Genomic DNA, 227,929 nt, shown 5'->3' with positions numbered 1-227,929 from the left:
GATGAGGGTGACGTCGTCCTTGACGAGCTCGCGCGCGACCAGGAGGGTCGCTTCCTCGATGATCTCGTCGATCTGCAGCAGATCCTGCTGGGTAGGGGCCTTCTTCAGGAAAGTCCGGATGCGGGTCACGATCTCGCTGGCGCGGCGGCCCTGAGCAACGACGTGACCGATCGTCGTCGCAACTTCCTTGAGATCGGGCACGTCGCGGCGCAGCCACCGCAAGCCGGCCTCGCCGCTGGTGACGATCGCTGCCAGAGGCTGATTCACCTCGTGGGCAATGGACGCGCTGAGCTCGCCGAGGGTGGCGACGCGCGCGGCATGCGCCAGCTCCGCCTGCGCCGCGAGCAGCGCATCCTGTGCCTGCTTGCGTTCGGTGATGTCGATGACGAAGGCGAGCACGTTGCGATCTCCGTCGGGCTCAGCCGGAAAGGTGATCGTAAACAGGACGGGAACCTTGCGTCCGTCGAGGCTCACGAGATCGGTCTCGCCTTCGTGGAACCGCTCTCCTTCCGCGAATGCGACCAGCGCGCCGAGGAAACTGCGGTCGTTCTCCCCCAGAAGCCTGTCCACGTTCGCGATGAAGGCCGCAGAGCCGCTTGCTCCCGCCATCTTCTGGAGGGCCGGATTGACGTCGGAGATTCTGGTGAGCTGGCGGGCATGCCGCACGAATTCAGGATTTCGTGCAAGGTAGTCCCGCAACGTGGCGCCTCCGGTCTCCAGCGAATTCAGCGCGGTCCGCACTGCGCTCCAATCCTCCTCGACGACGCCGACCCGGCTTGCGTCGAACATCCGGCGGTATCGCTGCTCGCTCTGCACCAGCGCGTTATGTGCCGCGACGCGGTCCGTGACGTCGGTGTGGGTTTCAAGGACTCCAACGGGTTTGCCGAGATGGTCGTGCTGGAGCGCCCATCTTGCATCGACGGTGAGTGCGCCGCCGGCCTTCGTCCGCTGCTCCAGCCTGCCTTCCCATCGGCCGATGTCGAGCAGGCCGGCCTCGATGGCCTCTCGCCGGTCGGGATATTTGGTTCTCAGCAGCGCGTCGGCGAGTTGCCCGACCGCCTCGTCGGCCGACCAGCCGTAGGCCTGTTCCGCGGCCCTGTTCCAGAAACTGATCACGCCGCCGCGATCCCTGACGAAGATCATGTCATGCGAGAGATTGAGCAGGCGCGCCTGCGCCGCGAGGCGCTTCGTCGCCGCCTGATTCTGGAGCGCCAGCAAGGTCGTGATTCCGATGGCTGCGAGGCTCACCAGCGCACGAAGGGCAGGCGAGGCGATCGCCTCCAGATCGTGCGACAGTAGATAGGCGGTTATGGTCAGGACGCTGCAGCCGACAGCGGCGGCGATGATGTCGTTAAGCCGGTGCGTCCTCGCCGCGAGCAGGATCGCAACCACGTAGAGAACCGCGACCGCGCCCTCGAGCGGCGTCAGCACATCGACCAGGAAAACCGCGAAAGCGAGGACGGCAGACCAGAAGCGCAAGCCGGCGCGGCTCATCGATGAACCCGTGGCCCGATCAAGACTGGTCATCGTCGCTGGTGGTCGCTCTGCTCATTTTCGGTCACGTTGATGCCGCGATTTGATCGGGCCGACAACATGCGGCAACATGATTTTCGTGCTCTCTTGAAAGACGTTGCCGCGGTTTGATCCCGCGCGCGTGCCGATGAGGCACATTCCCCGGCAAAAACGGGGTTTTGCGTGAGTTTCCGACCATTGGCGAGCGCGTCAACTTACCGCAGGGCGAGATCAGTTCCGCCATCGCGGCGAACGGGACGCCCGTGCGGCCGGCGACGCCGCGGTCATACCTAGGTATGACGCGATCAACCCGAGAACCTATCCGGTGCACCCGCGCGTAGAATGGAGCGCGGGGACCGCCGAACTACTCTGCTCCCACATTCGGACGAGCCATTGGGTCTCGCCGGATCGAAAATGGGACAAGGAGTTCGACGATGTCGCTACAGATGTCACACCCGCTAGGCGCGAAGGATCATGTCGTCGGCTCGATCGGCGTCTCCGCCATCGATGGTTGCCAGTCCGGGCTTGCGGAACGTCCGGATCGCGCCGGCGAAAAGGCGATGACGCTGTCCCTCGTTCACCTCGATGTTGCCCTGGCCATCGAGACGCCCCCGCCGGGCGTGCGGAGATGCGCCGGCGACGGGCCCAGCTTCAGGGTATCGGCGAAACGCCTCGCGCGTGCCTCGGTCGAGACCGATCGGGAGGCCGGTGCAGGCGAGTTCCCGGACCCGGTGATGCGAAGCCTCTCCGATGCGCTCGCGGCAACCGAAGCGGCCCATCATCCTCACTCCGCCATCCTTGCGGACGCCTTGCGTCTTGCCATCCTGACCCGCAGAGCCAGCCGGCCGACGGCCGTCGCGCGCAACGAGACCGATCAGGCCGACGAGCGGTGCCGGTCTGTGCGGTCGTTACAGAAATGGCGCCTCAAGCGCGTGCTGCAATATGTCGACGAGAATTTGGCTGGCAAGATCACCTTGCAGCATCTGGCGGCGGTCGCCGGCCTCAGCCGCATGCACTTTGCCGCGCAGTTCCGCGCGGCCGTCGGCATGCGGCCACACGACTTTCTGCTGAAGCGGCGGATCGAACGCGCCCAGGAACTGCTGAGGCGCGCCGACGTCTCGCTGGTCGACGTTGCCTTGACCGTCGGATTCCAGACCCAGGCGCATTTCACGACGGTATTCAAGCGTTTCGCCGGCGATACGCCTTATCAATGGAGGAGCGCCTACCTTGCGCAATTCCTGCCGCTGCCTCGCGCCGAAGTTGGGCCGTCATGAGCAGTGTTGGCATTGAGGCCCTGATGCTGCCGCTGGCCGGCATTCACCTGGCGATGACGCAGCATGAAGTCACGGGCGTGCTGGAGATCGCCCGTGCTCTCGGCAACTCCTATCGCCTGGCATCGTCAGATCCGGGATCCGGCGCTCTCTATGGCCGGTTCATTTTCGATTTCTGCCGAACCATCGTCACGGTTATCGCGCGATAGCCTCGAGCCCTTTACAAGCGGGGCAGGTCAAGCGTTAACACTGCGATGGCAAACCGCAGAGCGAGAGTCATGAGAGCCTACAAAGTCGTCGACGCCTTCTCCTCCAAACCCTTCCTGGGAAACCCCGTCGCAGTCGTCCTTGATGCTGAGGGGCTGGCGACGGCCGAAATGCAGGCAATTGCCCGCTGGACGAACCTGTCGGAAACGACATTTCTCTTGCCGCCCACGAGTTCCGAGGCGGACTACCGCCTGCGCATTTTTACCCCCCGCAGCGAACTGCCGTTTGCCGGGCATCCGACGCTCGGCAGCGCCCATGCGGTGTTGGAGGCGGGCCGCGTGATGCCCCGGGGCGGTCGTCTCGTCCAGGAATGCGGTGTCGGGCTGGTGCGGATTGCCGTGGAGGGCGACGGCGCGGAGCGGCGTCTGACGCTTGCGTTGCCGCCGGCGAAGGTCACGGCTCTTTCAGCCGCAGACGTCGACGAATTGGAGGCAGTCATCGGGCATCGGATCGTTCGCGAGGTGGCTCCAGCGATCGTGGATGTCGGGGCCGTCTGGGTCGTCGCGCAACTTGCCGACGCGGACAGTGTGCTCGCGCTGACCCCGGACTTCCGGCGCTCGGCTGCCTTCGAGAAGCGGCTCGGTGTGACCGGGCTCTCGCTTTTTGGCCGTCACGCTGATGGCGAGGCGGCTATCGAGGTGCGTTCTTTTGCACCATCATGCGGCGTCGAGGAGGACCCGGTATGCGGCAGTGGAAACGGTGCCATCGCCGTGTTCCATCGCGACCGCGGTCTCCTCAAGGCCGGGACGAGCTACACGGCGGCGCAGGGGCGCTGCGTCGGGCGCGATGGCCGCATCGCCTTGGCGATCGAGGCAGACGGCGAGATCAGCGTTGGCGGCGCTTGCGTTACGTGCGTGGATGGCAGGATTGCCGATTAAGCCACAGGTCGATGGTCGATCATGCCGCGCTTCGGCTGCGGTATGCATATTGAGTCAGACCCGCTAACGCACCGCGACCGCGACGGCAGACAAGGCTGCCGGAAGGGACCAGGCCCAGTCTCCCAGCACTGAAACAGCCGCCGCGGCGGCGACACAGCCGAAGATGAAGCCGAGCAAACGATGGAGCGAGCGACCCAGCGGCGTTGAATCATGCGGCAGCAGAGGGGTGCGTGGAGCGAGCAGGTCCATCGCCGACAAGACGGCATTGGCCAGATTGCCGGTCATCACCGCGGTCGAGATCGCGCCCGGCAGAGCGAGGCGAAGGAGCGCGTACTGGCAGGCCATGGCCGACACGGCGATCATCGCGGCCGCGCCGGCCCGGGATCCAGCCGCATCGGCAGACGGCCTTGTGATGACGCTGAAGATCAACAACGCGGCCAGCACGAGGAACTGAACCCGAAGCAACAGTCGCGCCAGGCTCGAACCGTGCCGGCCGGAAGCTTGGGCGATCAGCCAGACGGTCGCCAAGGTCAACATGAAAACGGGAATCGCCAACAGCTGTGCCCAATGAAACGAGCCGCCATCGACGGCAACGACGGCGGCCAGCACGATGTTGCCGGTCACGTGAGCCGTGAAGATATGACCCAGCGTGAAGAAGCCGGTGAAGTCGACCATTCCGGCGATGACGCTGAGCAACGGTGGCAGTCGCGCCTCCAGGCGCGACAGCTCCGTTGCGTCATCCGCTGAATCCGCGGACCTTTGCAGCATGAGGAGGTCTCTGGCGAGCAGGGACATCTTTGGCTACTCCGATGCTGGCCGTTCGCATGGGCCGCTCACTGACCGCCGGCTACTGTGCCGTCCATCCGCCATCGACCGCGATCGCGGTGCCCGTGATCTGGTCCGCCGCGGGCGAGCACAGGAAGGCCACGGTGCCTCCAAGCTGCTCCGGAGAGACGAACTCGGACGACGGTTGTTTCTCGCCCAGGAGTGTCGTGGCGGCGTCCTTTTGGCTGATGTTCTTCTGTGCGGCGATGTCGCTGATCTGCTTTTCGACCAAGGGCGTCCGCACCCAGCCGGGACAGACTGCGTTGCAGGTCACGCCGCTGCCGGCGGTCTCCAGGCCAACCACCTTGGTCAGGCCGATCAACCCGTGCTTGGCGGCGACGTAGGCGGCCTTGTGTGTCGATGCGACGAGGCCGTGGGTGGAGGCGATGTTGACGATCCGGCCCCAGCGCTGCTTCTTCATCTGGGGCACTGCTGCCGCGATGCCGTGAAACGCGGCCGACAGGTTGATGTCCAGGATCGCATGCCACTTGGCCGACGGAAATTCTTCCACCGGCGCGGTGAACTGGATGCCGGCATTGTTCACGAGGATATCGAGGCGTCCGAACGTCTCGATTGTCGCGGCGATCAATCGGCGCACGGCATCGCCCTTCGACATATCGGCGCCGTCGTAGACCACGCGCACGCCGTGCTCGCGCTCGATCCCGCTGCGGATGGCTTCGATCTCGCCGGGGTCGCCGAAGCCGTTCAACACGAGGTTGACGCGGAGCCTGGCCAACTCTCTGGCGATTCCGAGCCCGATACCGCTGGTCGATCCGGTGACGACAGCGACCTTTATCCTTCAACATGGCAGTTCCTTTCGACGTCAGGTGGGGTGGGGGACTAGTGGGTGCCGCCGGCCTCGATCTGGCCGGGCTTCTTCAGCATCATGGAGGCGGCGAGTGCGACGATCAGCGCGACACCGAGCAGGTAGAACATGTCGCCGAAAGCCAGGATGAAGGCCTGCTTCTGCACGATCTTGCCAATCGCGACATAGGCGCGGTGGGTGGCGTCGATGCGATCGGTCACGCCGTGGTTCATGAAATACTGCGTCAGCTTCTCGAGCCTGGCTTGCGTGGCCTGCTCCAGCAGCGAGACCGACTGCGTCAGCACGTTGGAGTGATATTGCTCGCGCTTGGTGAGCAGCGTCTGCAGCAGCGCGATGCCGACGGCGCCGCCGAGGTTGCGCATCATGTTGAACAGGCCCGAGGCCGAACCCGCGTTCTCCGCCTCGATGCCCGATGTCGCGACAGCCGACAGCGGAGCGAACACCAGTGCCTGACCGAAGGCGCGGACGACGTTCGGCCAGAAGAGCTGGTCGGTGGCGTAGTCGTTGGTCATCGAGATGTTCATGAAGTTGGAGGCTGCGAACAGCGCAAAGCCGACACCGATGATGAGCCGCGCGTCGAAGCGCCGTAACAGCTGCGGCACCAGCGGGATCAGCAACAGCTGCGGCAGCCCGGTCCACGCTAGCACCATGCCGATCTGCTCGGCGTTGTAGCCCCGGATGCGCGATAGATAGACGGGCAGGATGAAGACCGAGCCGTAGAGCGCGATGCCGAGCAGGAAATTGGCGAGGATACCGAAGCCGAAATTGCGACGCGCCAGGAGGCGGAGGTTCAGCAGCGGCTTCCGTTCCGCCAGCTCGATCCACAGGAAGGCCGACAGCGCGATCGCCGCGACAATCGACAGCTTGACGATGAACGGCGAGCCGAACCAGTCGTCCTTGTTGCCTTCCTCGAGCACGGTCTGCAGCGCGGCGAGGCCGATCGCCATGGTGGCGATCCCGGCCCAATCGCCCTCGCGCAGCAGCGACAGCTTCATCGGCTGCGACTCGAGCGAGACGAACAGCAAGCCGATCATGACCGCGCCCGGCACCAGGTTGACATAGAAGATGTACCGCCAGCCCCAGTTCTCGGTGAGATAGCCGCCGATGGTCGGCCCGATCGCGGGCGCAAAGGTCGCGGAGATCGCAAACAGCGCCAGCCCGATCGGCTGCTTCGCCTTTGGCAGCAGCGTGATGATGAGCGTGAACGCCATCGGGATCAGCACGCCACCGGTAAAGCCCTGCACGGCGCGCAACACGATCATCTGCGACAGGTCTTGCGCCAGCGCGCAGGCCGCCGAGAACACCAGGAACAACGTCGCATTGGTCAGGAGATAGATGCGGATCGAGAACGCCTGCGCGAGCCAGCCGGACAGCGGGATCACCACGATCTCGGCGATCAGGTAGGAGGTCGAGATCCAGCCGCCGTCATCGATACCGGCCCCGATCGCGCCCTGGATGTCAGCGAGCGAAGCGTTGACGATCTGGATGTTGAGCACCGCCATGAAGGCGCCGAGCGTGGCGCCGGCGATGGCGATCCAGGTCTTGGCGGAGACCGCCGGGGCCGGTGTGGTGACGGGCCGCTCGCCTTCGCCGGCGGGCACGGCATCGATGGCCGGTTGCAGTGTGGTCATGGTTGTCTGCTCGTCGCTTGCGAGAGAAGCATGGCCTGAACGGACTGTCCGCGAGGAGACAACCGCCAGGGACGCGTGTTCATTCAACTGCGAGGCTCGGGGCGGCGCGATGCGAGGCGCTTCTTGTTTTCGCGTTCGGCGATCGCCGCCGATTTGGTATTGATGGTCGGCTCGGTCGACATGCCGGGACGGAGCAGGCCGGTCAGGCTGCGGTCGTCGAGGACGATTTTCACCGGCATGCGCTGTACGATCTTGGTGAAGTTGCCGGTCGCGTTGTCGGGCGGCAGCAGCGCAAACTCCAGGCCGCTTGCAGGGGACAGGCTGTCGACATGGCCGTGCAGTCTGGTGCCGCGGAAGCTGTCGATGGTCAGCTCGACGGGCTGGCCGCCGCGCACATGGGTGAGCTGGGTTTCCTTGAAATTGGCGACGATGTACACGGCATCGAGCGGGACGACGGCCATCAGCTGCGTACCGGCCTGGACGAACTGCCCGACCCGGAGCGAGCGCGCACCGACGGTGCCGTCGACCGGCGCGATGATGCCGGTGTAGGAGAGGTTCAATGCCGCCTGCTGCTCGACCGCGCGGGCGCGGTCGCGCTGCGCGACTGCCCTGGCGCGTTCGGTGGAGAGCACGTCGACCTTGCGCTCGGCCGCGAGCAGGCCCGACTTGGCGTGCTGCAATTGCGCGGCGGCGGCGCGCAGTGCCGCATCGGTCTGCTGCGCGCGCTGCACCGTGCCGGAGCCCGTCTTCATCAGCCCGTCGTATCGGACCTGCTCTTCCTGCGCGAACTTCAGATTGGCCGTGGCGGCAGCGACATCGGCCGTGCCTTGCTCGATGATCGGCTGCTGCAGGGCAAGCTGTGCATCGAGATTGCGGACAGTGGCGTCGGATGCGGCGACGTCGGCGCCGGCCTGGTCGAGCGCGGCGCGGAAATCGCGATCGTCGATCTTTGCCAGCAACTGGCCGGCCTTCACCGTTTCGTTGTCGCCGACCAGGACCTGCGCAATATAGCCCGACACTTTCGGTGAGATGATCGTGGAATCCGCCTTCACATAGGCGTCGTCCGTGGTCTCCAGATAGCGGCCGATGGTGAGATAGTGGTGGCCAAACTCGGCTGCGGCGACGACGCCCAGGGCCAGTGCCAAGGCGAGGGCGGCCCGCTTGATCGCCTGCCCGGATGGCCGAAGGTTGGCTTTGGCGCCCTGCTCGGGAGCATAGGAAATGGAAGACATGGTATTCTCCGAAACGAGGTGGGCGGTGAGATTCAGTCGCGGCGATGGACGTCGTGGGTGACGATGCCGAGCTCGGGAGCCGGCGGGTCCAGGCGGCGCGGATCGGCCAGCGTGCGGCGGATATCGTCCAGTCCGCTCTGCCAGTGAGCGCGCATCGCGCTCAGCCCGAACTCGTAATCCCTCGAATGGCCCTCGTGGATCTTGGTCTGATAGATCAGGTGCACGATGTTGTAGCAACGGTGGCGCGCCATCTCGGCGATAGCGCGGATCTCGGGATCGTGCCTGGCGGCGTCCGGCAATTTCGCGATCGTGCGCTGCAAGGCCTGACGCATCTTCTGCATCCGCAGTACCTGGTCGGTCACGGCGCGTGTGCGGCTCGAATACTGGATGTCCTTCTGCCGGCTCGACACTTCCATCATGTCGTGGGGAACGTGGCCCTTGGCCGACCAGAGATCGATCTGGAACGTCAGCGTGTCACACGGCTCGCCGGACAGCACGCGAGATAAAGGCGTGTTCGAAACCACGCCGCCATCCCAATAGTGCTCGCCTTCGATCTCGACGGCGGGGAAGCCCGGCGGCAACGCACCCGATGCCATGAAATGCTTCGGTCCCAGCCGGCGCTCGGCGGTGTCGAAATAGGTCAGGTTGCCGGTGCGGACGTTGACCGCGCCGACGCTGACGCGCACGTCGCCCGAGTTCAGCCGGTCGAAGTCGACGAGCCGTTCCAGCGTCCGGTGCAGGGGGGCCGTATCGTAAAAGCTGGTCGCGGAGTCGCCCGAGAACGGTGACCAGAGCGGGGAGGGGAAGCGTGGCTTGAAGAAGCCCGGCTGGCCCTGGATCAAGGCCCGCGCCGCCGCCATCGCGTTGCGTACCGAGTTGATGTCGAACGCAAAGGGCAGGGCGTTGGCGAGCCCTTCGCCGGCGGGCCACTCTATCGAAAAGGCGCAGATGGTTTCCCAGAACTCGCGCAACCGTCCAACACGCTCGCCTTCGGGCGAGCCCGCGATGATCGCGGCGTTGAGCGCGCCGATCGAGATGCCGGCCAGCCAGTTCGGCCGGATGCCGGCCTCGTGCAGGCCTTCATAGACTCCGGCCTGATAGGCGCCGAGTGCGCCGCCGCCTTGCAGCACCAGGGCGACGACATCGTAGGGCAGCGAATTGCTCCGCTGCGGCACAGGATTGGTTTGCTCGCGCATCACGTTCAGCATTTTGAGGACTCCCGATGGTACGGATGATGTCGATCAGCCGGCATTCGCGTCGACCAGGGTTTCGGAGGATCCGCGCCGCCGCACGATTTCGCCCGGGGCCAGATAGTCGTGGACCACGGTGCCGAGCCCGAGCGTCAGGTCGGCAACGATATGCTTCGCCGAGAGCACCTGGAGGACCGGCAGCTCGGCGACGGGAGCGAGGGCGTGCGAGTACAGGTCGAGCGCAGCCGGCCCAGTCCAGGCGCCCTTCACGGTGATGTCCTCGAGATGGAAGCGCACCAGCTCGCAGATGCGCGGCGTGCCGTCGACATGCGGAATGATCTTGAGCAGGAAATTCGGTGCGGCGAGCTTTTTTGCTTCGGCCGCGGCGTCGAGGGCCCGGTGCTTGTAGCCCATCGTGCCGGTCGCGATGCGGACCGAGCCGTAGTTCAAGGTGCCGACCAGCGTGTCGGTCTCGACCTCAAGCTTCGGCTGCGCCAGCTTCTTGGGAAAGCCCCAGAGCTCGCGCCCGCCCGCAATTGGCGGATGATCGTTGAGGAACATCTGGTGGACGAAGCTGCCGGCCTTGCCCTGAAAGGACACCGGAACGACCTGCCCACTTTCGGTGTAGTCGCCAAATCCGGTCGAGTCCGGCATTCGGATGAACTCATAGTTCACTACGGGTTCGGTGATTTCGAGTGGTGCCGGCACGATCCGGCGCAGTGCCTCGGGATCTGTCCGGTACTGGATGATGAAGTATTCGCGATTGATGAAGCGATAGGGGCCGGGCGGGAAAGCCGGGCTGGTCAGCGGCATGGCGAACGCGCTCGCGCGCACGGTCTCGTGTTTCATCATGGTTGGCTCCGGTTGGTATGGGGTGATCGGGCCGGGCCCGCGCACGGTCGGCGCGGCCCGGTTTCGCGCGAGGCAGCTAGACTTCGCCGACGTGCTCCGGATCGGCCGAGGCCAGCGCGGCCGCACGTTCCGGTCGGGGCGGATAGATCCAGACCGTATTGATCTGCTGCTTGGTCCGCTTCGCCTCGTCGCCGACGAGCTCGAGCTTCCGATCCCAGCCTCGCGTGAAGATGGCGCCGGCTTCTCCCAGATCGAGGCATGTGGCGTAGGCCTTCTGGTGATAAGGCCTGGTCGCGACACCTAAAAGTTCGGCAGCGGCATTGTTGCCGGCAAACGCGCCCATTCGCGTGGCATGCTGGCACGACATCAAGGCGTGGTTGCCGACGTCATCACACGCTGCTTTGGCCGCATCGCCGGTGGCAAAGACGCCGGCTACACCAGGCACGCGCAAGTCGCGGTCGACAAGGAGGCGGCCCAGATTGTCGCGCTCGGCCGGGATCTGCGCGGTCAGAGGAGCGGCGCGCATGCCGGCAGCCCAGATCACGGTCTCCGCTTCGATGTGTTCGCCGCTGGAAAGCGTGACGCCAGACTTGTCGAGCGACGCGACGCCGGTGCCGAGGCGGGTCTCCACGCCAAGCTTGCGCAGCGCATCCTCAATGACGGGGCGGGAATCTGCGCCCATATCGTGAGCGATCGTGCTGTTGCGATCGACGATGACGACGCGTGCCTTGGCGTTCTTGCCGAGGACCGCGCGCAGCCGCGCCGGCATCTCCGTCGCCGTCTCGATACCGGTGAATCCGCCGCCGGCCACGACGACCGTATCGCGTCCGTTCCTTGCAGGCCGATCGGCCAGATCATGGAGATGCCGCTCCAGCGCAATCGCATCGTCGAGCTTGTCGACGCTGAAAGCGTGTTCGACGATGCCGGGGATGTTCGGTCGGAAAAGCCGGCTGCCGGTGGCAACGACCAGCCGATCGTAGGAGAGAGGCTGCTTCGTGCCTTTGGCCGTGACGAGCTCGATCACACGAGACTTGGTATCAATGGTCCCGGCGCTGCCTCGCACGTAGACGACGTCGATGGCCTTCAACACGTCTTGCAGAGGTGCCGTCAGGGTTTCCGGCTTGCTTTCGTAGAGGCGGGGCCGGACCACGAGCGTCGGCTCCGGTGCAACCAGCGCGATCTCGAGTTGTTCGGGCGAAGCGCCCTGAATGTCCCGCAGGCGCGCGGCGGAAAGTGCGGCGTACATGCCGGCAAAGCCGGCGCCGATAATGACGAGTCGCATTTGATGATCTCCTGTGGTTGAGCTTTTCGGGCATGGGCGCGTCATCGCCGCCGCCACTCTCGTGGCGGATCGTCGAGACCGATGACGCGAAGACGTGAAGTGAGATCGCGAATTCTCAGGGAGAGGGGCAGCCTGGCATCGAAGCCATCGGCGGCGGCCGGCGGTGACGAAAGAAAATTGGCTCAATGGCGTTCGGACGCCAGTCGGCGTACGGAAGCTGGCCGCCATCCCTGTCGAAGATGGACATCACCGAACTTGCGTTGTGTATGGACTGCGCCGGTATTTCCACTTCCTCGCCGGTTGCCGAGGTGAAGCGAACGGCCAATGAAAGTCCGTACATGATGGCACTTGCGGCCATCCTTCGTCGCGGCACGAGTTTGACCGGACTAACGAAGTTCTTCCAGGTCATTGTTCGTCTCCGTCTATTGGATCGAGGGCACCCTGATCATTTAGCGGAGCGGACCTGCAGTTGCGCCAGAGCGATTGCTCTGCCTGCAGAGTGATTGCTGCTTAGCGCATGCGACGTCGCCAATCGCTCGGCGTTTCTCCCGTCAATCGCCTGAATGCGGCGGCAAAGGCGGTTTGAGAGGCATAGCCAAGCTCAGCCGCCACCGTGGCGATTGGGATTTCGGTGTCGCGCAGCGTGTTCATGGCCTGCTCGAGCCGGTGCTGGCGCAGCCAGCTATGCGGCGAAAGACCGGTGCTTTCCTTGAAAGCACGACAGAAGTGGAAGCGCGACAGGCCGGCGTCCGAAGCGAGCGCCGCAAGAGAGACGTCGGAATCGCTGTCCGAACGCAAGCGTTCGATCGCGCGTCGCAGAGCTTGGGGAGCCAGCCCGCCTATGATCGGCTCGATGGCGGTCGGCTCGCCGATGTGCGCGGCCAGGATGCGCGTGGCGATGATATCGGTCAGTCGCTGCCTGAAGAGTGCATCCAGAACCGCGTTGCCCTCCAACACATCCGCCCCGCTCATCAGCAGTCCGGATGTGACAGGGTCGAGATGCCCGGTTCGCTCCAGAAGATCACGGGGAATGGGCGCGTCGGCTTCGCGGGCGACGCGTTCGAGCGTTGCGTGCGGAAGATACAGCTGGACGACATCGACAGGACCGGGAATATCCCATCTGGCGCTCGAACCAGCCGGAATGATCGTCACGACTCCGGAGCGGGCCGTTCCGATTGCAACCGATTTTCCGGCGCGTCGCTCCAGGCGCTGAACGCCTGTGGGGTACGTCATGATGACGTGGTCGGTCATGGGCTCGACGACGTCGTGCAGAGCGCCGTGCTTCCAATGCGCGATGCCGCCATTGGAGGGGTCCGAAGCCATCTGGAGCGGCGCGGTCTTCAGGATGCGCGCCATCTCCACATCGGCAGGCCGCCGCTCGACGTTCGGCGAGTCGCTGTGGCGCGCACCGGGTGCGGCAAGCAGAGCCCCCAAAGGATCGTGCAGGATTGGCTTGTCCATGGAGTTAGTCTCGCGTTCGGAAGGCACTTCGGGACCGGCGGAGCGATTGCTACTAACGCACGCGTCGTCGCCAATCGCTCGGCGTTTCGCCGTTCAATCGCTTGAACGCCGCGGCGAAGGCCGTTTGCGAGGCATAACCAAGCTCTGCCGCAACCAGGGCGATCGATACGTCGGTATCGCGGAGCAGGTTCATGGCTTGCTCGAGCCGGTATTGGCGCAGCCAGGCGTGAGGCGAGAGCCCGGTGCTTTCCTTGAATGCGCGGCAGAAGTGGAAACGCGACAGGCCGGCATCGGAGGCGAGGGCATCGAGGGAGACGTCGGTATCGCTGTCCGAGCGCAAGCGTTCGATGGCACGGGCCAGCACCTTGGGCGAAAGCCCACCGATGGTCGGCTGGAATGTGGCTTGCGAGCCGGTATGGGCAGCCAGGAGACGCATCGACAAGAGGTCGATCAACTGATGCCTGAACAGCGTGTCCAGGGCCCCATTGCCCTCCAGCGTGTTGACCGCGCTCAGGATCAATCGGGACGTGATGGGATCAGGATGCGCCGTTCGCTCCAGGAGATCGCTCGATGTGCCGCTCGCGGCTTCGTCGGCGACGCGTTTCAGCGTTGCGTGAGGAAGATAGAGCTGAACGACGTCGACAGGCTTCGGAATATCCCATCGGGAGCTCGATCCTTCGGGAATGATGATCACGACCCCGCGGCGAAACGTTCCAATCGCAACGGACCGTCCTGACCGCCGCTCCATGTGCTGCATCGCGCCGTTGTAGGCCATGATGACGTGGTGGCTCATGGGCTCGACGACGTCGTGCAAGGGTTCGTGTTTCCAGTGGGCGATCCCGGCACCGGAGGAGTCCAATGCCACGCGAAATGGTTCGGTGTGGAGCACACGCGCCATCTCGGCATCAGCGGCACGCCGCCCGGTCGACGACGACTGGCCTTGGCTTGGCTCGGATGCGGCCGGAGGATTTTCACGCGCAGAATTGTGCGAGATCGGTTTGCTCATTGGACGTGCTCGTCTCAGGGGCCTTGCACTCGCGGCTGAGCGCGATTTGCGCGCCCGGCGTGAAGCCATCGCTTCTTTTGCACCCGTACGGGTGCCGCAGCGCGCGGCGAGCGCTCGGTGTGGTTTTCTAGGCACGTGGGACTACGGGGTCTTTCCTGAAACCGCGGTGCTTGTCCTGATTCTGCTCAAAGCGCTCGGACGCGAGATCTTGTGATCGGCGATCCCTGGACGACTGCGGAGAATCAAGCTCATGATTTACGCATTAGATATTGAAATCGCTTCTGAAAATGGCTTTGCCACAATCGGCCGCGGCGCCCCGTCGCAATCGCAAATCACGCCGCAACGCGACTGGACCGCCGTACTCCGAAGCGGATAATGCTACCGACCTCCAGGGCGACGGCAGTCAGATGGGTTGCCTGGTCAGAATTCCACGGATGGGTCGATCGAATGGCACTGGCTGGCACCTTCGGACAGAGGGTCAAGCGGCAGTTGAGCCTGGCGGATGCACCGCCTTCGCTGATCACGCGGTCGCGGCGAGGCGTCGACGTTGCGGTCACCGAAACCCTGAACAGTGAGCCGGTAGAGGGTCTTTCCGGCTCGCTTGCCGACGACGCCTATCTCGTCAGCCTGAAGCTGCAGGATTATCCTGACTGCGAGCTCTGGGAGCACGGCAAGTGCTTTACGAAGACGGATGTCAGAGCCGGTACGACCTATCTGTACGATCTCCGGCACGATCCGCGCTTCGTCATCGACAAGCCGTTCCATTCCGTCCATTTCTATCTTCCCCGTCTGATGCTCGACGGAATCGCGCGAGAAGCCCGCACGCCGCCCATTGGCGACCTCGCGTGCCGGTATGGTTTCGGCCATGACGACGAGATCATGCGCCATGTCGGCGCCCTGATGTTGGAAGGACTGCGTCGTCCGGCAGAGGCCAACCAGCTCTTCATCGACCACATGATGCTCGCGTTCACGGCCCACATTGCCCAGACCTATGGCGGATGGCAGCGCGTCGCGGATGCGGCCCGGGGCGGTCTTTCCCCATGGCAGGTGAGGCGAGCCTGCGAAAGGCTCGACTCGGATCTCGGCGGGACGCTTTCACTGCAACAGATCGCGGCCGAGTTTGGTCTCTCGGTTAGCCATTTTTCCCGCGCGTTTCGAATCTCGACCGGCCTCCCGCCTCATCAGTGGCTGCTCCGCCAGCGTGTGAAGGCGGCAAAGCAGTTGATGACCCTGCGCGACGTGCCGCTGTCCGAGATTGCGATCTCGGTCGGGTTCGCCAATCAAAGCCATTTGACGAAGGTGTTCTCGGCGCAGGTGGGCGTCAGCCCGGCGGCATGGCGCCGCGAAGCGCTTGGCATCAGGGACAGCGAGACGTGATCGTCCGATCAGCGGCGCTGCGCCAGTGAATTGGCGTAGGCGGCGCGTCGCGCCACGAAGATCTCATCCGGCGGATAACCGATGCCCTCCGCAAGATTTGCCGGATCGAAGCCGGAAGTATCGCACGTCTCGTCCGCTTCGATCGCGGTGATCACGATCGTTCCGAGCCGTACGGCTTCCCGGCTGTCCTCATCCGGCCACCGGATCGTGACGTCCTGCGTCGGGTCATCGGGACGACCGAGCAGCGCCATCAGGCTGAACCGGATATCGCGCGTCGCGATCCTTCCTTTGAGATCGTCGTGCAGGACGTCGGCGGACGTCGTCTTGGCCTTACCCCTGATCGCGGCAAGCTCGCTACCGACCGGGACGACCTTGAATTTGATGAACTGCGTCTCGCCCCTCGAATTCGTTGCGGGGAAGGCGTGGACGGCCCAGTAGGTCGTGCTGGCAAAGCTCGGGGGAGGCGGATGCGCGGCGATGTAGTTCGCCTGACGCAGCGTTTCGGGATTGGCGGTGGAGAAGGCCTTGATCCTCTCCAGGTCCGGCCTGCCGTCGCGACCGGGCATGCGCGAGGTGAGGAATGCCAGCATTTGATCGAGCGTCCTCGCATAATGAACCGGAGCGCTCTGTGTGAGGATGTCGGAGCGGTGCTCGTCGTTGCCGAGCCTGAAGCTGAAGCCGCGCAGCGTGAGATCCCTGGTCTCGGATTCGCGAGGACCGCCGTCCACCGAGAAGCGCGCCAGCACGCGCGATGGTCTTGTGAAGCTGCGCGACTTCGTGACCTCGTCGGCCCGATCCGAAGGGATGTAGGTCCCCCGGACGCAGCGGCCCTTGGCAAAGCTCGCGCGTGCGTTGGGTGGATTGCCCAGAACGGCTTTCTGAGCCTCGACAATGGAGGCGGGGGTGGCGGTGCCGCTCGGGAACAGGGACATGGCTTGGTCTTGGATTTGCTACCCCAACCCTTAGCGGTGGGGCTGCTTTCCCGCTCCAGAGCGATTGCTGTGGTTGCAGCGCGATTGCTGTCATCTTGCGCGGTCCAGGGCACTCAACGCGGCGTCGGTGGATCGTTTACGATAAAATACCTCAGTAAAATGAGCGGCTTGAGTTGAAGTCTTCCCACGGCCCATCATGGATCGGGGCGGGCGCTCAAAGGCGGCGTGTGCACGGGCAGCAAAGTCCATTGAAAGCACGGCCGGCCGTTCTTCGGAGTGATCTGCTGAGGCGTGGGCAACCTCAGAGGGGCCGTGCCAGCCGTCCTGCACCAACGAGACGTGCCTGGGACTGCAATCCGAGCCTGAGCCCGCGCCGGCGATTGACAGCTAATTATTACATGTCTAAAAATATGCAAATTCATATAATTCGTGAGATGCCTGAATGGACACGCATCCGCTCAAGCTCAAGGTCAGATCGTATGCCGCGGAGACGCCGTTCATACGGAGCCTTGTGTTTGGCGTGGAGGACGGTGTCGCGCCGCGATGGCAGGCGGGCGCCCATATCCGCGTGGCGCTCCCGAATGGAGGCGACCGGCCGTACTCGCTGATGGCTTTGCCGGGCCTTCCCGAAGGTATGCTGGCGCTTGGGGTGCTGCGCGAGGAGGCTTCGACCGGTGGCTCGCAGTTCATGCACGCGCTGAAGATCGGCGATGTCGTGAAGGCAACGGCGCCGGTCAACAATTTTCATCTGCATGAGGGAGCGGCGCCCGCGCTGCTGTTCGCCGGCGGCATCGGTGTCACGCCGATCCTGTCGATGGCGGCGAATCTCGCGGCCCGAGGAAGCCCGTATCGCTTGCACTATGCGGGCCGCACGCAAGGCCTGCTCGCGTTCCTGCCGCACCTGCAGGAGATATGCGCCAAGGGCCTGTCCATCCACTACGACAGCGACGAGTCCCGCCTGGACATTGCAGCGGCGCTCGGCGCTGCCGCCGCAAACGCCCACATTTACGCCTGCGGTCCGGCCGGCATGATTGAAGCGGTGAAGGCGGCTGCGCTCGGCAGGGACATTCCGGCAGACCGCATCCACTACGAGCTCTTCAAGGCCGAGCAATCGTCCTCGGCCGACTTGCCGTTCGAGGTCGAGCTCAAATCGACCGGGCAGGTCGTCAGCGTCGCGGCCGGTCAGACCATCATCCAGGCGCTGGAGGCCGCTGGTCTCGACGTGCTCTACGACTGCCAGCGCGGCGATTGCGGCATCTGCCAGTGCGGCGTGATCGAAGGGGTACCCGACCATCGCGACATCATCCTCAGCGACGACGAGAGGGCGTCCAACAAGGTCATGCAGATCTGCGTGTCACGCGCGAAGTCGGAACGTTTGGTGCTGGATCTCTAGGGGAGGCGAGGGACGTCATGGCGAAATACGGACAGAACGCCGACGCGATCGCGGCGCTGGTGCGCGAGGCCGAGGTGCACCGCGACGTCTATGTCGACCCCGAGATCTTCGAGCTCGAGATGGAGCACCTGTTCCCGAACAGCTGGATCTATGTCGGGCACGCGAGCCAGTTGGGAAAGCCCGGCGATTTCATTACCGCCAATATCGGCCGTCAGCCGGTGCTGGCGAGCCGCCACACCGACGGCTCCATCCACGTCTTTTACAACCGCTGTCCGCACAAGGGCGTGAAGATCGCCTCCGAGCCCTGCGGCAACACCGGAAAGTTCTTCCGCTGCCCCTATCACGCCTGGTCGTTCAAGACCGACGGCTCGCTGCTCGCGATCCCTCTGAAAAAGGGCTACGAGGGCACCGGCTTTGGCGACACGCAAGCGAATGAGGGATTGTCGAAGGTCAGGAACGTCGTGATCTATCGCGATTTCATCTTCGCCCGCCTGAGCGATGACGGCGTGTCCTTCGAGGATTATTTCGGCGAGAGCCTTTCGACCATCGACAACATGGTCGACCGCTCGCCGGAGGGGAAGCTCGCAGTCCAGGCGACGCCGATCCGCTACATGCACACCTGCAATTGGAAGATGCTGGTCGAGAACCAGACCGACACCTGCCATCCGATGGTGGCGCATGAGAGCTCGGCCGGCACCGCGGTCAAGGTCTGGAAGCGCGAGCAGGGCGATTCCACGGAGACACCGATGGCGGTGCAGCTCTATGGTCCCTTCATGAGCCCGTACGAGTTCTACGAGCAGAGCGGCATCAGGATCTGGCCGAACGGCCATGGCCATACCGGCGTCGCCAACTCCATCCATTCCAACTATTCGGACATCGAAGGCTATCTCGGCCAGATGGTCGCGGCCTATGGCGAGGAGCGGGCGCACGAGATCCTCGGCGAGGTCAGGCACAACACCGTGTATTTCCCGAACATCATGGTCAAGGGCGCCGTGCAGATCCTGCGCAATTTCATCCCGATCGCGGTCGACAGGACGCTGGTCGAGAGCTGGGTCTATCGCCTGGTCGGCGCGCCGGACAAGCTCTACGAGCGGGCGCTGATGTACAACCGCTTCATCAATGCGCCGACCTCGATCGTCGGACACGATGATCTCGAAATGTACGAGCGGGCGCAGGAAGGACTGAAGTCCAACGGCAATCAATGGGTCAATCTGCGGCGCCTTTACGAGAACCATGAAGAGCAGGACGTCACGGCCGTGATCAACGGCACGTCCGAGCGACAGATGCGAAACCAGTTCCACGCCTGGTCGAAATTCATGACCATGGACATGGACAAGCGTGTCGAGGCCGCGGAATGATCGACGAGAAGGCCATCACGGACTTGATCTATCTGGAAGCCGAGCTGCTCGACACGATGCAATGGCAGGCCTGGCTCGATCTGTTTCACCCCGAAGGGCGCTACTGGATGCCGCTCGAATGGCAGCAGCAGGATCCGGTGCTCCAGCCCTCGTTGATGTACGAGGATCTGCTGCTCTTGAAGGTGCGGGTCGAGCGGCTCGCCGGCGAGCGGACCTTCAGCCAGAAGCCGAAGAGCCGTTGCCATCATCTTCTCCAGGCACCGCGGATCGTGGCGTGCGACCCGGCTGCGGGCGTCTACAAGGCGCGGACGTCCTATATCTATACCGAGACCCGCGGTGATCTGCTGGAGCGCTATTCGGGATGGGCGTCGCACGAATTCGTAGAGGTCGGCGATGCCCTGAAGATCAAGCTCAAGCGGGTCGATCTCGTCAATTTCGACGCGCCGTTCGGCAACATCCAGCTTTTCATGTGAGTACGCCTTGACCGCTGCGACCACAGTCTACGCCCGCTTTCGCGAGACCGCCCTTCGCCGGGAGGAGGCAGGCTTCCTCAACGTGCTGCCGGAGACCGCCGATATCTATGGCATCGCGGCAGGCGAGATTTCCTACCGCGCCATGCTCGACCGGGTCGAGCGCTGGCGCTCGGCTTTTGCAAGCCGGGGCTATGGCGAAGGCCAGAGGGTCGGGCTGCTGCTCCAGAACAGGCCGGCGTTCGTCGAGCTGTGGTTCGCGCTGAACGGGCTCGGCGTGTCCGTCGTACCGATCAATCCCGATTTGCGGATCAGCGAGCTCGAATACATCATTGCGCATTCCGAGATGAATGCGGCGTTCGTCCTCGCCGAGCGGCGCGACGAGGTCGAGACCGCGGCGCGCCAGGCCGGCCGGCCGATCCCGGTCGTGACCGATCAGGACGACGTTCCCGTACCTTTCGGAGATGCGCGGCCTTCGACCGCCGGAAGCGACGCGAGCGAATGCGCGCTGCTTTATACGTCTGGAACCACGGGACAGCCCAAGGGCTGCGTGCTCACCAACACATATTTCCTGCATTCCGGAAACTGGTATCGCGATGTCGGCGGGCTGATCGATCTCAAGCCGGACTGTGAGCGCATGATCACGCCGCTGCCGCTGTTTCACATGAACGCGATGGCGGTGTCGCTGATGGCGATGTTATCCGTCGGCGGCAGCCTCACCATGCTCGATCGCTTCCATCCGCGTACCTGGTGGGCGTCCGTCCGCGACAGCCGCGCGACCTGTCTGCACTATCTCGGCGTGATGCCCTCGATGCTGATGAGTGCACCGCCATCGGAGCAGGACCGCGCGCACAGCGTACGCTTCGGCTTCGGCGCCGGCGTCGACAAGCTTCTGCATGCGCCGTTCGAGGAGCGCTTCGGCTTTCCGCTGCTGGAGGCCTGGGCGATGACCGAGACGGGAAGCGGCGGCGTCATCGCCGCCAATGTCGAGCCGCGCAAGATCGGCACGAGCTGTTTCGGACGCCCGGCCCCCGAGGTCGACGTTCGTATCGTCGGCGACAGCGGCAACGACGCGCCGGTCGGGACGCCGGGCGAGCTCCTGGTGCGGCGGGCAGGTGCGGACCCGCGTTACGGTTTCTTCCGCGAGTACCTGAAGAACGAGGCCGCCACCGCCGAGGCGTGGGACGGCGGGTGGCTGCACACCGGCGATATCGTGTCGCGCGATGCGGACGGCGACCTCCATTTCGTCGACCGCAAGAAGAACGTGATCCGCCGTTCCGGCGAGAACATTGCCGCAGTCGAGGTCGAGTCCGTCCTCAATCGCCATCCCGCGATCCGGCAGGCTGCGGTTGCCGCGACGCCCGATCAGGTGCGCGGCGACGAGGTTGCGGCGGTCATCATCGCCGAGGAGGCCGGTGCGGACCGCGCGCTCGCCGAGGAGATCGTGCGCTGGAGTCTGGAGCAGATGGCCTATTACAAGGCGCCGGGCTGGATCTGTTTCGTCGACAGCCTGCCGTTGACCGCGACCGAGAAGATTCAGCGCGGCGGCCTGAAGGATTTCGTCGCCAGGCTGATGCGCGACGGTGCGTTCTTCGACCTTCGCGACCTCAAGCGGCGACAGGTTTGATCATGAGCGAGATCCGCACCACACTCATCACCGGCGGCAATTCGGGGATCGGCGAGGCGCTGGCGAAAAAGCTCGTCGAGAGCGGGCAGCGCGTGGTCTCGGTCGGGCTGGAGAAGCCGGACTGGACGCATGATCTGCTCGCGGCCTATCGCGCTGATCTCTCCGATATCGAGGAGACGCGCGCGATCGCGCAGGAGATCTGCCGCGATCACGCCGTTGATCGCCTCGTGCACAATGCCGGCGTGATCCTGCCGAACCTGCTGCCCGATGCTAAGCCGGAAGACATTTTGATGCTGGCGCAACTGCATCTGGGCGCGCCGATGCTGCTGACCCAGGCGGCGCTGGAGGGGATGCGTGCGCGCCGCTTCGGCCGCATCGTGTTCGTCAGCTCGCGGGCCGCGATGGGCGCAGCGACGCGGTCGGCCTATTCGGCGACCAAGGCCGGCGTGCACGGCATGGCGCGCACCTGGGCGCTGGAGCTCGCCGCGAGCGGCATCACCGTGAATGTTGTCGCGCCAGGGCCGATCCTGACCGACAATTTCTGGGGCATCATTCCCAAGGGCTCCGAGCAGCAGGAGCGGATGGCGCGCAACGTGCCGGTCGGGCGGCTCGGCTCGCGCGAGGATGTCGCGCACGCCATCAGTTTCTTCCTCGACGAGCGCTCGGACTTCGTCACCGGCCAGGTGCTCTATGTCTGCGGCGGCACCAGCCTCGTCGGCCTTGGCCCGTAGAGCATGATCCGGACCCGGAGGGCCGCGTTAGCGCAAAGTGTGAAGCGGTTTTCCGAAAAGATCATGCTCCAATAAACAAGATCAGATCTGGTTCTGGCGGATGTTCTCGACCATCTTGGCCAGCACGCGCGCGCAGACCTCGATGTCGTCGGGCTCGATGCCTTCGATCAGCTTGTCGTAGTTGCTCGCCATGATCGGCCAGATCTTGCGCAGCAGCGCCTCGCCGTCCGGGGTCAGACCCACGACGCGGCGGCGCTGGTCTTCCTCTGCGATCTCGCGCTTGACGAGGCCCGATGACACCATGGACTCGACCATGCGGCTCGCCGTCGACTGCTCGGTTACCGCGAGAACGGCGACCTCGTTGACGGTGAGGGTCTTGTAGATGAACAGGACCGATAGCGTCCGGAACACGACATTGTTGATGCCGTGGTCGCTCAGGTCGCGGTTCTGATCGAGATTCCAGCGATTGGCGAGCCGGTTGAACAGATACGGGATGTAGGTTTGCAGCTGGTCCCGCGTCCTCGGCGGACCCGACTTCCATCTGCTCTTGGATTCTCTGGCCATTATCTCTTGCGACTTTGCTTCTTGCTCTCGGTATGAAGTTTTGAAGAAAGGGATTTCAGTACGGACAGCGCACCGTCCAGCTCCCGGGCCGAAACATTCTCGAGCCGTTTGCCGAGATGCTTCTTGTGGACGTCGGCTGCCTTCCTGAACAACGCCTCGCCCTTCGGCGTCAGGCGCACGATGAAGGAGCGCCGGTCCTCGCTCGACATTTCCCTGCTGATGAGGTTGTCGGCGAGAAGACGCTGCACCAGCCCCGAGACGTTGCCGCCGGTGACTTTTAGATTTTGCGACAGCTGCCCGAGCGCGAGGCCATCGCTGTAGCGATCGAGCTGGGCCAGCACGTCGAATTTTGCGAGCGACACGCCGAACTCGGCGTTCAGCATCGAATTCAGCGACGCGAACAGCTCGCCATGCAGCGACAGCAATTGAAGCCAGAGCCGGGTTTCGATCTGCCCAGGGACGGGAACAATGTTCTCTTTGAGTGCTGCCGGCATTGCATGACCATCGAGTACAAGAGGGATTATCGCGGGTCTTTCGCTCCGATTAACAATTTGAGAATCGTAGTCAAGTCGCCTGATCCTGACGTCTTGGGGGGCGAACGGCAATCCACTCCCGCGTTCCCCTCCGATGGAATCATGCAAAAGTCTTGATGGTCTGGATCACGCCGTCGAGCTCCTTGCCGGCGCTGTCCTTCAGCGCGGCCTCGCGCAGGCGGCGTGCCCAATCGGCGGCATCCTCGCGTCGTTCGACCAGCTTGATCGCCGCCAGCGTCCTGTCGAATTTCGACAGCCCGCGGCTGTGGGTATCGGAATAGCCTTTCACGAGGCGTCGGCATTGCAGGATCTCGACACCGAGCTGGTAGTTGGCGGCGACCGCATCGGTTGCCGCCTTGAGCCATCCGTCCCGATGCGCGGTCTCGACGGCGTGACGCAGCGAGCGGCGTCGCAGGCCGCGTAGTCCGGCCACGACGTAGAGCGTCAGGAACCAGGGCAGCGAGTAAGTCCGCACCCGGCGTCCCCGGTTGACGCGGCGATCGAGCCAGCCGAGCAGGCGCGGCCGCGCGCCGAGCCAGCGGCTGAAGCCCGCGGGCAGCACGCCCATGACCTCCTCCATGCGCGGATGCATGAACTCGGTGGTCTGGAGCACCTGTCCCTCGGACATCTCGAGCTCGCTCTCGATGCGCGCGCGGCGACCAGCGCGCGTCTTCAGGTCGGCCACGCGGATGACGTCGTCATAGCTCATGGCGTTGGCGAGGTACTTTGCCGCGGTCTCCGTGAAGGCATAGGCGTGCGCACCACCGCCGGCGCTTCGGTCGGCCGCGTGCAACGTCTTGAGAATGTCGAGATACTCGGCGCCATAGGCGACGTCCTGGAAGTCGACGACCTTCCTCAAGCCAACGCGCGCCATGGTGAGCGCAGGCTCGGGCAGCTCCTGCTTCAGTCTTGCGATCAGCCCGGCAAGATCTGGATCGGGCGTTGCGGGAGAGGGGACGTGATCGGCCTGCTTTGATGGCGCTGGTGCCGCGACCTCGGGTGCGCCGGTCTTGACCCGGTCAAAGGCGGCCTCAAACGTCTCGACGCTGGCCTTCGCACCTCTGCCGCCGGCACGGATGACGTCGAGATAGCTGTCGCGGCTGAACGGCAGCACAGCGGCCGCCGCGAGCGCACCGAACATCGCGGCCGAGATGACGCTGCCATGCGCGATCGCCAGCGCGTTCAGATCGAAGATGATCTCGGTCTTGGCGGCAACCCCGATGGCGCCAGTGACGGCGGCGCCGTCGGCGATGCCGTTGCCCGGTGCAATCTTCTCGCCGATCGCAAACGACCGGTGGTTGGATGCGATCAACGTGGTGCGATCCGGCGTCACGAGGCCGCGCAGGATCGATCGGCCGGCCTCCATGAACTCCGCCGCCATCACCACGTCGACGTCGCCGGGCGTCGGCATCAACGACAGGATCGGCTTGCGGCCGTCGAGCGGCGGCATCGCCTCGATATAGTAGATCGTGGCGCCGGTGCGCTGCGCTACGCCGGGCACCGAGGTCGATTGCGCGACCCAGCCATGGTTCTCGGCCAACTGAACGATCCAGTCGGTCAGCACGCCGCCACCCTGGCCACCCATCGCGACGATCGCAATCGAGATCGGCCGCTCGGTTGCCTCGCCGGCGGCGGGGAGGGCCAGCCGGACCGTCTCGTCTCTCATGCCAATGCCTCGAGCGCCGGACGCCGGCGATCACGCCGCCGTTGCAACCAGCCGATCACGGCCATCGCGACCTTGGATTTGAACCTGTCCCAGCCGGTCGGATTGTGAATGACGTCCGCGCGATAGAACGAGGGGCAGAGCACGGCGGCCTCGGAGACCTCGCCGCAATTGCCGCAACCGACGCAGGAATTGTCGATCGCCGCAACCGGATCGTCGCGCAAGGGATCGTCAAGCTGCTTCACCGAAAGCGACGGGCAGCCCGAGAGCCGGATGCAGGCATGGTCGCCGGTGCAGACGTCCTCGTCGACACCGAAGCGCTCCTTGACGGTGCGCAACCCGTCCTTGATGGCCTGGTTGATCTGCGGCTTCACGCGGCGCTGCTTGTTCAGCATGCACTCGGAGGACGCGACGATGACCTTGGGGCCTTCCTCCTTGGTCGTCAGCGCTTCCTTCAGCGTGTCGCGCATCTTGCCGACGTCATAGGTGCGGTCGAGCTGGCGCACCCACTGGCCGCCGATGCCCTTCACGGCCTTGACGATCGAATTGTTGGTGTCTCGCCGCTTGTTGGTCGCGCGCGACGACAGGATGTCCTGACCGCCGGTCGCCGACGTGTAGAAATTGTCGACGATGACGAACACGCCGTCGTGCTTGTTGAACACGGCATTGCCGATGCCGCTGGTCAGTCCGTTGTGCCAGAAGCCGCCGTCGCCCATCACCGCGATCGAGCGTTTGTCGGCCTTGACGTTGAAGGCCGAGGTCGAGGCCGGGCCGAGGCCGAAGCCCATGGTGGTCGCGCCGATATTGAAGGGCGGCAGGATCGAGAACAGATGGCAGCCGATGTCGGCCGAGACATGATGCTGGCCGAGCTCTTCCTCGACGAGCTTCATGGCGGCGAAGATCGGCCGCTCCGGGCAGCCGGTGCAGAGCCCGGGCGGGCGTGCCGGCACAACCTGCTTCAGCTTCTCGACCGCGGGGTGATTGAGCACGGGAACGGCGTCCGGCGCCGGCGGCCGGTTGCCGAGCAGCCGCGGCTCGGTCTTCTCCAGGAAGTCCCTGACGCCGCCGAGCAGAACCTGCGCGGTGTAGTCGCCGCCCATCGGCAACACGTCCTTGCCATGGATGCGCGCCTGGATGTCCCTGCGGCGCAGCACGGTGTTGATCGCCTGCTCCAGATATTCCGGCTGGCCTTCCTCGACGATCAGGACGGCGTCCTTGTCGACGCAGAACTCCGCGACCTCGGTGTCGATCACGGGGTAGGTGACGTTCATGACGTAGAGCGGAACCTGTGTGTTGCCGTAGGCATCCGACAGCCCGAGATATTGCAGCGCGCGGATCACGTTGTTGTACATGCCGCCCTGCATGATGATGCCGACCTTGCCCTGCTTCGGCCCCATCCATTCGTTCAGCTTGTGGTCCCGGATGAAGCCGATCGCCGCGGGCATCCGCGTCTTGATCTTCTCCTGCTCATGCTCATAGGCCGCAGGCGGCAGCACGATGCGGTTGACGTCGCGCCTGGGGTTGTTGAGCGCGTCCTTGATGGTGTGCGCCGGCTTGACGTTGTCCTTGCAGGCGAAGCTGCCGTGCATGTGACAGGCGCGGACGCGGACCTCGAGCATCACGGGCGTGTTCGAGAATTCGGAGAGCTCAAAACCCTTCTCGATCAGATTGACGATGCATTCATGATCGGGGCGGGGATCGAGCAGCCACATCTGCGATTTCATCGCGAAGGCGTGCGTCCGCTCCTGCATGATGGAGGAGCCTTCGCCATAGTCCTCGCCGACGATGATCATGGTGCCGCCGGTGACGCCGCCCGAGGCGAGGTTGGCGAGCGCGTCGGAGGCGACGTTGGTGCCGACCGTCGACTTCCACGCCACCGCGCCGCGCAGGGGATACATCACCGAGGCCGACAGCATCGCCGCCGCGGCCGCTTCGTTGGCGGAGCTCTGGAACACGACGCCGAGATCGTCGAGCACGTCCTTGGCGTCGGCGAGCACGTCCATCAGGTGCGAGATCGGCGAGCCCTGGTAGCCGCCGACATAGGCGACGCCGGATTGCAGCAGCGCCTTGGTGATGGCGAGGATGCCTTCGCCGCGGAACGTATCGCCATCGCCGAGCCGGAGATCCTCGACTTCGCGAGCAAAAGACCGTTCAGCCATTGCACCCTCCAGAAATATGCGATAGCATACGTTTACATGTGAAGTAAGTCAACGCCGCCTCATGCTATCACGCTTGCGGACCTCTGCTCCGGCAAGGCGGTCATGAGCCAGCGACAGGGTAGGGCCAATGCTGAAGCTGCCTCGCTTTAGAGCCGCCGCCGTCCAGGCTTCACCTGTCTATCTCAACCCGGGCGCGACAGCCGACAAGGCGGCTTCACTGGTCCGTGAAGCCGCAGCGAATGGCGCGAAGCTCGTCGCGTTCCCCGAAGTGTTCGTTCCCGGCTATCCCTACTGGAACTGGATCACCGATCCCGTCACGGGCAGCGCATGGTTCGAGAAGCTCGCCAAGGCATCGGTGCTGGTGCCGGGTCCGGAGGTCGATGTCGTCAGGAAGGCCGCGCGCGATACCGGCTGCCACGTCGTGCTCGGCGTGAACGAGCGCAGCCCGGTGTCGCTGGGCGCGATCTACAATACCCTGGTTTTCATCGGGCCGGACGGCGCGGTGCTTGGCAAGCACCGCAAGCTGGTGCCGACCTGGGCGGAGAAGCTGACCTGGACCGGCGGTGACGGATCGAGCCTGCGCGTCTATGATACCGAGATCGGGCGTCTCGGCGGACTCGCCTGCGGCGAGAACACCAACACGCTCGCGCGCTTTGCGCTGTTGGGTCAGGGTGAGCTCGTGCATGTCGCCAGCTACATCTCGCTTCCGGTCGCGCCCCCCGACTACGACATGGCGGAGGCGATCAAGTTGCGCGCGATCGCCCATTCCTTTGAGGGCAAGATTTTTACGATCGTCTCCTGCTCGACCGTGTCGGAGGAGATCATCACGGCGATGGAAACGGTCGTCCCCGACGCGCGTGCGCGCCTGCAGCGCAAGTCGAGCGCGTTCTCCGGCATCATCGGACCCGATGGCCGCGTGGTCGGCGATCCCCTGATCGACGACGAGGGCATCGTGTACGCCGACATCGATCTCGACCGCTGCATCCAACCGAAGCAGATGCATGACATCGTCGGGCACTACAACCGGTTCGATATTTTCGATTTGCGGGTCAACCGCCGTCCTCTGGCGCCGCTGGGCCTCGCAGACGGTGAGGGCGATGACGCGGGGCAGGGCTTCACGCCGATCCCGCTGAGATCGGAATAATGGTTGGGCGCGTCGATAGAGCGGCGCGACGAGACAGGACTTGGAGGACAGGATGCGCGAGAACGTGATCGGCCGGGCCAATGTCGAGGACACCCCCGAGCTCAAGGCCTATTACAAGGACCTCGAAAAGTACGAAGCCGGCGCGCTGTGGACGGTCGCCAACAAGATCGAGCCGTGGGCGCCGCAATCGGCCTCCGTTCCCGTGCTCTGGCGCTACAACGATCTGCGCGAGCACGTGCTGCGCTCGGTCGAGCTGGTCTCGCCGGAGAAGGCGGGGCGGCGGGTGATCTATCTCAACAATCCCGGCCGCCGCGATGTGTCGGCGGCGGTCGGCTGGCTCTATTCGGGATTGCAGGTGATGCATCCCGGCGAGGTCGCAACCGCGCACGCGCACTCGGCTTCAGCCCTGCGCTTTATCATGGAAGGTTCGGGCGCCTACACCATCGTCGATGGGCACAAGATGACGCTGGGGGCGCGGGATTTCGTGCTCACGCCGAACGGAACCTGGCACGAGCATGGCGTCGAAGCCAACGGCTCGGTGTGCATCTGGCAGGACGGTTTGGACATCCCGCTCGTCAACGCGCTGGAGGCGAATTTTTTTGCGGTCCATCCCAAGGTGCAACAGGAAGAATCCGGCTATCCCGTGGACGACATGACCAAGACCTGGGGCAATCCCGGGCTTCGGCCGGCGGATTCGAAATGGTCGAAGGGCTATTCCCCGATGTTCAAATACGAGTGGGAGCCGACCTACGAGTCCTTGCGCAAATATGCCGCTGCGACCGACGGTTCGCCCTATGACGGCATTCTCATGAACTACGTCAATCCGATCTCCGGCGGACACGTGATGCAGACGATCGGCGCGAGCATGCAGCTGCTGCGGCCGGGCGAGAAGACGAAGTCGCATCGGCACACCGGCAGCTTCATTTACCAGGTCGCCAAGGGGCGCGGTTATTCGATCATCGCCGGCCAGCGTTTCGAGTGGCAGGAACGCGACATCTTCTGCGTTCCCTCCTGGGCCTGGCACGAGCACGGCAATGCTTCGGGAAGCGAGGACGCCTGCCTGTTCTGCTTCAACGATCTGCCCGTCATCGAGAGTCTCGGCTTCTACCGGGAAGAGGCCTATGGCGACAACGCCGGCCATCAGCCAGTTGCCGCCTGACGTCCCCGCACAGAATTCAACCGAAAGAGCCGGATAAAGCTGCATGCGCCTTGTTACCTACACCTTGGGCTCCAGTGGTGCCCGCCTCGGGGTCCTCGTTGACGGATTGGTCGTGGACGTCGAGCACCTCGGTGCGTCGCATGGCTTTGCATGGCCGAGCGACATGCTGTCGTTCATCGACAACAGCGTGACGCTGCTGCCGGCGCTGAAGGAGCGTCTGGACGATGCGGATGGACGCTTGCCGGCCGGCTCCGCCGTTCCGCTCGAGGACGTGAAGCTGCAGGCCCCGATCCCGCGGCCCCGCAAGAACATTTTTGGCATCGGGCTGAACTACCGTGCGCATGTGGCGGAGTCCGCCAAGAGCCTGGATACCGACAAGGACCTGCCGAAGCAGCCGGTCGTGTTCTCCAAGCCGCCGACGTCGGTGATCGGCCCCGGCGGCGCGATCCAGCACAATGCGAAGATGACGCAGCAGCTCGACTGGGAGGTCGAGCTCGCCGTCATCATCGGCAAGACCGCAACCCGCATCGCGACCGACAAGGCGATGGACCACGTCTTCGGCTATTCGGTGATGATCGACATTTCCGCGCGCGACAATCGCCGCGCCGGCCAGTGGATCTTCTCCAAGGGCATGGACACCTACGCGCCGTTCGGCCCCTGCATCGTGACCGCGGACGAAATTCCCGACCCGCATGACCTGCGGCTGTGGCTGACCAAGAACGGGGTCATGAAGCAGGACTCCAATACCAAATACATGATCTTCGACATCCCGGTTTTGATTTCCGACATTTCGTCGGGCATGACACTCGAACCGGGCGACATCATCGCGACGGGAACGCCGGAAGGCGTCGGCGCCGGCAGGACTCCCCAGGAATGGCTGTGGCCGGGTGACGTGGTGGAAGCGGGGGTCGACGGGGTCGGTGTCATCAGGCATCCGGTCGTCGCGATCTGATGACGACGTTCTCGTTCGATCGCGAGCTCAGATTCGGAGACTGCGATCCTTCTGGGATCGCGTACTTCCCGTCTTACCTGAACATCCTCAATGGGGTCGTCGAAGACTTCTGGGCGAGAATTGGATTTCCATGGCCGGAGCTGATCACGGTCCGGAAGATCGGGACACCCACGGTGCATCTGTCCTGCGACTTTTCCCGGCCGTCGATGTTCGGCGATCGCCTGACGTTCAACTTGCATATCAGCCGGGTCGGCGGATCGTCGCTCCATCTGGAGCATGTCGTCTCCGGCGCGAACGGCATGCGCTGGCGCGCGCGCCAGATCCTGGCCGCGACGTCGCTGGTGGATCACCATGCGATCCCGTGGCCGGATGACATTCGCGCCGCGCTGATGGCGCATGTGAGCGTGGGCGAGGGCACCGAGGCAACGCCCGCATGATCTCGCTCTTCATGACATTCTCCGATCCGGCAGGCGAACGACGAATTCATCCCGACGAGGTTGACGCCGTGGCGGAGCTGGTCGGATCGATCCCTGACATGACCGAGGGCTTGCTGTTCACGCCGCTCGAACAGTCGGTCGATCATCCCTACAAGGCCGATGGCTCCGGCCCGGTGTTTGCGCTTCAACTCCGGTTTCCCGACCTGTTCGCCTGCGAGGCGGCGATGGATCGCGGCGGTATCCTTGCCGGTCTCGCGACGGGGGGCGGACTAGCGAGCCTCACCGGCTTGGACGTCACGCACCAGGTCATGCTGACACGCGCGTTTGCCGTCGACGTCGCCGAACATCCGGCCGGCACGACCACTCCGTGCAGCTACCTCGTGCACTATCCCGGACCGGCGGAGGACATGAACGCCTGGAACCTGCACTATCTCGAGCATCATCCATCGATCATGCGAACCTTCCCTGATGTTCGCCAGATCGAGATCTACACCCGGATCGATTGGATCGATCGGCTGCCGTCGCAGCGCGTCGAGCACATGCAGCGCAACAAGCTGGTGTTCGACAGCCCGCAAGCCCTCGCGCACGCGCTCGGCTCCGACGTGATCAAGCGCATGCGCGCGGACTTCGTCCAATTCCCGCCATTCGCAGGCCGCAACAAGCATTTTCCGATGCTGACGCGGGTGGTGCGGCCGAAGCGCTAGAGCCGAGAGCGTGAAAACGATGGCGTGAGCCGTGAATTGAGATGGATCGCCAGATGTCCGCTTTGGCCGTCAGATCGCGCCGGACTCGCTATGCCGGTAGCCTTTGTAAACACCCCAAGATTGCGACGAAATTACCCAGCAATCTTAGCGCCTGCTCGTGTGAATTCTGCTATCATCGCAACGTGGGGCGACTCTGATGCGGGGATTGTCATGCCTCCAGGGAGGGACCGACCATGACTACGATAGCGAAACCATTTGCTCTCGTCGCCCTGGTTGCGACCATGAGTGTCGGAGCACTTGCGCTCAGCATCGCCTCTGCCTCAGCGCAATCGCCTGCAGCATACAAGAACTACTGCATCACCAGGATCAAGTGTAACAACGGCTTTCTATGGAAGTGCAACCGTTGTGACGGCCGCTATTCATGGCGGCAGGGGTGCCGTCCCACCTTTAAGGCGTGCTGACACTGACGTAGTTCGTAGGATGGGTAGAGCGAAGCTAAACCCATCAAACCTGATCCTCGCAACGGCATCGAGCTAAAGAATGACACGGGCGCTGCATCGGCGTGCCGGGGGCGATGGGTTTCGCAAGAGCTCTACCCATCCTACATCTTGGCGCAAGCGACGCCGGTTTCGGCACGGCCTCTATTCGACACGATGGGGCGCGATTCCGAGTCTTGCCATCGCCTCCCGCTCAGCGCCACGCGAGCCCTTAGGATTGCAGCCGTCACCAACAGAGGCATAGCGACCGTGGTCACCGAGCGGGTTTGCCGGCATCGACGGTTGACGTCCGCTTTGGGGCAGATGCTGACAACAGCCGCGGCCCGCCTTGTCGGCGATGAGCCCATTTGCAGATTTTCGGCGTCGTGGGCGATGGCGATCCCTGCAAACTATGGGGACGGCAAATCGAGGCCGTTGGGTAGCCTGATCCAAAGAACGGTTTGCTCGTCTGGGGAATGACGAGACAGATGGCCCTTTCCGTGTGTGTCCTCCACCAACACGAACTCGCCCGCAGAGACGTGCCGCACCTCGCCGTCGCTCGTCTCGTATTCGACCGCGCCAGTCAGTCTCACAGTCAATACCCGCGCGGGAACGGTGTGCCAATCGACCTGTCGCATACCGGCAGGAATTTGAGTAACCTCCATGCTTGACGCGGGATAGCGCTGGGACACCTGAAACGGCTTGGCACCGGGAGCAACGGTCAGCTTTGCCGTCATGGGGATTTCCACCTCACCGAAGTGAGATTCACCGTCCGGGGTTGCGTATATCCGAAGACACTTCATCGGCTGTCACCTTTTGGCTCGCCAGCAAGAACAAGACCACCCTACCATGACCGCGGCGAGGGTGATCACGGCTCTGATGGGATGGTCCGCTACGGGCGACGGCCTGCTTCGGGCCAAAAGCCGCCATCCCCGCCAAATGCGGTTTGTCCTTATCGGGCCCCCGGGCGGCGTCCGGGACCGTATCGCGTCGTATCAGCGCCGACATCCTGATGCTAGATTTCACAACGGTGGGGAGCACCTGCTTCCTGCTTCAGACCGAACAGGAGGACGATATGCCTGATAGCGTCTACAAGGTCATTGAACTGATCGGTACCAGCAGTGACTCATGGGAGAAGGCGGCCGCCAATGCGGTCGGGCAAGCTGCAAAAACTCTCCGGGATCTTCGCATTGCAGAGGTCGTCAAGCTCGATATGCAACTGGATGAGAAGGGAAACGTCGAGTCCTATCGCGCCAAGCTCAACGTCTCGTTCAAGTTCGAGGGGTCCTGAGCCTCGGCACCTCGCCCCCGCTTGCGGGGCGAGGTTGGCTCGCTGGAGAAAGGCGCGCGGCCATTCGGGAAGCAGCGCCCTGGTCCGACCGGGAGCCGGTATGCTTTGATGCGTGGGACGGGAACTGCAACGCGTGGTGGCCTCATGTACATCGTCATTCGCAAGTACACCAGGGTTCGTTCGGTCGCGGACGCTGCCCGCCGCGCCAAGAGCGGCGTCGGTCAGATCCTGAAGCAATCGCACGGATTCAGATCTTACTACGTGCTGGATGGGGGCGACGGCGTTGGTGTCGCCGTGATGATATTCGAGGACCGCGAAAGCGCCAATGCAGCGAACGCCAGGATAATGGAGTTTATTCAAGCAAGTCTGCACGACCTCGATCTTGGGGATCCCGAAATCACTGCCGGCGAAGTGTTGGTAAATATAGAACCTGATGCGTCCTCGGCATGAAGTACTCGTAAACGCCGCCAGTTGTGTGGGGTGCCGGCCCCTGCCGCTGCCGTCGATCTGGTCGCCGTCGCGCAGGAGCGATCGCGCCCTGGACATCCGGATGTCGTCGGTCAGGAATATTCGACTGCTCATGCTTTTCGAGGAGTAACAACATGAGGCAACACGATTTCGAAGCATTTTTCATCACGGCGACCGTCTGGACGCCGCTCGTAGCTATGGGCACCGCGATGCCGCCCCGAGATCCTGATGAAGACGAGGAGGACGAAGAGGGCGACGAAGAGGAGGATGAAGCCGACGAACCGGCAGTCGTACGCGAGCCGGATGAAGACTAGGCCGTGAACCCATAAAGTAGGGAGGACCGGCGCTGCATGATGCCGTGTATTCGACGAACCTTGTGCATATCGTGTCGGAGCGATAGCAGCAGGTGTGGAAATCTCGCTCCTGCGAATTAAGGCACTTAAGCCAACGTAAGGACGCTCAAGTATGCTCACTGTCTATGGCGAAGGTCGTGGGTTCCGTGTCGTTTGGCTGCTCGAGGAATTGGGGGTGGCTTATCGGCTGCGCCCGGTCGATCTGTTCGCTGTCGAGAATGATCCCGATTTTCTTGCGATCAACCCCGCCGGCTTTATCCCGGCGCTGCAGGACGGCGAGATGATCATGGTCGAGTCGATCGCGATCCTCGAATACCTGCTCGCCCGCCACGGCCCGAGCCCGCTCGCCGTCGCCCCGGATGATCCGGCCTTCGCCGCCTATCTGCAATTCCTCCATTTGGGAGAGGCCGGGCTCGCTGGACCAATGAACGCCGTCATCGTCGGTCGCGCATTCGCCCCCGCAGCAGAGCGAAACGCCCGGGTCACAATCTGGGCACTGGAGACCTTTCATAGCCGGCTGGGATTGGTCATCCAGCGTCTCGCAAATCGTCCATTTCTCGCCGGAGACCGCTTCACTGCTGCTGACATTTCAGTGAGCTACGCTCTCCTGCTTGGTCTGCGAACCAGCAACTATACCCCGGGTTCAGTCGAGCGTGCCTATCTCGCCCGCACGACGGCACGCCCCGCCTACGCCCGGGCGATGGAAATCTGCCAAGCCACCAAGGCTTGGGCGGAGCGATCACCGGCGTTGTAGAGCCAAGTCGTGAATCCATAGAAGGGATTCCCACGAGCGGCTTGGACTAGCCAGTGTCGGCCAGTCCGCGCTATAATCTCTTATGGGCTGGGATGCGAAAGACGTAGCGCTGCTCAAAAGGCTCTGGTCCGCAGGACAGAGCGCGGCACAGATTGCGCGCCGTCTCGGGTGTAGCCGTAACGCGGTCTGCGGGATGTTAACCCGTTCGGGCTTGAAGCGTGGCCACAAGCCGCCAACAGCAAGACCCAAGATAAGGCCGCCCCCGAAGCCAAGGCCGGCGTCGTCGGCCGCCCTGGTACGTCGAGTAGAAAAGAAGGTGTCGCGGAGCACCGCAGAGAAACAGCAGCCCAAGGAATTCAGCAAGCAGCAGCTGTACGCCATTCTAGCTGAGGCGGTCAGGAACACTGGCTAAGCGCTAACCACGACGGGCGTTACGCTCCGCGTCCGTGCCCTGGTCCAGCTCGAACGGCTCGGCTGTCGTGACCATTCCCCAAGCCTAGGTCTGCTTCGGGTCAATCGCGTCGGTTTGGTTCTCCCGAGACGACTTCCGGTCAGCCCCAGTGAGCGAACATCTTTAGTACCCCTCGCCAGGTCTCAAACGGGCCAAAAGCAGACATCGCCTCGACAGCCGCTTGTCTATCAGACAGTCCCAACACGGGAAGATATGTTAGAATTGCCCATCATCAGAATTGGGTCGATCTTTTGCGAGCACGACACGAGTGAGGATGTTGCAGGCTATGGCTGTGTCAGAAGACAGATTACCGACTGGCGGTTTTGCTCACTTGGTCCCTGAAATGGATGTGTTCGACCTCAAACAGAGCACGACCTTTTGGTGCGACCTCCTTGGTTTCCGTATCGCCTATCAGCGGCCTGAAAGTCGATTTGTGTACCTGGAGTTTCAGGGTGCGCAGGTCATGCTCAGACAGCACAGCGGCCATTGGCAAACTGGTGCTTTAGAACGACCACTGGGGCGCGGTATCAACTTCCAAATCTTTGTCGGCTCCGTCGCGCCACTTCTCGATGCTTTGGAAAAGGCACAATGGCCGCTCTTCGGGGAATGTCACGATGCTTGGTATCGGATCGCCGGTGAGGAGCGAGGCAACAGGCAGTTTTTGGTGCAGGACCCCGACGGCTACCTTCTGCGTTTCGCGCAAGACTTGGGAAAAAGATAGCTTTTCGACCCACCAATCCCACTTGGAGATTGTCCGCTAAGGGTCAAAAGCAGCAGTGGGCGCCAAGCTGTATCGGCGTCCGGTTTGCCCCTGACAGCCGACATGACACGCGCTCAATTGACCTTCGGCTGAGGGCCATAAGCGAGCGCGGCAAAACATGCCAGCGCATGCTCCGGCAAATGCTATTGGTCCATGCCTGGGCGGGGTTAACGCTGCGCCGGCGAGCCAGAAAGTCCTTGACGCAACAGAACACCACGGATTTGGATCGGTCGGAAGACCTTGATTGGACGATGGACGGAGCCGACCCGTGGGATTTTTGCTGAGAATTATGCTCGTAACCGCTCTCGTGAACCTTGCTCCAGCCGTCGCCCAGGCGCCGAAGAAAGCCGTCGCTTCTCCTGCCTTGCAGAAGGAATTCGATGGCTTCATCGAGAAGTTTCGCGCGGCGCTGAGGACAAACGATTCCGCCGCCGTCGCCGGTATGACACGATTGCCGTTCATGAACGACAGCGCAATTCGCGACGCCGCGCAATTTCGCGCCAAGACCTATCCGACCTCGTTCACGCCGAAAAATCGCGCGTGTGTCCAGCGCGGCAAGGCCGTCTACGATCGCGATCAAGAGAACAATGACAATTACTTCGTCTTCTGCGGCGAGCTCATCTTCGTCTTTACCAAGACGCCGGCGGGGTTCCTTTTTACGGACGTCGGCGCGAATGACTGATCAGGCAACAATGCTATCCACTGCCGTCGGACGTATGATCGGTCGCGTCGCTCAGCGACATATTGGATGCAGCAACCTAGGCGATGGGCCGACTCATCAACGGAAAGACTCGCCGCGAGCAGAACGAGTCGGCTCAGCCCCCCATTAACGGACATGCATACGGACAGCGGCGACTTCGCCTTCGGGTCACACCCGGAAGAACTCGGGCTGAGCATATCAAGTCTGCTTCACCCCCAAGGAGCGGACATCTAGCGGACATGCCGGGTCGACCGCTTGGGGCCACAAGCGGACCATCTGACCCAAATTACGAACATAAGAAGAGCCCAGCTGTGGTGGGCTGGGCTCTCGTTCAGCAATTGATGGCCGCCTCAACAACCATCTTTACGGCGACATCGGGTTCAGGATCATTTGATTTCCCAGGACGTGTTGTGCGGGATGTCCATCGCAAAATAATCGCCAGAGCCAGCCAGCGCAGGCATAGCTATGCACGCAAATGGTTCGCTTCCGGTGATGCCCTTATACTTACCGGTGCCGCCGGTGATGATATGCGTTCCACAATCCATCTTCGGCTGGGCCTTGTCGAGGTCTCGAGTATCGAAGGTCGAGAAAATCTTGTCGCCGTCGCTGTCGGCGAGCACGCAAGCGCCGTCAATGTATTTCTTGTCTCCGGACGCGACGTTCAGCGCCACGCAGCGTGCTGACATCTTGTCCAGCATCTTCTCTCCCTTCATGTTTTGAGTGGTGCCGACCGCCTCCAGCGTAGTGGCCTTGCCGAGTTCGGCGGTGTCAATGCTCATCAAGGGCCGAAAAATAAAGTGCGTCACATAAGGAGTAGTCCCCTTCTTTTCAATCGGCTCTCCCGCGACAGCCGCGGGGGCAAAGGACACGAGCGCAGCAGCAAAAGCCGTTGCTTTGGTGAGTCTCATCGCTGCGGTGACTGTGGGGACTATGCGCACGTTGATGGAGTTCATGAGTGCCTCCTTAGATCAAGCGGCGGTTCAGGTCTCCGCCGTGAACTGCCGCGAGTTGAAATCGACCGGCGTATGCTTTCTCCTGTCAAATCGAGTTTGCACGCCGGCGCCGAGCGTCAACGTGATCATGCTTTCTTGATGCTTCGCCTTGGACTGACGAAGTATGTGGGGATGGTGGCTCCAATCATCGGTTTTGACCTCAATACAAGGCTCGACCGAACGACCTGGAATATTGGCATAATAGCATGGAACGCGGCGAACGTCAGCGTCATGCCCGGAATACGCAGCGCGCACCGTCAGCTGTCCTGACCGAATGCGCTGTGAAAAATGCAATTCTCCTGTTGTTCGGATGAAGCACGGGGCACATGGGTGCAGTGACCCTGTGCCGCTCTTCATGCTTTGCGTCGTTCCGCTTGCAACTCAGGAGGTGAGCATTGAGTCACGTCGATTTCCACAGCCACCAATATCCGTAATGTCCGCTTCGGGTCATGAGGGGACGTTCGCTCTGAGCGCGGGAATGTCAACTAACGGCCAGGAACGGACATCCCACTTCAAAACCTGCTACTGCAGCGTCCGCTTGAAGAAGGCGACGATGTCGTGGTCGAAGCGCTCATGAAACGCAGCGCGGTCGAAGCCCGGCTTGCTTGTGCAGATTGCCGGCATGCGGGTTGCCAGGTCCGCAGAGCACGGCTTCAGAAAGTCGTAGTGCCCGGCGTCAGCCACGACGTGCGTCTCGGGTGGCGTCGGCAACGCGAGCCGAACGGCTTCCGCATAATAGGGGTGTGGTAGCACTTGATCATCCTCGGCCCGCCAGAGCTGCACCGGCTGGAGCACCGCCGCCAGACCGTTGGTCCCGAAGGTAAAACCGAGAGCGGGCGCGGCGGAGACCACCGCCTTGAGTCGCGGATCGTGGGTCCAGACGATATCGGTATCCGGCAGCAACGGGTGCTCTTCCATGATCTGACAGTCTTCGAAGGCGGGATGCGCCTTGCAGTGGCTCGGAAGGGTCCGAAGGTCCGGCTCGCCGCCGGCGGCCGCTAGCACCGTCAAGCCGCCAGCCGAGAAGCCGAACGCGCCAACGCGATTGGCATCGAGGCGCCCGTGGTCGCCCCATGCGCCCAGCATGTAGTCCGTGAGCAGCTTCAATTGCCGTGGCCGTTCCCAGATTGCGGTCGGACGGCTTTGGTCGCGCCAGCTATCGCCATTATGCGTAAGAGCGGCGACGACGAATCCTGCATTGGCCAGGGCCGTGGCGGTGTCGAGGTGCCCGGCATAGGAGCCTCCGTGACCGTGCGATATGACCACCAGCGGAAGACCGGTGCCCTCAAGCGGCGCGTCGCGGGCGACCATCTGTTGATCGGTCTCGACCGCCTCCAGCTTCGGGGGCATCGTGGTCGGATACCAGACGCCCACCTCGATAGGTGGGCCTTGCGGATCGTCGATGCTGAAATGCCGGAACCCGACCGCGGCGTCGGCCTGGCCGGCGGTGACTGCGATGAGTACGGCGAAAAAATATGCAATCGTGTAGCGCATGGGAACCTCTCGGCGAGTGGGACGCCAAGGATCCAGCAAACGGCACAGGCCTGCGCCAGCAATTGTTCGCCAACGGGCAAATGGGTTCGCCGGCGGGCAAACCGCCACTATAATGGCCTTATGAGCGAAGCGCGCCGGAGTGACTTTCTGCGGGATTGGGCCGTTGACCTCGCGATCGCGAGCGTCTGCGCCATCTTTTTCGGCCTGATCGGACCGTTTGGTAGCTATCTGAACGGACCGACCTGGCAGCGCGTGGTGTTTCAACTCGCCTGCTTCTTACCCGGAATCCTCCTTTTCGGATCGCTCATCCGGGTGGTGCTGCGGCTCCGCCTGAACCCGGCGATGACCTGGATGTCGATCTTCCTCGGCGTCGTCATCCTGAACGCGCCATTCCAGATCTGGGTCGTGTCGATCGCCGTATCGATATGGCCCTTCCTGAAAATCTTACGACCACTCGATTGGTACTTGCAGGGGCTGATCACCGCCTTGCCGATTGTGCTCGGTTTCACCCTTCTTATGCAGGCCCGGTTACATCGCCGGCAACAGGCCAAGGAAGCCGGCGAAGCGCCGCCAACCGCTTTCGGGCTACTCGGTGCGCCACCTTCCGCGGTGCTTTGCCTGCAGATGGAGGACCACTACGTACGCGTCCATACCGCCGGCAACTCTCGCCTTGTACTGGCAACGCTTAACCAGGCAATGATGGCGCTCGAAAATGCCGATGGCCTGCAGGTACATCGCTCCTGGTGGGTCGCGAGGAAGGCGGTCGTGCGGGCCGTTACCGAGGGTCGCAATCTGCGACTGCAGCTCGTCAATGGAATCACGGCCCCGGTCGCCCGGTCAGCCGTCGCCATCGTGCGGGAGGCGGGCTGGTTGACGAACGAGAGCTCGACGGGGGGCCGCAGCACTGAAACAGAAATATTGCCCCTATGACGGAGGCCATGTCCGTTGTGGGTCAAAAGCTGGCGGTCGGCAGCAGCGTGGCAACGTCGGTTGGGGGCCAATAACGGAAGTGAGCGGCTACACTGCCTGATCGCAGATGCGTGATAGGGCGGGGGCGAGAGTTGCGGTCAGCCACGAGTCCGACCACATTAACGCCGTCGAGCCCGCAGCATGTCCAAAGGTGACGCCGGCGTGGATTTATTTGGCCGAAATCAGGAATTGACATCTCGGCCGACGCCGTCAGGCGAACGCAGCTCCAATAAATACGGCGTCGCCGGGCTGCTGGCCTCATCCGCCACGCGAGGTTGGTCAAATCTCACGGCAGAGCTTCGCAGCCACCGCGGTACGGTTGCCTGGAATAACCCCCAGCCTGATGCCGAGATCTGCGTTGATGTGCGCGGTAGTCGGTCCGTTGTCACGCGTCGGCTGGACGGGGCCATCGACTCGACCATCTCCGAACGTGGAACCATCTGGTTTCGTCCGGCCGGCGTGCAGCAAGGCCTGATCGACATGTCCGAGCCGGTGCCCGCGATTTTGCATCTTTACCTACCGACCGGTTTGTTCTTGTCGCATGATCTGGGTGAAGGGTTCGACGCGACGGCGATCGATTCACTCCGCCACAAGGGCGGCTTCCGCGATCCACTGCTTGCCGAGATGGCCTTTGCCATCATGCTCGAACTGGAACACGAGACGTCCGCGGGCAGGCTGCTCGCCGAAACCCTGGCATTGAGTCTGGTGGCAAGATTGATCCAGAATCATGCTGCGCCGCGGTCCGGCCTGGTCATGCCGGCCGCAGGGGAAGGGCTCGACCGACGCAGATTGGCGCGGGTGCTCGACTATATCGAAGCCAATTTGGAGGGCGATCTGACGGTAGCGCGGCTGGCCTCGGTTGCCTGCCTGAGCGAGTTTTATTTCGCGCGCGCGTTCAAGGCCGCCATCGGCAAATCGCCGCATCGGCATGTCAGTGCAAGGCGCCTCGAACGCGCCAAGGATCTGCTCTGCGATGCGGACCGGGCCTTGGTCGATATCGCCCTCGGGCTCAGGTTTTCGTGCCAGGCCAATTTCACCCGCGCATTCCGGCGAGCCACGGGCCAGACACCGGCGCAATATCGGCGAAACCGGCTGGCTTGACTTTGTTACCGATGTAACGATCTGCATCCACCGACGGCAGGAAATGACAATAGCTGAGCAGGCGATGCAAAGCGGCATTGCCTCGATCAGGGTAACTGTTCGCCCATCCATGCACTTTGCGTGAAGGAGAAGCGAATATGACGTCCGAACGGAAGGTTGCCATCATCACCGGAGCATCGCGCGGCATTGGCGCAGGATTGCTCGAGGCCTACCGGGATATCGGCTATCACGTCGTTGCCAGTTCTCGTTCGATCGGCAGGAGCGACGATCCGTCGATGCCCGCGGTCGATGGCGATATCGCCAGCGCAAAGACGGCCGATCGCATCGTGGAACTGGCCATCGAGCGCTTCGGACGGATCGATACGCTCGTCAACAATGCCGGCCTGTTCATTGCGAAGCCCTTTACCGAGTATTCTGAGGCCGACTTCGCCAAGATGGTCGGGGTCAATCTCGCGGGCTTTTTCAATCTGACGCAGCGGGTGGCGGCGAGGATGCTGCTCGCGGGCTCGGGTCACATCGTCAATATCACGGCCACGATCGCCGAGCAGCCGATGGCGTCCCTGGCGGCGGCGCTCGCGGCGCTAACCAAAGGCGGTCTCAACGCGATCACCCGCTCGCTCGCGATCGAGTACGCAAGCCGGAATATCCGCGTGAATGCCATATCGCCTGGTGCGATCGCGACCCCTATGCATGCGCCGGAGGCGCATGGCTTCCTAGCAAGCTTGCAGCCGATGGGCCGCATGGGCGAGATACAGGAGGTCGTCGACGCCGTGATGTATCTTGAGCGAGCGGCTTTCGTCACCGGCGAGATCATGCATGTCGATGGCGGCGCGTCCGCCGGCCACTGGTAGGAGGCGTGCGATGTGGTCTAACCGACGTCTTGTTGAATTGTTCAAGATCGAGCATCCGATTGTGCTGGCACCGATGGCCGGATTGGGCACGGTAGACCTTGCAGCCGCGGTCTCGAATGCCGGCGGCATGGGCTCGATCGGCTGCGCTGTCTTGACGCCTGAACTCATTGCAAAGACCGTTGCCGAGCTACGGCGACTGACGAAGAAACCAATCAATCTCAACTTCTTCTGCCACGATGCGGCAAAGGCGGACGCCGCTCGCGAGCGTGCCTGGCATGAGAAGCTTTCGTCGTATTATCGCGAACTGGGCATCGCCCCCGCAACGGCTGCACCGCGCCTCGATCTCGCTCCGTTCGGCGATGCCGCGTCCGCCGTAGTCGAACAGGTCCGGCCGGAGGTGGTAAGCTTTCATTTCGGTTTGCCCGAGCCCGGATTGGTCGATCGGGTCAAGGCAGCCGGCTGCAAGGTGATCTCATCGGCGACGACAGTCGACGAAGCATGCTGGCTCGAAAAGCATGGTGCCGATGCGATCATCGCTCAGGGGTACGAAGCCGGAGGACATCGAGGCTCATTCCTCGATTCTAACAGCGAGCGCGCGATCGCCTCACAGGCCGGCACGTTCGCCCTTGTGCCACAAGTCGCTGACGCCGTCAGCGTGCCCGTGATCGCAGCCGGCGGGATCGGGGATGGGCGAGGGATCGCAGCGGCGTTCGCACTCGGGGCCGCCGGCGTGCAGGTTGGAACCGCCTTTCTGCTTTGTGCCGAGTCGGCAACGCCCCCGCTCCATCGCGAGGCCCTGCGAAACGCGCGGTTGAACCGGACTGTCGTGACCAACGTGTTCTCCGGGCGACCCGCGAGGGTTCTGGTCAATCGCCTTGCCGCCGAGATCGGTCCCTGGTCGGACGCGGCGCCGGACTTTCCGCTGCCCATGGGCGAACTGTCGCCGCTGCGTGCTGCGGCTGAGCAGAATGGAAGCTCCGATTTCACGCCACTCTGGTCAGGTCAGGCGGCGGCGCTTGCCCGCGAGATACCCGCCAAAATGTTGATGGACGTCCTCGTGCGGGAAGCCACCAAGTCTGGAGGCAGCTGATGTCCGGCCTGGGATACCAACCAAAGTCCGAATTGGGTCGAAGTCCGGCGTGGTTCGCTGCGGATCGGCGCGCCGGGTTTACCCTGCGAAGCTGACCTGTCGTTGAGGAGCGCTGTCGGCAGGGATGGGCCATCGGCAGACATTGCGGCTGACTTTCGCGCCACCGTTCAAACGCCCGGCCGGTCTGCTTTGGGGGCGCGCTAGACGCGCGTGCGCGGTAGCGAGGTCGAGCCGAACCGATTGTCGCCAGGCCGTCCGGGAAATGCACTCAGGATTGCCGCCAATAAAAGATAAGGAAGCCAATACGGAATGCTGAGCACGTCGACGAGGAGAGGAATTGCGAGGATTGTGAGCGCCCACCAACCCGAGATGTTGAAGTCATGTAGTCGCTTCACAAAGATTGCAGCGAGCGGCCAGAGCGAGATAAAGAGGACAGCCGGGACGATGGGCCAGTCGAGCGGAGGGTTGACGCTATAGTATTGGGGTCCTGAATCAGTGAGCTTCCTCGCGATGCGCACGACGAGCATGTCGACTAGCACAAGTCCCAAAAGTCCCAATCGAAATTCCTGCGGACCGATGCGGCCTTTCATGGATAAAAAATACCAAATGAAAGCTGAATGCATGCGCCTCCGAGATCATCCTGTCCGATAGCTGTAGTGCAACGCTTAAGCAGCATAGGCTATTCAGCCCAACACTATCCGAATAGATAACCTAAAATTGTGCGCACGGGCGGACAATCGCCGACGGTCACAATAGGATCAGGCCAGCAGCGTCGCATAGGACGCGAGAGGGCGATGCCCCCCGGTCGGCGCTGGGCTGATCTGTGCTAGGCTTCTTCAACACATGGTTGGTTTTGGCGGAGGCGATTGTGAGGCGACGTGAGTTCATCGCGCTCCTCGGCGGCGCGGCGGCAATCCGACCACTCGGCGCGCATGCGGAGCGTCCGCGAGAGCGCATCCTCTATTTCACATACTCCGCCGGCTACCGGCATGATGTCATACCGCTTTCTAAGGTTATCCTGACCCAGCTCGGAAGCCATTCGGGTGTTTTTGAAGTCACTGCAACGGAAGACACGTCTGAATTTTCTACCGAAAACCTCGAGCGCTACGCAGCGGTGATGTTCTATACGTCAGGAGAACTTCCGATGAGCGACGCGCAAAAGAGAGCTCTTCTCAACTTTGTGCGCTCGGGCCGCGGGTTCCTCGGCGTTCATTCGGCGACGGACACATTCTACACTTGGCCGGACTATCTCGATCTGGTCGGCGGCTACTTTAATGGTCATCCTTGGCATCAGGCCGTGAAGATCGAGGTGGTTGATCCCGGCGATCCCCTGGTGGCTTTTCTCGGGAATTCGGTGCAAGTCGAGGACGAGATCTACCAAATCGGCGACTTCGACTATCGTGGTTCACGCGTGCTCCTGCGCCTCGACCCAAGCTCGGTGGACCTTGGCAAGACCGGCGTACATCAACGATTCTATGGCTGGCCTCTCACCTGGACCCGATTCTATGGCGAGGGACGAGTATTTTACTCGGCGCTAGGCCACGAGCCGTCAGTTTGGCGGGACGCCCGCTACCAGCGAATTCTCACGAACGCTATCCTGTGGTCTATGCGGAGGTCGCCCTGGTAGACGCCGCGGCACTTCGCATTTGCGCCACCGCCGGATTCGTTGGCTGGTGTCCATGCCTGAGGTTCGGACCGTCTTGGTCTGCGACTTCCGCTCCGGGTCAAAATGCGAAGAACTCAGAGTGAGCCTTGATGATCCTGATATCGCAGCCCTGCATGGCCGCCGTCAGCCCAACGCCTCCATCCAGCCGGCGACGGCCCGTCCGATCTCGTCCGGCGAATCTTCCTGAACAAAATGGAGTCCCGAGATCGTCACCTCGGTCTGTGCCGGGAGGCTGCGGGCCAAATCGAGAACCGGGCCATGGGCGAGGATCCCACCGGGCTCCGCCCTCAGGAACAACTTGGGTATATGGCTCGTCTTAAGCCAGTCAGCGTAGGCGGTCACGATCGCAGTCACGTCGGCGGGCTCGCCCTCGATGGGGATTTGCCTTGGCCACGTCAGCGTCGGACGCCGGCCCTCGCCGGGCTCGGCGAAGGGCCGTCGGTACTCCGCCATATCTTCGTCGGACATTTTGCGAAGGATGGCTCCCGGCAGGATCTTCTCGATGAAGAAATTGTCTCGCAAGACCATTTCCTCGCCTTGCTCGGAACGCAGCCCTTGCAAGGCGTGACGCATTTCGAACTTGTCCCAGTGGTCCCAGTATTGTGGCCCCATGATCGCCTCCATGTACGCGATACCCTTCACGGCCTCGCGGTGGCGGTTGGCCCAGTCGAAGCCGAGCGCCGAACCCCAGTCATGGATGACGAGGGTGACCCGTTCGCGCACGTCCAGGGACTCGAGCAGGGCGTCGAGATAGCGGCGGTGCTCGACGAAGCGATACGAGTTGGGACCGCTGTCAGGCAGCTTGTCGGAATCGCCCATGCCGATCAGGTCGGGGGCGATGCAGCGACCCAGCGGCTTCAGGTGCGGCAACACATTGCGCCAGAGATACGACGAAGTGGGATTGCCGTGCAGCAGTACGATGGGGTCGCCCTTTCCCACCTCGACATACGCCATCTCGCGGCCGAGGACCCGCCGCCGCTGCTTCTTGTAGGGAAATGCCGCAGAGATCATGTTCGCTCTCCCGTTTACATTTGGGCGCAGCGACACCGCGAAGCCTGCGCAACAGCGCGCCGCTGGGTTAGAGAGTGATCTTACTCGGGCCCTGCATCAATCGCTTGCCCGCCATTGATGCTGTTTTGCTAATCTTGCTCAGAAGATCACCCAAGCAGATACTGGGTATCAAGCCATTGATATGCCGCGCGTTAAGCGGATAGTTCGACGGCCCTTGCCCACTGCCCAGATCAACGTTTAAGCTGATTTCCTGGAGCGGTTCCCTGATCTGATGCTGAGATTTTCTTAGGATTACTCAACCGACGGGGCAGGCCGTGATGGCCGAGCAAGGCCTACGAGCCGTCTATGAGTCGAACGGGTGGGAGATCGATCTTACCCAGCGTGAGCTGCGGTCCCGAGGTGTTTCCGTTCCGATCGGGAACCGCGCATTCGAGATTCTGGAGATTTTGGTTCAGTCGGGCGGCGAGCTTGTCACCAAGCGCGATCTTATAGATCGGGTGTGGCCGGTTGCGACGGTCGAAGAAAACACGCTCCAGATTCATATATCCGCCATTCGCAAGGCGCTCGGCGCAGATCGCGAGTTGTTGAAGACGGTGTCCGGCCGCGGCTATCACCTGCGCGGCATCTGGACCATGCGGCCAGCAACCGGACCGGGACATCCACTCTACCTAAAGGAAAGTGCGTCGGCGCAGCCATTAGCGTCGACCAACCTGCCGCAGCCGGTTTCAGCGTTGATCGGCCGCACCGCCGAGGTCGAGGAAATCTCGAAGCTTGTCCGTGCCGGCCGGCTCGTCACCCTGACCGGGGCGGGGGGCATCGGCAAGACACGGCTCGCGCTCGCGGTCGCCCGTGAACTGCTGCCGCATTTTCCAGAGGGGGTGTGGCTGGCCGAGTTCTCGCCGCTCGCGGATCCCAGTCTGGTTCCCATAGCGCTCGCTGCCGCGATCGGACTCAAGTTCGGCGGCGGTGAAATTTCGACGCAGCGCGTGGCGCTGGCACTGGCAGCGCGGCGCTTGTTGGTGGTGTTGGACACCTGCGAGCATGTGATCGACGCCGCGGCGAGGATGGCTGAGGGCGTGCTGCGAGCCGGATCCTCGGCTCAGATCATCGCAACCAGCCGCGAGCCGCTCCGGGCCGAGGGGGAGCAGGTCTACTGGGTGCAGCCGCTCTCGATTCCGACGGAGGGCGCGGACGATCTCCTGGAATACGGCGCCGTCAGACTATTCATCGAACGTGCACGAGCAACCGAGGCAGGGGCGGTTCTGGATGGCTATCAGGCAAAGACGATCGCGGCGATCTGCCGGCGTCTTGATGGCATACCGCTCGCGATTGAAATGGCGGCGGCACGTGTCACGGCACTCGGTGTCGAAGAACTCGCCGCTCACCTTGACGATCGCTTTCAGCTGCTGACCGGAGGGCGGACGGCGCTGCCGCGGCACCAAACTCTGCGGGCGACCTTCGATTGGAGCTACGAGCTACTGACTGAGCCTGAGTTGGTGCTCCTCCGCCGGCTCGCGGTCTTCGCCGGCGCCATCGACCTGGAGGCGATCTGCGCGGTGGTAACGGGCGCCGGGATCGCTTTGCCGGACGTGGTCGATGGAATTTCCAGCCTGGTTTCGAAGTCGCTGGTTGTGGCGGAAATCGATGCCACCACGGCGCGCTACCGCTTATTGGATACGACCCATACGTATGCCTTCGAAAAGCTCGGCGAGAGCGGGGAACGGGAACGGCTCGCATGTCGCCATGCCGAATATTACCGGGACTTGTTCGAGCGGGCTGAAGCGGAGCTGGAGATGCGCCCCACGGTCGACTGGATGGGCGACTATGGACGGCACATCGACAACCTGCGCGCGGCGCTGGGTTGGGCCTTTTCACCCAGCGGTGACGTGCAGATTGGCGCGGGGCTGACCGCGGCCGCAGTGCCCCTATGCGTCCATTCGTCGTTGCTGGAGGAATGCCGCGGCCGCGTGGAGCGGGCGATCGGCGCCCTTGGGGCTGCCGTCAATGGCGACGCGCGCCTCGAGATGAAGCTGTATACCGCGCTCGGCACGACCCTGATATTTGTCACCGACGCGAAAATTCCCGCGCTCGGCGAAGCCTGGACGAAGGCGCTGGAGCTTGCAGAGAGGCTTGACGATGTCGAGCACCAATTGCGGTCGCTGCTAGGCCTGTGGTTCTTTCACCGGGTCGCCGGCCGCCTTCGCGCCTCCTTGACCGCCGCGCAACGATTCAGCGCTCTTGCGGCAAGCCGGTCAAATTCCAACGATCGGCTGATCGGAGAGCGATTGATCGGCATCTCGCAGCAATGCCTCGGCGATCAAGCGAGCGCGAGGTATCACCTCGAACGCATGCTCGCGCACTATGTTCCTCCAGTCCAAAAGTCGCGGATCAGCCGTTTCCGGAGCAACCAGCGGGTGACCGCCGGCGCCTTTCTGGGCCGGACCCTATGGCTGCAGGGATTTCCGGATCGCGCAATGCACGTCACCGAAACATACCTGCATGAGGCATCTGCCAGCAGACACGTCAACTCGGTGTGCTACATCGTCGCCAACGCAGCATGCCCGATCGCGCTGTGGAGCGGCGATATGGATGTCGCAGACCATTACGTGACAAGGCTGATCGACCTTTCGACCAGGCATTCGCTGATGCGCTATGTTGCCTTTGCCCGCAGCCATCAAGGACTGCTAGCGATCAAGCGCGGAGATACCGCCGGCGGATTGCCGCTGCTGCGGTCAGGCATCGACGAACTCGGCGACGAAGTCAACGCATCGCATCGCTATTTCCTGTTCGTTGGTGAGATGGCGGAAGGCTTGGGGCGCGTCGGGCAAGTGGGCGAAGGACTTTCGGTGGTACACGATGCGATCGCGCGCGCAGAGGAGAGCGAAGAACGCTTGAGTATCGCCGAGCTGCTGCGCATCAAGGGCGAACTGCTGCTGTTGCAAGGTGCGCCCGGCGCTGCGGCAACGGCCGAGGATCAGTTTTTCCGGGCGATGAAGTGGGCGAGCCTGCAGGGCGCTCTGTCCTGGGAACTACGCGCCGCCACAAGCTTGGGACAGTTGTTTCGCGATCAGGACCGACCGGCCGAAGCGAAGGCGCTGCTACAACCGATTTACGACCGGTTTACCGAAGGTCTCAACACCGCCGACCTTAAGCGAGCAAAAGGTCTCTTGCGTGATCTCGGTTAAGTCAATCTCCGTTCTTAGCGAGGCTCTGATGTTTGGGGGAATTTTTGCTTGCTCAATTGAGGAGGCAAGTACCTCAGCTTCCCGGGCGCTGTACTGGTCTCGCTGGTAGGGAATCCCGCGAGGTGCAGGCGTCCCCCAGCTTCCGCGCGAAGCGGCAGCGTCTGCTCAGGGCCAGGAACGGACGTATCGGTGGCCGAACTGAGCGCGGGAAGGCCGTTGCGCGTTCATACAGCTTGCTGAAACACCCCCGTTGAATTGGGCGCGAAACGGAGGAAGAACCTCTGCATTGCCTGATCCGCCTTGGTTCGGGCTGCGACCAATGCATCAGGACCAAGCGCCGATCCTTCAACGGAGAAGAACGTCAAATCATGCAGCCCGATGGTGCCGAGGATAGCTTTTAGATACGGCGTGAGAAAATCGGGCTGATGCGCGCGATCGCCGGAAAATCTTCCGCCCGAGGACACTGCGACAAAAACCGGGCGGTCGCGCAACGCCCCCAGTTTTCCTTGGGCAGTCACGTCGAACGTTCGACGGACTCGAACGACGTGATCTATCCACGCTTTGAGAGCGGCAGGCACGGTGAAGTTGTGCATTGGAGTTGCGATGACGACGAAGTCCGCGCTCTCCAGTTCCTGGATCAGTTCTTCGGACCGGGACATGGAACCCTCGACAAACATTTCCAGGTACGATCGCTCGGTCGCGCCAAGAGCAGTTGCGTAGCTTTCATCGATATCGGGGACGCCGCTGATCGGTCGGATTATGACGGTTGCCGTCGGCTCGCTATCCAGCAAGTAGCCGACGATTTTCTGAGATAGCCTGTAACTCTCCGAGGCTTGCCCGCGGGGGCTGCAAGTCAAATGCAGTATTTTCGTCATCTGCTTTCCAATCTCTGCTGTCCGAACTCTGATCATCAGCAAAGAGCAATTTCGGCCTGCATCCAAGGACCATGAATGAGCTTTGCGACTGGTCCATGATTTGCCGGCGCAGGCTTGACCGCTGCAGCGTGCGAGGAGTGGAGACCAATCCGAACCGTTATGGCATAGTGGGTTTTTCGTTCATCGAAAGATCGGATCGGGCCATGCCTGCCGCGAATCCCCGAAAGCTCCCGCCGCTTGATCCGAAGGCGGCAGCACCGTTCTACCGGCAGATTTACGATCGGTTTCGCGACGCTATCGCCACTGGAATGTTGAAGCCTGGTGACCGCATTCCGTCGGCACGGGCGTTGACCAAGGAATTGGGGCTGGCCAGAGGTACCATCGACACGGCTTATTCCTTGCTGGCCGCTGAAGGGTATGTCGAGGCGCGCGGGCAGGCAGGAACCATTGTAAGCCCAGACCTTACGCCGCGAATATCCATTGCGAACCCGACGCCGCGAGCGGATCCCCGGATGGATGCAGTCAGTTTTCGTCCGGATTCCATCCTGCCATTCCAGATGGGTTTGCCCGCCCTGGATGCGTTTCCCCGGAAGATCTGGGCACGCCTTGGCGCGCGCAGTGCGCGGGCCATGCAGCCTTCCGATATGATCCATCCCCCTGTGTCCGGCTTGCCTTCGCTGCGTGCTGAAATCGCGAGATATCTCCAGGTTTCGCGTGGGATAAACTGCTCCCCATCTCAGGTGTTCGTGACCTCGGGATACCGCCAAACCGTGGAGCTAATCGGTCATGCCCTGCTGAAGGCGGGTGATCGCGTCTGGCTCGAAGACCCGGGATATCCGCCCACGCGAGAAATTTTCGAATATATGCATATCGAAGGCATCTCGGTGCCGGTCGATGCGGAAGGCATGGTCGTTTCTGATGCCATCAAGCTCGCGTCCCGGGCGCGCGCAGCGGTGGTCACGCCTGCGCATCAGAGCCCGCTCTGCATGTCCCTGTCGTTACCTCGGCGTCTGGCGCTGTTGGACTGGGCCGCGCGAAACAAGGCATGGATCATCGAAGACGACTACGATGGCGAATACCGCTATGTCAGCCGCCCCCTCCCTGCATTGAAAAGCCTCGATCGTGACGGGCGGGTGCTCTATGCGGGTACCTTCAGCAAGGTACTTTTTCCAGGCATGCGGCTGGCCTATCTCGTCGTGCCGGAAGCGCAGGTCGAGCGGTTTGAGGAGGTCACCGAAAGCCTTTCAACTGGCTCTCCGGGGCTTACGCAAACTATCGTCACTTCATTCATCGCCGAAGGACATTTTGCGCGCCATATCCAGCGGATGCGGAGGCTCTATGCCGAGCGCCGCGCGGCAACCGCGGCGGGGCTGGAAAGCGTGCTGGGAAAAAATGTGCGAATAGATTTACAGCCGGGGGGCATGCACCTGATCTTGCGTCTGCGAGGCAACCGTTCAGATCGCCGGCTCGCTGCGAGCATGCGGGAACAAGGCCTGTACGCGGAGGCACTTACGGATTGGACGAGGCGCAATGATGGGGCTTCCGCCCTTCTTTTAAACTTCACGAATATCGCCTCGCGGCGCACGGCCGAAAATTTCGGACGGCGCATTTTGGGATTGATGTGACTGAAGCTCGAGCGTGATCTGCCGGATTATGGAAATCATGGTCCAGCTACAAACGCGTATCATGGACCTTCTTGAATAGGCCAAGATGCGAAACGATGGAATCCTTCAACCAGATGAGGATTCAATCATGAACAAGCGCATCGATTACGCCAAGGCTTCACCGGAAGGCTTCAAGGCCTTTGGAGGGGTCTACGTCTATCTTCAAAAAAGCGGCCTTTCAAAGCAACTTGTCGATCTCGTCTATCTGCGGGTTTCGCAGATCAACGGCTGTGCCTACTGCATCGATATGCACTCCCGCGACCTGCTCAAGTCTGGTGTCGCCGCGGACAAGCTCGTGCTGGTGCCTGTGTGGCGAGACGCGGGGGAAGTCTTTAGTGAGCGCGAACGCTCTGCGCTGGCCTGGACCGAAACCGTGACGAGGGTGGCCGAAACCGGCGTTCCCGATGCCGACTACGAGGCCGCCGCCGGCGAATTCAGCGACAAGGAACTCGCTGACCTCACCTATGCCATCGGCCTGATGAGCGCGTTCAATCGATTGGGAATTTCGTTCCGCTCGATTCCCGCTGCCGCCAGTAAGGCTTGAGGCGCTCATCAGCAAACGCGGCGCGCATGGAAATTGGTCCATGCGCGTCCAGCCCCTTACAAGCAGCCCGGCCGTAACGCCCGGTGACCAGCGAATGGATTGACCCACATGGCATGGATGATATTGGCCTCCGCCGGCCTTCTCGAGATCGGATTCGCCTTCGGTATGAAGTGGTCCGCAGGCTTCACGCTGCTGATACCCGCGCTGTTTACGGCTGCCACCGGTTTGTCGAGTGTCTTTCTTCTCTCGCTGGCGCTCCGCACACTTCCCGTAGGAACGGGGTACGCGGTCTGGACCGGTATCGGTGCCGCGGGTACCGCCGTTCTGGGTATCGCAGTGCTGGGCGACTCTGCGTCGCCTGCGCGGATACTTTGCATTGCTTTGATTGTGGCCGGCGTGATTGGACTAAAGCTTGTCTCTGCAAACTGAGGATGCCACTGACGCTCGGGTGCCCGTTTCGGCCTGACCGTTTGATGCTAAGGCGGATCCGGCGACCACCAACGCAGGGCGGCCCAGGTCAGAACGTTCATGGCGTTCTCCTTCTGCAGCCGGAGATGGCGCAATCTTGCCGGCGGTCCGCCAGCGGCCTGCCCACCGGGCGCCGGACGAGTGCGCCGCGATTCACTCCGACTTGGGCGGTTATTCCGGCACGACCAGAGCCTTGTTCGTGCGCAGCGCGCTCATCACCTTCGGATCGAGTTTGAGATGGGCTTGCACCAGTCCCGGCGGTGTTGCCGCCATCCAGGTATCGAGAGAGAAATCGATAAAGCGGTCACTCTTGAACGTCTCGAGAAATCGAAAGTTGGTCGAGCCGGTATTCTCGAGATAGTGGCCCATCGCCACCGGGACGTAACCAACGTCGCCGGCCTGCAGATCAAATGTGCGCGCCTGCCCCTGGCCGGCAAACACACCCATGCGCGCCTGTCCCTCGATGACGTAAAGCCACTCGTCTCCGTTAGGGTGCCAGTGCACCTCGCGCAATCCGCCAGGTTCGAGTTCAACCAGGGCCGCTGCGGTCGTGGTGCTGATTGGAAACAAACGGGAATCGGTGATCCGCACCGTTCCGCCCTTCGTCTTGATGGGCACCTGCTCCATCATCCGCCACGTGTAGCTCGTCTCCGACGCCTTTGCGCCCGATATGGCTTCCGATCCGAGCGGCCCCGGCAACGGAGCCAGGAAAATATAGCGCTCGCTTTCATCGGGGGTGTGGCCGAACAGCGAGGCAGGCACTCCGAAATTCTTGCCCAGCACATCGGCCGGTATGTGCTTGAACCAGTCGTTGAGCAGGAAGGTGTTGTCTTCGTCGAAATCGCCATCGTCGAACACGAGAAGGAATTCGCAGCCGTCGGGGCCGAGGCCCTGGATCGAGTGCGGGGTTCCGCCCGGGAAGAACCAGAGATCTCCGACGCCGACGTCATCGACGAAATAGCGCCCCTCGGAATCGACCGCCGTCACGCGAGCCTTGCCATAGAGCATGTAGGCCCATTCTGACGCCTTATGCCAATGCAGCTCACGCACACCGCCCGCGTTCAGGCGCATATTCACGCCGGCCATGGACTTGGCAATGCCCAGCTCACGCTGCGTGACCTGGCGGGTCCAGCCGCCCGGCTCAAGCCGCATATGGGCGTCCGAGAACGAGAAGCGCAGGTTCGGCAAGGTACCATGATCGGTCGACGGCGGAACCAGCAGATCCGGGTTCTGCCGATCCCGCATGAGATTGCGCGGACCGGGATCGGTGCCGCCGTGACCCGGTCGCTGTGGCTGAGGAATCGCGCCGTCCGCGGTTTGCGCGTGCGCCAGCCCAACGCTCGTTAGAAGACCTCCGGTAGCGGTCGCTGCCAACATATGGCGACGAGAAATGGAATCCATGCTCGGCTCTCCCATGATTCCAGGCTACAATGCTTCTGCGCACGACACCTGCGCCTGACGTCTCCGAGCGTCGTCCGTTGGAAGCGATTCACACTATCAAAGCAGTACACTTCGATATTTCTCGTTAGCACGAGTTCCAGTGGCTTCCGGCAGGGCGAGCGCTAACATTGGCACTGTCGGCCTCGATGCTTCGATAACCGTATCGGTTTTCGAACCAGGCCGTGAACCCATACCCCCGCTGCGATCGACGAAAGACCCGGGATCACGATGCGGTGCTCTATGCTCGTGCGGGTGCCATCCACGATGCCTTTAGCGGACAGTTTGCTGACTTCACTAAGGACGGCGAGGACAACAAAACGCTGTTCGCAAAGACCGGAAAATTGCCGATGCCGGTCTTGGCTATCGGTGGCGATCACTCCGTCGGCACATTGATGAACTCCGACTTGGCCGATGTCGCGAGCGCCGCCAAGAATGCTGTCATAACCAATGCGGGCTTTTTGCCTAATTGTCTCCGGAACTGCTTGAGGTCAGCTTTGGGTTAAAAGAAGTCCTCGGCTGAACCGATCGGGCAGGTCAGCTATGGGCCAGAAGCGGACGACGAGACCGAGCGTCTTGGCATCCCCAAGGCCAACGATAAGCTCGAACTTCTCCGGTGGCTGCGTCCATCTGGGCTTGCCTTACGAACCCACTGACTACACGCTACCCAAATGAGCAGATTCCACGCCCGAGGTAAGGTCATGATCGGCGCCACGGCACTCCGTGCGCTTGTGCTGACTGCAGCTTTTTTCGCGGCGTTGTCGCCGGCCACCTGCCTTGGCGAAAACAGCAACCGCTTGCCGGCCAAGGCTACAAAGGAGCTACCACCCGAGTTGCTCTCGCTGCTCCGACAAAAGAAGATGCCAAAATACTCGCCTATCCTTGTGCGCGTCTTCAAGCAAGAGGCGGAGCTCGAAGTCTGGAAACAGGACACCACCGGCCTCTTCAAAATCCTCAAGGTGTACCCGATCTGTCGGTGGTCGGGGGATCTCGGGCCGAAACTGAAGGAGGGTGACCGTCAGGCTCCAGAGGGGTTCTATACGATTACTCCCGAGCTGATGAATCCCAACTCCGATTACCATCTCGCGATCAACGTCGGCTTTCCCAACAGCTTCGACAAGGCAAACAATCGCGACGGCAGCTTACTCATGATCCATGGCGACTGCTCATCGAGCGGTTGCTATGCCATGACCGACGAACAGATAAGCGAGATCTATTCGCTAGCGCGGGACTCCCTCGGCGGCCGACCGTCCTTTCAGGTCCAGGCTTATCCATTCCGCCTGACGCCGGCAAACCTGGCGCAGCATCGAAATAGCCCGAACCTCTCCTTCTGGAAAATGCTCAAAGTCGGCAACGATCACTTCGAGACGACGCATCTCGAACCTAAGGTGGACGTGTGCAATCGACGCTATGTGTTCGATGCGCAAGCTCCACCAAATTCGCCGTATCCTCTCGTGTTCAGTCCCACCGATAAATGCCCCGCGTTTGTCGTGGATTCCAAAATTGCGCGGCGGGCGCTTGAGAAGCAACGTACCGACGAACTCGAATTCGCGCGATTGCTCAATGACAACGTGCCGGCAGCCCCGATCTATAGCGGACTGGACGGCGGAATGAACGAGGCTTTTCTAGCAAAGTATCTGGTCAGAGTGACGCTTGCGAAAGTGATGCCGTATGCATCTTATCTGCCGCAACTGCCGCCAATCCCCTGGGTCACCAACGATGGGTCGTTGACGAGTAGATGGTTTGGCACCTCGTTCTCGAAGCCGATTGCATGTGATCTGGCTCGTTCCAGCTTCCTGTCGACCGTCGTGGAAGGAGACGACGGGTGCTAGAGCGCCCGGTCTACTTCAGGCTTGCATCCAGAGTCAGCTGCCGGGTCACTGCCAGACCTCGCCAATGCTTTCTCAAGGTCTGAATACGCCCGGAAGCGGAGTGCGATGAAGCGCTGCGCGAGTCGGCTCGGGCTAGGTGTGGACCCATGCGTCTCAGCTAAGAGCGAGTTATTCGATCAACTCGTCGGCGCGGGTGAGCAATTTCGGTGGGACGCCTTCGCGTAAATTAAGATTACGAAGTGCACTCGCGCGTTAACTGCTTTCCATCCCGCTGCCACTGCGAGGTTAAGGCGGCCACTCGGCGAATGCTCGGGTGCAGGTCTGCTATAGGTCATTCGCGTCATTTTTGGCCTGTTTGCCGGATGTCTGCTTCTCCCCTGACAGCAGCGGAATGGCACACATCCACCAACCGCTGCTTGGGGCCAATAGGCGACATCGCCGATCAGCCTTTTGCATTCAATGACCTCGTCGTTTCCATCAACACCTGACGGGCAGGTGAGCTTAACCACCCAGAATCGGTCAAGTGCATTGCCCCTTCGGTGCAAACTGTCTTCTGGCGAGAGATGGGCGTCAACGGTAACATTGCGCACACTGTTGGAGCGGGGAGAGACGAATGATCTCTGCTTGTTGGCTTGCCGTTTGGATCGCGTGCTTCGGCTTAGGAATGGCCGTGGTCTTCCGGACGGGGCTTGGTATTGAACGTTGGTCTCCCGCTCTCGGCTTGGCCTATCTCGTAATCATTGGCCCTTCAGTTCCAATCGTAGCTTGGTTGGCCGCGGATCAGATCGTAACTGTAGAGCAGGCCAGTTGCGCGGAGTTGGACCCAGCAGCGGATCGGCTGAACGGCATGTCGCCATCCGAATTCCGCGTGCGCTGTATCGCAACCCAAGACAATTCGGGTTGGCTTGCTCGTCGCAGAACATGAAAGCTCTGGAGACAAATCATGCCGGAAGCGCTTGAAGTCGAGATATCTGCCTTCTTCAACAAATACATGCAGACATTCACCACCTGGGATGGTGATCAAATCGCCAAACTCTACTGCGCTCCCTGCATCACCATGCGGGGTGACGGGTCGATACATAGTTTTCAGTCACGTGACGAGATTGCGCGGTTTTTCCAAGGAGTGGCCGACACCTACCGACGCGAAGGGGCCGAAAGTGGAACTCTGCACGATGTAGTGGCTGTTCCTATAGGCGAACGCAGTGCTCTCGGAACTGTAACGTGGAAAAACCTCCGACCGGATGGAAGCGTCACAAGGCAATGGCGGCAGTCGTACAACCTTGTTCGCTCCCCCGACGGCTGGCGCATCCTTGCTACGACATTTCACCTAAGCGGGGTACCGAGCTAGTGATTTCCGCTTTGGGTCAAAAGCTGCGGTCAGCCCAACCATCGTGTGACTTCCGCTTTCCCGTAGACAGCCGACATCGCGACGCCTCTTGCGCTGGTCAGCTGGCGTGATTCTGCTCAACCAAAAGCGGTCATGTGTCGATCTCGGTTCTGAAGATGAATGGAGCTCGATGAGATGTTTCGCATTTTATGGCACAGGTAACCCTTGCGCGCCGGTTTCGCCGAGCGCACTCTTGCAGAGCGCTTTCACAAGAACTACGGAGGGTGCGATCATGCCACGGGTCAAGCAAGCTTCGAAGCAGAAGCGCACAGCCAAAGCCGCCACCGTGAAGGTGCTAGGTGCGGCCGGACTGGGTCTTTCGCTGGCGAGTAGCGCATCCGCATCCACGATGCCCGCTACCGGTATCCCGCAATCCAACACCTCGCCAAATCAGCGCTTCTTTCTTGGCGAAGAGGAAATGGCCGACGTCAGTCTGGCCACGTTCCATCTTTTCGATAGAGAAAACTTTGGCGGCGGCGTGCAGCTAGCGCGGGGGTGCGGTGGTTGCGGGTGCGGCCATGGTGGCGGGGGGTGCGGCGGCGGCCGAGGTTGCGGCGGCGGGTTTGTTGGCGGCCGAGGTTGCGGTGGCGGCGGGTTTGTTGGCGGCCGAGGTTGCGGTGGTGGTGGGTTTGTTGGCATCCGAGGTTGCGGTGGTGGCGGGCTTGTTGGCATTCGAGGTTGCGGTGGTAGCGGGTTCGTTGGCATCCGAGGTTGCGGTGGCTTCCGTGGTTGCCGTGGCTTCCGTGGTTGCGGTTGCGGCGGCTGCGGGTTCAGCATCGGATTCTATGACGACATCGGGTTCGATGACTGGGGGTATGGTGGCTGGGGGTTCGGTGGTTGCGCGGGTTGCTGCGGATCCTGGGGAGCGTGCCGCTTGTGCTAAGTCCCACCAAGGACTCTGCTAAGCTGCGATCAGCCTCTCGCTGGTTACGAGTTTAAGGTCGACTTCGGGTCAAAATGCGAAGAACTCAGAGCGAGCAAATCCAGTCCGCACCGCCTCGCTAAGCGGACCTCCTTGAGCGGTGTCGTCACTTCGCTGATGGGCCAACATCGGACTTCCCAAGAATACATGACGCAAAGTGATTGCCAGCCGAAGCCGGGGCATCTCCGTTCCTTGGGCCAGAGATGCTACCTGCTGCTGACAGTATGCTGTCAGTAGCACAGCGATACAGTCCTCCCGAACTTATAGGGGGAGATAAAGCTGTGAAGTTTGCTTCAACACGCCTGATCTCCGCTGATATCAAGGCTCTCCTCAACCTCTACGAGGTTTGGGCCAGCGTTGGCGCGACCCTTCATCTCTGATCTCTGGCGGCAGCGTTATCGCGATCGCCGGGAGCTCGCACGCTGGACCGAGCCCGACCTGCACGATATCGGCGTCTCCCGGAGCGACATCGCGCACGAACTCGAAAAGCCGTTTTGGCGGGCCTAGCGACTGCAGCCGCGCCGGTACCGGGTTAAGGGGATTCGAGGTTTAGCCGCCCCCATAAGGTGCTGCCTGCACGTTCCCGAACCTGTTGAAGTTGTTCTCCGGATTATACCCGGAGTCGCGCAGGTTCTTGATGTACATGTCGCGGTCGTTGGAATTACCTGGGCCCACAGCATATGGGCTCAGCCGCCTCGACCCCTCGCTCGGCGACGGCGCAGGCGACGCGCGGCCATGATGGGTCCTCTGTGCGGCCAAAGCGCCAGAAGTAGAAATTGCGAGAATAGCAACGATGACAAGAATGCTTTTGGCCATAGATCAGCTCTTCGATAATCCACGGGACTGGCATGACCGGCACTCATCGGCCATGGTCGAGGGATGATTGCCATACCGTACCAGGGGCTCGCCCTGGCACCCGTACCTCCGCCCTTCCGCCCAAGCAGGCGGCGCAAGCGCGGCAATCGCCAGTAGTCTGTTCTTTTCGTGGCTGGCGGTTTCTGATCACTATACGATGGGGACGACCGCTCTGTCTGGCAACACGAGGTCCTTCAAACTAGCGCGAGGACCGGTCGAGCCTAAGCCCAATGCCTGCGCGGCGAACGGGTGGTCCGGTCTGGGTCAAAAGGCGACCTTCGGGCGCGGCTGATTTAGGTCCGTTCAACCCTCAACAGTGGACATCGGAACACTGCCGCCGCAGGTCCGAAAAGTGCCATAAGCTGCCATTGAAGACGAAGGCACATTTTTTCTCGATCCTGACCGGCATTCTTCCCGATGTCCTAAAGTCTATCTTGGTTGAAAAGACACGAGAGGCAGCGAAATGCTACCGGCACCAATCACTTATTGCTTCTACCGTTGTCGCGGACTCTGCCTTCAGACTTGGATCGTCGCGACTTTCGCAATCATGATGGCCTCCGCTCCACTGCAAGCCTCAACAGCACCAAAAACGTCAGCGTGCGGATACCTCGCTGGTCTAATTGATAAGGCACCGCCATCAGGGCCGTTGTTCCTGCCCAGCTATCCGACCGTCGAATCGGGGCCTCTGCATGGCGCCGCCTACCTCTATGACAATGCGGTAGCCGCCATCGCGTTGGTCGGTTGCGGTGAGCAAGACAAAGCGTATCGGATTGGCTCGGCGCTTCTCTGGGCCATCGACAACGACCGCACCTGGCATGATGGACGGCTCCGGAACGCTTACGCCGCGGGCGTGGTGGGGAATGGCCCCGTCAAACTTCCGGGGTGGTGGGACAATACTCAGAACAAATGGTTAGAGGATCGATATCAGGTGGGCAGCGATGTTGGTAACATGGCATGGGCCATGTTGGCGTTGCTGTCGCTTGATGATGTGAACGCCGGCTCTCGGTCCCGCGATGGTGCAGCACGGCTTGGCGCCTGGGTCGCGCAATGGGCCGATACGCGCGGTACTGGCGGTTTCACGGGTGGTACGTTTGGGCACGAACCGACGCCGGAAGTGCGGACGTGGAAATCGACTGAACATAATACTGACCTCGCCGCCGCGTTTGGCCTTCTTGCGATCCGTACAGGGGATTCGCGCTGGCGCGATAAGGCAACGGTCGCTGAGTACTTCGTAAATACGATGTGGGATCCGGCATGCGCCTGTTTCGCCGCAGGTACCGCTGAAGACGGTGTCACGCACAATCCGATTTTGGCTCTCGATGCTCAGGTCTGGCCTTTAATAGCGCTCCACGGAGCGGTCGAGAAATTTGCATCGGCAATTACGACCGCCGAACAGCGAATGAGTGTCGATGAGGGCTTTTCTTACGGTGAAGACCGAGACGGTGTGTGGACCGAAGGAACGGGCCAAATGGCTCTCTTGATGAAATTGCTCGGCAGGACTGGGAGGGCAGACTCGTTGATCGCTGTAGTCGAATCCCAGAGGTCGCCGGATGGTGGGTTCTATGCCACAACTGCCCGCGAGTTGCCGACCGGGTTCGTGTTGGACACCGATCCGACCAAACCGCGGCTCTATTTCCGATTGTCACATCTTGGCGCAGCTTCGTGGGCTGCCCTCGCGGAACGTGGGTTCAATCCCTTTACGGTGACAAAAGGACTCCCGTAGTTGAGTCGCGGTGCTTCTCGTCCGTTTCGGTCTGTTTTGATTTCGATATGTCCGTTCCGGGTCACAAGCCGACATCTGAGCAAAGACTACAAAGCGTCCGCTTTGGGCCAATAACGGAAGTCGCGATTGGACAACAGGTCCGCGGCCATGGGCGGCTATAAGTATCGTACGTGAAGTGGTTCACAAATGGACGGTTCAGACCGCGATAGGCTAAGCAGGCTCTTCGTGCGCCAGTGGGATCAGCAGATTCGAGATCGAATATCGACGTCCACCGCTCCGTCGCACGTATCGTATTTCGCAATGCTGGCTCTATGAACTGTCAGATTTGGTTCGATGGCATTCTGTGCGGCCGAGAGCCCAAGAATGACCAATTCTTCACGCAATTCAGAAAGTTGATTGGAGAATAAGCCACACGAAAAATCAGATGGAGGATCTGATGGTAAAGAGAGCGATTGCGCTCGGCGGAGGCGGTCCGGCAGCAGGATTGCACATCGGGGTTCTGGAAGCCCTTGCCAACGCAGATATAGAGTTTGAGGTGTGGGCTTTGTCCTGCATCGGCGCCTGGGTTGGGATCGTCTACAATCAGTTTGATGGAGTTGAAAACAAAGCCAGGGCGGAAAAGACCTATCAATTCTTCAAGAATGGCGTGTTTCGAGACGACGAAGGCTATAAGCGCTTCCCCATAAACACCGTGTTTGGTCCGGATTGGGCAGGAAGCATGAGCAGGGCTCTGACCAGCTTCGTCATGGATCCCAAGAACTATCTGCATTTATGGGACCCATCGACCATGGTGAATGCCTTCAGGGATTCTATGTCGCTCTGGTTCCCTCAACAGAAGTTCACGATCCCGGACGACGGAGACATCAACAGATGGATCCTTAATCAGGTCCTGGCACCCAATCCCTTCGTTCGCTATCTCACGTCAATGATGTACTTGTCCCATGTCACTGGCCTCTCCAAGATCAACTATCCGAATAGCCAGTTCATGAAGAGCATAAAGTTCGAAGCGCTCAAAGAGCCTGGAAAGCCCGTCATATTTCACAACGCCTGGAATCTTGATGACCATAAGCTCGCGTTGTTTTCCAACAGACCAATGATCCAGCAAGCCGACAAGAAAGAGTACAAAGGGCCAATTAGCGCGTCCAGCCTATGTGCGTGCTCAGCTCTTCCCTTCATCGAAGAAACAGTTGAGATCGACGGAGTTACGTACTGCGAAGGAGCGCTGATCGACACGGTCAACTTCGAGAGCTTGCTCGAGGAGCACCGTGATCTGGACGAAATATGGGTGAGCAGGATCGTCGATTCGAAGCAGGTCCGCAAACCGAAAGACCTTCATGATGCCCTGGCGAATCTTTGCCAATTATTCGCAGCGACCGTTGGCGAAGATGACGTCAGGATCTTCAAATATCACGTGCAGTACGACGAACCCAAATGGGAAGGCATAATCGTCGAGATCCAGGTGCCGGGGCACATCAATTTCAAATGGAATCACAGCAACCTCTATAACGGGCGAGTGTTGGGAAGAGCTGCTGCGGAACAAGCAATCAAGAGGTATCACGCACATGCAGACCTCGACCCGCATGATGGGCCACACTTCATAAATGAGCATCCAGAGAAGAACGACAAGGAGGGATGGCAAAAGGTGAAAGATACGTATCGTAAATGCCAAGAGCGAGCGGATGCCTAGTGCCAAAGGCAAGTAGCTCTGCGACCGCTGAACCAGACTCCAATATCTGTGATCCGGGCAAAATTACTGCAGTCGATCGAGCAGTGCCTTCGCTTGCTTTAGATCCTGCGTTTCAAAACCCTCGGCGAACCCGGCGTAGATGGGCGCGAGCAGATTGAGCGCGTCCTTGCGTCTGCCCTGGTCGATCCATAAAGCGCCAAGGTCTACTGCAACTCGAAGTTCAAGGGCCTTGGCGTGTTGGCTTCTTGCAGTTGTCAATGCGCGCTCGAACAGTGATTGCGCCTCGGTGCCGGCTCCCGGTACGTCATCGAAGAGCAGCACGCGCGCCTTCAGTCGATACAGTTCGGCCTCAAATATCCGCTCGCTATTGCGGCTGGTTGTTGCAAGGCCCTGTTCGATCAGCTCGAGCGTGGCTTCGCGCTGACGGCTCGACAATAGGGCCGGGCTCAGGAGCACGTATAGGGCCGTGATGCCGAGCTGATAGCCCGCGTTGCGATATTCGTTCATCGCACCCTGGATTTCCGCGAGCGCGGCGGACGAAGGATCAAGAAAGTTGGCACTTATCCCCCGAACGGCGCGCGCCAATCCTCTCCATTGCCGGAATCCGTGCTCCTCCGACAAGGCAAGACAGCGTTCCGCATAGCCGTGCGCAGTCAGGAACTCGCCCCGAAGAGCGTGGAGAATGGACGCATAGTAACATCCATAGGCCTGCGAATGCGGATGACCAATGGCGTCGGCACGCCGAATGGCGGTATCCAGTCGTGCGAGCGCGGTATCGGGGCGGCCCAGCAGCCAGAGCACCCATGACATCAGGGCAAGGTCGGCCACGCCCGCATCCTGGCCGGCGGCACGCGCCGCCAATCTGTCCTGCTCGTTGCTTGCCTCGAACGCTTCGAAGGCCCGTACGATCACTTCGTGGGCTCCTTCGAGATGTCCCATGAAAAGTCGAATCATGCCTTGTCCACGCATCGCGTTGAGCAACGTTGGTCGATCGCCGCGCGCCTCCGCGAGTTCGAGCAGCGCCGAGATCATTTCCTCGGCGACCGGCAACTCACCACGAATGACGCTCGCGGTGGTCAACCAGAACATGATCTGTAGTTGCTCGGGGGGGTCTTCGAGGCGCTGGCACAGCTCGCGCGCGCGAGCGAAGATCGCCACCGCATGTGGCGATGCCGGTCCCTGGGTAGCGATCAGGCATGGTCCCAGCGCGAACTGGAAATCAAGCTCTCGTCTGTCCTTCCGGGCACCGTCGGCCAAATGGGCCAACACCTCGATGCCCTTCCGCAGGTGTGCGATAGCTTCGAGGTTGGCGGAGCGCATGGCCGCCTTCCTTCCCGCCTGAAGCCAATATTCTCCTGCCTTTTCGAACAGTCCCGCCTCCGTGAGGTGGAGCGCGAGAGTCTCGGGTTGAGCCTCCACGATTTCCGGGAACTGTTGCTCGAACACGTCCGCGATGGTGGCGTGCAGCGTCGCGCGTCGGCTCTTCAGAAGTCCGGATTCGGCAGCGTCGCGTACCAGCGCATGCTTGAAAGTATAGACCGCCCGGGGTATCTCGCCCCGGCAGAATATCAGCTCCGCCCTGACAAGCTGGGCAAGCGCCTCCTCCAGCGTCTGCCTTGGCAACTCGGCAACGGCGCTCAGCAGTTCGTAGGAGAACTCGCGCCCCACGACGGCGCCGATCTGAGCCACGTATTTCACCGGAGCCAATCGGTCGAGCCTGGCCATCAGCGATGCGCTCAACGTCGTCGGAATCGCCATCGATGGTAGCGGACGGCTGAGCGTGTAATGGTCGTCCCGCTCCTGCAACAGCCCGGTTTCGAGCACGGCCTTCGTCAGTTCCTCGACGAACAAGGGTACGCCATCGGTACGGGCGAGGATTTGGTGCATGACCTCCTCGGGGAGCGTCTTGCCGGCGGTGACGCGCTCGACCAATGCCGCCCCGTTGCGCCGGCTGAGCCGCGTGAGCGAGATCGTCGTCACATGGGCATGACCAGGCCAGGGCGGGGCGAACTCCGGTCTCGCCGTGATCAGCAGCAGTACGCGAAGCCGCGGCAGCTTTTCCAGTGTAACCGCGAGCAGTTCCAGCGACGTCGGATCCGCCCAATGGGCATCCTCGAATATCACGAACACCGGCTGACGCGCCGCCAATGCTTCGAGCTGGGCCAGGAACGCCGCCAGCGTCATGTCCTTGCGGGTCTGCGGAGTCATTTCGGGAAGGCGATAGCGGTCGCAGAGCGGAAGCGACAGAAGATTGGCCAGGGCCGGCACCACGCGGTCTGCATCGGCGCCAAACCGCAAGAGCAGAGCTTCAAGCTTGGCAAACTTCTCCGTCGGCGTCTCGCCTCGCTCGAACCGGGCGGCACGTTCGAGGTTGACGATGAATGGATACAGCGCACTGTTGGCGTGGTGCGCCGAGCAGAAGTGCCGTACCGTAATGTGTGGTTCGGCCTGGAGCCGCTCTTGAAGCGCCAGCGCGATATGCGACTTACCGATACCCGGCTCTCCAGTTAGAACCACGACGCAGCCTTCGCCTGACGCGGCATGCCGCCAGCGCCGCAACAGCAGCTCGATCTCCTCGTCACGCCCGATTAGCGATGTCAACCGCGTCTTGTGCTGCGCCTCGAAGCGGCTTTCCGCTCCACTGATCCCGAGCACCTGCCAGGCAGGTATTGGTTCCGCCCATCCTTTGAGCGCGACAGGGCCGAGATCGCGGTACTCGAAATGTCCATCGGTGAGCTGGTGTGTGCTCTCGGAAATCAGCACCATGCCGGGCTCGGCGAACTGCTGCAGGCGAGCGGCCAGGTTCGGTGTCTCACCAATGACCGCGTGCTCCTTGGCGGCGCCTTCGCCGGTCAGATCACCCACGACGACCATTCCGGTGGCGATGCCAACGCGGACCTGTAGCCTCGTACCGATATCTGTCTGGAGGTTGGCCACGGCATCGACCAGTGTCAGCCCCGCGCGTGTCGCCTGCTCGGCATCGTCCTCGTGGGCCTGGGGATAGCCGAAATAGGCAAGCACGCCATCCCCCATGTACCGCGCGATGACGCCCTCATTCCGGGCGATGACACCCGCGATGCAGTCGTGATAGGCACCGATTACCGAGCGCAAGTCCTCTGGATCCAGTCGGGCCGCAAGTGCCGACGAGTCCACCAGATCGCAAAACATGACCGTCAGTTGGCGCCGCTCGGCGCTGTCCCGCGGCGCCGGTTTGGCGGCCGTTCGGACTGATACGAGGACTTCACTCTTGAGTTCTGCAATTGCGCGCAGAATTTTGCGCCGGTGCCCAAGCAGGACGCCAAGGTCCTTGAGGTCCTGCTCCGTGAGATCGCTAACGACCGAGAAATCGATGGCGTTCTCGGCGAAACGCTGGGCGTACTCCCCCAAACCGATCGATGCGAGCCACTCTGCAGTACCTGTCATGGGATACCTATGGCCTATGCGATAAGAATAGCACATTGGAATAGCCAGCGAAGGCGCATCTATCGCCGGAAGCGCAGATCGCCGGACCTCTCGCCCAATTGAAAGGGCTCCGGCGAAAACTGGATGCTGCCAAGCGATGTCGCAGTTGGGTCAAAAGCCGACATCAAGCAGACGGCCACGATAGGTCTGCCATGAGCCAATAGCGGTCTTCGGCGAGGCCGGACGTAATATGCACTTTGTGCCAAAATGCGGATTCAAGATGGAGCGCAACTGATGTTCGATTTATCGCGCCGACTAGAGCATCATTGATTAGCCTTTGCTGTCGCCCAAGATGTGGGCGCGCAGGCGACGCCATTTCATCGGGTGATGGTGTGCTCCACCGTTCCCAATTGTCGCGGGCGGGCTTTAGCTTGCTGATCCCCTTGTAACTGGGATGTCCGAGTTGGCGATGAAAGCCATCGGCTATCCATGGGCAGCGATGATGGCATTGTGCCACTGTTTTGCCCGACGGATCAAGTTGATTTCGTAAAATCCGCAGTTGCTGGGTATCAAAACCATTGATATCGCTGTCGCCAGCTACTGTGCATGGGGTTGTTTTTCGATATTTTGTTGTGTGGCTCGCCGGGCCTGATCCCGGCTCGCTCTAGTGTCCACCTAGATAGGCCGTGATCAGCCGGGGGTCGTGGATGAGATCCTTGGCCGGACCTGACTGCACGACCTCGCCGGTCTCGAGCACATAGCCGTAGTCGGCTGTCTCAAGCGCGGCGCGGGCGTTCTGCTCGACCAGCAGGATCGACACGCCGAGATCGCGCAGGGACGCGATGGTGCGAAAGATCTCGCGCACGATCAGCGGCGCGAGGCCGAGGCTCGGCTCGTCCAGCATGAGCAGTTTCGGCTTGGCCATCAGCGCGCGGCCGAGCGCGAGCATCTGGCGCTCGCCGCCGGAGAGCGTGCCTGCCGCCTGGCGCTGCCGTTCCTTCAGCCGGGGGAAGCGATCATAGACCTCGTCCAGTGTCTTCTGGACGCCCGAGCGGTCGCGCAGGCTGTAGGAGCCGAGCAGGAGGTTGTCCGCGACCGTCATGTCGGAGAACAGCTCGCGCTTCTCCGGCACCAGGCACAGCCGGCGCTCGACGCGATCTTCGACCGACATCCTGCCGATGTCGTGACCCTGGAAGACCATGCGGCCACGCGAGGCCAGCAGGCCGATGGCCGCCATCAGCAGCGTGGTCTTGCCGGCACCGTTCGGGCCGATGACGGTGACGATCTGACCTTCCTCGACCGACAGCGACACGTTGCGGACCGCTTCGACATTGTCGTAGCAGACCGTCACATCCGTCATGGACAGCATCTCGCTCACGCGACGCCTCCGAGATAGGCTTCCTGGACCCGTTCGTCGCTGCGGATCGCGGCTGGCGCGCCTTCGCAGAGTTTTGAGCCGAAATCGAGCACCACGATGCGGTCGACCAGCGACATCACGAACTCCATGTCATGCTCGACGATCAGGATGGTCAGATGGTCTGCCCGCAGCGACCTGAGCAGCTCCGCGAGCCGCAGCTTCTCCTGGCGGCGAAGGCCGGCGGCGGGCTCGTCCAGCACCAGCAGCGCAGGGTCGGCGGCGAGCGCACGCGCGATCTCCAGAATGCGCTGGTTGCCGAGCGGCAGATTGCCCGCGAGCTCGAACGGCTTGTCGCCGAGCCCGACACGTTCGAGCTGCATCAGCGCCTCGTGCCGGGTACTGGCTTCCTCACGCCCGTTGAGGCGGAAGGCGCCGGCTAACAGGCCGGTGCTTGTGCGCGCATAGGTGCCGAGCATCACGTTTTCCAAAAGGCTCATGCGCGGCCTCAGCTTCACATGCTGGAAGGTCCTGGCGACGCCGGCCTTGGCGATGCGGGACTGCGCGTCATGCGTGATCGGGCGTCCCGCAAAGACGATCTCACCCTTGTTGACCCGGAGCGCCCCGGTCAGGCAGTTGAACATCGTGCTCTTGCCGGCGCCGTTGGGGCCGATGACGGCAAGGATTTCGCCGGCGCGGACTTCGAAGCTGACATTGTTGACGGCGACCAGGCCGCCGAACCGGCGCTCGGCGCCATCCACTTTCAGAAGCAGCTCCCCGGGCGTCGGTTGCGCGCGACGGGGCAGGGGCGGCGCCGGTTGAGGTCGCTCGCGCCTGGCCTTGGGCAGATAGCGCGCGACGAAGGGAACGATGCCCTGCCGGGCCCATTGCAGGAACAGGATGAACAGTGCGGAGAAGGCGACGATCTCGAGCTGGCCGGAGGCACCCTTGGCGATCAGCGGCAGATAATCCTGCACGCTGTTCTTGAGCAGCGTGACGACCGCGGCCCCCACGACGCCGCCGAGCAGGCTGCCGGCGCCGCCGACCATCGACATCATCAGATATTCGATGCCCATGCCGGCATCGAACGGACCCGGGCTGATGAAGCGGCTCATATGCGCATAGAGCCAGCCGGAGAGCGAGGCGAGGAAGGCCGCGATCACGAAGGTCACGAGCTTGATGCGGAAAGCGTTGATGCCGAGGCTCTCGACCAGCGTATTGCCGCCGCGGAGCACGCGCATGGCGCGGCCGAGCCGGGAGTCCAGCAGGTTGTAGCCGAGGAAAAGCACCGCGGCGACGATGCCCCAGATCAGGAAATAGATCTGGGCGCTCGTGACCAGCGCAATCGAACCGAAGCTGATCGGCGGGATCGACGAGATGCCGTTGAAGCGGCCGAGCCCCTCGACATTGCCGAACAGGAAGCCGATCGCAAGGCCCCAGGCGACGGTCGAGAGCGACAGGAAATGGCCCTGAAGTCGCAGGGTGACGACGCCGAGAACGGTTGCGACGCCGCAGGTCAGCACCACGCCGAACACGAGGCCGAGCCACGGGGAGTACCCGTTCAACGCGGAGACCCACGCGGTTGCATAGGCGGCGACGCCCACGAACGCCGCCTGACCGAACGACACGATGCCGCCGACGCCGGTCAGGAGTGCAAGACCGATGGCGACCAGCGAATAGATGCCGATATAGTTCATCAGCGTGATGCTGAACGGACTGAGCACGAAGGGAGCCACCGCGAGACACAGCACGGCGAGGACGGCGGCAAGCTGAATGTGGAGGCGCGTCATTCCTCGATCTCCTCCTCGGAATGCAGCGAGGCGAGGGATCGCCAGATCAGGATCGGGATCAGCAGCGAAAAGACGATGACGTCCTTGAGCGCGCTGCTCTCGAAGGAGGCAAAGCTTTCGAGGATGCCGACGCCGACGGCGCCGATCGCCGCACCGGGATAGCTGGTCATGCCGCCGACGATGGCGCCGACAAAGGCCTTGAGGCCGATCAGGAAGCCGGAATCGTAGAACACGGTGTTCACCGGAGCGATCAGGATGCCCGAGACGCCGGCCATCAGCGACCCCAGCAGATAGGCGATCGTGCCGGCGCGGGCGGGGCGTATTCCCATCAGCCGGGAGCCGGTCCGGTTCACGGCCGTGGCGCGCAGCGATTTTCCGACCAGCGTGAAGTCGAAGAAGAGGTAGAGGAGGCCGCTGAAAACGAGTGCCGCGATCACGATCAGCATGGTCTGGCCCGAGATCAGCACGCCCGCGAACTCGGTCGAGAGCGAGGTCAGCGGCTCGGTCCGAACCCCTTCGGGCCCGAAGAACAACAGGCCAAGGCCGACCAGCGCGAAATGCAGCGCCACGGACACCGTCAGCAACAGCAGCACGGTGCCGTCAGCGATGGGACGGAAGACGATCCGATCCAGAAGCGGGGAGATCGGCGTGATCAGCATCAGCGCCAGCACGAGCCTGACGGCAAGCGGCGGGTCCAGGCGCATGACAAGCCAGGCTGCACCGACCACGGCGAGCGGAAGCAGGAGATAGAAGGACAGCGCGCGGGGCAGCAGCCGGAGTTCGCCGGAGCGCACCAGCGAGATGATCTCGATCAGGGTCGCAAGACAGGCCAGGATCACGACCAGCGCTCCCGTGCCGGGAAAGCGCTTCGCGTCGAGGGCAGCCAACGTCAGCGCGGTGAAGGCCGCGATGTCGCCGAAGGGAATGAAGATGACCCGCGTCACCGTGAAGATCAGGACGGTCCCGATCGCCACCAGGGCGTAGACGGCCCCGGTGGCGATCCCGTCGATCGCGAGAATGGCTGCAATGTCGCTCGTCATTGAGACGTCGTTGCTCCCTGTGATGCCGGGGCCATTGATCCGGTTATGGCGCGTACTTCCAGGCGCCGCCGGTCAGGCGCACCACGACGAGCGAGCGCTCGTCGACACCGGTGACCGCACCGGGCTTGAAATTGTAGACGGCATGCACGCCCGGCAGCTCCTTGGTGCTGAGGATCGCGTCCCGCAGCGCGGTGCGGAATTCCGCCGTTCCGGGCTTGGCGGTCTTGAGCGCGCGCTCGGCAGCGTTGGCGAAAATCAGCCAGGCGTCGAAGGAATAGGCGGAGAAGCCGTCGGTGGTCGGGATGTTATGGGTCTTCTGGTAGACGCTGCGGAAATCCAGCGCGATCTTCTTGGCAAAGTGCTCGTCGGGAAGCTGCTCGGCGACGATCACGGGACCCGCGGAGACCTGAATGCCGTCGGCCGCCTTGCCGCCGACGTTGACGAAGTCCGGATTGACGAGTGCCACCGTGCCGTAGGTGTTGCCCTTGAAGCCCCGCTCGGCGAGCGTGAGGAGCGGCAGCGCGCCTTGCGTGCCCGAGCCGCCGTCCAGCACGGCGTCAGGACGTGCGGCCATCACCTTGAGGATCTGCGCGGTGACCGAGGTGTCGGTGCGGGCGTAGCGCTCGTTGGTCTGTATCTTGATGTCGCCGGCGGCTTCGGCGGCCTTGGCGCCGTTGTAGACGAGGTCGCCCCAGGCGTCAGAGAAGCCGACATAGCCGATGTTCTTCATGCCGTCGCGCTTCATGCGGTCGGCGACGATCTTGACGAGGAGAGAGGCCGGCTGCGGCACCGACACCACCCACTGCTCCGGCGTATCCGGCAGCTTGCCGATCGGCGAGACCGCGATCATCGGCACTTTCAGCTCGCTCGCCACCGCCGCCATGGCGATAGTCGAGGGCGCCGTGGCCGTGCCGATCAGGAGGTCCACCTTCTCTTCTTCCACCAGCTTGCGCGCATTGCGGGTCGCGGCCGACGGGTCGGAGCCGTCGTCGAGCTGGATCAGGCGAATGGTCTCGCCGTTGATGGTCTTCCTGTATTCATAGGCGGCATTGATGCCGCGCCCATAGGGGATTCCGATCGACGAGCCGTTGCCGCTCAGCGAGGTGACGAAGCCGATGGTGATGTCGGCCTGCGCAGCCGGCGCTGCGAAGAGTCCGGCGACAAGTGCGAGTAGGCTCAGAGTCTTGCGCATACGCGTTCTCCTCCGTTGGTGCTGGATAGGAATGCCTCGAAGCTGCCGTGCGGGGACCCCGAACGACGAATGAACCGATTGAAAGCATTGCTGCAGCGCCGAAATCCGGGCGCGACCGAAGAGGGTTTGCTCGGCCGGATCTTAGCGGCCATGGCGCTGGTTGCCGCTCGAATGACAGGCCCATCGGCAGATGCGGGCGGGAATTTCCTGAAGCAACGAAAGGCCGTTTGTCCGGCCGCGATGCGCGGCCGGCGATGCTGTTGCTGCCGGCTGTTCGAGCACGGCGACTGTCCACACGATCGAGTCTCTCAAAATCGGTGCCCTGCAACATCCACCGGTCCCTGGCCGGCGAGGAATTACTTAAAGCCTAAAGTATTGTTGGTGGAGCCGTCAACACGTGTCACGGCTCTGTCAGAAAAAATGTTGTTGCATACAATTTCGCCAGAGTGCGGCGCCTCAGTGCCGATCGAGCGTACAAAATGGCCGGGCTTCCCTTGCGGTGGCGGTCGCCGTCGGCGGCGACGCCGAGCGCATTTGACGCGTGAATTAGTTTATGATTGAAATATATTTATCGGCCGTCGACGACCGATCCTCCGATCACCGCCTGAGGAGAAGGACGATGCGCATCTTCTGGCAGAGCTTCGTTGATGCGAGCGTGAACGCGCCCTACATGGCGCGGCTGTCGGAATACCTCAACAACATTGCTGCATCGGGCACGACAGTTCACGTCGAGGGCATTTCGCCGCCCGACCGGGAGTTCGGACGGCTCGCGGAATTGCGCTGCGCCGTCCAGGCGATCGACAACGGCATCGCGGCGGAGGAGGGCGGGTTCGACGCCTTCGTGATGGGACATTTCCAGGATCCCGGACTCTACGAGTTGCGCTCGACGCTCGACATTCCCGTGATCGGGACCGGCGAGGCGACGTTGCTCGCGGCCTCTCAGCTCGGCCGGAGACTCGGCCTTGTGACGCTCGATCCCGTCTTCGAAGTCTGGCACTACGAGCAGGCCGAGCGTTATGGCCTCGGCGATCGCGTGGTCCACGTGACCGGTCTTGGCTGCAAGCCGGCGGATTTCGCCGATGCCTTTGACGGAGATCAGGCCGCGCAAGCCCGCATGATCAAGGACTTTGTCGCCTGCGCACGCCCGCTGATCGAGCACGGCGCCGACGTCGTGATCCCCGCCGGTGTACTGCCGGGCCTTCTGATCGGAAGGGAGCATGGCCTGAAAGTCGGGCACGCGCCGGTGGTCAATTGCGCGGCGGTGGCGCTGAAAAGTGCCGAGATGTGGGTGCAGCTCCGGCAGCTCAATGGCACCGAGCCCAGCCGCGGGCCGAGCTTCAAGCGGGCCAGCGCCCAGGCGCGCGACGATTTCCGCGCACTGCTTGCTCGCAACAGCCGCTAGGACTGGAGAGTGAATGATGATGACTCCCGAAAAGATCCTGTACGAGACCGAGGTGACGGCGATCGGCGGCCGGGACGGCAAGGCCGCCAGCGCCGACGGCCTGTTGTCGGTATCGCTGTCCGTGCCGAAATCGCTGGGCGGTCCCGGGGGCGAAGGCACCAACCCCGAACAGCTCTTTGCGGCCGGCTACGCCGCGTGCTTTCTCGGTGCGGTCAAGCTCGTCGCGCGCACCCGGAAGGTCGTCCCATCCGCTGAGCCGTCAGTGACCGCGAAGGTTGCGATGGGTCCGGTTCCAATCGGATATGCGCTCGCCGTCGAACTGAAGGTCAATCTGCCCGGTGTCGAGAGGTCGGTGGCCGAGGAGGTCGTCGCGGGCGCGCACGAGCGCTGTCCCTATTCGAATGCAACCCGCGGCAATATTGCCGTGAAGCTGACGGTCATCTGAGACAATGAACGAGGCGGGCGGTTGGTGACCAATACTTTGCGCACACCGTACGACGGCGTCGTGATTGCGGCGCCCGTCACGATTCCCTATGTGCGCTACTCCATCGAGAGTGCACAGTGGTGGATCGGGCGGGCACTGAGCACGCTCGTTGCGCAGGCGGGCATCAAGGCTTCCGACATCGACGGTCTGTGCGTCTCCAGCTTCACCATGGGCACCGACAGCGGGATCGGGCTGACGCAGCATTTCGGGCTCTGCGTGCGATGGCTGGATACGATTCCGCTCGGTGGCGCCAGCGCCATCGCAGGCTTGCGAAAAGCGGCGCGCGCGGTTCAGGCGCGCGACGCCGACATCGTGGCGTGCATCGCCGGCGATACCAACCACGTCGATTCCTTCCGGCTGACGCTGGAGAACTTCTCGCGCTTCAACCAGGATGCCGTCTATCCCTATGGCGCCGGTGGCGCCAATGCGAGCTTCGCGCTGATCGCCCGCAACTACATGCGGGCCTTTGGCGTCACGCGTGAGGATGTCGGCAGGATCGCCGTCGCCCAGCGCGCCAATGCCCTGCGCAACCCGCATGCGCTGATGAAGACGCCAATGACGATGGAGCAGTATCTGGCGGCCCGGCCGATCTCGGATCCCATCCATCTCTTCGATTGCGTGATGCCATGCGCCGGCGCCGAGGCCTTCCTGGTGATGCGAGACGAGACCGCGGCTTCGCTCGGGCTGACAGCAGCACGGCTGCTTTCGACGATCGAGCGGCACAATGCCTTTGCCGACGATCCGATGCAGGTTCGCGGCGGCTGGGCAATGGACGTCGGCGAGCTCTATGCGATGGCCGGCGTGAAGCCTGACGATCTCGATATCGTGCAGACCTATGACGATTACCCCGTCATCACGATGATGCAGTTCGAGGATCTCGGCTTCTGCAACAAGGGGGAGGGGGCCGAGTTCGTGCGCCAGCGCGATCTCACCATCGACGGCGACTTTCCGCACAACACGTCGGGCGGACAGCTCTCGGCCGGACAGGCCGGCGCCGCCGGCGCCTATCTCGGTCTCGTCGAGGGACTTCGACAGGTTCTGGGGACTGCAGGCCCCACGCAGGTCGGGAACGCGAGCGTCGCCTTGGCCTCGGGGTTCGGTATGATCAACTATGACCGTGGTCTCGCCTCGGGCGCCGCGATCTTTGCAGGGCCGTCGCGATGATAGAGCCGATCAAGCCGCCCCGGCGCAAGAACCCGCTGCTGCGGACGCGGCTGCCTGCTTCGCCGCCGCGACCGCGCAGCAGGACGTCGCATGGGTTTACGCGGGCAGCCGCCGAGGGCCGCTTCATGCTGCAACGCTGTGACGCTTGCGGTTCTTTTGCTTATCCGGCGCGGGAGGCCTGTCCGTCTTGCCTGTCGGCCGGCCTCGCATTCGTCGACGCGCCGCGCCGGGGCATGCTTCTTTGCGAGACCACTGCGCGCGTGCCGAGCGATGTCTATTTCCGCGAGCGGGCGCCCTGGCGCATCGGCCTCGTGAAGATGGATTGCGGTCCGACGATTGTGACGCACCTCCATGCCGACTGCGTGGAGGGGGCACCGGTCCGCATGTCGTTTCAACTCGACAAGAGCGGCCAGGCAGTGGCCTTTGCCCATCCCGAGGGGGAGACTCCCAACATGGCAGACGACAAGCAATGGCGGGAAATGACGGCCGATCCGAAATTCCGGCGCGTGCTGGTGACCAACGGTCGGAGCGTGATCGGTCAGGAGGCCGTCGCCGCCTTGAAGGCCGCAGGCGCCAAGACGGTGTTCGTCGGGGTTGCCGAACCGTGGCGGCCTTTCGCCGGCGAGCAGCTGCTGCGCGGCCATGACGGAATCGAGATCGTGACCCTTGACGCCGCCGACGAGAAATCTGCGGCCGATCTCGCGGCCGACATCGGCGGCAAGGTCGATATCCTCGTCAACACGACGGAATATGTGCGGCCGGGCGGCCTGCTCGACCGCAGGGGCACGAGCATCGCGCGCGACGAGATCGACCAGGCCTATCTCGGCTTCATCAACCTCGCACAGGCCTTTGGCCCCGCCATGCGGATGCGCGGTGCCGATGGCATCAACAACAGTGCCGCGTGGGTCAACATTCTCTCGGTCTATGCGCTGGCGAACTGGCCTGCCTTTGGCGCCTACTCGGCCTCGCAAGCGGCGTGCCTGTCGCTCTCGCACTGCCTCCGCGCCGAGCTGCGGCCCGGCGGCGTCAGGGTGATGAATCTGTTCACCGGGCCCGTCGACACCGAGTGGTTCCAGACCGTACCGCCGCCGAAGGTCGCGCCGCGCGCAATCGCGCAGGCGATCGTGTCGGGTCTCAAAGGCGGGCTCGAGGAGATGTATGTCGGAGATGTCGCCGAAGAGATCCGGCAACGTCTCGCGGCCAATCCAAAAGCGCTCGAGCGCGAGCTCGACAGGTGACATCGGGATTTCAACCAAGCCGGAGGACGTGACGATGCAGAGCAACAATCTCCTGGAGCTGGCGGGTGCGGTTTCTTCCGGCGCGGTGCGCGTCGTCGATCTCACATTTACGCTCAGTCCGGATTTTCCGGTCATCGTGCTGCCGCCGGAGTTCGGCCAGGCCGCGCCGGTCCGCATCCAGGAAATCTCGCGTTATGATGGTCGCGGTCCGGCCTGGTACTGGAACAACGTCACGTTCGGCGAACACACCGGCACGCATTTCGACGCACCGATCCACTGGTTCACGGGCAAGAACCTGCCGAACAATGCCGTCGACACGATGCCGACCAAGGACATGATCGCGCCGGCCTGCGTGATCGACTGCTCCGCGCAGGCGGCGCAGGATCCCGATTTCCTGCTGACGGTCCCGCGCTCGTCGAGGCCTGGGAAGCAAAGCACGGCCGGATCCCCGAGCGGAACTGGGTGCTGCTCAGGACCGACTGGTCGAAGAAGGGCTGGCGCGACTACTCCAATCTCAGGGATGACGGCGCACATACGCCCGGCCCCAACGCGGCCGTCATGAAGTGGCTGGTGGAGGAGCGCGGCGTCATCGGGTTCGGCACCGAGACCATCGGTACAGATGCGGGCCAGGCCGGTCATTTCGAGCCGCCTTATCCAGCGCATCATTTCCTGCACGGCGCCGGACGCTACGGCCTGCAATGCCTGTGCAACCTGGATCAGCTTCCACCCACCGGGGCGGTCATCGTGGCCTCGCCGCTGAAGATCCAGAACGGCTCCGGCAGTCCGCTTCGCGTCATCGCGCTGGTTGCGTCAGCCTGAATCCAATCCATGGCGCTTGCCAATCGGAACAGACATCCTCACGAAAGACAGGTGCCATGAACTTGATCAAGAGCCTGCTGGCTTCCACCGCATTGCTTCTCGCCGTCCCGCAACTTGCGCAGGCCGAGATCCTCGTCGGCTTCGTCACCGGCCTCAGCGGGCCGGTATCCTCGATCGGCATCCCGAATGCGAAGGGCATCGCCGCGGGAGGGGCCTATGTCGGTGAGATCGGCGGCGAGAAGGTCCGCGTCATCCAACTCGACGACGCTTCCGATGCCACCGCCTCGGCGCGCAACGCGCGCAAGCTCGTCGAGCAGGAGAAGGTCGATATCCTGATCGGAACGTCGGGTGCGCCGCAGACCCTGGCGATGGCGACCGCCGCGATCGAGATGAAAGTGCCGATGATCGCGGTATCGCCGATCGCGCCGGTGCCGCCGGGCGACGGCGGCCCCTGGGTCGTCCAGACGCCGCAACCGACGCCGCTTCTCGTGCAAGGCATCGTCGACCACATGAAGGCGAAGGGCCTGAAGACGGTCGCCTTCATCGGCTTCTCCGATGCGTTCGGCGACCTCATGTACAACTCGCTCGAGCAGAGTGTGAAGACGACCGACATCAAGATCATTGCCAACGAACGCTACGCCAGATCGGATTCTTCGGTGACGGCTCAGGTGCTGCGCGCACTCGCCGCACGTCCCGACGCCATCATGCTCGGCGGCACTGGAACGCCCGGCGCGCTGCCGGTCATCGCCTTGTCCGAGCGCGGATATAAAGGGCCGCTATACGGCAATCATGGGCTGATCAGCGCCGATTTCCTGCGTCTCGCCGGCAAGGCCGCCAACGGCATCATCTGCCCGACTGGACCCGTGACCGCGGCGGAGCAGCTCCCGTCCGGCAATCCGATCCAGAAGGTGGCCCTGGATTTCCGCTCTGCCTTCGAGAAGGCGAACGGCGAGGCGCCGACGGATTCATTCTCGTCCTATTCCTTCGACGGCTGGCTCGTCTTCGCCGATGCCGCCAAACGCGCGATGGCAACCGGTGCCAAGCCCGGCACGCCGGAATTCCGCACCGCGCTTCGTCAGGCGCTGTTCACGACCAAGGAGGTCGTCGGGACGCAGGGCGTCTACACCTATACGCCGGCGGATCGGCATGGCGTCGACGATCGCTCGCGCGTCATGGTCCAGATTGAGAACGGAAAATACAAGCTGTTGCCCTGAGACGGGAGCATGATCGTGACGGAGAACGCGCCGGTGAACGTCAGCGACGCGGTCGGCCGGGAGAACGTGACGCCGGCCTGGGCGTGTGCAGTGACGTCGTTTCCGCCGTCGGACCGCATCCTCTCAACGATCCTCACCCGGCAGGCCGAGCGCTACGGCGAGCGCGTGCTGCTCGTCGCTGGTGAGACGCGCTGGAGCTTTGCGCAGACCGCGGCGATCGCGGCCGCGTCGGCTCAGACGCTCGTGGATGCCGGGATTAGGCCGGGCGATCGGGTTGCGTTGATGTGTTCGAACCGTCCGGAGTTCCTGCAGGTCTATCTCGGCTGCGCGTGGCTTGGTGCCATCGCGGTCCCGATCAATACCGCGCTGCGCGGCTTCCAGCTCTCCCACATCTTCCGCAACTCGCGTCCCGCGCTCCTCGTCGTCGAGGCTCAGTTCGTCGACGCGATCGAGAGTGTCGAGGCGGGTGTCGACCTGCCACCTCGCACCTGGATCGTCGGAGCTGCCGCCGGTGCAGTCGACGCCAGGCTTTCCGCGGTACCGTTGCCGGCGCTGGGAGCCGCGGCCCCGGCGGGTGCCGTGCGTCCCGGCGACACCGTTGCGATCCTCTACACGTCGGGCACGACCGGGCCAGCGAAGGGCGTGTGCTGTCCGCAGGCGCAGCTGTTCTGGTGGGGCATTTATTCGGCGCGGGCACTTGGCATCCGCGAGGGCGATGTACTGTTCACGACACTGCCGCTGTTCCACACCAACGCGCTCAATGCATTCTATCAGGCGCTCCTGAACGGCTGCACCTACGTGCTGGAGCCGAAATTCTCCGCGTCCGGATTCTGGGCGGCCGCGCAACGGCACAATGCGACGGTCGGCTATCTGCTCGGCGCGATGGCGTCGATGCTGCTGGCGCAGCCGAAGAATGCGAACGACAAGGCGCATCGTCTTCGCGTTGCGCTTGGCGGCGGCGTGCCGCCGCAAATCCACGGTCCGTTCCTCGAGCGGTTTGGCGTGCCGCTGGTTGACGGCTACGGGTCGACCGAGACCAACTTCGTGTTCGCGGGCACGATCCCGTCGGATCGTCCGGGAACGATGGGCTATCTGGCCGACGGAATCGAGGCGCGGATCGTCGATGAGAATGATTCAGCGCTTCCTGACGGGCAGGCCGGCGAACTCGTGCTTCGCGCCGGAGAACCCTTTGCTTTCGCCACCGGCTATTTCGGCATGCCGGAGAAGACGGTCGAGGCCTGGCGAAATCTGTGGTTCCATTCGGGCGATCGGGTCGTTCGAGATGCTGACGGACACTACCGCTTCATCGATCGCATGAAGGATTCGATCCGCAGGCGTGGCGAGAACGTATCCTCATGGGAGGTCGAGCAGACCATCCAGTCCCATCCCGCGGTCGCCGCCTGCGCGATCTACCCGCTGCCGTCGGAGCTGGGCGAGGACGAGGTTGCGGCTGCGATCCTGCTCGAGCCGGGCCAATCGCTGGAGCCCATCGACATCGTCAGGCATTGCGAAGGGCAGATCGCCTATTTCGCCATCCCGCGCTATGTGCGCATTCTGAGCCAGATACCGTTGACTGAGAACGGCAAGATCAAGAAGGGCGTGCTGCGCGAGGCGGGCATCACCACGGATACTTGGGATCGCGAGGCGGCCGGAGTGAAGGTGCGGCGCTGACTGTCGGTCCGCTCAAGGTTTTTGCAGGGCGTCCCTGACGGCCCCCTTGAGGTCGTCGAGCTCGCCGATCAATCCGTCGAACCGGTCGGCCGGGAAATCCGCCAGCAGCTCGGCAAGCCACGCGCCGTGGCTCTTGGCCATCCGTCTGAAGGTCTTGCGGCCTTCGACCGTCATGCAGACAATCTGCACGCGGCGGTCGAGGTTCGAGGGCGTGCGCGTGATGTATCCGTCCTCGACCAGGCGGTCCACGATCGGCGTGAGGTTCCCGGCCGAGACCATCAGGCGCTTGGGCAATTCTCCCAGCACAAGCCCGCTCGGTTCGCGGTCGAGCTGGGCCAGAACATCGAAGCGGGGCATCGTGAAATCGAACTCTTCGCGAAACCGGCGCCGCAACTCGCCTTCGATCAGGGTCGTGCAGGCGAGCAGCCGGAGCCAGACCCGCGTTTGAGCCCTGTACTCGGCGTCCTGATCCGCCCCATTCTTTGAAACAGGCGTGGACTCCTTCGCGAGTGCCAATCGAATCTCCCGGGCTTGGTGGCCTGACGAAAGCCGGCGCAGCTGTCGTGGTCATTGGCAAGATAGTTCGTGCCAAAAGTAAATTCAAGGCTGCGCCCGAGCGGCTCGGAGTCGGCGCTGCCGTGTGTCCAATTTACACTGAATCTCCAGATCGACGCCGCGGAGACCAGCCCGTGGGCCGGGTCTTTGCAGAACCGCCTTGACAAGACGCGCGCCGAGGAAATATTTTATGCTTAAAATAATTTGGGTGAAAGCTCGGCACACGGCGCGACGCGCGAAAGCGAGGGATCATGCGCATAGTCTGTATCGGCGGCGGCCCGGCCGGTCTCTATCTGGGCCTGCTGATGAAGCGCCGGCACCCGGAGCATGTCATCACGGTCGTCGAGCGCAACAAGCCCTACGATACGTTCGGCTGGGGCGTCGTGTTCTCGGATGCCATGATGTCCGCGATGCGCCTTGCCGACCCCGAGAGCGCGGCCGAGATCGAGGACGCCTTCAATCACTGGGACGACATCGAGCTCGTCTTCAAGGGGACGCGCCAGCGCACGACGGGCCATGGCTTCATCGGTATCGGGCGCAAGCATCTGCTCAATATTCTTCAGCGGCGCTGTGAAGCGCTGGGTGTCGAGCTCGTCTTCGAGCGCGAGGTCGAATCCGATCTCGAATACCCCGACGCCGACCTGATCGTCGCCTGTGACGGCGTCAATTCCAGGATCCGCGCTCGCTATGCCGAGCAGTTCCAGCCCGACATGGTGATCCGGCCCAACCGCTTCATCTGGCTCGGCACCAAGAAGGCGTTCGACGCCTTTACATTTGATTTTCAGAAGACCGAGCACGGCTGGTTCCAGGCGCACATCTACAAGTTTGATGCGGAGACCTCGACCTTCATCGTTGAGACCACGGAAGAAGCCTACAACGCCCACGGGCTTGGCGAGCTCGATCAGCAGGCCTCGATCGAGTTCTGCGAAAAAATCTTCGCCGAGACTCTCGACGGCGCGAAGCTCCTGACCAATGCGCGCCATCTGCGCGGCTCGGCCTGGCTCAATTTCAGCCGCCTGATCTGCGGCAAATGGAGCGTGTTCAACGGCAAGTCTCATGTCGTGCTGATGGGGGACGCCGCGCATACCGCGCATTTCGCGATCGGCTCGGGCACCAAGCTCGCGCTCGACGACGCCATCGAGCTTGCCAACCAGTTCGATCGCCATGGTCACGGTCGCGCCGGCATCGAAACCGTGCTGGACGCGTACGAGGAGGTGCGCCGCGTCGACGTGGCGCGCATCCAGAATGCGGCGCGCAACGCCATGGAATGGTTCGAGGTGGTCGGCCACCGCTATGCCGATACGCTCGAGCCGCCGCAGTTCTTCTATTCGATGCTGACGCGCTCGCAGCGCATCAGCCACGAAAACCTTCGCCTGCGCGACCGCTCCTGGCTGGAAGGCTTTGAGCGCTGGTTCGCCGAACGCTCAGGGATCGCGGTCAAGGACGGCGAGCGGGTGCCGCCACCGATGCTGACGCCACACCGCGTGCGCGGCCTTTCGCTTGCGAACCGCATCATGGTTTCGCCGATGGCGATGTATTCGGCACAGGACGGACTCATCGACGACTTCCACATCGCCCATCTCGGCGCGCGCGCCATGGGCGGCGCCGCGCTGGTCTTCGCTGAGATGACCTGCGTCTCGCCCGATGCGCGGATCACGCCGGGCTGCCTCGGGCTCTGGAACGATGCGCAGGCGGCGCAGTGGCGCCGCTTGGTCGAACTCGTCCATGGCGTCGGGCATGCCAAGGTGGGGATTCAGCTCGGCCACGCCGGCCGCAAGGGTGCGACCAGGGTGCCCTGGGAAGGGATCGATCAACCCCTTGAATCCGGCGAATGGCCCCTGATCTCCGCGTCGGCCTTGCCGTATCTGCCGCACAGCCAGATGCCGCGGACGATGGACCGCAGCGACATGGACCGCGTGCGTGACGATTTTGTCGCGGCAACAGGTCGTGCCGCTGCCGCCGGCGTCGAGTGGCTCGAACTCCATTGCGCGCACGGTTATCTGCTGTCGAGCTTCCTCTCGCCGCTGACCAACCGGCGCACGGACGAATACGGCGGCAGCCATGAAAACCGCGCGCGCTTTCCGCTGGAGGTGTTCAAGGCGATGCGCGCGGTGTGGCCGTCCGACCGGCCGATGTCGGTGCGCCTGTCCTGCCATGATTGGACCGACGGCGGTAACATTCCGGCCGATGCGGCGGTCTTCGCTGCGATGTTCAAGGAGGCCGGGGCGGACCTGATCGATTGTTCGTCGGGGCAGGTCTGGAAGGACGAGCGGCCGATCTATGGACGCCTGTTCCAGACGCCGTTCGCCGACCTGATCCGCAACGAGGTCGGCATTGAGACCATCGCAGTCGGTGCGATCTCCGAGGCCGATCACGCCAATTCGATTCTCGCGGCCGGCCGCGCGGACCTCTGCGCCATCGCGCGGCCGCATCTCGCCGACCCGGCCTGGACGCTGCACGAAGCCGCGCGCATCGGCATCACCAAGGTCGAGTGGCCGAAGCAGTATCTGTCCGCCAAGGGACAATATGAAACCAATCTGGCGCGCGCGGCGGCAGCTAGCGCGCAATGAGCGGAGGAGGGATCAGATGAGCTCCACGGCGAAAGTGATCCGGCGCGAATGGCTCGACTGGCCGTTTTTCGAGCCGCGCCATCATGCGGTCGGCGAGGCGCTCGATCGCTTCGTGCAGTCGGGGGCTCTCGACACAATCGATCACAATGATGTCGATGTCGCCTGCCGCAAGCTGGTGCGCGCGATGGGCGAGGCGGGGGTGCTCGATTGCGCCGTAGCGGCGCCCGACGGCGATGCGACGACGATCGATTCCCGCTCGATCTGCCTGTCGCGGGAGTCGCTTGCCTATGCCGATGGCCTCGCCGATTTCGCCTTCGCCATGCAGGGGCTCGGCTCCGGCGCGATCGCGCTCGGCGGCTCGGCGGACCTGCGCAAGGCCGTGCTGCCGAAAGTTCGCGCCGGCGAATGGCTGGCGGCCTTCGCGCTGTCCGAGAAGGAGGCAGGATCGGACGTCGCGGCGATGTCTTGCACGGCGCGGGCCGACGGCAATGACTACGTCATCGATGGCGAGAAGACCTGGATCTCCAACGGCGGTATTGCAGACGTCTACACGCTGTTTGCGCGAACGGGCGAGGCGCCGGGTGCCCGCGGCATCTCGGCCTTTGTCGTATTCCCGGATGATCCCGGCTTCGGCATCGCCGACCGCATCGACGTCATCGCGCCGCATCCGCTGGCGACGCTGCGCTTCACCAATTGCCGGATTCCGGCGAGCCGTCGCCTCGGCGCGCCGGGCGGTGGGTTCAAGCTCGCGATGCAGACCCTCGATATCTTCCGGGCGTCTGTCGCAGCCGCAGCCCTCGGCTTTGCCCGTCGTGCACTGGACGAAGCGCTGTCGCATGCGCGCAGCCGGCACATGTTCGGTGCGACGCTGGGAGATCTCCAGCTGACCCAGGCCGCGCTCGGCGACATGGCGACGGAGACTGACGCCGCCGCGCTCCTGACCTACCGCGCGGCCTGGCGACGCGACGTCCAGAAGCTTCCGACGACGCGCGAAGCTGCCATGGCGAAGCTGACGGCAACCGAGACCGCGCAGCGTGTCATCGACCGCGCCGTCCAGATGTTCGGCGGCCGCGGCGTGCGCAAGGGTGAGATCGTCGAAAGCCTCTACCGCGAAATCCGCGCGCTGCGCATCTACGAGGGCGCGACCGAGGTCCAGAAACTGATTGTCGCGCGCGATCTCCTGAAGCCGCGCTGAGAGGATTGAGAACTCCGCATGAGTACGATGATGAAATCAGAAGCCGCCGCGACGAGCGGCCTGCAAGTGCTTCAGCCCGGTGGCTGGCCGCAGCCGAAGGGATATGCCAACGGCATCATGGCCGATGGACGTCTCGTTGTGACGGGTGGTGTCGTCGGCTGGGATATCGCAGGTCGGTTCGCCGACGGGTTTGTCGCGCAGGTTCGGCAGACGCTCGAAAACATCGTTGCGATCCTGGCGGAAGGCGGCGCCCGGCCGGACCATCTTGTGCGCCTGACATGGTATGTCGTCGACATGGATGAATACACCACGAATCTGAAGGCGCTCGGCAAGGCCTACCGCGAGGTGGTCGGCACCCATTACCCCAGTATGGCGCTCGTGCAGGTGGTGCGCCTCGTCGAGCCATCGGCGCGCGTCGAGATCGAAGCGACTGCCGTCGTCCCGCGCTGACGAGGGCGTGCGCGAAGGTGCTGCCGCCCGTCGCGCGGGCTCATGGGCCGCTACGCGACCGGAATGAACGCATATCCTTTCGCGTCTTCGACCACTCTGCCGATGCCTGGTCGACCTAAATGAGTGCCGGCCAGCCACGTCTGCGCATTTGCTGCGTCCCGGAGCAACCTGATCCGGGTAGCCCTCGCCACGGCTTCGTCATCGTCATAGGCCCAGGTAAGCTCGGGACGGGCAAACTGTGCGACGGGAACGTGGATAAGGTCGCCGCAGAACAAGACATCGTCCTCGTCAGTGTTGAGGAGATAACCCATATGGCCCCGAGCGTGCCCAGGTATATCCACCGCCAGTAAATGATCGGCCAGCCGATCTCCACCGTTAACGGGGGCAAGGAGCGAACGAAACTGCTCCAGCACTGGCTCGGCAAGAAACTCCTCGACGGCGTCTGCCCCTATCACGATCTTCCTCAGGCCGTTAAACGCGCGTCGACCGTCGGGCATCAGGAGACCATTGACGTGGTCGCCATGAGCATGAGTGAGGGCGATCATCGTGATCGATGACGTGTCGATGCCTGCCTCCGCCATCGCCTCCGCGAGGTGACCCATGGACGGGTCCCAACTCGCGCCCGCTCCACAATCGATCAAGACGCGATCCATGCCAGAGCGATCGAATAGGAAGCAGTTGACCGATAATCGAACCAGCGAAGCGTCCCGCTGAGGCGGTTCGGTCTGCCTGCCTACTTTGTCGTTTGGATATTTGAGGGATTCGGCGGGCAGGTCGACATATCCATCAGAGAGTGACCAAATCCTCCATGATCCCGAAGCGCAGCCCAAGGTGTTGGCGCTTTGTGACAGAGCTTTCACGGACAACCTGACAAGCGTTTGATTCACTTTCTCAAAACGGTACCGAAACCGTCAGAGTTTCGAAGTCATCACTTTCTGAGCGATCTTCCAGGTTCCGTCGACCTTCAAGCACGACAGCATGTCGGTGAAGTAGCGCGGCGGAATTTGCAATTTCAGCGTCAGAAGCGCGAGCTCTCCTTCAACGTCAATCGAGAGGATCTGATCCTGGCGCTCCAGGCCCTGTTGCTTCGGAGCTTTCAAATTACGGACAGCTGCCAGCCACGTCGCAATTGGCGTCACGCTCACGTTGCCATCGTCGCCGACCTTGGTCACGGAACTCGAGGGATGAAATATAGACGCGAATTTGTCAGCATCCATTTCATAGGCACTGTCGAAATAGGTCTGCGCCAGGGAGCGCAAGGCACGAGCATCGGTATCCATAGGCCTGTTATCCATCAGCTTGGGAATGGGAAGAAGCTGCGCGTGGCTGGAAAGCGTGGTCTCCGGCCGAAACCTGCAGAAGGTTGCCTCCAGTCTTCCTTGCTGACCGAACCTAGGACAAAGTAGCTTATGAGGATAGGCGTGCTGGACAACTTGGGCTTATGAGGAATATTCATAAACCATGAGAAACGAACTGAACGAACTCGCTACGTTTGCAATCGTCGCCAGAGAACGGAGCTTTACGCGGGCTGCGGCAAAGATCGGTGTGTCTCAGTCTGCCCTGAGCCACACAATCCGGGGACTTGAGCAACGGCTCGAGCTGCAGCTTCTTGCTCGAACGACCAAGAGCGTCGCACCAACCGCCGCAGGCGCAGCTCTTTTGAAAGAATTGTCTCCGGCACTTGAGCAGATTGCTCGTGCCATCAACGAGGCCCGAAACGTTCGGCACCGGCCGGCAGGCCGCCTTCGGATTGTCATGTCCCGGTCGGCTGCCGTGATGGTATTGTTGCCGCGGCTCACGGCATTCGCGGAAGCTTACCCCGACATCGTTCTTGACGTTGTTACCGTCACTGGCCCCGTCGACCTCGTTGCGGGTGAGTTCGACGCCGGTATTCAACTTGGCGAGTACATTCAGAAAGACATGATCGCGGTGCGGGTCACCCAGGAGTTGAGATTGGCGGTGGTCGGATCGCCCGGCTATTTTTCATCACGAAGCATTCCCCGGAAACCCAAGGATCTAAATGACCATCGATGCATAAGCCTGCGTCTTCCGGGCGGTCCATACAGGTGGGAATTCGAGAAGGGACGGAAGGCGGTCACGGTCGGCGTGAATGGCCCGCTCATCATCGATGATACCCACCTGGTGATTCAGGCGGCACTCGCTGGCGCCGGCCTGGGGCTCGCATTTGAAGAGCAGGTCGCAGAGCATGTTGCGAAACGTCGCCTTATCCGTGTGCTGGAAGATTGGACGCCGCCAATTCCCGGCTTCTTCATGTATTACCCCAGTCGTCAGCATCAGCCGGCTGCGCTGTCTGCATTGACGAACGTGCTGCGAGCCTCTTAACCACAATTCGACGCGACGAACTGTATGGTGGCACCGTCGCTGAAATCGAATCCGAACGCCATCAGGGCCCGCGTGGGTCGCGATGCAGCAGTCGACAATCCGTCGAGCGTTCAACGCCGGGATGTCCGGAAGCCACCCAGACCCGACCGCCGATGGCGACGACGACCGTCGTGCTCTTTCAGGAGGCTTGCCTCGGGCTTTTGCGGTGGCTTAGGTACCGAACGGCCAATTTGATGAAATTGCGCACGACCATCGACGTCTCATCCTCTCGGAACACCAAAAACACATCGGCCGAGGGTGGTGAGGGTCTGATGGGCCGGAATACAATGTCGGCTGTCGTGAAGCGCGCAATGGACTGCGGCACCAGTGCCACGCCGAAGCCCGCCACGATCAGGCTCGGAATCGACTGGGCGTCGACGACCTGCTGGGATACCCGCGGCAAAAAGCCGGCATCGACACAGCATTTCTGGATGTAGCGTGCGAACTCCGAGCTATTGGGGTCGAGGACGATGTGATCCTCCGATGCTAGTTCGCTAAGCGCAACGCGCTTGCGCCCGGCCAACGGGTGCGCGTGCGGCAGTGCGAGGACCACCTCTTCCCGCCAAGCAAGCTTGCTGGTCAGGCCGTGTTCGGTCGGAACGCTGCGAATAAGACAAATGTTGGTCGTGCGGTTGAGGAGTGCTGCGATCTGCAATGCAGGCGCCTGCTCATGCACCGTGGTTTTCACCGATGGAGCAACCTTTCGGTAGGCGGCAAGCAGTTCCGCCAGCCGACCGCGCAAGATGGAGCCGGTCGCACCAACGTCAAGCGTGCCGATAAGGCCGGCGCCGATCGACTGAACTTCGTCTTCCGCGAGCTTGATCTGCTGGAGAATGGCGCGACCTCTGCCCAGCAGGGCTTCACCGGCCTTAGTCAGTTCGACCCTTCGGCTGGTCCTGTGGAGAAGCTGCGTCTTGAGCTCGGCCTCCAGCGTCTGGATGTGCTGGCTCAGCGGTGGTTGGGAAAGGTTCAGTCGCCGAGCGGCGAGGGTGAAGCTGCGCTCTTCGGCGACGGCGATGAAATATCGGAGCTGGCGGAGATCCATTTGGAAAACCTATCAATCGTGTCGTTCTATATATTGGACTTGAGATCCGCGATGGTCAACGAATGCCCGACGGAGCCCTCTGCGAGCCGGGCGCGGTCCGCGATCACGGGCAAGCGCGCTCCATTGTGCGTACGACGACACGTCACCATCAAACAACAAGATAGGCGGAGGCCTGAAGGCCCACCAAGCCGCGTCAGTCGAAGACCAGCCAAGCGAGGAAAAGCCGTGCCCAAGATCTTCAAGTCACTCTTCTTCCAGGTCGTCATTGCGCTCATGCTGGGCATCGCCCTCGGCATGGCTAATCCCGACCTCGCCCTTCAGATGAAGCCGCTCGGCGACGGCTTCATCAAGCTGATCAAGATGCTGGTGCCTGTGATCGTGTTCTGCGTCGTCGTGCACGGTATCGCCGCGGCGGGAGACCTGTCGAAGGTTGGAAGGGTCGGCATCCGCTCTCTCCTGTATTTCGAGATCGTCACCACCGTCGCACTGGTGTTCGGCATTGGGCTTGCCTACTATTTCGAGCCGGGCGCAGGAATGAACATCGACCCGAAGACGCTCGACGCCAAGGCCCTTAGCGGGTTCAGCCAAACCGCGGCTCAGGTCGCGGGAGGCGGCGTCTCCGAATTCCTGATGAAGCTCATCCCCTCGACGATTGTGGGGGCCTTCAGCTCCGGCGACGTCCTGCAGGTGCTGATCGTCTCGATCATGTTCGGCTGCGCCGTGTCCTTGTGCGGCGAGCGAGCGAAGCCGGTCGTCGAGTTCATCGAGCGCGTGAACGAGATCATCTTCAAGATGATGAATTTCGTCGTCCGGCTCGCGCCGATCGGCGTCTTCGGTGCCATCGCCTTCACGGTCGGGAAGTACGGTGTTGGTTCGCTCAAGCAACTCGGCGGGCTCGTCGGCCTGTTCTATCTGGCCGTGGTCCTGTTTGTGATCGTGGTGCTCGGCGCGATCATGCGACTGTCCGGCTTCAGCCTGTTCAAGTTGCTCGCCTACTTGCGCGAAGAGTTGATGATCGTTCTCGGCACCGCCGCAGGTGACAGCGTTCTGCCGCAAACCATGCGAAAGCTCGAGCAGCTCGGCATCAAGCGGTCGACGGTTGGTCTCGTTATACCGACCGGATACTCGTTCAATCTGGACGCGTTCTCCATCTACTTGACGCTGGCCGCAGTCTTCATCGCACAGGCGACCAACACGCCGCTTGCGACAGGCGATCTCCTCGCCATCCTTGGCATCGCGTTGCTCACCTCGAAGGGCGCGCACGGCGTTCCGGGCTCGGCCATCGTCGTGCTCGCCGCGACGCTTGCCGCTATCCCGGCCATTCCGGCGATTGGCCTTGTGCTCATCCTGTCGGTCGACTGGTTCATCGGCATTGCCCGCGCCCTCGGCAATTATGTCGGAAACTGCGTTGCCACCGTCGTCGTCGCGTCCTGGGAAGGCGACATCGACAGGGCAAAGGCGCATCGTATCCTGAACGGCGAGATTGATCCCTCAAGTGAGGGGCTGGTCGATGCCGTCGGCGGAGATGAGCCCGTCCCGAGTGCACAGACGGCGTGAAACGCGAGTGTTGGTTGGAATATGGCGATGCTGACGCTTTCGATTGAGCGTCTAACGAGGAAGGCATTTGCGCCGTTTGGCGAGGTCGTCGATACGGATGGGTTGACGCCCCTGCCGATCAACGAAGGCTTTGCCCGGCGCTTCAACGATCTCGCCACGATCGACGTCACCGCGGAAGGCGGACAGATCAACATCAGTTGGTTTGTCGCCTCCACCCGGCCTGCGCCGATCGCGATCCGGCTGATGGAGCGCCATCCGCTTGGAAGTCAATTGTTCATGCCCTTGAACCGCAAGGACTGGCTGATCGTCGTCTGCACGGATCCGCATATCGCCTCGACCTATCGGGCCTTCGCTGCAACGGGATACCAGGGCGTAAACTATGCCCGCAACTGCTGGCACCATCCGCTGCTTGTTCTGGAAGACTCCAGTCCGTTCTTCGTCGTCGACCGGAAGGGCGGGGGCGACAATCTTGAGGAATATTGGCTGGAAGAGATGGTGCAGCTCGATTTTGCGCCGGACAGCATTCTCGGGAAATGACGTGCGGCAAGCAGAGCCGCGCAATGACATACCACACGGGAAACCTATCGGAGGCCACGACCATGCGATCGCAAACCTATCACGTGCCGCAGGGCGGCCATCCGGCCCAGACGGAGCTCTTGAGCGGCCGGGCGGTCTTCACGAACGCATATGCGGTCATACCCGGCGGTGTGCAGCGCGATATCGTCGTCAGCCATCTGCCGCATTGGGATAACACGCGTGTCTGGGTGCTGGCGCGACCGCTCTCCGGATTCGCCGAGACATTTTCCCATTATCTTATGGAGGTGGCACCGGGTGGGGGAAGTGAGCTGCCGGAGCCGGACAAGGATGCCGAAGGCGCGCTGTTCGTCGCGGGTGGCAAATTGAGCCTCGAGGTGGCGGACAAGGAGCGGGAGCTGCGACCCGGGGGCTTTGCCTATCTTCCACCCGGCCGCGGCTGGAGCATTCGCAATCGCAGCTCGAGCCCCGCTCATTTTCATTGGATCCGCAAGCTATATCAGGGCGTACCGGGGCTTGCTCACCCCGACGTCATCGTGACCAACGAGGACTCGGTCGCACCGACGCTAATGCCAGATACGGATGGGAGATGGAGGACCACACGCTTCATCGATCCGGCCGATATCCGATATGACATGCACATCAATATTGTCACGTTCGAGCCGGGCGCATCTATTCCCTTCACAGAGACCCATGTCATGGAGCACGGTCTTTACGTTTTGGAGGGCAAGGCCGTCTACCGGCTCAACCAGGACTGGGTCGAGGTCGAGGCAGGAGATTTTATGTGGCTGCGGGCGTTCTGTCCGCAGGCGTGCTACGCCGGGGGCCCAGGTCGGTTCCGTTATCTCCTCTATAAGGATGTCAACCGGCACATGGATCTGCGGCCCTTCACGGCAGCGTAAGTTGGAGGCGCTTTTTGGCGAGCTATCGCGGACGGATCATCCGGACGATGCTGATAATTGCACAAAAGCTCGGGGTTACATCGGCTCGATGCCGATCTTCTTGATGACCGCAGCCCATTTCGTCGTTTCCGATGTCATGAAATCCTTCAGGCCTTGTGGGTCCATCACCATGGGCTCGGCGCCTTGCTCGACGAAGAGGGCGCGCACCTTCGGATCGTTCACGGCTTCCGCCATCGCCGCATAGAGCCTGTTGAGCACGGCCTTGCCTGTGCTCGCGGGCGCGAGCAGAGCAAGCCAAGCGGCGCTCTCGTAATTCTTGAGGCCCGCCTCCGCCGCGGTCGGCACATCCGGCAGCGCGGACATGCGCTTGTCGCTGGCCACCGCGAGCGGGCGTGCATCGCCGCTCTTGATCAGGCTGATGACGTTCGGCAAGAGCTGGAAGCCAAGCGGGACCTGGCCCGCGATGAAGTCCGGCGTGTAGGCGGCGATATTGCGATAGGGAACGTGCGTGATCTCGGTGCCCGTGAGCTGCTCGAAATAGGCGGCCGCCAGATGCTGCGACGAGCCGACGCCGACCGTTCCGTAGTTCAGCTCCCGCGGATGCGCCTTGGCATAGTCGATCAGCTCGTTCAGTGATTTCGGTGGCAGCCTCGAATTGATCACGATGACATTCGGCAGCGTCGCGAACAGGCCGATGGGGACGAGATCCTTCTGCGGATCGTAGGGCAGCTCCTTGTACAGCGATTTGTTCGCGGCCAGCGGACCGGAGGTGCTCATAAGCAGCGTGTAGCCGTCGGGTGCTGCATGCGCCGCAGCAGCGGTGCCGATATTGCCGCCGGCGCCGGGACGATTGTCAACCACGAAGGCCTGCCCTAGCGACATGGACATGCGGTTGAGCAGGATGCGGGTGATGACGTCGCTGGCGCTGCCGCCGGCGAAGGGCACAAGCACCTGGACCGGGCGGGTCGGATAGTCTTGCGCGTTTGCATGCCGCATTCCCGTTGCTGCGAGCAGGGCGCCACCACCGAGCGTGAGCAGCGACCTCCGGTCAGGACGAAATCCCTCGCTCTCCTGGTGAGCGCCATCTGTGATCTTGCTGCGACCGAACCGTGCCATCTCGGACTGAATCTCCCGACTGTGTCTTGTTCTGCGAGCCCAGGGAGCGTCCGGGACGGGAGTCGTCGGGGATGAGCGCCAGGTCGCGTTTTTCTGCGCCTGGACCGTAGTTAGCAGGCCGCTACGACCGTCATGCCTGCACGTCTCAAAACTTACCAACCCGTCTCATTTTGCAGTGGGCGCGACATCTTGTCCGAGCAGGAATTCTGCACTCAAGAGATCGCTTTCCGCCGCGTCTTGCTGCGCGCCTTGCGAGGCGATGAGGTCGTGCTGCCAATGAAAGGCTCCACAAACTCTCGCGCCACGGCGGCCGCTTGCGCAAGATCGTGGCTGATGACGTCGAGCACCGCCTTGGCCGCGACCGACACCGCTCGCCGCGGGTGATGCACCCAGGCAATCGAGCGCACGATCCGTTGCTGGTCGAAACGATGCGCCCGGATGGCGCCGCTCGCGAGCGATTGCCGGAGCGCGATGGTCGGCAGCACTGTGGCAAAGTCGGTGGTCGCGATCACGTCGCAGAGCGCGGGGAGGGTGTCGAGCTCGAGCCGCGGCCGCAGGTCGATGCCGATGGCGGCGGCGTGCTCATCCAGGATCAGCCGCAGGCCGTGGCGCTTGGACGGCAGCACGAGGTCGAAATTCGCGATGTGGTCGAACCGCAGCTTTGCCGGTGGCCTGACCGGGCTGTCCTTGCGGCAGGCGAACACCATCTCCTCGTCCATGATGTGATGCGCGGACAGCGGCGTCTTCCGGCGCGGCACGTTGATCAGCGCGAAATCGAGCTGACCGGTGTTGACCCAGTCCACGAGCGTCTCGGTATAGCCCTCGCAGGCGGACAGCGTGATCTCGGGATAACGACTGGCGACCGTCGCCGACGAACTGGCCATAGTGCTCTGCGCCACCGACGTGATGAGGCCGACCGAGACCCGCCCCGAAATGCGCCCGCCGAGCTGCGCCATCTCCTGCCGCGCATATTCGGCGTCACGCACGATCGGCGCGGTCAGCCGCACCAGCGCCTCGCCGGCGCTGGTCAGAGTCATGCCCTGGACGCTGCGGTCGAACAGTTTTTGGCCGAGTTCGGCCTCGAGCTTGGCGATCTGCATGCTCAGCGCCGGCTGCACGATGTTGAGCTGGCGCGCGGCGCGGGTGACGTTCTTTTCCTCGGCCAGGCAAAGGAAATATTGCATCTGCCTGAGTTCCACGGAGCTGTCCTTTGTTCGCTGTTGCTTGTGCGCGGCCATCATCACAGATGATGGATGATATAATCAATCATTATTTGTAGTGATGGGTGGGATTGCCTAGTCTCGTGGCGGACCGCGAGGCCTCGAGGGCCGCGCCGTCTGGGAGCGAAATCAGACATATGCAGGACGCCACACCCAAACGGATGATCATCGGCATTTCCGGCGCCTCCGGCGTCACCTATGGCGTTCGCCTGCTGCAGCTCCTGCGCAATGCCGGCGTCGAGACGCATCTGGTGATGTCGAAGACCGCTGAGCTGACCTTTGCCTACGAGACCGACCTGAAGATCGCGGAGGTGAGGGAGCTCGCCAATGTCTGCCATGCGATCGACGACATGGCCTCGGCGATCTCCAGCGGCTCGTTCCGCACCGCCGGCATGATCGTGGCGCCGTGCTCGATGCGCTCGATGTCCGAGATCGCCTCCGGCGTGACCACGACGCTTTTGACCCGCGCTGCCGACATCGTGCTCAAGGAGCGCCGGCGACTGGTGCTGATGGTGCGCGAGACGCCGCTGCACACCGGGCATCTCAGGACGATGACGGCCCTGTCGGAGATGGGCGCGATCATCGCCCCGCCCGTGCCGGCCTTCTACGCAAAACCCGAGAACCTCGACGACATGGTCGAGCACACCGTCGGCCGTGTGCTCGACCTGTTCGACATCGATATCGGCGTTGTGCGCCGCTGGGGCGAGGACGAGTCGCTCAAGCGCCGCTCGCCGCCGCTGCGCAAGATCGCGCCCTGACCTGAAGACCTGAGGAATGACCCGTATGCCAATGGAAAATGTTGCGAGGAGAGGCGCGAACGCGCCCGCCGATCTGCGCGCCTGGCTCGCGTTTCTCGCCGAGCGCGGCAAGCTCGCGATCGCCCGCGAGGGCATTGGGCTCGCTGACGAGCTCGCCGCCGTCGCCAAGCGGCTGGAGCGCGACAGCGCGGTGCTCTTCCCGCGCCCCGATGGGCATGAAATTCCCGTCGTCGCCAATCTCTTCGCCGGACGCGACTGGGTCGCCGATTCCATCGGCGTGACCGAGGACCAGTTGCTGCCACGGTTCCTGGCTGCTGCAAACCATCCACTGCCGACGCATGAGGTCGCGAGCGGACCGGTGCAGGACGTCGTCCACGAGGACGTCGATCTGCTGCGCCAACTCCCGGTGCCCAAGCACAATGAGCGCGACAGCGGCCCCTACATCACGGCCGGCCTGCTGATCGCGCGCAACCCGAAGACCGGTGTACAGAACGTCTCGATCCACCGCTGCCAGATCTCTGGCAAGAACCGCATCGGCGTGCTGCTGCTGCCGCGGCACACCTTCTCCTACTACCGCCTCGCGGAGGAGCTGGGCCAGGCGCTGGAGATCGCGATCGTGATCGGCGCGCATCCGGCCTTGATGTTGGCCTCCCAGGCGATCGCCGCGCTTGACGATGACGAGATGGCGATTGCGGGTGCGCTGCTCGGCGCGCCCGTCGACGTCGTGAAGTGTCGCACCAATTCAGTCCGCGTGCCCGCCCACGCGGAGATCGTCATCGAGGGACGCATTCTTCAGGGCGTGCGCGAACCGGAAGGTCCGTTCGGCGAATTCCCCCAATATTATGGTCCGCGCGCCAATCGCGAGGTGATCGAGGTCGATGCGATCACGCATCGTGCGAAACCGATCTTCCATACCATCGTGGGCGGCGGTTTTGAGCACCTGATCCTCGGCGGCGTGCCGCGCGAAGCGACGCTGCTCCAGCATCTGCGGCGCAGTTTTCCGGGCGTGATCGACGTCCGCCTCACGCGCGGCGGCACCTGCCGCTACCACCTCGCGATCAAGATCGACAAGGCGAACGACGGGGAGCCCAAGAACATCATGATGTGCGCCTTCGGCGCCCATTACGACATCAAGCAGGTGATCGTGGTGGACAAGGACGTCGACATCTCCTCGTCCGAGGAAATCGAATGGGCGGTGGCGACGCGCTTCCAGGCCGACCGCGACCTCATGGTCGTCGCCGGCGCGCTCGGCTCGAAGCTCGATCCGACCACCGACAACGGCATCAGCGCCAAGATGGGTCTCGATGCGACCGCGCCGGTCAACGCGCCCGAGCTCGCTTTCAAGCGCATTCGCGTCAAGGGCGAGGAGGAGGTCGATCTCGCCACTGCCTTGCAGGCCGACCCCGGCGCTGCGGTCGCGCGGTTTCTTTCGGAGACGCGCGCATGAGCGGATTACCGCTCGGAAGCAACTTGCGTCGGTTTGCGCCGTTGGAATATGAAGCGGGTGCTGCTTATAGTGCCGCGCCAATGAAGCAATCATTTTGCAGCGCAACGCTGCCGGGAGGAAGGAACTGATGTCGACGGCCCTGCGCATCGCTCATGGCGCTTTCGGCAGGGTCGCTCTGCTCGACATGGACCGTTCGCTGGTCCGCCACGCTCATCATCACTGCCACGTCCTGCTCAAGGTCGAGGGCTCCGACACGCAGTTTCTTGTGGGCGACCAGGTCACGCCGCTGACAGACACCGCCGCCGTGCTCGTCGACGGTTGGAAGCCGCATGCCTATGTGCACGACGCCAACCGTCCGCGCACGCTGATCATGGCGCTCTATATCGAGCCGGAATGGCTGAAGGAGTTCCGTCCCGGCTGGGCGGCCAGCGGTGCGCCGGGCTTTTTCGAGCGGCCGTCGGGCGAGGTGTCGCCGCGCATCCGTCAGCTCACGCTGCATCTGGCGGCCGAAATGATGGCGAATCCGGATGCGGTGCGGACCCACGAGCAGACGCTCTCGGATCTCATGATCGCGGTGATCGAGCGCTTCACGCCCTGGCGCAGCTTCCCGACCTCGATCCGCGGCATGAGCGCGGTGAGCTGCGACTGGCGGATCCGCCGCGCGATGGACGCGATGCGCGTGCATGATTCCTATGCCAACGTCGATCAGTTCGTGAAGGGCGCAGGCCTCTCGCGCGCGCAGTTCTTCCGCCTGTTCGAGACCTCGCTCGGCGTCTCGCCAAAGCTCTATCTCAACGTCGTCCGCATGGAGCGCGCGCTCGATGCTGTCATGCGCGAGGACACACCGCTCGGCGAGCTCAGCGAGCGTTTTGGCTTTCCGGAGCCTGCGCATTTCACGCGCTTCTTCCGCGATCACGCCGGCGTCAGCCCGCGCGAGTTTCGCAATGTCTCGCGTCTTGCGGGTTGAGTCTTGCGGGCCGATATTGCGCTGCACGCTCTCGAATGAGACGATTTGGTAAGTCGTGAGAGCGGGCGGTATGGCTCCCGCACCCCCAGTCCTGACAAACGTCATCGTCGCGTCAAAGAACGCGTCGGGAGGTATGCCGGGACATGTTGCAGGCGGTCAAATCCGCAAATCCGGGAAGTGGCGATGAGCCGTGGGTCGGGCGTTCGATCGAGCGCGTCGAAGACGCCGCGCTGCTCTCTGGCCGCGGCCGCTTCATCGACGATCTCGGTGTCCAGCCCGGCACGCTGCACGCGACGATCCTGCGCTCGCCGCATGCGCATGCCGATATTCTCTCCATCGATGTTGAAGCCGCCAAGCGTCTGCCGGGCGTTGCAGCCGTTCTGACCGGCAGCGACGTCAAGGCCGTCACCACGAGCCTCGTCGTCGGCGTGAAGGCGCCGGTGGAGTGTTGGCCGATCGCGATGGACCGCGTGCGCTATGTCGGCGAACCGGTCGCTTTGGTCGTCGCAACTGACCGTGCGCGCGCCGAGGATGCGGCCGAGCTGATCAACGTCGAGTATCGCCCGCGGGCTGCTGTCGTCGATCCGCTCGGGACGCTCGTATCAGGCGCGCCGGTACTGCACGAAGGCTTTCCCGGCAATCTCGCCAGTGACCGCCATTTCCGGTACGGCGATCCTGAAAAGGCCTTCGCGGACGCGCCGCATCGCTTCTCGATCGACATACGCTATCCCCGCAATTCCTGCACGCCGATCGAGACCTACGGGGTCGTCGCCTCGCACGATGCGGGCGAGGATGCCTATGAGGTGCTCGCCAATTTCCAGGGCCCGTTCAGCATCCACACCGTGATTGCGCGCGCGTTGAAAGTGCCGGGCAACCGGCTGCGGCTGCGTACGCCGCCGGATTCCGGCGGCAGCTTTGGTGTCAAGCAGGGCGTGTTTCCCTATATCGTGCTGATCGCCGCGGCCGCGCGTGTCACGGGCCGGCCCGTCAAGTGGATCGAGGACCGGCTCGAGCATCTGACCGCGTCGGTGTCGGCGACCAACCGCGCGACGACTTTGTCGGCGGCGGTCGCAGCCGACGGAAAGATCCTCGCGCTGGACTGGGACCAGGTCGAGGATTGCGGCGCGCATCTGCGCGCGCCTGAGCCTGCCACGCTCTACCGCATGCACGGCAATCTGACCGGCGCCTACGACATCCGTCACGTCAAGATCCGCAACCGCGTCGTCGTCACCAACAAGACGCCGACCGGTCTCAACCGGGGCTTTGGCGGCCCGCAGGTCTATTTCGCACTGGAGCGCCTGGTGCAGCGGATCGCGATCGGCCTTGGCCTCGATCCGCTCGATGTCATCAAGCGCAATCTGATCGACGCCGGCGCGTTTCCCTATCGCACAGCGACTGGTGCCTTGCTCGACTCCGGCAACTACCAGGAAGCCGTCGCGCTCGCAGTCGAGCAGGGCAGGCTCGCTGCGCTCAAGGCGAAGCGGGACGAGGCGCGAGCGCAGGGGCGGCTCTACGGGATCGGCTTCACCGCGGTGGTCGAGCCCAGCGTCTCCAACATGGGCTACATCACCACCGTGCTGACGGCGGCCGAGCGCCGCAAGGCAGGTCCCAAGAACGGCGCGCAGGCAACCGCAACCGTCGGGCTCGACCCGGTCGGCAGCGTCACGGTTCACGTCGCCTCCGTGCCGCAGGGGCAGGGCCATCGCACGGTGCTGTCTCAGGTGGTTGCCGACGTCTTCGGCCTCCAGCCGAAAGACATCCGGGTCAACACCGAGATAGACACCGCCAAGGATGCCTGGTCGATTGCGTCAGGGAATTACGCCAGCCGCTTCGCCGCAGCCGTGGCCGGTACCGCGAAGATCGCAGCCGAGCGCGTTGCTGGCAGGCTCGCCCGCATCGCCGCCAGCCAGCTGAACGTCGAAGCCGCCGACATCGTGTTTGCGAAAGGCTTCGTTGCCTCCAGGCACAATCCGGAGAACCGGATCGCGTTCTCGCGCGTCGCGGCGCTCAGCCATTGGTCGCCGGGCTCGCTGCCTGATGATGCCGGCCAGACCATCCGCGAGACCGTGTTCTGGACGCCGCCGGAGCTGACGCCGCCCGACGAGGACGACCGCATCAACTCTTCGCTCTGCCACGGCTTCATCTTCGATTTCTGCGGCGTCGAGATCGATCCGACGACGCTGGAGACGCGAATCGACCGCTACGTCACCATGCACGATTGCGGCACCATCCTGCATCCCGCCATGGTCAACGGCCAGATCCGCGGTGGCTTTACGCAAGCGCTCGGCGCCGCGCTCTACGAGGAATATGCCTACGCCGAGGACGGCAGCTTTCTGACGGGAACGCTCGCCGATTATCTGCTGCCGACCACGACAGAGGTGCCGGAGCCGCAGATCATCCACATGGAGACGCCGTCGCCGTTCACGCCGCTCGGCGCAAAAGGCGTCGGTGAGGGCAATTGCATGTCCACACCCGTCTGCCTCGCCAATGCAGTCGCGGACGCGCTCGGCATTGCCGATATCACCTTGCCGCTGGTGCCGGCGCGGCTTGCAGAGCTGGTGCGCGGTGCCGAACCGCCGCCTCCCGCTGGCGGCGCGACTGCCGCGCCTGTGCGCGAAGGCGACCGGCGGCTGCGCGGTGAGGGGCAGGCCTCGGTAAAGGGGGCGCCCGAGCAGGTCTGGGCGATGCTGCTCGATCCCGCAACGCTGCAATCGGTCATTCCCGGCTGCCAGCGCGTCGACAAGATCACCGACACGCATTTCCGCGCCGACGTCACGCTCGGTATTGGCCCGGTCAGCGGGCGTTATCGCGCCGACGTCGAGCTGTTCGATCTCGATCCGCCGCGCGCGGTCACCCTGCGCGGCGGTGCCACCGGCGCGCTCGGTTTCGGCAATGCCGAGGGGCGCATCACGCTCGCGCCCGACGGCAATGGCGGAACGAAGCTGACCTACAGCTACGACGCCGCGATCGGCGGCAAGGTGGCGAGCATCGGCGGTCGCCTGCTCGACGGCGCGACGCGCGTCATCATCGGCCAGTTCTTCACTGCGCTCGCCCGCAAGGCCGGCGGTGGTGGTGCGGAGGGCGGCTTCTCGCTCTTCGCGCTGCTGGCAAAGGTGGCGAGCCTGTTCGGGGGACGCCGATGAAACCGTCCGCATTCGACTATCTCCGTGCCGAAACCCTTGGCGATGTCCTCGAAGGACTCGCGCAGCAGGGTGGCGATGCGCGCGTGCTCGCTGGCGGGCAGTCGCTGATGGCGATGCTCAACATGCGCCTCGCCAAGCCAAAACTGCTGATCGACATCATGCGCATCAGGGAGCTGCGCGAGATCGAGCGGAAGGGCGATGCCGTCACTATCGGCGCCGGCGTGCGCCAGGCTGACCTCCTGGCATGGCCTGACCTCGCCGAGGCGCTGCCGCTGGTCGCGCTGGCGCTGCCATGGGTTGGGCACATGCAGACCCGCAGCCGCGGCACCATCTGCGGCTCGCTCGCGCACGCCGATCCCAGCGCCGAGATGCCGCTGACGCTGGTTGCGCTCGGCGGCGAGGTGTTGCTGCGCAGCGCCAAGCGGCGGCGGCGCGTTGCCGCCAAGGACTTCTTCGCCGGCATGATGCTGACCGCGCGCGCCGATGACGAACTGATCGAAGGAATCTCGCTGCCCGCCGTCAAGGGATCGCGCTTCGTCTTCCGCGAGGTCGCGCGACGCCATGGCGATTTCGCCATCGTCGCCTGCGCCGCGATGAAGACACCGACGGGCGTGCGCCTCACAGTCGGCGGCGTCGCCGACGTTCCGACCGCGCGCGACTGGCCGCGGCTGGAGGGCAGCGCGCTCGACGATGCCCTCAATGACTTTGCCTACGAGCTTGGCGCCCGCGACGACGTCCACGCCACCGCGCGCTACCGCCGCGACCTCGTGCGCATGATCGGTCGCGATCTGATCGGCGAGGTGCTGCAATGACCCGTCTCAAGGCAGATCAGCGCCATGCCGTCCGTTTCGCGCTCAACGGCAAGCCGGTCGAGGGCGAGGCCGAGCCGCGCATGCTGCTGTCCGATTTCCTGCGTCACCAGTTGGGCGCGACCGGCACCCATGTCGGCTGCGAGCACGGCGTCTGCGGTGCCTGCACTGTTGTCGTCGACGGCATGCTGACGCGGTCGTGCCTCACGCTCGCCGCGCAGGTCGATGGTTGCGAGCTCAAGACTGTCGAAGGCCTCGCGCCGTCGGCGGACCGGCTCGGCGTGCTGCAGCAGGCGTTCCGCCGCAACCACGCGCTCCAGTGCGGCTTCTGCACCGCCGGCATTTTGATGTCGCTCGACCACTATCTCGCCAGGAACCCGGCGCCGACCGAGGCCGAGATCCGCGACCTCCTTAGCGGACATATCTGCCGCTGCACCGGCTACACACCGATCATCCAGGCGGCGCTCGAAGCCGCCGCCGAACTCGCTTCATCCAAAAAAGAGACGTCCGATGCTTGATCTCGCCAGCAGCTTCATGGCCAGCGCCGCGCGCGATCCTCATGCGATTGCGCTTGTCGACGGCGATCTCCGCCTGACCTACCGCCAATGGTACGGCAAGATCTCTGCGCTCGTGGCGTCATTCGACCGCCTTGGCCTCAAGCCCGGCGATCACGTCGTCACGCTGCTGCAAAACCACTGGGAAGCGGCGACGCTGCACTGGGCCTGCCAGTTCGCAGGCCTCGTGATCACGCCGATCAACTGGCGCGCCAAGGCCGACGAGCTCGATTACTGCATCGAGAACGCCGAAGCCTGCGCGATCGTCTATCAGGATATCTCTGCCGAGGCGGTGCAGGGCTCGGGGTTGGCAGGCAAGCTGCTGCGTGTTTCCGTCGATCCCGGGACGGGGGAGGCCACCAGCTTTGCCGATCTGATCAAGGACAGCGCGCCGGACGCCGAGCCGCGTGTCGGCACCGATGCCTGGTCGATCATGCTCTACACGTCAGGCACAACCTCGCGGCCGAAGGGCGTGCCGCGGCGGCATCGCGCCGAACGCGCCGCGGCGATCGCCCATGTCGCGCAAAATCTCTACGGCCGCGGCGAGCGCACGCTCGGCGTCATGCCGCTCTACCACACCATGGGCGTCCGCTCGCTGCTGGCGATGTCGCTGATCGGCGGCACTTTCATCTGCCTGCCGCGCTATGACAGCCACCAGGCCCTGGCCCTGATCGAGAAGGAGGAGATCACCAACCTCTATCTGGTGCCGACGCTCTATCACGACCTCGTTCATCACGAGGCCTTTGCCAGGACCGACGTCTCCAGCGTCCGCAAGCTCGGCTTCGCCGGTGCCTCGATGACCGACGGCCTTCTCAAGAAGCTGAACGAGGCGTTCAAGCCAGAGTTGTTCGTCAATCACTACGGCAGCTCCGAGATCTACACCTTTACGATCGACCAGAACGCCGCCGCAAAGCCCGGCTCGGCCGGCAAGGCGGGGCTGAACCAGCACGTCAAGGTCGTGCGCATCGGAGCGAAGTCGGTCGCGGAGCTTGCCGCGGTCGGCGAGGAGGGCGAGATCATCGCGACGCTGGCCGGCGACGAGGCCTTCGAGGGCTACTGGCGCCGCCCTGAAGCCGACGCCAAGTCGCTGCGCGAGGGCTGGTATTTTACGGGCGATACCGGCTTCGTTGATCCCGACGGCGACCTGTTCGTCACCGGCCGCGTCGACGACATGATCATCACCGGCGGCGAGAACGTCTCGCCGGTCGAGATCGAGAGCTGCCTGTCGCTGCATCCGGCGGTCGACGAGGTCGCAGTGGTCGGCGTCGCCGACGAGAAATGGGGCAAGGTCGTAGCCGCCTTCGTCAAGCGCAATCGCCCTGTGTCGGACGTCGAGCTGGAGCAGTTCTGCCGGACCACGGGCCTTGCCAATTTCAAGCGGCCGCGCCGCTACGTCTTCGTCGACGCCATTCCCAAATCGCCGGTCGGCAAACTGCTGCGGCGACTGCTCGTCGCCGGTGAATACGAAGCCGAGCGCCTGCCGCCATCAGACGCCGCCTGATCATCACTCATCTACAATCAACAGAAGGAAACCAACATGCCGTCAGCCTACAATTTTACCGATCCTCGACTCGCAAAACTCGACGGGTTCAAGGTCGAGATCGATGAGGCGCATGAGCGGGCCGATATCATCCTGGGCCGGCCGCCCTACAACGTCGTGGCGATGCCGCAGCGTGACCAGCTGCGCCTGACCTTCGAGACGCTGGACGAGGATCCGCGCGTCCGCGTGATCGTGGTGCGCGGCGAGGGCGAGCATTTCTCCAGCGGCGGCAATATCGGCGGCTTCATGGAGGCGAGCCCCGAGCACGTCTCCAAGCTCGCCTGGAACATCGCCGCGCCGGCGCGCTGCGCCAAGCCCGTGATCGTTGCCAACCGCGGTTATTGCTTCGGCGTCGGCTTCGAGCTGTCACTCGCCTGCGACTTCCGCATTGCCTCGGAGACCACGCAGTACGCGCTGCCGGAGCAGAAGCTCGGCCAGATCCCGGGCTCGGGCGGCTCGGCTCGCTTGCAGAAGATGGTCGGCATCACCCGCACCAAGGACATCGTGATGCGCTCCAAGCGTATCTCGGCCAAGCAGGCGTTCGACTGGGGCATCTCCACGGAGTGTGTGCCGGATGCCGAGCTGGAGAAGGCGACCGACAAGCTGGTCGACGAGCTCCGCACTTTCTCGCCGCTGGCACAGCGCACCGCCAAGAAGCTGCTCAACGACACCGAGGATTCGACGCTCGCGATCGCCATCGAGCTCGAAGGCCATTGCTACAGCCGCCTGCGGCAGTCGGAAGACTTCAAGGAAGGCGTCGAAGCCTTTAACGCCAAGCGTCCGCCGAAGTTCACCGGGCGCTGATGCGCGACAAAACTGCCGCGGGTCGCAATGACGCGAACCGCGGCTCTATCAAAACGGGGGAGGTAAAACAGCATGGCTGAGATGGATATGCCGGCCGCGGGCGCACAGGCGTCGGCGGATAACAAGCAGATGGTCAATGCGATCATCGCATCGGTGCTCGGATGGGCGCTGGATCTGTTCGATTTGTTCATTTTGCTCTACGTGGCGCCGGTCGTCGGCGCGCTGTTCTTTCCGTCGAGCAACCCAGCGCTGTCGCTGGCTGCGGTCTACGGCTCTTTCGCCGTGACGCTCCTGATGCGGCCGCTGGGCTCGGCGGTGTTCGGGCATTATGCCGACGTGCACGGCCGCAAGCAGGCCATGCTGATCGCCATCATCGGCGTCGGCATCAGCACGGCGGCGTTCGGCCTGCTGCCGACCATCGCCCAGGTCGGCGTGATCGCGCCGATCCTCTTCCTGATCCTGCGTCTGGTGCAGGGCATCTTCGTCGGCGGCGTCGTGGCCTCCACCCACACCATCGGCACCGAGTCGGTGCCGGCGCAATGGCGCGGCGCGATGTCGGGTCTGGTCGGCGGCGGTGGCGCCGGCATCGGTGCGCTGCTCGCGTCCTTCATCTTCCTGATCACGTCCTCGATCTTCCCCGGCGATGCCTTCGCGGTATGGGGCTGGCGCTTCATGTTCTTCTCGGGGTTGCTGAGCTCGCTGCTCGGCTGGTTCATCTTCCGCAACCTCGAGGAGTCGCCTTACTTCAAGGAGCTCAAGCGCCAGCAGGGTAAGAAGCAGGCGAAGGTCTCGAAGGCGCCGGTCAGGGACGTGTTCTCCGGCGAATATCGCGGCGTGCTGCTGGTCAACCTTCTCATCACCTTCGGTGGCGGCGCCGGCTACTACCTGACCTCGGGCTACCTGCCGAGCTTCCTGAAAGTCATCAATGCGGTCCCGAACCAGACCTCGTCGTTGATCCTGATGGGTGCGAGCGTGTCGGCGTTCTTCTCCGCGGTGCTGGTCGGCGCGCTGAGCGATCGTATCGGCCGCAAGAAGACGTTCCTCATCATCGGTGTCTTGGCCGCGGTGCTGCTGCCGCTGTGCTATCTCAATCTCGCGGCGACCAAGGACACGACGCAAATCACGCTCTATGCGCTCGCCATCGCTTTCATCGGCAATGCCGGCTATGCGCCGGTGCTGATCTTCCTCAACGAGCGTTTTCCGACCGCGTTGCGCGCGAGCGGAACGGGCCTGTCCTGGAACATCGGCTTCGCGCTGGGCGGCATGATGCCGACCTTCGTCTCGCTGGTGAGCGGCAGCCCTGCGGAGATCCCGATGTCGCTGGCTTATTTCGCGGTCGGCGTGTTCGTGATCTACCTGATCGGGGCGGTCGTGATCCCCGAGACCAAGGGTAACTTCCGCTGAGCCAAATCGGCGCGGCCGCATTCGTGGCCGCGCCGATCCATCGAATTGCGCGATGAGACGGGAATGGATGGGCTGCATTTCGACGACGTGATCGGCGGCGGCGGGTCGGCGGGCTGCGTGCTCGCCAATCGGCTTTCCGCAGACGGAAGCCGTCGCGTGCTTCTGATCGAAGCCGGGATGGACACGCCGCCCGAGGCGACGCCGCCGGAAATACTCGACAGCTATCCGATGACGCTGTTCTTCGGCGACAAATACATCTGGCCGGGCCTGTCAGCGGCCGCCGGCCGCAATGCCGAGGGCAAGCCGGTCGTCCGCGCCTACGAGCAGGGCCGGGTGATGGGCGGTGGCTCCAGCATCAACGTGCAATCGGCCAATCGCGGCCTGCCGCGCGACTATGACGAGTGGCGCGATCTCGGTGCCCGGGGCTGGGGCTGGGCGGATGTGTTGCCGTACTTCCTCAAGCTCGAGACTGATCTGGATTTCGACGGCCCGCTGCATGGCAAGCACGGCCCGATCCCGATCCGCCGCATCGCGCGCGAGGCGATGCCGCCGTTTGGCCACGCCGCCGGCGAAGCGTTGTCGGCGACCGGCCTGCCGTTCCGAAAGGACCAGAATGGCGAGTTCGAGGACGGCATCTTTCCGCCGGCCTTCTCCAATCGCAATGACCGGCGCGTCTCGACCGCAACCGGATATCTCGACGCAGCAACGCGCGCGCGGCCGAACCTGATCATTTGGGCGGACAGCGAGGTCGAACAACTCCAGCTCGATGGCCGCCGCGCGACGGGCGTCGTGGTCGCGCGGGGCGGGCAGAAGCTCGCCGTCGCCGCCGGCCGCGTGATCCTGACCGCAGGCGCGCTGCAATCGCCGGCGATCCTGATGCGGGCGGGCATCGGCCCGGGTGCGGCGCTGCAAGCGCTCGGCATTCCCGTGGCGATCGATCTGCCCGGCGTCGGCAGCAATCTGCGCGATCATCCCGCGCTGACCTTCTGTCAATATTTGCCGCGGCGGTTGCGGTTGCCGCTTGCCCGGCGGCGTCCCAATTTCGCGGCGATGCGCTTCTCGTCGGGACATCAGGGCTGCGATGCTTCCGACATGTACATCACGGCCTCGGCCCGTGGCGGCTGGCACGCGCTGGGCACGCGGCTCGGGCTCTACTTCCTCTGGTGCAACCGGCCGTATTCGAGCGGCTCGCTCACCTTGGCGACGCCCGATCCCAGAACCTATCCGGTCGTGGATCTCAACCTCTTGTCCGACGATCGCGATCTCGAGCGGATGGTTGCGTCGGTCCGGCTGCTCGCGAAGCTTATCGTTCATTCCGCGCTCAACCCCGAGGCGGCCGATTTCTTCCCGGCCTCCTATTCCCCGCGCATCAAGCGGCTGAGCCGGTATGGCACGGCCAACCGAATCGTCGCCTCCATCCTCGGCCCGATGCTCGACGTGCCCGCGGGCCTCAGGCAGCTCTTGATCCGCCTTGTGCTGCTCAACGGCACGGCCTTCCAGGCGACGCTGGCGGACGACCGCGCGCTGGAAGCCTTCGTGCGACAGAGCGTGTTCGGCGTCTGGCACCCCGTGGGGACATGCCGCATGGGCGATCCATCCGACCCGAAAGCGGTGGTCGCCCCGGAAGGGCTGGTGATCGGCAGCGACAATATCTTCGTGGCGGATGCTTCGATCATGCCGCGGCTGCCGACGGCCAATACCAACATTCCCGTGATCATGGCGGCCGAGAAGATCAGTGATGCCCTGCTGTCGCGAAAATTAAGCTTTGTGCTGCGCCAGCGCGGAAACGCCCTCCTGCGTGAGGTATTCGAGTTCCACGAGGTCACTCCGTTGGATTCGACTCCTGAACAGGAAGCGCCGCGACGACCGACTGCGGCATCGAGCGGTTCACGTTGGACAGGGCTCGCTCTTCTTCGCTGTTGTTAGAAAGTGGCCCGTGATGGATTGGAGCGAGGGTTAGATTGTTTCAATCAGTTAAGGGGCGGCGTGTGCATGACGTATGCACCGGGAGATCGAGAAAAAAATTTGCGCAGGCCAATGTGAGCAGGCGTTTTTCAGCAGGCGGATTGGTCGCGGAAAGCGCAGCTTCTTTGCACTCACGCAGCTAACTGCGACCTAGTCGATCAATGACGCGACGTCCTGGGATGGGACCAACTGGCTCTTAATCAGCAGGGCTCGGGTTCGAGCCTTTGCCGCGTCGGGCGCGAGCCCCCGCAGAGGCGCCAGGGCTCCAGAGACAAATCCTTTTGTCTTGCCGAAGCGCGTCGTCCTCTTGTTGCAAGACACCCGTCATCTTTGAAAGGACTATCTTGCCGCAAACGCCTAGCATATCCGGATCGTTGCCATCGTGACTGCGTGACATGAACACTCCCCGAGTTGAAAACCAGCGCGCCTCCACCAGCGTGCGATCGCCGATCATCGTCAATCAGCTTGGCCCGGACATTCGTGCGGCGCTGGTCGATCACTGGTCGCGCCCGCTGATCATCGATCATTCCGCCGATCGCGCGCCCTGGGAGGTTGCTCCCGAAGCCGACGTGCTGCTGACGCGGCCGCTCGTGGGCTGGCACAAGGCGCCTGCGGAGAAGCCGGCCGGCTGGCCGTTTGGCCTGCACTGGATCCAGACCGCATCGACGGGAGTCGATTTCTTTCCGGCGTGGCTGCTCGACGGTCCCGTGGTCACGGTCGGCCGCGGCATCTCGGCTGATCCGATCGCGGAATACGTCCTTGCGGCGATTCTCGGCTTCGAGAAGCGCATCCATGACATCCGGCCGAGCAGCCGCGAGCAGTGGAAGATCAGTCCGCTGGGCTCGCTCACCGGCAAGACGATCGGGATTGCCGGTTTCGGCGCGATCGGCCGCGCAGTCGCCGAGCGGGCCAAGCCGTTCGGTGTCAACATCAGGGTTCTCAGGCGCTCGGCCTGGCCATATGTCCTTCCGGGCATCCAGCCGGTTGATAGCATCGAGGAACTGGTCGCGGTTTCCGATCATCTCGTCCTTGCTCTGCCGGCGACGACCAAGACCGCGCGTCTGATCAACGCCGATGTGCTGGCGCGGGCCAAGACGTCGCTGCACCTAATCAATGTCGCGCGTGGGCGGATCGTCGATCAGAGTGCGCTGTTGCAGGCGCTCGACGAGGGGCGGATTGCCGGCGCGACGCTCGACGTCACCGATCCCGAGCCGCCGCCGGAGGGCGATCCGATCTATCGCCATCCCAAGGTCGTCCTGACCCCGCATGTGTCATGGACGGGTGGCGAGGATGCCAAGCGGCTGGCCGACAAGACGCTGGTCAACCTCGATGCCTATGCGCATGGCGTGGCGCTGGCCGACGTCTTCGACAAGAATCTCGAGTACTAGAGAAGGAAACCGCAGCAATGAACAAGGTCGTCGAGAAGCCCAAGAAATACTCTCTGGTCGAGCGCACGCCGGCCGCGACGTTCGAGGAAGAGCGGCTGCACCGCAAACAGCGGCTTGCCGCAACATTCCGCCTGTTCTCGCGCTACGGCTTCGATCAGGGGCTCGCAGGCCACGTCACCGTGCGCGATCCGGAGTTCCCCGAGCGGTTCTGGATCAATCCGCTGTCCAAGCATTTCAGTCAGATCAAGGTCTCCGACCTTCAGCTCGTCGATCACGATGGCAACATCCTGATCGGTGACAAGCCGATCAACCAGGCCGGCTTCGTGATTCACTCCGCGATCCACGCCGCGCATCCTGAGGTGATCGCGGCCGCGCACACCCATTCGACCTATGGCAAGGCCTGGTCGGCGCTCGGCCGCCTGCTCGATCCGCTGACGCAGGACTCCTGCACCTTCTACGAGGATCACGTGCTGTTCGATCCGTTCTCCGGCGTCGTGCTGGAGGCGGAAGAGGGCCGCAAGATCGCGCACGCGCTGGGATCGAAGAAGGCGGCCATCTTGCAGAACCACGGCCTGCTCACGGTCGGACCGACTATCGAGGCTGCCGCCTGGTGGTACATCGCCATGGACAATGCTGCGCGCGCCCAGCTGCTTGCGGAAGCCGCCGGAACGCCAAAGCCGATCCCGCACGAGATCGCCAGCCTGACCTCGCGGCAGGTCGGAACGCACAAGGGCGGCTATTTCAGCTTCCAGCCGTTGTGGGACTGGATCACCGAGGCGGAACCGGATCTATTCAATTAGGGATCGAGGCTTCCGAGCCGGGCCGATGACCCGGCTAGCCGAATTGCGCCATGCTCTAACATCGTGAGATATAGCGGCAGGCGGCTTGTCACGCTTGTGCAGGCTGCCGCAGCAACGGTGAGGAGCAGGGCGACATGGTCAATGGTCTGCCAAGCGAAGTTGAAGTCATCACATTGTTCGTCGATGACATTGCGTCGTCGAAAGCGTTTTACGCCAAGGTTTTCGCGTCCGAGACGGTCTGGGAGGATGCGGTCTCATCCGTGCTTCGATTTGGCGGGCTCCTGGTCAATCTTCTCGACGCGTCTCAGGCACCGCCGCTTGTCGAGCCGCTGCGTGTCGCGCAGTCCTCCGCAGGGGCGCGCGCACTCCTGACGATCAGGGTCGTCGACGTCGACCAGGTCTGTTCATCCCTGCGGGAGATTGGCGTCGATCTGCTCAATGGCCCGATCGACCGTCCGTGGGGGCGACGAACTGCGTCCTTTGCCGACCCCTCAGGCCATGTCTGGGAGATCGCGCAGCTGATTGAGCGGAAATAGCAGCCTGCTGCCGGCCCGCCGATCGCTACAGCGTCCCACAGACGCGATTGACCAGTTCGATGAACCAGCGCAGCGCCGGATTGGCCATGGCGCGGCGCGTGTGGAGAAGGTCGATGGTGAATGGCTCCACATCGTAGGGAATCGGAACGACAGATACGCCGGCGGCTGTCGCGAAGCGGCGCGCGACGCGCTCGGCCATGGTTGCCACGAGATCGGTGCCGGCGACGGCAAACGGCACCGCGACGACATGGGCGAGCGTGATTGCGGTCCGGCGCTTGCGTCCGTGCCGGCTCAGCATCGTGTCGATTGCGCCGGGAAGCCCGTCGCCGCCGGCGGAGGAGAACAGCACATGCGGAAGCCGCGTGTAATCGTCCTTGGTGAGACGGGCTTTCAGTTTGGCGCGTTTGGCGTCGCGAATGCAGACGAAACTCTCCGTGAAAAGCGTGGATCGGATGATGCGCGGGGAAGCGGGAAGATGGCCACCTATCAGCGCGTCGACATCGCCGTGTTCCAGGCTTGCGACACTCGCGGCCGGATCAATGATGGGGCGCACCACGAGATCGATACCAGGCGCCTCCCGCCGCAACGCCTCGACCAGTCGCGGCACCACGACGAGGTCGCCATAGTCGGTCGCCGCAATAGACAGGCGATGGCGGGCTGTTGCCGGATTGAAGGCTGATGTCGGTTCGAGCACGCCCCTGATCTGCCCCAGAGCGTCGCTGATCGGCCGCGCCAGCGCCAGCGCCTTGGCCGTCGGCTGCATGCCGGAGGCCGAGCGCACGAAGAGCTCATCGCCAAACAGCGCACGCAGCCGCGTCAGCGTGCTGCTCATGGACGGTTGCGCCAGGCCGATGCGCTGGCCGGCGCGGGTCACATGGCGTTCCTCCATCAGCGCCTCGAAGGCGACCAGGAGGTTGAGGTCGACGGAAACCAAATTCATTTGAACGATGATAGATATAATAACAATCGATTTCAAGAATGATGCGGGGTGTGGTCTTCTGGCGAAGACGACATGATTGGGCGCGGCGTATGCGATCCTCACTCCTGCACTTCATCCCGCGCGGACCGACATTGCTGGCGCTTGGCGTCCTGCTTGGATTGGCCTTTCCGGCTCTTGCGGACCTCGCTCACCCCCTGATGCCAATCACGATCTTCCTGATCGTGCTGGGAACGCTGTTGCGGATCGACAGTCAGGCCGTCGTCGCAACGCTGCGACGGCCATCGCTTTCCGTGCTCTTGCCGGCTGTCGTCATGGTGGCCTGTCCGCTCGTGATCGGTGTTGCCGGTCACGCCTTGAACCTTGGTCCGGAGATCGCGCTTGCGGCGGTGCTCGCCGTCTCGGCGCCGCCATCGAGCGGAACGGCAGCAGTGGCACGCATGCTCGGGCTCGACGGTGCGGTGCCGCTCGTGGTGACGGTGTTGTCCATGGTGCTGGCTCCGGTCACCGTGCCGCTTCTTGCAGGCTGGTTCGGCGGGCTCGAGATCAGCGCGCTCGAGCTCGCGCTTCGTCTGGCGCTATTGATTGGCGGCGCCGAAGGGGTGGCTTTCCTGGTCCGCCGGCATGCAGCCCCGGTGCTGGCGGCCCATGGCGGGATGGTCGACGGGATCATCGTCGCGGCGCTTCTCGTCTTTGCGGTGGCGACGATGGCTGGCATTCGCGCGCAGATCGCGGCAGATGTGCAGGCCGCCATGCTCTGCCTCGGGCTCGCCTTCGCTTGCAATATCGCCCTTCAAGCAGCTGGTGCCGTGCTGCTGCCGGGCAATTTGGGCCAGCGGCTGACCGTCGGGCTCATCCTCGGCAACCGTAATGTCGGCCTGGTCTGGTCGGCGCTGGGTGCTGCCGCCTCGCCACGCATGGCGCTATACTTCGCCGCGACGCAATTTCCGATCTACCTCCTGCCGCGCCTGATCGAGACATTGATCGGCCGGAACACTGGAAAGGCCAAGCCGTGACCACGCCCCGTCTTACCCGCGAACATGCCTCGCATTTTGCCAACATCGCGCTCAGCCATGTCGGGCGCGAATATCCCAATAACGTTGACCACGCGCTGGCTGAACCTGCGGATGCCCGCACGCCGAGCCAGCTGCATCCGATCTTCTACGGCAGTTATGACTGGCATTCCTGCGTCCACAGCTATTGGATGCTGGCGCGACTGCTGCGCAGGTTTCCCGACTTTGCGGCAGCTTCCGACATCCGCGCTCTCTTCGATACGCAATTCGTGCCCGAGAAGGTCGCCGCCGAACGTGCTTACTTCGCCCGCCCGACTGCCCGCGGCTTCAAGCGGCCGTATGGCTGGGCCTGGCTCCTGAAGCTCGCGACTGAACTGGCGCTCCAGCCTGACGATCGCTGGAGCCGCAATCTCGCGCCGCTGGCCGAGGTCATCGCGCAACGCTTTCGCGACTTCCTGCCGTTGGCGTTCTATCCCGTACGCGTCGGCACGCATTTCAATACGGCGTTTGGCCTGCGGATGGCGGCAGACTACGCCGGCATCAAAAAGGATGAAGCGCTCGCCAGGTTGCTGCACGAGACTGGCCAGCGCTGGTATGGTGAGGACACCGACTGCCCCGCCTGGGGGGAGCCGAGCGGCGACGACTTCCAGTCCTCGGCTCTTATCGAGGCCGAATGCATGCGGCGGCTGTTGCCTCCGGACGCGTTCCTGCCCTGGTTCGATCGGTTTCTGCCGCGGCTGGTCGAACAGCGGCCGGCAACGCTGTTCAAGCCTGCGACGGTCACCGATCGCACCGACGGCAAGATCGCTCATCTCGACGGACTCAATCTCAGCCGCGCCTGGTGCTGGCGCTCTCTCGGCGACGCCTTGCCGGCAGGCGACCCCCGCCGCGTCGTTGCTCACGAAGCGGCGCGCGAGCATCTGGCCGCAGGCCTCCCCCATATCGCCGGTCACTACATGGGAGAGCACTGGCTCGCGAGCTTTGCCGTGCTCGCACTGGATGATGAGAACTGAGCGGGCAGGGGCCTTCCGCGGCTTATTCAATCCGCGGTCATGATCAACCGAAGGCGCGCGTGCGCATGTGTGCGACATCGTTGCCACCCGACGGGATCGACGCCAGCAGCGACCTCGTATAGGGCTGCTGAGGGTTGTCGAAGATGTCGGCGACGGTCCCGTGTTCGACGATGCGTCCGCGATGCATCACGGAGACGGTGTGGGCGAGCTGACGCACCAGCGCCAGGTCATGAGACACGAACACGTAGGTCAGGCCCAGAGTAGCCTGTAGCGAGAGCAGGACTTCGACGATGCCGGCCTGGACGCTGACGTCGAGCGCGGAGGTGGGTTCGTCGAGCACGATCACGTCGGGCTTGAGGACCAGCGACCGGGGATGGCCACGCGCTGGCGCTGGCCACCTGACAGGGCTCCGGGCTTGCGGGAGAGCAGGTGCTCGCCAAGTCCGACATTGGCCAACGCTTCGCGGACGCGCTCATCCCGTTCCTTTCGCGTTCCGATCTTGAATCGATCGAGCGGCTCGCGCACGAGCCGCTCAATCGTCCAGGTCGGATCGAGCGAGGTGAAGGGGTTCTGGTAGACCAGCTGAAGGTGGCGCCACACCGTCCGCAGTGCCTCGGGCGAGCGGCCGGTGATTTGTTCGCCTGCGACCGAGATGCTCCCGGTGTCGGGTCCCTCCAGTCCAAGCAGCAGCCGAACCGTCGTGGTCTTGCCCGAGCCCGATTCGCCGACCAGCGCGTGCGTGGTGCCAGCAGGGACGTTGAACGACAAATCGTCGACGGCCGTCAGCGCCTTGCCGTCGACTGTGAAGGTCTTCGTGACGGCGCTGACCTCGATCTTCGGTGCCTGGCCGGTCTTGAGGGAACGGAAGCCCGTGTCGCGCAGTGCGGCGTAACGGTCGGGGTTGAGGGCCGGGACATCCGCGCGCAGCTTCTTTGCGTAGGCCGACGCCGGCGAGGAGAAGACGGAGGCGGTCCGGCCAGCCTCCTGGATGACGCCGTCCTTGAGCACCACGAGCGAGTCCGCTCGCTCGGCGGCGATCGCAAGGTCGTGCGTGATGAGCAGCAGGCTGATCTTGAGATCGTGCTGCAGCCGCGTGAGCAGGTCGAGGATCCGCTTCTGGATCGTGACGTCGAGCGCGGAGGTCGGCTCGTCCGCGACCAGCAGTGCCGGCCGTGGCAGGATCGCAAGGCCGATCAGCACGCGCTGGAGCATGCCGCCGGACAGCTGGTGCGGGTAGGAGTCGTAGACACGCAGGGGGGTGTCGAGCCCAACCTGGGCGAACGTCTCCAGGATGAGCTGCTTGCGGATCGCCTTGTCGGGCTCGTCGAGCAGCGCAGCCGCCTCCTGCGCCTGGGCACCGATCGTCCGCACCGGGTTGAGTGAGTTGGCGGGGTCCTGCGGGACGAACCCGATGGCTCGTCCCCGCAGCGGCCGGAAGCCGCGCTCGGAAATCCCGAGCACCTCCTGGCCGTCGAACGCGACGCGGCCGGTGGCGTGCCCGCCGCTGGGGAGCAGCCGCAGCACCGCGCGGGCGATCGTCGACTTGCCGGAACCGGACTCTCCGATGAGGGCGAGGCTCTCGCCGCGGCCGAGTTCAAAGCTCACGTTGGTTACGACCTCGTGCGGCCCATAGGAGACCGACAGGCCGTCGACCCGGAGCTGCGGAATCGACCGCAGCGGCGTCGGCGCGACGCGGTCGGCGCGGGTGAACGTGGCGGTCAGTCTGTCTTGCGGAGCCATCGGCTGATCCTGTTTGCGGAGAGGACGGTCGCGATCGTGACGAAGGCGGGGGCGTACACCAGCCACGGCCATTTGAGGTAGTCCTTGCCGATCGAGATCAGCAGGCCCCAGTCGGAGGCGGGAGGCGGATCGCCGTAGCCGAGGAAAGCAAGGCTGGCGATCACCAGGATCGACAGGCCGAACTGCAGCACCGCGAGCGGGAGCACCGAGCGCGATGCATTCGGCAGCACGTGCCGCAACAGAATGTGCCAGCGCGAGCCGCCCATCAGGAACGACGCCTCGACGAAAACGGCCTGCCGGGTCTTGATCACTTCCGAGCGCATCACCCGCGCGAACACGGCGACCGCCGAGACGCCGGTCGCAACCGCAGCGTTTGTGGTGTCGAAACCGATCGCGGTGACGACGATGACCGCCAGCAGGAAGTTCGGGATCGCCAGCAGCACATCCACCAGGCGGGCGAGCACGATGTCCACCCAGCCGCCGAGGAAGCCGGCCAGGAGGCCGATGAGCCCGCCGGCAACCGCGGCGATGACGACCGCGATGAGCGCGCTCGTCACCGAGGAGGCCGTGCCATAGACGACACGGGTATAGAGGTCGCGACCGAGGTGATCGGTGCCGAACCAATGCGCTGCGCTGGGGCTGAGCAGCTTGTCAGCGGGGACGCCGCTGGCGGGATCATGACTCGTGAACAAGCTCGGCGCGAGCGACCAGGCGATTACGATCAGGATGACCGCGAATGCGAGCGCGACGGTTGGCGGCACGCGAAGGGCTGTCAGCCGGCTGATCGCCGTGATGCGCGAGGCCGGCGAGACGGAGACGGCAGTCATGGCGTCACCGCCTGGGAAAGATTGGTGGAGCTCTCGTCGGCGGTGGTCGGGCGGACCTTGCGACCGCCGATCAGCTTCACGCGCGGGTCCAGCAGCGGGTAGACGAGGTCGGCGATCAAATTGACGAGCACGAACACCACTGCCGCAAGCGAGACGACCGCTTGCAGGACAGGCAGGTCCTGCGTGCTCACCGAACGCTGCACCAGGCTGCCGATGCCGGTGCGTCCGAACACCGTCTCGGTGATCAGCGAACCGCCGAGCAGCTCACCGATGGCGAGTGCGATGACGGTGATGACCGGGAGCGAAGACGGCTTGAGCAGGTGCTTGGCAAAGAGGCGCATCTGCCCGAGCCCACGGCTGCGCGCAACGGCGGCGTATTCCTGCTCGGACTCGTTGTCGAGGTTCGCGATCAGCACCTCGGTGATCCGTGCGGAGATGGGGATGCCGAGCGCGACCGCGGCGAAGAAGGTCGCCCAGAAGCTGTCCGGCGCGATTACGCGAAAGAACCCGAGCTGGAAGCCGAAGATGTGGATCAGCACCAGGCCGATCACGAAGTTCGGCACCGACAGGAACAACGATGGGAAGCCACGCAGCAAGCCCTGGCCGAACCGTTTCGGAAGGAACTGGGTGCCGTAGGCGATCGTGGCCGCCAGCAGCAGCGCGATGGCGAAAGCTGCGGATGCAAGGATCAGTGTCGAAGGGAGAACCTCGGCGATCAGAGTTGTCACAGGCCGGTTGGATCGCATCGACAGGCCGAGGTCGCCGGTCATGAAGTTGGACAAGGACGCCCACAGCTGGATCGGAATTGGCCGGTCCAGGCCTTGGGCGGCGATGATCTCCTTGATCTGATCCTCGCTGAATCCATTCTGCGGGTCGCGCAGCACGTTGGTGATGGGGTCACCAGGCAAAATACTGACGACGACGAAGGTGAAGACGTAAGCCAGCAGGATAACGACGACGGCTTGGGCGAAGCGCTTCGCGGCATAGGACAGGTAGGCGCTTCTCATGCCGGTCGCCTCCTCACGCTGCTTGTTTGCACTGCGGATTACTCGCCGATCGTTGCCGTGTAATAGCTGGCGTAGGCGATGCCGTTGTAGACCTCCCCCTTGAGCTTCGGGGACTGCACGTAGATTCGCTGGACGATCTGCGTGCGCGGGATGAAATAGCCCTGCTCGAGAACGTAGGTCTGCAACTGGTCGAGCAGCGGATTGCGAATGCCGAAAGAGGCAGCGCCGGCGATCTTGTCGCGCAGTTCATTGAGCTTCTTGTCGCTGTCGCCGAGGTTGAACCAGTTCTCGCCGTTGTTGGCGTCGGTGAGGATGCTGGCCACCGTGCCGGCGTCGATGAAGCTGCGCGTCACCTCGTAGGCCGGCACGGCCGGCCCGCCGAACCGGACCTTCTCGCCGAACGTCACGACGTCGTAGGCGCGAATGGTGACCTTCCAGCCGAGCTTGCCGAGTTGCTGGGCGATGAGCTCGTCGATCGACTTTGCCGTCGCAAGATAGGGGTTGGAGTGGAGCGTCAGCGACAGCTGCTTGCCGTCCTTGGTCCGGATGCCGCCAGCACCCTTGATCCAGCCGGCTTCGTCGAGAAGCTTCTCCGCCTTGCCGGGATTGTAGGCCAGGAGCTCGCTATGGTCGGTTGCACCCGGCACGTTGCTCTGGATGAAGGACGTCGCCAGCTTCCAGTCGGGCGTATAGACGGTGTCGATGATCTCCTTCCGGTTGATGCCGGCTTGAAGAGCCTGGCGCACTTTCACGTCATTGTACGGCTCCAGCTTGGTGTTGATCGCGAGGCCGTTGACGAAACCGAGATAGCGCGGGGTTGCGATCGTGAAGCCCGCTTCCTTGAGCGATTTCAGTTCCTGCGGTGAGGGGCTGTAGGCGACATCGGCCTGTCCCGACTGGACAGCGGCGACCCGCAGCGACGGCTCGGTCACCAGTTTGTAGGTGATCGAGTTGAGGTAGGCCGGACCGGTGTGGGCGACGGCTGCCGGCCCCCAATTGTAGTCCTTGCGCTTGACCAGCTTGACGAAGTCGCCCTCTTTCCAGGAAGCGACCACATACGGGCCGCTGCCGGATGTCTTGGCCAGATCAGCCTGCTGGGCGGCGGGCTGCGCGATCGTTTTCGGGGAGATGAGGATCGAGCCGTGATAGCCGAGCGTCGGGATAAACCCGAGCGTCGGCGCCTTGAAGACAACCTTCACGGTGGCTGCATCGACCGCCTCGGCGTGGTCGTAAGTCTTCGGGAAGAGGCCGATCGGATTGATCCCCTCGTTCCGCCGGCCTGCGTGCCAGATGTCGAGATTGGCGACCACGGCTGACGCGTCGAGCGGTGTTCCGTCGGAGAAGGTCACACCCTTCTTGAGGCGCAGGGTGAACTGTGTGGCCTCGCCGTTCTGCTCCCAGCTTTCGGCGATCCAGGGGCTGACCTTGCCGTCGGCATCGACATAGACGAGCTTGTCGGTCACGTGGCCCCAGATGTGGCCCTGGAAGCTGGAGATTGCGCTGTTGTTCGGAATCCAGGTGCTGCCGAGCGAGTCGATGAGGAAGGTGATGTCGCCGCCGCTCGGTGGAGCGCCGGCACTTCGCGCCGGAGAGAGGCCCGCCGTTGCCGTCACGGTCGCTGCTGCAATCACGGAGGCCGCAGCGAGGAGGCGGCGCCGGGAGAGCGAGAACATTGGGAAACGTGCGGTCATGAAGAGCCCCTGATGATTGATGCGCGATCAGGTCACCGTTTCGCGAAAGCGTTACGGCACGATCAGCGTTTCCGCGTAGGAGAAGCGAAACAAAGGGACCTGGCCATTCCAAATTTCACATGGGACAGACAACAAAAGCGTCGGGGGCGGGGCAGTGGACGCGATGGTCATTTTGTTTTCATTGCGAACGCGCCCGATCTGGGTTTGCCCGTGACCGAACAGCGCAACGATTGCCGCTTCATTCGCGCGTCAACCCGAGTTCGGCGTCGAGACGGTCCTCTCAGGCGCATTATGTCGCGCGGCGCATCACCAAATTGAAAAGACATTCTGCAGAGAGCCGAGCGCTGGAGAACGGCATGCTGGCGATCGAGAATACGCGCGAAGCTTGCGTCGGTAGCGCGGTCTTGGGTGAAACGGAATAGGTCAGACACGGCCTTCGATGCGATTGCTCGTGCCGACGAGATCAGTGACGTTGGAAGCCGTGGCGCCCATGATGGACCGGAGCGAGAATTAAAGTCCTTCAATAGATTAGATAGTGGCGTGTGCACTGGGAGATCAAGAAAAATCCCGTCAAAGCCAGTGTGAGCAGGCGTTCAAAGGTGGATCGAAGCGCTCAGCAGGCGCTACGATACGAATGTCTGAGATCGGGTACATGTGGCGTAGCGGCGGGCGATTGCAGTAGTGCGCAGATAGAAGCGCCAAATCTCACCACGCACTCCAATCCAACCAGAAACGAGAGGATTTACGGCGCCGTCGTCTAAGGATGCCTCGGTTCGCGATCTGTCAATTCGTCGCGTGGAATTGGCTCGTCTTTTGTTGGCTCTTATTCCACGGCAATCGGCGGCACCGGCAGCGCCGTGATCGACTTGATCTTCTCCATCGCGAAGCGCGAGGTGACGTTCTTGAGCGGGACGGCGTGGATCAGCTTCTTGTAGAACACGTCGTAGCTCGGCATGTCCGGAATGACGACGCGCAGCATGTAGTCGACGTCGCCGGCCATCCAGTAAAATTCCATCACCTCTGGCATTGCGCTGACTGCTGAGGCGAAACGCTTCAGCCAGACGTCGGAGTGATCCGCGCTCTCCACCGAGACGAACACCGAAAGGCCGAGGCCGATCTTGTTCTGGTCCACCAGCGCAACGCGCTTGAGGATGACACCGTCGGCTTCGAGCCGCTGAATGCGCTTCCAGCAGGGCGTGGACGACAGGCCGACCCGGTCGCCGATTTCGGCCACCGAGAGCGAAGCATCCTCCTGAAGCACCGTCAGGATCTTGCGGTCGATGGCGTCGAGGCGGCGGCCAGTCTCGGCGAGCTGCAACGCAGCGTCGGTCATGTCATAAACCTCAGTTTGATGAAAAGTTGGACGCGTTGCCGGGCGTCAGCCGTGGGGCCCGAACAGGAAGATCTCGTAGAGATCGTCCTGCGTGTTATCCGAGCCGCCTGTCCGTGGTCGCAGCGAGCGCGGGAACCATCCACGTGCCTGTTCGATCAAACGAGCGAAGCCTGAATGCAGCGAGATGACGTAGCTCATATTCACTCCGGACGACGGTGTAGGACGAGAACCCGGAAAAGCTATCACGGCAGGGGTGGAATTGAACATTGCGACACACTCGTCGGAATCAGTTTGGTTGAATCATGCTGGCGTCGTCGCGAGCGCGGCTGGAAAATTCCACGATGCTCGGCTGAGATGGATGATTTTGATATCCATCGCCGCGCCGAAAGCATGGAAGGCATAGTCTTGCCGCTAGTCGGCCGTCAGTAGCGCAAGCACTTCAGCCTGCCGGAGCCGCGGCAGGGAACCGAGGTTCGATGGCCTGCGACAGGACTCCGATGCGGGATAGAGCATGGGCATACCCATGCCCCCCGACACGAGATACGGCAAAGCGTGGTTTGCTCGTCCGTTCAAATGAGCTCCTGTCACGATGCCCAGTGCGAACAGGAAGATGATCAGCAAGACCAGCGGGAGGACGAAAGCCTCCTGGAAACGAAGCTTATCGGTCATCGCTCGCGCGTCGATCGCGCGCTCGGCGGCGGTGCGGCGGCTGGCCCATTCAAGCGTGAAATCGAACATGCGCTTCGCTCACTTCATGTAATCAGGCAAAGTGAAGCCGTCATAGAACCGGTCGGCCTGGATTGCCGCCTTGAACCCAGGCGATTTGTAGCCGGCGACGATGTCCTGAGCCCATTCTGCGTTTGCATTCGCCTTCTTCACGGCGAGGACGTTGATGTAGGGCGTCGTCATCTTCTCCAGCGCAAAGGCGTTGGTCAGCTTCAGCCCGCTGAAGATCGCGAAATTGCCCTGTACGGCGGCGAAATCGACGTCGTCGAGCGCCCGTGGCGCCTGTGCGGCCTCGAGCGGCACGATCTTGATGCCGCCGGGATTTTTGATGACATCGAGCTCGGTGACGTCGACCGACTTGCTATCACGGATCTCGATCAGGCCGAGGTCACGCAGCACCCACAGCGCGCGCTGCAGATTGACCGGATCGTTCGGCACGGCGACGCTCGAGCCCGGCTTGATCGGCGTGCCCAGCGGATGCTTCTTCGAATAGAGGCCCATCGGCGGGGTGGGGACGTGGACGATGCCGACGAGATCGGTCTTCTGCCGCTCGTTGTAGGAATCGAGAAAGATCGTGTGTTGCATCACATTGGCGTCGATCTCGGATTTGAATACCGCATTGTTGGCTTCAAGGCCGGTCGAGAACTCGACATAGCGGATCTTGTAGCCCTTCTTCTTCAGCTCGGGCTCGACGCCGATCTTGAACTCGTCGATATACGGTCCCGGCACGAAGCCGACCCGGAGCTCCGGCTTCGCGGGCTGCTGTGCCAAGGCGTCTTCGGCGGCGAAAGGGGAAAGAGCCAAAAGGCCGGAGAGGAGAAACAACGCTGTCTTCATGTCTTCTTACTGGTCTCGAGTTGGGATGTCAGTGCGGAAGCGGTGTCAGGCGATCGCCTTGACCGCGTTGGAGTAGATGCTGGCGGGACGCGCCAGGCCGTAATGCTCGCGGAGCGTCGTACCGGTGTAGTCCTCGCGGAACAGGCCGCGCTTGCGCAGGATCGGGACGACCTGCTCGGCGAAGACGTCGAAGCCGCCGGGCAGCCAGGGCGGCATCACGTTGAATCCGTCCGCCGCACCGCCCTCGAACCAGGTCTGGATGTTGTCGGCGATCTTTTCCGGCGTGCCCGCAATCACCCAATGGCCGCGCGCGCCGGCGAGGCGCTGCACCAGCTGGCGGATGGTCGGCTTCTCGCGGTCGACGATGTCGACCACCAGCTTGAAGCGGCTGGCAACGCCGCGCGCGCTCGCGGTGTCGATGAGATGGCGCGGGACGGGGCCGTCGAGATCATATCCGGTGAGATCGACGCCGATCATTTGGCGCAGCTGGGTCAGGGAATATTCCGGTTGGATCAGCGCGTTGAATTCGTCCTGGAGCCGGTCCGCCTCGGCCTGCGTGCTGCCGATGAAAGGGCTAATGCCCGGCAGGATCTTGATCTCATCCGGACCGCGGTCGAAGGCGCGGGCCTGGCGCTTGATGTCGGTATAGAACGCCTTCGCCGAGTCCACGGTTTGATGCGCGGTAAAGATCGCCTCCGCAAAGTGGGCGGCGAAGGCACGGCCGTCGTCGGAGGCGCCGGCCTGGACATAGACCGGCCGGCCTTGCGGCACGCGCGAAATGTTGAGCGGGCCGCGCACGCGAAAGTGTTTGCCGACATGGTCGAGCGTGTGGATCTTGTTGGTATCGGCAAAAATGCCCGAGATGGGGTCGTTGACGAGCGCGTCATCCTCCCAGCTGTCCCAGAGCCGCGAGATCACGTCGAGATATTCGCGGGCGCGCTCGTAGCGTTCGTGATGCGAGGGGTGTTCGGGCAGGCCAAAGTTCTGCGCTGCTTGTGGCGCACTGGTCGTCACGATATTCCAGCCGGCGCGACCCTGGCTCAGATGGTCGAGCGAGGCGAACAGGCGCGCGAGGTTGTAAGGCTCGGTATAAGTGGTCGACGCGGTTGCGATGAGGCCGATGCGTTTCGTCACTGCGGCAATCGCAGCCAGCCAGGTGATCGGCTCGAAGCGAAAGCGCTGGGCATAGCGAACGTTGTCGGCGAGGGCCGGACCGTCGGCAAAGAAGATGGCGTCGAATTTACTGGCCTCGGCCCGCTGCGCCAGCTCCTGGTAAAAGGTGATGTCGAGGATGCGTTCCGCCGACGATCCCTTGTAGCGCCACGCGGCTTCGTGGTGGCCGCCGGGATAGATGAAGAGATTGAGAACAAGCTGCCGTTGATTGCTCATGGTTCGAATGTCCAGATGCGATTGCCGGAGAAACTAGGAGGCGGATGGAGTCGTTCGCGACCTCGGCTTTCGCGCGAAGGCGAAACGCAGATATCGCTCCAGGCGCAGGCCCTCCGGGGTACGCCTCGCCTCGACTAGCGCTGCAAAGGCCGCGTCGATCGCTGCCCGCTCCGCCGGCGAAAAGCCGCCAAGAAAGTTGCCGAAGGCGCTGGCCTCGGACCATCCCAGCACCGACGTCACGTCGCCGTGCAGATCGACGAGCGAGCGTAGGTCGCTTCGGTAATCGATGAATCCGACCTCGGCGAACAGGGCTCTGAGCTCTTCGTCGGTTGCTCCGAGCACGCGATGCGACTCGCTGCTTCTCTCGCCGAAGCCGGCCTGTTCGATCGCCTGGCGGAGCAGGGTTCGCGACTCGTGAGGTTTGGTCGGATCCTGAACGTTCAGCCCGATCTGGCCGCCCGGCCTGAGAACGCGTTCGATCTCACGTAGCGCCTGCCGCTTGTCCGCGATCCAGTGGAAGACGCTGTTGAGGTAGACGGCGTCGAATTCCGCGGGTCCAAAGCGCGAAAGGTCCTCGGCACGGCCGACATCGAAGGTCAGCGTCCCCGAGGCGCGCCGGCGCGCGATGGCGATCCGGTTCTCCAGCGGGTCGATGCCGATCACGCGGCCGGTCGGGCCGACAAGTCCCGCGACGAATTCGGTCAGGCGGCCGGTGCCGGCACCGATATCGAGCACGCGATCCCCGGACTTCAAAGCCAGCGGTCCGATGAGGAATTTACCATGGTGAAACTGGAGGACGCCGGTTTGCTCGTAGGTCCGTGCAAGCTCGGGCGTGTCCCGTTCAAGGCTGATGACGCCGGCGGTCGACATCGTGCTTTCCAAAATCTCCAACGAGCCGTCGAGACGGCTTGATCGAGACGAACTCTATGTTGTCGGGGTGAGAAAAGTCGATGAAATGGATTTGCGTTGTTCGGTGCGATGCGAGCATGAATCTAGCGGCGGGAGCGCATTCAGTAGATAACGTCGCGAACCGATCGTCTCAACTGAAAGTCGATCTGGCGAGCGAATGGCCGGTCGTGTCTTCTGGCTCGCGCCGCTGTCGGCGCAAATCTTTCAACACCGCGTGACCTCGCGGTCTGTTCGTTGTTCGGGCCGCAAAACAAAGCCAATTCCATTTCATTGACTGAGCACCGTTGGCTTCTACGATTTGATCGCATCTGATGCAGACAAATCCGGGTGCAACATGTTTCAGTCTGATGTCGACGAGGCGGCTCGCGAGACCTTGCGTCTGATTGGTCCAGATCCGCAGAACTGGGTCTCGGATCGTCACGGGGTCGACCACAACGTCGCCATCATCGGGGGCGGGCAATCCGGAAGCGCTTTCGCCTTTGCATTGCGCCGTGCCGGCATCGGCAAGGTCACGGTGATCGATGCATCACATGATGCGGCGTCGTCCGGTCCATGGCGGAGCAGCGCGCGCATGCACAAGCTGCGCACGCCGAAGAGCTTGCCCGGACCCGAGCTCGGCCTACCCGGACTGAGCTTCCAGTCCTGGTATGAGGCCCGCCACGGCGCGGCCGCGTATGAAGCGATCGATCGCATTGCTCGCGTGGATTGGGCCGCCTACCTCGATTGGTACCGCAAGACTCTTGGTATTGAGGTGCGCTACCGGGCGAAGCTTCTCCGCATCGAGCCGGCGGAGGATCATTTTCGGCTTCATCTCGACGTCGCCGGTGAGGCAAGGATCGAGACAGCCCGCAAGATTATCCTGGCCGGCGGTTTCCCAAGCAACGGCGGTCCGTCCGTCCCCGACGTGCTCTCCCGCAATCTGTCAAAGAAGCTTTACGCGCATACGTTGGAGGCGATCGATTTCGACAGGCTCCGCGACAAGTCGGTCGCGGTGCTGGGCAGTGCGGCCTCCGCGTTCGATGCCGCGGCAGTTGCGCTCGAAGCAGGGGCGAGGGAGGTGCATCTCTTTGCACGCCGCGGCAGGGTGGCCTCGGAGCCCGTGATCAGGACGCGTGGATATCCGGGCGCATACGACAATTACGGGGCGCTCCCGGACGCGGTGCGCTGGCATCAGGCCATTCGCTTCCGTCGCGCGGGATCGACGCCGCCGCCCGATGCAATCGCGCGTGCGGTCAAGTTCCCCAACTTCCACCTTCATCTGGCAGCGCCGTGGACATCAGCCAAGCCGTTCGGACGGCGGCTGCTCGCGACCACGCCGCAGGGCGACATCGCATTCGATTTCGTCATCGCCGGTACGGGCTACCAGGTCGATCTGGCGAAGCGGCCTGAGCTCGCCGCCTTCTCCGACGAGATCCTGCTATGGCGCGACCGCTATTCTCCGACCGCGGACGAGCAGGACGAGGCCCTGGGCGCACACCCTTATCTCGGTGCGGGCCATGAATTCCTGGAGAAGGAGCCCGGCCGCGCGCCTTACTTGCGGAACATCCACGTGTTCAACCCCGCGGCATTCGTCAGCTTCGGCCTGCCGATTGGGGACGTGCCGAGCTTCAAGCGCGATATTCCGGGCGTCGTGGCGCGGATCAGCAGGGATCTGTTTCTTGACGACCTTCCGGCGCACGAGGCGCGGATCAACGGGCCGATCGCCGACGACTTCGAGCCGGCCCTTTACGCGTCGGCCGTTTGGCGGTCGCCGAATATCGTCGCGGCAGAATAGAGCAGAGTGCAAGTAGCAACTGGACACGCCATGATCGTGGATGCGTCTGTTTCTTAACGGCCTCGAACTTTGGAAGCTATTTCCGAAGTCCTTGAGTTAGCATCCTGTGACTGAACAAGGGGCTGCATCGATGCAGCCCCTGGGGAAGATCCCGCCAGACGCGATTGTCGCCAGAGCAGACGGCGGTCTCGCAAGAGGATCGATCGCAACATCACTGCCTTTCACTCCGCCATCGCAGCAGCGATCGGCGAACGGCGGAGCCTTGTCCAAATGGATCGCGGTCTCGGGGAAGATGACATGACAGACGGAATCAACATCGACAACGTCATTCCGCGTTCGGATATCGTCAAGCGATCGGCCCGTATCGGCGCCGAAATCAGGAACATCAAGCTATCGGGCGATCTTCCGGATCGGACGATTGCGGCGATCAACCAGGTGCTGCTCGAGCACAAAGTCATCTTCTTCCGTGACCAGAATCATCTCGACGATGCCGAGCAGGAGCGTTTTGCCCATCGGCTCGGCAAGCTGGTGCCACATCCCACGGTCGGCGCCACCAAGGGAACGGCCTCGATCCTCGAACTTGACTCCGCGCGCGGAGGCGGGCGCGCCGACCAGTGGCATACCGACGTCACATTCGTCGACGCTTATCCGAAGATCTCAGTCTTGCGCGGCGTCGTGATCCCCGAGTTCGGCGGCGACACGATCTGGTCGAACACGGCGGCGTCCTATCTGGATCTGCCGGCTCCGCTGCGCAAGCTCGCGGACGAGTTGTGGGCGGTGCACAGCAATGCCTACGACTATGCAGTCAAGACCCGCGCGAGCGATGCTGACCGGAAGCAATTCGAGGAGGTCTTTACGGCGACGGTCTACGAGACCGAGCATCCCGTCGTCCGCGTCCATCCCGAAACCGGGGAACGGACGCTGGTGCTCGGCAATTTCGTCCAGCGCTTTGTCGGCCTGTCGAAATACGACAGCCAGAAACTGTTCGACCTGTTCCAGTCGCACATCACCGCACCCGAGAACACCGTGCGCTGGAGCTGGCGGCAGGGTGACGTGGTGATCTGGGACAATCGCGCGACCCAGCACTACGCGGTCAACGATTACGGCGACCAGCACCGCGTGGTCCGGCGTGCCACCATCGATGGCGAGGTGCCGGTCAGCATCGACGGCCGTAGCAGCGTGACCCGCGTCAAGGCGGCGAAGCCGCAGGCGAAGGCCGCCTGAAGCGAGCAATGGAGTGAACACAATGAAGATCGCTATCTCTGCGTTGCGTCGTCTGGTTGCCGGTCTGCGGGCAAGAGGGCGGCAACTCGGTCTGGCCGGCCTCGGCCTGACGGCTCTCGCCAGCAGTGCCATGGCCGAGCCGCAGCTCGAAAAGACCGAGATTCGTTACCAGGGCTGGGCTGGGCAGGTGACGTTCATCGAACTGGCCGACGATCTCGGCTATCTCGCGCCGCTCAAGCTCAAATGGGTCGGCAACACCATCAGCGGTCCGCAGGACATCCAGACCGTCGTCACCGGCGACATCGATATCGGCGGCGCGTTCTATGGCGCGATCATCAAGCTGATCGCAGCCAGGGCGCCGATCAAGGCTGTTGTCGGCTATTACGGCTCGGACGACAACACCTACAACGGCTACTACGTGAAGGAGGACAGTCCGATCAAGACCGCGCGCGACCTGATCGGCAAGAAGGTCGCGGTGAACACGCTGGGGGCGCATCTCGAATTCGTGCTGCGCGAATATCTGGCCCGCAATGGCCTGACGCCGGCTGAGGCGAAGCAAGTGACGCTGGTTGCGATCCCGCCGGTCACCGGTGAGCAGGCGCTGCGGCAGGGGCAGGTCGAGGTCAGCACGCTGAACGGCGTGCTGCGCGACAAGGCGCTGGAGCGCGGCGGCATCCGCAGGCTGTTCGCGGACTCTGACATCTTCGGAAACTTCACTGGCGGCTCCTATGTCTTGCGAGACAAGTTCATCAAGGACAATCCCAACGCGTCCCGCAAGCTGATCGAGGGCGTGTCCCGTGCCATCGCCTGGGCGCAGACGACGCCGCCCGAGGAGGTCCGGGCCCGCTTCGAACGCATCATTGCCGATCGCAAGCGCAACGAGGACGCAACACCCATCAAATACTGGAAGAGCACGGGTGTCGCGACCAGGGGCGGGGTGATCGGCGATGCTGAACTCCAGGTGTGGATCGACTGGCTGGTCAAGGACGGTCTGTTGAAGCAGGACCAGCTCAAGCCATCGGACATCTATACCAACGAGTTCAATTATTTCCGCCCCGGCAAGACTGCGGAGGCCAAATGACCATGGCCAAGATCCGCTTCGAGCATGTCCGCAAGGAGTTCGTGGTCCGCGGCAAGAATGGTGGGCCTGCGCAGAGCTTCACCGCGCTTGATGATATCACGCTGGATGTTCGTGCCGGCGAATTCCTGGCACTGGTCGGGCCGAGCGGCTGCGGCAAGTCGACCTTGCTGGATCTGCTCGGCGGACTGACGGCGCCGAGCAGCGGACGCATCCTGCTCGATGGCAACACCATCGAGGGGCCGGCGCGCGACCGCGGCATTGTGTTCCAGCAGTACGCGCTGTTCCCCTGGCGTACAGCCGCGCAGAACGTCGAGTTCGGGCTCGATATTGCGGGTCTCAAAGCCAGGGAGCGACGCGAGCGGGCTCTGCATTATCTCGATCTGGTCGGACTGTCCGGCTTTGCCGATCGCTATCCGCACGAACTCTCCGGCGGTATGAAGCAACGCGTTGCGATCGCGCGAAGCCTTGCCTACGATCCGGAGGTGCTGCTGATGGACGAGCCGTTTGCCGCGCTCGACGCACAGACGCGTGAGACGCTGCAAGGCGAGCTGCTGCGGATCTGGCGCAGGACCGGGAAAACCATCCTGTTCATCACGCACGGCATCGACGAGGCCGTCGTGCTCGGCCAGCGCGTGGCCGTGATGACCTCGCGCCCCGGCCGGATCAAGCAGATTGTCGATATTCCCGCCGAGCTGCACAGCGAGACCGAGGACGTCCGCTCGCTGCCCGAGTTCGGGCAGGTCAGGCACGAGGTGTGGTCCTTGCTGCGCGACGAAGTGTTGAAGGCGCAGGGCTCGCAGGTGCCCGCGCCGGACGGCGAGCGCGCAGGAAAGAAGGAGTTGGCCCATGTCTAATCTGGAGATCCTGACGCTGCTGGAACTCGCCGAGGGGAGTCCGAAGGATCGGGTCAGACCACGCGCCGGCGCGGTTGCCGCCGCGACGGGCAGCCTGGTGCGATGGTTCGGCACCATCGGGCAACGATCCCTGCTGCTACTGGTGTTCCTGGCTGTCTGGGAGACGACGCCGCGCCTCGGGTTGATCGACGTGACGTTCCTGCCGCCGTTCTCCGAGGTGATCGCCGCGGGCTGGCAACTCGCGCAGAGCGGTGAACTCTATGACGACGTCGGTGCAAGCCTGCTGCGAGCCCTGAGCGGCTTCCTGATCGCCATTGTCCTGTTCGTGCCGTTGGGTGTGCTGACGGGATGGTACGCCCGGCTGGGCGACTTCCTGAACCAGATCATCGAGATCGCCCGTAACACGGCGCCGCTGGCTCTGCTGCCGGTGTTTATTCTGCTCCTCGGGATCGGAGAGCTCTCGAAGGTCACCATGGTGGTTTATAGTTGCGCTTGGCCGTTACTTCTCAATACGATCGCAGCCGTGCGCCAGGTCGATCCGCTGCTGGTCAAGTCAGCGCGGACGATGGGCGCGACACCGAGCCAGTTGTTCCGGAAGGTGATCCTGCCGGCATCATTGCCGACGATCTTCGTCGGCATCCGTCTGGCGAGCGCATCCGCGATGCTGGTCCTGGTGGCGTCAGAAATGGTCGGCGCGAAATCGGGGCTCGGCTATCTCATCATCAACAGCCAATACAGCTTCCTGATCCCCCAGATGTATTTTGGCATCCTGGGCATTACCGTGATCGGCCTCGTCTTCAACGCGATCCTCGAGACGCTGGAACGCCGCCTGATGCGCTGGAAGGCGCCGGCCGCCTAACCCTGCTTGTTGCGGGCGGTGGCCTGCGTCACGATGCTGTTCGGCGGCACGTCCTGGGTGACCCAGACGTTGCCGCCGATCGTCGCGCCTCGGCCGATCGTGATCCGCCCGAGGATGGTTGCGCCGGCATAAATCACGACGTCGTCCTCGACGATCGGATGCCGTGCATCGCCCTTGATCAGATGGCCATCGTCGTCGGTTGGAAAGTGGCGCGCGCCGAGCGTCACGGCCTGATAGATCCGGACATTGTCGCCGATGATTGCGGTTTCCCCGATGACCACACCGGTCCCGTGATCAATGAAGAAGCCGGATCCGATGCTGGCGCCGGGGTGAATGTCGATCCCGGTTCTCGTATGAGCGATCTCCGCGACAAGTCGGGCGATCAAGCGCGCATTGAGCCCATCAAGGATATGTGCCAGCCGGTGATGGATGATCGCCGTCATGCCCGGATATCCGATCAGGATCTCCGGAAAGTTCCTGGCTGCGGGATCGCCGACGAAGGCGGCTCTCAGATCGGAGATCAGGAGTCCACGCACCACCGGCAGGCGCTCGCCGAACTGCCGCGTCAGCTCGACCGCGTCCTCGCGCCGGTAGCCCGGGATCAGCTCGTCACCGACGAATCGTGCGCCGCGGTGGATCTGGTCGCAAAGGCCGTCGAGGGCGATGCTCAGGCGATTGCCGACGAAATAGTCGATATTCTCGCCGTCGAGGTCGAACTGACCGTAATGCCTCGGAAACAGCGCCTCGGTGAGGCCATCCAGAATGGCTTGAAGCGCCTCGCGCGAGGGAGCGCGTCGCGCCTCTCCGTCGCGCCTTATGCTGTGTGTTTCTTCGCGCGAGAGGCGAAGCTCGGCGACAATCCTGTCAAGCTGCCAGCGCCCGCCGCTGGGCGATTCCGGCGGGTTATCTGACATGGGCCAACGGAATGCTGATCTCGGCGAGGAGGTCGAGGTCGAAGTCATGGGTGATCCTGATGTACTGGCCGTTCCAGTACACCAGGCCCGACAGCTCGTGGGACAGCTCGAAGCTCAACAGGCTGCCGATGATGATGCCATGCGAGTGCCGTTCGATGATTTCCTCGACCTTGCATTCGATGGTTGCGAGGGTGTCGCCAAGCAGCGGCACGCCGGCCGTCCCCGCGGACCATCGGATCCCGTCGAAGCGCTCGTGGCCCTTCAAGCTGCCGTCGCTGAAGCGCCCGGCGAGGGCCTGCTGATCCGATCCCAGAATGTTGACGCCGAATACGCTGTAACGCGCGATTCGAGCAAAGGACGAGGCCTGCCGGTTGACGCTGACTAGTAGCCGGGGCGGACTGGCGCTGAGCGATGTCAGGGACGTCACCGTCATGCCGGTGATGTCCTCGTCGCGGCCGGCCGTGATGATGGTGACGCCGCCGGCCAGGCGCCGCATCACGGCTCGAAACTGATGCTCGACCTCGTCATCGCCGCTGACCAGATGAATGTCGGACTTTCCCATCTGTCGCTCCTCGCATCGGACGCTGTGGATCGGCCTGCTCTCTCTCAGAAAAAGCCCTTCGGGGGCAATGGCGTGCCGTTGATCTCGAATTCTCCGATTGAGCGCGCCTTGTAGGTGGTCGGATTGTGCGAAGAGAGCGTGCGCGCATTGCGCCAGTGACGGTCGAAGTTGGTGACCTTCTTGGTCGCCGATGCGCCGCCGACATCGAACAGCAGGCTGCCACCTCGGATGGCGAAATCATCGGCGATGATCTTGGCCTTTGCCGAGAGCAGCGCGGCGGTGTGCGCCGCCTCTGTAGCGTTCGCCGCGCCGACGTCGAACGCATCGGTTGCAATGTCGAGCGCCTCGGCGGCCGCCAGCACCACCGTCTCGGCCGCAAAAGCGCCGCTGGCGATCTGGCCGACCGTCTGTTGCAGGAGCGGATCGTCGGTCGGGATCTCGGTGGGCGCGTAGTAAAACGTACGCTTGCGCGAGCGGACCAGGGCTGTCGCATCGCGCAGCGTCGCACGCGCAATACCCGCGACGATCGCCGTCAGAAACAGCTGCGCAAACGTGTTGGAATAGGGCACACCATAACCGCCGTCCGGCGTGTCGAACACCACTTCCTGGCGCCTGACCTTGACGCTGCGGAAGTGCGTGGTGCCGGTCGCCGTAAGCCGTTGTCCGAGCCCGTCCCAGTCATCGACCAGCTCGATGCCCTCGCGCTCGATCGGCACGATCGTGGCGCCCGTCGCACCGGACGGATCGGCCGCGCGCACCAGCACATAATCCGAGTACAACGTGCCTGTGCTGTAGTATTTGGTGCCGTTCAGCAGATAATCGCCGTTCCCGTCGGGCGTGAACGTCGTCCCGGGCGTGACATTGCCGACGCGCGGGCTTTCAAGCTCGGTCGTCGCAAGTCCGATGATGGCGCCCTCGGCGACCGCCTTCTGCCATTGCCGGCTCTGCTCGTCCTTGGGGGAACGCACCAGGCGCTCGACCACGCTGAAATGGTTGCGCAGGATATGCGCGACATTGGCGTCGGCCTCGCCGAGGCGGATGACGAAGGCGAAGAGATCGCGGATCGTGCTGCCGGCGCCACCGGCGTCCAACGGCAGCCGCAACGCACCAAGGCGGGCCCGGCGAATGAGATCGATGACCTCGAACGGCAGAATGCGGTCGCGCTCGCGGTCACTGGCGCCCTCGGCGATCTGGTTAAGGAGCGCCTCCAGCTCCGGCGAGCCGGTCTTGAGCGGTTCGGGTGTGCCGAGGGAGGGGGCGGACACGGTCTTGTTCATAGTGTTGGCCTGTTATTAGAGCTGGGCGAGATGGTCGGTCACCTTGACCGGCTCGGGTAGAACCTTGCGGGCCGCGAGCCAGTCGGCGGCCTTTTGCAGCTCGCTGATGAAGCGCTCGTCGTTGACCGCGAAGTACCGGTATTTGCGGTTCATCGCGATGAACTGGTCGCGGACCTGATCGCTGTATTTCCCCGCCTTCTGGGCGATGTACTCGGCATCCCTGCTGTTCTCCGAAATCCACTTGCCTTCGGCGCGGAAGGCGTCGTTCACCGCGCGGACGAGGGCGGGATTGTCGGTCGCGAATTTGCGGGTGGTCAGATAGGACGTGTAGTCGATCTGGAATTCGAGATCGCGGCCTTCCAGAAAGATGTCGTGCGCCTTGTATTCGAGCCGGGCGATGTCGACGCCAGGGCTCCACATCGACCAGGCGTCGACCTTGCCGGAGGCGAGCGCCGGCGCCGCATCAGGAGGATTGAGATAGACGAACTTCACCGCGGAGCGGTCGACCTTGTGTTTCTCGAGCGCCGCGACCAGCAGGAACTCGCCGAGGCCTGAGCGGTTGACCGCGACCGACTTGCCGACGAGATCTTCGATCCTGTCGATGCCCGAGCCGTCCTTGGCGATGATCGCTGTGGTGCGGGGCTCGTAGACCACGAACTGGGTGAACACCAGCGGCGAGCCGGCGATGATAGCGGCGAGCGCAGGCGTGGTGCTGCCGCCAAAGCTGAAATCTGCGCTGCCGCCCGTCACCGCCTGCAAGGTCGGCGCATGATTCGGGAAGGGGCCGAGCCACTCGACCTTGATGCCATCCTTGGCCAGCACCTTCTCGAACTCGCCGCGCTCCTTGGCGATCAGATTGAGGCCGCTCAGGCCCCAGGTCAGGCGGACCGTGTCGGTGGTACGGCCAGGCGCGGCCTGGGCGAATTCGCTGATATTCATGCCGGCGAGCGCGCCAATGCCAAAAGCTGCGGAGCCGAGGAAGCTGCGCCGGGATGGTTTGGCAGATGAAGTGTCGGACATGTTGGCCTTCCGGATGATTAGCTGGGAGAATGGGGGACCACGCCAAGCTCGCCGAGGAGCTCGGCGCGCGAGATGGGTGTCGAGCCGTCACGCACGGCGCGATGGTCGAAGGCGATCGCGCCGTTGCGCATCACGAGGATCCGATCGGCCAGCGCGATGGCTTCGTCGACATCGTGGGTGACGAGCAGGACGCCGGGCTGATGATTGGCAACCAGTTCGCGGACCAACTCGTGCATCCGGATACGAGTCAGCGCATCGAGGGCTGCAAACGGCTCGTCGAGCAACAGAAGCTCGGGCTGCTGCACCAGCGCGCGGGCGAGGGCAACGCGCTGGGCTTGCCCACCGGACAGATTGCGGGGCCAGTCGTCGAGCCTGTCACCGAGGCCGACCTCGCTAAGCGCTTCGGCGGCGCGTTCGCGAGGATCAGGAGCCCGCAAGCCGAGTGCCACATTGCGCCAGAGATTGTCCCACGGCAGCAGCCGATGCTCCTGAAACACCACGGCCGGCCGGCGGGGCGCCACGATACGGCCCCCCTGGATGGGGTCGAGCCCGGCCAGCGCCCGTAACAATGTTGTCTTGCCGCACCCGCTCTCGCCGAGCAGGGCGACGAATTCGCCACGATCGATGCGCAGGTTCAGCTTCTCGATCACGACGCGGCTGCCGTAGCTGCGAACGAGGTTGCGGACAACGACGGCCGGTCTGGATTCGAACGGCGCGGAGGGCTGCGGAGCGACGTGCACGTTCATCTCGCTGCTCCGTAATTCGGATGCCAGGCGAGGAGGCGCTGTTCGAGAAAGCGCGCAATGGCGTCGGCCGCGACGCCGACCAGCGCATAGATCACGATCGTCAGGACGATCACATCGGTGCGCAGGAATTCGCGGGCATCCATCGCGAGAAAGCCGATTCCCGACTGCGCGCCGATGGTTTCAGCCACCACCAGCGCGAGCCACGCCGTGGCAAGAGCGTAACGAACACCGGTCAGGATCGACGGCAGCGCGCCTGGAAGGATGATTCTGCGGATCAGTTGGAGCGAGCTTAGGCCCTGGACCCGTCCCAACTCGAGCAGCTTCGGATCGACCTGGCGGATGCCGAGCACGGTGTTGATGTAGATCGGGAACGTGACGCCAAGTGCGACAAGGAAGATCTTTTCCGCTTCGCCGACGCCCAGCCAGACGATGACGAGGGGGAGCGCGGCGAGGAAGGGGATGGCCCTGATCATCTGCACGCTGCGGTCGATCGCGGCTTCCGCTACCCGCGAGAAGCCGACAAGAACGCCCAGCGTGGCGCCAACAGCGGCACCGATCGCAAAGCCGGCTGCGGCACGCAGGAGGCTGACGCCGAGGTCGTTCAATAGGCTCCCGGTGGTCGCAAGCTTGAACGCTGTCCGGATGACCTTGCTCGGCGCGGGCAGAACCTGTGGCGAAAGCCATCCCGCCTGTGCAAGCGCCTCCCAGACAATCACGAGCATCGCGGGCGCGATCCAGGACAGGAGCTGAAGGCCGCGAGCACCAAGCTTGCTTGCTCGCGCCGGCGATTGAACGTTGCCCTGCGTTGACGGCGCGTTAGCCGCGCCGATCGCCGTACTGTCGATTTGGCTCAGTTCGATATTGCTCAAGACGCGAGACCTCGTTCCACCTCCTGCATCCGATCCGGGAGGTGCGACGCCAATGACTTGCCGTCCGCGGAAAATGTCCCACGAAATCGGCCCGACAGAAATAGAGCGCTATTTCAATTGTCATTCGATACGGAGTGATCTGCTGTCGTTGCGGCGCCGCTGCACGACAAAGAAAATCTTTTGAGGCGGATGTGCTTGATCTCGCATCAGCCGTTGGCGAGAACAGGTACCGATCGATAGCATGGCCAAAGAAAGTTACAGGAGAGCACGATGGCGACTGCACCTCTTCGCTTCGGCATTTGGGCGCTGGTGCATGGGCCGCGCGCGGCGCATCAGGATCCCGAAGAGCCTTATGATGCGTCCTGGGAGCGCAATCGCGATCTCATCCTTGCAGCCGAAGAGCTCGGTTATGATTCAACGCTGATCGCGCAGCACACCATCAACCCGCATCAGGAAGACCTCGATCAGCTCGAGGCCTGGAGTGCCGCGGCAGCGATCGCGGCGCTGACCAAGCGCATCGAGATCATTGCTGCGATCAAGCCCTATCTCTATCACCCCGTCGTGCTGGCGAAGCTCGCACTCGGGATCGAGAATATCAGCGGTGGCCGGTTTGCGATCAATCTGGTCAATGCCTGGAACCGTCCCGAACTGGAGAAGGCCGGGATCGGCTTCCCGGACCATGACGCTCGCTATGCCTACGGCCGCGAGTGGATATCTGTCGTCTCGCGTCTCATGGAAGGCGAACGTCTCAATTATGCGGGCGAGCATTTCAACGTCACGGACTATGCCCTGCGCCCGACCAGCCTGTATCGCAAGCGTCCGGCCATCTATGTCGGCGGTGAGTCCGAGCCGGCGCGCGGCCTCGTTGCAGGCCACGGCGACGTCTGGTTCATCAATGGCCAGCCGCTGGAGGATGTGGCTGGGTTGATTGCCGATGTCGCAGTGCGCCCGCGCGATGCCGCGCCGCCGCTCCGTTTCGGCTTGTCGGCCTTCGTCGTCGCACGCGAAACCCGGGAGCTGGCGCAGGCCGCTTACGAGCGGTTGCTGAGCCTCGCGGCAAAGGATGCGCCGATGAAGGCGATCCAGAAGCAGAACACCGACCCTGAGGTCGTGATGATGCAGACCATGCAGAAGACGCCGCGCGTTGGCAGCAATGGCGGTACTGCCGCGGGGCTGGTCGGGAGCTATGACGAGGTGGCGGAGCGCATCGAGGCGTTCCATGCGGCCGGCATCGAGCTCTTCATGCTGCAATTCCAGCCGTTCGAGGCCGAGATGCGGCGATTTGCACTCGAGGTAATTCCGCGCGTGCGGGCCAGGCGATCGGCCAAGGCCGCCGACGGGTGGGCTCGATCTCTGGGATAGATAGTCGGGACAGCTAGGCTGATGCGACCTCCGGCGACCGCTTCGCATATCGGCTCACTGGTCGCTGCAGGCCAAAATGATCGCGCAGCGTCGAGCCGGCGTACTCGGTGCGGAACAGCCCGCGACTCTGTAGGATGGGCACGACGGTATCGACGAAGGTCTCCAGACCGGACGGCAGTACGTCTGGCATGAGGTTGAAACCGTCGGCGGCACCCGCCTTGAACCAAGCCTCGATGTCGTCGGCGATCTGCTCCGGCGTGCCGACGATGATGCGATGTCCGACGCCGCCTCCGAGCGCGCGGATCAGCTGTCGGACTGTGAGATTGCCACGCCGTGCGATATTCACTGTGCCTTGGAACATGGTGTGGTTGGCATTGACCGGAAGCGGCAGGGGATCCGGCAGGGGCTTGTCGAGCTCGAGGAGGGTAGGGTCGATCTGAAGCGTGCCGGCCAACCGCGCCAGGCTGTATTCGATCGGTACCAGTTCCCAGAGCTCGTCCTGTCGCCGCTTGGCTTCGGCCTCGGTGCTGCCGATGACGGTGGCGAGCCCGGGCAGAATGACGATGGAATCGCCGGAACGACGATAGGACGCGGCGCGTGCGCGCAGATCGCGCGCATACGCGACGCCTTCCTCGATGCTCTGCGCCAGCGTGAATACGGCTTCTGCATAAGCTGCCGCGAAATCGCGCCCGTCATTCGAGCCACCCGCCTGCACCGTGACCGGTCGCCCCTGTGGTGAGCGTGGGACGTTCAGCGGTCCTGCCACCGAGTAATGCGGGCCGCGGTGCGCGATCGGGTGCACTTTCGACGTATCAACAAATCGCGCGCTCGCCTTGTCGCCCACAAAGGCGTCGTCCTCCCAGCTGTCGAACAATGCGTGGACGACTTCCGTGAACTCCTTGGCGCGTTCGTAGCGTGCCTTGTGTTCCAGTGCACCCGTGAGGCCGAAGTTGCGGCTTGATGCGGCATCTGCCGTGGTGACCGCGTTCCATCCCGAGCGGCCGCCGCTGGCGTGGTCGAGCGTCACGAAACGGCGTGCGATGTTGTAGGGCTCGTTGTAGGTCGTCGACACGGTCCCAATCAGACCGATGTGCCTGGTCGTTGCGGCAACTGTTGCCAGCACGATGGTCGGCTCCATCGACGTGAACGACCGGTAGTCGATGCGGTCGTTCACGGCTGGCGAGTCCGCCAGAAAGATAGCGTCAAACTTGCCGCGCTCGGCAATCTGAGCCACGCGCACATAATGACCGAGATCGAAGAAGGCGCGTGGATCGCTGTCGGGCAGTCGCCAGGCTGACGGATATACGCCGGAGTGAAGCAGGTTGACGTTCAGGTGCAATTGGCGTGGCGACATGGGGATTACAAAGGTCAGCTGGTTGTCGGGTCACGATGCGCAACGATCGTGCAGCATCGAATTGTCGGATTGGCGTTCGATGTCGTCGATTTCATCCACCGTCGGCGTGAGGGCTCGAATAATTTTTCAAACTTCATGTGCAGCCGTGGTCGCGACCGTTTGCATGTTGCGTTTGCGCGCGACGACGAATTACATCGCGATGCAACAAGAGATAACGCCTCGTGCAGATCGGATGAAGCGCAAACGAACGTCATCCTTCAATTGATGATGTTCGATGCGCCGATTGCAGGGGCAGCAGCAGAAACGATTGCGAGTGACGCGGATGAAGAAGAATAATTTGCTGGTGAGCGGCGTGGCGATTGCCTTGCTTGCGTCGAATGTAGCGTATGCCGAAGACAAGCCGGTTTCCGGAGGCGCGTTGCGGTGGGGCGTGACGACCGAGCCATCATGCTTCGATCCGCATTATTCGTCACAGCAGGCCGCGTTCTTCGTGGCCCGCAATTACATCGACTCGCTGATCGCGAAGAAGGCGGATGGCACGTTCGCACCCTGGCTTGCGACCGAGTGGTCGATTTCGACCGACGGCAAGGAATACACATACAAGCTGAGGGAAGACGTCGTCTTCCACGACGGGGAGAAGTTCGACGCTGCAGCGGTCAAAGCCAACTACGATTTCGTCAAGAAGCCCGAGAACGCGGTCACCGCGGTCTCGCTGCTCCAGGCCTACGATCGTGCCGAAGTGGTCTCGCCCTATGTGGTCAAACTGGTGTTGTCGACGCCGGATTCGAGTTTCCTGGAGTCGACGTCGAATGTGAAGCTCGGCCTGATTTCGCCGAAATCGCTGGTGAAGGGTGATCTCTGCGGAGGTGGACGCGGGTTGGCCGGCACGGGACCGTTCGTGTTCGAGAGCTACACGCGCGGCCAGTCCGCGGTGTTCGCGCGCAACGCGGCCTATAATTGGGCGCCTGGCAATGCCGCGCATAACGGACCTGCTCATCTGGACCGCGTCACTTTCCGCTTCCTCCCCGAATATGCCGTTCGCACGGGCGCATTGGCCTCGGGGCAGGTGGATCTGATCGAGGGCGTGCAGCCGACCGATGCGCCGCTGTTCGCGGAGCAGCCGGGCTTCAAGCTGCTGACCGGCCCGTCCGGCGCCAGCACGTCCTTCACCTTCAACATCAACTACACGCGCCCGCCGGCGGACGATGTTCGCGTGCGCCGCGCGCTGCGCGACGGTTTCGATCTGGAGCCGATCGTGAAGCAGGTCTATCTCGGCACCGTGCCGCGCGCCTGGTCGATCATCGGCCCGGCCAATCCCGCCTATAACAAGGCACTGGTCGGTTCCTGGGGCAACGACATTGCTGGCGCCAACAAGCTGCTCGACGAAGCCGGCTGGACCGGCCGCGATTCCGAAGGCTTCCGCACCAAGGACGGCAAGCGCCTCTCGGTCGAGGTCGGCTATCCGCAGCCCTATGTGCGCGACAATCGCGACATCCTTATCCAGGGCGTCCAGGCGGCGTTGCGCAAGAATGTCGGCCTCGATCTCAACCTGCGCCTGATCACGGCGGGCGAATACGCCAAGAACAACGCCAACGGCACCTGGGTGATCTATCCCAATACGGACAATCCGTCCGATCCTGCCCGCGAGCTCTGGGACATGCTGGGGTCGAAGGGCTTCCTCTATTCCAACATTCCCAATCCAGACCAGGAGATCACGAGCCAGATCGACGAGTCGTTGCGGACGACCGATCCCGTCCGCAAGCGGCAGCTCACCGACGCGATTCAGAAGCGGGGTGTGGACCAGGCCTTCATCGTGCCGTTGTTCGCGCCGAGCTGGTTCCTGGCGGCGAAGAGCAACGTCAACGGTCTGGGCTTCGAGGCCGGCCTCGACTCGCCGTCCAGCGCCTACGATTTCTGGATCGCGAAGAAGTAGGCCATGTGGTCCCGCATCGTCTCCAGGCTGTTCACCAGCCTGGTGGTGGCCTGGGCGAGCGTGACAGCAACGTTTCTCGCGTTGCATGCGCTGCCCGGCCGCATTCAGGACATCCTCGCCGGTGACGTCGAATATCCCGGCCTCCGTGAGGCGATCGCAGCCGAATGGGGCCTAGATCGCTCGTTGCCCGAGCAGTACGTCGAGTTCTTGTCGCGCATCCTCCGCGGCGATTTCGGCACGTCCTATGTGCTACGCCAGCCGGTGATCGAGGTCGTCGGATCGCAGCTTCTGCCGACCGTCGAGCTCGCGCTCACGGCCGGCGTGCTTGCGATCGTGATTGCCGGCTTTATCGCGCTGCTGACTGCGGGGCGAGGGCGGTTCTCGCGCGAGCTGGCCTCGTTCGTCGAACTGGTGTTCGCCTCGACGCCCGTCTTCTGGCTCGGCATCCTCCTGCTGATGGCATTCTCGTTCAATCTGCGCTGGTTTCCAGTATCGGGCGCGGAGGGGTGGAATTCCCTCGTGCTGCCGGCGATCACCCTGGCATTGCCGACCGCCGGCCTGCTGACGCAGGTTCTGCGTGAAGCCATGGAGAAGACGCTCGACCAGCCCTTCGTGACGACCGTGCGGTCGCGCGGCGTCGGCGAACTCGTCATTCGCTGGCGTCACGTGTTGCGGCACGCTCTTTTGCCGGCGGTGACGCTAGGCGGTTGGCTGATCGGCGGCCTGCTCGGCGGTGCGGTCATCACCGAGAAGGTGTTCGGCCGGCCAGGCCTCGGCACGGTAACGTTGGGCGCGGTGCTGACCCACGACGTGCCGGTCGTGCTCACCGTCGTGCTGCTCGCAGCCTTCATCCACGTCGCCGCGTCCACGCTGCTCGACATCCTCTATGTGCTGATCGACCCGAGATTGAGGGCCCAATGACCGCGCCGTCGCATCGCTCCTTCGACACGGCCGTACCGCTCGAGGCCCCGCAAGACCTCGTTGGCTTTGAGGCGTCACATTCTCTGGCTGCAATCGCTGTTCGGCGCCGTCTGCCGTTCGGGCTCGTCCTGTCCTTCGTCTTCGTCGCGTTCCTGATCGCGGCGTCGATCGCGCCTTCGCTGTTCACGCACTTCGATCCGCTCGTCGGCGATTTCAGCGAGGGCCTGAAGCCGCCGGGCTGGGCGCATCTGTTCGGGACCGATCGGCTCGGCCGCGACGTCTTCGCGCGGACCGTCTTCGGCACGCGCTACTCGCTCCTGATCGGGTTCGGCGGTGTTGCGGTCGGACTCGGATCGGGCATTGTCCTCGGCATCATCGCGGGCCAGCGCAATCGCATTCTGGATGAGGCCGTGTCGCGCCTGTTCGATATGCTGTCGTCATTTCCCGGCGTGCTGCTCGCCATGCTGATCGTGACCTTCCTCGGCCAAGGCATGCTCAACATCGCCATCGCGGTCGGCATCGCCGGCATCCCGAAATTTGGTCGCGTGGTGCGGGCGCAGACCCAGCTGATACGCGATGCCGATTACGTGACGCAGGCCGCGATCTACGGGTTGAGCCGCTGCCAAGTGTTCATCCGGCACGTCCTGCCCAACGTCCTTGTTGCCATCCCGATCATCGCCACCGTCTATATCGGCTCGACGATCCTGATCGTATCCGGCCTGAGCTTCCTCGGGCTCGGACCGCAGCCGCCGACGCCGGAATGGGGCGTGATGCTGGCGGAGAGCCGGGATGTGCTGCGCGTCGCCTGGTGGCCTGGAGTCTTCCCGGGCCTCGCCATCACCGCGACGGTGATCGCCTTCAGCGTGATCGGCAATCACCTACAACAGAGATTTGAAGGGCGGCTCGCATGAGCAGCGTAGGTTCGCAGATAGATCTGGCAGCGCCGATCGTCGAGGTGCAGGGACTGAGCATCGGCTTTGCCGGCGCCAATGGTGGCAAGCCGATCGTTGTTGATTTCGATCTGACGATCGGGCCCGGCGAATGCGTTGCCCTGGTCGGTGAATCCGGCTCGGGCAAGAGCATCACCGCGCGAAGCCTGCTCAATCTCGCCGGCGACGGTGCGAAGACCGCCGCGCACCGGTTCGAGATCAAGGGACGCGACGCTCGCAGCTTCGGCGAAGCCGACTGGCGCAAGCTGCGCGGGACCGTGACCGGGCTCGTCATGCAGGATGCTCTGGTCTCGCTCGATCCCTTGCGCACGATCGGCCAGGAGGTTGCCGAGGTCATTTCGAGCCATCGCATTCTGACCGATGCAGGCGCTATCCGGGATCGGACGCTGCAGACGCTCGGCAAGGTCGGCATTCCCAACCCCGCTGATCGTGCCCTGCAATATGCGCCATCAATTGTCCGGTGGCCTGCGCCAGCGTGCGCTGATCGCGTCGGCGATCGCGGCTGACCCCGATCTCATTATCGCGGACGAGCCGACGACCTCGCTCGACGTCACCGTCCAGGCGCAGGTGCTCCAGGTCTTGGCGGAGCGAATCCGGGAGGGGGCGGGTCTCCTGCTCATCAGTCACGATCTCGCGGTGGTCGCCGGCATCGCCGACCGTGTCATCGTGATGCGTGACGGCAGGGTGGTCGACAGCGGGCCGACTCGCGATGTCCTTACCCATCCGCGCCATCCCTATACGCGGCAGTTGATCGCGGCGGTTCCGTCGGGGCGGTCGCGCGGGTCCAGGCTCGCGTCGGCGAGGTTCGAGCCCGGTGCGGGTGATGCGACGGCGGTCTCCATCGTGCGGGAGCCCTTGCCGCAGCGACAGGCGGCAGGCGAGGTCGTGCTCGAAGTCAAGGAGATCTCGAAGAGTTTCATTGCGCCGAAAGCCGCCGGACGGGCGAAGTCGGTGGTCCTGCAGGACATCAGCTTCGATGTCAGGGCCGCCGAGGTCGTCGGCATCGTCGGCGAATCCGGCTCGGGAAAATCCACCTGTGCCAAGATCGTGCTCGGGCTGCTTCACCCGGATGACGGTGAGGTAACATTGCTCGGAGAGCCCTGGTCCTCGGTCGCGGAAGCCGGGCGCCGCCGGCTTCGTCGCAAGCTGCAATACATCCCGCAGGACGCACTTAGCAGCTTCGATCCGCGCTATCGCGTCAGGAACATCATTGCGGAAAATCTTCCGGGCGCCGATAGCCGCATGGCGCGCCTGGACCGGATCGTGTCGCTGCTCGAACTGGTCGGCCTGAGTGCCGATCATCTCGATCGGGTGCCGCGATCATTGTCCGGCGGCCAGCGTCAGCGGGTGTCGATCGCGCGGGCGCTAGCGGCTGAACCCGCCATCATCGTCTGCGACGAGCCGGTCTCGGCGCTCGACATCTGCATCCAGGCCCAGGTGCTCGATCTCCTGGCCGAGCTCCAATCGCGGCTCGGAACGGCGCTGCTGTTCATCTCGCATGATCTCGGCGTCATCGAGCATCTGTGCGACCGCGTGCTGGTCTTCCAGAACGGCCGCATCGTCGAGCAGGGTGGCGCCGAGGCCGTGCTCAGGCAACCGCAGCACGCCTACACAAGGAGCCTGCTGGCATCCGTGCCGGACATCCAGCGTGGCTTGAGCGCGGCCTAAGCTGGAAGTCAGGACCCCTTCGGCGCCCAGATCTTGATCGCCGTGGTATCGATCTTCACGGGGATCAGGCCCTCGGCGTGGAACGCGTCCGCAATGCGCTGCTGCTCGGACAGGCCCGGGCCGGTCACCGCGCCCACCTGATAGGAACGGTGGCTGTTGGCCTCTTCGACGGTCGCGGCGTCGATACCCCAGAGCCCGGCGAGCAATGTGGCCGCGTCCTTCGGCTGGGCCTTGACCCATTTTCCCGTCTGGGAGAGTTTTGCGAAGATCACGTTGAGCACCTCGGCGTGCTTGTCCGCATACGCGGCCGAAGCGAGATAGTAGCGCTTGTAGCTCGCGAGACCGTTGCTGCCGTCCGTCAGGATGCGGCCCTTTGTCTGGTGCAAGGCGCTGGTCAGGAACGGATCCCAGGCCACCCAGGCATCGACGTTGTTGCTAACGAACGCAGCGCGGCCGTCGGCGGGTGTCAGATAAGCGGGCGTGATGTCCTTGAAGTTGAGCCCGGATTTCGCCAGCGCCGCAAGCAGCAGATAGTGGCTGCCGGCGCCCTTGGTGACGGCGATCTTCTTGCCCTTGAGCTCAGCAATGGTCTTGATAGTTGAAGACTGTGGAACGACGATCGCTTGCGCTGCCGGCGAGGCGGCTTCTTCCGCGACATAGGCGAGCTTGGCGCCGGCGGCCTGCGCGAAGATCGGCACGGTGTCGGCGACGTCCGCGCCGAAATCGATGCTGCCGATGTTGATGGCTTCCAGCAGCGGCAGGCCGCTGCTGAATTCGTGCCAGGAGATGGTGACGCCGAGCGGCGCGAGGGCCTTCTCCAGCTCCCCGTTCGTCTTCAGGATCGCCGTTAGTGTCGAGGATTTTTGATAGCCGATGCGGATCTCCTCGGACCTCGCGGGCTGAACGGACGCCACGGCCAAGAGGCCGAGCGCAACCGCGGCAAGGGCTCGCAGGCGGAACGTGAGATGATGCATTTCGGGTATCCTGTTCAACGAAACTGCCTTGCCGTCTCGAGCTCTGTTTGGGGGAGACTGGACGGCTCACTTTGCCGGCAAACGGGTCCGCGTGGCAATTTCGCAGTCGGGCGCAGAAGGGAACGAACATTCTCTCGTGCGTCCGGAATTGAGAATGGAGTTATCGGCGCGGAAAGGATGTTGTCGTAGCGCACTGCCTGGACGCATCCGATCAGGGCGATGAGCGGGGAACACAGCTTGGCTCATCGCTGTTCTGCGCGGAGCGCTTCCGTGCGGCGTAGCTCTCGCCGGAAATCGCGAAGCTTACCAGCGCCATGATCCAGACGGACAGTCCGCCATAGAGCATCATCAGCCTGAAGCCGTGGATCAGCGCATTTTGCACGGCAGTTTCCGCTGCCGGCAGGAGGCTCAGCTCGGGGAAGTCGGACATGCCTGCGGTGCCGCCGGCGATCCGCTCCGCAAGGTGTTGCAGATGGCTGGCATCGAGCGCACCGGGAAGCGCGCTGCTCAGCCGGGAGGAAATGCCGGCGATCAGGATGAAGCCCATCAAGGCGATGTTGATGGCGAGCGCGATCATGCGGGCGCTCATGTCGATGCCCGATGCCATGCCGGCTCGCGTGCTCGACACCGCTCCCGTCGTGACGTTGGTCACCGGTGTGTTGGTGAGAGCAAGGCCAGCCCCCGCAAGCAGGCATCCTGGCGCCAGTGTCAACCAGGTAACATGCTCAACGCCGCTACCGGCCCACATCAGCATGAAGCCAAGTCCGATGACGAACAGGCCAACCGGAATGGCGATGCCGCCGCCGAACCTCAGCAATATCCGTTCGCCGAGCGGCGGAATCACAAGCGTCGGAAGCGTGTAAGTGAGAAGCGCAAGGCCAGCTGCGACGTTGTCGTAACCAAGGGCGCTGCGATAGAAGATCGGTAGGTAGATCATGAAGGGCCAGAAGCTGAAATTCATGCCGGCCGATCCGAGCAGCGCGCCCGAAAAGGCGCGTATCCGGAACACGGAGAAGTCGAACATCGGGCGGGCGCTATGCAACTCCGCTAACACGAAGGCGATGAAGCTCAGAACGGCCGTCGCGGCGACCGTAAGGCCGGTTGGGCCAGTGAAGCCGAAGTCGGGGCCTTCCGTGATATAGAAGGCGACGCAGAACACCGACGTCGAGAGCGTCGCAATGCCTGCGATGTCGAGGTGCTTTGCCTCGGGATCGCGCGACTCCCGCACGCCGGTCACGGCGAGCGCGATCGTGACGATTGCGATGAATGCGTGGATCAGGAACACCCATTGCCAGCCGGAGACCGCGACGATCGTCGCGCCGATGATCGGTCCGAAACCAAGACCGATGCCGAAGATGATCCCCCAGGCGGCGAAGGCGCGTGCGCGCTCGGGGCCTTCCCGGAATTGATGGGAGAGAACCGCGACCTGACAGATCAGCATCGCACCACCGCTCATGCCCTGGAAGAAGCGGCTGACGATGAGGAGGAGCGCGTCTTCCACCAGGCCGCAGATCAGGGAGGCGAGGCCGAACACGGCGATGCTGACCACGAATACAAGCTTTCTGCCATAGCGATCTGCCAGCGTGCCGGTTGCCATCAGCACCGTCGTGACCGCGATGGTGTAGGCATTCATGATCCATTGCAGCTGCTGGAAGCTGGCGTGCAGCACCGTCTCGAGCGTCGGCAGGATCGTCGGTACGCTGGATATCTCCAGGCCGAACATGAGGGACGCGAGGCACGCTGCGGCAAGGGCGATCGTGTTTCGTCGTGATGATAAGACCGTCAAGGCTGTGACCTCCAAACATGGTGTCGATTGCCAGCACGCATGCGCCATCGCTCGCTCCGGGAGGGATTGGCGTCCCGTGCGCTTAGGCCCGCGTCAGGCTGAGCGAACATAGGGGGCCCTTGACCACAGCAAAATCCGATCGATATAGATTTCAGAGACAACAAAGCCGGATGATGGAATGCTCTCGCTCGATGTCGATGCCGTCAGAGCCTTTGTGATGGTGGCCGACCTTCACAGCTTCACGCGCGCCGCCAAGGCGTTGGGGACGACGCAAGGCGCGATCAGCGTCAAGCTGAAGCGGCTCGAGGATCGCATCGGGCATCGGTTGCTCGAGCGGACGCCGCGATCGGTCCGGTTGTCTGCGCAAGGGACGGCTTTTCTGCAGGGCGCGCGGGAGCTGATCGTTGCTCACGAACGCGCGATCGCGGGGCTCAATGCGTCTCCGCGTCACTTCGGACTTGGTATCGCTGCGCATATCGCCGGGCCGGAAGTCCCAGCCCTGCTGTCACGTCTCCACGCGCACGATCCGAATTTGACCATAGAGGTCCAGCTCGACAATTCGCGCAACCTCCTCGACCTGTTCGACCAGGGACGGCTCGATGCGGCCATCGTCCAGCGCGAGGACGATCGTCGTGATGGCGAGACGCTGGCGCGTGAGCGCTTCGGCTGGTTTGCGGCGCAGGGGTTCGAGCACAGGCCGGGAGAGCCCTTACGTCTGGCTGCGCTGGCTCCGACCTGCGGCGTGCGCAACGTAGCCACGCAGGCGCTGGATACGGTCGGCATCAAATGGATCGAGGTGTTCCTGGGAGGCGGCTCTTCGGCGGTTCACGCCGCCGTCGTGGCGGGGCTCGCCATCGCGCCGCTGTCGTATCGGATCGCGCCGAGTGGCACGATCGACATCGGCGAGAAGCTTGGGCTTCCCAAGCTGCCGCCGTCCGAGGTCGTGCTTCATTCGTCCTTGACCGATCGGCGGTCACGGGCCGCCTTGGGGGCGCTGGCAGCCGCGTTCCGCGAGCATCGCACGCAGGCGTGAGCTCCGTCCTTGCTATTCGGCGGCGTCGGATTGGAGCGCAGTCGTCGAAGGCGCGCGCCGGAAGCTCGCGCCAGGATGTGTCGTGTGCAACCGCGGGCCGCGTCCCGGGAACAGCTTTTCGCGTAGCGTGCCGTCGCGATAGGCGGTCTTGTAGACGCCGCGCGATTGCAGCTCCGGCACCACGAGGTCGACGAAGGCGTTCAGCGACTCCGGCGCGACCAGGCGGAACAGGTTGAACCCGTCGACGTCGGTCTCGTCAGCCCAAGCGATCAGCTCGTCGGCGACGTCCTGCGGCGAGCCGACCACGAAGGGCGAGCGGGCGCCGGCGCGGCTCAATCTGGCGAGGTCGCCGACATTGACCGGCCGGTCGCTCCGGACCGTGAAATTCTCGACCATCGACTGGATGGCGTTGCTCTCGACATATTTGATCGGCTGGTCGGGCCGGTAGGTCGAGAAGTCGATGCCGGTCCAGCCCGACAACAAGGCGAGCTGGCCGGTTTGATCGACATGCCGTGCGTAGTCTTCGAGCAGATCATTCGCCTCAGACCGCGTCGGCGCCACGATCACGGTCGCGCCGGCAAACAGGCGGATGTCGTAGGGATCGCGGCCATAGGTCTTGGCCGCTTCTCGAATCTCGTGGACAGCGCGTGCGAGGATTGGCTTGGTCTGACCGTTGAGAAAGATCGCTTCCGAGTGCCGGGCGGCGAAGGCGCGGCCGCGCTTCGAGGTGCCGGCCTGATACAGCAACGGCGTTCGCTGCGGCGAGGGCTCGGCGAGATGGATGCCGTCGACCTTGAAGTAGGGACCATCATGCAGAACCCGGTGGAGCTTGGCGGGATCCGTGAAGACGCGGCTGCCGCGGTCGCGGCGAACCGCATCGTCCTCCCAGCTTCCCTCCCATAGCTTGTAAGCCGCGGTCAGAAAGTCCTCGGCCGCGTCATAGCGCTCGTCATGGGCGCGACCAGCCGGAAGGCCCATCCCACGCGCGCCGCTGTCGAGATAGCCCGTGACGATGTTCCAACCGATCCTGCCCTTGGTGAGATGGTCGAGCGTCGAAAACGTACGCGCGAGTTGATAGGGATGCTCGAAGGTCAGGTTCGATGTGATGCCGAAGCCGAGATTGCTGGTGACGAGCGCCATGGCGGATACGAGCAGCGTCGGATCCGCGTTCGGAAGCTGCACCGCATGCAGGGCGGCGGTATCGGCCGTGCCGCCATAGACGTCGTAAACGCCGAACACATCTGCCAGGAAGATGCCATCGAGAAGTCCGCGTTCCGCGGTCCTGGCGTAGTCGACCCAATAATCGAGCGTGTTGTAGTCGATGGACGCATCGCGCGGATGAGACCACAGGCCCGCCCAATTGTGGCTGGGCGCAGTCATGTTGAAAGCGTTAAAGCGCAGCTCGCGCGGTCTCGTCATGGTCGGGCCCAATCGTCAATCGCAAAGAACATCTGTTCGCGTGAGCATTTTTAACATTTTGCACGAGCGAGTTTGTTTCCAATTCGGTGAAGGACCGGGAACAAACGCGTTGCGAAGCTGCAATGACGCAGCACGCGCATCGCTATTTGTCAGACACGCTCGACAGCAGCAGAATCCGACCGCATCATTTTCGTCGACAAGCACGGCTTGCCGCGCATGGCGCGCTCTCGAGATCGAAAGGGATTGCAGATGACCTTGGAGACCCGGAACTTCGAGACGCTGGCGTTGCATGGCGGATCCTACCGCTCCGACCCCGCCACCGGCGCGGTCGCGGTTCCGATCTATCAGACCACGTCGTTCCAGTTCGAGAATGCCGATCACGCCTCGCGCCTGTTCGCGCTCGAGCAGCTCGGACCGATCTACACCCGTATCGGCAATCCAACCCAGCAGGCCTTTGAGGATCGGCTTGCTGCACTCGAGGGTGGGGCGGCCGCCCTCGCAGTTGCCTCTGGACAGACGGCTTCCGCCTTCGCGATCTTCAACATTGCCCAGGCCGGCGACAATATCGTGTCCTCGACCGCTCTCTACGGCGGCACCTGGACGCTGCTATCGCAGACCCTGAAGCAGTTCGGCATCGAAGTGCGCTTTGTCGATCCCGCCGATCCCGAAAACTTCCGTCGCGCGACCGACGCCAAGACGCGCGCTTATTTCGGCGAGACGCTTCCGAATCCCAAGCTACACGTATTCCCGATCAAGGAGGTCGCGGACATTGGCCGCTCGCTTGGCGTGCCGCTGATCCTCGACAACACGGCGTCGCCGCTGATCGCACGCCCGTTTGAGCATGGCGCTGCGGTGGTGGTCTATTCGACCACGAAGTATATCGGAGGCCACGGCACCGCGATCGGTGGCGCCATCGTCGACGGCGGCAACTTCGACTGGGCCGCGCATGCCGATCGCTTTCCGCTTCTGAACAAGCCCGACGAGGCCTACCACGGCGCGATCTGGACTGAGGCCGCGAAGCCGCTTGGCCCGATCGCCTACATCTTGCGAGCCCGCGTCAAGCTGCTGCGCGACCTCGGCGCATCGATCGCGCCGCAAAATGCCTTCCAGTTCATCCAGGGCCTCGAAACCCTGCCGCTGCGCATCCGCCAGCACAACGAGAATGCGGTGAAGGTCGCGAACTTCCTCGCCAAGCACGCCTCGGTCTCGAACGTGATCTTCCCCGGTCTGCAAAACGGAGAGAACCGGCGCAGGGCGGACGCCTATCTGAAGGGCGGCTATGGCGGGCTGGTCGGCTTCGAGCTGAAGGGGGGCGTCGAGGCCGGCCGTCGCTTCGTCGACGCGCTCAAGCTGTTCTATCACGTCGCCAATATCGGCGATGCCAGGTCGTTAGCCATTCATCCTGCATCGACGACGCATCAGCAACTGACCGCAGCCGAGCAGCTCGCCGCCGGGGTCACGCCCGGCTACGTACGCCTGTCGGTGGGGATCGAGCATCCCGACGACATCTTGGCGGATCTCGGTCAGGCGCTCGCACAGGCCGACGTTGGGGCGCGCAAGGCTGCGTAAGGCACATCATCTGAATCGTAATGGGACTTGAGATCATGAAAATTCTTCGTCGCACCGCCCAGGCCGCAGGTCTCTGGCTTGCTCTCACGGCGGCCGCCTTCGCCGGCGAGCCGCTGAAGATCGCGACCAGCGCCGGCCCGGTTGGGCAATTGGCGTCCTTTGCCGCCAAGCTCGCCAAGGAGAAAGGGCAGGACGTCAAGATCGTCGAGCTGTCGGACTGGGTGGCATTGAACGAGGTCGTGAACAGCGGCGATGTCGACGCCAATCTGTTCCAGCATGCAACCTATCTCGCGCTTCAGAATAGGCAACGCGGCTTCAACCTTGTGCAGGTCGACAAGGTCGGCGTCATTGCGCCGGTCGGCCTGTTCTCGAAGAAGATCAAGAAGCTCGACGACATCAAGTCCGGCGACAGCGTCGCCATTCCGAACGAGCCGCTCAACGGCGCACGCGGGCTGATCCTGCTCGAGCGGGCCGGGCTGATCAAGCTGGCGCCCGGTAAGGGCTTCTCGGTCAGCAAGTTCGACATCATCGAGAATCCAAAGAACCTCAAGATCGTCGAGCTCGACCCCGCCCAAACCTATCGGTCGCTCGACGACGTAACGTTGGCGCTCGTCAACATCACCTACCTCATTCCGGCCGGCGGGGATCCCAAATCTGCGCTCATCGTCGACCGCACCGTTGATGACGGGCTCGTGCTGCGCTTCACGGCCCGGCCCGACAAGAAGGACGATCCGCGCCTGAAGGCATTTATCCAGGTGTTCAACTCGCCGGAAGTGAAGCAGTTCATCGAGGAGAAGATCCCGGCCTTCATCCCGGCGGGGTTCAGCAGCTAGGAGAGCGCCGTCCGTTGGGAAACTGCACCATGATCTATGTCGTCGACGTCAATCAGATGAGCTTTGCCTTCGTGGCGGGAAGTGAGAGGCACGCATCGGAGATTGCAGGCTCGCCGGGGTTTGTGCAGGCTATGGATCGTTTCTTCCTTCAAGGCTCCAAGGGTTCGAACCATCGTCCGCGTGCTGCGACGGTTCAGGAACTTGCTCTCTTCAACGACATGTCGTCTGAGTTCGCGGATGCCACGGCGGACGTCCTGGTTGCCCGCGTCGGTTAGACGTCGGAACAGATTATCGCTCGATAAGGAGATCGTAGACCATGAGACGTCGCTTGTTGCTCGTGATGGCCGCCTTTGCACTATTCACCGCGCCGGCCTTCGCGGATCAGAAGATCAAGGTCGGGATATCGGGCGGCGATGCCGAAATCATCTGGGCGAAGGTGAAGGAGATCGCGGCCAAGGACGGCCTCGATGTGCAGGTCGTCGTCTTCAACGATTATCTGTTGCCCAATGCCGCGCTGGATGTCGGCGATCTCGATGCGAATGCCTTCCAGCACAAGCCGTTCCTGGACAACCAGATCAAGACCAGGGGATACAAGATCGTCGCCGTCGGCGAGACGATCGTCGCACCGATCGGGCTCTATTCCCGCAAGGCGAAGTCGGTTGCCGAGATCAAGGAGGGGGCGTCGATCGGCATCCCCAACGATCCGTCGAACGGTGGCCGGGCCCTGCGGCTGCTTCAGGCCGAAAAGCTGATCGAGCTCAAGGACGGCGTGGGGATCCTGCCGACCGCGCTCGATGTGACCGCAAATCCAAAGAAGCTCAGGATCCGTGAAATCGACGCCGCCCAACTGCCGCGCAGCCTGGACGACGTCGATGCTGCGGTCATCAACACCAATTACGCCGTCCCCGCCGGCCTCATTCCCGGCAAGGAATCCATCGCAATCGAATCCTCGGTCAACAATCCCTACAGCAACTTCATCGCCGTTCGCGAGAAGGACAAGGATGCTCCCTGGGTCGCGAAGCTGGTGCGTGCCTATCAGAACGATACGGTCCGCCAGACCATCAAGGACAAACTGCCGGGTCAGATACCCGCGTTCTGAACAGATTCAATCCGGAGACGAGCGATGACAAACCCACCTGGCCGTGCCGAGAAGCTATCGAGTTCGGCAGGATCCGTCGTGTTCGATGCGGATGTGCTGGTGCTCGGTGGCGGTCCCGCGGGCACATGGGCCGCAATAAGTGCCGCCGAGCGTGGTGCGCGCGTCGTGCTGGCGGACAAGGGGTTTTGCGGCACCTCAGGCGCGACCGCGGCGGCCGGCACCGGTGTCTGGTACGTCGACCCCGCTCCGGAGCGCCGCGAGGCCGCGATGGCCAGCCGTGAGAAACTCGGTGGCCACCTCCAGGACCGTCGCTGGATGGCGCGCGTGCTGGACCGGACCTACGCCCAGAGCAACCAGCTCGCCGATTGGGGCTATCCTTATCCTTCGGATGACGACGGCAAGCCGCAGCGGAATTCACTCCAGGGTCCGGAATACATGCGGCTGATGCGCAAGCGAACGAAGCAAGCCGGCGTCACCATTCTGGATCACTCGCCGGCGCTCGAGCTCTTGGTGGATGAGAACGGCGTGGTGGCCGGCGCCGCAGGCCTGCGACGGCAGAAAGGCGACCGTTGGGTGGTCAATGCGAAGGCTGTGGTGATCGCCACCGGCGGATGCGCCTTCCTTAGCAAGACGTTGGGCTCGAACGTTCTGACCGGCGATGGCTATCTCCTGGCAGCCGAGGCCGGCGCGGAATTCACCAGCATGGAGTTCTCCAACGCCTATGCTATCTCGCCGGCATTCGGCTCAGTGACCAAGACCCTGTTCTACAGCTGGTCGAGCTTCACCGACGAGGAAGGCAGTGTGATCCCAGGGGCGTCATCCAAGGGCGGCCGGTCGATTATTGCTCGGGCGTTGTGCAAGGGCCCGGTGTACGCCCGGCTCGACGAGGCCGACGCCGAGACCCAGCGGCATATGAGGGTATCTCAGCCGAACTTCTTCCTGCCGTTCGACCGGACCGGCCTCGATCCGTTCACGCAGCGTTTTCCGATCACGCTTCGCCTCGAGGGGACCGTCCGCGGCACGGGTGGCCTGCGGATCGTCGACGACAGCTGCGCGACTACCGTTCCCGGCCTCTACGCTGCGGGCGACGCGGCAACCCGCGAGCTGATCTGCGGTGGTTTCACCGGGGGCGGTAGCCACAATGCGGCCTGGGCAATGTCGTCGGGGTATTGGGCCGGTCAGGGCGCCGCCGAATTCGCGCGACAGCTGGGTACCACAAGCGGGCGTCAGGCATTTCGGCGCGGCAGCGTTGCGCTTCGCTCCGGCAGTGGGCGACCGCTTCAGGCTGACAAGCTCGCCCGGAACGTTCAGGACGAGGTGTTTCCGTACGAGCTGAACTATTTCCGCGAAGCCGGGCGGCTCAGCGAGGCGTTATGGCGTCTGGACGGCTTCTGGTCTGAGGCATCGAATGCCGGCGCGTCAGACGAGCAGGATCTGCTTCGCGCACGCGAGGCCACGGCCATGCTCGCAACGGCGCGCTGGATGTATCGGAGCGCGCTGGCGCGTCAGGAGAGCCGGGGTATGCATCGCCGCGACGACTATCCCGAGCAGGACGACCGCTATCGCCACTACGTGACGACCGGAGGGCTCGACGACGTCTGGACCTCGGCGCGCCCGCTGCGTTCCTCTCAGTACGCGGAGGCCGCGGAATGATCGAGGTCATCGATGCCGAGCGCTGCACGGCGTGCGACATCTGCGTCAACGTGTGCCCCACCAATGTCTTCGACAAGACCGACGACATTCCGAGGATCGCGCGCCAGAGCGATTGCCAAACCTGCTTCCTGTGCGAGCTCTACTGCCCCGAGGACGCGCTGTTCGTCTCGCCATTCGCCGACGCGCCGCAACAGGTCGACGTCGCCGCGTTGAAGGAAGCCGCAGTGCTCGGCAGCTATCGGCGTGCAGTAGGCTGGACCAATGAGAGCCGGCACTTGCGCGATGCGGATCGGAGCTACCGGCTGTTCGGCCATTGAAGTTTACGTCGACTTCGGGAGAACGGACATGACTGGAGATCGCCTGTTCCTGTTGAAGCCCGGATTTGAGGATCCCGGGCAGCCGGGCCGCTTCTTCGTCTGCTCGCACTGCAATGCGATTGCGGGGTTGCTGGCGTCGTTTCCAGGGCTGGCAACACAGATTGAGGTGCAGCGCCTGGGGACGCTTTGAAAAGGGAGCGTGAAGTCCGATCGCGGCGCCGATCAGGGAGGAGGACGTTGTCACCAGGCCCAACAGAGCGGCCATGGCGAGGTAGTAGGGCGACGTCATGAAGCTCCCAATACATCGCGATCGTTCGCCGCAACGTGCCTGCTGCAGCATGATGACGTGCGGGATGTAGGAAAGCGAGAGCGCCTGCGGCGTCGCCGCATAGGAAACTCATATAGACGCACTCAGCCGCAGCTCCGCGTTTCAGGCCGCCCGTTTCATCTGGGCAGAATCCTGCCGATAGGCGGACATGACGAAGCCCTGACGGCATCTGACCCCGGCCTCGATTCGGAAGCCGAGCTGTTCGAGCTTCTTGCGGACCTTGAGCGCGAAGCCCGCCTCGTTCGACTTGATCAGCACCGCGATTGCAGCGGTCGTGCCGAGAGATGGTGCGATCTGGGACAGCGCCATCTCGAACTCACTGAACATGTCTTGCACGGTGATGAGGCCGACGGAAAAGGCCGGCTTACGCAAGAAGATGGAGGGCAGTCCAATTCGGGTGAAGCCGCGCTGGCGCAGCGCCTGATAGAGTTCGGCGCTACCACGGCCCGCGACGATCGCGCGATTGAGATTCGACAGATGGGTGAGCGAGATCATGGTCTCGACCACCTGGTCGCGATCGGTGAAGGGAGCGGGGTGGAGCACGAAGATACTCCTTACAGTAGGTGCGCGGGCGCACTGGAACGAGAATTTGCCCTGAATGGCGCGACCAATATCGTTCGCGGCCAGTATGATTTCGAGGGGACAGGCAGGCTTATCTCATAGGAACGGCATAGGATCGGGACGAGGTTGAGGTGCGTTCAACGTTCGTTGCGCATGTAGGCGCTTCGTGCCGTCACCGATCTCAGGTCGGGCTCCGCACTGCTGCCTGCACCAGGATGGTTGATCGTTGCCTCCGACAGGCGATGGATGCCGGCGTCGATCTGGCGATCCAAGGCATGAAGAATGATGTGCCGCGAAGGCGGCCGTCACCAGGATGAGAAGCTAAGAGCGCAAACCCATGAGACTTCCCCATCCCTGGTGGCGTTGCACAGATCGGACAATTGGAGGGCTGGCCTGAACCGGAGCCTCGCTCAAAAAAGGAGCCCCGGACGTGCCGGGGCTCGAGTGGTTGGAGGTTTGCCGAGAGACTTCAGTATTTGGCGACGACAGGGGCATCCCAATGGAATTTGTAGTTGACGCCGACCAGCGCGGTCGAGGCACGCTGCTGGACGTTGATGACTTCACCCGCGCCGCCGCCAGCCAGTGTGAACGCCCGCGCGCTGTCGTCGAGGAACGACATGTAGTTATACTCGGCGAAGACCGACCAGTTCGGCGCGAACATCCATTCGGCGCCGATACCGATGGTCATGCCGGGCTGCATGAAGCTTGCGGACTCGATCAGCGCGCCACCGGGCGCAAAGACCTGGTTGCGTTCCCGAATGAAGGCCGCACCGCCCTTGAGATAGCCGAGGAATTGCGGCGTCCAGAGATAGCCGATGCGGCCGGTCGCGGTGTAGATCTCTTTCAGGTTGTTCGCTTCGGAGAAGGCGGGGAAGTCGGTCAAGGCGTGGCTGCCCTTGATATTGCCGAAATCGAAGCTGCCGCCGACGCCGAACACCAGATTGCCGGTCTGGAAATCGCAACCGACCTGGCCGCCGCCGATCACGCCGCTGTCCTTCTCGCGGCCGTAGTCGTTCGGTGCAGCCACGCCGCCGACGTCGAGCGCGCGGGCCGTATTCAGCCGTGTCCAGCCGCCACCGACATTGGCGCCGAGGTAGCAGCCGGTCCAGTTGTAGAGCGGAGCGGCAGCCATTGGCCGCGCCTTCAATGGCAGATCGGCAGCGACTGCGGCGCTCGCCGCGCCGAGCCCGATCAGCACACTTGCGACAACAAGAGATTTCAATCGTCCGTACATTCGAGCCCCCTGCATGGCCATGAGGCCAATTCATCTTCGGAGATGATGTTAGGGACAGCGCACGGATTCCGCGATGCCGAAAGGGCTGCTTGAGCGTGCAGAGGTCGCTTTTTGCGCGCGCGTTGTACGCTCGCGACATCGCAAAATGCCGAAAAGAATTAAGGAAAAATAGCTTCCGGACTCGCGGAGTGGTTTCGGTAAATTGAGACGCCGGACATGGCCGCGCGATACGTCGAAGGTCGCCTGAGATTGTATCACTGTGTTTGTGCCGATGGTCCGGTGCGCAATCCCGTCAATCCCTGTCGCGCGTTCGCCAGGCGAAGATGATGAAGATTGCGACAACGGCCGCGCCCGCAAGCATCCAGTACTGGGCGTCGATGCCAAAAACGCTAAATGTTTGAATGAGGAAGTCCACGGCACTCGCCCTTTTGTTGGGCAAGCTACGCGGTTCGGGAATGGAAATATATTATTTTTATACGATGGGTGTTCTGCGCGTCGTGCGCAGGCATGCCAGCACTCGCGGGCGGCGCAAGGTATGGGGCAGCCCTGGTCAGAGCGCGGATCGCGAGGCGCGCTCGATGACCAGTCCGTTGAGGAGATCTTCGAGCGCGATGCGTCCGGCCTCGTGCGCGGCCCGGTGCGAGCGAAACCCGGCTTCACGAAGCCTGATGCCCATCGGCCTGCGCTTGCGCCGGATTTCCCAGGACCAATCCTGACATGCATCGCCGGACCAGGACACGACGACGTAAAAGGATCGTTGGAGAAGGGCGAAGCATCAACTCACCCGTGCCGCCACCGGCGCGGCGTCCAGACGGTTCTGAAGGCGATAGCCGACACCCGACTCGGTCACCAGGAGACGTGGCTGGTTGGGGTCGGCCTCGATCTTCTGGCGAAGCTTGCGCACGAGGATCCGAAGGTACTGGATGTTGTCGCGCTGATTGCCGTTCCAGATATCCTTCAGGAGCTGATCGTGGGTGACGACGAGGCCGACATGCATGGCGAGAACGTGAAGCAGCCGATATTCCTTGCGCGTCAGGCGAACCAGGTTGTTGTTCAGCGAGACCGTACGGGTCACGAGATCGACCGACAGCGGGCCTGCGACCACGACTGGATTTTCCGTCGCCGACTTGAAGTACCGCCGCAAGGCGGCCTCGCTTCGCGCCAGCAGTTCGGCCATGCCAAACGGCTTGACGACGTAATCGTCGGCGCCGGCCTGGAGCAGACGTACCTTCTCGTCCTCGCCGGCAGCGACGGAAAGGATGATGATCGGCACGTTGGACCACGCACGGATCCGCTCCAGCACCTCCGCGCCGTGAAGATCGGGTAGCGCCAGATCGAGAACGATGAGGTCAGGTGAACTGAAGGTCGCGAGCTTCAATGCCTCGGTGGCGTTTTCGGCCTCGAGCACGGCGAAGCTGGTGAGCTCGAAGCCGGCGCGGAGGAAGCGCCTGATCTTCGGTTCGTCGTCGATCAGGAGAACGATGTTTGCCGGCTTACTCATCTGTCAGCGCGATCGGTTCGGAGGTGGATGGCTCGAGCGCGGGCAGGGAGATCGATACCGTTGTTCCCTGTCCTTGGCCGCGGCTATGAACCGTGATCATGCCCTCATTGGCCTGGATGAAGGTCGAGGCGATCCAGAAGCCGAGGCCCGACCCCGGCACCGACGCCTGATGTCGCGCGCTTCGAAAGGATCGCTGCCCAAGCTTTTGCTGTTCGTCGGCGGTGATACCAACGCCCTGATCGGACACGACGACGTGCACGCGATGGGGCTCGCAACGCACGTCCACGGTGATCGTCGAACCGGACGGCGAATATTTCGCGGCGTTCTCCAGGATCTGCCCGCAAGCCTCCTCCACCAGGCCCGAGTCGACGTGGAGCAGCGGAAGATCATCTGTGAAATTCGCCTCTATCCGATGCGCCGAAAGCCGTCGCGCGCGGCGCGTGATGGCGCCGTTGACGATATCCCTCGGGTCCGCCCATTCGCGGCGCGGGCTCAGTCCGCCCGCGGTGACGCGAGTCGCGCTGAGCAGGTTGCTGATATAGCCGTCGAGATGGCTCGCCTCGTCAGAGATCGCCTCGACCAGCGTTCTTATGCGCGCGTCTCCACGTATGGCTGGAATGGTCTCCAGCACGCTCGCCGAACCCTGGATCGCCGCGAGCGGCGTGCAAAGCTCGTGCGACAGTGTTCCATGGAAGGCGTCGCGTAACATTTGCGCCTGCAGGCGCAATCGCGCGCTCTCCATCACCTTGCCGATGTCGAGGCGCTGCAGCGTCAGCGCGGTCTCGTCGAGGATTGATTGGATCCGTCGAGTCCGCCGTTCAATCGCTGGCTGGGAACCCAGACCGATATTGACCGCGATCACGCCGTGAATAGCGGAATCTGACGAGATCGCCCTGAGCAGCCAGATCTCGCCGCGCTGCTCGTCGACGATGGTCTGCAACCCTGGACCCGCTCCGGAATTCATCGCTGCCGCAGTTGCCTGCACTGAAAGTGGTGCGAAGCGCGACTCAGGGGGTTCGAAATGCCCGTCCGCGGTCGTCACGAACAAAGTTGCCGCGTGGCCGAAGGCGCCCTCGAAATGTTGACGGATGGCGGAAATCAAGTCCGCGACCGTAAAGCAGGAGGCGAGGCGACGCGAGAAGTCATAGAGCGCGTGCATCTCCTTCTCGCGCTGTCGCAACGTGTCCGTTTCCTTGCGCAGCCGCGAGGCCAGATTGCTGCTGACCAGCGCAACGATCAGGAACAGCAGGAGATCGACCGCCTCCTGCGGGTTGTCAACGCGAAAGCTGTAAAGAGGTTCGAAGAAGAAGAAATCCGCGGCTGCCGTGCCCGTGATCGATGCCGTCATTGCCGGCCAGACGCCCCATCGAGTCGCAGCATACATGACTGGAACGAGGTAGGCGATCGGGACCAGGCTTGACGCCAAGGTCGTGCTGAGTGCGAACAGCGCGGTGGTGACCAGTCCGATGCTCAGAACCGACAGCAACACCGGGATCACGTTGCGCCACACGACGACACGCAGCGACGCGACCTCATCCAGGGCCGGTATCCCCGAGGATGGCAATTTGGAATCGGTCTGCCGCACGCTCGTCATCGAAAACATGCGGCCCAGAGGTGGATGAAGAATCAAAGTACGTACTTGCCCTTGCCGACGGCGACATCGAAAGGTCCAGCTCCGGCCGCGTCGGCCGCAACGGGATCAATGGTCAAACAAGACCCGATCGGACAATGTTCGGAAATTCGATTGCTATCGGCATGCGTCGACCAACGGCGCGCACCCGAACCCGTTCAATGTCGTGATGCAGACTCTTCGATGTCGTCAACTACCCGGCGAAGGAACGATGTTCCAGATCGACGTAGAAAATCTATGATGTTGGGAGTGGTCCAACATAAAAAAGAAATAGCCGCAGCCTCCGTAGTTCTACGGAAAAAGTTCGATCCGGACTCCGCGTCAGGCGAAGTCGGGTTCTGATTCCCTCAACGATTGTACCGGGCCTCAGGGCAACGCCGCGATTCGTGGCTGTGAGGCGTCTTATGCCTGCCGGACCAGGCTCGCATATTGCAGGGCGCGCTTCTCGCCGAGAAGCTCCGGCCTAGATGCCCGGTAAAGGCCGGCTTCGTCGGCCGAGCGGGTCTGAGGCAGCGCAAGGGCCGCGACCGCTGCGGCGCTGATCTGCTTGGGCGGATAGAGATAGAAGTCCATCAGCGGCATATGCGGCCCGTGCGCACTCTGTTTCAGGACGTCACGCGCGGTCTCGCCGGCGACCGGATAGATCGCGCTCCATCCGGCGAAGCTGCTCGCCAGAATCTCTAGCGAGAGAATCGTGGTCGCGATCTGCACGAAGCCGTCATTGGCCTTCTTCGAGCTGCGGGTCGTCGAGGCGCGGCGCAGGATTCGGCGAAGCTCAGTGTGCCGTTCGATCAGCGGGCCCAAGCGAAAGTGCCAAAGCATATTGGGCAACGAGGCGAAGCCGTGAACCTCGTGATACGATTCGATCAGGCTGCAACATTGCCGCGTCAGGTTCTTCGGCAGGAAGCCGAGGTCGAACGCGACACCGCCCGCTGTTGTGTTGTCGCTGGCGCGCGCTGCACAAGTCACGGCTTCCATGATCAAACCTCGCGAAGCAAATTTGCCTACGTAGCGAGCTTAGCGAGTCCAGGCATATATCTTCGATCGACAATCTGGCGCACATGCGTAGCAAAATACTAGCTGCGGGAAGCAAGCGGCGCTTGGTTGCGAGTAAGTCGAGCACAGCGCGTCGCGCACTATGACGAAAATGACACAGCTCGAAGCGAACGTTTGCGCTGCATCATCGTTCTAACGGCAAAAGACCACTTTTTCGCTGACGATTTGAGCAAGCGCGGTGAGCATCTGATGCTTACGAATGCAAATGATGCCCGCGAGGCGCCTCGCGCTATTTTATTTTAACGAACGCGCGCCGGAAACCGCATCGCTTTTTTTTGCCCGCCTCACGAAAGATTGCACCTGAAGCTTAACCAAACCGAAAGAGCGCCTGGAAGGCGTCGGTCCAACAGCTTGGGGCAATATGATGAGAAACTATCTTTTGGCGGGCGTATCGCTGGTCGCGATCGGGATTGGCGGCGCCGCCAATGCAGCGGACACGCTTCCGCCCGTGGGGAAGACGTTCTGCGATCCCTACAAGAACTATGCGTGCATGGACTCCTATCTGGGTCAGGACTTCATGACCCGCTTCATCAACTACTATCGGCTCGAATGGGGCCATGAGGCCGCGCCGTCCGATCCGAAGGCGGCGGCGTCGCGCCGCGACGGTTGGCCTGCGACACCGCAGAGCATTCCGCCGATGCCGTTCACCGAATGGCCCTATGGCGGTGCGACCGCAATCGGCGTCACGCGTCCGAACTCGGTCGACAGCCCGCTGATGAACGCGATGAGCAACACGGCCGTCGGGCAGTGGATGAACGACGCGCACATTCAGGTCTATGGCTGGGTCAACGCCGGCGGCAACCTCAGCAACAACACCGTCCGCGGCGGCAATTCGCCGGCGGCATACGACTACAATCCGAACACGGTTCAGCTCGATCAGGCCGTGGTCTATATCGAGCGGCTGCCCGACACAGTCCAGAAGGACCACATCGACTGGGGCTTCCGCATCGCGCCGATCTATGGCGAGAACTATCGCTACACCACGGCTTACGGCTTGTGGAGCAATCAGCTCCTTCAGCAGAACAGGAACTACGGCTATGACATGCCGATGGCCTATGGCGAGGTCTTCATTCCCTATCTGGCCGACGGCCTTCTGCTGAGGTTCGGCCGCTACATCTCGATCCCGGACATCGAGGCGCAGCTCGCGCCGAACAACTACATGTATACGCATTCGATGACGTATACGTTCGACAACTATACGAACACCGGCATCAACGCCTCGCTCGCGCTGAACAAGAACTGGATGATCCAGGGAGGCTTCTCGGTCGGCACCGAAGCAATGCCGTGGCATGTCGGCGCCAAGATCGCCAATCCGAATCCCAATCCGCTGTTCCCGGACAGCACCATGCTGAAAGATCCCGGCGCGCAGCCCACCTTCAGCGCGGCCGTCCGCTACGTCACCGATAGCGGCAATGACGGCGTCTACGTGATCGCCAACGGCATCAACAACGGCACCTGGGGCTACAACAATCTCCAGTGGTACGGGTTGACCTATTATCACAAGTTCAACGATCAGTGGCACATCTCGTTCGAGACCTACAACGAGCACCAGAACAACGTGCTCAACCTCGACAATCCGGCCTCGGTCGCGCTCGTGGCCAGCGGTACACCGTTCTCGCTCGACGTCATGCCCTGGAACGCACCGTTCGGCGCGCATTGCGGCAACGCAACCCAGCTCTCGTGCACGGCGTCGGTCCAGACCTTCCTGACCTACGTGAACTACAGCCCGACGAAGATGGACAACATCTCCTATCGTCTCGAGTGGTTCGACGACAAGCAGGGACAGCGTACCGGCGTGAAGACGCGCTACGTCGAGACCGGGATCGGCTGGCAGCACTGGTTCTCGCCGCAGATCGAGATCCGGCCCGAAGTGTCGGTGTATCACGCGCTGGACGCGCCGGCGTTCAACGGTAACGCCAACTTCGGCATTCCCCCGAACAAGAAGACGGCCGTCATCGGTTCGGCGGACATCATCATCCACTTCTGATTCTGCGGACGGGTGGCGCCGCGAGCGCCACCCGCTTCGGAAGAGACATTCGACAGGGGCTAACAATGAAAAAGAGTCTTCTCACAACGGTTGCATTGGGCGCATTGACGGCGATGTCGCCGGCGCTTGGCGCCGATCTGCCGATCTACGGCAAGGCTCCGCCAGTCGCCGCGCCGGCCTATGACTGGTCCGGCTTCTACGTCGGCGTCTTCGGCGGCTGGGGGCTCGGCAATCACAACGTGAACAACGCCACCGGCCCGGTTGGCTTCGCCAACTTCACGGCGAACTACGAATCGACGGGCGGCTTCGGCGGCGGCGAGATCGGCGCCAACTGGCAGAGCGGCAACATCGTCGTCGGTATCGAAGCAGACGGCTTTGGCGCTGACATCAAGGGCAACGACAATTTCGCGCTCGGCTGGAACGACGCGACAAAGCTGGGCTGGGGTGCCACGCTGCGGGGGCGCGGCGGCATCGCGGTCGACCGCTTGTTGCTGTTCTTCACGGGCGGTTGGGCTTATGGCGAGCTGACGCACACCAACACCAATCCCGGTGTCGGGGTGGACACGTTCAAGGCCACACGGAGCGGCCTGACCGCCGGCAGTGGCATCGCTTATGCGTTCACCAACAATCTGATCGGAAAGTTCGAGTATCGCTATTTCGACTACGGCACGTTCCATCGCGAAGCGCCGACCAACGGTGTGCTGCCGTATACGGTGGCGAACACCTATTCGACCGTGATGGTTGGGCTCGACTTCAAGTTCGGCGGCAACGCGGTGGTCGCGAAGTATTGACGCCAGGAGGCAGGGGGACTGCATGATCGCCTCGAGACGAAGACTGAAAGTTGCGGCGATGATCGCTCTCGTTGGGCTTGGCGCTTGCCTTGCCGGATGCGTGAGCGATCTCGGCGCCACTGCAACAGATGCGCCGGGTACTCACCAGATGCGCTACTACGGCGGGCCCAAATATCCGATGTGGCCGAGCCAATGAGATCGATCGGCACGGCGTGCCCTGTGAGCGGACGCGCCGTGCGGATCGTGATCTCCGTTGCCGCGAGTGTGAAGTTGACAGGACGTGCTGTCAGTTCTGTGCAAGCGAACCATGCTACGCGCTGCCGACGCCATGACAGCCTGGGAGCATCACGGCGGATCGCCGACGGCATGTCCGGCAATCACGGTCCGATGCGGTACTACCGCGGGTCGAGATCTCCGATGTGGCGCGGCCGCGTTCAGAATTGAGCCCCGTTTGGGCGAGTAAGCCAAGGCCTCGCAGGAGGCACGGGAGTGCATGAGTCAATGCGCACGTTTGCATCATGAACGCCGGTTCGAGCCTTAGCCGGAAAAGAATCGTTACGCTTGCGGCTGCGGCGATCACGCTTGCCATTGCGTCCGTCGGCGCGACGCGGATGCTCGCGTCGCATGGCAAATCCATGGAGATGTCGAGCCAGGCCAAGGTAAAGCCGCCGCGCTACGTTCCGACCGCATCTGAGCTGGCCACGCTCTCGATTGCGCCGGTGACGGAGCGGGTGTTTCGTGCGGAGCACGTCACCGAGGGCAAGATCGCCGTCAACGAAGACAGCTCCACGCCGATCTTCTCGCCCTATGCGGGCCGTGTCGTGAAACTTCTGGTGAAGCCCAGCGACGTCGTCGAGCGCGGGCAGCCGCTGTTCCTGGTCGAAGCCACCGACACCGTGCAGGGCCTGAACGATTTCGTGACGGCGCTCGGCAGCCTCAATACTGCGCGCTCCAAGCTCAACCTCGCGCAGATCGTCGAGAAGCGCGCCAACGATCTCTACGCCGGCAAAGCGGTGCCTCTCAAGGACTGGCAGCAGGCGCAGGCCGATCTCATCGCAGCGCAGAATGATATGCGCTCGGCGGAGACCGCGCTCGAGGCGGCGCATAATCGGCTGCGTATCCTGGGGCGGTCCGAGGAGCAGATCACCAAATTCCAGGAGACGCGCCAGATCAGCGCCGAGACGCCGATCACTTCGCCAATCGGCGGCACGGTCGTGCAGCGCAAGATCGGTCCCGGCCAGTTCATCAGCAGCAGCGCCAGCGATCCGGTGTTCGTGATCGGGGACCTCTCGACGGTCTGGCTCACGGCCTTCGTGCGCGAGAGCGAGGCTGCGGACATCGCCATCGGACAGGATATCGCCTTTACGGTGCTGGCGCTTCCCGGTCGCGAGTTCAAGGCGCGTGTCGATTACGTCGCCGCCGCGATCGATCCGTCGACGCGGCGTCTCATGGTCCGCGCCACCATCGACAACAGGGACGGATCGCTCAAGCCGGAAATGTTCGCCAACGTTACCGTCTATGCCGGCGAAAATCGTCCCTCGGTCGGCGTGCCGAAGCAGGCTCTAATCTTCGAGGGCGATCGTGTCCGGGTCTGGGTTTCGCGCGGCGACGGTTCCGTCGAGCTGCGCGAAATCCAGATCGGGTTGACCAATGGCGACCTCGTTGAGGCGCGCGGCAACCTGAAGGCCGGCGAAAAGATCGTCACACGCGGAAGCCTGTTCATCGACCGTGCCGCTTCCGGCAGCTAACGTAAGGCAAGCCGGTTCACATGGAACGTCTCGTCGCCTTCGCAGTCAGTCGCCGCTTCCTCATGGTCGGCCTGTTCGCCGCCATGCTGGTCGGCGGCCTGATCGCGTTTCAGCAGCTCAACATCGAGGCGTATCCCGATCCGACGCCGCCGATGGTCGACATCGTGACGCAAAGTCCGGGGCTGTCGGCCGAGGAGATCGAGCGCTACATCACGATCCCGCTGGAGACTCAGGTCGCCGGCATCAAGAACATGAAGGTGATCCGGACCATCTCGTTGTACGGCTTGTCCGACGTCAAGCTGCAGTTCTCCTTCGACTACACCTACGAGCAGGCGCTCCAACAGGTTCTGAACCGCCTCTCGCAATTGCCGCCGCTGCCGAACAATGCGCAGCCGCAGATCTCGCCGCTGAGTCCGATCGGCGAGATTTATCGCTACCGGCTGGTGGGGCCGCCCAACTACTCCGTGCTCGATCTGAAGACGTTGCAGGATTGGGTCCTGCAACGGCGCTTCCGCACCGTCCCGGGCGTGATCGATGTAACTGGCTGGGGTGGCAAGACCAAAACCTACGAGGTTGAGGCTGATTTCAACAAGCTCGTGGCGAACGGCTTGACGCTCCCGCAACTTCAACAGGCCATCAACAACGCCAACGTCAACGTTGGCGGCAACACCGTCAATATCGGCCCGCAATCCGCCGTTGTTCGCGGTGTCGGCCTGATCCGTTCGATCCACGCGCTCGAAAATACGATGGTGGCCTCCAATAGCGGCACGCCGGTGCTGGTCCGCGACGTCGCAACCGTCACCGTCGGCGAGCAACCGCGGCTCGGCATCGCCGGCCAGGATCAGGACGACGACATCGTCCAGGGCATCGTCCTGATGCGCCGCGGAGAGCAGAGCTCGCCGACCATTTCGCGCGTCGAAGAGCTCGTCGCCAGCATCAACAATTCGTCGATCCTGCCCCTGGCGTGCGCATCGAGCGCATCTATGACCGCAAGGACCTGATCCAGACCACGACCCACACTGTGCTGGAGAACATGGTGGTCGGAATCGGCCTGATCGTGCTGTTGCAGTGGATCTTCCTCGGGGACCTGCGCAGTGCGATGATCGTCGGTGCAACGATTCCGTTTGCATTGTTTTTCGCGGTCACGATCCTCGTGCTGCGAGGCGAATCCGCCAATCTGCTATCGGTCGGGGCGATCGATTTCGGGCTGATCGTGGATGCGACCGTGATCATGGTGGAGGCGATCTTCCGGCGCCTGTCGCATACTGCGCGGCTGACGCCGGGTGAGCGGGCGACGATCTCGTCGCGCACTGTCATGGACATGAAGCATCATGCCATCCTGACGGCTGGCTCCGACGTGTCGCGCTCGATCTTCTTTGCCGCAGCCATCATCATCGCGGCCTTTCTGCCGCTGTTCACCTTGAGCGGCGTCGAAGGCAATATTTTTGGTCCGATGGCACGGACCTATGCTTATGCCCTTGCAGGCGGCCTGCTTGCGACCTTCACGGTTACGCCGGCGCTGAGCGCCATCATCCTTCCGGCCCATGTCGAGGAGACCGAGACTTTTCTGATGCGCTGGGTGCATCGGCTCTATATGCCGGTGCTGGCGCGATCTCTCGCGCATCGCCGCGTCGTGCTGGCGGGCGGCGCCGTCCTGGTCCTGATCACGGTCGTCGCCGTGCGATTGCTCGGGCTCGAGTTTCTGCCCAAGCTGGAGGAGGGTAATCTTTGGATCCGCGCAACCTTGCCGCCGACCATCTCGCTCCAGGAGGGTAACTCCTACGTCAACCAGATGCGCAAGGTGATCGCTGCCCGGCCAGAGGTCGAGTCGGTGGTATCGCAACATGGCCGGCCGGACGACGGTACCGACGCCGCCGGCTTCTTCAACACAGAATTCTTTGCGCCGCTCAAGCCCGCCAAGGAATGGCCTGAGGGCGAGGACAAGGACGGGCTGACTGCCACGCTGCTGGGGCAGCTTCAGGAAAAGTTTCCGGGCGTCGAGTTCAACTTCTCGCAGTATCTCCAGGACAACGTCTCGGAGGCCGTGTCGGGCGTGAAGGGCGAAAACTCGATCAAGCTTTATGGCAGTGACCTCCAGGCGTTGACGGACACCGCAAACAAGATCAAGGCGCAGCTCGCGACCGTTCAGGGGATCACCGACCTTGCGGTCTTCACCTCGCTCGGCCAACCGACCATCCAGATCGATGTCGACCGTGCCCGCGCCGCGCGGTACGGGCTGTCGCCGGGCGATATCAATGCGACGATCAAGACCGCGATCGGTGGCGACAGCGCCGGGGACCTCTACGAGCCGGGCTCTGACCGGCATTTCCCGATCATCGTCCGCCTTGCGCCACAGTTCCGAAAGAGCGCCGAGGCAATCCAGAATTTGCGAATTGGGGCGCAGGGGCCGAACGGCGTCACGCAGGTGCCGCTCAGCGAAGTCGCGACAGTCAAGGTCCTGTCCGGCGCCGCCTATATCTATCGTGAGCAGCAGGAACGCTATCTGCCGATCAAATTCTCGGTGCGCGAGCGCGATCTCGGCAGCGCCATCCAGGAGGCGCAGGAGAAGGTTGCGGCCAACGTGCAATTGCCGGCGGGCTCGCATCTCGAATGGGTCGGCGAATTCGGCAATTTACAGGATGCGATCCGACGGCTGTCGATCGTGGTGCCGATCAGCCTCGCGCTGATCGCCATGCTGATCTGGTTCAATTTCGGCTCGATCATCGACACCGTCCTGACCATGAGTGTGATCCCGATGGCCGTGCTCGGCGGCATCCTGGGCCTGCTCGTGACCGGCATTCCCTTCAGCGTCTCGGCGGCAATCGGCTTCATTGCACTGTTCGGCATCTCGGTGATGGACGGAATCATCATCCTGTCCCAGTACAACGCGCTGATCGACGAGGGTATGGAACGCGGTGCCGCCATCCTGCGCACCGGCGAGCTTCAGCTTCGTCCGGTGCTGATGACCTGCGTGGTCGCGGGCATTGGGCTCCTGCCCGCGGCGCTCTCCAGCGGCATCGGCTCGCAGGTGCAGAAGCCGCTCGCGGTCGTGGTCGTCGCGGGAATGATGCTGGCGCCGATCGTCATTCTGGTCACGCTGCCAGCGCTGATCTCGATGTTCTCGCGGCGGACCCGGCCGGGCCTGGCGGCGCAGCCTCGGTTGGCGTCGGCAGAATGAGGTGGGGCGTGCGTAACAAGATCGTCAGGGGGGCTGTGCGAGCGTCCGGCCGGACACTGGTACTTTTCCTTGCCGGGGCGGCGATGATGGTTTGCGAGCCGTCGCGCGCGGAAACGCTGTCCGAGGCGTTGGTCAGGGCCTATCAGTCGAGCCCGCAGCTCAACGCCGATCGTGCCCGGCAGCGCGGCACGGACGAGAACGTGCCGCAGGCGCTCGCCGGCTACCGGCCGCAGGTGGTCGCGAGCCTCAGCGCGGGTTTGCAGGCGGTCAGGAATACGCTGCCCGACAATACGATCCAGGGCGCGACACTGCGTCCGTGGACGATTGGCGTGACCGTCAGCCAGGTTCTGTTCAACGGCTTCAAGACCGCCAACAGCGTGCGCGTCGCCGAGTATCAGGTTCTGTCGGGGCGCGAGGCGCTGCGCAACACCGGGCAGGGCGTGCTGCTCGACGCCGTCACGGCCTATATGAACGTATTGGCCAATCAGGCGCTGGTCGAGGCGCAGCGCACCAACGTCGCCGTGCTGCGCGAGATCCAGGCGACGACGAAGAAGCGCCTCGATGCGGGTGATGTGACGCCGACCGATACGGCCCAGGCCGAGGCGCGCCTCAGTCGGGGCCTTGCCGATCTCAATGCCGCTGAGGTGACGCTTGCCATCAGCAAGGCGACCTACGTCCAGGTGATCGGCGGGCCGCCCGGTCAGTTGACGCCGGCCACGCCAGTCGATCGGTTATCGCCGGTGACGATGCCGGCATCGATCGAGACCGCCAATCACGAGCATCCTGCGGTGCTCGGTGCGGGATACGATGTGGATGTCGCGCAGACCACGATCAAGATCGCAGAAGGCAGTCTGCTCCCGACGGTTGCCGTACAGGCGAACGCCAGCCGCTCCAAGGATTCGGATTCCACGCTGAGCACGTTTGCCACCAATCAGGCCTCGATCCTGGGCCAGATCAACGTGCCAATCTATGACGGCGGCACCGCGGCCTCGCAGACACGACAGGCCAAGGAACTCGCCTCGCAAAGCCGTCTGGTGCTTGAGCAGGTCAGGAACCAGTCGCGGACGGCGGTTGTCGGCGCGTGGGTGTCCAATGAGGGCACCAAGGTCGCACTGACAGCGGCCGAGTCGGAGGCGAAGGCGGCAGACGTCGCATTGCAGGGCGTACGCCGCGAGGCGGCCGGTGGCCAGCGCACCACGATCGACGTGCTCAACGCCCAGCAGGACCTCACCGCGGCCCGTTCGCGTCAGATCCAGGCACAGCGCGACCGGGTGATCGCATCCTACACGCTGCTCAGCGCCGTCGGCCGGCTGGATGTCCGCACGCTCAATCTCGATACGCCGGATTATCTGCCGGAGGCCCACTATCACCAGGTGCGCGACGCTTGGCACGGCGTCCGCACACCATCCGGACAATAGGCGTTGGCGCCGCAGGAGGAATGAGCATGGTCGGCGGAAGGCGCGCACTCCCGGCTCTCGTTTTTGCCGTCGCGGCCGTGTTGGCCTCCACTTTCATGGCCAGCGCACAGGGTTTTGGCCGAGGCCGCGGCAACTCAGGTCCGCCCGTCGAAAGCCGGCCAAAGGTCGACGAGAAGGCTTACAAGGCCGCGCTGGACAGGATTCCGGTGCCTGACGAGAAGTATGATCCCTGGGGTGGCGCTCGCGCCACGGATACAAAGGCGTCCAAGAAGAAGAACTAGCGCACCGCCGGCCGACGAGCACTCGCCAGCATTGCGACGACCGTCATGGCCGCTAAACGTCTGCCGTTGCTCGCGACGGCGACTGATGAACTTCGGTTCTCGGGCAGTCGTGCCCACTATGCGGCGCCTATATGAGCGGACGCCGGGCTATCTCGATTTCCTATCCGATCACCCACATCATGCTTCCATGCGATATCCGTTCGTGGAGGCCAGGATGGCGAGGTGCCGATCACCATCGCAGCCGGTCTGCTCTCGAGGATCGAACCAATTCATTCCGGATTGACCGCGTTCTCACTCCCAAGAGTGCGAACCAAGAGTGCGAACGCGGGTATCGGCGGCGTCTGGCGAATCTTCGGGGGCAATATGGCAAGGGAATCGTTCGCTAGGCTGATGCTCCTCACTTATCGCGCCCTTGAGGTGCTGATGACGTTTCTGTTTCCGGCCTGGTACGGACCGTCCGCCAGATACCGGCCGGAAAATCATTACATGCGCGGCCCAGGGCCGAAATGGCGTGCGAAATATCTGGCCGAGTCTGTCTCTCCCCCCACGCGGTCGATCACATCTTCGCGTCCTCGACAGGAATGATCGCGCGCTCATGGCTGACCCGCGGCGCTGCCTCAGCCAGCCGGAAGATCAAATACCTGAAACTCCGGGTGGCAGCGCGCTTCGCGCGACGTTGAATTTGCCTTTCATGCGGCTCACATGTGGATGGAGTTGTTGTATGCTCGGTTAGCTATCAGCGCTGCGAGCGCACTCTGACGGGCTTGCTTTTCGGCCGACGTGTGTCGCCTGCCAGGCGGGAGTTCAAGTGGTGACGGATGTTGAATCGAAGCTGCCGCAGGACATCAAGCCGGCGCCTGATGCCGAGCCCCTTCTGGGTCCGGTAGCATCGGAACTGGCGCGCTACCTTGTTTCAATCGCCATGACCGCCGCCGCAACGGTCATCGCTGTCGGTATTGACAGCAGCGTCACTATCCCCAACCTGTCGCTTATCTTCGTACTTCCGGTGATCATCGCAGGTGTGAGTCTCGGCCTCGGTCCGTCACTCTGTTCGGCGATATCAGGTGCTCTGGCATTCAATTTCTTCCTGACCGAGCCACGCTACTCATTAGCGGTCGATGACCCCGCGAACATCTGGGCGATTGGGCTGCTGTTCGTGGTCGGGGTCATTGTGAGTGCAGTTGCCTTCACCTCCCGGCAGAGGGCGACCGAAGCGAAGCTGTCGAGAAGGCGCGCGACCTTGCTGCAAGGCTATTGCCGTGATGTCGTCGCGGCCGACAATACGAAGACGATCGTCTCGGTTACGGCCCGGGCACTGGCAACGCTTTTCCAGGTTCCCGTCATCGTGATGCTCGTTAGGGAGGGCAGGGTGGTTTCCCTCGAGCAAGTCGGAGACGTGGAGCCGCAGGAGGCCGAGTTGGAGGCGGCACGATCGTCCCTGGCGACTGGAACTGTCATACGCAGTGGCATCTACCCCAATCTGGCCTCCCGCTTTGATTTCTGGCCCGTGGAGACGGACGAAGGCCGGAATGCCGTGGTTGGAATCGCATTCGACCCTGATGAACGCCCTTCGTCACCGGATGCGCAGATCGACGTCGTCGTGCGCATCTTAGCCTTGGTGCTTGACCGTCAACATGCGCGGGTCAAACGCGATGCCCGACCGTCAGATTGAATCCGAACCATCCCGCGCTCCAAGCCTGCAACAAAATGAAGGCAGGCGATTTAAGGTGACGGGGTGGTGCACACCGCTCGACAGGTTTGGAGGAAGCTCGTTGTGAGCGTCGTAGCAGCCCATTTGTATCGTCATGGCAAGAAGGCAAAAGCCGTCTCATTGGACGAGCCTATCGATTGCAAGGGAAAATCCGAATTTGTCTGGATCGGATTGTTCGAGCCCCCAGAGCTGGAGCTTGAACAACTCGAGAAGAACTACGGACTTCATCCTCTTGCGATTGAAGATGCGCTGAAAGCGAACCAATTGCCGAAGGTCGACGTTTATGGCGACCAGCTGTTTGTGATGACGCGCACAGCCCATCTCGAGCACGACCGCATCGCCTATGGTGAAACCGCAATTTTTGTCGGGAAGAATTTCATCATCACGGTTCGGCATGGCTCGGCGCGCGCGCATAGCAATCTCCGCGCCCAGCTCGAAGCAGCCCCCAGCCTGCTGGGCTATGGCCCCGACTACGTTCTCCATGCCATCCTCGACTTTATCGTCGACGGCTATCTTCCGGTGGTCGAGACGATCGAGGAACGCGTTCTCAACATGGAGCAAAGCGCGCTCGACAGCTTTCTTAGCCGCGCGGACGTCAAACGGCTCTTCGGGCTTCGCCAAGAGCTGATCCGCTTCCAGCGAATTATCGGCCCGATGACGGAGGTCTGCGGCCGGCTCGTTCACCTCGAGACGCCGTGTCTTGACGCCAACGCTCGGCCTTATTTTCAAGACGTCCTGGACCATGTGCGGCGCGTCGAAGCGATGGTGAACTCCCTGCGAGATGTTCTGACTTCGGTTTTTGAGGTGAGCAATCTGTTGGAGCAGCAGCGTCAGGGCGTGATCACGCGGCAGTTGGCCGCCTGGGCCGCCATACTGGCCGTACCGACCGCGATTGCCGGAATCTACGGCATGAACTTCGAAAACATGCCCGAGCTGAAGACGCAATACGGCTATTTTGTCGTCGTTGGCATTATCGTCGTATTGTGCGGTGTGCTTTACCTGCGTTTCAAGCGCGCTCGATGGCTCTGACGCTAGTGGCTCGTCGCATTTGCCGAGTTGGGCCATTTCATAGATCGCACCGCGGCAAAGCTCAGTTGTGGAAATTCGGAGAGCTCGCGACTCGTAGACATCTGCCACCAACACAAGACCGCCGTGAGTGCTGCGTACCACCTCTTCCCACTTGTGATCTCCCGCAAAACGTTCCGGCCAAATGTCGATCCGGTTTGCGCGAATTCGCCTTCAATGTGACCCGCGTAAAGGGCGAGCGCTGCGCGAGTGACGTGTACATGGGGTTCTCGTGTGCGTGGTGAGAATCCGAAGGCCAGATTTTCGCTTCCAATTCGGACATAGATGAGCCTAGAAGGAGCAATCTGCGAAAGCCTCGTCGTGCCAAATTTCTCAGTCGATCCAGTCACATACGGGGTCGATCTTAGATAAAATAGTTCAACAAAATGAATGACTTGCGTTGGAAATTTTCCGTGGCACCCATGATGGATTGGACCGAGAGTTTAAGAGTTTCAATTAGTTAGAGGGACGCGTGTGCATGACGTGTGCACCGGGAGATCAAGAAAAATCTCATCACGGCCAATGTGAGATTGTAAGCAGGTCAGGCCGAATGGATGAGGCAGACGCTGGGGAATTATTCGGTCGTTGCCGAAGGAGGGGACGATCTCTGGTCTGAGAAAAGTCTCTGGATCGACCGACACGCGGCCGTCAGCCGCGCTCAGGCCACCAAAGCAACGTGCCCCCATTGAGCGCGTTTCGAGCTTCGTCGTGGCTGCGCTCAACGACGGCAATTGCCTGTCGCTGCCGAGAAGCGCTGGTAGCGCTAGTCTCCTGGGCTCGCTAAAGATATCGCCGCACGCTTGGAGCCGTTGTTGCAGCCGGTTCTTCACACGCATCGCGGCGGCACGCCCGAAGCGCCGCAGCGGCGGCGGAAACGAACGAGGCATTCTCGGCAAAATATGCTCCGCCGGCTACAGAATTTCCGGAAAAGACAAACACCGTTCGCCGGCAGAGCCCCGTCGAGGTCCGTCGCGCCGCGAGCACACTGTCGGGCTCGTCAAACAATAACGCCGATCGCTCCATCAGCGTCTAGGATCGTTGGAAAGCCGTTCGCGGCCTGAATGGCCTTCGCCTTTTCCAGCAGCTCGATGAGGTCAATGCCACGCTTCTTCGCGATCTCAATCAGTTCGGCCTTGTCGCTGTTCACCGACGTGGCGCCCCCGAGAAATGCGGAGGCCTCGAATGAAGTCCGCATCCGAACCCAATAGCTCGAATAGGCCGCCGCTTGAGAGAACATCTGCGGTCGACTGCCATCGGTCATCGCTGCTTGCCAACGTCGCGAGCCACCGATAGAGCCTCTCCGCGCCTTGCGGGAGCGACTTCTTGATATGCTCACGGACGATCCCGATTGAATTGTTCGCAACTACAAATTCCAAGTTCGCTTCTTGCTCCGCGATGATCCGCAGATCTTTCGACCGCGTCCCAAACAGGGATGACAGTTGTGCTTTTCGCTCTTCGCTTAGATTGCCTTCAAAGAGGACATATACGAGTTCGTTCTCCTTCCTTCTGATATGCTGTCGAAACTACTGCCGAACCATGCTGATCCGTCGCCTCGTGTCGCCCATCCAGGTTCATCCTTGAGGGATGATCATGTGGTCGTCAGTGTCGCGAGCCGGGCTTGCGGTGGACGCGGCAGCGTCGGGTGCGAATGGCAAAGGGCGGGCCGGATTGCTCTGCGTGAGCCCGAGGCTTCGTGCGGACGAACGGCGCTGACAGGCCCGTCTCGCCAGTAGTTTTCGGGCTCCGTCGACAGGGCTGGAAAATCTGCAGCGAACATGGCGAGCCGCGCGTACGGCAAAACCGTGTGGTCCTTTCCGCCAGCTATTTCTTCAGTCTGTTGAAAACGGCATAAGTAATGGAAAACGTAGGCATATTCCGACTGTTTCCGGATCGACGAAGGGCCCGCCCGAACCTGCCGGGCCCTAATAGGCCCTAGTTTCACATGGCGCTGGCGCGGGCCGGCCTCGTCCCCTGCGCTGTGCGGCCTTCGTGTGGCCTTGCGCCTGCCGTCTGCCGCGTCGTGCTGATGCGGAGCGCGATAAAAGAGCCTGTGTCAATCGGTCAGGTTGAGCGTCTTATCGGCGCAGACGTTGATGCCGGAGGCATCCGTCGACTGGCCGTCGTCGAACGTCCCGCGCAGATCGAAGCGGCAATCGCTGGCCTGTGGCAGTTTAGCCGACGCTTGCTTGCCGGATTTCAGCGGGCCCAGTACTTCCTTCCAGTCTGGCGACCCGGACTTGGCCGCCTCCAGCTGGACTAGATCCGCTTTGCGCGAGTTCGTCACGGAGACGGTGACCGCGCCCGCCTGTTTCGCCTTGGGCTTCGGCGCGGCCTGCGCGGCGGTAAGGCCGAACAGAGTTGCTCCCACGAGCGCTGCAGCAAGTGTCCGAGTGTTCATCGGATTGTCTCCGTTTGGCCCCCAGCAGCGACGGTCTCATTCTTCAACGCGAAGCGGTCCCGGTTATGGCCAGTTCGCGTGTTCCATAGATCAAGGTGAAGGAACTCTTTCAGCCCTGTAGCCCCGGTGCGCGCTGCCTGCCGTCCTGCGAGGTCGAACTGTCCGCGTTTTCAACGGCCGTCGCCCGCGCATTGTGAGGGGGCGCAGGATGACTTCTGCCGCACCATCGATGCGGCGCGCACGCCTGATGGCGTCTCGCCGAAGTGTCGACGGAACGAGCGATTGAAATGAGAAACATCACCAAAGCCGACTGCAAACGCGATATCGATGATGGCCAAATGCAGATGGTGCGGGTCAGTCAACATCGCGAAGGCACGCTCAAGCCGACACGCTGCAAGGTGCTCGGTGAACGACTTTCCGGTCTCTTCGAGCAACTTTTGCACGTATCGCCGCGACATACCGAGCGCTCCAGCAACATTGTTCAGATCGACATTGGGATCGCCGAAGCGTTGCGCGACCTCCGCCAGGATCGCCTGCAGCTTGGCTGCCTTCACACCACGCTCCGTAACGAGGTTTGCAGCTTCGACGGTCGGCCCGAGCGTCGCGGCCACAAGATCGAGGAGATGTGTGCCGACGGTGGAGGCGAGTTTTGATGACGGAGGTTCTTTGAAGGATGCGAGCGATTGCAGGTAGAGGTGGAGCAGGCGAAGCGCCGGTCCAGGACGCACCGGCCGACCTGATAGATCTTCCGGCTGTGCAACCAGCGACCTAAGGGCGGCAGCCGGCACGGTCACGAATTTGACGCTGGCGCCACGCGACCCAAATACTCGCAGCAGCCTTCCCCGGTCAACCAAACAAGCGGCGCCGGCATCATAGACATGTTCCTGGCCAGCATTTGCAAATTGGACCGGGCCAGCTTCGACGATGTTAAGTCCGAATTGGTCACGGCTATCCTTGAGGTGGCGTTTGTGACGGATAAACTCCACCGGCGTGGTGACAATGCTACAAACGCCAACCGGGCCGAGCGGCAAGTAGGTGACATTGATACGCGGGCGGCCGCCGCTGTGATCTATCACGTCCAAGGCGAGGTTCAGCCGCGTAAACTCTTCACGGAACGTGGAGAACCTTGTTCGCTCCGGCAGCATCTCAGTCGACCATCGCACAAGGGGAGATGACGTTGGCATGCCGGCCTCCCGTTTCGGTGCCCAACCACGCAAGAACGACTGAGCGCCCGAACGAAATCTGTAAATTCCTCGAATGACGCCAAGACTGAGACAATATCGGACCGCAGCTTCGCTGCAGGTGTGAGGTGGATTACAAATGGAGGTAGGGACCTCAAGAAAATGATGAGGAATTTCCCGTCAGGCTTTCGATGCTGACACGGTTCGCATCGAGGTTGCTATGATGCGCGAAATGCCGCAAGGGCACGAAGAATTTGCGTGTGCAACTTTCAGAATGCGCATGTGTGATCCATAGCCGATACGACTGGCGTCCCTCCTCAAAAGGTGAAGAAAACGCCGTGCCTAAAGGCCGCCAACCGAGACGGCTTGCTTCTTTAGCAAGCCCACATCATCCGCGAGCTGCGGGCGGCCGGAAAAGCCAGTCTACGTTCCATTGCAGAGGAGCGGAACGAAGCCGGCAACTCGGTTGCGCGCGCGGAAGGCTCAGTTTGCTCGGTTCAGCGGTTGCGAGTGTCTTGACCATCGCAAGATCGAATGGGGTTGGGATAGAAGCAGCGATGCGGGCCCGAATGGGATCGCCCAAAAATGTCACTGCAATCGTGATCATCACTACAGATACTAGGACTACGAGCACATCAGTCATGATGCGCCTCGAAAAGTGCTTCGTCATGATTTGAACCCCTCACAACCAATGACGCGCGCGTGCGCAGCTATAATCAATTTCGCATGCAAATGGGTATGTGAATGGGAGTTCGCCGCACGTAGCGGATCGTCCCTTTATAGCGCAGCAGTCACCAACTATGAAGCAGCGATCCAGACCCAATTTAGCGGATGCGTCAAAACTGATGTCCTCGCAGGACGCTATAGCTTCCACGTCGTGCATCGCACGGACACGACAGGATGGTCGAGGGTCCTATGGAGGGCGACGAAAAGCGCGGGGACCGTGCGACCGAACCTATCGAGAATATCTGGCGCGAGAAAATCCGTGGTTGCAGTTGCAGAGGACATGCATCTGTTTCGGACGCGCGCTCATATCATCGCGCTAGGCGGTCTACCTTGAACTGAGACATTGTGCCGCAACCGATTTGTAAACTGTGGTTGAGGTTCGTCTTGCGTGCCAATGTTCTCATCACGCCGGGCTCAAGCGACTGAGCTGGTTATTCCATCGAGATCGAGGAGTAAATTTCATGGCGCAAATTCTTGCTCATAACCTCAAACCCGCCGCGACTTGGGGTTCCGGCGGCGCGTCCTACGATACCGTGAGCCAAAGTATAGCAGACGCCATTGATCACGTCGTGAATCGAATCTGGCCGCAACCGGGAGAGCGCATCCTTGACGTTGCGACAGGCACGGGCTGGACTGCGCGGCGGTTATCTAATCGAGGCGCAAAGGTGACTGGTATCGATATTGGTGAAGGCGTTATCGAGGCGGCGAAACTGATTGCACCGGAGATCGACTTCAAGGTCGGCGATGCCGAAGCGCTGGAATTTCCGGATCAAAGCTTTGACTGTGTGACTTCGACGTTCGGTGTCATGTTTGTCTCGCGCCCCGAGGCTGCAGCTGCCGAGGTGGCACGTGTCACGCGCAAGGGCGGGCGACTGGGGTTGGTCACTTGGCTGCCTGGCAGTGCGGTTGAAGAAATATTCCAGACAATGCGGCCATACATGCCGCCACCGTCTGACAATCCTCCTCCTTCGCCATTTGCGTGGGGCCGGGAAGGCCGCGTTCGGGAATTGCTTGGCGATACATTCGATCTGGCCTTTGAACCTGGCACCACGGTACTCCGCATGCCGAGCGGCCAAACGGTATGGGACATATTTGTGACTGGCTATGGTCCGACAAAAACACTGGCCGCATCGCTCGACCCTGAAAGGCGCACGGCACTTCAACGAGACTTCATCGCGATGCATGAGAAGCACCGCTCGCCGGTCGGGTTAGCCCTGCCGCGCGACTATCTCTGTACGATTGGAACTCGAAAATAACGCACCCGGCACTGCGTGCCCATCAGCCATCCTGCGCAACGCATCCGCAGTCGACCAAGCGTCCCATCATCGACCTCGACGCGAGCGCGTCAACGCGGGGGCCTCCGTTGTGTCCGGCACGTTGTCCACCGCAATCGGTAGCGGCTTGCCTCTCCCGCTCGGGGCGGCGCATCGCCGCGCAGCCGGAGCTATCACCGAGGAGTAACACCAAACTTGAGGGGCACAACGGGTGGGGTTAGGCTTCCGGCGAAGTGAAGAAGCAATGGCCTGATATCCCGGCGGTGGTTTACATGCGCCATACGATTAAGACCGCACCAAACGTCGTCATCCTCGAGGCGTCACACGCGCGGCGGGGATTTGCAATTTCCTGGATCGCCCGAACCCTCGTCGCGGCGGCACTCATCGGGTTCTGTCTCAACGCCGACGTCGTCGCCTATGTGGCGCGATACGCCACTCAGCAGGAGTTGTCTAAGCTCATCACGATCGTCCCGCCGGTCATGGCGCAACAGACGCCATTGTCGAAGGACGACGAGGCGGCGCAGCTCAAGCAGGCGATCGACAGCGCGACAGCGGAACTGCGGCAGTCTCTGCAGCAAGAGCACGCCAGGGCCGAGGCGCTCGAAAAAGAACTTGTGAAGGCATGGCGGTACGTCGGGAAACTGCTGTCGAGGCCCAACGGCGAGGCGCACCAGTTCAGCCAAGCGGTCGACAGCGCGACGGCGGTGCTGTGGCAGTCTCTGCAGCAGGAGCACGACAGGGCCGAAGCGCTTGCAACCGAACTGGCGGACGCGCGGCGCTCCATGGAACAGAAACCTGCCGTTGTGGAAGAGACGCCCGGTGTCTCCTTGCCTGCCTGGGCAAACAGCTACGCCGCCTTCGTGAACCCCGCCCAGACCGCAGGTCAACCGGACGTGGCCACGGAGAACAGCAAATCGGCAATTAAACCAGGCGAACCAGCTCGCGTTGAACACAAACCGCGCGGGGGCTACGGCTGCCAGCACTTTCAGACTTACGATCCGGCATCCGGAACTTACATCGGCTATGACGGACGGCGGCGTTCCTGCCCATAAGTGCGGGGCGGTGTTTCGGCAACAAGTCTAGCTGACCTGCCGCTATGGCAGCGAGATGCAGCCTCCCTCACTCGTCTGCTGCGGCTTCCTGACGACGTCACCGAACGTGTCGTCTTGTCGATCCAACCGAAGGCCATGCCGGTGATCCTGACCACCGTTGAAGAACGCGATGTCTGGATGCGCGCGCCGTGGCACGAGCCAAGGTTTTGCGTTGCGCACAAGCGAGCCAAGGCGTTCTTTGACCGAGGGGGAGGGGAGGGAAAAGTTGCGGAAAAGAATGCTTATGCGAATGAGATGATCGTACCAGTTGGTGATCTCGAAAAACGTTGCCCTTCTGAGCATCCCACTTTCCAAGTTGGCCGCGTGCTCTCTCCAATCACGAGTTTCCTCGGACCCGAAATCGCGGCTTTTACTCGCTGCCTGTCGGCGTCCTCCGAGATCAAAGTACCGCGAACGCTTTCGTACATCGTCGCGAGACCGCCGCTTCAGCCCTATCAAGTTCAGGAGGAAGGTGGCATTAGCTTAACCAGCCGTCGATCGAACTGGCAGCAGCTCAAGGCCGCGCTTCGGTCTGTTCGCTGGGACGTCTCTAGAGATTTGGTGTTGCCCAAGTTGAGGAGCGCGCCCGCGCCAATCACGCTTGCTCCGAAAAAGTCACGTTGTGGTGACGACGGAAGGTGATGCTACCTGAAGTGAGCTGACTATGTTATGCGTTGTAGCACTCCAGGGGGGAATCCCAACAGGAGCTAACTATGACAAGAAAACTGCTCGTCGCTCTCGCTGTTCTCACTCTCTCCGTTACTGCCGCCTCGGCAACGCACCATCATCGCCACGCGATGAACACTCATGCCGCTGTTCCGGAATCGCCATCGCCCATGGGCTGGGCGGGTGGTATGAACGCAAACGATCACGCCATGTATCTCAAAAATCTTCACGACTCAGGTTACAACCCGAAGAATGATCGCGATGCGACCGGGAACGTGGCCACGCAGTAGAAATCGCAGAGCGGGTTAGCGATTGTCTGCCGGGACTCGAAGACCGAAAGTGGACGCGTAATCCGCCGCTCGGTATCCACCAGGCATGAATCGTGGGTGGGAAGGCGTTAGGCTAACCCACCCGCAATCATTGCTGCGCAATCACTTCACCGGCCGCTTCTCGAGCCTTCTGGCCAGAGTGCGCCTGTACACGCCGAACCGGCTAGCGCAAACGGATCGACGTCCGCGCCTAGCTCTGCCACCAGAAATGACACGCGATGCACCATGAGGCCGGATGCTCCATGAGGCCGGCTGATGAGGTGAACGTCGCGGCTCAGCCGGTCCAGCTTGGCGATGATGATCGGGGCTGCGCTTGTCTTGCCACCTCGATCGACCTTACGAGCTCGCTTCATGGCTGCCGCGAGTTCAGGCAGACGCTCCAAAGCATCGGCTCCCTTGCCAGTATCGACTTCGCGGTGCTCCGCCGCGATGCTGTAGCTGTGCTGTGCGCAGAACACCTTGATTGCAGAATGTTGCGCTTCCCGGCCGAGACCGCTGCGCTGGGCAACCACTATGTCAGCGTTCGGCATTGAAGCGGCAGTCGACCCCCGTAGTCGTCATCGACGGCTTATGACCCAAGGCGGTCATTGGGCGACCATCACTCGCACTCGCCGAGGGGCACGTGGATCAGCTAGGATCCCTTCGGGCGCAACGAACGCCACGCGGCGAATCGCCGAAGCGAGCTCGGAACAAGCGATTGAAATGCGAAACATCCGAGAAGCCGACCTCTAAGGCGATATCGGAAATTAGCCGCGCGCTGGCGCTGGAATCGGTCAGCAGTTTGAGCGCTCGTTGGAGGCGTAACTCATTCACGTGCCCGGTGAACGATGATCCTGATGATGCCATCAGGCGCTGCAGATAGCGAGGTGAGATGCCTTGGCAACGAGCTACCATCTCGACGCTGAGTCCTGGTTCTTGAAAGTGTGTCTCGATGTAATCAAGGGCGGCGCCGTGGCGCGCAGTCACGACAGCGCTCGCACTGCTCTCGCCCAAGGGAGCGCACTCGACGATTGCGAGCGCCAGGAGATCGTGGATGTGAGTCACGACTGCATCTCGCAGCTTCGGGGTGGCCAGAACACTCTCATTAAATGCCGACTTGAGATAAGCCATGAGAAGTCGGAGCGCTTCATTTCGGTGAGAAATCGGCCGCATGGCGCGGCTTTCGACGTTCGTCACGCGCTGTGCAAGCGCGTCGCGCGGTACGGCAAGACCGAATAGCAATCCGTCGACATAGGTGACGGTGACCGGCTCGGAATGCAGAATTGCGATGGCGTCGCTGGCGTTAAGCTCGATTTCTTGACAGCGCTGCGATAGTTGACTTTTGCCGGGAGAACAGAGGATGACTCCGATCGAGTCATCACCATCAGCGATGCTCGCCTGCAAGCGCTTGAAACGCATAGGGGAGCCTTTCAGCGCGAGCCTGCGCAAACCTCGGATCGCTTGCAGCGTTGCGTAGGCCTGAAACGGTGCGTTCGATAGAGGCTCAATATCAGCGTGGACTATGCCTCGCCCAAAGTCCTCGCGCCATAGCGGGATTCGCATCCGCTCCGGAAACTCCCGCGTCGAGAATCGATGTGATACGAATTTGGCTGCGTCCATAGACATGGGGACCTCCAGCCTTGTTGGACATCGGGACAAAATGCGACAAACTCACCGGTATCTGCATTTTGCAGTTCGCGCACCGAACTTGTTTGATCTGTGCGCAAGAGTCCAAGAAGCTACGCCATTGGCCTGCTAGTCTCGCTCAGCTAAGTTCAATGCTGATGTGAACTCGTTCACTTAGCGGCCAGAAATTAGGTCTATAGTGATTGCGAAGGCCGTGGCGTCAAAAAATCTCCTTTAAGAGGAGGCGGTCGTGATGGCTCTATTTCTGATTGCCGTTATCGGATCTAGTTTAGATATCCTTGGCGGGGTGAACCCGTAAGCTCCGCTTCTATGACTCTCGCGATTGATCGAACTCAACGATCCGCGGACAGACTGTCCTGCAGCACTAGACGTTCTCTGATACCGATTTCGTGTCGCGCCTCGTCGGCCACATCGTCGTCATCCGAGTTCGTCGGACACAAACTACTCCGGCGCCGTTGATATTTGCCGCCGGTTGAAATGGTCGAAATCTATCGTCAATGGTGATGATCAAGCGAGGGTTCGATCATGTCCACTCTAGTGGAGATGTTTTACCGTGAGTATTGTCGTGCCCGCCTCGCCGAAATGCGGAAGCAGCTTCTGATACCGGTTGCCAGCGACGACATATTGCAAACGTTTTGGGAGGACGGCGAACCTTCCGGCCCAGGCAATCAAAGCACCGGCTGGCCAACGAAAGAGCCTCCAACCATCAGGTAGCTCGGGCTCGTAACCGCATCGTTTGGTCGGATACCCCGCTCGGCACCCCAGCCCGGAGCAGCAGAGCCTCTCATCGACCGATGTGCGAGTACGCCGGCAGGTCAAACAGATGCACGATCGAACTCACACCTCGAAGCGATTGATCGGCGAAACTCCGCCGGAGTTCAGGGGGGCTGGCCGCGACCTGCGCATCGATGTCTGTCGCGGGATCGCGCTATGGTGGATCTTTCTTGATCATGTTCCCAACAACATCGGAAGCTGGCTGACACCGCGCAACTACGGCTTCTGCGATGCCGCCGAAATATTCATGTTCATTTCGGGCGTGACCTGCGCGCTGGCCTACGGCAGGGCACGTCAGCGCGAGGGCTGGAGCGGCATGATTGGTCGTTCGCTGCGGCGGGGATGGGACATCTATGCCGCGTTTCTGCTGCTCACGCTCGCTTGCACCGTCCTCGTCTACCTCGCGGGCAGCGATCGGCTTGCTGACGAGAGCAATACGCGGATTCTGCTCGCTCATCCGGGCGCGACGCTTGCGCATGCCGCAATCCTGCAATATCGCCCTGTCAACACCGACGTCTTGCCGACTTTCGTCATCTTTCACGTGTTGTTCGCGCCGCTGTTGTGGCTGCTGCTGCGAGCACCAAACGTTACGCTTGGTGTTTCGCTGTTGCTTTATGCGCTCGTGCACATCTTCGGCTGGAGCGTTCCAGCCTGGCCCAACGGCGCCTGGTTCTTCAACCCGTTGGCTTGGCAGCTTTTGATCGTGCTGGGCGCGTGGTGCGTCATCGAAGGGGAGAGGGTCTGGCCCTGGGTGACGTCGCGCACGACGCTTACTCTTGCTGTTGTCTGTCTGGTTTTTGGCCTGGTCCTGACGCTGAGTTGCAGCGGCAAACCGCTGGTCCCGCAAAATTTGACGTCCCTGCTCTTCCCGCTGGATAAATCGAATCTCAGTCCGTTCCGGCTGCTGCATTTCTTGGCTCTTGCAATTGTGGTGCTACGGTTCGTTCCTCACGATTGGCGCGGGCTATCGACGCCAGTCATGCGCTGCGCGAGGTGCTGCGGTGAGAATTCGCTGCCAATCTACTGTCTCGGCGTCCTCCTGGCGCTGGCCAGCCACCTGACGCTGCTTGACATTTCGGGCCGGCCTGCGATGCAGATCGTGCTCAGTCTTGCTGGAATACTCGCGATGATTGTCGTCGCGATGCTGCTGAACCGGATCAGCGTCAGACGCAGTCATTATCCCGGGTGGACGCAGTCGACCAAGAAGATCGCGCCCGTGTTTTCTAGCTGGCAGGTTGCGGATGGAGCGCGCAGGGAAGCTCTTGGCCCTTAGCTGACGTATTGGTCACGGTGTCGGCTTTTGACCCGTTTCGGACTTGGACTAAGAGAGCCTGGGTGCGGAGCGTCTCCCGCTCCTTTCGCCTTCATAACCGCAATGCACTCATCGATCAGCTGGTCGGACATGGCTACTGTCGTCGGCAGCTCCGACAAGGCGCATGCGCTGGCCGAGCGTCTCTCGTCCGAGACCGGCTTGCCGCTCAAGTTGCGTTGGGAGCCTGACTGACGCAGTCCTTCCCCCAGAACGAGTTGGTAGCGCTTATTAACAGGGAAAGGAGAAGTACCTGCCGCGGTTATCAGTACTTCCGCCACGCCCGCGGCAAAATGTTTGACTCTCGAATCGCGGACGGTGACCCATCTTCTTCGAAGGGGCTGTTGCCGCGTGGGGTAGGGCACTCACTATGTCCGCTATCGGGACTAAAGCGGCAGTCGCCCTCCGTAGTCGTCGTCGACGGCTTATGACCCGAAGCGGAAGTCGCTGTTGAAAGCAATGCGCCCGCAATCCATCGGTCCGCCGGCACCTCACACCTCACGCTCATGTGTCCGGCGAGGCCGACATTTCCATTGAAGTACGATCGTAATTTAATATTATGACCGTAATTGCATTCGGCTGAGCCGCCGTTGGGCGGCGGCGGCGGGGTGCCGCCCAGCAGCTCCTTTGCGAGGATTTCATGGATGACACGACCACAGCTTCACCCCGCATCGCATCGCGAGAAACCACAGATGTCGACTCGCTTGGGCTCGCAACCGCTGCAGCAGCGATTCGCAACGGCGACATCACCTCGGAGGCCTACACCGCGGCGCTCTTACAGCGCGCCCGAGCGCTTGCCGAGCTGAACGCCTTCATCACTATCGACGAGGCCGGGGTGCTCGCGGCCGCGAGGGCCGCAGACAAATCGCGTGCGGCCGGATCGGCGGCCCCGCTCCTTGGTGTGCCGCTTGGGGTGAAGGACAGTTATTTGACGAAAGGGCTACCTACCAGCCTGGGCGTCGAAGGCCTCGCTCACTTCGTGCCGCGCGAAGATGCCGACGCTGTCCGGGCCATTAAGGGGGCAGGCGCCTTGGTCTTCGGCAAGAACAACCTCGTCGAGATGTCATACGGCTTGACTGGTCACAACGCACGTTATGGCCAGGTGAAGAATCCGCACGCACGAGATCGCGTGTCGGGCGGCTCCTCGAGCGGCTCCGCCGCATCCGTGGCCGCCGGCATCGTTCCCGCGTCCTTGGGCGGTGACACCGTTGGGTCCATCCGGGTACCCGCATCGTTCTGTGGGGTCGTGGGCTTCAAGCCAACCACTGGACGTTGGCCACGCGACGGCGTTGCGCCGATAAGGCATCTTGGGCGCCAAATAGAGTGCGATCTAACGTCGTGGCCGCTTCGCGTGGCGAAGGGGGCCCTGTTGGAAGAGGCTGCAGCCTAACGGCTGCGGGATATTGGTGAACTGGAGAAAAGATGCGTTTCGAGAAAGGTCATAAGGCAGCGACGCGACGGCACATCATCGATGTGGCGTCGAAGTGCATGCGCCGAGACGGTATCTCCGCCGCCGGGATCGCTGGGATCATGGGCGAGGCCGGCCTGACCAAGGGCGCATTCTCTCCGCACTTCGAGTCCAAAGACGCGCTCGTTCGCGAGGCGCTGGCGAGCGCGCTCGGCGACCAGCAACATCGCCTCGATGAGGATCACCGGAGGGGCCTGGACCTTGAGGGCGCGATTCGGAGATACCTGAACCGCGCTCACCTCGAAGACCCGACGGGCGGGTGCCCCTCGGCGGCATTGCTCCCCGAAATCGCCCGACAGCCCCTGTCCACCAGGAAAGACTACGAGAAAGGGCTGCGAAGCTACGTTGCAACATTGGCCGCGCTGCTTCCTGACGCAGATGCAGGAGCGAGCCGCCGCCGCGCGACCGCCATCTTCGGCCTCATGGTGGGCACCCTTCAGTTCGCACGGGCTATGCCCAATGCTACGCAGGCAGAGCAGATCTTGGAAGGCGGCGTTGAGGCCGCCTTGCACTTGGTACGAGTTGCATCTTCCTAGACTAGGAAGCCGGTAGAGGCTCAGCATGGAGATCGTCATCCGCGAAAAATCCGAGGTCGGCTTCTAGCCCGTGTGAGACATGCCGGGGCGGTCTGACGATGTCCGGTCACAGGGGTAGACCTGAAGAGAACGGCACGCGGCCAAAGTGAGGCGATTGATCCGAAGGCGACGTTCGGCCGGCGACCGCAATGATAGCCTTCGTGAGGATCAGGGCCATGACTTCCCACAGCCGGGACAATCGTCAGAGCGCGACTGTTTCCTCGACCACATGTTTCAGCGGCGTCCCCTCAGCGGACAGGGTCATTCGTAGTTTGAGCTTGCCACCCTTCACCTCACCGCTACGCACTAGGTTCTCAATTTCACGCTGCGATGTAACTCCGACATGCTTCAGAAATTTACGGATAGCCATATTGAAGCGGTCTTCATCGAACTCGGCGGTCATGGCTGTTCTCCCTGATCGGGCAGGTAAAGTCTAACACGAGGCGAGCAATGACGAAACACCGAGGCCCCGCTCGCGTCGCCGCCGACTTCCTCCTCAACCTGATTGCCTGCAACCTCGGTCCGAAGCTGAAGACTACACCTGGAAGCGAAAGTCTCACTCAGTGGGGTGCTTCCGCTCGTGGCCCAAGCGGCCGACCCGGCATGTCCGCTAGATGTCCGCTCCTTTTGGGCCAAGCGGACTCGATATGCTCAACCTGAGTTCTTCTGTGCGTGACCCGAAGCCGACCTTGCGCCGATGCCGGAGGCGCGGTGCGGGCTCGAAAATAAATTCGTAGAGCATGTCGTTTTGGCGGTCCGCCGTTCGACTGGGTGTCGGCGGAGCCACTTCGGTTGTGGCTGGAGCTCACAATGTGACTGATTAGCTATCAGATCAATGATCTTGCGGAGGTTGGCAATGACGATCTCGCTTCGATTTATCGAGACAAATGGCATTCGAATGCACCTGGCCGAAGCAGGGAGCGGCCCCACCGTGCTTCTCTGCCATGGCTTTCCGGAGTGCTGGTATTCGTGGCGGCACCAATTGGAAGCGCTCGCTGCCGCCGGATATCGCGCCATCGCGCCCGACATGCGTGGTTACGGGCAGACGGACAAACCGGATGCGATCGATCAATACACTCTATTGCACTTGACCGGAGACATGGTCGGATTGCTCGACGCGATCGGCACGGATCAAGCAGTCGTTGTCGGACATGATTGGGGAGCGCCGGTCGCTTGGCGCTGCGCTCTGTTTAGACCGGATCGATTTAGGGCTGTCGTTGGCTTGAGCGTGCCGTTTCCGGTGCGTGGTCCCGACCGACCAAGCACTGTCATGCCGAGGGCCGAAAAGCAGCGCTTCTATCAACTGTATTTCCAGACGCCGGGCGTTGCCGAGGCAGAACTCGAAAAAGACGTCCACAACGCAATCAAGACGACATTGTTCGCCCTATCTGGCGATGCGCCGGTTGAAGATCCTGCGTCGCTCACGATGCTTCCTAGTGAGGGGGGGGTGGCTTTATGGGAAGCCTACAACCCAATCATTGCCGCCGTGGCTCACGGACAGTGACATCGAATTTTACGTTGAGGAGTTCAAGCGCACCGGCTTTGGAGGAGGTTTGAATTGGTATCGCAACATTGATCGCAATTGGGAGTTGCTCGCACCATGGTCCGGCGCAAAGGTTCAGGTCCCGGCACTCTATGTCGTTGGCGATCGAGACGGGGTTTACAGATCGCCGAGTTGGAGCCATCTCGTCCCTAGCCTGAAACAGTTCGTGCCCTTGCTTCGCGAGACAATAGTCTTGAAAGGTTGCGGTCATTGGACTCAGCAAGAGCGCGCCAAAGACGTAAGCAATGCGCTCCTGGAATTCCTGAAACAGTTATAGATCGCGAACGAGGACTTGCGTAGACGCGGCAAGCAACGCAATGTCGCGTTTTGGCCCGTGTGAGACATGCCGGGGCGGTCTGACGATGTCCGGTCACAGGGGTAGACCGGAAGAGAACGGCATGCGGCCAAAGTGACGCGATTGACCCGGAACGGACATTCTGAGTGTTGAAAGTCGCGCGCCAAGTTCCACTAACTCGGCGGGTTGCAGGTATCAGCGCTGACAAGGGCAATCGGCCTGACGCACAGTGTCTTCGTTCCATTCAATGAAGCCATCGGCATTCTTCGAAGGTGCGCGAAACATTTTCGCATCCCTGTAACTTGAGTTAATCGTGGGGCCTAATCGAAAGGTCGCGATATGGAACCGACCAGCAGAATATCGGACCACATCGATCATAAGACTGCCCGGTCGATCTGTGACGAGGTGGGTGACAGATTGCAACAGAACTTATCTCTCGAAGCCTCGCCTCTGCCGCAGTACCTCGAACGCCTAGTCGATGAATTGCGCAAACAGGAGCGTCATCCAATTGATGGCGTCGCAGCGCCCGCTAACCGTTTCCTTCATGCGACGCGACGGGTAGTCGCGGCCGTCTGAGCGCGTAAAGAAGAAGCCGTCGCCGCGCTCAACCCGGCGGCGGCTTTTCCGCTAATCTTGTCAGGTATGCCGCCGCTCGATCTTCCTCGTCTCACCACGTGCCTTCTCGGCCGCGTCATCCGCCAAGGCCCAGAGCAGCCGCATCCCGGCCGATGGCCCGAAGTCGGCTTCTGACCCCGGCAGACGTTTACTGGGTTAACTTTTGTTCTGGCGTCGCTCTGGTTCCGGGTGCACACTGGTTCTCTCACCGCTCGGCACCGTGCTTTGATCGGTGATGAGAACGCCGGTTGCGCTCCCGCCCAATTCACGCAGGGAAAGGAGAGTGCCATGGGACGACGCTCACAATCCCACATTGACGACAATCTGGACGTGGAAAGAGCCCGCATCATAGCGGAACTGAAAAATACGCCGCCAGGACCGCAGCGTGATCTTCTCGAACTCAAACTGCGCCAGCTCGAAACCGTTTCTCATATAGACGGATGGCTAACGTCGCCGGGCCTACAACCCCCGGAGGAATAAGGCCGTCTCAGGCCAACCGAGGAATAGATCAATGAATTCGACTCATCGAACGATTTGAAAACGCGAGTGCATGTAAACACGCAGTAACTCAAAATACGGGCTTCAAGCATTGGACGGGCAGCAGAAGCAAGAGTACCGCGCATATATTATGGGCCTCGACGGACATATCGAGGTTCGCATCGATCTAATGTGTGAGGACGAAACCGAAGCCAAGAAACGCGCCAGATCCTTAGCTGACGGGTGCGACGTAGAGCTATGGTGTCAAGATCGAAAGATTGCGGAATTTAAGAGTGAGTAAGGCCGCCTCAGTTGGCGGCCTCTTTCGTGCTCACCATCCTGCTACGTCACCTTCTGGCCCTTAGCTGCCGTTCACGGGGATGGCCGCTGCGTCTGCTCTTCTGGGAAGACCGGACGCACGACAAGGCTGGCCGATACAGCCGGTTTTGACCCGCTGCGGACATTGACCGGCTCATAAGACAACATTGCTGTCACACCAAATCTCGTTTTTTCTAAACACCTTTCCAGGAATGAGGTAAGCCGGAGTTAACATGTTCGGCTGGATTGGGAGCTCGAAGGCGTAGCTTGCAGGAGATTTCTATGGCCAACTTGATGATCAGGATTGTGACGCTGGCAACGTGTTCGATTGCGCTGATCGCTGCGTTCTCGGTCACTCCGGCTGTTGCGGCCCCGGGCACTGAGCCAGGTGGCAGTGAGGCAGACTATAGCGGAATGGGGCAACGCTCCGCTTATCCACCTTCGTCATACCCGAGGCGGTCGGGCAACAAGGCCACTCACCAGCCCAAGGCCAAAAAAGCCAAGCAGTCCCTTTTCGACGACCCCGCCTTTGCTCATGGGTACCGCGCAGCTTATTCGGCGGTCTACGACCGCACTGACTATGCCTCTGCGATTGAGCAGTTGAAGACGCTCGGCCACGACGATCACCCGAATGTGGCCAATCTGATCGGCTACTCCTATCGCAAGCTCGGCCACTACAAGCTTTCGCAGGTCTGGTACGAGCGCGCCCTGAAAGCAGATCCGAACCATGTGCTGACCTGGCAATATTACGGCCTATGGCAGATCGAACAGGGCAACCGCGATCAAGCGCAATATCATTTGAGTCGAATCGCGACGATTTGCGGGACTGGCTGCGAGGAGTACCGGTCGTTGGCCGCCGCGCTAGAGAAGCCGCCCGGCACTAGCCTGGTTTATTAGCACGCTTTGCAGCGGCGGTCAGAGCTCGGCGCTAACGCGACGGGTGGCTATGTCTGTTCATGGTCCATCAGCGAAGTGGCGACACCTTTCGTTGAGGTCCGCTTGGTGGGGTAGAGCGGACTGACTTTGCTCACTCTGAGTTCTTCGCATTCTGACCCAAAGGGGTCATCGCGGCTTCTTGTCTTGCGGGATCACGGAACGAAGGCGATCATGCTTGAATATATTCTAGCTCCCAGGACGCCCCCATGCCCACGCTTGCCCTTGCGTTGCTCGCGGCGCTGAAAGACCACGGCGCCCACGAGATTTTCGGTATTCCCGGCGATTTCGTGTTGCCGCTGTTCAAGGTCATCGAAGAAAGCAACATCCTGCCAAATTTCACGCTGAGTCATGAGCCGGCGGTCGGTTTTGCGGCGGATGCGTCGGCGCGATATCACGGCGGCCTCGGCGTTGCCGCCGTGACCTACGGCGCCGGCGCTTTCAATATCGTCAACTCAATCGCGGGGGCATATGCGGAGCGCTCACCGGTAGTGGTGATTGCGGGCGCGCCAGGCGCGCGCGAGCGTACCAGTGGCTTTCTTCTGCATCATCAGGGGCGGACTGTCGATACGCAGCTAGCCGTGTTCAAGGAAATCACCTGCGATCAGGCGGTGCTGACCGATCCCGTAACCGCACCTGCGCAGATCGCGTGGGTGTTGCGCAGCGCACGGGAAATGTCGCTGCCGGTTTATCTCGAATTTCCTCGTGACATGGCGGCGGCCGAGGTCGAGCCCATCGTAGCGCTGCCGCCGCGGCATGCGGTTGCTGGTGCGCTCGCCGAATGCGTCGAAGAAATCCTCGATCGCATCCAGGCGGCTGCCGCTCCGGTCGCGGTAGTCGATGTCGAAATCCGGCGCTATGGCCTAGAGGACAAAATCGCTATTTTGGCGCGCAAGCTGAAGCTCCCTCTGGTGACCACCTTCATGGGACGCGGACTTCTCGAGCACGCTCCGGACGTCGTAGCCGGCACCTATCTCGGCGCGGCTGGCGATCCCGCGATCACCCGGCTGGTAGAGGATGCCGACCTAGTGCTGATGCTAGGCGTCATCCTTTCGGACACCAATTTCGCGCTCTCCAACCGGGCGCCTGATCCACACCGCACCATTTTAGCCTCAAGCCGCGAGGTGCAGATCGGTTATCATTGCTTCCGCAACATGCCGCTCGCCGGCCTGATCGAAGGGTTGGAGGCGCGCGCCAAGCCAAACGGGCCGCGGTCCCATCTGCTGTCGCTGAAGCAGCGCGCCGTCTATCCGCGGGGCCTGCCTGCCGATGACGCACCGATCTCGCCATCAGATGTCGCGACTGCGATCAACGACCTTTTCGACCGCCATGGCAAGATGTCGATGACGTCGGACATCGGCGACTGCCTGTTCACCAGCATGGAGATCGACAACACAGCACTCGCCGCGCCCGGCTACTATGCCGGCATGGGCTTTGGGGTGCCCGCCGGCATCGGCGTCGCGGCCACGGGATTGCGGCCGCTGATCCTGGTGGGCGACGGCGCGTTCCAGATGACCGGCTGGGAGCTCGGCAATTGCCGCCGCTACGGGTTCGATCCGGTTGTCGTGCTGTTCAACAACAAGAGCTGGGAGATGCTGCGGGTGTTCCAGCCGGAATCGCGCTTCAACGATCTCGATGACTGGCATTTTGCCGATATCGCGGCGTCGATCGGCGGTGTCGGCGAACGGGTCACCACGCGCCGCGAGCTTGCCGCTGCGCTCGATCGCGCGGTCAAGCGGCGCGGGCAGTTTTCGCTGGTCGAGGTGATGCTGCCTCGCGGCGCGACATCGGACACGCTGGCGCGTTTCGTTTCCGGCTTCAAATCCGTCCGCGAGCGCATGGCGAAGGCGTAAGGGGCTGCACGAAGAGTGCGAAAAATGGCGGCTAAATGATCAGGTTTTGGCCATCAGCGAAGTGGTGACACCGCTCACTGTGGTCAGCTTAGTAGGGCGCAGCGGACGAGGTTTGCTTACGCTGAGTTTTTCGCTTTTTGACCCGAAGCGGACCTTTAAGTGCCGCCCGGTCCGGACTAGCAGCAGGCCACTGAAACCCTGCAAGCGCGTCTTCGGCAAGTTGAAAACATCGTCTCGAAAACATACGCTCCGTCCAGACGAAACTCAGGGCAGCTTCGTGCCGCGCGTTCCAGCCGCTGGGAAGATTCGCTCCGATGATGAAGCCCGCCGTCATTATCCCGGAGGATCAGTCTTTCGCCCTTGCGACCTTACCGCCCGGCCGGGCGCAGAAACGGCTTGCCCTTGCGGTCATGCTCGCTTTCCTGGGCGTCGTCTTAATCTTGGCAGGGGCGCTCTCGAACGTCCAGCTGGCGCGGATCGATAGCTTCGTCCCGGCCTACGGCACGGCGATGTTCGTGAATGACATGATCACCGCGGTCCTGCTGTTCAACCAGTTCGCCACCCTGCGTTCGAGTGCCCTCCTCGCAATCTCAACCGGGTATCTCTTCACGGGGCTCATGCTTGTCCCCTGGATGCTGGTCTTTCCAGGGGCGTTCGCGCCAGTTGGCCTGCTTGGCGCGGGGCTACAGAGCACGGATTGGCTCAACGCTCTGGGTACGCCGGTTTTCCTACGTTCGTCATCGCATATACCCTTTTGAAGGTTGCCGATCCGCCCAAGCGATTGTGGGAGGGCTCAGTGGGCGCGACGATTCTTTCGAGTGTTGCGATGACGTCAGCCGTTGTGTGTGCCGTGACAGTTCTTGTCATAGTGGGTGAGGCATACTTGCCCCGCATCATGCTCGACCCGGTCCATTTTTCTACCCTCGCGCTCTATATTGCCAGTTGTCTAATCCTGTGGAACGCAGTTGCGCTCACTTTGCTCTGGATGCGCCAGCGTTCGGTGCTCGATCTGTGGCTGATGGTGGTTGTTTGCGCATATGCAATTGAGATCTATCTGGTCTCGTTTCCCGGTTTTGCCCGGTTCAGCGCCGGCTGGTATGCTGGCCGGGTCTTCGGGTTCGTGTCCAGCATTCTTGTACTCTTTGTCCTGCTGTATGAGATAACGACGCTTCACGCGCAGCTGCTCGGCGCGGTCCTGGCGCAACGTCGCGAACGTGAGGCGCGGCTGATGACCGGCGACGCCGTCTCGGCTTCAATTGCCCACGAAATCAAACAGCCATTAACGGCGATCATAGCCAGTGCCAACGCGGGATTGCACTGGCTTGATCGTGTCGAGCCTGAGCTCGATAGTGCCAGGAATGCATTTCGGCGCGTCGTGACCACCGGACACCGTGCGGACGCCGTGATCGAAAATATCCGGGTGCATTTCAAGACGGGTGCACGGACCCGGACTTCGCTCGATATCGACGATGTCATCCAGGAAGCTCTGGCCGTCGTCCGTGACCAATTGCGGAGACATCGGGTCGCCGTTCAAGCCGACGTTAACAAACGGCTGCCGCGGATAAGAGGCGAACAGGTTCAGCTCCAGCAAGTGCTGGTGAATTTGATTACGAACGCAATTGACTCCATGGCCACGAAGAATGGGGAGCGGGTCCTATCCATAAGGTCTGAAGTCCATCGCTCCAGATACGTGATGGTATCGGTAGAAGACACGGGGGAAGGTCTAGAGCCCGGCGGCGCCGTGGATCGGATATTCAACCCGATGTTCACGACCAAAACGGATGGCATGGGCATGGGGCTGTCAATCTGCCGGTCGATCATCGAGGCGCATGAAGGACAAGTATGGGTGACCGCCGATAAAGGCCGCGGCGCCATTTTTCACTTCACGGTTCCGGTAGACTCGGACAGCCCATCCTAGTAGCCGCCTGAGTCCGACTTTGGCCCTTAGCGTCGAAGCTTACCCATCACTTCGGCGTCGGCTGTTCGGGGAAGACCGGACATGGATGCAGGTATGCCAAACCGACGCGAATTGCACTAAGCCGCTGTCGCGGTACAGCACGACGGTGCGATATCCGCGAGTAGGGAAGTGGCTCCGCTGCCCGGCGACAGATCGGCCCGGGTGGGCTCTGCCAGCAATTAGCTGCGCATGGCGGCGCGGAAACCGACGAAGCTCAACGCGCCCGCCACGGTGACGGCAATCCAGCTCACCCAAAACGGCACATCGACGCCATTCAAGGTGACGGACCATCCATCACAATCCGGATCAACTGCAAAAGCGCGCTCAAGGCAAAGATGGCGGCGGCGAGCGTGCAAAAGGTTCTTATGGTCATTGCCCGTCTCCGACGGCACACGAGGACGTGGCTCGCCCCCGCAGCCAAAATGGGGAGGGGCCGGCGCGGCGGCCGCATTCTCAATGTGTCGCACAATCGCCGTTTCGCGACGCCGCGAGTCGGGATCACTTCCGCCTTTGGCACAAATGCGAAGTGCAGCGATGTCCGCGGTTACTGTGAGCGGCACTTCGTCCCCACAATCCGCGGGCAGTGTTACTGCGCCAGAAATCTATATGCGACAATCAGAGCCACCATGCTCGCGAAAATCAGCAGTGCTGGAAGGGGTTCTCGGATCATTGGCTTCGTCGAATGCAGTGCAGCCGATAGACCGGGCTGATTAGGCCGTTTCTTGAGCCGCACGTCTTTGCCCTCTGTCATTGGTGTGCGAGCCTTTGGTTCCGGGGGCGCGCCCACGCCTCCCATCTCGCTGTAATAAGCGCTGTAGACCTCGCGAACGGCTAGGGCCGTGGACTCGGCCTCGCTCATTGTCTCGAGCCGAGTTCGATAGTTAGTCAGAAAGCTTTGGGCGCTGGACGGCAGGTCATCGAAACCACCGAGCTTGGCCATCATGAGCCAGGTGGCAAAATCCGCTTCAGCCTTCGTGCGCGCTTTCTTGGCGATACTAGCTTTGGAGCTAGAGGACATGGTGGTCCGATTGGTTTGAACCCGGCCGCGAAGCTGTTCATTGACACCATCCGCGCGGCGGGAAAGGCAATTGGCAATCCAGTCACAGTAATGACGGCGCGGGAGAGTTCAAACGCGAATCTTACCAACTAGTCGGCTCCTGGCCCAGGTTGAAGCGGACTGAGCAGGCTAGCTAGGGTAGGACTCACCTCCGCTGATGCCCCAACGGCAGTAGCTCTGCAACGCACATACGAACAGTAAACGCGGAAAACAGCGCCTGCAGGCCGATCCATTAACGTTTGCGGATATCCACTCCTTCGCACCCTGGCCGCAGTCTTCCGCACGTGCAAAGGGATATGGCAACTGATCGGCCAAATCCTTAGCTCATCCACGGTCGTAAGCCACGGTCCGAGTGCCGCGGCGAAAGAGATTTGGCAGGCTGCTGCACTTCGCAGCTGCGGCTGCTTCGGACCCGGACTAGTCACGAACACAATGAATCCCTTGCGCCGCCAGTTTTGAGCCGTATGCCGCCCATGTCGGCGCGAAGGGTCGAGGGGGTGGGGACGATACACCGGGAGTTTTCGATGTCCGGTTATTTGAGATTTTGCTTCGCTGGTTTTGCTCTCGCTGGAATTCTTTCAACGACGCCCGCGTCCTCCGACCCTCTTGACGACTTGTTCAATATCGCTCCGCGCGCACGTGCTCCGACCTATCCGGCGCGAGCGGAATGCTTGGCGCGGCCCGGCGACTCGGTCCCCGATGACCAGCATTGGGTCTATCGAGTCGATGGTCGCCGCAAATGTTGGTTCCTGGCCGAGGGCATTGCGACAGTGAAGAAGCCCGTTCGTTCTCGCATAGCTAAAGATCCCGTGGCTAGTCGTAAGCGGAGCCCGGTCGTTGACGCGCGCGCAGAGTTGCTGCGGCCCAGACCGGCCGAGCAGTCTCAGCCCCCTGTCCCTGAATTCAAAGTAGCTGAGGCTGCTTCCGAACTTGGAACGAGCACGACGGCCCCGATACCAGCGGTACCCGACCTGCATCGGCGTACCAACCAGCTCACGGCGGAGTTCTCCGTGCCGCCCCAAGTTGACGTAGAGAAGCTTCTTGCGGCTGCGAGTGACGCCGCTGCTGCCTCGATGCCCCCGGTTCTGCCGGTGGGCATGGGCCCTAGGGGGGCCGGCGATGAGGGGAGGGGGTGGGCGGTGACCTGGTTGGGCTTGCTGCTGATCGTCTTAGGAGTCGGCTCCGTATCGAGCTCAAGCCGTGCGCTACGCGAAGCCGTGCTGTTGCGCTATCGGGAATTGATGGGTCTCGGAGCCGCGCCAGGAAGAGCAAGCTACGGCATGTAGTTGTCACGTGGCGAGATCTCCGCATGTCGCCGTGTGACCCAAAGCGGATCTAGCCGCCCATACCTCATCCCGGTTAGATGAAGCGAGACGCGACGTCTTCGGCCTCTAGTCACGTGAATCTAAAGTTCGCCACATAAAGTCCGCTGAGCTTTATAGCAGAAGCGTTTGACGGAAGCCAAAATCTGGTCTGCGGACTTGGTCCATTTGAATGGCTTCGGTTTTCTGTTGTGCAGGTCGATGAAGGTACGGATGTCGGCCTCGAGCTGCCTGACGGAGGTGTGAACACCTCGCTGGATCTGTTTTCTGGTGAGTTCAGCGAACCAGCGCTCGACCTGATTGATCCATGACGCGGAAGTCGGCGTGAAGTGGACATGATAGTGCGGCCGACGGGCGAGCCACGCTTTGATCTTAGGTGTTTTGTGGGTGGCGTAGTTGTCCATGACGAGATGGACATCGAGGCCTTCAGGAACTTGAGCATCGATCCCTTTTAAAAACTTCAAGAACTCGACTGCCCGGTGCCGCTTATAGCATTTGCCGATGACGAACCCCGAGGCGACATCGAGCGCGGCAAACAGCGAGGTCGTACCATGCCGCACATAACTGTGCGTGCGCCGTTCCGGTACGCCCGGCATCATCGGCAGGACCGGCTGCTCGCGATCCAGGGCCTGGATCTGGCTTTTCTCATCGATACTGAGGACAAGGGCTCGGTTCGGTGGGGACAGGTAAAGGCCGACGATATCGCGGACCTTGTCGACGAACAGCGGGTCGCTCGACAGCTTGAATGTCTGGCTGCGGTGCGGCTGCAGGCCGAACGCCATCCACATTCGGCGGATCGTGGTGTGGGAAAAGCCAGTTTCCCCAGCCATTGAGCGGATCGACCAGTGCGTCGCGTCGGGTGGCGTTGTACGCAATGTCCGCTCAATTACCTCAGCAACCTGATCGTCGTTGATGGTTCGAGGGCGGCCAGGGCGGGCCTCGTCAAGCAGGCCATCACAGCGATCCTTCAAAAATCGGCGACGCCACTTGCCAACGGTGTGTTCGTGGAGGCCGAGTTCGGCAGCCACGGACTTGCTTGGCAAGCCATCCGCACACCGCAGGATCGCGCGGCAGCGCTCAGATAGCGATCGGGCAACGCGATGACGACGAACTTGCCTCTCCAAGTACGCCCGCTCCTGCGGACTAAGCACCAACGGCGCGATCGGCCGGCCTCGTTCACCTGCATTCGCCACGAGCTCTCTCCTCTGTAGAGATTCGAGCTATCAACTAATGTGGCGAACTTGCGTTCCAGATGACTAGGACGGGATGGCTTAAAGGATGTACCCACTTATAGTTGGTTCGCTGGCCTGACGAAACAGCCTAAGATTGTATTGGATGCAGCCGAGGAGGACTTCCGATGCGCAGGCAGCCTGTTCCGCTTACCCCGGGTGACCTGGTCAATCATCAATTCGGCACCGACGACAACCTGATAGGCACCCCAGGCGCACCGACCTCGTTCGGTGATGCTGGTGGCAGCATGTTCGACTTCTCGAAGGGAGGGAACGACACTTTCGATGAAATCGGACCTTCCAACTACACATTCTATGGGGACGTGGTCGGCAGTATTTTCGATTCTGCTCAGGGCGGCGATGACATTTTTAACGGACTCACCGCGACCAGTGTCACTGCCTACGGCGACGCGGGTGCCGACATGTCGGACCAAAGTAAGGGCGGCAACGATACCTTCTTGAGTGGTACCGGCAGACAGCAAATCAATACGTTCTTCGGCGACGCTGGCGGCGCCATGTCGGGTCATGCTCAGGGCGGCGATGACAGTTTCATAACTCAGACGGTACAGGGCGGCACCCACACCTTTTACGGTGACGCGGGCGGCGACATGTCTGGCCATAGCAAGGGCGGGGACGACAGCTTTCAGGGCTCTAGGCAGGCTGGAAACATCTTTTTTGGTGATAGCGGAAGCAACATGTCCGGTCACGCCCAGGGCGGCGATGACTCATTCACCGCCAGAACGGACTCAGGCAACACATTCTACGGGGATGCCGGCGGTGACATGACCGGCCACAGCAAGTGTGGCAACGACACCTTCAACGGGGCCTTGTTCGCAACGCAGGTGTTCTACGGTGATGCCGGAGGCAACATGTCCGGCCATGCTGAGGGAGGCGACGACCGTTTCACGGGCTCCGGTGGGGCGATCATGTCGAAGACCTTCTATGGCGATGCCGGCGGTGACATCTCCGGCTTTGCCAAGGGTGGCAACGATACTTTCATAAACGAGGGCGGCTCCACGGTGTCTTTTTACGGGGACGCCGGCGCCACAATGTCCGGCCATGCGCAAGGCGGGAACGACCTTGCGACGTTGCTGGGTACCAAGAACTTCGCCGTTGGCGATGCTGTTACGATGCTCGACGCTACCAGCGGAGGTAATGACAGTCTCAGCGGCGGCGACAGTTCGGTGACGGATGTTGTGAACCAGCTCTATGGAGACGCGCAAGTCATGGGCGGGGCGACCCAAGGAGGCGATGATCTTATCTTCGGGGGCCACGCCGTTGACAGCGGCCGGGTCGACAACTTCTTATGGGGCGATGCGGCGCAAATTTCAGGTCGTGCTAAGGGCGGCAGCGATGTCCTATACGCGGGGACGGCTGGGCAAGGTTGCACAGTCAGCAATGAGATGTGGGGAGATGGTGAACTGAGCGGCAATGCTCATGGAGGTTCCGATACGTTTGTATTCAAGGACAATGGTCTAATGACTGTTGGAGCCAACAATCTCATCCAAGATTTCAGCCAATGCCAGGATGATAGGATCGCTTTCATTGACGTTGCGGGTGTGCACTCGTTTGGTGACCTTGTCATCACCCAGAGCGGAACTAGCACCATTATCATGGCGGGAGCTGATCAGGTAACGCTTGCAAACTTCACCGACTTGATGACGGCGAATGACTTTTTGTTTGTTTGAGAGCGCTCCTCTTCGTTACCATGGTCGCGATCGGCCGACGGCGCAAGCGGCTAGGGATGCGACAGGTCCAGCCCGTGGCCGCACCGCGTGAAGACCTTGACGACTTCGTGGGCATCTGGACCTGCGCCCGATAGCCGTCGAACTTGATTTCGTGAATCCATCGCTCGATCGCGGAGGCGAGTACCGGCTGCACGAAACGGGAAACGGCGCCTTGATGCCATGCGCTTCCAGCTTTTTCCGTTGGAAGGCCATCGCTATACGAGGCGCAGGCTTATGAACTCCTGAGATACGACGGGACGTCGCTCAGTTGCAGATTGCAGCGATGCAACATCCCTCTCGGACCAGCGCTCTCCATGTTGACGGCGACGACCTTGATCGACCTGCAATATCGCCGACGAGGAGATCTTGAATGACGCTTTCAAGATTCGCAGTCTCAAGGTCGGCTTCGCGCCAGGCACGGCCAGCCTGTCCAAAGTCGTTGGCGACCAGATAGACGGTTGGCTCGTGCGCCGACATGAGAGAAGAGTTCTCGGCAAAGTTAATCTCGAACGCTCAACATTTGTTAGAGCCTGCGATGAATCCAGGGGCGGAGAATATCTACCGACGCCCAGCCTTGAGCCGGTGCGTCGTGGCGGTCCCGGCGTCTCCGCTCCTCTCGAGCCCCGGAGGCGCTTGGGGCCACTCACCCGTACACGCGCCTCAGTGGGCGCCAGCCGTTCTTGTCGACCTCCACCCCGAAAGCCTTCCGGCATGCGCAGTTCTCGCAGTCGTTTCTCGCTGGAATTGAAGAGCTGATCTATTCAATGCGGGTGTTGCGCGTCAGTGAATACGTCTGACGTAGAGCCTGATACTACTCTCGTCGTCCCGCTTCGGGTTCAGAAGCATCTCTGAACACGATTAGCTGGTTCGGGCATGGGCCAATAGTAACTATCCGAAAGGCCGCTATCGGTGCAGAGCGGAAACGTCCTTAATTGGGGTGAGCTTGGCTTTTAGAAAGTCCACGATTTGGTACTTAGTTCAGCCATCTCCGAGGAATGCTTCCGGAACATGGCGATCCGCTTGTTTGTGAATTCTGCGATTACACCGGGAAATTCAAGGGGCGCCTTAATCATCGCAAGCCTTTGAGCGAATTCAAAAGCAAATTGCATGTTGGTTTGTGCCATTTCCAGTAGCTGCGCTTGATAAGCTCGCACGTTTGCGTTGGCTGAAGAAAGAATATCAACCCCTCTCTTTGAATTGTTTTCCGTCATCTGTTTGGAGTCATTTTGTAGGGCTGCATCCGTGACAAGAAGCGGATTCTTAACGGGGAGGGCGTCTTGCTGCGAATCTGCGCTCACGGGCGGAACGCCCGCTTTCGGGCTTCTGATAATAGCTTGCGCAGTCCGTTGGGCCTTCGCGACCATTCTCGGGCGGCGGGCGTGCTTTGACGCCGTTGCCGGCTTACGTTTGCTCATCTGACACTCCAAGGATGACGATCGACCAAGGTCGTTGCCAGACGACAACCTGCTATGCAGCGCGACGTTCCGAAAGTCCCACTTACTGAGGCCGACATCTCATGTTCGTTGATCCCCTGTCGCACCTTTGCAACTTCGAACGTCTTTGACGGCTTTTAATCCGTCAGTTTCTCTCACCTAATGCCGTTAAGCTAGTTCCGTCTGGACAGCGATCCGCCCCGGCGTCGAGCAGCGTCGCAGTACGCGGTCGCCGATACAGATGGGATCCTCGAAAGGCCGACGCCATCCTCGGCCAGTCATTCACCGGTTAGATTTTCTCGGAAATAGCCGGTCGCGAATAAAGCGTGATGTTGGCGTCAGGCGCACCCCACGGGGCTTTTGCCAAACGGCGCGGTCGATCTCCTTCTTGTCGCCGATCTCGAGCCTGCCCTTGGCTCCCTTGGCGATGAAGATCGCGTCGCTCATCTTGCGGCCGGAGTACTTGTTCTTGATCTTCACCTCTCTCCAGAGGCTCAGCCGGCCGAGCTTCAGCCGCGGCAACTCCTCCTTGATCTCCCGTCGCAAGCAATCCTTTTCGGTTTCTCGCGACCGCTTCCGGCCGCCGGGAAACATCCACAAACCATCGCTCCGGCGCCTCACCAAAAGAACTTTGCCACGTTTGGCTGCAACGAGCTTAGATGCCTTTGCCATTTCAGCTGAATGAGCCTCCATGAAGAATCGTCAGCGATTATAGCTGGATGGCCCTTTGTTCCAAACGGTGCCTACCGATACCCCATGCCACCGATTGGCCCTTTGGCGTTCCAGTTGAAGTCCGGTCGTACGTCTGCGCCGCGCCCGCCGCAGGCGGTGCAGACGAAGCGCGGCTCGACATCTGACAGCCGGACATCGTCGGGCCAGCGATCGGTGCCGAAAGCAACGTGATGGCCGCAGTGGCAATAGATGAGGACGGCCACGCAAGCCCATCTCGCGCATCTCGCCGAAGGTGATCTTGAGTGGTCGCCCGTCGGGGTGCGTAGGCGTGTGGCGGCGGGTAGGGCAAAGCATGCCGCGATCAAAGCGGCATCCAAGCGCGTCGCAAATTATCAATCCCTTGGTCCGCGGAACGAACGCGAGCCACTGCGCGTCGTGGTGAGGGAAGGCCCGCCGGGGCTGGCTGAGCTGGCGGGCCCTCACCCCAAGCACAAGGCCGTGCATCTCCCACACGGCCCCGTCCCGAAGCCGAGGCTGCGCGTGTTTGCTTAACGAGTAGCGCTGGCCCCAAGATGGCGGGCGTCATTCGCGACTGCTCGCGGGCGCATAGCGCGTAGTCTTGGCAGCGCTCTCAATGTTGTGGTTTTCGGCCTCTGCTGGAGTTTCGAATGGCACCGCTACGACTTCGCCGTTCGGTGCAATCATCACGGCAAGGTACGGGAGCCCCAGCTGGGGCGGATTGTAAACAACGAAAGTTATGCCCGACATTTTCGTGTATCTCGCATCCGAGGTAACGGCTGAGCGCCATCTTCCATGCGAAGCGATCTCCCGCTATTGCCCACCGGCCGTATCCCTAGATCAAGGTGAAGGAACTCTTGCGAAACTTTTCGTCGTGCGGGCGCCTATACAATTCCCAAAAAAGGGCCCCAGCCCAAATGGGGATGAGCCGGGGCCTAGAGGTTACCTTCGGCGAGCCCGATGGCGTCGGGAAAACTTGGCAAAAACCACGATGTTCCTGGCTCGGCAGAATCCCCGCGGCGCAAAACGTCAACGGTGCAGGGGTAGCACCAAGCTGGACCCCGATCGGCCGAGCGAGCGCTGTGTGAAACAGCCACACGCAGGGGAGATTTAGAACTTGGCTGGGAACGTCTATGTCGCGCCCGGCTTGTGTTATGCGGTGACGGTCTCGGTCCCACGAGACAGAAGCCTGTCCGGAAGCCCCAGCATCATTACGCCCCCCGGCCCGATGCTGGGGCCTCCACGGGCAGAGGATTCAAAGATGGGTCCCAATGCCAATACGGTTTTGGGCGTCCTGCTGGCGGCAGCCCTCCTGTACCTCATTTTTGTTCATTAGCCGGTTTCCGGGCTCAGTGGCCTAGTTTGAAATTGTCGCCTAATTTCGATAGCGTTCCTGCTTCGGAACGAGGCGGTGTTTTGGGCGGAGTCATGCGAGAGTTTCGCGCATACATAATCGATGATGAGGGGCACATAACGCTCCGAGTTGACCTTGAGGTACACGATGAGGCGGAGGCTAGGGAGCGAGCCAAATTGCTTGTAGACGGGTACACGGTAGAGCTTTGGGAAGGCGCAACCAGGCTCGATAGATTTGAGCCGATCAGCAGGCATTAAGGCAGGCCGCCTCGGTTGGCGGCCTCTTTCATGCTGCAGGTGGCGCGCGGCGCAAGAAGCGCAAGAATACAACTTCAGATTCGTTGTCGTCGGCCGACCGCCATGAAAGACTGACGGCATATTTCGCGTCTCGGAGGGAATACCCGATGCGCCTTGCATTGCCTTATGTGGGAATTGGTTTTTGCGCGCTTCTCTCGGGCTGGTTGTCCTTTACCCTGATCTATTGAGTGAGTAGGCCGCCCGGGCCTAGCAAGCGCACGTAAGTCCCGCTCTCGTGCATCTGGAGCCAGCCGCGCTCGATCGCGTGTTTGAGCCCGGCGCCGAATTCGCTGCCGCTGCCCTTCAGCTTGAACAAGAAGGGCGCGTTGATCCTCTCGATATAGATCCGGCCGTCCTGGACAGGGTCGACGCTCGCTGCGAGCTCGACGAGCTTGCGCGCGGCCGCTTCCGGGTCAGCATAGGGTCGTTCTTCGGTGTGCTTCATCGGCGTATCCCATTGGCCGCCCGCGCGGCGGTGATGTGTGCGCGGTGCTGGTAGCTCGTCACCTATCTATCTGCACAAGCGATCTGTCCGATACTCCTCGAGTGGTCGAATGTTCACAACACCTCCGCATGAACCTGAGCCACGCCACGATCCGTAATACCCAAGCTCCGCGCCGCGGCCAACGAAAGGTCGAGGACACGACCGCGGACGAACGGACCGCGGTCATTGACTATGACGATGACGCTTCGGCTTCCGTGGGTGACGCGCAACTTGGTACCGAAGGGCAGGCGGCGGTGCGCTGCTGTTAGCCGATTACGATCAAACGATGAACCGCTCGCTGTCTTGCCTTTGGCATAAGAATAGTAGGAGGCCGTGCCGGAGAAGACTCGATTCTGAGATTGAGCTCTTGAACGATCTTTCGAGGGCTCTTCCGAAGTCTGAGGTTGCGTTTGCTGTGTGGTCGAAGGTTGCGTTTGCGTTTCGTCCTTCTTTGTCTGGTCGCTTCCTTCAGGAGCTGGCTCCGCGTGAGCTCTTGGAATGATGGACCACCTGTCATCGAAGTTTTGTCCGACAGCAGGAGTTGAGTAGATCGCCATCCAAGCTGGGATTGTTGCAATCGCGATCATTCTACAAAGAACTTGCATGATCGGCCTCACGCACAAATGAAACTGATGGACAATGCGAACTCATCGGCCTGTGTTCCTGCACGCGCATCCACGTGCAGAACAAAGGTGAATGCATACCGATGGTCCGATGGGTGGTTCCAAGAGTGTTTAGACGCAGCGCACCAGACGCCATCGCTGCGACGCATCACGCCGTAGAAACCGCAAAACCGAAGGCACAAATCATATTCGCCTCCAGCAGCCGCTGCTTGGCTTCTACTCCGGTGGTGCAGTCTTTCGATCTCGAAATTGCATTGGCCGCCAGCACGCCACGTCTGGCGAGGTAGAGATCGATCACCTTCTGCGCCTTGTCGACGCTCCAGCATAGCGCCTCGGCGATCTCTGCGCCGGCCTCAGCGAGCAGCGTCGCGGCTGTGCCGCGGTTATCGTGGAAATTGGCCAGCGCGCTTTGACGCATTCGGCGTTCTTGCCGTTGGCTGCGGCCTCGGCTTCGAAGGGCCGCACGTTCCTCCTCCTCGACGCCAAGAGCGGAGAGCGATCAACGGCGCGCCAATACATATCCAATCAGGAAGGCGATTCCGAGCGATGCGAGCGGAGCCTCGCGCGTTAGGTCGCTGACGATAGCCTTCCACTGGCCAGGCGGCTTGCCGTCGCCGAGCCCCTCGCGGACATCGCGTGCGACCTCGCGGACCGTTTCGTTGGCGGCAGCGAAAGTTGAGGTTTGGGTTTGGGATGGCGTGTCAGTCATGGCGTCCTCCTCGAGCGACAATGAACCGCGGAGAGCCTGGTTCCTCCAGAACTGAGGGGGTCTGCTGTGCCTGACAGTGCGACAAGACGGCATGCTGTTCGTCTCACGCTTTAGGAACGAGGCAATAACACAACGTATTGTCGGAGGAAATGGCGGGCGGAGCCTCGCAATGATCAGCGTGTCAAGGAAGGATCTGGAGCTGATAGCACTGCGGGAGATCCGGAGCTTTCCGGGGGGCGAATTAGTCATCGCGGTCGAAATCGAATGCGACGAAGGTTATCCGAACGACATGAATTGGCGTTTGGACGTTACTGCGGCCGATAACGCCGACATAGATCGCATCGAGTATGCCGCTCGGACGACAACCGCAAGACTTAAGCGTCGATACGTTTTCCGGCGGCACTGAAGATCGATCGCGAGAACTTTTAGAGCAAGGTTTGCGCAATAGGAGGAGCGACCGATGCCAAACTTAAGTCAGGAAGACATTCGTATTCGTGCCTACGAGCTTTGGCGTGCAGCGGGCGAGCCAAACGGGGACATGGAGGCCTTCTGGTTTGAAGCCGAGAAACAGCTTCTGGCGGAACGGTCGCAAGCAGATGAACTTCCGCCCGGCATGACCGATAATCTGCCGGTATATGAGCAATCAGGTCGCGTGGCGATTGCGCCACGCGCCTTCGAGCAACGAGCCGTCAACGTTTGGCGGGCGGGCCGCTCTTGTTTCCCGGCAGACCTTTGACATTGGATGAGTCCTGTTGCTGGGTCGACATGGTCTGACCCACGGTACCGGTGGGAGAGGGACCGCTTTCGCTACCAGGTGCTCCGGCAATTCCGGTCCCGGAATTCTGAGCGCTAGGCGCCGTCGCCGTGGAATCGGCGCGACCGGAGTTGCTGCCCGGCGCTTGCGCCGCGGAACCTGGCCTGTCCTGTTCACCGACGTAGCCCGACGCACCGGAGTTGTGAGTCTTGATGCCTTTATCGGCTTCGTTTTGCAGGTTTTGCGATGGCGAGCTCTGTTGAGCTATGACCGGCGTAAAGCCAGCGGCAAGAACGATCGCTGCAAGTGCGATGCGACGCATGAGTTCCTCCTTGGGTTGTTTCCTCAACAACGTGAGAAGGGCTCACTGGCTCCTAAGTTCTTTTTGATTCTTTGAAGGCCGATCGCATTCGCGCGCATTGCAAGAAGCGTTCGGGCCAACCTTCATTGATTGTGTCGCCCAAATCTGATCAGGGTGATGTTCTGTCCCGGTACCCAGCCGTGATCGTCACAGTTGACGCACGTCGTGGGGCTCACAATCGCTGGCCCAATCAGTAGGTTAGGTTGTTCAGCGGTTTTCCGCCTAGGCTGTGAGTGGATCACCTCCGGCTCTAATCCGAGTTCGGTCATGGGCGCATTTTAGCGGGGCCGACGAGGTGCGGTAACCCGGTGAGGCCTTACGGGTCGAGCGGCCCTTTCCAATCTGTAAAGTCGTATCGGCTCCACCATCGATGAAGGGACCGCCCACACGCTTCACAATCGAAGCGTCCGTTTCCCACGACCGGCCGCATTATTTGGATCGCGCTATGAAGCGCCCCGCAAAATAAGCAACTGAAAAAGACGCGCAATGGTGGTTGGTTGGTCATCGATCCTTGGTCGCCGCTCGTTGGGCCGACTGGAACGCCGTAATAGAAAGGCCGATTTCTATCTTGGTAATTCACGCAAAAAGTTTGTGAGCTTGCGCCAACGATGGCCCGCATCAAAGTTGAAAGGATTTCTTTACCTTCACTTTGGTTCCGGCCCGACCAGTCCTAGCCAGGCGAGCGCTTTCGCGCTGATAGTAGTCAGACCGCCGCTGCTGGGGGCCAAACGGAGTCGTCCGAATGGGTGTCGCAGGCTGGCGCTTCGCGCGTGTGAAAAGAACTGTTATCGGACGGCCAGCCGTTATCGCTGTGCTGGAAAAGCTGCCGCTTATCTGCCCGCTAGTTCTTGCAGCTGCCTCGCTGCTCATGATCGGGATTGGACTCTACCGCGATTTGCAGTGACGTTCGCCCCTTGCTGGTCTGGCCTATCGGCTAACGGTTTGTCGAGTTGTTCGGCGAACTTGGCCTCGGCGCGGGTGTCGGCCGGCTCGATGCCGTGGCGTCGTTGCTGGCGCTCATAGCGCTGGAATACGATGGCCGAGCTGCTCGGCGCTGTTGCACTTCAAGGCCCATCGCACCAACACGCGCAGGCTCGGCGCGCGCGGTGCCTTGTACCGGCGCAGCCGACGTAGGTCGCGGATTTCGGGCTGCGGGACGCCGTCGGGCCGCCCCCCTACGGGGTGTGCAGGACTTGCGGCGCTTTTTGACACCGACCATACACGACTGGCCCTGCGCATTGATTTGTAAAGCATTTCTTGGCTGTGTACGTTCCTGCGCAGGGGAAGAGAGGCCCGCGGGAGCTGTGACCTAACTCAGAATCGGTCGGCAGATGCAATCAGGCGGCGAGCCGTGGCCCCTCCTGCGCCAGGGCCTTAGGGACAGGCCCGCCGACGATCCGCCGCAGCTCGGCCGCGACGCCGTCCAGTACCGCGCGCTTCTCCTTCATCCGCTTGGAGTGATTGTAGACCTTACCCGTCAAGGTGGGCACGATCTGCTCCGATTTCTTGCTCGCGGCGTGATCGAGGCACTTTGCGATCCATGCATCGTCAAAGCCAAGGTCGACCGCCAACGTTGCCGCCGTCCGGCGCAGATCATGCGGCGTGAACGGCTTGAGACCGAGCAGCTCGCAGAGACCGGCGGTCTTCGACTTGTCCTTGTTCTTCTCGTGCTTGGTGCCACGCAGTGCGTCGGCCATCGCTTTACGGTGAACTGGCTGGCCCTTGTACATCGGGCTCTCGAAAACAAATTGCTGATCATCCGAGGCGAGCGCCTCCTTGGTGATCTCGACCGCCAGATCGGATAACGGTTGCTGGATCACCCGCCGCTTCTTGACCCGCTTGAGCACGTCGAAGCGCGGATGCTCGCCGTCGAGGTCAAACAGCTCATCCCGATGCGCGCCGAGCAGTTCGCGCGAGCGCAGCATGGTGACCAGTTCGAACTTGAGTGCGAGCCGGGTCCGGCGGTCATAGGGAAGGTCGTTGCGGTCCAGTCCGTGCCAGAACGTCTTGATCTCGTCTTCGGAGAGGACCCGGGTGCGGGGATGTTCGGGATCGAGTTTTGGCAGGTTGACGCAGGGGCTGGCGGTCACATAGTCGCGGCCTGCCTCCGCCGCCCAGGTGAACAGGCCCGAGGCCGCCTTGCGCATATGGCGCGCGTTGCTGACCGAGGGCTTGCCGAACTTGCCGCGACGATGTCGTTCGAGAGTGTGGCGATGTCGTGCTTGGTGACCTCCATGGCCAGCTTCTTGCCGAGGCGTGGGCGGATGAGGCGGTCGAGGTGGCTCGCGGTGTTTTGCCAGCTTTCGAGCCGGGGGCGCATCTCGCCATCGGGCTTCTTGACCAACGTCTTCATCCACGCGATGCGCTCGTCGATGATCTCGGCGACGGTCTTGCCGCGCTTCGCCTTCGCAGCTTTCTGGTCGCGGAAGGTCTCGGCAAGCGCCTCGCCACCCCTGGCCCTGAGGCCGTAGACCTTGCTACGGGCGTCCTCGACCGTGAAGGTCTCAGCATTGTAGACGCCAAGCCAGCCGGTGCGTTGCTTGCCGGTCTCCCGGTCGGTGAACTTGAACGAGAAGGTTGCCACCCCGGTCGTGGTGATGCTTACGTACAGACCAGGGCACTTACGGTCGTAGAGCTTGGTCCGTTTGGCAACGCGTTTCTCGCACATGCGGTCGGTCAGAATGACGCTGCTGTTGCGGCCCCGCTTGCCGGCGGGGGAGGGGACAATGGTAGTATCCATGTGGTTTCGGCTCCTAAGGCTTGGGACCAAAGGGCTCGGCTTTGAGGCTTTCAGTTTGTCGTGCGGACGCTGAAAGGCTTAGGGCCGGGCCCTTATTTTGGTGAAGCCCGCTGAAACAGCCCGCATCAGGCTGGTCGAAAAGCACTCGTTTTAAAGAGTTTTCCCAGTTTCAGCGTGTTTCACCGAACGCCAAAATATAGACGTGTGGTCCTGGCCGTCGTTGCAAGCTCTTGCGGAGGCGACAATCGCGTCAACCGGCGCGATGCCGGTGAATTTCGCTGGGGCGAGGGAGGCCAGAAGGAACTCGGCTCCCGGGAGAGCGCGGCATAAGCCGTCCGACCACTGCGCAGGGAAGGCTGTGTGTTGGGCTTCACCTGTATGCTGCTGTGCGGTTCTTCCTGCGTGTCCTTTCGCGCAGCGGACCGCGGGTGCCAGCCGGCACCGACCTTCCCTGCGCCCTCTTGACTGAGAGGGCAGGCGGAGATGCAAAGCTCGGGAGAAATCCGCCGCGAGAACGCGGGGTGTGTGTCTCATTCGCGCCAGGATACAGCTAGCCTGCTTCCCTGTGGTCATACGTGCGGCTACCTCCGTCGGCCGGTTGCCAAGCACGTTCTCGTGGCGGATCCCCAAAAAAGCTGCCAGGCGTCGATGCAAGGCTAGCGACGGAGCGCGGACTAGCTATTTGATGAAGCTTTCTCTGATTTGCGCCGTTCGTCTGAAGCTAGCTCAAACTTGCCCATGATGGATTGGAACGAGACCCCAAGTTTTTCAATTGGTTAGAAGCCGGTGTGTGCACGACGTGTGCACCGATAGACCAAGAAAAATCCTTTGAAGGCCAGTGTGGGTCGATATCTTGTATTGATATGACTCCGCAGAAGTTGCGCGTCTGGCCCAAGAGGAAAGCGCAAGTAGGTCGCGGGAATGGATCCTACGCAACCTTGGTGCGGAAGGTCTGCGATCTGCATCGAACTCTAGGGCTCGAAGAACGCATTCCCGGGCCTCTGCAGGCCGAGGTGATCGCGCAATGTTGTGCCTTCATACTCAGCGCGGAACAGACCGCGTTCCTGCAGAAGAGGAACCACGAGCTGGACGAAATCCTCGAACCCTTCGTGGAAATAGGGCGGCATGACGTTGAAGCCGTCGGCGGCGTGTTCCTCGAACCAGAGCTGTAGCGTGTCGGCGATGCGCTCGGCGGAGCCGCACAGCACCCAATGGCCGCGGGCGGCGGCGGTGAGATTGTAGAGGTCGCGCAGCGTCATGTTCTCGCGGCGGCCCTTGGCGAGCATGACGCTGGCGAAGCTGTGATAGCTGTCGGACGGCGAGATGTCCGGGATCGGTCCGTCGAGATCGTAGGCCGACATGTCCTGGCCGAAGCGGTCGGACAGGATGGCGAGTGCGTTGCTGCCGCTGACAAAGCTCTGGAGCACGTTGAGCTTCTCGAACGCCTCCTTGTCGGTGCGCCCGACGACGGGCATCACGCCCGGCAGCACCGTGACATCCTCCGGCCTGCGGTCGAACGCCGGCAGCCGCGTCTTCAGCGAGGCATAGCCGGCCTTGGCTTCCTCGATGTCCTGCACCACCGAGAACACGATATCGGCGGTCCGCGCGGCAAGCGCTTGGCCGGCCTCGGAGCCGCCGGCTTGCAGCACGACGGGGCGGCCTTGCGGGCTGCGGCCGATGTTGAGCGGGCCCTTCACCTTGAAGAACGCGCCGTCATGGTCGATCGCGCGCAGCTTCGCCGGATCAATGTAGACGCCGCTGGTGCGGTCGGCGACAATGGCGTCGTCCGCCCAGCCGTCCCACAGGCCTTTGACCACGTCCAGGAACTCGCCGGCCATCTCGTAGCGGCGAGCGTGGTCGGGATGGGTGGTGCCGAAATTCGCCGCCGTTGCCGGATTGGCGGTCGTCACCGCGTTCCACGCCGCGCGGCCTTTCGAGATGTGATCGAGGGATGCAAAAACGCGCGCGACCGAGAATGGATCGCTGTAGGTGGTGGAGACGGTCGCGCCGAGGCCGATGTGGCTGGTCGAGGTCGCGAGTGCGGCCAGCATGGTCAGCGGCTCAAGCCGCAGCGTGTAGGAGGGATGGGCGGCCGCATCGGCATAGAGATTGTCGCCCATGAAGATCAGGTCGAACTTGCCATGCTCGGCAGTGCGGCCGATCTGCTGGATCGAGGCAAAGTCCTGGAAGCTGTCGACCGCGCCGGGATAGCGCCAGCCCGCGACATGACTGCCGGTGCCCAGGATGAACAGGCCGAGATGCATCTGTCGTTTCATGGCGTCATGTCCAGAACAGGATCTTGCGTTCGAGGAAGCCGATCAGGCCGAAGAAGGCGAGGCTCGCGGCGGACGCCACGAAGATCGCCGCCCAGACCTGGACGAAGTCGATCTGGAGCACGGCCTGGTAGATCACCCAGCCGAGCCCGCCATGCGCGCCGAGCATTTCGGTGACGATCGCAACAATCACGCTGCGCACCGTGGAGACGCGCATGCCGGCCAGCAGCAGCGGCAACGCGGTCGGCAGGCGCAGGCGCCACAGCACGCCGAAGCGACTGGCGCCAAAGCTCTTCATGAGGTCGACGGCGCGACGATCGACCCGGTCGAGCCCGGCCAGCATCGAGAGCAGGATGGTGAAGCTCACCGCCATCGCCACCATCACGATCTTCGAGCTGACGCCGATGCCGAACCAGAGCAGGATCAGCGGCGAATAGCCGACCACCGGTACCGAATTGATCGCCGTTGCGAGCGGCAGGATCGCGGTTCGCAGAGCCGGTGCCAGTGCGATGGCGACGGCGAGGCCGATCCCGATCAGGCAGCCGAGCCCGTAACCGACCAGCGCTTCGAGCAGGGTGTAGCCGGCGGCGTCGATGAGCGTTGCCCGCTTGGACCAGAGGCCCGCGAGGATGTCGCTGACGGCGGGGAGAACATAGGCCGGCAGATGCAGTCCGCGCGCGGCGCCTTCCCAGCATGCGACCAGGAGGACGGCACCCAGAATGCCGCGCTGGACGGCGAGCGAGGGTGAGGCAAGGGCGCGGCTCATTGCTCGGCGTTCCAGAACACGAGCCGGCGCTCGACCGCGGCGACCACCGCATAGAACCCGGTTCCGAGCAGGGCCGCAGCCAGCAGGGCAGCCCAGATCGCAACGACATTTTCGGTGAACATCGCCTGGAGCAGCAGCACGCCGAGCCCCGTGGTGTCGCCGAACCATTCGCCGACGATGGCGCCGACGAGACTCAGCGATGCGGCAAGGCGCAACGCCACGAAGATCTGCGGCAGTGCTGTCGGAAGCTGTAAACGAAGCAGGAGCTGGCGATTGGAGGCGCCGAAGCTGCGCATCAGGTCGACTTGCCTGGGATCGACGGTCTCGAGGCCCAGCAGCGTGTTCACCGTCACCGGAAAGAAGGTCAGGTAGAACGCGATGATCGCCTTGGCGAGCAGTGTGTTGCCGAACCACAGCACCACCAGCGCGCCGAAGGCGATGACCGGAATGGTCTGCGACACCACGAAAATCGGAAAGATCATCTCGCGCAGCGCGCGGACGCGGAAAAACGCGACACCCATGAGCACGCCGAACGCGCCGCCGGAGGCAAAGCCGATCAGCGTCTCCGCGAGCGTACGCAGGAAACCGTCGACATAGGCGCGCGGCGTCGCCGCCATCGCCGTCAGGATCGTGCTGAGGCGCGGCAGGTAATAGGGCCGGATGCCGAACAGCAGCACCGCGCCTTCCCAGATCATTGCCGCGATGGCGAGCCCGACCAGCAGCCGGATCAGCTTGCGCAGCGAATCCGGCATTGCGATCGACCGCGCAGCCGCGCGGCCATCACCAAGCGATGTGGCGGCAGGACTGCTCACGGTAGCCGGTCCGCCGCCGGGATGCTCTGGATGAAGCTTGCATCATAGGCGGCGGCGAGATCGACCGGCTTGGAGATCACGCCATATTTCAGGAAGAAGTCGTGAGCGGTCTTCACCGCATCGGCATCGATCCAGAACATGCCGTTCTTTGCCGCCGTGCCAGCGGTCATCAGGCGCTTCACTTCGGTGAGCATGAATTCCTGCTGCGCGCGATCGAGGGTAGGGGCTGCGGCCATCACGGTATCGACGGCGCCCTTGGGGTCTGCGAAGGCGTCCTTCCAGCCCATCAGCGACGCCCGCAGGAAGGCCTTGACCAGCTCCGGCTTCTCCTTGGCGGTCGCTTCGGCCACGATCAGCGTGTCGCGCGGGAAGGTGATGCCGTAGTCCTCGGCGACGAAGATCTTCAGGCTATCCTTCGGCATGCGCGACTGGATGCTGTAGTACTCGTTGTAATAGGTCGCCGTGATGACGTCGACGTTGCCGTCGACGAACGGCGTGACCGAAACCTGCTGCGGCTGGATCTTCAATTCATCCGGCTTGATGCCTTCCTTGGCCAGCATGCCGTTGAGCACATGGTTGGCGCCGGTGAACCAGGTGGTGACCGTCTTGCCCTTGAAATCCTGAATCGTCTTCACCGGCCCGTCCTTGCGGGTGACGAAGATGAAGGGGGTGATCTGGTGCGATACGCCGATGCAGACGATCGGCAGCCCCTTGTCGCGCGCCGCGAACACGCTGTCGGTGCCGCCGGACAGGCCGAACGAATCGGCGCCGGTCGCGACAAGGTTTTCGGTCAGCAGGTTGGGCCCGCCGGGATTGATGGTGAGGTCGATGCCCTCGGCCTTGTAATAGCCCTTGGCCGCCGCGACGTAAAAGCCGGCGAACTGCGCCTGCGGCAGCCATTTCAACCGCAGGCTCGCCTTCTGCAAGTCGGCTGCGGGCGCAGCCGTGACAAGCGAGCCGGTCGCCAGTGCGATGGCGGAGAGGACGGAGATGGCGTGGCGTCGGCTCAACATGGTCATACTCCAGGCGGTGAAAATCAATTGCGATAGGATGGATCGGTGCGGTCGAGCTGGCGCATCAGCGCCGGCCATTCGCGTTCGCCGGGCACGAGGATGTCGCCCTGCAATTCCCAGAACTGACGCGCGGCCTTCTGGCAGACCTCGTGCGGCGGCATTACCAGCTTGGCGCCGGCAGCAGCCGCCGCCTGCATCTGGAGCTGGATCCGCGCGGCACGCTCGAAATAATAAAGCAGCATGAAAGCCTCGCCCGGCGTCCGGCCGACGGTGAGGATGCCGTGGTTGCGCATCAGCATCACCTTGTGCGGGCCGAGATCGCGCACCAGGCGGACCTGCTCGTCGAGGTCGATGGCGACGCCTTCGTAGTCGTGGAAGGCCTGGCGGTCGTAGAAGCGCATCGCGAACTGGCTGAGCGGCAACAGGCCCTTCTCCTGTCCGGAAACCGCGACGCTCGCGTCGGAATGGGTGTGCAGCACGCAGGCCGCGTCGTGGTTCGAGGTGTGAATCGCCGCATGGATGACGAAGGCTGCGACGTTCACCGCCTGCGGCGTGTCGTCGAGCTTGTTACCCCTGGTGTCAATCTTCACCAAGCTCGACGCCGTGATCTCGTCGAACAGCAGGCCGTAGGGATTGATGAGGAACTGGTCGTCGTGGCCGGGCACGCGCAGGGAGATGTGGTTATAGATCAAATCGTCCATGCCGAGCTTGGCGACCATGCGATAGCAGGCCGCGAGCTTGATCCGAGCATCCCATTCGGCCGGTTCGATACCGCGCGGTGCGGCCTCTCTCGCTGACATCGCGGTCACGGCGTCTTCTCCTGCGCGATGGAGGATTGGAACGATTTCATGCTTTCCTCCTCGATCGCATCGAGCAGCGTGCGCTTGAGGCGCACGAATTCCTGAGAGGTGACGATCTCGGGTCGACGCGGGCGGGGAAGATCGACGACCTGTTCGAGCTTCACCGAGCCAGGACGTGCGGTCATGACCAGCACGCGGTCGCCAAGGAAGATCGCCTCGTCGACGTCGTGGGTGATGAAGAGAATGGTGCGGCGGTATTTCTGCCAGACGTCGAGCAGCCAGCGCTGCATCATCGCCCGCGTCAGCGCGTCGAGCGCGCCGAACGGCTCGTCCAGCAGCATCAGGTCGCGCTCGAACAGGAAGGTGCGCATCAAGGCGACGCGCTGGCGCATGCCGCCCGACAATTGGTTGGGATATTGCTTCTCGAAGCCGGCGAGCCCGAACTCGGGCAACATCCTCAGCGCCTTGGCGCGCGCTTGGTCGCGCGGCATGCCTTCGACCTCGAGCGCGAGGATGGCGTTGTCCACCACGTTGCGCCAGGGGAACAGCAAATCGCGCTGCGGCATAAAGGAGACGCGGCCGAGCAGGTCGGCCGAATGGCAGCTCTTGCCTTCGAAGCGCAGGATGCCGCCGGCGTCCGGTTCCTCGAGGCCAGCGACGATGTTGAAGAGGGTGCTCTTGCCGCAGCCGCTTGGGCCGACGACGGTGACGAACTCGCCGGAGGCGACGCTCGCCTCAAGTCCCGAAAGCGCCGTGACGGAGCCGAAGGTCTTGTTGACCGCACGCAGTTCAAGCAGCGGCTCAGGCTTCGGGTGGGCCTGCGGGGCTTCGATGGCCGGTCCGGGATTGGGGAGGCGGGCAGCCTGCACCGGGATGTCCTTGTATAATGGAGGCGGCCATTCGCATACGAAAGCGGACCGCGTCGAAATCTCTTAGCAACTCGTGTGCCAGTGCGATTCCTGGGCAAATCCGGCATAAGACTTGCGAGATCGACAGGCGAATATGGCGGAGTTCCGCGCGCTTCCGAGAGAAAATCAGACGTTTCGCTGGAGGATGGGTGCCGTTTTGTATACTTATATTGATATCGGAGAAACATAATGGCGGATATTGGTGCACAGGTCGGAGGCAGACGCGCGAAAAACGGGCAGGAGTCCCTGGCGCCGAGCCCCGGCATGACGCTCGCCGAGAACCTGCGCCAGAAGCTCGAGGGCGCGATCGCGGCGGGTCATCTCGAGCCGGGCAGCCGGCTCGACGAACAGGAGATCGCCCAGCGCTTCGGCGTCTCGCGCACGCCGGTGCGGGAGGCGTTCCGCCTGATGGCCGCTAACAATCTGGTCGAGCTGCGCGGCCGGCAGGGGGCAACGGTCCGCAGCATCAAGGCGCAAGCGCTGATCGAGATGTTCCAGGTCATGGCGGAGCTGGAGGGGCTCTGCGCGCGGCTCGCCGCCCGGCGCGTCTCGCAGGCCTGGGGCACTGAAATTGGCGAGATTCACCAGCGGCTTGTGGCGGCGGGCGAAACCGGCGACATCGACGTCTTCTACGACATCAACCAGGAATTCCACGAAGCGATCTACGAGGCTTCGCGCAACACTTTCCTCGCCGACCAGACCCGCAAGCTGCGTAACCAGGTGGCCGCCTATCGCCGCCGGGTGACGCGGATGCCGAACCGGATCGCCGACACTGTCCGCGAGCATGAGGCGATCATGCAGGCGATCCTGGCCCATGATCCGGAGCGGGCGCACAGCACCATGCGCGACCACGTCAACCTGCTTGGCGACAACCTCCTGGACTTCCTGGCCGCCTTCGAATGACCCTTGATGTCGCTTGGTATGCAAATTGCTAGACCTTGTATATCTAGCTTGCATCCTGGAGACCCGGAGTGGACCTGAAGCTGACGAACAAGACCGCCCTGATCACCGGCGCGTCGAAAGGAATTGGACTTGCGGTGGCCGAGCTCTTCGCCGCGGAGGGGTGTCATTTGCATCTCGCCGCCCGCAACGGCGAAGCGATGCTCCAGGCCAAGCGCGACCTGGAAGCCCGCTTTGGCGTGAAGATCACCATCCACGCGCTCGACCTGTCGAGCACGGCTGCGATGGAGAAGCTCGCGGCCGAAGTCGGCGACATCGACATCCTCATCAACAATGCCGGCGACATCCCGGCCGGTTCGCTGGAGATCCTCGACGACGCCGCCTGGCGCCGCGGCTTCGATCTCAAGGTGTTCGGCTACATCACGCTGTCGCGTCTCTATTATCCGCGCATGAAGGGCAAGGACGGCGTCATCATCAACATCATCGGCAATTCCGGTGAGAACTGGGACGCCAGCTACATTGCAGGCTCCACCGGCAACGCGGCGCTGATGTCCTTCACCAAGGCGCTCGGCGGCCGCAGCCTCGATCACGGCGTCCGCGTCGTCGCGGTCAATCCGGGACCGGTTGCAACCGATCGCATGCTCAAGATCATGAAGCGCAAGGCGATCGACATGCTTGGTGACGAAGGCCGCTGGGAGGAACTGTTCGACAAATATCCGGGCAAGCGGCCCGCGACCTCGGAAGAAGTCGCCGATCTCGTCGCCTTCCTGTCTTCGCCGCGGTCCGGCTACATCACCGGCACGGTCGTGACGATCGACGGCGGCATTGCCGCGCGCGGCTCGGTGATCTGAGGCATCGATGTCGAAGCCTCAATCCACGGCACTGGTCCGCAACCGCTATTTCGACGAGCTCTCGGCGACGCCGGGGCTCTATTGGCTCGGCCAGAACACCAATCACATCGAGAGCCATCCCGCCGTGCGCGAGGCGATGCTACGCTCGATCGAGGCGGGCGAGTTCAATGCCTATGCCCCGCCGCTCGGCTTCGAGGCGTTGCGCGCCGCGATCGTCGCCGATCTCGGTGTGCCTGACGCAGAAGCGTTGGTGACCGAGGGGGGCGTCAACGCGCTGGCGATGATCTGCCGTGCGCGTTGCAAGCCCGGCACCACGCTGGTGACGACCGATCCGACCTGGAAGTGGCCGTGCCTGTTCGCGCGCCAGCAGGGCTCCGAGGTGATCGAGATTCCGATCTACGATCCCGCCTGCAACTACCGCCTGACGCCTGAGGCGTTGAAGGCGAATGTTGATGAGCGTACCGCGGTCATCTATCTCGTCGATCCCAACAATCCCCTCGGCATCCGCTACACCCGCGAGGAGATCGAGAGCTTTGCCGCGATCGCGCGCGATTGCGGTGCGCTGCTGGTGCATGACTGCACCTACCGCGACTTTGCCGACGGCCACACGCCGGCGCTCCATGTCGCCCCGAAAGGCTCGGTGGTCTCGACCAGCTTTTCGAAATGGCTCGGGCTCGCTGGCTTGCGCATCGGCGCTCTGGTCGCCGCGCCTGATCTGTTCGAGGAACTGGCGCAGACCTCCACGAGCGTGCTCGGTGCCAGCGTCATCGCCCAGCGTGCGGCGCAGGCGGGGCTTTCCGTCAAGGCCGAATGGATGAAGAAGGTGCGCAGCACCGACCGCGCCAACAAGGCGATGATCCAGGAGGCGGCGGCCACGATCGAAGGGCTGGCGCTGCCGATCATGCCCTCGCACGGAAACTTTCTGGTGCTGGAGACCATCGCGGCGGGCATCCGTCCCGAGGCGCTGGTCGAGTGCTATCGCCGGCAGGGCATCATGATCCGCCAGGGCACGTATCATACGCAGCGCTTCGGCGACCGCTTCGTCAAGATCAGCACCTCCGTGCCGCAAATGTGGGTCGAAAAACTCTGCACACTGCTGCCGGAGATGGTCGCGCAGGCGCGCATGCTCAACGATCTGCCGCCGCAATTCTAGGGACGATGCCGATGACGATGATCACAGCGAAGGACGGCGTGAAGCTGCATGTCGAAGAGGCGGGCGAGGGCACGCCGATCCTCTTTATCCACGAGTTCGGCGGCAATCACGCAAGCTGGGAGCCGCAGCTGCGCTATTTCAGCCGGCGCCACCGCTGCATCACCTACGCAGCGCGCGGCTATCCGCCGTCGGATGTGCCAGACAGCGTGGAGGCCTATTCGCAGGCGATTGCCGCTGACGATGCAATCGCCGTGCTCGACGCGCTCAAGATCAAGAAGGCGCACATCGTCGGCCTTTCCATGGGGGGCTTCTGCACGGTGCATTTCGGCCTGCGCACGCCGGAGCGCGCTTTGTCGCTCACCGTGGCCGGTGCCGGTTATGGCTGCGAGAAGGAGTTCGAGGAGTATTTTCGCGGCGTCTCGCTCGAGGTCGCCGACAATTTCGAGAAGCAGGGTGCGAAGGAATTCGCGAAGATCTACGCGCTCGGTGGGAGCCGGGTGCAGTTCCAGAACAAGGATCCGCGCGGCTGGCAGGAATTCGCCGATCTCCTCGCCACCCATTCCGATCGCGGCGCTGCCAACACTATGCGCGGTGTTCAGGCGCGGCGGCCGTCATTCTACGATCTCGAAGAAGGCCTGAAGACAATGATGGTGCCGACGCTGGTCGTCGTCGGCGACGAGGACGATCACTGCCTCCAGCCCGGCATCTTCCTGAAGAAGACCATTCCGGCCTGTGGTCTCTCGGTCTTCCCCAAGACCGGCCACACGCTCAATCTGGAAGAGCCGGCGGCGTTCAACGCGCTGCTCGCCGAGTTCATCGCCCAGGTCGAGGTCGGGCGCTGGCTGCCACGCGATCCGCGCGCGCTGCCGGGCCAGATCATGCGCACGAAGTAGTCGATGACGAGCCAGCCCCTGATCAACGCTGATCGGCTCTGGACGCGGCTGATGGCGCTCGCCGAGATCGGCGCGACGCCGGCCGGCGGGGTTAATCGTCAGGCGCTGAGCGACGGCGAGATTGCCGCATGGCGTCGCGTCATCGGCTGGGCCCGCGAGGCAGATTTGACACCGTCGACCGATGCGGCGGGCAACCTGTTCCTGACGCTGGCTGGCTGCGATCGCGCCGCGCCGCCGTTTCTCATTGGCAGTCATCTCGACAGCCAGCCGACCGGTGGCAAATTTGACGGTGCGGCCGGCGTGATGGCGGCGTTGGAGGCGGTCATCTCACTCGCGGAGCAAGGGGACGCGCCCGCGCGCGACATCATCGTGGTCGCCTGGATGAACGAGGAGGGCTCGCGCTTCGCCCCGGGGATGATGGGCTCGGAGGCCTTTACCGGCGAGCGCGACATGGACGCGATCCGCGCCGCGCGCGATGCCGACGGCGTCAGCGTCGGCGAGGCGCTCGATCGCTTCCACGAGGCTTTTCCTGTTATGCCGCACAGGCCGCTCGGTTTCGCCGCCAGTGCCTATCTCGAATTGCACATCGAGCAGGGACCGCTGCTGGAGGCGGCCGGCTGCACGATTGGGGTCGTCACCGGCATCCAGGGCAAGAAGACCTTTCAGGTGGTGGTCGAGGGTGCCGAGGGACACGCTGGCACACTGGCGCAGCGGGAGAGGCGAGATGCGCTCGCGGCCTTTGCGCGGATGGCGTCGGCGCTCCATGCGGAGATCGGCACAATCGATGCCGAGATCAAGTTCACCATCGGCCGCGTTGTCGTGGTTCCGAATGCGCCGTCGGTGGTGCCGTCACGCGTCAGCTTCAGCATCGATCTGCGTCACCCTGACAATGCGGTGCTCGATGCCGCGGGTGTGCGTATCGCGATTCTTTGCCAGGAGAACGCTGCACCTTGCATGGTCACGGTGACGCCGCTCGTCAATGCACCGTCAAACGCTTTCGATTCGCGCCTGCGGGCAAGCATCGCAGAGGCCGCGCGAGAGCAGGGGCATTCCGCCATGGAAATCCTCTCCGCCGCCGGTCACGACGCCCGTCATCTCGCAAAAATCTTTCCGGCTGCGATGATCTTCATCCCGTGCCGTGACGGTGCAAGCCATGTCGAGCACGAATGGGCCGAGCCCGATCATGTTGCCGCCGGCGCTTCCGTGCTGGCGCAGGTGCTGCGCGGGCTGGCGTTCGCGCCTGCCATCGAGACGTGAGGACGCCGATGCAGGACGTGGCCCCTCAGGACTACCGCGACGCGATGGCCTGTCTTGGTGCCGCCGTCAGCGTCGTCACGACCGACGGCAGCGCGGGCCGTGCCGGATTTACCGCGTCTGCGATTTGCAGCGTCACCGACGATCCGCCGACGCTGCTGGTCTGCATCAATCGCGCCTCCTCGGCCTATGCCAGCGTGATCGGCAACAAGGCGGTCTGCGTCAACGTGCTGTCGGCCCGGCACGAGCAATTGTCCCGGCTGTTCGGCGGCAAACTGCCCGCCGAAGAACGGTTTGCCGCGGCCGCGTGGTCGACACTCGAAACCGGTGCGCCGGTGCTAGCCGACTGCGCCGCCGCGTTCGACTGCCGGATTGCCGATATCGTCAATGTCGGCACGCATGACGTGCTGCTCTGCCGCATCGTGGCCCTGCAACGATCCGGCTGCACCGACAATCTGATCTATTTTGGCCGCGCCTATCATACGGTCGGGGTGACCGATCCAGCCGAGACTGGACCCGAATTCGCTCTTGCCCGATCCTGATGGGGCCGGCGGCTATCGCCAACCGTTCCAGCAGCCTCCATGTCCTGGAGAGAGTTCGTCACCCGAGCAAGCGTATCCCTTGCGGGGATGTATTTGCCGGCCGCGTTTTGGCCATCGCCGTTTCAGAAATGACCATCGACGTGCAAAGTCGGCACACTACGCCGTAGCCATCCGTCGACTGTTTTTTGAAGCTTGCTCTAGTTGGAGGCGTTTGGCCGAAGCTTGCTGAAATTGGCCAGTAATGGATTGGAGCGAGAGTTCAAGATTTTCAGTTAGTTAGATGGCGCCGTGTGCACGACGTGTGCACCGGGAGATCAAGAAAAATCTCATCACAGCTAACGTGATCAGGCCTTTCGATGTGGGTGGCGCCGCACCGGGGCACTGGACTGTTCGTCCGCCTGTACTGTTCGACGATTTCGGTCGAGGCGCGGAGTAGCAGAAGCGCCTTTCGCTCCGGTTCCGCGCGCGAGGCGAAAGAGGCCGTTCGGAAGCGATCACAACGCGAAACGTGATTCAAGCGGCATTTCTTAGCAGTCTCTCGCGCGCGCTGGCTGCATATCGAGCGCGGCAAATCGGCAGAACTCAGGGGCGCCATAAGAATTCGCTATGGCGGCAGACCGCAGTCGTGCTTCCCCTGTCATCGAACGTAAATCTATTTTTTACCGTCGGCCGCAGCAAAAAAATTCCCAGGGCAAGACCACAAAAGTGGGGGAGTTCGCGGACGCATTATTTTGTAGCAGCAACGGAGCGGGCAAATGACGATCTACCTAAGCCGCAGAGGATTTTGTGTCGGATCCGCTCTGATCGGACTTCAGACCGTCTCCTCCGGCGCCTTCGCCCGAAGCGAGGACGGCACCGTGAAGCTCGGTCTTGTCGCTCCGATGAGCGGTCCGAACGCCCGCTACGGCGCCTTCTCGATGCGCGGCGCCCAGATGGCTGCGAAGGAAATCAACGGCGCTGGCGGCGTCGGCGGGCGCAAGATCAACATCCTGGCCGGCGACAGCCAAGGCACCCCGGTCGAGGGTGTTTCGGCAACCCGGCGCCTCATCGATCAGGACCAGGTCGACTTCATCATTGGCGACGTCTCGAGCTCGGTAACGCTCGCGATGCAGCCGGTCGCGGAGGACGCCGGTGTGCTTCTCCTCAATGCCGCCTCGTCGAATCCGAAGATCACCTACAAGGCGGGCGTCGGCGGATTCAAATGGACCTATCGTAATTATCCGACCGACGAAAACCGCGCCCTCGTCGTGCTGCAATACGCCGCCGAGAAGAAGGGATTTACCAAATACGCCGTGCTATCGGTCGACACCGACTACGGGCGTGCGGCCATTGAGTTTACCAAGAAGTACCTGCCGCGCTTCAAGAGTCAGATCTTGACGGAAGACTATTACAAGGAAGGCGAGGTCGATTTCCGCAGCGTCCTGTCCAAGATCCGCGATTCCGGCGCCCAGGCCATCATCATGTATGGCAATGCCGATTCTACACCCATCGTCGGTCGTCAAATGATCGAAACCGGGATTGCCGGCAAGATCCCCCTGATCGGCAACGCCGAGTTCAATACAGCGAGCTCCATCAAGGCGGCGCCGAAGGCGCTCGAGGGAGCAATCGAGGCCGCGGCCTGGCTTCCGGCCTATGAGTCCGAGAAGAGCAAGGCCTTCGTCGACAAGTTCACCGCCGAGTATCGCGAAGCGCCCAACAATCACGCCTATGTGCACTGGGAGACGACGCATCTTCTGGCCAAGGCAATCGAGCAGGCACAGAGCATCGACCGCGAGAAGGTTCGTACCGCGCTCTCCAATATCCACTATGCGAGCGCGGTCGGCGAAGTCACCTTCGACGACCACAATCAGGCGCGCCTGCCGATGATCCTGCTCGAGATCGAGAACGGCAAGCCGGCCATCAAAGGAGCCTATTCGGCCGAGATCGACTATCCCAAGTAAGGCAACGGGACGGCAGACCACATGTTCTATACGATCATCGAGCAGATTGTTAACGGCATCGTATCCGGATCGGTTTATGCGATCGTTGCCGTCGGCATGACGATGATCTTCGGCGTGCTGCGCGCCATCAATTTTGCACATGGCGAATATTACATGCTCGGCACCTTCGGGGCCTGGTTCGCGATCGAGTATTTCGATCTGCCGTATCCGGTGGCGGTCGTGATCGGCGTGGTTGCCACCGCGGTGATCGCCGTGGTGGTCGGCAACTTCGTGATGCAGCGGATCGTGGGGGCGCCGGCCGAGGCCGGCGTGCTCGCGACGCTGGGCGTCGCCCTGATCCTGCAGAACACCGTCATCCTGGTCTTTGGCGGCGGCTACAAGTTCTTCTCCGGCGGCTATATCGAGCCGGTGACTCTGTTCGGCTTCACTTTGGCCGAGCAGCGCATCCTGATCATCGTCATCGGCCTGATCGTGTTCGTCGGCCTCGAGCTGATGGTCACCTATAGCCGGATGGGCAAGGCGATGCGGGCGGTCTCGCAGAACATCGAGTGCTGCGCGGTGGTCGGCATCGACGTCCGCCATATCGCGCTCTGGACCTTCATCCTCGGCGCGGCGCTGGCCGGCCTGTCAGGCGTGCTCACAGCGCCCGTGAACGTCAGCGTCTACGGCGGCATGGGGGAGCTCATCACGTTCAAGACGCTGCCGATCATTATCATGGGCGGGTTGGGTAACGTCCGCGGCACGTTCGTGGCGGCGATGATCCTCGGCATCGCGGAGAGCCTGGTCGCGACTTATGTCGGACTGCAGTTCCGCGACACCGTGGGCTTTGCGACCCTGATGCTGGTGCTGATGTGGCGTCCGCATGGGCTGTTCTCCGCGCAGGCGCGCTTCTGATCGCCATGGATGTGACATGACTGAGATCGTCCGAGAGCAGACCATGACACCAGCCGAAAGCCCGGTTGCGGCCACGGGGCGGGATCTCCGTATTCCGTTTGGCCTCGCGCTCATCGCGCTGGCCTGCGTCGCGCCGCTGTTCCTCGGGAATTATCCGCTGCATGCGATCATCATTGCGTTGATCTTCCTGCTGCCGGCCCATGGTCTCAATCTGCTGCTCGGCTACACCGGTCTTCTGTCATTGGCGCAGGCGGCGTTCTTCGGCATCGGGGCCTATACTTCGGCGCTGCTGGCAGTCCATTTCGGCACGCCGTTCTATCTGAATTTCCTCGCCGCCGGCCTCGTGACCGGCGCGGTTGCGGCGCCACTCGGAATTCCAGCCCTGAGGCTGCGTGCGACGTCGTTCGTGATGTGCACGCTCGGCTTCGTCATCATCGGGCAGGCCATCGCCAAGAACTGGATCAGCCTGACGCGCGGCGATATGGGGCTGGCGGCAATTCCCAAGCCTTACTTCGCGCTGGGGCCGGCCTCGTTCACGGTCTCCGGAACCGTCGGCTTCTATTATCTTGTCCTCGTCATCGCTGCCCTGGCGACACTGGCGATCTATCTGATCGTGCGATCGCCGGCCGGCCGCAACATGATCGCCATTCGCGAGAACGAGACGCTCGCTGAATCCGTGGGCATCCCGACCTGGCACTACAAGCTCGTCGTATTCATGATCAGCGCCGCCTTCGCCGGCCTCGGCGGCAGCCTCTATGCGCATTACCTGACGGTCGTCAGCCCGCTGACCTTCCAGATGTACTACTCGACGACGATGCTGATCATCGTGCTCGGCGGAGGTGCGGGGACAATCTCGGGCGTCATTTTCGGCAGCTTGATGTTTGTCGGCCTGACGGAAGCCCTACGCGTGGCGCCGGAATTGCGCATGATTGCCTATGGCTTCTTTTTGCTCGGGCTCGTGTTCTGGTTCCCGAGCGGATTCGCGCCATTGATCGGCCGGTTCTGGTCATTCCTCGAGAGGCGCAAATGACCGGCCTGCCAATTCTCGATATCTCTGGCCTCTGCAAATCCTACGGCGCAGTGCGCGCGGTCGATGGCGTCGACCTGCACGTCGATCGCGGTGAGATCTGCGGTCTCATCGGCCCGAACGGCTCGGGCAAGTCCACCTTCTTCGATTGCGTGACCGGGCTTGCGAGGCCGAGTGCGGGCGCGGTGAAGCTCGACGGTCAGGACATCACCGGCTGGTCGCTGAACGACATCGCGCGGGAGGGGCGCATGCTGCGCTCGTTCCAGAAGACCGTGGTGTTCTCTGCGCTCGACATCGAGGAGAACCTCGTGATCGCCGGCCAGATGTTCACCTTCCCCGGTATCTTGTCGACCTTCGGAATCGGCGCCGCGGCCCGCAATCGCGTCGCGGCGCTGCGCGAGCGAGCGCGCGAGCTGATCAAGATCGCAGGGCTCTGGGACGTGCGGTTCCAGCCCGCGGGCAAGCTCTCCGGCGGCCAGCAGAAGCTGATCCAGTTCGCCTCGATGCTGATGCCGGAACCGAAGCTCATCCTGCTCGACGAGCCGATGGCCGGCATCAATCCGAAGCTGATCGAGCGTGTGGTCGAGAGCATCCGCCTCGCCAATACCTCCTTCGGCGTCAGCTTCCTGATCATCGAGCATAACATCGACGTGGTCACGAGCCTGTGCAAGCGCGTGGTCGTGCTCGACCAGGGGCGTAAGCTCGCGGAAGGAACACCCGACGAAATCGTCCAGAACCAGGCGGTGCGGGAGGCCTATCTCGGTGGCTGAACCTTCTCTCTCAATTAAAGGCCTGCGCGCGGGTTACGGCTCGCTCGACATCCTCAATGGCGTCGATCTCGACGTGCCCCAGGGGCAGTTCGTCGCCCTGATGGGGCCGAACGGTGCCGGCAAGTCGACGCTGCTGAAGACGCTCTACGGTATGACCACCGTCAAGGGCGGCAGCATCGACTGGCAGGGCAAGGACATCACTGCCCTGAAATCTCGCGCGATCCTCGCCGAAGGCATCTCCTGGGTACCGCAGGGCCGCTGCAACTTCCCGGTCATGACGGTCGACGAGAACCTTCAGATGGCGGCCTATACGCTGCGCGACAGCAGGGTGAAGGCCGAGCGCGACTATGTCTACGATCTCTTTCCGATCCTGAAGACACGTCGCAACTCGCTGGCCGGCAACATGTCCGGCGGCGAGCAGCAGTTGCTCGAGGTTGCGATGGCGGTGCTGCAGCGGCCAAAGATCCTTCTGGTCGACGAGCCCTCTGTCGGTCTGTCGCCGACCGCGATCGGAATCGTCTTCGATGAGCTGTTGCGGATCAACGCGGCCGGCCAGACCATTTTGCTCGTCGAGCAGAACACCAAGAAAGCGATGGCGGTGGCGCAGCGCGCCGTCATCCTGCGGCTCGGCAAGGTGATCTGGGACGGCCGTCCCGCCGACATCACCCACGACGAGCTCGGCGAACTCTTCCTCACCGGCCGCATGCGCGGCGAGACCGATGTCGAACATTGACAAGGAGCGCCTGCTTGACGGGCGTGGACCATCGAAAACGCAAAGGACGACCACAGTGACGATCTTCGTGCCGGCCGCGCGCGTCTCGCGCATCAAGATATCCCCGACCACGGCCGCGTCCGCGCGCGTGCGCGAGCTGAAGGCCGCCGGCCGCGACATCGTCGACATGGCGATCGGCGAACCCGACTTCGACACGCCCGATCACGTCAAGGCGGCGGCGCATGAGGCGATCGATCGCGGCGAGACGAAATACACCGCGGTCAATGGCACCGTCGCGCTACGAAACGCGATTATCGCGGACTACAAGCGCCGCCTTGGTCTTGACTATTCGGACAACGAGATCTGCGTCGGCGGCGGCGCCAAGCAGATTCTGTTTCTCGCGCTGATGGCGAGCGTGGAGGAGGGGGCCGAGGTCATCATTCCCGCGCCGTATTGGGTCTCGTATCCCGACATGGTCATCGCCAATGACGGCAAGCCTGTCATCGTCCGCTGCTCCGAGAATCAGGGGTTCAAGCTGACGGCGGAGGCACTGGAGGCTGCGATCACGCCGCGCACGCGCTGGCTGATCCTCAATGCGCCCTCGAACCCGACCGGCGCGGCCTATTCCCGCGAAGACCTCAAGGCGATCGGCGACGTGCTGCTCCGCCATCCCAATGTTCTCGTGTTGTCGGACGACATCTACGACCAGATCTGGTACCGCGACGAGCCCGCGACTACCCTTGCCGCCGTGGTGCCGGCTCTGAAGGACCGCGTCTTGCTCGCCAATGGCGTGTCCAAGACCTACGCAATGACCGGCTGGCGGATCGGCTATGCCGCGGGTCCTGCGCCACTGGTCGCCGCCATCAACAAGCTGCAGTCGCAGATGTCATCTTGTCCCTCGTCGATCAGCCAGGCGGCCGCCGCGCATGCGCTGACCAGCGACCAGTCGTTCGTTCGCGATAGCGTCAAGCTCTACAAGGAGCGCCGCGACTATGCCTGCGCGCGGTTGAACGCGATCGCCGGCCTGTCCTGCCTGGTGCCTGATGGCGCCTTCTATCTCTATCCCGGATGCGCTGGGGTGATCGGCAAGACGACGCCTGATGGTAAGCTCATCGAGAGTGATCTCGATTTCGTGCTCTATCTGCTCGACGATGTCGGCGTAGCCGCGGTGCAGGGCGCTGCCTATGGGCTCTCGCCGTATTTCCGCCTGTCGATCGCGACCTCGATGGGGGCGATCAAGGACGCCTGTGACCGCATTGAGAAGGCCTGCCGGGCGCTGCGCTGAGGGCAATCAAGCAAATCGGCGCGCAGGCGACGAAACCGATTGAAATCAACGGCGTAGATAAAGGATAGTGTCGATCCAGATCGTGTTTTCATGAACGGCCGCGCGGGCGTTGCCCGTCCGGTTCAGGACCAGCGTTCGACACAGATGAGCGTCGATTTCAGGAAGCTGAAGAGCTTCGTCAAGGTGGTCGATGCCGGCAGCGTCTCGCGCGCCGCCGGGCTGCTCCGCACGGCTCAGCCGGCGCTGTCGCAGCAGATCGCAGCCCTTGAAACTCACTTCAAGCACAAGCTGTTGCTGCGCAGCAATCACGGCATCGTCCCGACCGAGGCCGGCCTCATCCTCTACCGCCACGCGCAATTGCTGCTGAAGCAGATCGAGCAGGCACAGATCGACATCGATCAATCGACCAAGGCGCTGGCCGGGCGGGTGTCGATCGGGCTTGCGACCTATTCGGCATCGAGCACGTTGTCGCTGCCGATCTTGAAGGAGATGTCGACGCTGCATCCGCAGATCATCGTCCATATCAACGACAGCTTTGGCCATGTGTTGAGCGAGCTGATCATGACCGGCAGGATGGACATGGCCATGATCTACGGCTCCGGCCCGATCAAAGGCGTGAAGCTGCAGCCGCTGTTCCGTGAGGAGTTGTATCTCGTTTCGCCGGCGGGGCCTGTCGCGAAAAAGCCGACCGACGAGCCGCTGCCGCTGTCCGCGCTGGCCGACGTAAAGCTGTTGCTGCCGAGCCAGGGGCATTTCCTGCGGCGCTTGATCGATGAATCGCTGGCGCGGGCACGGGTGAAGCCGAATGTCGCCTCCGAGATCGAATCCGTCTCCGCGCTCGGTGCGGCCGTGACCGAGGGCCTCGGCTCGACCATCCTGCCGGCCTCGGTCGCAGCGACCGCGTCGAGCTTTGGCGGGGTCGAAGTGCGGCGGCTAGTACGTCCCGCGATCGAGGCGACCGTCTCCCTGTGTATTTCGGACCATCTGCCGCTGTCGGAGCCCGCGCTCGCCACGCGCTCGGTGCTTCTGACCGTGGTCGAGAAGCTGATGCGCAGCCACCCGCAGGGCATCAAAGCGGTCTAGGCAACACGGCTGCAGGCCAGAGTCCGGGCAACGCCGTGCGCGGCGGCTGCATCGCGCCGGTTTCGTCAGGCCATAAACAAAACCTATGGCGGCAGACGGGAGTTGTGGTGGTCGGCCGCAACCGCATTTTCTACCTTCGAAGGCAATCGCTTCGAGGACAAAGATGGCCAAGCTCGCATTCGATACCGGGGGAACCTTCACCGATTTCGCGCTGCTCGACGACAAGGGCGAATTGCATCTCCACAAGGTGCTGAGCACGCCGGCCAACCCAGCCGAGGCCGTGGTTCGTGGCGTGTCCGAGCTGCTCGAACAATTCGGAGACGACGTCGCTCTCGACGGGCTTCAGGTGCTCGGCGCCACCACCGTGGTCACCAATGCCGTGCTGGAGCGCAAGGGCGTCAAGACCGGCTTCATCTCGACCGCCGGCTTCCAGGACATGCTGCGTATTCGTAACGAAGGCCGTTACGATCTCTATGATCTGAACCTGAAATATCCCGACCCGCTGGTGACGCGCGCCAACAGCTTTGGCGCGGTCGAGCGTATCGCTGCCGATGGCGAGGTCATCACGGCGCTGGATGAGGAGACGGTCCGCGGGATCGCCGACCGGCTGCGCGAGGAGGGCATCAAATCCGTCGCCGTCTGCCTGCTGCACGCCTACAAATATCCTGATCATGAGCAGCGCATCGCCGCACTGCTGCGTGAAGAAGACCCCGATATCTTTGTGTCGCTATCCTCCGAAGTCTGCCCGGAGGTGCGCGAATTCGACCGGGCCTCGACTACCGTCGTCAACGCCTATACGCGGCCGCAGATGTCGGGACACGTCGCACATCTCGAGCGTGAGTTCGCCGCCAAGGGGATCAGTCGGCAGGTGCTGTGGATGACTTCGTCGGGCGGCCTCGTGCCAAGCAGCCGCGCCGCGGAGTTGCCGGTGCGCCTGATTGAGTCGGGTCCGGCCGCAGGCGCCGTCGCTGCGGCCGAATTCGGCCACATCGCCGGCGAGGGCAGCGTGCTGTCCTTCGACATGGGCGGGACCACCGCCAAATTGTGCCTG

General features: G+C 62.4%; 203 protein-coding genes and 8 pseudogenes (2 of these 211 running past the window's edge). 124 read left to right on the top strand and 87 right to left on the bottom strand.

The features are described 5' to 3' along the window. Nucleotides 1-1,494: the 5' portion of a PAS domain-containing sensor histidine kinase gene (locus ACVJ5M_RS32510; protein ID WP_231144517.1), read on the bottom strand. Its footprint begins 384 nt before the window's first position; only the first 1,494 of its 1,878 coding nucleotides appear in the window; the start codon lies at nt 1,492-1,494; its stop codon lies beyond the left edge, outside the window. A gap of 452 nt (nt 1,495-1,946) precedes the next feature. Here ACVJ5M_RS32510 and ACVJ5M_RS32505 point away from each other — a divergent pair, with 452 nt between their 5' ends. The 3 genes from ACVJ5M_RS32505 (at nt 1,947) to ACVJ5M_RS32495 (ending at nt 3,928) form a co-directional block, all read left to right on the top strand. After that, nucleotides 1,947-2,786: a helix-turn-helix domain-containing protein gene (locus tag ACVJ5M_RS32505; RefSeq protein WP_231144518.1), complete on the top strand. Its 840-nt coding sequence runs from the start codon at nt 1,947-1,949 to the stop codon at nt 2,784-2,786. After that, nucleotides 2,783-2,992, top strand: coding sequence for a hypothetical protein (locus ACVJ5M_RS32500; protein WP_063984263.1), 210 nt, complete (start codon nt 2,783-2,785; stop codon nt 2,990-2,992). Before ACVJ5M_RS32505 ends, ACVJ5M_RS32500 begins: the two co-directional genes overlap by 4 nt. Before the next feature lie 69 nt (nt 2,993-3,061). Beyond that, nucleotides 3,062-3,928: a PhzF family phenazine biosynthesis protein gene (locus tag ACVJ5M_RS32495; RefSeq protein WP_063984262.1), complete on the top strand. Its 867-nt coding sequence runs from the start codon at nt 3,062-3,064 to the stop codon at nt 3,926-3,928. Between the two features lie 63 nt (nt 3,929-3,991). Here ACVJ5M_RS32495 and ACVJ5M_RS32490 read toward each other — a convergent pair whose 3' ends face one another. From ACVJ5M_RS32490 to ACVJ5M_RS32440, 11 genes are all read right to left on the bottom strand, one after another. Then, complete coding sequence (locus tag ACVJ5M_RS32490; RefSeq protein ID WP_063984261.1) at nt 3,992-4,696, bottom strand: YoaK family protein; 705 nt, start codon at nt 4,694-4,696, stop codon at nt 3,992-3,994. Between the two features lie 79 nt (nt 4,697-4,775). Next, complete coding sequence (locus tag ACVJ5M_RS32485; protein ID WP_456679566.1) at nt 4,776-5,489, bottom strand: 3-hydroxybutyrate dehydrogenase; 714 nt, start codon at nt 5,487-5,489, stop codon at nt 4,776-4,778. 104 nt (nt 5,490-5,593) lie between these two features. Further along, nucleotides 5,594-7,210 (bottom strand): MDR family MFS transporter, encoded by a 1,617-nt coding sequence (locus tag ACVJ5M_RS32480; RefSeq protein ID WP_063984259.1) that lies wholly within the window; start codon nt 7,208-7,210, stop codon nt 5,594-5,596. A gap of 83 nt (nt 7,211-7,293) precedes the next feature. Next, nucleotides 7,294-8,442 (bottom strand): HlyD family secretion protein, encoded by a 1,149-nt coding sequence (locus ACVJ5M_RS32475; protein ID WP_063984258.1) that lies wholly within the window; start codon nt 8,440-8,442, stop codon nt 7,294-7,296. 32 nt (nt 8,443-8,474) lie between these two features. After that, the gene (locus tag ACVJ5M_RS32470) at nt 8,475-9,650 is read right to left on the bottom strand and encodes a patatin-like phospholipase family protein (RefSeq protein WP_354095260.1); all 1,176 of its coding nucleotides are present in this window, start codon (nt 9,648-9,650) and stop codon (nt 8,475-8,477) included. Between the two features lie 33 nt (nt 9,651-9,683). Next, nucleotides 9,684-10,481 carry an acetoacetate decarboxylase gene (locus tag ACVJ5M_RS32465; RefSeq protein ID WP_063986512.1) on the bottom strand — a complete coding sequence of 266 codons (798 nt, stop codon included), beginning with the start codon at nt 10,479-10,481 and terminating at the stop codon, nt 9,684-9,686. Nucleotides 10,482-10,560: 79 nt separating this feature from the next. After that, entirely contained in the window at nt 10,561-11,766 is a 1,206-nt protein-coding gene (locus ACVJ5M_RS32460; RefSeq protein WP_063984256.1) for an NAD(P)/FAD-dependent oxidoreductase, read from the bottom strand. A 115-nt stretch (nt 11,767-11,881) separates the two neighbouring features. Beyond that, a complete protein-coding gene (locus ACVJ5M_RS32455; protein WP_084795220.1) occupies nt 11,882-12,175 on the bottom strand; it encodes a hypothetical protein in 294 nt (97 codons plus the stop codon). A 101-nt stretch (nt 12,176-12,276) separates the two neighbouring features. Further along, nucleotides 12,277-13,227, bottom strand: coding sequence for a helix-turn-helix transcriptional regulator (locus tag ACVJ5M_RS32450; RefSeq protein WP_063984255.1), 951 nt, complete (start codon nt 13,225-13,227; stop codon nt 12,277-12,279). 52 nt (nt 13,228-13,279) lie between these two features. Beyond that, nucleotides 13,280-14,233, bottom strand: coding sequence for a helix-turn-helix domain-containing protein (locus ACVJ5M_RS32445; RefSeq protein WP_259258012.1), 954 nt, complete (start codon nt 14,231-14,233; stop codon nt 13,280-13,282). 420 nt (nt 14,234-14,653) lie between these two features. Then, nucleotides 14,654-15,121, bottom strand: coding sequence for a hypothetical protein (locus tag ACVJ5M_RS32440; protein WP_425364296.1), 468 nt, complete (start codon nt 15,119-15,121; stop codon nt 14,654-14,656). On the opposite strand from ACVJ5M_RS32440, the gene ACVJ5M_RS32435 reads away from it, so the two are divergent. Next, nucleotides 15,113-15,610: a helix-turn-helix domain-containing protein gene (locus ACVJ5M_RS32435; protein WP_425364297.1), complete on the top strand. Its 498-nt coding sequence runs from the start codon at nt 15,113-15,115 to the stop codon at nt 15,608-15,610. The genes ACVJ5M_RS32440 and ACVJ5M_RS32435 overlap by 9 nt on opposite strands. An 8-nt stretch (nt 15,611-15,618) precedes the next feature. On the opposite strand, the gene ACVJ5M_RS32430 is transcribed toward ACVJ5M_RS32435, so the two are convergent. After that, nucleotides 15,619-16,542 (bottom strand): catalase, encoded by a 924-nt coding sequence (locus tag ACVJ5M_RS32430; protein WP_063984251.1) that lies wholly within the window; start codon nt 16,540-16,542, stop codon nt 15,619-15,621. A 442-nt stretch (nt 16,543-16,984) separates the two neighbouring features. Between ACVJ5M_RS32430 and ACVJ5M_RS32425 the strand changes: the two genes are divergently transcribed. From ACVJ5M_RS32425 to ACVJ5M_RS32405, 5 genes are read left to right on the top strand one after another with little or no spacing between them, the layout of a single operon-like run. Continuing rightward, a complete protein-coding gene (locus ACVJ5M_RS32425; protein WP_063984250.1) occupies nt 16,985-17,935 on the top strand; it encodes a PDR/VanB family oxidoreductase in 951 nt (316 codons plus the stop codon). Between the two features lie 17 nt (nt 17,936-17,952). After that, the gene (locus tag ACVJ5M_RS32420) at nt 17,953-19,293 is read left to right on the top strand and encodes a Rieske 2Fe-2S domain-containing protein (protein ID WP_063984249.1); all 1,341 of its coding nucleotides are present in this window, start codon (nt 17,953-17,955) and stop codon (nt 19,291-19,293) included. Further along, complete coding sequence (locus tag ACVJ5M_RS32415) at nt 19,290-19,766, top strand: aromatic-ring-hydroxylating dioxygenase subunit beta (protein WP_028153091.1); 477 nt, start codon at nt 19,290-19,292, stop codon at nt 19,764-19,766. Before ACVJ5M_RS32420 ends, ACVJ5M_RS32415 begins: the two co-directional genes overlap by 4 nt. Nucleotides 19,767-19,773: 7 nt before the next feature. Beyond that, the gene (locus tag ACVJ5M_RS32410) at nt 19,774-21,390 is read left to right on the top strand and encodes an ATP-dependent acyl-CoA ligase (protein ID WP_063984248.1); all 1,617 of its coding nucleotides are present in this window, start codon (nt 19,774-19,776) and stop codon (nt 21,388-21,390) included. Between the two features lie 2 nt (nt 21,391-21,392). After that, a complete protein-coding gene (locus tag ACVJ5M_RS32405) occupies nt 21,393-22,121 on the top strand; it encodes an SDR family NAD(P)-dependent oxidoreductase (RefSeq protein ID WP_028155855.1) in 729 nt (242 codons plus the stop codon). Between the two features lie 81 nt (nt 22,122-22,202). On the opposite strand, the gene ACVJ5M_RS32400 is transcribed toward ACVJ5M_RS32405, so the two are convergent. From ACVJ5M_RS32400 to ACVJ5M_RS32385, 4 genes are read right to left on the bottom strand one after another with little or no spacing between them, the layout of a single operon-like run. Beyond that, nucleotides 22,203-22,685 carry a MarR family winged helix-turn-helix transcriptional regulator gene (locus ACVJ5M_RS32400; RefSeq protein ID WP_063984247.1) on the bottom strand — a complete coding sequence of 161 codons (483 nt, stop codon included), beginning with the start codon at nt 22,683-22,685 and terminating at the stop codon, nt 22,203-22,205. Then, nucleotides 22,685-23,290 carry a MarR family winged helix-turn-helix transcriptional regulator gene (locus ACVJ5M_RS32395; RefSeq protein ID WP_354099312.1) on the bottom strand — a complete coding sequence of 202 codons (606 nt, stop codon included), beginning with the start codon at nt 23,288-23,290 and terminating at the stop codon, nt 22,685-22,687. The genes ACVJ5M_RS32400 and ACVJ5M_RS32395 overlap by 1 nt, the downstream gene beginning before the upstream one ends. A gap of 28 nt (nt 23,291-23,318) precedes the next feature. Further along, on the bottom strand, nt 23,319-24,884 hold the full coding sequence (locus ACVJ5M_RS32390) for an indolepyruvate oxidoreductase subunit beta family protein (protein ID WP_063984245.1): 1,566 nt from the start codon (nt 24,882-24,884) through the stop codon (nt 23,319-23,321). After that, nucleotides 24,881-27,040, bottom strand: a complete 2,160-nt coding sequence (locus tag ACVJ5M_RS32385) for a thiamine pyrophosphate-dependent enzyme (RefSeq protein ID WP_231144520.1) — start codon at nt 27,038-27,040, stop codon at nt 24,881-24,883. Before ACVJ5M_RS32385 ends, ACVJ5M_RS32390 begins: the two co-directional genes overlap by 4 nt. Before the next feature lie 127 nt (nt 27,041-27,167). Between ACVJ5M_RS32385 and ACVJ5M_RS32380 the strand changes: the two genes are divergently transcribed. Genes ACVJ5M_RS32380 through ACVJ5M_RS32360 form a run of 5 tightly spaced genes read left to right on the top strand, consistent with a single transcriptional unit; the run spans nt 27,168 to nt 31,436 of the window. Continuing rightward, complete coding sequence (locus ACVJ5M_RS32380; protein WP_063984243.1) at nt 27,168-28,184, top strand: carbon-nitrogen hydrolase family protein; 1,017 nt, start codon at nt 27,168-27,170, stop codon at nt 28,182-28,184. Nucleotides 28,185-28,236: 52 nt separating this feature from the next. Further along, nucleotides 28,237-29,343 carry a cupin domain-containing protein gene (locus ACVJ5M_RS32375; protein ID WP_063984242.1) on the top strand — a complete coding sequence of 369 codons (1,107 nt, stop codon included), beginning with the start codon at nt 28,237-28,239 and terminating at the stop codon, nt 29,341-29,343. A 43-nt stretch (nt 29,344-29,386) separates the two neighbouring features. Next, nucleotides 29,387-30,295: a fumarylacetoacetate hydrolase family protein gene (locus ACVJ5M_RS32370; protein ID WP_063984241.1), complete on the top strand. Its 909-nt coding sequence runs from the start codon at nt 29,387-29,389 to the stop codon at nt 30,293-30,295. Continuing rightward, complete coding sequence (locus ACVJ5M_RS32365; protein WP_231144522.1) at nt 30,295-30,732, top strand: acyl-CoA thioesterase; 438 nt, start codon at nt 30,295-30,297, stop codon at nt 30,730-30,732. The genes ACVJ5M_RS32370 and ACVJ5M_RS32365 overlap by 1 nt, the downstream gene beginning before the upstream one ends. After that, on the top strand, nt 30,729-31,436 hold the full coding sequence (locus tag ACVJ5M_RS32360; RefSeq protein ID WP_063984239.1) for a hypothetical protein: 708 nt from the start codon (nt 30,729-30,731) through the stop codon (nt 31,434-31,436). The genes ACVJ5M_RS32365 and ACVJ5M_RS32360 overlap by 4 nt, the downstream gene beginning before the upstream one ends. Before the next feature lie 886 nt (nt 31,437-32,322). On the opposite strand, the gene ACVJ5M_RS32355 is transcribed toward ACVJ5M_RS32360, so the two are convergent. Then, nucleotides 32,323-32,715, bottom strand: a complete 393-nt coding sequence (locus ACVJ5M_RS32355) for a cupin domain-containing protein (RefSeq protein WP_063984238.1) — start codon at nt 32,713-32,715, stop codon at nt 32,323-32,325. A gap of 272 nt (nt 32,716-32,987) precedes the next feature. Between ACVJ5M_RS32355 and ACVJ5M_RS32350 the strand changes: the two genes are divergently transcribed. From ACVJ5M_RS32350 to ACVJ5M_RS32320, 7 genes are all read left to right on the top strand, one after another. Then, on the top strand, nt 32,988-33,203 hold the full coding sequence (locus ACVJ5M_RS32350) for a dodecin family protein (protein WP_063986511.1): 216 nt from the start codon (nt 32,988-32,990) through the stop codon (nt 33,201-33,203). A 144-nt stretch (nt 33,204-33,347) separates the two neighbouring features. Further along, on the top strand, nt 33,348-33,653 hold the full coding sequence (locus ACVJ5M_RS32345; protein WP_063984237.1) for a hypothetical protein: 306 nt from the start codon (nt 33,348-33,350) through the stop codon (nt 33,651-33,653). Nucleotides 33,654-33,805: 152 nt separating this feature from the next. Next, on the top strand, nt 33,806-33,985 hold the full coding sequence (locus ACVJ5M_RS32340; RefSeq protein WP_063984236.1) for a hypothetical protein: 180 nt from the start codon (nt 33,806-33,808) through the stop codon (nt 33,983-33,985). Between the two features lie 151 nt (nt 33,986-34,136). Further along, complete coding sequence (locus ACVJ5M_RS32335; protein WP_063984235.1) at nt 34,137-34,778, top strand: glutathione S-transferase family protein; 642 nt, start codon at nt 34,137-34,139, stop codon at nt 34,776-34,778. 82 nt (nt 34,779-34,860) lie between these two features. Further along, nucleotides 34,861-35,190, top strand: coding sequence for a GcrA family cell cycle regulator (locus ACVJ5M_RS32330; RefSeq protein ID WP_084795217.1), 330 nt, complete (start codon nt 34,861-34,863; stop codon nt 35,188-35,190). A gap of 325 nt (nt 35,191-35,515) precedes the next feature. After that, a complete protein-coding gene (locus tag ACVJ5M_RS32325) occupies nt 35,516-35,950 on the top strand; it encodes a bleomycin resistance protein (protein WP_063986510.1) in 435 nt (144 codons plus the stop codon). 307 nt (nt 35,951-36,257) lie between these two features. After that, nucleotides 36,258-36,671 carry a hypothetical protein gene (locus tag ACVJ5M_RS32320; RefSeq protein ID WP_245328455.1) on the top strand — a complete coding sequence of 138 codons (414 nt, stop codon included), beginning with the start codon at nt 36,258-36,260 and terminating at the stop codon, nt 36,669-36,671. 404 nt (nt 36,672-37,075) lie between these two features. Here ACVJ5M_RS32320 and ACVJ5M_RS32315 read toward each other — a convergent pair whose 3' ends face one another. From ACVJ5M_RS32315 to ACVJ5M_RS32305, 3 genes are all read right to left on the bottom strand, one after another. Continuing rightward, on the bottom strand, nt 37,076-37,642 hold the full coding sequence (locus ACVJ5M_RS32315; RefSeq protein WP_063984233.1) for a hypothetical protein: 567 nt from the start codon (nt 37,640-37,642) through the stop codon (nt 37,076-37,078). 27 nt (nt 37,643-37,669) lie between these two features. After that, entirely contained in the window at nt 37,670-38,038 is a 369-nt protein-coding gene (locus ACVJ5M_RS32310) for a hypothetical protein (protein ID WP_283018592.1), read from the bottom strand. Between the two features lie 165 nt (nt 38,039-38,203). Continuing rightward, nucleotides 38,204-39,175, bottom strand: a complete 972-nt coding sequence (locus ACVJ5M_RS32305) for an alpha/beta hydrolase family protein (RefSeq protein WP_063984231.1) — start codon at nt 39,173-39,175, stop codon at nt 38,204-38,206. A 120-nt stretch (nt 39,176-39,295) separates the two neighbouring features. Here ACVJ5M_RS32305 and ACVJ5M_RS32300 point away from each other — a divergent pair, with 120 nt between their 5' ends. The 4 genes from ACVJ5M_RS32300 to ACVJ5M_RS32285 all read left to right on the top strand — a co-directional run bounded on the left by ACVJ5M_RS32300 (nt 39,296) and on the right by ACVJ5M_RS32285 (nt 43,186). Next, nucleotides 39,296-40,105, top strand: coding sequence for a LytTR family DNA-binding domain-containing protein (locus tag ACVJ5M_RS32300; protein WP_063984230.1), 810 nt, complete (start codon nt 39,296-39,298; stop codon nt 40,103-40,105). A 180-nt stretch (nt 40,106-40,285) separates the two neighbouring features. Further along, nucleotides 40,286-41,245, top strand: coding sequence for a helix-turn-helix domain-containing protein (locus ACVJ5M_RS32295; RefSeq protein WP_231144527.1), 960 nt, complete (start codon nt 40,286-40,288; stop codon nt 41,243-41,245). Nucleotides 41,246-41,382: 137 nt separating this feature from the next. Continuing rightward, the gene (locus tag ACVJ5M_RS32290) at nt 41,383-42,096 is read left to right on the top strand and encodes an SDR family NAD(P)-dependent oxidoreductase (protein WP_063984228.1); all 714 of its coding nucleotides are present in this window, start codon (nt 41,383-41,385) and stop codon (nt 42,094-42,096) included. 10 nt (nt 42,097-42,106) lie between these two features. Then, nucleotides 42,107-43,186, top strand: coding sequence for an NAD(P)H-dependent flavin oxidoreductase (locus ACVJ5M_RS32285; RefSeq protein ID WP_063984227.1), 1,080 nt, complete (start codon nt 42,107-42,109; stop codon nt 43,184-43,186). 200 nt (nt 43,187-43,386) lie between these two features. On the opposite strand, the gene ACVJ5M_RS32280 is transcribed toward ACVJ5M_RS32285, so the two are convergent. Beyond that, nucleotides 43,387-43,809 (bottom strand): DUF805 domain-containing protein, encoded by a 423-nt coding sequence (locus tag ACVJ5M_RS32280; protein ID WP_231144529.1) that lies wholly within the window; start codon nt 43,807-43,809, stop codon nt 43,387-43,389. 245 nt (nt 43,810-44,054) lie between these two features. On the opposite strand from ACVJ5M_RS32280, the gene ACVJ5M_RS32275 reads away from it, so the two are divergent. Then, on the top strand, nt 44,055-44,813 hold the full coding sequence (locus tag ACVJ5M_RS32275; RefSeq protein WP_231144530.1) for a ThuA domain-containing protein: 759 nt from the start codon (nt 44,055-44,057) through the stop codon (nt 44,811-44,813). Between the two features lie 162 nt (nt 44,814-44,975). Here the strand turns inward: ACVJ5M_RS32275 and ACVJ5M_RS32270 are convergent, their stop codons facing one another. Next, on the bottom strand, nt 44,976-45,863 hold the full coding sequence (locus ACVJ5M_RS32270; protein WP_063984225.1) for a haloalkane dehalogenase: 888 nt from the start codon (nt 45,861-45,863) through the stop codon (nt 44,976-44,978). Nucleotides 45,864-46,180: 317 nt separating this feature from the next. On the opposite strand from ACVJ5M_RS32270, the gene ACVJ5M_RS32265 reads away from it, so the two are divergent. Next, nucleotides 46,181-49,048, top strand: coding sequence for an ATP-binding protein (locus tag ACVJ5M_RS32265; RefSeq protein WP_354099310.1), 2,868 nt, complete (start codon nt 46,181-46,183; stop codon nt 49,046-49,048). A 224-nt stretch (nt 49,049-49,272) separates the two neighbouring features. On the opposite strand, the gene ACVJ5M_RS32260 is transcribed toward ACVJ5M_RS32265, so the two are convergent. Beyond that, nucleotides 49,273-49,923 (bottom strand): FMN-dependent NADH-azoreductase, encoded by a 651-nt coding sequence (locus ACVJ5M_RS32260; RefSeq protein ID WP_063986507.1) that lies wholly within the window; start codon nt 49,921-49,923, stop codon nt 49,273-49,275. A gap of 203 nt (nt 49,924-50,126) precedes the next feature. Between ACVJ5M_RS32260 and pdxR the strand changes: the two genes are divergently transcribed. The 3 genes from pdxR (at nt 50,127) to ACVJ5M_RS32245 (ending at nt 52,560) form a co-directional block, all read left to right on the top strand. Beyond that, nucleotides 50,127-51,548 (top strand): MocR-like pyridoxine biosynthesis transcription factor PdxR, encoded by a 1,422-nt coding sequence (gene pdxR, locus ACVJ5M_RS32255; protein ID WP_063986506.1) that lies wholly within the window; start codon nt 50,127-50,129, stop codon nt 51,546-51,548. 127 nt (nt 51,549-51,675) lie between these two features. Next, on the top strand, nt 51,676-52,131 hold the full coding sequence (locus ACVJ5M_RS32250; protein ID WP_063984223.1) for a carboxymuconolactone decarboxylase family protein: 456 nt from the start codon (nt 51,676-51,678) through the stop codon (nt 52,129-52,131). A gap of 108 nt (nt 52,132-52,239) precedes the next feature. Then, complete coding sequence (locus tag ACVJ5M_RS32245) at nt 52,240-52,560, top strand: DMT family transporter (RefSeq protein ID WP_063984222.1); 321 nt, start codon at nt 52,240-52,242, stop codon at nt 52,558-52,560. Nucleotides 52,561-52,770: 210 nt separating this feature from the next. On the opposite strand, the gene ACVJ5M_RS32240 is transcribed toward ACVJ5M_RS32245, so the two are convergent. Beyond that, nucleotides 52,771-54,000, bottom strand: coding sequence for a cupin domain-containing protein (locus ACVJ5M_RS32240; protein ID WP_063984221.1), 1,230 nt, complete (start codon nt 53,998-54,000; stop codon nt 52,771-52,773). Nucleotides 54,001-54,272: 272 nt separating this feature from the next. Here ACVJ5M_RS32240 and ACVJ5M_RS32235 point away from each other — a divergent pair, with 272 nt between their 5' ends. The 6 genes from ACVJ5M_RS32235 to ACVJ5M_RS32210 all read left to right on the top strand — a co-directional run bounded on the left by ACVJ5M_RS32235 (nt 54,273) and on the right by ACVJ5M_RS32210 (nt 62,442). Beyond that, on the top strand, nt 54,273-54,542 hold the full coding sequence (locus ACVJ5M_RS32235) for a hypothetical protein (protein ID WP_063984220.1): 270 nt from the start codon (nt 54,273-54,275) through the stop codon (nt 54,540-54,542). Nucleotides 54,543-54,737: 195 nt separating this feature from the next. Then, on the top strand, nt 54,738-55,868 hold the full coding sequence (locus ACVJ5M_RS32230) for a L,D-transpeptidase family protein (protein ID WP_231144531.1): 1,131 nt from the start codon (nt 54,738-54,740) through the stop codon (nt 55,866-55,868). A gap of 943 nt (nt 55,869-56,811) precedes the next feature. Then, nucleotides 56,812-57,216, top strand: coding sequence for a nuclear transport factor 2 family protein (locus ACVJ5M_RS32225; protein WP_283018593.1), 405 nt, complete (start codon nt 56,812-56,814; stop codon nt 57,214-57,216). A 1,318-nt stretch (nt 57,217-58,534) separates the two neighbouring features. Then, nucleotides 58,535-58,684, top strand: coding sequence for a DUF1127 domain-containing protein (locus ACVJ5M_RS32220; RefSeq protein ID WP_231144533.1), 150 nt, complete (start codon nt 58,535-58,537; stop codon nt 58,682-58,684). A 994-nt stretch (nt 58,685-59,678) separates the two neighbouring features. Continuing rightward, nucleotides 59,679-60,755, top strand: a complete 1,077-nt coding sequence (locus tag ACVJ5M_RS32215; RefSeq protein ID WP_063984217.1) for a hypothetical protein — start codon at nt 59,679-59,681, stop codon at nt 60,753-60,755. Between the two features lie 424 nt (nt 60,756-61,179). Continuing rightward, on the top strand, nt 61,180-62,442 hold the full coding sequence (locus ACVJ5M_RS32210) for a patatin-like phospholipase family protein (RefSeq protein ID WP_063984216.1): 1,263 nt from the start codon (nt 61,180-61,182) through the stop codon (nt 62,440-62,442). Nucleotides 62,443-62,505: 63 nt separating this feature from the next. On the opposite strand, the gene ACVJ5M_RS32205 is transcribed toward ACVJ5M_RS32210, so the two are convergent. The 5 genes from ACVJ5M_RS32205 to ACVJ5M_RS32185 form a co-directional block, all read right to left on the bottom strand. Next, nucleotides 62,506-65,865, bottom strand: a complete 3,360-nt coding sequence (locus ACVJ5M_RS32205; RefSeq protein WP_063984215.1) for an adenylate/guanylate cyclase domain-containing protein — start codon at nt 65,863-65,865, stop codon at nt 62,506-62,508. A 643-nt stretch (nt 65,866-66,508) separates the two neighbouring features. Continuing rightward, nucleotides 66,509-67,222, bottom strand: coding sequence for an ABC transporter ATP-binding protein (locus ACVJ5M_RS32200; RefSeq protein WP_014496276.1), 714 nt, complete (start codon nt 67,220-67,222; stop codon nt 66,509-66,511). Continuing rightward, nucleotides 67,219-68,988, bottom strand: coding sequence for a branched-chain amino acid ABC transporter ATP-binding protein/permease (locus ACVJ5M_RS32195; protein WP_231144535.1), 1,770 nt, complete (start codon nt 68,986-68,988; stop codon nt 67,219-67,221). The genes ACVJ5M_RS32200 and ACVJ5M_RS32195 overlap by 4 nt, the downstream gene beginning before the upstream one ends. After that, nucleotides 68,985-70,028, bottom strand: a complete 1,044-nt coding sequence (locus ACVJ5M_RS32190) for a branched-chain amino acid ABC transporter permease (RefSeq protein ID WP_014496274.1) — start codon at nt 70,026-70,028, stop codon at nt 68,985-68,987. Before ACVJ5M_RS32190 ends, ACVJ5M_RS32195 begins: the two co-directional genes overlap by 4 nt. Nucleotides 70,029-70,071: 43 nt before the next feature. After that, nucleotides 70,072-71,220, bottom strand: a complete 1,149-nt coding sequence (locus ACVJ5M_RS32185; RefSeq protein ID WP_063984213.1) for an ABC transporter substrate-binding protein — start codon at nt 71,218-71,220, stop codon at nt 70,072-70,074. Between the two features lie 619 nt (nt 71,221-71,839). Between ACVJ5M_RS32185 and ACVJ5M_RS32180 the strand changes: the two genes are divergently transcribed. The 7 genes and pseudogenes from ACVJ5M_RS32180 (at nt 71,840) to ACVJ5M_RS32150 (ending at nt 79,212) form a co-directional block, all read left to right on the top strand. Continuing rightward, nucleotides 71,840-72,622 carry an aspartate/glutamate racemase family protein gene (locus ACVJ5M_RS32180; protein WP_063984212.1) on the top strand — a complete coding sequence of 261 codons (783 nt, stop codon included), beginning with the start codon at nt 71,840-71,842 and terminating at the stop codon, nt 72,620-72,622. A gap of 16 nt (nt 72,623-72,638) precedes the next feature. Further along, a complete protein-coding gene (locus ACVJ5M_RS32175) occupies nt 72,639-73,067 on the top strand; it encodes an Ohr family peroxiredoxin (protein ID WP_187388084.1) in 429 nt (142 codons plus the stop codon). Nucleotides 73,068-73,091: 24 nt separating this feature from the next. Next, a complete protein-coding gene (locus ACVJ5M_RS32170; RefSeq protein WP_354099058.1) occupies nt 73,092-74,270 on the top strand; it encodes a thiolase family protein in 1,179 nt (392 codons plus the stop codon). Continuing rightward, nucleotides 74,267-75,508, top strand: a complete 1,242-nt coding sequence (locus ACVJ5M_RS32165) for an SDR family NAD(P)-dependent oxidoreductase (RefSeq protein WP_084795214.1) — start codon at nt 74,267-74,269, stop codon at nt 75,506-75,508. Before ACVJ5M_RS32170 ends, ACVJ5M_RS32165 begins: the two co-directional genes overlap by 4 nt. A gap of 34 nt (nt 75,509-75,542) precedes the next feature. Next, nucleotides 75,543-76,327: pseudogene (locus ACVJ5M_RS32160) on the top strand (cyclase family protein). Between the two features lie 56 nt (nt 76,328-76,383). Beyond that, the gene (locus ACVJ5M_RS32155; protein WP_063984210.1) at nt 76,384-77,541 is read left to right on the top strand and encodes an ABC transporter substrate-binding protein; all 1,158 of its coding nucleotides are present in this window, start codon (nt 76,384-76,386) and stop codon (nt 77,539-77,541) included. A 9-nt stretch (nt 77,542-77,550) separates the two neighbouring features. Beyond that, nucleotides 77,551-79,212, top strand: coding sequence for an ATP-dependent acyl-CoA ligase (locus tag ACVJ5M_RS32150; protein WP_063984209.1), 1,662 nt, complete (start codon nt 77,551-77,553; stop codon nt 79,210-79,212). A 12-nt stretch (nt 79,213-79,224) separates the two neighbouring features. On the opposite strand, the gene ACVJ5M_RS32145 is transcribed toward ACVJ5M_RS32150, so the two are convergent. Next, nucleotides 79,225-79,728 (bottom strand): MarR family winged helix-turn-helix transcriptional regulator, encoded by a 504-nt coding sequence (locus ACVJ5M_RS32145; protein WP_028149405.1) that lies wholly within the window; start codon nt 79,726-79,728, stop codon nt 79,225-79,227. Nucleotides 79,729-80,018: 290 nt separating this feature from the next. On the opposite strand from ACVJ5M_RS32145, the gene ACVJ5M_RS32140 reads away from it, so the two are divergent. Genes ACVJ5M_RS32140 through ACVJ5M_RS32130 form a run of 3 tightly spaced genes read left to right on the top strand, consistent with a single transcriptional unit; the run spans nt 80,019 to nt 83,982 of the window. Further along, nucleotides 80,019-82,337 carry a bifunctional salicylyl-CoA 5-hydroxylase/oxidoreductase gene (locus tag ACVJ5M_RS32140; RefSeq protein WP_063984208.1) on the top strand — a complete coding sequence of 773 codons (2,319 nt, stop codon included), beginning with the start codon at nt 80,019-80,021 and terminating at the stop codon, nt 82,335-82,337. Nucleotides 82,338-82,353: 16 nt separating this feature from the next. After that, nucleotides 82,354-83,532, top strand: coding sequence for an acyl-CoA dehydrogenase family protein (locus ACVJ5M_RS32135; RefSeq protein WP_063984207.1), 1,179 nt, complete (start codon nt 82,354-82,356; stop codon nt 83,530-83,532). A gap of 18 nt (nt 83,533-83,550) precedes the next feature. Then, nucleotides 83,551-83,982, top strand: a complete 432-nt coding sequence (locus ACVJ5M_RS32130) for a RidA family protein (protein WP_063984206.1) — start codon at nt 83,551-83,553, stop codon at nt 83,980-83,982. 50 nt (nt 83,983-84,032) lie between these two features. Here ACVJ5M_RS32130 and ACVJ5M_RS32125 read toward each other — a convergent pair whose 3' ends face one another. Then, nucleotides 84,033-84,842, bottom strand: a complete 810-nt coding sequence (locus tag ACVJ5M_RS32125) for an MBL fold metallo-hydrolase (protein ID WP_063986502.1) — start codon at nt 84,840-84,842, stop codon at nt 84,033-84,035. 51 nt (nt 84,843-84,893) lie between these two features. Continuing rightward, nucleotides 84,894-85,262, bottom strand: a complete 369-nt coding sequence (locus tag ACVJ5M_RS32120; RefSeq protein ID WP_354099061.1) for a nuclear transport factor 2 family protein — start codon at nt 85,260-85,262, stop codon at nt 84,894-84,896. 181 nt (nt 85,263-85,443) lie between these two features. Here ACVJ5M_RS32120 and ACVJ5M_RS32115 point away from each other — a divergent pair, with 181 nt between their 5' ends. After that, nucleotides 85,444-86,325, top strand: coding sequence for a LysR substrate-binding domain-containing protein (locus ACVJ5M_RS32115; protein WP_063984204.1), 882 nt, complete (start codon nt 85,444-85,446; stop codon nt 86,323-86,325). Nucleotides 86,326-86,503: 178 nt separating this feature from the next. Here ACVJ5M_RS32115 and ACVJ5M_RS32110 read toward each other — a convergent pair whose 3' ends face one another. Next, the gene (locus ACVJ5M_RS32110) at nt 86,504-87,409 is read right to left on the bottom strand and encodes a LysR substrate-binding domain-containing protein (RefSeq protein ID WP_063984203.1); all 906 of its coding nucleotides are present in this window, start codon (nt 87,407-87,409) and stop codon (nt 86,504-86,506) included. A 225-nt stretch (nt 87,410-87,634) separates the two neighbouring features. Between ACVJ5M_RS32110 and ACVJ5M_RS32105 the strand changes: the two genes are divergently transcribed. From ACVJ5M_RS32105 to ACVJ5M_RS32095, 3 genes are all read left to right on the top strand, one after another. Beyond that, nucleotides 87,635-88,966 (top strand): C4-dicarboxylate transporter DctA, encoded by a 1,332-nt coding sequence (locus ACVJ5M_RS32105; protein WP_063984202.1) that lies wholly within the window; start codon nt 87,635-87,637, stop codon nt 88,964-88,966. 27 nt (nt 88,967-88,993) lie between these two features. After that, nucleotides 88,994-89,503 (top strand): ureidoglycolate lyase, encoded by a 510-nt coding sequence (locus ACVJ5M_RS32100; RefSeq protein ID WP_063986501.1) that lies wholly within the window; start codon nt 88,994-88,996, stop codon nt 89,501-89,503. A 62-nt stretch (nt 89,504-89,565) separates the two neighbouring features. Then, nucleotides 89,566-90,402 carry a bifunctional allantoicase/(S)-ureidoglycine aminohydrolase gene (locus tag ACVJ5M_RS32095; RefSeq protein WP_063986500.1) on the top strand — a complete coding sequence of 279 codons (837 nt, stop codon included), beginning with the start codon at nt 89,566-89,568 and terminating at the stop codon, nt 90,400-90,402. 75 nt (nt 90,403-90,477) lie between these two features. On the opposite strand, the gene ACVJ5M_RS32090 is transcribed toward ACVJ5M_RS32095, so the two are convergent. Continuing rightward, a complete protein-coding gene (locus ACVJ5M_RS32090; protein WP_063984201.1) occupies nt 90,478-91,518 on the bottom strand; it encodes a Bug family tripartite tricarboxylate transporter substrate binding protein in 1,041 nt (346 codons plus the stop codon). Nucleotides 91,519-91,730: 212 nt separating this feature from the next. Continuing rightward, a complete protein-coding gene (locus tag ACVJ5M_RS32085) occupies nt 91,731-92,702 on the bottom strand; it encodes a LysR family transcriptional regulator (protein ID WP_063986499.1) in 972 nt (323 codons plus the stop codon). A gap of 173 nt (nt 92,703-92,875) precedes the next feature. On the opposite strand from ACVJ5M_RS32085, the gene ACVJ5M_RS32080 reads away from it, so the two are divergent. The 13 genes and pseudogenes from ACVJ5M_RS32080 (at nt 92,876) to ACVJ5M_RS32020 (ending at nt 108,853) form a co-directional block, all read left to right on the top strand. Next, entirely contained in the window at nt 92,876-93,496 is a 621-nt protein-coding gene (locus tag ACVJ5M_RS32080; RefSeq protein ID WP_283018596.1) for a UbiX family flavin prenyltransferase, read from the top strand. A 25-nt stretch (nt 93,497-93,521) separates the two neighbouring features. Beyond that, on the top strand, nt 93,522-94,943 hold the full coding sequence (locus tag ACVJ5M_RS32075; RefSeq protein WP_063984199.1) for a UbiD family decarboxylase: 1,422 nt from the start codon (nt 93,522-93,524) through the stop codon (nt 94,941-94,943). A gap of 127 nt (nt 94,944-95,070) precedes the next feature. Further along, nucleotides 95,071-95,910: a helix-turn-helix transcriptional regulator gene (locus ACVJ5M_RS32070; RefSeq protein WP_014496257.1), complete on the top strand. Its 840-nt coding sequence runs from the start codon at nt 95,071-95,073 to the stop codon at nt 95,908-95,910. Nucleotides 95,911-96,053: 143 nt separating this feature from the next. After that, a complete protein-coding gene (locus ACVJ5M_RS32065; protein ID WP_063984198.1) occupies nt 96,054-99,053 on the top strand; it encodes a xanthine dehydrogenase family protein molybdopterin-binding subunit in 3,000 nt (999 codons plus the stop codon). Next, on the top strand, nt 99,050-99,865 hold the full coding sequence (locus ACVJ5M_RS32060) for an FAD binding domain-containing protein (RefSeq protein ID WP_063984197.1): 816 nt from the start codon (nt 99,050-99,052) through the stop codon (nt 99,863-99,865). Before ACVJ5M_RS32065 ends, ACVJ5M_RS32060 begins: the two co-directional genes overlap by 4 nt. Further along, complete coding sequence (locus ACVJ5M_RS32055) at nt 99,862-100,380, top strand: (2Fe-2S)-binding protein (protein WP_063984196.1); 519 nt, start codon at nt 99,862-99,864, stop codon at nt 100,378-100,380. Before ACVJ5M_RS32060 ends, ACVJ5M_RS32055 begins: the two co-directional genes overlap by 4 nt. Next, a complete protein-coding gene (locus ACVJ5M_RS32050; protein ID WP_063984195.1) occupies nt 100,373-101,917 on the top strand; it encodes an AMP-binding protein in 1,545 nt (514 codons plus the stop codon). The genes ACVJ5M_RS32055 and ACVJ5M_RS32050 overlap by 8 nt, the downstream gene beginning before the upstream one ends. 36 nt (nt 101,918-101,953) lie before the next feature. Continuing rightward, entirely contained in the window at nt 101,954-102,760 is an 807-nt protein-coding gene (locus tag ACVJ5M_RS32045) for an enoyl-CoA hydratase/isomerase family protein (RefSeq protein WP_063984194.1), read from the top strand. A 72-nt stretch (nt 102,761-102,832) separates the two neighbouring features. Beyond that, nucleotides 102,833-104,164 carry an MFS transporter gene (locus ACVJ5M_RS32040; protein ID WP_063984193.1) on the top strand — a complete coding sequence of 444 codons (1,332 nt, stop codon included), beginning with the start codon at nt 102,833-102,835 and terminating at the stop codon, nt 104,162-104,164. 63 nt (nt 104,165-104,227) lie between these two features. Next, a complete protein-coding gene (locus tag ACVJ5M_RS32035; protein WP_456679565.1) occupies nt 104,228-106,090 on the top strand; it encodes a GMC family oxidoreductase in 1,863 nt (620 codons plus the stop codon). A 434-nt stretch (nt 106,091-106,524) separates the two neighbouring features. Continuing rightward, nucleotides 106,525-107,517, top strand: a complete 993-nt coding sequence (locus ACVJ5M_RS32030; RefSeq protein WP_063984191.1) for an NAD(P)-dependent oxidoreductase — start codon at nt 106,525-106,527, stop codon at nt 107,515-107,517. Beyond that, nucleotides 107,511-108,317: pseudogene (locus ACVJ5M_RS32025) on the top strand (class II aldolase/adducin family protein); the annotation flags it as partial. The gene ACVJ5M_RS32030 and the pseudogene ACVJ5M_RS32025, both read left to right, overlap by 7 nt. 134 nt (nt 108,318-108,451) lie before the next feature. After that, a complete protein-coding gene (locus ACVJ5M_RS32020) occupies nt 108,452-108,853 on the top strand; it encodes a VOC family protein (RefSeq protein ID WP_354100033.1) in 402 nt (133 codons plus the stop codon). 25 nt (nt 108,854-108,878) lie between these two features. Here ACVJ5M_RS32020 and ACVJ5M_RS32015 read toward each other — a convergent pair whose 3' ends face one another. Next, a complete protein-coding gene (locus tag ACVJ5M_RS32015; RefSeq protein WP_063984189.1) occupies nt 108,879-109,793 on the bottom strand; it encodes a LysR family transcriptional regulator in 915 nt (304 codons plus the stop codon). A gap of 89 nt (nt 109,794-109,882) precedes the next feature. Here ACVJ5M_RS32015 and ACVJ5M_RS32010 point away from each other — a divergent pair, with 89 nt between their 5' ends. Both ACVJ5M_RS32010 and ACVJ5M_RS32005 read left to right on the top strand, forming a co-directional pair. After that, a complete protein-coding gene (locus tag ACVJ5M_RS32010; RefSeq protein WP_063984188.1) occupies nt 109,883-110,806 on the top strand; it encodes a hypothetical protein in 924 nt (307 codons plus the stop codon). Continuing rightward, nucleotides 110,803-111,816: a DUF2891 domain-containing protein gene (locus tag ACVJ5M_RS32005; protein ID WP_063984187.1), complete on the top strand. Its 1,014-nt coding sequence runs from the start codon at nt 110,803-110,805 to the stop codon at nt 111,814-111,816. The genes ACVJ5M_RS32010 and ACVJ5M_RS32005 overlap by 4 nt, the downstream gene beginning before the upstream one ends. A gap of 43 nt (nt 111,817-111,859) precedes the next feature. On the opposite strand, the pseudogene ACVJ5M_RS32000 reads toward ACVJ5M_RS32005, so the two are convergent. The 10 genes and pseudogenes from ACVJ5M_RS32000 to ACVJ5M_RS31955 all read right to left on the bottom strand — a co-directional run bounded on the left by ACVJ5M_RS32000 (nt 111,860) and on the right by ACVJ5M_RS31955 (nt 122,236). Next, a pseudogene (locus tag ACVJ5M_RS32000) lies at nt 111,860-113,556 on the bottom strand (ABC transporter ATP-binding protein). Further along, nucleotides 113,535-114,383, bottom strand: coding sequence for an ABC transporter permease (locus ACVJ5M_RS31995; RefSeq protein ID WP_063984185.1), 849 nt, complete (start codon nt 114,381-114,383; stop codon nt 113,535-113,537). The pseudogene ACVJ5M_RS32000 and the gene ACVJ5M_RS31995 overlap by 22 nt, the downstream one beginning before the upstream one ends. Beyond that, entirely contained in the window at nt 114,380-115,390 is a 1,011-nt protein-coding gene (locus ACVJ5M_RS31990) for an ABC transporter permease (protein ID WP_063984184.1), read from the bottom strand. Before ACVJ5M_RS31990 ends, ACVJ5M_RS31995 begins: the two co-directional genes overlap by 4 nt. A gap of 38 nt (nt 115,391-115,428) precedes the next feature. Beyond that, the gene (locus ACVJ5M_RS31985) at nt 115,429-117,081 is read right to left on the bottom strand and encodes an ABC transporter substrate-binding protein (protein ID WP_063984183.1); all 1,653 of its coding nucleotides are present in this window, start codon (nt 117,079-117,081) and stop codon (nt 115,429-115,431) included. Nucleotides 117,082-117,904: 823 nt separating this feature from the next. Then, nucleotides 117,905-118,414, bottom strand: a complete 510-nt coding sequence (locus ACVJ5M_RS31980) for an Lrp/AsnC family transcriptional regulator (RefSeq protein ID WP_456679564.1) — start codon at nt 118,412-118,414, stop codon at nt 117,905-117,907. 45 nt (nt 118,415-118,459) lie between these two features. Beyond that, entirely contained in the window at nt 118,460-118,612 is a 153-nt protein-coding gene (locus tag ACVJ5M_RS31975; protein ID WP_187387755.1) for a hypothetical protein, read from the bottom strand. Between the two features lie 213 nt (nt 118,613-118,825). Then, the gene (locus tag ACVJ5M_RS31970) at nt 118,826-119,152 is read right to left on the bottom strand and encodes a hypothetical protein (RefSeq protein WP_063984181.1); all 327 of its coding nucleotides are present in this window, start codon (nt 119,150-119,152) and stop codon (nt 118,826-118,828) included. A 9-nt stretch (nt 119,153-119,161) separates the two neighbouring features. Further along, nucleotides 119,162-119,977, bottom strand: coding sequence for a MetQ/NlpA family ABC transporter substrate-binding protein (locus ACVJ5M_RS31965; protein WP_063984180.1), 816 nt, complete (start codon nt 119,975-119,977; stop codon nt 119,162-119,164). 45 nt (nt 119,978-120,022) lie between these two features. Further along, nucleotides 120,023-121,366, bottom strand: a complete 1,344-nt coding sequence (locus tag ACVJ5M_RS31960) for an LLM class flavin-dependent oxidoreductase (RefSeq protein WP_063984179.1) — start codon at nt 121,364-121,366, stop codon at nt 120,023-120,025. Between the two features lie 33 nt (nt 121,367-121,399). Then, a complete protein-coding gene (locus ACVJ5M_RS31955) occupies nt 121,400-122,236 on the bottom strand; it encodes a class I SAM-dependent methyltransferase (protein WP_063984178.1) in 837 nt (278 codons plus the stop codon). A gap of 373 nt (nt 122,237-122,609) precedes the next feature. Here ACVJ5M_RS31955 and ACVJ5M_RS31950 point away from each other — a divergent pair, with 373 nt between their 5' ends. The 5 genes from ACVJ5M_RS31950 (at nt 122,610) to ACVJ5M_RS31930 (ending at nt 128,067) form a co-directional block, all read left to right on the top strand. Beyond that, nucleotides 122,610-124,049, top strand: a complete 1,440-nt coding sequence (locus ACVJ5M_RS31950; RefSeq protein ID WP_063984177.1) for an FAD-dependent oxidoreductase — start codon at nt 122,610-122,612, stop codon at nt 124,047-124,049. 297 nt (nt 124,050-124,346) lie between these two features. Beyond that, nucleotides 124,347-125,273, top strand: coding sequence for a TauD/TfdA dioxygenase family protein (locus tag ACVJ5M_RS31945; RefSeq protein ID WP_283018598.1), 927 nt, complete (start codon nt 124,347-124,349; stop codon nt 125,271-125,273). Nucleotides 125,274-125,295: 22 nt separating this feature from the next. Beyond that, complete coding sequence (locus tag ACVJ5M_RS31940; RefSeq protein WP_283018599.1) at nt 125,296-126,354, top strand: ABC transporter substrate-binding protein; 1,059 nt, start codon at nt 125,296-125,298, stop codon at nt 126,352-126,354. Continuing rightward, entirely contained in the window at nt 126,351-127,208 is an 858-nt protein-coding gene (locus ACVJ5M_RS31935; protein ID WP_283018600.1) for an ABC transporter ATP-binding protein, read from the top strand. Before ACVJ5M_RS31940 ends, ACVJ5M_RS31935 begins: the two co-directional genes overlap by 4 nt. Then, nucleotides 127,201-128,067, top strand: coding sequence for an ABC transporter permease (locus tag ACVJ5M_RS31930; RefSeq protein ID WP_063984176.1), 867 nt, complete (start codon nt 127,201-127,203; stop codon nt 128,065-128,067). Before ACVJ5M_RS31935 ends, ACVJ5M_RS31930 begins: the two co-directional genes overlap by 8 nt. On the opposite strand, the gene epsC is transcribed toward ACVJ5M_RS31930, so the two are convergent. Genes epsC through ACVJ5M_RS31900 form a run of 6 tightly spaced genes read right to left on the bottom strand, consistent with a single transcriptional unit; the run spans nt 128,064 to nt 133,308 of the window. Next, a complete protein-coding gene (gene epsC, locus ACVJ5M_RS31925; protein ID WP_166352076.1) occupies nt 128,064-128,981 on the bottom strand; it encodes a serine O-acetyltransferase EpsC in 918 nt (305 codons plus the stop codon). The genes ACVJ5M_RS31930 and epsC overlap by 4 nt on opposite strands. Beyond that, a complete protein-coding gene (locus ACVJ5M_RS31920; RefSeq protein WP_063984174.1) occupies nt 128,971-129,543 on the bottom strand; it encodes a flavin reductase family protein in 573 nt (190 codons plus the stop codon). Before ACVJ5M_RS31920 ends, epsC begins: the two co-directional genes overlap by 11 nt. A 44-nt stretch (nt 129,544-129,587) precedes the next feature. Continuing rightward, complete coding sequence (locus ACVJ5M_RS31915; RefSeq protein WP_063984173.1) at nt 129,588-130,820, bottom strand: acyl-CoA dehydrogenase family protein; 1,233 nt, start codon at nt 130,818-130,820, stop codon at nt 129,588-129,590. 15 nt (nt 130,821-130,835) lie between these two features. Continuing rightward, nucleotides 130,836-131,840, bottom strand: coding sequence for an NrtA/SsuA/CpmA family ABC transporter substrate-binding protein (locus ACVJ5M_RS31910; RefSeq protein ID WP_063984172.1), 1,005 nt, complete (start codon nt 131,838-131,840; stop codon nt 130,836-130,838). A 17-nt stretch (nt 131,841-131,857) separates the two neighbouring features. Next, nucleotides 131,858-132,586: an ABC transporter ATP-binding protein gene (locus ACVJ5M_RS31905; protein WP_063984171.1), complete on the bottom strand. Its 729-nt coding sequence runs from the start codon at nt 132,584-132,586 to the stop codon at nt 131,858-131,860. After that, nucleotides 132,583-133,308 carry an ABC transporter permease subunit gene (locus tag ACVJ5M_RS31900; RefSeq protein WP_063986497.1) on the bottom strand — a complete coding sequence of 242 codons (726 nt, stop codon included), beginning with the start codon at nt 133,306-133,308 and terminating at the stop codon, nt 132,583-132,585. Before ACVJ5M_RS31900 ends, ACVJ5M_RS31905 begins: the two co-directional genes overlap by 4 nt. A 417-nt stretch (nt 133,309-133,725) precedes the next feature. Between ACVJ5M_RS31900 and ACVJ5M_RS31895 the strand changes: the two genes are divergently transcribed. Continuing rightward, nucleotides 133,726-134,817: an LLM class flavin-dependent oxidoreductase gene (locus ACVJ5M_RS31895; protein WP_063984170.1), complete on the top strand. Its 1,092-nt coding sequence runs from the start codon at nt 133,726-133,728 to the stop codon at nt 134,815-134,817. A gap of 13 nt (nt 134,818-134,830) precedes the next feature. On the opposite strand, the gene ACVJ5M_RS31890 is transcribed toward ACVJ5M_RS31895, so the two are convergent. Continuing rightward, nucleotides 134,831-136,171, bottom strand: a complete 1,341-nt coding sequence (locus tag ACVJ5M_RS31890) for an LLM class flavin-dependent oxidoreductase (RefSeq protein WP_063984169.1) — start codon at nt 136,169-136,171, stop codon at nt 134,831-134,833. Here ACVJ5M_RS31890 and ACVJ5M_RS31885 point away from each other — a divergent pair. The 6 genes from ACVJ5M_RS31885 to ACVJ5M_RS31860 are packed head-to-tail and all read left to right on the top strand — an operon-like array spanning nt 136,130 to nt 141,643. After that, a complete protein-coding gene (locus ACVJ5M_RS31885; RefSeq protein WP_187388103.1) occupies nt 136,130-136,507 on the top strand; it encodes a hypothetical protein in 378 nt (125 codons plus the stop codon). The two genes, ACVJ5M_RS31890 and ACVJ5M_RS31885, sit on opposite strands and share 42 nt — an antisense overlap. Then, a complete protein-coding gene (locus tag ACVJ5M_RS31880) occupies nt 136,494-138,104 on the top strand; it encodes an ABC transporter substrate-binding protein (protein ID WP_063984168.1) in 1,611 nt (536 codons plus the stop codon). The genes ACVJ5M_RS31885 and ACVJ5M_RS31880 overlap by 14 nt, the downstream gene beginning before the upstream one ends. Before the next feature lie 3 nt (nt 138,105-138,107). Then, nucleotides 138,108-139,025 (top strand): ABC transporter permease, encoded by a 918-nt coding sequence (locus ACVJ5M_RS31875; RefSeq protein WP_063984167.1) that lies wholly within the window; start codon nt 138,108-138,110, stop codon nt 139,023-139,025. Next, nucleotides 139,022-139,936 carry an ABC transporter permease gene (locus tag ACVJ5M_RS31870; RefSeq protein ID WP_084795211.1) on the top strand — a complete coding sequence of 305 codons (915 nt, stop codon included), beginning with the start codon at nt 139,022-139,024 and terminating at the stop codon, nt 139,934-139,936. Before ACVJ5M_RS31875 ends, ACVJ5M_RS31870 begins: the two co-directional genes overlap by 4 nt. Further along, nucleotides 139,933-140,481, top strand: a complete 549-nt coding sequence (locus ACVJ5M_RS31865; protein WP_456679563.1) for an ATP-binding cassette domain-containing protein — start codon at nt 139,933-139,935, stop codon at nt 140,479-140,481. Before ACVJ5M_RS31870 ends, ACVJ5M_RS31865 begins: the two co-directional genes overlap by 4 nt. Next, nucleotides 140,417-141,643: an ATP-binding cassette domain-containing protein gene (locus tag ACVJ5M_RS31860; RefSeq protein ID WP_456679562.1), complete on the top strand. Its 1,227-nt coding sequence runs from the start codon at nt 140,417-140,419 to the stop codon at nt 141,641-141,643. Before ACVJ5M_RS31865 ends, ACVJ5M_RS31860 begins: the two co-directional genes overlap by 65 nt. Before the next feature lie 8 nt (nt 141,644-141,651). Here the strand turns inward: ACVJ5M_RS31860 and ACVJ5M_RS31855 are convergent, their stop codons facing one another. Then, complete coding sequence (locus ACVJ5M_RS31855; protein ID WP_063984166.1) at nt 141,652-142,617, bottom strand: aliphatic sulfonate ABC transporter substrate-binding protein; 966 nt, start codon at nt 142,615-142,617, stop codon at nt 141,652-141,654. A 211-nt stretch (nt 142,618-142,828) separates the two neighbouring features. Beyond that, nucleotides 142,829-144,451, bottom strand: a complete 1,623-nt coding sequence (locus ACVJ5M_RS31850) for an MFS transporter (protein ID WP_063984165.1) — start codon at nt 144,449-144,451, stop codon at nt 142,829-142,831. A gap of 130 nt (nt 144,452-144,581) precedes the next feature. On the opposite strand from ACVJ5M_RS31850, the gene ACVJ5M_RS31845 reads away from it, so the two are divergent. Next, complete coding sequence (locus ACVJ5M_RS31845) at nt 144,582-145,436, top strand: LysR family transcriptional regulator (RefSeq protein ID WP_063984164.1); 855 nt, start codon at nt 144,582-144,584, stop codon at nt 145,434-145,436. A 12-nt stretch (nt 145,437-145,448) separates the two neighbouring features. Here ACVJ5M_RS31845 and ACVJ5M_RS31840 read toward each other — a convergent pair whose 3' ends face one another. Continuing rightward, nucleotides 145,449-146,855, bottom strand: coding sequence for an LLM class flavin-dependent oxidoreductase (locus ACVJ5M_RS31840; RefSeq protein ID WP_063984163.1), 1,407 nt, complete (start codon nt 146,853-146,855; stop codon nt 145,449-145,451). A 249-nt stretch (nt 146,856-147,104) separates the two neighbouring features. On the opposite strand from ACVJ5M_RS31840, the gene ACVJ5M_RS31835 reads away from it, so the two are divergent. From ACVJ5M_RS31835 to ACVJ5M_RS31805, 7 genes and pseudogenes are all read left to right on the top strand, one after another. After that, nucleotides 147,105-148,424 carry an O-acetylhomoserine aminocarboxypropyltransferase/cysteine synthase family protein gene (locus ACVJ5M_RS31835; protein ID WP_283018604.1) on the top strand — a complete coding sequence of 440 codons (1,320 nt, stop codon included), beginning with the start codon at nt 147,105-147,107 and terminating at the stop codon, nt 148,422-148,424. Nucleotides 148,425-148,459: 35 nt separating this feature from the next. Next, nucleotides 148,460-149,257 carry a MetQ/NlpA family ABC transporter substrate-binding protein gene (locus ACVJ5M_RS31830; protein ID WP_084795384.1) on the top strand — a complete coding sequence of 266 codons (798 nt, stop codon included), beginning with the start codon at nt 148,460-148,462 and terminating at the stop codon, nt 149,255-149,257. Between the two features lie 29 nt (nt 149,258-149,286). Then, nucleotides 149,287-149,532: a hypothetical protein gene (locus ACVJ5M_RS31825; RefSeq protein WP_063984162.1), complete on the top strand. Its 246-nt coding sequence runs from the start codon at nt 149,287-149,289 to the stop codon at nt 149,530-149,532. Between the two features lie 41 nt (nt 149,533-149,573). After that, nucleotides 149,574-150,356: a MetQ/NlpA family ABC transporter substrate-binding protein gene (locus tag ACVJ5M_RS31820; RefSeq protein ID WP_063984161.1), complete on the top strand. Its 783-nt coding sequence runs from the start codon at nt 149,574-149,576 to the stop codon at nt 150,354-150,356. Between the two features lie 24 nt (nt 150,357-150,380). After that, a complete protein-coding gene (locus tag ACVJ5M_RS31815) occupies nt 150,381-152,009 on the top strand; it encodes an FAD-dependent oxidoreductase (protein ID WP_231144542.1) in 1,629 nt (542 codons plus the stop codon). Beyond that, the gene (locus tag ACVJ5M_RS31810; RefSeq protein WP_063984159.1) at nt 152,006-152,326 is read left to right on the top strand and encodes a 4Fe-4S dicluster domain-containing protein; all 321 of its coding nucleotides are present in this window, start codon (nt 152,006-152,008) and stop codon (nt 152,324-152,326) included. The genes ACVJ5M_RS31815 and ACVJ5M_RS31810 overlap by 4 nt, the downstream gene beginning before the upstream one ends. Before the next feature lie 28 nt (nt 152,327-152,354). Further along, nucleotides 152,355-152,504: pseudogene (locus tag ACVJ5M_RS31805) on the top strand (DUF3088 family protein); the annotation flags it as partial. A 252-nt stretch (nt 152,505-152,756) separates the two neighbouring features. Here the strand turns inward: ACVJ5M_RS31805 and ACVJ5M_RS31800 are convergent. The 7 genes from ACVJ5M_RS31800 to ACVJ5M_RS31770 all read right to left on the bottom strand — a co-directional run bounded on the left by ACVJ5M_RS31800 (nt 152,757) and on the right by ACVJ5M_RS31770 (nt 158,558). Next, nucleotides 152,757-153,197, bottom strand: coding sequence for a hypothetical protein (locus tag ACVJ5M_RS31800; protein WP_081369286.1), 441 nt, complete (start codon nt 153,195-153,197; stop codon nt 152,757-152,759). Nucleotides 153,198-153,684: 487 nt separating this feature from the next. Continuing rightward, on the bottom strand, nt 153,685-154,449 hold the full coding sequence (locus ACVJ5M_RS31795) for an outer membrane protein (protein ID WP_187387754.1): 765 nt from the start codon (nt 154,447-154,449) through the stop codon (nt 153,685-153,687). A 292-nt stretch (nt 154,450-154,741) separates the two neighbouring features. Then, nucleotides 154,742-154,864 (bottom strand): hypothetical protein, encoded by a 123-nt coding sequence (locus ACVJ5M_RS31790; protein ID WP_256376419.1) that lies wholly within the window; start codon nt 154,862-154,864, stop codon nt 154,742-154,744. 135 nt (nt 154,865-154,999) lie between these two features. Continuing rightward, nucleotides 155,000-155,125 carry a hypothetical protein gene (locus tag ACVJ5M_RS31785; protein WP_354100037.1) on the bottom strand — a complete coding sequence of 42 codons (126 nt, stop codon included), beginning with the start codon at nt 155,123-155,125 and terminating at the stop codon, nt 155,000-155,002. 99 nt (nt 155,126-155,224) lie between these two features. Next, complete coding sequence (locus ACVJ5M_RS31780; protein WP_063984157.1) at nt 155,225-155,950, bottom strand: response regulator; 726 nt, start codon at nt 155,948-155,950, stop codon at nt 155,225-155,227. Next, nucleotides 155,943-157,544 (bottom strand): DUF4118 domain-containing protein, encoded by a 1,602-nt coding sequence (locus tag ACVJ5M_RS31775; protein WP_354122509.1) that lies wholly within the window; start codon nt 157,542-157,544, stop codon nt 155,943-155,945. Before ACVJ5M_RS31775 ends, ACVJ5M_RS31780 begins: the two co-directional genes overlap by 8 nt. Nucleotides 157,545-157,982: 438 nt before the next feature. After that, on the bottom strand, nt 157,983-158,558 hold the full coding sequence (locus ACVJ5M_RS31770) for a hypothetical protein (RefSeq protein WP_063984154.1): 576 nt from the start codon (nt 158,556-158,558) through the stop codon (nt 157,983-157,985). Nucleotides 158,559-159,000: 442 nt separating this feature from the next. On the opposite strand from ACVJ5M_RS31770, the gene ACVJ5M_RS31765 reads away from it, so the two are divergent. The 8 genes and pseudogenes from ACVJ5M_RS31765 (at nt 159,001) to corA (ending at nt 170,779) form a co-directional block, all read left to right on the top strand. Continuing rightward, entirely contained in the window at nt 159,001-160,623 is a 1,623-nt protein-coding gene (locus ACVJ5M_RS31765) for an outer membrane beta-barrel protein (RefSeq protein ID WP_084795383.1), read from the top strand. A gap of 65 nt (nt 160,624-160,688) precedes the next feature. Continuing rightward, complete coding sequence (locus ACVJ5M_RS31760) at nt 160,689-161,414, top strand: outer membrane protein (protein WP_354100040.1); 726 nt, start codon at nt 160,689-160,691, stop codon at nt 161,412-161,414. Nucleotides 161,415-161,932: 518 nt separating this feature from the next. Continuing rightward, on the top strand, nt 161,933-163,162 hold the full coding sequence (locus tag ACVJ5M_RS31755) for an efflux RND transporter periplasmic adaptor subunit (RefSeq protein WP_354100041.1): 1,230 nt from the start codon (nt 161,933-161,935) through the stop codon (nt 163,160-163,162). Between the two features lie 20 nt (nt 163,163-163,182). Further along, nucleotides 163,183-166,340 (top strand): annotated as a pseudogene (locus tag ACVJ5M_RS31750) (efflux RND transporter permease subunit). Nucleotides 166,341-166,423: 83 nt separating this feature from the next. Continuing rightward, nucleotides 166,424-167,758 (top strand): TolC family outer membrane protein, encoded by a 1,335-nt coding sequence (locus ACVJ5M_RS31745; RefSeq protein WP_231145242.1) that lies wholly within the window; start codon nt 166,424-166,426, stop codon nt 167,756-167,758. A gap of 26 nt (nt 167,759-167,784) precedes the next feature. After that, complete coding sequence (locus ACVJ5M_RS31740) at nt 167,785-168,039, top strand: hypothetical protein (protein ID WP_063986492.1); 255 nt, start codon at nt 167,785-167,787, stop codon at nt 168,037-168,039. Between the two features lie 811 nt (nt 168,040-168,850). After that, nucleotides 168,851-169,711, top strand: a complete 861-nt coding sequence (locus tag ACVJ5M_RS31735; RefSeq protein WP_063986491.1) for a DUF4118 domain-containing protein — start codon at nt 168,851-168,853, stop codon at nt 169,709-169,711. A gap of 102 nt (nt 169,712-169,813) precedes the next feature. Then, a complete protein-coding gene (gene corA, locus ACVJ5M_RS31730; protein ID WP_063984149.1) occupies nt 169,814-170,779 on the top strand; it encodes a magnesium/cobalt transporter CorA in 966 nt (321 codons plus the stop codon). A gap of 1,033 nt (nt 170,780-171,812) precedes the next feature. Here corA and ACVJ5M_RS31725 read toward each other — a convergent pair. The 3 genes from ACVJ5M_RS31725 to ACVJ5M_RS31715 all read right to left on the bottom strand — a co-directional run bounded on the left by ACVJ5M_RS31725 (nt 171,813) and on the right by ACVJ5M_RS31715 (nt 174,397). Further along, nucleotides 171,813-172,076, bottom strand: a complete 264-nt coding sequence (locus tag ACVJ5M_RS31725; RefSeq protein WP_187387751.1) for a hypothetical protein — start codon at nt 172,074-172,076, stop codon at nt 171,813-171,815. Between the two features lie 792 nt (nt 172,077-172,868). Next, a complete protein-coding gene (locus tag ACVJ5M_RS31720; RefSeq protein WP_354100052.1) occupies nt 172,869-173,213 on the bottom strand; it encodes a hypothetical protein in 345 nt (114 codons plus the stop codon). A 170-nt stretch (nt 173,214-173,383) separates the two neighbouring features. After that, on the bottom strand, nt 173,384-174,397 hold the full coding sequence (locus ACVJ5M_RS31715) for a helix-turn-helix transcriptional regulator (protein WP_084795203.1): 1,014 nt from the start codon (nt 174,395-174,397) through the stop codon (nt 173,384-173,386). Between the two features lie 1,184 nt (nt 174,398-175,581). Here ACVJ5M_RS31715 and ACVJ5M_RS31710 point away from each other — a divergent pair. The 4 genes and pseudogenes from ACVJ5M_RS31710 (at nt 175,582) to ACVJ5M_RS31695 (ending at nt 178,441) form a co-directional block, all read left to right on the top strand. Beyond that, entirely contained in the window at nt 175,582-176,376 is a 795-nt protein-coding gene (locus ACVJ5M_RS31710) for a class I SAM-dependent methyltransferase (RefSeq protein WP_283018607.1), read from the top strand. Between the two features lie 251 nt (nt 176,377-176,627). Continuing rightward, nucleotides 176,628-177,446, top strand: coding sequence for a BA14K family protein (locus tag ACVJ5M_RS31705; RefSeq protein ID WP_187387750.1), 819 nt, complete (start codon nt 176,628-176,630; stop codon nt 177,444-177,446). Nucleotides 177,447-177,528: 82 nt separating this feature from the next. Then, a pseudogene (locus ACVJ5M_RS31700) lies at nt 177,529-177,650 on the top strand (SOS response-associated peptidase); the annotation flags it as partial. Between the two features lie 548 nt (nt 177,651-178,198). Further along, nucleotides 178,199-178,441, top strand: coding sequence for a hypothetical protein (locus tag ACVJ5M_RS31695; RefSeq protein ID WP_187387749.1), 243 nt, complete (start codon nt 178,199-178,201; stop codon nt 178,439-178,441). 146 nt (nt 178,442-178,587) lie between these two features. Here ACVJ5M_RS31695 and ACVJ5M_RS31690 read toward each other — a convergent pair whose 3' ends face one another. Both ACVJ5M_RS31690 and ACVJ5M_RS31685 read right to left on the bottom strand, forming a co-directional pair. Next, complete coding sequence (locus ACVJ5M_RS31690) at nt 178,588-179,010, bottom strand: recombinase family protein (protein ID WP_187387748.1); 423 nt, start codon at nt 179,008-179,010, stop codon at nt 178,588-178,590. 97 nt (nt 179,011-179,107) lie between these two features. Continuing rightward, entirely contained in the window at nt 179,108-180,085 is a 978-nt protein-coding gene (locus ACVJ5M_RS31685) for an AraC family transcriptional regulator (RefSeq protein WP_063984142.1), read from the bottom strand. An 844-nt stretch (nt 180,086-180,929) separates the two neighbouring features. Between ACVJ5M_RS31685 and ACVJ5M_RS31680 the strand changes: the two genes are divergently transcribed. The 3 genes and pseudogenes from ACVJ5M_RS31680 to ACVJ5M_RS31670 all read left to right on the top strand — a co-directional run bounded on the left by ACVJ5M_RS31680 (nt 180,930) and on the right by ACVJ5M_RS31670 (nt 184,193). After that, nucleotides 180,930-182,153: an OpgC family protein gene (locus tag ACVJ5M_RS31680; protein WP_283018609.1), complete on the top strand. Its 1,224-nt coding sequence runs from the start codon at nt 180,930-180,932 to the stop codon at nt 182,151-182,153. Nucleotides 182,154-182,829: 676 nt separating this feature from the next. Beyond that, nucleotides 182,830-183,495, top strand: a pseudogene (locus tag ACVJ5M_RS31675) (amidase family protein); the annotation flags it as partial. A 116-nt stretch (nt 183,496-183,611) separates the two neighbouring features. Continuing rightward, nucleotides 183,612-184,193, top strand: coding sequence for a TetR/AcrR family transcriptional regulator (locus tag ACVJ5M_RS31670; RefSeq protein WP_063984139.1), 582 nt, complete (start codon nt 183,612-183,614; stop codon nt 184,191-184,193). A gap of 241 nt (nt 184,194-184,434) precedes the next feature. On the opposite strand, the gene ACVJ5M_RS31665 is transcribed toward ACVJ5M_RS31670, so the two are convergent. Continuing rightward, nucleotides 184,435-184,635 carry a DUF6494 family protein gene (locus ACVJ5M_RS31665; protein WP_027548237.1) on the bottom strand — a complete coding sequence of 67 codons (201 nt, stop codon included), beginning with the start codon at nt 184,633-184,635 and terminating at the stop codon, nt 184,435-184,437. Between the two features lie 453 nt (nt 184,636-185,088). Between ACVJ5M_RS31665 and ACVJ5M_RS31660 the strand changes: the two genes are divergently transcribed. From ACVJ5M_RS31660 to ACVJ5M_RS31635, 6 genes are all read left to right on the top strand, one after another. Beyond that, complete coding sequence (locus tag ACVJ5M_RS31660; protein WP_245328451.1) at nt 185,089-185,736, top strand: alpha/beta fold hydrolase; 648 nt, start codon at nt 185,089-185,091, stop codon at nt 185,734-185,736. A 1,237-nt stretch (nt 185,737-186,973) separates the two neighbouring features. Next, a complete protein-coding gene (locus ACVJ5M_RS31655) occupies nt 186,974-187,165 on the top strand; it encodes a hypothetical protein (protein ID WP_155795049.1) in 192 nt (63 codons plus the stop codon). A gap of 597 nt (nt 187,166-187,762) precedes the next feature. Beyond that, complete coding sequence (locus ACVJ5M_RS31650) at nt 187,763-188,377, top strand: tetratricopeptide repeat protein (protein WP_354100053.1); 615 nt, start codon at nt 187,763-187,765, stop codon at nt 188,375-188,377. Between the two features lie 245 nt (nt 188,378-188,622). Beyond that, nucleotides 188,623-190,266, top strand: coding sequence for an indolepyruvate/phenylpyruvate decarboxylase (gene ipdC, locus ACVJ5M_RS31645; protein ID WP_063984136.1), 1,644 nt, complete (start codon nt 188,623-188,625; stop codon nt 190,264-190,266). A 314-nt stretch (nt 190,267-190,580) separates the two neighbouring features. After that, nucleotides 190,581-191,024 (top strand): MASE4 domain-containing protein, encoded by a 444-nt coding sequence (locus tag ACVJ5M_RS31640; RefSeq protein ID WP_256376418.1) that lies wholly within the window; start codon nt 190,581-190,583, stop codon nt 191,022-191,024. Then, on the top strand, nt 190,964-192,184 hold the full coding sequence (locus tag ACVJ5M_RS31635; protein ID WP_354125758.1) for a sensor histidine kinase: 1,221 nt from the start codon (nt 190,964-190,966) through the stop codon (nt 192,182-192,184). The genes ACVJ5M_RS31640 and ACVJ5M_RS31635 overlap by 61 nt, the downstream gene beginning before the upstream one ends. Before the next feature lie 625 nt (nt 192,185-192,809). Here the strand turns inward: ACVJ5M_RS31635 and ACVJ5M_RS31630 are convergent. Both ACVJ5M_RS31630 and ACVJ5M_RS31625 read right to left on the bottom strand, forming a co-directional pair. Continuing rightward, nucleotides 192,810-193,241 carry a hypothetical protein gene (locus ACVJ5M_RS31630; RefSeq protein ID WP_283018611.1) on the bottom strand — a complete coding sequence of 144 codons (432 nt, stop codon included), beginning with the start codon at nt 193,239-193,241 and terminating at the stop codon, nt 192,810-192,812. 1,444 nt (nt 193,242-194,685) lie between these two features. Beyond that, on the bottom strand, nt 194,686-195,795 hold the full coding sequence (locus ACVJ5M_RS31625; protein WP_135216181.1) for an IS630 family transposase: 1,110 nt from the start codon (nt 195,793-195,795) through the stop codon (nt 194,686-194,688). Between the two features lie 164 nt (nt 195,796-195,959). Here ACVJ5M_RS31625 and ACVJ5M_RS31620 point away from each other — a divergent pair, with 164 nt between their 5' ends. After that, nucleotides 195,960-197,519 (top strand): hypothetical protein, encoded by a 1,560-nt coding sequence (locus ACVJ5M_RS31620; protein WP_354100716.1) that lies wholly within the window; start codon nt 195,960-195,962, stop codon nt 197,517-197,519. A gap of 989 nt (nt 197,520-198,508) precedes the next feature. Here the strand turns inward: ACVJ5M_RS31620 and ACVJ5M_RS31615 are convergent. The 7 genes and pseudogenes from ACVJ5M_RS31615 to ACVJ5M_RS31585 form a co-directional block, all read right to left on the bottom strand. Beyond that, a complete protein-coding gene (locus ACVJ5M_RS31615) occupies nt 198,509-198,973 on the bottom strand; it encodes a hypothetical protein (RefSeq protein ID WP_063984134.1) in 465 nt (154 codons plus the stop codon). A gap of 300 nt (nt 198,974-199,273) precedes the next feature. Further along, nucleotides 199,274-199,663, bottom strand: coding sequence for an NUDIX hydrolase (locus tag ACVJ5M_RS31610; protein WP_084795202.1), 390 nt, complete (start codon nt 199,661-199,663; stop codon nt 199,274-199,276). Nucleotides 199,664-199,734: 71 nt separating this feature from the next. After that, a pseudogene (locus ACVJ5M_RS31605) lies at nt 199,735-200,017 on the bottom strand (hypothetical protein). A 1,495-nt stretch (nt 200,018-201,512) separates the two neighbouring features. Next, nucleotides 201,513-201,776 (bottom strand): hypothetical protein, encoded by a 264-nt coding sequence (locus ACVJ5M_RS31600; RefSeq protein ID WP_063984131.1) that lies wholly within the window; start codon nt 201,774-201,776, stop codon nt 201,513-201,515. A 113-nt stretch (nt 201,777-201,889) separates the two neighbouring features. Continuing rightward, on the bottom strand, nt 201,890-202,420 hold the full coding sequence (locus tag ACVJ5M_RS31595) for a septal ring lytic transglycosylase RlpA family protein (protein WP_245285773.1): 531 nt from the start codon (nt 202,418-202,420) through the stop codon (nt 201,890-201,892). Between the two features lie 166 nt (nt 202,421-202,586). Then, nucleotides 202,587-202,856 (bottom strand): hypothetical protein, encoded by a 270-nt coding sequence (locus tag ACVJ5M_RS31590; RefSeq protein WP_063984130.1) that lies wholly within the window; start codon nt 202,854-202,856, stop codon nt 202,587-202,589. Nucleotides 202,857-202,937: 81 nt separating this feature from the next. Further along, nucleotides 202,938-203,147 carry a hypothetical protein gene (locus ACVJ5M_RS31585; protein ID WP_028160561.1) on the bottom strand — a complete coding sequence of 70 codons (210 nt, stop codon included), beginning with the start codon at nt 203,145-203,147 and terminating at the stop codon, nt 202,938-202,940. A 169-nt stretch (nt 203,148-203,316) separates the two neighbouring features. On the opposite strand from ACVJ5M_RS31585, the gene ACVJ5M_RS31580 reads away from it, so the two are divergent. The 3 genes from ACVJ5M_RS31580 to ACVJ5M_RS31570 all read left to right on the top strand — a co-directional run bounded on the left by ACVJ5M_RS31580 (nt 203,317) and on the right by ACVJ5M_RS31570 (nt 205,166). Further along, entirely contained in the window at nt 203,317-203,553 is a 237-nt protein-coding gene (locus ACVJ5M_RS31580) for a hypothetical protein (protein ID WP_245285774.1), read from the top strand. Nucleotides 203,554-203,607: 54 nt separating this feature from the next. Beyond that, entirely contained in the window at nt 203,608-203,883 is a 276-nt protein-coding gene (locus ACVJ5M_RS31575; RefSeq protein ID WP_063984129.1) for a DUF2934 domain-containing protein, read from the top strand. A gap of 1,121 nt (nt 203,884-205,004) precedes the next feature. Next, the gene (locus tag ACVJ5M_RS31570) at nt 205,005-205,166 is read left to right on the top strand and encodes a hypothetical protein (RefSeq protein ID WP_187387746.1); all 162 of its coding nucleotides are present in this window, start codon (nt 205,005-205,007) and stop codon (nt 205,164-205,166) included. A gap of 433 nt (nt 205,167-205,599) precedes the next feature. Here ACVJ5M_RS31570 and ACVJ5M_RS31565 read toward each other — a convergent pair whose 3' ends face one another. The 8 genes from ACVJ5M_RS31565 to ACVJ5M_RS31530 form a co-directional block, all read right to left on the bottom strand. Continuing rightward, nucleotides 205,600-206,409 carry a site-specific integrase gene (locus ACVJ5M_RS31565; protein ID WP_283018613.1) on the bottom strand — a complete coding sequence of 270 codons (810 nt, stop codon included), beginning with the start codon at nt 206,407-206,409 and terminating at the stop codon, nt 205,600-205,602. Then, the gene (locus tag ACVJ5M_RS31560) at nt 206,349-207,002 is read right to left on the bottom strand and encodes an Arm DNA-binding domain-containing protein (protein WP_283018614.1); all 654 of its coding nucleotides are present in this window, start codon (nt 207,000-207,002) and stop codon (nt 206,349-206,351) included. The genes ACVJ5M_RS31565 and ACVJ5M_RS31560 overlap by 61 nt, the downstream gene beginning before the upstream one ends. Nucleotides 207,003-207,973: 971 nt before the next feature. Beyond that, nucleotides 207,974-209,278, bottom strand: coding sequence for an LLM class flavin-dependent oxidoreductase (locus ACVJ5M_RS31555; RefSeq protein ID WP_231144546.1), 1,305 nt, complete (start codon nt 209,276-209,278; stop codon nt 207,974-207,976). Nucleotides 209,279-209,282: 4 nt separating this feature from the next. Next, nucleotides 209,283-210,041: an ABC transporter permease gene (locus tag ACVJ5M_RS31550; protein ID WP_063984127.1), complete on the bottom strand. Its 759-nt coding sequence runs from the start codon at nt 210,039-210,041 to the stop codon at nt 209,283-209,285. Then, a complete protein-coding gene (locus ACVJ5M_RS31545) occupies nt 210,038-210,853 on the bottom strand; it encodes an ABC transporter permease (RefSeq protein ID WP_063984126.1) in 816 nt (271 codons plus the stop codon). The genes ACVJ5M_RS31550 and ACVJ5M_RS31545 overlap by 4 nt, the downstream gene beginning before the upstream one ends. Then, on the bottom strand, nt 210,850-211,866 hold the full coding sequence (locus ACVJ5M_RS31540) for an ABC transporter substrate-binding protein (protein ID WP_063986486.1): 1,017 nt from the start codon (nt 211,864-211,866) through the stop codon (nt 210,850-210,852). The genes ACVJ5M_RS31545 and ACVJ5M_RS31540 overlap by 4 nt, the downstream gene beginning before the upstream one ends. A gap of 23 nt (nt 211,867-211,889) precedes the next feature. Continuing rightward, complete coding sequence (locus ACVJ5M_RS31535) at nt 211,890-212,675, bottom strand: class II aldolase/adducin family protein (protein ID WP_084795200.1); 786 nt, start codon at nt 212,673-212,675, stop codon at nt 211,890-211,892. Next, the gene (locus ACVJ5M_RS31530; protein WP_084795199.1) at nt 212,672-213,535 is read right to left on the bottom strand and encodes an ABC transporter ATP-binding protein; all 864 of its coding nucleotides are present in this window, start codon (nt 213,533-213,535) and stop codon (nt 212,672-212,674) included. The genes ACVJ5M_RS31535 and ACVJ5M_RS31530 overlap by 4 nt, the downstream gene beginning before the upstream one ends. 228 nt (nt 213,536-213,763) lie before the next feature. Between ACVJ5M_RS31530 and ACVJ5M_RS31525 the strand changes: the two genes are divergently transcribed. From ACVJ5M_RS31525 to ACVJ5M_RS31460, 14 genes are all read left to right on the top strand, one after another. Continuing rightward, complete coding sequence (locus ACVJ5M_RS31525) at nt 213,764-214,477, top strand: GntR family transcriptional regulator (RefSeq protein ID WP_063984125.1); 714 nt, start codon at nt 213,764-213,766, stop codon at nt 214,475-214,477. 68 nt (nt 214,478-214,545) lie between these two features. Then, entirely contained in the window at nt 214,546-215,325 is a 780-nt protein-coding gene (locus ACVJ5M_RS31520) for an SDR family oxidoreductase (protein ID WP_063984124.1), read from the top strand. Between the two features lie 7 nt (nt 215,326-215,332). Next, nucleotides 215,333-216,478 carry a pyridoxal phosphate-dependent aminotransferase gene (locus tag ACVJ5M_RS31515; protein ID WP_063984123.1) on the top strand — a complete coding sequence of 382 codons (1,146 nt, stop codon included), beginning with the start codon at nt 215,333-215,335 and terminating at the stop codon, nt 216,476-216,478. Between the two features lie 11 nt (nt 216,479-216,489). Further along, the gene (locus ACVJ5M_RS31510) at nt 216,490-217,371 is read left to right on the top strand and encodes an alpha/beta fold hydrolase (RefSeq protein WP_063986483.1); all 882 of its coding nucleotides are present in this window, start codon (nt 216,490-216,492) and stop codon (nt 217,369-217,371) included. A gap of 3 nt (nt 217,372-217,374) precedes the next feature. After that, entirely contained in the window at nt 217,375-218,628 is a 1,254-nt protein-coding gene (locus ACVJ5M_RS31505; RefSeq protein WP_063984122.1) for a Zn-dependent hydrolase, read from the top strand. Nucleotides 218,629-218,636: 8 nt separating this feature from the next. Further along, complete coding sequence (locus tag ACVJ5M_RS31500; RefSeq protein ID WP_063984121.1) at nt 218,637-219,167, top strand: flavin reductase; 531 nt, start codon at nt 218,637-218,639, stop codon at nt 219,165-219,167. 755 nt (nt 219,168-219,922) lie between these two features. Further along, nucleotides 219,923-221,107: an ABC transporter substrate-binding protein gene (locus ACVJ5M_RS31495; RefSeq protein WP_085404134.1), complete on the top strand. Its 1,185-nt coding sequence runs from the start codon at nt 219,923-219,925 to the stop codon at nt 221,105-221,107. A 21-nt stretch (nt 221,108-221,128) separates the two neighbouring features. Next, nucleotides 221,129-222,001: a branched-chain amino acid ABC transporter permease gene (locus ACVJ5M_RS31490; protein WP_085404133.1), complete on the top strand. Its 873-nt coding sequence runs from the start codon at nt 221,129-221,131 to the stop codon at nt 221,999-222,001. A 43-nt stretch (nt 222,002-222,044) separates the two neighbouring features. Beyond that, on the top strand, nt 222,045-223,031 hold the full coding sequence (locus tag ACVJ5M_RS31485; RefSeq protein ID WP_085404208.1) for a branched-chain amino acid ABC transporter permease: 987 nt from the start codon (nt 222,045-222,047) through the stop codon (nt 223,029-223,031). Continuing rightward, nucleotides 223,028-223,798 carry an ABC transporter ATP-binding protein gene (locus ACVJ5M_RS31480; RefSeq protein WP_085404132.1) on the top strand — a complete coding sequence of 257 codons (771 nt, stop codon included), beginning with the start codon at nt 223,028-223,030 and terminating at the stop codon, nt 223,796-223,798. Before ACVJ5M_RS31485 ends, ACVJ5M_RS31480 begins: the two co-directional genes overlap by 4 nt. Beyond that, nucleotides 223,791-224,531, top strand: coding sequence for a branched-chain amino acid ABC transporter ATP-binding protein (locus ACVJ5M_RS31475; protein ID WP_085404131.1), 741 nt, complete (start codon nt 223,791-223,793; stop codon nt 224,529-224,531). The genes ACVJ5M_RS31480 and ACVJ5M_RS31475 overlap by 8 nt, the downstream gene beginning before the upstream one ends. A gap of 55 nt (nt 224,532-224,586) precedes the next feature. Further along, nucleotides 224,587-225,795, top strand: coding sequence for an aspartate transaminase (locus tag ACVJ5M_RS31470; protein ID WP_231145244.1), 1,209 nt, complete (start codon nt 224,587-224,589; stop codon nt 225,793-225,795). A 144-nt stretch (nt 225,796-225,939) separates the two neighbouring features. Next, the gene (nac, locus tag ACVJ5M_RS31465; protein WP_231145246.1) at nt 225,940-226,878 is read left to right on the top strand and encodes a nitrogen assimilation transcriptional regulator NAC; all 939 of its coding nucleotides are present in this window, start codon (nt 225,940-225,942) and stop codon (nt 226,876-226,878) included. Nucleotides 226,879-227,041: 163 nt separating this feature from the next. Continuing rightward, nucleotides 227,042-227,929, top strand: partial view of a hydantoinase/oxoprolinase family protein gene (locus tag ACVJ5M_RS31460; RefSeq protein WP_231144548.1) — the start only. The gene runs 1,179 nt beyond the window's last position; only the first 888 of its 2,067 coding nucleotides appear in the window; its start codon is at nt 227,042-227,044; its stop codon lies beyond the right edge, outside the window.

It is taken from the genome of Bradyrhizobium sp. S3.7.6 (assembly GCF_054061875.1).
This window is presented reverse-complemented; position numbering and strand designations above follow the sequence as displayed.

Excerpts from the sequence above, each read along its gene's own strand:
- ACVJ5M_RS32155 (WP_063984210.1), top strand. The coding sequence starts at position 76,384 with ATGAACTTGATCAAGAGCCTGCTGGCTTCCACCGCATTGCTTCTCGCC.
- ACVJ5M_RS31565 (WP_283018613.1), bottom strand. The coding sequence starts at position 206,409 with ATGCGCAAGGCGGCCTCGGGCCTGTTCACCTGGGCGGCGGAGGCAGGC.
- ACVJ5M_RS32035 (WP_456679565.1), top strand. The coding sequence starts at position 104,228 with ATGGATGGGCTGCATTTCGACGACGTGATCGGCGGCGGCGGGTCGGCG.
- ACVJ5M_RS32475 (WP_063984258.1), bottom strand. The coding sequence starts at position 8,442 with ATGTCTTCCATTTCCTATGCTCCCGAGCAGGGCGCCAAAGCCAACCTT.
- ACVJ5M_RS31570 (WP_187387746.1), top strand. The coding sequence starts at position 205,005 with ATGGGTGTCGCAGGCTGGCGCTTCGCGCGTGTGAAAAGAACTGTTATC.
- ACVJ5M_RS31680 (WP_283018609.1), top strand. The coding sequence starts at position 180,930 with ATGCACGATCGAACTCACACCTCGAAGCGATTGATCGGCGAAACTCCG.
- ACVJ5M_RS31495 (WP_085404134.1), top strand. The coding sequence starts at position 219,923 with ATGACGATCTACCTAAGCCGCAGAGGATTTTGTGTCGGATCCGCTCTG.
- ACVJ5M_RS31945 (WP_283018598.1), top strand. The coding sequence starts at position 124,347 with ATGACAGACGGAATCAACATCGACAACGTCATTCCGCGTTCGGATATC.
- ACVJ5M_RS32040 (WP_063984193.1), top strand. The coding sequence starts at position 102,833 with ATGGCTGAGATGGATATGCCGGCCGCGGGCGCACAGGCGTCGGCGGAT.
- ACVJ5M_RS32330 (WP_084795217.1), top strand. The coding sequence starts at position 34,861 with ATGGGCTGGGATGCGAAAGACGTAGCGCTGCTCAAAAGGCTCTGGTCC.
- ACVJ5M_RS32385 (WP_231144520.1), bottom strand. The coding sequence starts at position 27,040 with ATGGCTGAACGGTCTTTTGCTCGCGAAGTCGAGGATCTCCGGCTCGGC.
- ACVJ5M_RS31720 (WP_354100052.1), bottom strand. The coding sequence starts at position 173,213 with ATGAACACTCGGACACTTGCTGCAGCGCTCGTGGGAGCAACTCTGTTC.
- ACVJ5M_RS32400 (WP_063984247.1), bottom strand. The coding sequence starts at position 22,685 with ATGGCCAGAGAATCCAAGAGCAGATGGAAGTCGGGTCCGCCGAGGACG.
- ACVJ5M_RS31900 (WP_063986497.1), bottom strand. The coding sequence starts at position 133,308 with ATGCTCGTGATTGTCTGGGAGGCGCTTGCACAGGCGGGATGGCTTTCG.
- ACVJ5M_RS31715 (WP_084795203.1), bottom strand. The coding sequence starts at position 174,397 with ATGCCAACGTCATCTCCCCTTGTGCGATGGTCGACTGAGATGCTGCCG.
- ACVJ5M_RS31810 (WP_063984159.1), top strand. The coding sequence starts at position 152,006 with ATGATCGAGGTCATCGATGCCGAGCGCTGCACGGCGTGCGACATCTGC.
- ACVJ5M_RS31665 (WP_027548237.1), bottom strand. The coding sequence starts at position 184,635 with ATGACCGCCGAGTTCGATGAAGACCGCTTCAATATGGCTATCCGTAAA.
- ACVJ5M_RS32030 (WP_063984191.1), top strand. The coding sequence starts at position 106,525 with ATGAACACTCCCCGAGTTGAAAACCAGCGCGCCTCCACCAGCGTGCGA.
- ACVJ5M_RS31500 (WP_063984121.1), top strand. The coding sequence starts at position 218,637 with ATGCAGGACGTGGCCCCTCAGGACTACCGCGACGCGATGGCCTGTCTT.
- ACVJ5M_RS31505 (WP_063984122.1), top strand. The coding sequence starts at position 217,375 with ATGACGAGCCAGCCCCTGATCAACGCTGATCGGCTCTGGACGCGGCTG.
- ACVJ5M_RS31590 (WP_063984130.1), bottom strand. The coding sequence starts at position 202,856 with ATGCGTCAAAGCGCGCTGGCCAATTTCCACGATAACCGCGGCACAGCC.
- ACVJ5M_RS31540 (WP_063986486.1), bottom strand. The coding sequence starts at position 211,866 with ATGTTGAGCCGACGCCACGCCATCTCCGTCCTCTCCGCCATCGCACTG.
- ACVJ5M_RS32500 (WP_063984263.1), top strand. The coding sequence starts at position 2,783 with ATGAGCAGTGTTGGCATTGAGGCCCTGATGCTGCCGCTGGCCGGCATT.
- ACVJ5M_RS31875 (WP_063984167.1), top strand. The coding sequence starts at position 138,108 with ATGTGGTCCCGCATCGTCTCCAGGCTGTTCACCAGCCTGGTGGTGGCC.
- ACVJ5M_RS32180 (WP_063984212.1), top strand. The coding sequence starts at position 71,840 with ATGCGCATCTTCTGGCAGAGCTTCGTTGATGCGAGCGTGAACGCGCCC.
- ACVJ5M_RS31850 (WP_063984165.1), bottom strand. The coding sequence starts at position 144,451 with ATGGCGCATGCGTGCTGGCAATCGACACCATGTTTGGAGGTCACAGCC.
- ACVJ5M_RS31835 (WP_283018604.1), top strand. The coding sequence starts at position 147,105 with ATGACCTTGGAGACCCGGAACTTCGAGACGCTGGCGTTGCATGGCGGA.
- ACVJ5M_RS31985 (WP_063984183.1), bottom strand. The coding sequence starts at position 117,081 with ATGACCGCACGTTTCCCAATGTTCTCGCTCTCCCGGCGCCGCCTCCTC.
- ACVJ5M_RS31860 (WP_456679562.1), top strand. The coding sequence starts at position 140,417 with ATGCGCCATCAATTGTCCGGTGGCCTGCGCCAGCGTGCGCTGATCGCG.
- ACVJ5M_RS32150 (WP_063984209.1), top strand. The coding sequence starts at position 77,551 with ATGATCGTGACGGAGAACGCGCCGGTGAACGTCAGCGACGCGGTCGGC.
- ACVJ5M_RS31775 (WP_354122509.1), bottom strand. The coding sequence starts at position 157,544 with ATGACGAGCGTGCGGCAGACCGATTCCAAATTGCCATCCTCGGGGATA.
- ACVJ5M_RS32020 (WP_354100033.1), top strand. The coding sequence starts at position 108,452 with ATGGTCAATGGTCTGCCAAGCGAAGTTGAAGTCATCACATTGTTCGTC.
- ACVJ5M_RS32205 (WP_063984215.1), bottom strand. The coding sequence starts at position 65,865 with ATGACAGGTACTGCAGAGTGGCTCGCATCGATCGGTTTGGGGGAGTAC.
- ACVJ5M_RS31830 (WP_084795384.1), top strand. The coding sequence starts at position 148,460 with ATGAAAATTCTTCGTCGCACCGCCCAGGCCGCAGGTCTCTGGCTTGCT.
- ACVJ5M_RS32250 (WP_063984223.1), top strand. The coding sequence starts at position 51,676 with ATGAACAAGCGCATCGATTACGCCAAGGCTTCACCGGAAGGCTTCAAG.
- ACVJ5M_RS32360 (WP_063984239.1), top strand. The coding sequence starts at position 30,729 with ATGATCTCGCTCTTCATGACATTCTCCGATCCGGCAGGCGAACGACGA.
- ACVJ5M_RS31840 (WP_063984163.1), bottom strand. The coding sequence starts at position 146,855 with ATGACGAGACCGCGCGAGCTGCGCTTTAACGCTTTCAACATGACTGCG.
- epsC (WP_166352076.1), bottom strand. The coding sequence starts at position 128,981 with ATGTCAGATAACCCGCCGGAATCGCCCAGCGGCGGGCGCTGGCAGCTT.
- ACVJ5M_RS31515 (WP_063984123.1), top strand. The coding sequence starts at position 215,333 with ATGTCGAAGCCTCAATCCACGGCACTGGTCCGCAACCGCTATTTCGAC.
- ACVJ5M_RS31845 (WP_063984164.1), top strand. The coding sequence starts at position 144,582 with ATGCTCTCGCTCGATGTCGATGCCGTCAGAGCCTTTGTGATGGTGGCC.
- ACVJ5M_RS31525 (WP_063984125.1), top strand. The coding sequence starts at position 213,764 with ATGGCGGATATTGGTGCACAGGTCGGAGGCAGACGCGCGAAAAACGGG.
- ACVJ5M_RS32050 (WP_063984195.1), top strand. The coding sequence starts at position 100,373 with ATGCTTGATCTCGCCAGCAGCTTCATGGCCAGCGCCGCGCGCGATCCT.
- pdxR (WP_063986506.1), top strand. The coding sequence starts at position 50,127 with ATGCCTGCCGCGAATCCCCGAAAGCTCCCGCCGCTTGATCCGAAGGCG.
- ACVJ5M_RS32440 (WP_425364296.1), bottom strand. The coding sequence starts at position 15,121 with ATGGCGCATGATCTCGTCGTCATGGCCGAAACCATACCGGCACGCGAG.
- ACVJ5M_RS32470 (WP_354095260.1), bottom strand. The coding sequence starts at position 9,650 with ATGCTGAACGTGATGCGCGAGCAAACCAATCCTGTGCCGCAGCGGAGC.
- ACVJ5M_RS31555 (WP_231144546.1), bottom strand. The coding sequence starts at position 209,278 with ATGAAACGACAGATGCATCTCGGCCTGTTCATCCTGGGCACCGGCAGT.
- ACVJ5M_RS32300 (WP_063984230.1), top strand. The coding sequence starts at position 39,296 with ATGAGCGAAGCGCGCCGGAGTGACTTTCTGCGGGATTGGGCCGTTGAC.
- ACVJ5M_RS31910 (WP_063984172.1), bottom strand. The coding sequence starts at position 131,840 with ATGTCCGACACTTCATCTGCCAAACCATCCCGGCGCAGCTTCCTCGGC.
- ACVJ5M_RS32055 (WP_063984196.1), top strand. The coding sequence starts at position 99,862 with ATGACCCGTCTCAAGGCAGATCAGCGCCATGCCGTCCGTTTCGCGCTC.
- ACVJ5M_RS31480 (WP_085404132.1), top strand. The coding sequence starts at position 223,028 with ATGACCGGCCTGCCAATTCTCGATATCTCTGGCCTCTGCAAATCCTAC.
- ACVJ5M_RS31940 (WP_283018599.1), top strand. The coding sequence starts at position 125,296 with ATGAAGATCGCTATCTCTGCGTTGCGTCGTCTGGTTGCCGGTCTGCGG.
- ACVJ5M_RS31785 (WP_354100037.1), bottom strand. The coding sequence starts at position 155,125 with ATGGGCATCAGGCTTCGTGAAGCCGGGTTTCGCTCGCACCGGGCCGCG.
- ACVJ5M_RS32370 (WP_063984241.1), top strand. The coding sequence starts at position 29,387 with ATGCGCCTTGTTACCTACACCTTGGGCTCCAGTGGTGCCCGCCTCGGG.
- ACVJ5M_RS32375 (WP_063984242.1), top strand. The coding sequence starts at position 28,237 with ATGCGCGAGAACGTGATCGGCCGGGCCAATGTCGAGGACACCCCCGAG.
- ACVJ5M_RS31615 (WP_063984134.1), bottom strand. The coding sequence starts at position 198,973 with ATGAGCAAACGTAAGCCGGCAACGGCGTCAAAGCACGCCCGCCGCCCG.
- ACVJ5M_RS31690 (WP_187387748.1), bottom strand. The coding sequence starts at position 179,010 with ATGCCGAACGCTGACATAGTGGTTGCCCAGCGCAGCGGTCTCGGCCGG.
- ACVJ5M_RS31685 (WP_063984142.1), bottom strand. The coding sequence starts at position 180,085 with ATGTCTATGGACGCAGCCAAATTCGTATCACATCGATTCTCGACGCGG.
- ACVJ5M_RS31670 (WP_063984139.1), top strand. The coding sequence starts at position 183,612 with ATGCGTTTCGAGAAAGGTCATAAGGCAGCGACGCGACGGCACATCATC.
- ACVJ5M_RS32195 (WP_231144535.1), bottom strand. The coding sequence starts at position 68,988 with ATGACGCGCCTCCACATTCAGCTTGCCGCCGTCCTCGCCGTGCTGTGT.
- ACVJ5M_RS31660 (WP_245328451.1), top strand. The coding sequence starts at position 185,089 with ATGACGATCTCGCTTCGATTTATCGAGACAAATGGCATTCGAATGCAC.
- ACVJ5M_RS31725 (WP_187387751.1), bottom strand. The coding sequence starts at position 172,076 with ATGACCGATGGCAGTCGACCGCAGATGTTCTCTCAAGCGGCGGCCTAT.
- ACVJ5M_RS32390 (WP_063984245.1), bottom strand. The coding sequence starts at position 24,884 with ATGAGAGACGAGACGGTCCGGCTGGCCCTCCCCGCCGCCGGCGAGGCA.
- ACVJ5M_RS32115 (WP_063984204.1), top strand. The coding sequence starts at position 85,444 with ATGAGAAACGAACTGAACGAACTCGCTACGTTTGCAATCGTCGCCAGA.
- ACVJ5M_RS32415 (WP_028153091.1), top strand. The coding sequence starts at position 19,290 with ATGATCGACGAGAAGGCCATCACGGACTTGATCTATCTGGAAGCCGAG.
- ACVJ5M_RS31580 (WP_245285774.1), top strand. The coding sequence starts at position 203,317 with ATGATCAGCGTGTCAAGGAAGGATCTGGAGCTGATAGCACTGCGGGAG.
- ACVJ5M_RS31760 (WP_354100040.1), top strand. The coding sequence starts at position 160,689 with ATGAAAAAGAGTCTTCTCACAACGGTTGCATTGGGCGCATTGACGGCG.
- nac (WP_231145246.1), top strand. The coding sequence starts at position 225,940 with ATGAGCGTCGATTTCAGGAAGCTGAAGAGCTTCGTCAAGGTGGTCGAT.
- ACVJ5M_RS31870 (WP_084795211.1), top strand. The coding sequence starts at position 139,022 with ATGACCGCGCCGTCGCATCGCTCCTTCGACACGGCCGTACCGCTCGAG.
- ACVJ5M_RS32175 (WP_187388084.1), top strand. The coding sequence starts at position 72,639 with ATGATGACTCCCGAAAAGATCCTGTACGAGACCGAGGTGACGGCGATC.
- ACVJ5M_RS32190 (WP_014496274.1), bottom strand. The coding sequence starts at position 70,028 with ATGACGAGCGACATTGCAGCCATTCTCGCGATCGACGGGATCGCCACC.
- ACVJ5M_RS32480 (WP_063984259.1), bottom strand. The coding sequence starts at position 7,210 with ATGACCACACTGCAACCGGCCATCGATGCCGTGCCCGCCGGCGAAGGC.
- ACVJ5M_RS31930 (WP_063984176.1), top strand. The coding sequence starts at position 127,201 with ATGTCTAATCTGGAGATCCTGACGCTGCTGGAACTCGCCGAGGGGAGT.
- ACVJ5M_RS32060 (WP_063984197.1), top strand. The coding sequence starts at position 99,050 with ATGAAACCGTCCGCATTCGACTATCTCCGTGCCGAAACCCTTGGCGAT.
- ACVJ5M_RS31510 (WP_063986483.1), top strand. The coding sequence starts at position 216,490 with ATGACGATGATCACAGCGAAGGACGGCGTGAAGCTGCATGTCGAAGAG.
- ACVJ5M_RS32405 (WP_028155855.1), top strand. The coding sequence starts at position 21,393 with ATGAGCGAGATCCGCACCACACTCATCACCGGCGGCAATTCGGGGATC.
- ACVJ5M_RS32245 (WP_063984222.1), top strand. The coding sequence starts at position 52,240 with ATGGCATGGATGATATTGGCCTCCGCCGGCCTTCTCGAGATCGGATTC.
- ACVJ5M_RS32425 (WP_063984250.1), top strand. The coding sequence starts at position 16,985 with ATGGACACGCATCCGCTCAAGCTCAAGGTCAGATCGTATGCCGCGGAG.
- ACVJ5M_RS32490 (WP_063984261.1), bottom strand. The coding sequence starts at position 4,696 with ATGCTGCAAAGGTCCGCGGATTCAGCGGATGACGCAACGGAGCTGTCG.
- ACVJ5M_RS32130 (WP_063984206.1), top strand. The coding sequence starts at position 83,551 with ATGAGTACGATGATGAAATCAGAAGCCGCCGCGACGAGCGGCCTGCAA.
- ACVJ5M_RS32070 (WP_014496257.1), top strand. The coding sequence starts at position 95,071 with ATGTCGACGGCCCTGCGCATCGCTCATGGCGCTTTCGGCAGGGTCGCT.
- ACVJ5M_RS31550 (WP_063984127.1), bottom strand. The coding sequence starts at position 210,041 with ATGAGCCGCGCCCTTGCCTCACCCTCGCTCGCCGTCCAGCGCGGCATT.
- ACVJ5M_RS32350 (WP_063986511.1), top strand. The coding sequence starts at position 32,988 with ATGCCTGATAGCGTCTACAAGGTCATTGAACTGATCGGTACCAGCAGT.
- ACVJ5M_RS32355 (WP_063984238.1), bottom strand. The coding sequence starts at position 32,715 with ATGAAGTGTCTTCGGATATACGCAACCCCGGACGGTGAATCTCACTTC.
- ACVJ5M_RS32380 (WP_063984243.1), top strand. The coding sequence starts at position 27,168 with ATGCTGAAGCTGCCTCGCTTTAGAGCCGCCGCCGTCCAGGCTTCACCT.
- ACVJ5M_RS32240 (WP_063984221.1), bottom strand. The coding sequence starts at position 54,000 with ATGGATTCCATTTCTCGTCGCCATATGTTGGCAGCGACCGCTACCGGA.
- ACVJ5M_RS31990 (WP_063984184.1), bottom strand. The coding sequence starts at position 115,390 with ATGAGAAGCGCCTACCTGTCCTATGCCGCGAAGCGCTTCGCCCAAGCC.
- ACVJ5M_RS32285 (WP_063984227.1), top strand. The coding sequence starts at position 42,107 with ATGTGGTCTAACCGACGTCTTGTTGAATTGTTCAAGATCGAGCATCCG.
- ACVJ5M_RS31595 (WP_245285773.1), bottom strand. The coding sequence starts at position 202,420 with ATGCAAGTTCTTTGTAGAATGATCGCGATTGCAACAATCCCAGCTTGG.
- ACVJ5M_RS31780 (WP_063984157.1), bottom strand. The coding sequence starts at position 155,950 with ATGAGTAAGCCGGCAAACATCGTTCTCCTGATCGACGACGAACCGAAG.
- ACVJ5M_RS31575 (WP_063984129.1), top strand. The coding sequence starts at position 203,608 with ATGCCAAACTTAAGTCAGGAAGACATTCGTATTCGTGCCTACGAGCTT.
- ACVJ5M_RS32280 (WP_231144529.1), bottom strand. The coding sequence starts at position 43,809 with ATGCATTCAGCTTTCATTTGGTATTTTTTATCCATGAAAGGCCGCATC.
- ACVJ5M_RS31895 (WP_063984170.1), top strand. The coding sequence starts at position 133,726 with ATGGCGACTGCACCTCTTCGCTTCGGCATTTGGGCGCTGGTGCATGGG.
- ACVJ5M_RS32075 (WP_063984199.1), top strand. The coding sequence starts at position 93,522 with ATGCCAATGGAAAATGTTGCGAGGAGAGGCGCGAACGCGCCCGCCGAT.
- ACVJ5M_RS32140 (WP_063984208.1), top strand. The coding sequence starts at position 80,019 with ATGCGCATAGTCTGTATCGGCGGCGGCCCGGCCGGTCTCTATCTGGGC.
- ACVJ5M_RS32420 (WP_063984249.1), top strand. The coding sequence starts at position 17,953 with ATGGCGAAATACGGACAGAACGCCGACGCGATCGCGGCGCTGGTGCGC.
- ACVJ5M_RS32120 (WP_354099061.1), bottom strand. The coding sequence starts at position 85,262 with ATGGATACCGATGCTCGTGCCTTGCGCTCCCTGGCGCAGACCTATTTC.
- ACVJ5M_RS31770 (WP_063984154.1), bottom strand. The coding sequence starts at position 158,558 with ATGGAAGCCGTGACTTGTGCAGCGCGCGCCAGCGACAACACAACAGCG.
- ACVJ5M_RS32010 (WP_063984188.1), top strand. The coding sequence starts at position 109,883 with ATGCGATCCTCACTCCTGCACTTCATCCCGCGCGGACCGACATTGCTG.
- ACVJ5M_RS31600 (WP_063984131.1), bottom strand. The coding sequence starts at position 201,776 with ATGAAGCACACCGAAGAACGACCCTATGCTGACCCGGAAGCGGCCGCG.
- ACVJ5M_RS32210 (WP_063984216.1), top strand. The coding sequence starts at position 61,180 with ATGGAGGATCTGATGGTAAAGAGAGCGATTGCGCTCGGCGGAGGCGGT.
- ACVJ5M_RS32265 (WP_354099310.1), top strand. The coding sequence starts at position 46,181 with ATGGCCGAGCAAGGCCTACGAGCCGTCTATGAGTCGAACGGGTGGGAG.
- ACVJ5M_RS32315 (WP_063984233.1), bottom strand. The coding sequence starts at position 37,642 with ATGAACTCCATCAACGTGCGCATAGTCCCCACAGTCACCGCAGCGATG.
- ACVJ5M_RS31935 (WP_283018600.1), top strand. The coding sequence starts at position 126,351 with ATGACCATGGCCAAGATCCGCTTCGAGCATGTCCGCAAGGAGTTCGTG.
- ACVJ5M_RS31765 (WP_084795383.1), top strand. The coding sequence starts at position 159,001 with ATGAGAAACTATCTTTTGGCGGGCGTATCGCTGGTCGCGATCGGGATT.
- ACVJ5M_RS32495 (WP_063984262.1), top strand. The coding sequence starts at position 3,062 with ATGAGAGCCTACAAAGTCGTCGACGCCTTCTCCTCCAAACCCTTCCTG.
- ACVJ5M_RS31560 (WP_283018614.1), bottom strand. The coding sequence starts at position 207,002 with ATGGATACTACCATTGTCCCCTCCCCCGCCGGCAAGCGGGGCCGCAAC.
- ACVJ5M_RS31585 (WP_028160561.1), bottom strand. The coding sequence starts at position 203,147 with ATGACTGACACGCCATCCCAAACCCAAACCTCAACTTTCGCTGCCGCC.
- ACVJ5M_RS31640 (WP_256376418.1), top strand. The coding sequence starts at position 190,581 with ATGATGAAGCCCGCCGTCATTATCCCGGAGGATCAGTCTTTCGCCCTT.
- ACVJ5M_RS32460 (WP_063984256.1), bottom strand. The coding sequence starts at position 11,766 with ATGCGACTCGTCATTATCGGCGCCGGCTTTGCCGGCATGTACGCCGCA.
- ACVJ5M_RS32095 (WP_063986500.1), top strand. The coding sequence starts at position 89,566 with ATGCGATCGCAAACCTATCACGTGCCGCAGGGCGGCCATCCGGCCCAG.
- ACVJ5M_RS31995 (WP_063984185.1), bottom strand. The coding sequence starts at position 114,383 with ATGACTGCCGTCTCCGTCTCGCCGGCCTCGCGCATCACGGCGATCAGC.
- ACVJ5M_RS32335 (WP_063984235.1), top strand. The coding sequence starts at position 34,137 with ATGCTCACTGTCTATGGCGAAGGTCGTGGGTTCCGTGTCGTTTGGCTG.
- ACVJ5M_RS31905 (WP_063984171.1), bottom strand. The coding sequence starts at position 132,586 with ATGAACGTGCACGTCGCTCCGCAGCCCTCCGCGCCGTTCGAATCCAGA.
- ACVJ5M_RS32015 (WP_063984189.1), bottom strand. The coding sequence starts at position 109,793 with ATGAATTTGGTTTCCGTCGACCTCAACCTCCTGGTCGCCTTCGAGGCG.
- ACVJ5M_RS32345 (WP_063984237.1), top strand. The coding sequence starts at position 33,348 with ATGTACATCGTCATTCGCAAGTACACCAGGGTTCGTTCGGTCGCGGAC.
- ipdC (WP_063984136.1), top strand. The coding sequence starts at position 188,623 with ATGCCCACGCTTGCCCTTGCGTTGCTCGCGGCGCTGAAAGACCACGGC.
- ACVJ5M_RS31745 (WP_231145242.1), top strand. The coding sequence starts at position 166,424 with ATGATGGTTTGCGAGCCGTCGCGCGCGGAAACGCTGTCCGAGGCGTTG.
- ACVJ5M_RS31970 (WP_063984181.1), bottom strand. The coding sequence starts at position 119,152 with ATGTTCGATTTCACGCTTGAATGGGCCAGCCGCCGCACCGCCGCCGAG.
- ACVJ5M_RS31975 (WP_187387755.1), bottom strand. The coding sequence starts at position 118,612 with ATGAGCTACGTCATCTCGCTGCATTCAGGCTTCGCTCGTTTGATCGAA.
- ACVJ5M_RS31620 (WP_354100716.1), top strand. The coding sequence starts at position 195,960 with ATGCGCAGGCAGCCTGTTCCGCTTACCCCGGGTGACCTGGTCAATCAT.
- ACVJ5M_RS32505 (WP_231144518.1), top strand. The coding sequence starts at position 1,947 with ATGTCGCTACAGATGTCACACCCGCTAGGCGCGAAGGATCATGTCGTC.
- ACVJ5M_RS32100 (WP_063986501.1), top strand. The coding sequence starts at position 88,994 with ATGCTGACGCTTTCGATTGAGCGTCTAACGAGGAAGGCATTTGCGCCG.
- ACVJ5M_RS32340 (WP_063984236.1), top strand. The coding sequence starts at position 33,806 with ATGAGGCAACACGATTTCGAAGCATTTTTCATCACGGCGACCGTCTGG.
- ACVJ5M_RS31865 (WP_456679563.1), top strand. The coding sequence starts at position 139,933 with ATGAGCAGCGTAGGTTCGCAGATAGATCTGGCAGCGCCGATCGTCGAG.
- ACVJ5M_RS32435 (WP_425364297.1), top strand. The coding sequence starts at position 15,113 with ATGCGCCATGTCGGCGCCCTGATGTTGGAAGGACTGCGTCGTCCGGCA.
- ACVJ5M_RS31920 (WP_063984174.1), bottom strand. The coding sequence starts at position 129,543 with ATGGGAAAGTCCGACATTCATCTGGTCAGCGGCGATGACGAGGTCGAG.
- ACVJ5M_RS32365 (WP_231144522.1), top strand. The coding sequence starts at position 30,295 with ATGACGACGTTCTCGTTCGATCGCGAGCTCAGATTCGGAGACTGCGAT.
- ACVJ5M_RS31655 (WP_155795049.1), top strand. The coding sequence starts at position 186,974 with ATGGGACGACGCTCACAATCCCACATTGACGACAATCTGGACGTGGAA.
- ACVJ5M_RS32290 (WP_063984228.1), top strand. The coding sequence starts at position 41,383 with ATGACGTCCGAACGGAAGGTTGCCATCATCACCGGAGCATCGCGCGGC.
- ACVJ5M_RS32450 (WP_063984255.1), bottom strand. The coding sequence starts at position 13,227 with ATGGACAAGCCAATCCTGCACGATCCTTTGGGGGCTCTGCTTGCCGCA.
- ACVJ5M_RS31880 (WP_063984168.1), top strand. The coding sequence starts at position 136,494 with ATGAAGAAGAATAATTTGCTGGTGAGCGGCGTGGCGATTGCCTTGCTT.
- ACVJ5M_RS32165 (WP_084795214.1), top strand. The coding sequence starts at position 74,267 with ATGATAGAGCCGATCAAGCCGCCCCGGCGCAAGAACCCGCTGCTGCGG.
- ACVJ5M_RS31485 (WP_085404208.1), top strand. The coding sequence starts at position 222,045 with ATGACACCAGCCGAAAGCCCGGTTGCGGCCACGGGGCGGGATCTCCGT.
- ACVJ5M_RS32295 (WP_231144527.1), top strand. The coding sequence starts at position 40,286 with ATGTCCAAAGGTGACGCCGGCGTGGATTTATTTGGCCGAAATCAGGAA.
- ACVJ5M_RS32185 (WP_063984213.1), bottom strand. The coding sequence starts at position 71,220 with ATGCGCAAGACTCTGAGCCTACTCGCACTTGTCGCCGGACTCTTCGCA.
- ACVJ5M_RS32465 (WP_063986512.1), bottom strand. The coding sequence starts at position 10,481 with ATGAAACACGAGACCGTGCGCGCGAGCGCGTTCGCCATGCCGCTGACC.
- ACVJ5M_RS32310 (WP_283018592.1), bottom strand. The coding sequence starts at position 38,038 with ATGAAGAGCGGCACAGGGTCACTGCACCCATGTGCCCCGTGCTTCATC.
- ACVJ5M_RS31610 (WP_084795202.1), bottom strand. The coding sequence starts at position 199,663 with ATGGCAAAGGCATCTAAGCTCGTTGCAGCCAAACGTGGCAAAGTTCTT.
- ACVJ5M_RS31955 (WP_063984178.1), bottom strand. The coding sequence starts at position 122,236 with ATGTCGACCGCCGGCGTCATCAGCCTTGAACGGGACACGCCCGAGCTT.
- ACVJ5M_RS31965 (WP_063984180.1), bottom strand. The coding sequence starts at position 119,977 with ATGAAGACAGCGTTGTTTCTCCTCTCCGGCCTTTTGGCTCTTTCCCCT.
- ACVJ5M_RS31710 (WP_283018607.1), top strand. The coding sequence starts at position 175,582 with ATGGCGCAAATTCTTGCTCATAACCTCAAACCCGCCGCGACTTGGGGT.
- ACVJ5M_RS32045 (WP_063984194.1), top strand. The coding sequence starts at position 101,954 with ATGCCGTCAGCCTACAATTTTACCGATCCTCGACTCGCAAAACTCGAC.
- ACVJ5M_RS32430 (WP_063984251.1), bottom strand. The coding sequence starts at position 16,542 with ATGTCCCTGTTCCCGAGCGGCACCGCCACCCCCGCCTCCATTGTCGAG.
- ACVJ5M_RS32085 (WP_063986499.1), bottom strand. The coding sequence starts at position 92,702 with ATGCAATATTTCCTTTGCCTGGCCGAGGAAAAGAACGTCACCCGCGCC.
- ACVJ5M_RS31960 (WP_063984179.1), bottom strand. The coding sequence starts at position 121,366 with ATGAGCAATCAACGGCAGCTTGTTCTCAATCTCTTCATCTATCCCGGC.
- ACVJ5M_RS31950 (WP_063984177.1), top strand. The coding sequence starts at position 122,610 with ATGTTTCAGTCTGATGTCGACGAGGCGGCTCGCGAGACCTTGCGTCTG.
- ACVJ5M_RS32135 (WP_063984207.1), top strand. The coding sequence starts at position 82,354 with ATGAGCTCCACGGCGAAAGTGATCCGGCGCGAATGGCTCGACTGGCCG.
- ACVJ5M_RS31650 (WP_354100053.1), top strand. The coding sequence starts at position 187,763 with ATGGCCAACTTGATGATCAGGATTGTGACGCTGGCAACGTGTTCGATT.
- ACVJ5M_RS31890 (WP_063984169.1), bottom strand. The coding sequence starts at position 136,171 with ATGTCGCCACGCCAATTGCACCTGAACGTCAACCTGCTTCACTCCGGC.
- ACVJ5M_RS32305 (WP_063984231.1), bottom strand. The coding sequence starts at position 39,175 with ATGCGCTACACGATTGCATATTTTTTCGCCGTACTCATCGCAGTCACC.
- ACVJ5M_RS31630 (WP_283018611.1), bottom strand. The coding sequence starts at position 193,241 with ATGTCCTCTAGCTCCAAAGCTAGTATCGCCAAGAAAGCGCGCACGAAG.
- ACVJ5M_RS31820 (WP_063984161.1), top strand. The coding sequence starts at position 149,574 with ATGAGACGTCGCTTGTTGCTCGTGATGGCCGCCTTTGCACTATTCACC.
- ACVJ5M_RS32455 (WP_084795220.1), bottom strand. The coding sequence starts at position 12,175 with ATGACCTGGAAGAACTTCGTTAGTCCGGTCAAACTCGTGCCGCGACGA.
- ACVJ5M_RS31755 (WP_354100041.1), top strand. The coding sequence starts at position 161,933 with ATGAACGCCGGTTCGAGCCTTAGCCGGAAAAGAATCGTTACGCTTGCG.
- ACVJ5M_RS32260 (WP_063986507.1), bottom strand. The coding sequence starts at position 49,923 with ATGACGAAAATACTGCATTTGACTTGCAGCCCCCGCGGGCAAGCCTCG.
- ACVJ5M_RS32230 (WP_231144531.1), top strand. The coding sequence starts at position 54,738 with ATGATCGGCGCCACGGCACTCCGTGCGCTTGTGCTGACTGCAGCTTTT.
- ACVJ5M_RS32090 (WP_063984201.1), bottom strand. The coding sequence starts at position 91,518 with ATGGCACGGTTCGGTCGCAGCAAGATCACAGATGGCGCTCACCAGGAG.
- ACVJ5M_RS32080 (WP_283018596.1), top strand. The coding sequence starts at position 92,876 with ATGCAGGACGCCACACCCAAACGGATGATCATCGGCATTTCCGGCGCC.
- ACVJ5M_RS31795 (WP_187387754.1), bottom strand. The coding sequence starts at position 154,449 with ATGTACGGACGATTGAAATCTCTTGTTGTCGCAAGTGTGCTGATCGGG.
- ACVJ5M_RS31740 (WP_063986492.1), top strand. The coding sequence starts at position 167,785 with ATGGTCGGCGGAAGGCGCGCACTCCCGGCTCTCGTTTTTGCCGTCGCG.
- ACVJ5M_RS31490 (WP_085404133.1), top strand. The coding sequence starts at position 221,129 with ATGTTCTATACGATCATCGAGCAGATTGTTAACGGCATCGTATCCGGA.
- ACVJ5M_RS31825 (WP_063984162.1), top strand. The coding sequence starts at position 149,287 with ATGATCTATGTCGTCGACGTCAATCAGATGAGCTTTGCCTTCGTGGCG.
- ACVJ5M_RS32325 (WP_063986510.1), top strand. The coding sequence starts at position 35,516 with ATGGCTGTGTCAGAAGACAGATTACCGACTGGCGGTTTTGCTCACTTG.
- ACVJ5M_RS31855 (WP_063984166.1), bottom strand. The coding sequence starts at position 142,617 with ATGCATCATCTCACGTTCCGCCTGCGAGCCCTTGCCGCGGTTGCGCTC.
- ACVJ5M_RS31695 (WP_187387749.1), top strand. The coding sequence starts at position 178,199 with ATGACAAGAAAACTGCTCGTCGCTCTCGCTGTTCTCACTCTCTCCGTT.
- ACVJ5M_RS32065 (WP_063984198.1), top strand. The coding sequence starts at position 96,054 with ATGTTGCAGGCGGTCAAATCCGCAAATCCGGGAAGTGGCGATGAGCCG.
- ACVJ5M_RS32445 (WP_259258012.1), bottom strand. The coding sequence starts at position 14,233 with ATGAGCAAACCGATCTCGCACAATTCTGCGCGTGAAAATCCTCCGGCC.
- ACVJ5M_RS31815 (WP_231144542.1), top strand. The coding sequence starts at position 150,381 with ATGACAAACCCACCTGGCCGTGCCGAGAAGCTATCGAGTTCGGCAGGA.
- ACVJ5M_RS31915 (WP_063984173.1), bottom strand. The coding sequence starts at position 130,820 with ATGAACAAGACCGTGTCCGCCCCCTCCCTCGGCACACCCGAACCGCTC.
- ACVJ5M_RS32110 (WP_063984203.1), bottom strand. The coding sequence starts at position 87,409 with ATGGATCTCCGCCAGCTCCGATATTTCATCGCCGTCGCCGAAGAGCGC.
- ACVJ5M_RS32270 (WP_063984225.1), bottom strand. The coding sequence starts at position 45,863 with ATGATCTCTGCGGCATTTCCCTACAAGAAGCAGCGGCGGCGGGTCCTC.
- ACVJ5M_RS32225 (WP_283018593.1), top strand. The coding sequence starts at position 56,812 with ATGCCGGAAGCGCTTGAAGTCGAGATATCTGCCTTCTTCAACAAATAC.
- ACVJ5M_RS31980 (WP_456679564.1), bottom strand. The coding sequence starts at position 118,414 with ATGACCGACGCTGCGTTGCAGCTCGCCGAGACTGGCCGCCGCCTCGAC.